We start from the raw sequence: 226,767 nt of genomic DNA, 5'->3' as shown, positions 1-226,767 counted from the left end.
GATAACGCCTGTAAATACTGCCTGGAGTTTGTTGAAGTATCGGCGCGCCAGACGGATAACGAGTTACACATTATCGTTGAGGATGATGGCCCCGGGATCCCGCTTAATAAACGTGATGTGGTGTTCGATCGCGGTCAGCGAGCGGATACGCTGCGCCCCGGTCAGGGCGTGGGTTTAGCCGTCGCCCGCGAGATTGTCGACCAGTATGACGGAAAAATCGAAACCAGCGAAAGCTTGCTCGGCGGGGCCAGAATGGAAGTGATTTTTGGTCGCCAGCAGCCCACATCGGATGATAGTTAACCCGTTATGTGAAAAATGCGAGGATCTCGCAGCCGGGGGGCTGAGCTTCCGTTATAATCCGAGTCAGTAAGAGCCTGCGGATAAAAAAATATGGATTATCATTTAACACTTAACTGGCCCGAATTTATTGAACGTTACTGGCAAAAGCGCCCGGTGGTTCTGAAACGCGGGTTCAGCAACTTTGTCGACCCTATCTCACCTGACGAGCTGGCCGGTCTGGCCATGGAAAACGAAGTCGACAGCCGTCTGGTCAGCCACCAGGACGGGAAATGGCAGGTCAGCCACGGTCCTTTCGAAAGCTACGATCATCTCGGCGAAAGCAACTGGTCGCTGCTGGTGCAGGCGGTTAACCACTGGCACGAGCCGACTGCCGCGCTAATGCGCCCGTTCCGCGCCCTGCCCGACTGGCGAATGGACGATCTGATGATCTCCTTCTCCGTACCTGGCGGCGGCGTGGGTCCGCATCTGGACCAGTACGACGTGTTTATCATTCAGGGCACGGGCCGCCGCCGCTGGCGCGTGGGCGAAAAAGTGCCGATGAAGCAGCACTGCCCGCACCCGGATCTGCTTCAGGTGGATCCGTTCGAAGGCATTATCGACGAAGAGCTGGAGCCAGGCGATATTCTCTACATTCCGCCAGGATTCCCTCACGAAGGTTACTCCCTGGAGAACTCGCTGAACTACTCTGTCGGGTTCCGCGCGCCGAGCGGCCGCGAGATGATCAGCGGCTTTGCCGACTATGTCCTGCAGCGCGAGCTGGGAAGCTATCGCTACAGCGATCCGGATGTGCCTGCACGCGAGCATCCGGCAGACATCGTGCCAGAAGAGCTGGATAAGCTGCGCGGCATGATGCTGGATCTGATCAACGAGCCGGAACATTTCAGGCAGTGGTTTGGCGAATTTATCAGCCAGTCACGCCACGAGCTGGACGTTGCACCGCCGGAGCCGCCGTATCAGGCAGATGAGATCTATGATGCGCTGCAGCAGGGTGACAAGCTGGTTCGTCTGGGCGGATTACGCGTGCTGCGCATTGGTGAAGAGGTCTTCGTCAACGGTGAGAAGCTCGACTCCCCGCACCGTCCGGCGCTGGAAGCCATTGCCAGCCATATGGTACTGACTGCAGAAACCTTTGGCGACGCGCTGGAAGACCCATCCTTCCTCGCGATGCTGGCCGCGCTGGTCAACAGCGGGTACTGGTTCTTTGAGGACTGAGTTGTGACAATGCCCGGTGGCGCTGCGCCACCGGGCATTTTTTTAGCGTTTAGCGGTTAACTCGGCTATGCGCACAATCACCTTCACCGCCTTTTCCATCCCTTCCAGCGTCACAAACTCATGCTTGCCGTGGTAGTTATAGCCCCCGGTAAACAGGTTCGGGCACGGTAGCCCCATAAACGATAGCTGCGAGCCGTCAGTTCCGCCGCGAATCGGTTTTAAGACCGGTTCAATATCGCAGTCTCGCATCGCCTGCTGGGCGATATCCAGAATGTGCGGATGGGCCATCACCTTGTCGCGCATATTGTAATAGCTGTCTTCAATAATCAGCTCAATATAGCAGTCAGGATGCAATCCCTTCCCAACCTTCTTGGCGATCTCCATCATTTTGCGCTTGCGCGCCTCAAAGGCTTTACGATCGAAATCGCGGATGATGTAGTGCATCTGCGCGCTGTCCACGGTGCCTTTGATGCTGGTGAGGTGATAAAAGCCCTCGTACCCCTCTGTCTGTTCAGGGCTCTCTTCCGCCGGGACTTCCGCATGAATACGCGACGCCAGCGACAGCGCGTTCACCATCACCCCTTTGGCAGACCCTGGGTGAACGTTGTTTCCGACAATTTTTATGGTCACCGACGCCGCGTTGAAGTTTTCGTACTCCAACTCGCCCACGCCACCGCCGTCGACGGTATACGCCCACTGCGCGTTAAAAGCGTCCACGTCGAAGTGCTTCGCGCCCTTACCTACCTCTTCATCTGGGGTAAAAGCAACGCGGATGTCCCCGTGCGGGATGTTTTTACCTTTCAGCACCGCCAGCGCCGTCATGATTTCCGCGATGCCCGCCTTGTCATCCGCCCCCAGCAGCGTTTTGCCGTCGGTGGTGATCAGCGTCTGGCCGAGCAACTGGTGCAGCACCGGGAACATCACCGGAGACAGCACTTCGTCGCCAATCCCCAGCGCGATATCACCGCCGCGGTAGTTTTCCACGATCTGCGGGTTCACGTGTTTGCCGCTAAAATCAGGTGAGGTATCGACATGAGAAATAAAGCCAATCGCCGGAATATCACCCGGCACATTCGCCGGCAGCGTTCCCATCACAGTGCCTTTTTCGCTTAACGTGACGTTGACCAGCCCCATGGCCTCAAGCTGCTCTTTAAGCAGGTTTAACAACTTCCACTGGCCTTCGGTGCTTGGCACCTGGCGGACACCCGGCTTAGATTGGGTATCCAGCGAAACATACTGTAAAAAACGCTCAAGTAATTTATCCATGCAGTCACCCTCACTTTTTGTGACAACATTATCAGTAAGCATCAAAACGCAAATATTGCGTCAGGTCACTTTTATCCCGCAAACGAGAACTTTTTACGTTTATATCTTTATGCGTTAATAAATGTAGCTTATGAATCAGTGACAAGGATTGGCGATTACGGGGGATTGCCGTAGAATGTCCGCCCTCATTACGAGTCACCAAGGTGGTTACACACAAACCCCGCTTCAGTCTGCTGCCTGAGGCGTCTATATGGGACAGCGCAAAAATTGAATACACAATCCCGTTCTCGTTCACCGCTGGTGCAACTGGAACGAATTCGTAAAAGCTTTGATGGCAAAGACGTCATTTCCGACCTCAACCTGACCATCAATGATGGTGAGTTTCTTACGCTGCTTGGCCCTTCCGGCTGCGGCAAAACTACCGTACTGCGCCTTATCGCCGGGCTGGAAAGCGTTGATAATGGCCGCATCCATCTTGAGAACCAGGACATAACCCAGGTTCCTGCCGAAGATCGCCACGTCAATACCGTTTTTCAGAGCTACGCCCTGTTCCCGCACATGACCGTGTTTGAGAACGTGGCGTTTGGCCTGCGGATGCAAAAAACCCCGGCTAATGAGATCGAACCGCGCGTCACCGAAGCCCTGCGCATGGTTCAACTGGAGACGTTTGCCCAGCGAAAGCCCCACCAGCTCTCCGGCGGTCAGCAGCAGCGCGTGGCCATTGCCCGCGCGGTCGTCAATAAACCGCGCCTGCTTCTGCTGGATGAATCCCTCTCTGCGCTGGATTACAAGCTGCGCAAGCAGATGCAGAACGAGCTGAAAGCGCTACAGCGCAAGCTCGGCATCACCTTTGTCTTCGTCACCCACGATCAGGAAGAGGCGCTGACCATGTCAGACCGTATCGTGGTAATGCGTGACGGTAAGATTGAACAGGACGGTACGCCGCGTGAAATTTACGAAGAGCCGAAAAACCTGTTTGTCGCCAGCTTTATTGGCGAGATCAATATCTTCAACGCCACCGTGCTTGAGCGTCTGGATGCACAGCGCGTTCGCGCGAACGTCGAGGGACGCGACTGCATTATCACCGTGAACTTTGCCGTCGAGAAAGGACAAAAACTCAACGTCCTGCTGCGCCCGGAAGATCTCCGCGTTGATGAGATCCACGACACGGCCGACGTCGAAGGTCTGATCGGTTACGTTCGCGAACGTAACTATAAAGGGATGACCCTCGAGTCCGTTGTGGAACTGGAGAACGGCAAAATGGTGATGGTCAGCGAATTCTTTAACGAGGACGATCCTGACTTTGACCACTCTCTTGACCAGAAAATGGTTATCAACTGGGTAGAAAGCTGGGAGGTTGTGCTGGCTGATGAAGAACACAAGTAAGTTCCAGAAGGTGGTCATTGCCACTATCGTCGGTTGGCTTGTGTTATTTGTCTTTTTACCCAACCTGATGATCATCGCCACCAGCTTCCTGACCCGCGACGATGCAAACTTCGTTTCGCTGGTCTTTACGCTGGACAACTACGCGCGCCTGCTCGATCCGCTCTATTTCGACGTGCTGTTGCACTCGCTCAATATGGCGCTGATTGCCACCGTGGCCTGCCTGCTGCTGGGGTACCCTTTCGCATGGTTCCTGGCGGGACTGCCGCAAAAGGTGCGCCCGCTGCTGCTGTTTCTGCTGATTGTGCCGTTCTGGACCAACTCGCTGATTCGCATCTACGGGCTGAAAATCTTCCTCAGCACCAAAGGCTACCTCAACGCGTTTCTGCTGTGGCTGGGCGTGATTGATACGCCAGTGCGCATCATGTTTACCCCAGGTGCGGTAATCATTGGCCTGGTCTATATCCTGCTGCCGTTTATGGTGATGCCGCTCTACTCCAGCATTGAGAAGCTCGATAAACCGCTGCTGGAAGCGGCAAAAGATCTGGGGGCCAGCAAGCTGCAGACCTTTATCCGCATTATCATTCCGCTGACCATGCCCGGTATTATTGCGGGCTGTCTGCTGGTCATGCTCCCGGCGATGGGCCTGTTCTACGTGTCTGACCTGATGGGCGGGGCGAAAAACCTGCTTATCGGCAACGTGATTAAGAGCCAGTTCCTGAACATTCGCGACTGGCCGTTCGGCTCCGCGACCAGCATTACGCTCACGGTGGTGATGGGGCTGATGCTGCTGGTCTACTGGCGCGCTTCTCGCCTGCTCAACAAGAAGGTGGAACTCGAATGATCGGTCGACTGCTTCGCGGCGGTTTTATGACCGCCATTTACGCTTACCTTTATATCCCGATTATCATTTTGATCGTGAACTCGTTTAACAGCTCGCGGTTCGGGATCAACTGGCAGGGGTTTACCACCAACTGGTACAGCCTGCTGATGAACAATGACAGCCTGCTGCAGGCCGCACAGCACTCGCTGACGATGGCGATCGTTTCCGCCACCTTCGCCACGCTGATTGGCTCGCTGACCGCCGTGGCGCTGTATCGCTACCGTTTTCGCGGCAAGCCGTTCGTCAGCGGCATGCTGTTTGTAGTGATGATGTCGCCGGACATCGTGATGGCGATTTCGCTGCTGGTGCTGTTTATGCTGCTGGGCGTACAGCTTGGCTTCTGGTCGCTGCTGTTTTCCCATATCACCTTCTGCCTGCCGTTTGTGGTGGTCACCGTCTACGCGCGTCTGAAAGGGTTCGACGTGCGCATGCTGGAAGCGGCGAAAGATCTGGGTGCCAGCGAGACGATCATCCTGCGCAAAATCATCCTGCCGCTGGCGATGCCTGCCGTCGCCGCCGGATGGCTGCTCAGCTTTACCCTGTCGATGGATGACGTCGTGGTTTCCTCCTTCGTGACCGGGCCGAGCTACGAAATTCTGCCGTTGAAGATCTATTCGATGGTAAAAGTTGGCGTCTCACCGGAGGTGAACGCGCTGGCGACCATACTGCTGCTGTTTTCGCTGGTTCTGGTAATCGCCAGCCAGGTTCTTGCTCGTGATAAAACAAAATCTCAGGGGACAATGAAATGAAAAAAATGCTCGCCGCTGCGGCGCTGGTGCTTGGCATGGGTGTCGCGCACGCTGATGACAGCAAAACGCTCTACTTCTACAACTGGACGGAATACGTGCCGCCGGGCCTGCTGGAACAGTTCACAAAGGAGACGGGCATCAAGGTGATCTACTCGACCTACGAGTCGAATGAAACCATGTACGCCAAGCTCAAAACCTACAAGGACGGCGCCTACGATCTGGTGGTTCCTTCCACCTACTTTGTCGACAAAATGCGCAAAGAGGGCATGATCCAGAAGATCGACAAAACGAAGCTAACTAATTTTTCAAACCTCGATCCTGAGATGCTCAACAAGCCTTTCGACCCGAATAACGACTACTCCATTCCGTATATCTGGGGGGCGACGGCGATTGGCGTGAACAGCGAGGCCATCGATCCGAAAACGGTCACCGGCTGGGCGGATCTGTGGAAACCGGAATACAAAGGCAGCCTGCTGTTAACCGACGATGCGCGTGAAGTGTTCCAAATCGCGCTGCGTAAGCTTGGCTATTCCGGTAACACCACCGATCCGAAAGAGATCGACGCGGCTTACAACGAGCTGAAAAAGCTGATGCCTAACGTGGCGGCATTCAACTCTGATAACCCGGCAAACCCGTATATGGAAGGCGAAGTAAACCTGGGGATGGTGTGGAACGGCTCTGCGTATGTTGCCCGTCAGGCCGGGACGCCGCTGGAGGTGGTCTGGCCGAAGGAAGGCGGGATCTTCTGGATGGATAGCCTCGCGATCCCGGCCAACGCGAAGAACGTGAACGGTGCGCTGAAGCTGATTAATTTCCTGCTGCGTCCGGACGTGGCGAAACAGGTAGCCGAGACGATTGGCTACCCGACGCCAAACCTGGCCGCCCGCAAGCTGCTGAAGCCTGACGTGGCTAACGATAAGTCACTCTATCCGGATGCCGAAACCATCAGCAAAGGAGAATGGCAGAACGATGTAGGCGACGCGAGCCGCCTTTACGAAGAGTATTATCAGAAGTTAAAAGCAGGTCGTTAATGCAATACATAACGGGCGACGCAACGTCGCCCGTTACTCTTACAGCCCCTTCAGAAGCTTATCTACAAACGCTGGCACCACCTCGCTCGCCAGGCCATATTGCTTCTCTTCAAACTCGCTGCCCACCTGGCTCGGCTCCAGATTGAGCTCCACCGTATGCGCCCCGTGCAGTCGCGCTTCGTGAACAAACCCCGCCGCCGGGTAAACGTGCCCTGATGTGCCAATAGCGATAAACACGTCCGCCATCGCCAGCGCGCTGTAGATCTCATCCATCCCCAGCGGCATTTCGCCAAACCAGACCACGTGCGGACGCAGGCGCGACGGGAACTGGCAGCAGTGGCACTTGTCCTCTGGCAGCACGTCCTCTTTCCAGTCCAGCACCTGGCCGCTCCAGGCGCAGCGAACTTTAAGCAGCTCGCCATGCATGTGGATGATGTTCTTGTTACCGGCCCGCTCGTGCAGATTGTCGATATTCTGCGTCACCAGCAGAAAACGATCCCCGAGCGCCTCTTCCAGCTTCGCCAGCGCCAGATGCGCCGCGTTTGGCGCAATCTCAGGCTGCTGAAGCTGCCGACGGCGAGCGTTGTAAAACGCCTGCACGAGATCCGGATCGCGGGCAAAGCCTTCCGGCGTCGCCACGTCCTCGACGCGGTGCTCTTCCCACAGCCCGTCTGCCGCACGGAAGGTTTGAATTCCTGACTCGGCGGAGATCCCCGCTCCGGTCAGTACCACCACTCTGGGTTTATCCATCGCTTCAGGCATGATTCTGTCTCTGAAAAAGATCCGCTGGCGCAAGCGCTCTCGTAAGCGGCGTTTGTTTTTGCGAAAACGGCTGAGTCGACCCTGGCGACGCGACAGCATAAAGACCTCGTAAACTAATCGGTGAGATGAAGGAATGCGGCTCCGCGCATGCCTCCCGCGTCCCCGTGTCGCGCGCGTTCAATGCGCGGCACGCGGGCGACCGGCAATAAATGTCGGGGCAGACGCCCGGACAACCGTTCCGTAATCGCAGTAAAGTTTGAAAGCCCTCCCCCGATCACCAGCAGATCCGGGTCGACGATGGTGAGAATATTTCCCAGACACACCGCCAGCAGATCCAGATAGCGCTCGACGTGCTCACGCGCCTGCGCATCCCCCTGCTCCCACAGGGTAATGATTTGAGGGGCCTCAAGTTTCTGATGATAGAAGTGTTCGTAAAGCCATGCAAACCCGCGTCCTGAGAGATAATTCTCGATACAGCCGTGCTGGCCGCAGCCGCAGCGGGTCAGCGGGAAATCACGCCCCACCACCTCCAGCGCATCCACCGGGAGACGGATATGACCAAACTCGCCGGTGATGTAGCTGCGCCCGGTAATCGGCTTGCCGTTGATGACAATCCCCCCGCCTACGCCGGTACCGAGGATCAGCCCCATCACCAGCGGATAGCGGCGGAATTCATCGTCCCAGGCTTCAGAGAGGGCAAAGCAGTTGGCATCGTTATCTAAACGCACGTCGCGTTCTAGGAGGGCCGAGAGGTCGGCGCGGAGCGGTTTACCGCTGGCGGCAGGCACGTTGGCGGCATACAGCGTGCCATCATCGGTTTCCGGCATCCCCGGAATACCGATGCCGACGCTGCCTTTCACGCCAAATCGTTCATCCGCCTGCGCTACCAGCGCGGCAATGGCGGTTAAAAATTCATCGTAGCTTTCGCGCGGCGTGGGAACGCGGGTTTCCCACTGGAGTTTGAGGTCTTTATCAAACACGCCGAGCGCAATCTTGGTGCCGCCAATATCAAATCCATAATACATAACGCATTCCTCTTTCTGACATAGCGGCCTCAGGACCGCTACACCATGACGTAATTACTGGCCACTTAATACCCTCGCCGGATCAATTCGGCTTGCGCGACGCGCCGGATACCAGCTTGCCAGCAGACTCAGTAAAAGTGCTGTAACCAGCACATAAAAAACGTCCAGCCAGTGCAGTTCAGACGGCAGGAAGTCAATAAAATAGATGTCACCGGACAGGAACTGGTGACCAATAAGCTTTTCAATCCCGTTGATAATCGGCGTCAGCTGCAGAGAAACCACCACGCCAATCACCACGCCGCAAAGGCTGCCGAACAGCCCTGCCAGCAAACCGTACCAGACGAAGATGGCGCGAATAAGACCGTCTTTTGCCCCGAGGGTACGCAACACGGCGATGTCGCCGCTCTTGTCCTTAACCGCCATTACCAGCGTCGAGACGATATTAAAGCACGCCACGCCAATCACCAGCACCATCGCCAGATACATGATCGCACGGATCATCTGGATATCACGGTACATATAGCCGTAAGTGCCGATCCAGCTTTTGATGTAAACATAGTTATTGGTGACGCTGCCGGCATCACGCACCAGTTTGTTGGCGTTAAAGACGTCGTTCACCTTAATGGCAATGCCCGTCACGCTGTCGCCCATGTCGAGATACTGGCGCGCATCTTCCAGCGGAACCATCGCAAAGCTATGGTCAAGCTGGCCGCTCAGCTGAAGAATACCGGTGACGTGCAGGCGCACGCGTTTTGGCTGCTGCAGTTTGTGATCGGCGCTGGCATTCGGGATCATGATTGACACCCAGTCGCCCTGCTTCACCTTCAGGGCATCGGCAACGCCTTTACCCATAATGATCTGCTGCTCGCCGGCCTTAAAGTTCGCCCACGCGCCGTTCTGAACATATTTCGGCAGCGCGCTGAGCCGCTCCTCCTGGGCCGGGTTGACCCCTTTAACCTGGATGGCGCGCAGGTTTACCCCGCTCTCCACCAGCCCGGTAAAGTTAATGTATGGCGCGGCCGCGGCAATGCCCGGCACTTTTTCCACTTTGGCGAGCGCATCGCTCCAGTTGGCCCACGGCTGGTTAACCGGCTCGATCTCCCCGTGCGGCACCACCGCCAGAATGCGGTTATTCAGCTCGCGCTCAAAGCCGTTCATGGCGCTTAAGCCGACAATCAGGACCGCCACGCCCAGCGCAATACCGATGGTGGAGATCACAGAGATCAGCGACACCATACCGCCGCGACGGCGACCGCGGCTAAAACGTAAACCAATGAGTAACGATAACGGTGACGCCATTACTCTGCCCCCATCAGGGTCAGTTCCGCATTCAGATGGCCGTCGCGCATCTCAAGCTGGCGACCCATGCGTTTTGCCAGCTGCAGATCGTGAGTCACCACCAGAAACGCGGTTCCCTGCGAGGCGTTCAGCTCGCCGAGAAGCTGGAAGATACTGTCCGCGTTGCGCGCGTCGAGGTTACCGGTCGGTTCATCCGCCAGCACCAGACGCGGGTTGTTGACCAGCGCACGGGCAATTGCCACGCGCTGGCGCTCGCCGCCGGACAGTTCCGACGGGCGGTGATTTCCCCGGTGGCCCAGCCCTACCGCTTTCAGTATATCGCTGGCGCGGGCGTTGATTTCTGCCGGTTTCTTTTTGCCAATCAGCAGCGGCATCGCCACGTTTTCCAGCGCCGTGAAGTCCGGCAGCAGGTGGTGGAACTGGTAGATAAAGCCCAGCTCGCGGTTACGCAGCTCGGCCTTCGCCGCAGAGGACATTTTGCTCATCGGCTGACCGGAGAAGATCACGTCGCCGTTGGTTGGCGTGTCCAGCCCGCCCAGCAGGTGCAGCAGCGTACTTTTGCCCGAGCCGGAGCTGCCGACAATCGCCATCATCTCGCCCTCGCCCACGCTGAAGCTCACATTGTGCAGCACGTCGGTCTGCACAGTGCCTTCCTGATAGCGTTTGGACAGGTTGTCGCATTGCAACAGGATCTTATTCATAACGTAAAGCCTCAGCGGGTTGAGTGGCGGCGGCGCGCCAGGAAGGATAAAGCGTAGAAAGCAGCGCAATGGCCATCGCGGCCAGCGCAATTCCGACCACCTGCAGCGGCTCGATAGCCACCGGCAGCGCCGCGCCGTCAAGGAGCGCGCCGATGATCGGCATTAAGTTATTAAGCTGGCTGGCAAGCAGTGCGCCGAGCACGGCGCCCAACAGCGCGCCGATAATGCCTGCACTGGCCCCCTGCACCATAAAGACCGCCATGATCTGGCGCGGCGTCAGACCCTGGGTTTGCAGGATGGCGACTTCGCCCTGCTTCTCCATCACCATCAGGCCCAGCGAGGTGATGATGTTAAATGCAGCCACGGCGACGATCAGGCTCAGCAGCAGCCCCATCATGTTTTTTTCCATACGCACGGCCTGGAACAGCTCGCCTTTACGCTCGCGCCAGTCCTGCCATTTGGTGCCGTCCGGCAGTTTTTGCTGGCTGAGGGTATCGACCTTCAGCGGCTGATCGAGCCACAGGCGCCAGCCGGTGATATTTCCCGCCGGGTAGCGCATCAGGCGTGAAGCGTCCTGAATGTTCACCAGCATCTGATAGCCGTCAACTTCGCTGTTGGCGGCAAAAGTACCAATCACGTTAAACAGGCGCTGGCTCGGCAGGCGCCCCATTGGCGTAAACTGGCTGGCGGACGGCACCATCACGCGCAGCTGATCGCCGCGGTTGACGCCAAGCTGCCCGGCAAGCTGCTCACCCAGAATCACGTTGTATTTTCCGGCTTCCAGATCGGTTTGCTTCACGTTAACCAGGAACGGCGTCAGCGGGTCTTTTTGCGCCGGGTCAATCCCCAGCATCACGCCGACCGCCACGCTGCGGGCGCTTTGCAGCACCACATCGCCAGTGGTTAAGGGCGCAACGCGCGTGACGCCCTGTAACTTCGCCGCGCTTTCCGGCAGCTGTTGCGGGTTAACGGAACCGTTATTCGATGAGAGAACGGCCTGCGGCATCAGCCCCAGGATGTTGTTTTGCAGCTCGCGCTCGAAGCCATTCATGACGGAAAGCACCGTCACCAGTGCCATCACGCCGAGCGTAATGCCAATAGTCGAAAGCCAGGAGACAAAGCGACCGAAGCGGTCCGCGGCGCGCCCACGCATGTAACGTAAGCCTATGAAGAGTGCGACAGGTTGATACATGAAGTCCGTCTGTTTGCTGATAGCAGACCCACGAGTATATAAGCGAATCCGTTAAGGGTAAATGACTGAAACCGTAAGCTTTGGTAATCATTTTTCCGAAAAATTCAGATAAATCAGGGTACTAATGTCTGAAACCGCGCCTCGCAACCTCCACCTTTTCCGAAAAACCTCCTGATACAGACTGTTACCCATTACATCACGGTTTCGTTTAACAACAATTGCTCGTTCGTCTATGGCAATAAGGTAGTTGCGAACAATGAAGCAAAAAGCATTATGGATAAACCAGATAAAAGGGCTGTGCATCTGTCTGGTGGTGATTTACCACTCGGTCATCACCTTTTATCCTCATCTCAGCGGGCTACAGCATCCGCTCTCCGGTCTCCTCGCCAAATGCTGGGTCTATTTTAACCTCTATCTCGCCCCGTTCCGGATGCCGGTTTTCTTCTTTATCTCCGGCTATCTGATCCGTCGTTATATTGATGAGGTAGACTGGCGCACCAGCCTCGACAAGCGGATCTGGAGCATTGTCTGGGTTCTGGCGCTGTGGGGGATCCTGCAATGGCAGGCGCTGACCCACCTGAACGCCTGGCTGGCGCCCGATCGCGAGCTTGCCACCTCGTCGAACGCGGCCTACGCCGATTCCCTGGCAGGATTTGTGCGGGGCATGCTCACCGCCAGCACCAGCCTGTGGTATCTGTATGCTCTGGTGGTCTACTTCACGCTGTGTAAACTGCTGAGCCGCTGGAAGCTGCCGGTACTCGGACTTCTTGCGCTGGCGAGCATCGCGATCAACTTCCTGCCGCTGCCGTGGTGGGGAATGAACAGCGTGGTACGCAACATGATCTACTACAGCCTGGGGGCGTGGTATGGCGCCGAGCTGATGGCGTGGATGAAAAGTTTCAACCTGCGCCGCACCTGGCTGGCTACTGGCGCTTTCGCGGCCGTCTCCGTGGTGCTGTGGTTTGCTAACGTTCCTCTCCTGCTTTCTCTGCTGTCGATCGTGTTGATCATGAAGCTGTTCTACAGCCTTGAGCAGCGTTATGCCGTACATCCCAACAACCTGCTGAACGTGATTGGCTCAAACACCATTGCGATCTATACCACCCACCGCATCTTAATTGAGGCCTTCAGCCTGATCCTGATTGGCGAGATGAATGCCGCCCTGTGGCCGGTCTGGGCAGAACTGTGCTTAATACTGGTCTACCCGATTGCCAGCCTGCTGATCTGTACCCTTGCCGGGCTCGGGGTGCGTAAAATTTCCACCGCGCTGTTCGGGGACCTTTTCTTCTCTCCTCCGTCTACGCGGAGCCTGTCACCTGCCACCCGTTAATGCCCTCTCCGCCCCCGTTTTGGGGGCGTTTAGCCCTGCCGTGCGGTTACAATTTGCTTATGTAAAACGATCGAGGATAATAAAGACATTGCGTATCAGTGATATGCCCCAATACTGTTGGTATATCCATAAGAGACTCTGACATAGCCATGCCTGAACACTATCGTTATTCCTTGCCCGTCAAAGCGGGCGACCAGCGCCAGCTGGGTGAACTCACGGGCGCGGCGTGCGCCACGCTGGTGGCAGAAATCGCTGAGCGGCACCCTGGCCCGGTGGTGCTGGTTGCCCCGGATATGCAAAACGCCCTGCGCCTGCACGATGAAATCCGCCAGTTCACCGATAGCCTGGTGTTCAGCCTGGCCGACTGGGAAACGCTGCCGTATGACAGTTTCTCCCCGCATCAGGAGATCATCTCCTCGCGCCTGTCGACACTATATCAACTCCCGACCATGCAGCGCGGCGTGCTGATTGTGCCGGTGAATACCCTGATGCAGCGCGTCTGCCCGCACAGCTATCTGCACGGCCACGCGCTGGTGATGAAAAAAGGCCAGCGCCTGTCTCGCGACACCCTGCGAGACCAGCTTGACGGTGCCGGATATCGCCATGTCGATCAGGTCATGGAGCACGGGGAATATGCCACCCGCGGCGCGCTGCTCGACCTTTACCCGATGGGCAGCGACCAGCCGTATCGTCTGGATTTCTTTGATGATGAAATCGACAGCCTGCGCGTGTTCGATGCCGACACCCAGCGCACGCTGGAAGAGGTGGAATCCATCAATTTACTGCCTGCCCACGAGTTCCCGACGGACAAAACCGCCATCGAGCTGTTCCGCAGCCAGTGGCGCGACAGGTTCGACGTAAAGCGTGATGCAGAACATATCTATCAGCAGGTCAGCAAAGGTACGCTCCCGGCCGGAATCGAATACTGGCAGCCGCTGTTCTTCAGCGAGCCGCTGCCCGCCCTGTTCAGCTACTTCCCGGCGAATACGCTGATTGTGAACACCGGCGATATCGACGCCAGCGCCAGCCGCTTTGAAAGCGAAACCCGCGCACGCTTCGAAAACCGGGGCGTTGACCCGATGCGTCCGCTCCTGCCGCCGGAAGCGCTGTGGCTGCGCACCGACGAACTCAACGCCGAGCTGAAGCGCTGGCCGCGCATGCAGCTGAAAACCGATTCGCTTGCCGATAAGGCCGCCAACACCAACCTCGCCTTCCGCACGCTGCCGGAGCTGGCCGTTCAGGCGCAGCAGAAATCCCCGCTGGATAATCTGCGCAAGTTCCTGGAGTCCTTTACTGGCCCGGTGGTGTTCTCCGTTGAGAGTGAAGGCCGCCGCGAAGCTTTGGGTGAGCTGCTGGGACGCATTAAGGTGGCGCCGAAGCGCATCCTGCGTCTGAGCGAAGCGACCGGAAACGGTCGTTATCTGATGATCGGCGCCGCCGAGCACGGGTTCATCGACACGCTCAACAACCTGGCGCTGATTTGCGAAAGCGACCTGCTGGGCGAGCGCGTCGCGCGCCGCCGTCAGGACAGCCGTCGGACCATCAACCCGGACACGCTGATCCGCAACCTGGCCGAGCTGCATCCAGGCCAGCCGATTGTTCACCTGGAGCACGGCGTTGGCCGCTATCAGGGGATGACCACGCTGGAAGCGGGCGGTATCAAAGGTGAGTACCTGATGCTGACCTACGCCAACGACGCCAAACTCTATGTACCGGTCTCGTCGCTGCACCTGATCAGCCGCTATGCGGGCGGCGCGGAGGAAAATGCGCCGCTGCACAAGCTGGGCGGCGACGCCTGGGCGCGTGCACGCCAGAAAGCGGCGGAAAAAGTGCGCGACGTGGCGGCCGAACTGCTGGATATCTACGCCCAGCGCGCGGCCAAAGAGGGCTTCGCCTTTAAGCACGACAAAGAACAGTACCAGCTGTTCTGCGACAGCTTCCCGTTTGAAACCACGCCGGATCAGGCCCAGGCGATCAATGCCGTGCTGAGCGACATGTGCCAGCCGCTGGCAATGGACCGCTTAGTCTGCGGCGACGTCGGCTTCGGCAAAACCGAAGTGGCGATGCGCGCCGCCTTCCTTGCGGTTGAAAACAACAAGCAGGTGGCGGTGCTGGTGCCGACCACCCTGCTCGCTCAGCAGCACTTCGACAACTTCCGCGACCGTTTCGCCAACTGGCCGGTACGCATCGAAATGCTGTCGCGTTTTCGCAGCACCAAAGAGCAGACGCAGATCCTGGAGCAGGCAAGCGAAGGCAAGATCGATATTCTGATCGGCACCCATAAGCTGCTGCAAAGCGACGTGAAGTGGAAAGATTTGGGGCTGCTGATCGTCGACGAAGAGCACCGCTTCGGGGTTCGCCATAAAGAGCGTATCAAAGCGATGCGCGCCGACGTCGATATCCTGACCCTGACCGCGACGCCGATCCCGCGCACGCTGAACATGGCGATGAGCGGCATGCGCGATCTGTCGATTATCGCCACGCCGCCGGCGCGTCGTCTGGCGGTAAAAACCTTTGTCCGCGAGTACGACAATCTGGTGGTGCGTGAGGCCATTCTGCGTGAAGTGCTGCGCGGGGGTCAGGTCTATTACCTGTATAACGATGTCGAAAATATCCAGAAAGCCGCCGACAGGCTGGCGGAACTGGTACCGGAAGCGCGTGTTGCCATCGGTCACGGACAGATGCGCGAACGCGAGCTGGAGCGGGTGATGAACGACTTCCACCACCAGCGCTTTAACGTGCTGGTGTGTACCACCATCATCGAAACCGGGATCGACATTCCGACGGCGAACACCATCATCATTGAACGTGCGGATCACTTCGGCCTGGCCCAGCTTCACCAACTGCGCGGCCGCGTCGGGCGTTCGCACCATCAGGCCTACGCCTGGCTACTGACGCCGCATCCGAAAGCGATGACCACCGACGCGCAAAAGCGCCTGGAAGCCATCGCCTCGCTGGAAGACCTCGGCGCAGGCTTCGCTCTGGCCACGCACGACCTGGAGATCCGAGGCGCGGGTGAACTACTGGGTGAGGACCAGAGCGGCTCCATGGAGACCATCGGCTTCTCGCTCTATATGGAGCTGCTGGAAAACGCGGTTGATGCCCTGAAGGCCGGGCGCGAGCCGTCTCTGGAAGATTTGACCAGCCAGCAGACCGAGGTCGAGCTGCGAATGCCTTCCCTGCTGCCGGATGATTTCATTCCGGACGTGAATACCCGACTGTCGTTCTACAAGCGCATCGCCAGCGCGAAGACGGAAAACGAGCTGGAAGAAATTAAGGTTGAGCTGATCGACCGCTTCGGCCTGCTGCCAGATGCTGCGCGTAACCTGCTGGATATCGCGCGCCTGCGCCAGCAGGCGCAGAAGCTGGGCATTCGCAAGCTTGAGGGCAACGAAAAAGGCGGCGTCATTGAATTTGCCGAGAAGAACCACGTCAACCCGATGTGGCTGATCGGCCTGCTGCAAAAACAGCCGCAGCACTTCCGTCTTGATGGCCCGACGCGACTGAAATTTACCCAGGAGCTGACGGAGCGCAAAACGCGCATGGACTGGGTGCGTAACTTTATGCGTCAGCTGGAAGAGAACGCTGTCGCGTAACTCGCCCTTCCCCCCCGTTAGCGCAGTGCTGGCGGGGGGACAATTTACAAACTCTTTGCACTTCACCCGATCTTCCCGACACACCCATTCGCCATAATTATCTTTAACCCCTTATAAAACAATAACCTTATCATTTATATGGATTATGGTGATGATGACCTCTTCGCGTTTTACCCGCTGGATAACCCTGTTTGCGCTGGCAGCCACCGTCGCGGTTGCGCTTCCTGCTCGGGCAAACACCTGGCCCCTTCCCCCGCCCGGCAGCAAGGTGGTGGGCGAAAACCGTTTTCATGTGGTTGAAAACAATGGTGGCTCACTGGAAGCGATAGCCAAAAAATATAACGTCGGTTTTCTGGCCCTGCTGCAGGCGAACCCCGGCGTCGATCCGTACGTCCCGCGCGCGGGCAGCGTACTGACGATTCCGTTACAGACTATCCTGCCGGATGCCCCGCGGGAGGGGATCGTGATCAACCTGGCGGAGTTGCGTTTGTACTATTACCCGCCGGGTAAAAATGAGGTTACCGTCTACCCTATCGGTATTGGTCAACTGGGCGGCGATACGCTGACGCCGACGATGGTCACCACCGTCTCGGATAAACGCGCCAACCCAACCTGGACGCCGACGGCCAACATTCGCGCCCGCTATAAGGCCCAGGGCATCGATCTTCCTGCCGTGGTTCCGGCAGGCCCGGATAACCCGATGGGTCATCACGCGATCCGCCTTGCCGCATACGGCGGCGTTTATCTGCTGCACGGTACAAACGCGGATTTTGGCATCGGCATGCGCGTCAGCTCCGGCTGCATTCGTCTGCGCGATGACGATATCAAAACGCTGTTTAACGTCGTTACGCCGGGAACGAAGGTGAATATTATCAATACGCCGATTAAGGTCTCTGAAGAGCCAGGCGGCGTGCGGCTGGTTGAGATTCACCAGCCGCTATCAAAAAATATCGGCGACGATCCCCAGACGTTACCCATTAACCTGAATGCCGCGATGGTGAGCTTCAAAACGAATGCGAATACCGATAGCCTGGTGATGGAGCGCGCGATGGAAGCGCGGTCAGGCATGCCGACCGATGTCACCCGGCATCACAATGTCGTCCAGCAGTCCATGTAAGACGGAAAGTAAAACGCCCTGCTAAGCAGGGCGTTTTTTATTGCAGTGGCATAAATGAGGGTTTATGCCCGGCTTATTTATAGATGACAGCGGTGCCGTGCAGGGTGTTAGGACCGGTCACAGAGGTGATGCGGTAAGATTTTGCACCCATTGCTTCCGCTTTTTGTGCCAGCTGATCTTCCAGAGAGCCCAGGTTAGTCCCGGCAGATGCAGAGATCGTCCCGACTTTATGCTGATCGGCTGGAGTGGATTGTACCTGTACAGCAGCAAAGCTTGCGAAAGAGAGTGAACTCAGTACAGCAGCAGCGATGAGGGTTTTTACGTTTTTCATAATGTTTACCTTTGGCAGATGAATTTTTTGGTCGTTAGCTATTTAGTTAACGATCGATAGGTAAATCATAAATGTGATCCAGCTCACGCGTCAACACATTTTTATAACGAGCATTAATTAAATTTTAAAATTGTTATTTTTCATACATATATGATTAATTTATTTTTAAGCATTCTGCACTGGTGGTGGGTTGCGTTTATTTTTATAATGGTCATTCAACAAACCAACAGAGGACCAACGGCAAATGACAACCGACGTCACGAGTTGTGTGAAGAAAAGCCGTGGCCGACCAAAAGTGTTTGACAGGGATGCAGCGCTTGATAAGGCCATGACTCTCTTCTGGCAACATGGGTATGAAGCGACCTCGCTTTCCGATCTGGTAGAAGCCACCGGAGCTAAAGCGCCGACGCTGTATGCTGAATTTACCAATAAAGAGGGGCTGTTCAGGGCGGTGCTGGACAGGTACATTTCGCGCTTTGCGGCGAAACACGAAGCCCAGCTATTTTGTGAAGAGAAAAGCGTTGAACAGGCGCTACGGGATTACTTCACCGCCATTGCCACCTGCTTCACCAGTAAAGAGACGCCCGCGGGCTGCTTTATGATTAACACCTCTGCCACCCTGGCGGCAGCATCAAAAGAGATCGCCAATACGGTGAAATCGCGTCATGCGATGCAGGAGGAGACGCTCAGCGCATTTCTGGCTCAGCGCCAGCAGCGCGGTGAAATTCCCGCGCACTGCCAGCCTCAGATGCTGGCGCAATACCTGAGTTGTATTTTACAGGGAATGTCGATCAGCGCCCGTGAAGGGGCGACGCTGGAAAAACTGCAGAACATTTCCGACACCACGCTGCGCCTGTGGCCTGAACTGCTCAAAATCTGACGCAAAAAAAAGCTCCTCAGCCTGAGCGCTTGAGGAGCTAAGTTCAGAGAACATCTTTTTTACGCTTTGTTATTCAGTACCAGCTGGCCGTTTCCATCCAGTGGAATTTGGGTGCCCGGGTCTTTATCCATGCGGATTTTGCCCTGCTGATCGCCAATTTTGTAGGTCACGTCATAGCCCAGCATTTTTTCCGACTTGTCATAGACGGTTTTACAGCGCTGCTGGGTCGTGGTGTAAGTATCGTTATCCTGCATTGCGCCCTGCACCTGGTTACCGGCATAGCCGCCACCCAGCGCGCCGACCACGGTCGCGACATCTTTACCCCGACCACCGCCAAACTGGTGACCAATCACCCCACCCGCTACCGCACCCAGAACAGAGCCGGCAATACGGTTTTCATCCTGTACCGGACGACGGTGGGTTACGGAGACGTTACGGCACTCCTGACGTGGGGTTTTTACGGTTTCTTTAATAGGCGTTGCAGAAACCACCTGCGCATACTGCGGGCCGCGATCTAAAACGTTGAGACTGGCAACAGCAGCCACACCTAACGCAGCTGCGACGCCGATCCCTATACCCGCCAACATTGATTTATTCACGGGACTTCCTCCTTTGTTGCTATTGGTAACAATTCTGCTATGGAGGCGCGGCTTCGCCAATAAGACAAAGGATCAAAAAGTGGACATCGGGGAGAGATATATCGCGTTTAGGAGAACTCTTAGGCACCTAATCCACGACGAGCAGCATGATATGCTAAAAAATCCCTCCGGAGGGCCCGGAGGGAGTGAAAGATTAGTGCAGCTTCAGACGTGGACGAATGACGCGGTTGATTCTGCCCACCAGCATCATCAGGCCCGTTTTAAAGTAGCCGTGCAGCGCGATCTGGTGCATACGGTACAGGGAGATATACACGAAGCGTGCAATGCGCCCTTCCACCATCATCGAGCCACGCATCAGGTTACCCATCAGGCTACCGACGGTAGAGAAGTTTGACAGCGATACCAGAGAACCGTGGTCTTTATAGACATACGCCTTCATTGGCTTGCCTTTGTACTGCGCCAGGATGTTGTGCAGCACCAGGCTTGCCATCTGGTGCGCGGCCTGAGCGCGCGGCGGCACGAAGCCCCCTTCAGGACGCGCGCAGGAGGCACAGTCACCAATAGCGAAGATTTCAGGGTCGCGCGTGGTTTGCAGCGTCGGCTCGGTGACCAGTTGGTTAATGCGGTTCGTCTCCAGACCACCGATATCTTTCATAAAGTCAGGCGCTTTGATACCTGCCGCCCAGACCATCAGATCCGCTTTGATGTACTCGCCGTCTTTGGTGTGCAGTCCACCTTCGTCAGCGCTGGTCACCATGGTCTGCGTCAGGACGCGCACGCCCAGTTTCGTCAGTTCATTGTGCGCTGCGCCGGAAATGCGCGGAGGCAGCGCAGGCAGAATACGCTCACCCGCTTCAACCAACGTCACGTTCAGCGCTTCGTTAGTTAACCCTTTGTAACCGTAGCTGTGCAGCTGTTTAACCGCATTGTGCAGCTCTGCGGACAGCTCAACGCCTGTCGCGCCGCCGCCGACAATGGCAATGTTAACCTTGCCATTCGCACCCAGATTGCTGGTGTACTTCAGGAACAGGTTCAGCATTTCCTGATGGAAACGACGCGCCTGGTGCGGGTTATCGAGGAAGATACAGTGCTCTTTAACGCCCGGCGTGTTGAAGTCGTTGGAGGTACTGCCGAGCGCCATCACCAGCGTGTCATACGCCAGCTTGCGCTCGGGGACCAGCAGCTCGCCTTTTTCATCACGCAGCTCGGCCAGGGTAATGGTTTTGCTCTCACGGTTGATGTCAACCACCGAGCCCAGCTGGAACTGGAAATGATGGTTGCGCGCGTGCGCCAGATAGCTCAGCGCGTCCACGCCCTCATCCAGTGAGCCGGTCGCCACTTCGTGCAGCAGCGGTTTCCACAGGTGGCTATGGTTACGATCCACCAGCGTGATTTTGGCTTTTTTACCGCGCCCCAGCTTCTTGCCTAACTGTGTGGCCAGCTCCAGCCCGCCAGCACCACCGCCTACAATCACTATCTTTTTCAATGGCGTAGTCAACGTGACCCCCTCAAATTATTAACCAATTGTTAATTAAAAGTTATGAAAATAACCCTTAATTAACAACAGGTTACAGCACTGAAACCATTCAGGTGCATTGAGAATAACACGTCAGGCGCATTGGTCATACCAAAATTGATATGCATCAAGTTTTGATGGCTTAAAAGTAGACAATTCTGGACAAAAAGAAACCCGGTGCGCGTTCGCGACCGGGTTTCTGAAGTGGCAGGCTGTGGTTTAGCCCAGCGTTTTAAAGGCTTTGATGCGCTGGAGGTGCGGGGAGATGTTCTTGAACTTGTGGGTCTGCTCTTCGTCCCAGACAATCTCGTAATAGTGATGCAGCAGCTCTGCGGCCCGATGGCTGTTCAGTGCTTCATCATTACGCGAGAGGATCACCAGACAGCGATCGCGGTTTTTCTCACGGAAGTTGCTCACGCACTTGGTCGCAATATCGACATACTCTTCCGGGCGGTCAATTTTGCCTTCCATGTTCTCATTCGGGAAAAGGTTAGGATTGAAGACCACCTGGCGGATGTCGCACAGGAAGCCAATCCGCTCCGCCCAATAGCCGCCCAGCCCCACGCCGCAAATCAACGGGCGATCGTCGACGTTAAGCTGCAGCATCTTGTCCACCTCTTTGAGCAGATGCTGCATATCATGCTTCGGATGGCGCGTGCTGTAGCTAATCAGCCGTACATCGGGATCGATAAACTGCAGCTGTAGCACCTTCTCATGATTACCAGGACTGTTTGAGTCAAAACCGTGTAAATAGATGATCATTGTCTTCTCACCACGCTACGCCTTCCGGGAGGGTTTACAGGCTGGCTTTATGTGCCTGCCAGCGCTCATTCAGGTCTTCAAGCCGGGCGTTGACCGACTTCCAGCGCGCCGAATCCATCAGCTCCTGACGGCTAAATGAACCTTTATGATACAAATGCGTAACACGCTCTGCATTGATCGGTGACAGGTTATCCAACACGCTAACGGCACCTTTACGATTATTGCAGACCAGGATCATATCGCAACCTGCATCCAGCGAGGCCTGACCGCGCTCAGCATAGCTGCCCATGATTGCCGCCCCTTCCATCGACAGGTCGTCGGAGAAAATGACGCCGTTGAAACCCAGCTCCTGGCGCAGAACGGTTTTCAGCCAGTGCGGGGAGCCGCTGGCAGGACGCGGATCAACGTCGCTGTAAATCACGTGCGCAGGCATAATGGCGTCCAGCTTGTTATCGGTGATAAGCGAGCGGAACACCGACATATCTTTGGCGCGAATTTCCGCTTCCGGACGCGGGTCGCGCGGGGTCTCTTTGTGGGAATCCGCCGTCACCGCCCCGTGGCCCGGGAAGTGTTTCCCGGTGGTTTTCATTCCCGCATCGTGCATCCCGTCGATAAACCGGGTCGCCATTTCCAGCGCAATACGCGGATCTTCATGGTAGGAGCGCTCGCCAATCGCGGCGCTGATATGGCCCACGTCCAGCACCGGGGCAAAGCTGATGTCGATATCCATGGCAATCATTTCGCTGGCCATCAGCCAACCGGCTTCCTGCGCCAGTTTCCCACCCTCTTCCGTGCCGAGCAGCGCGGCGAAAGACTGGGCTGCCGGCAGGCGCGTAAAACCGTCGCGAAAACGCTGCACGCGGCCGCCTTCCTGATCGACGGCCACCACCAGATGATTGCGCGACGCGGCGCGGATCTGGCGCACCAGTTCACGCAGTTGCGCCGGATCGTGATAGTTGCGGGTAAACAGGATCAGGCCGCCCACCAGCGGATGCGCCAGAATTTCACGCTCCTCCGCATCCAGCTCAAACCCTTCTACATCCAACATGACTGGACCCACACTCACCTCTCTTATCCTTTCGTTTGTAACTGGCGCCAGGCATCGTCTGCCAGCGCAATAAATTGTTTATCTCTGGACTGCTGCAAACGCATCTCAAACCAGCCCGCCATCAGCATGATGACCCAGGGCCGCCAGCGTCTCACCTGGTGTGCCAGCGCATCGGCGTTAAAGTGCGCAACGCTGGCATACTCTCTGATGAGTTTCTGCCGCGCGGCTTCACTTTCCGTCCAGACCGCGGCCAGCTCCAGCGCCACATCGCCGTCTCCGGCATATTCCCAGTCGATAAGCCTGGCGCCCTGTGGCGTATGCACGATGTTCCCGGCGTGCACATCCATATGTAACGGCGAGAGCCGAATCGGTTGCGGCTCGCCCGCTTTACGCAGCCGTTTGAGATGCGCAAGCCACACTGGGGTACGTCTTGCTGGAGAGGCTTGTTGCCAGTAGTTTTCCAGCAGTGGAAGTAAGGCGATTCGCCACCCCAGACGCTGTTGCTGGTGCAGATGATACAGCATCGCCGCAAGCGCTGGGGTGTCCGGCAGCGCGCTTTTCACCTCCCCTTCCAGATAGTCGACGGCCATCCAGCCCTTGCTGAAAAATCGGGGTTCAGGCACGAGATCCGACGGAAGGCGTTTGAGGGCGCGAAACTGACGGCGAAACTGGAAAGCCGGGGCGAAGGGATCGTGGTTCTGCCGCAAGACCAGACGGTGCGCGCCCCGCGCTATAATGCAACTCGCGCCGCTAAGCCCGGAGTGGGCCTGCGGCGCGATAAGGCGGTACTGTGGAAAATAACGCGTCAGAATCTCTTCACGCGTGGTGTCATTGTTGCGTAACCGCACCTTTACCTGACCAGATAATTTCGCCTGTCTGAACCAGCATCAGCTGCATCTGCAGGGCTGGGGTATTCACGTTACCGGTCGCATTAGAGTACAGCACATACTGGGCGCCAACGTTGCGGGCAATGCCAATCGCCTTGCTGCGGGTGCCGAGGCTATCCTGCGGCGACAGGCCCAGCTGCTGTTTGGCTAACGCGAGCTGTTGAGCAGAGACCAGCGTAAACTTACCGTTGTTTGCCAGTGCATTGCGCAGCGTTTCTGTCGCTTCGCCCGCGTTCAGCGAACCGTTGGTACGGTTGTTCACGCTATCGACCAGCAGCACGCTGCCTGCCGTCACGCCCTGAGCCTGCAGCATTTTACCGACCATCGGCTGCATCGCACCGTTCCAGTCGTAATGGCGCACGCGCGGCGCAGGTTGTGACGTCTGGTCCTGATGTTCAATCGGGCCAGGCTGTGACGGAATAGACGGTACAGACGGCACGGTTGGCTGGGTCTGCGTTGGCGGTGTCGGCTGCTCGGTACCCGGCTTTGCCTCTTCCACAGGTGCTGGCTGTTCTGTACGGGTCACACACCCTGCAAGGAACAGCGCGAATGCGGTCACGAGCGCATAACGGCTCATATTTTTAATCAAGGTTCACCCCTTAGAGATAAAGATAAAGTCTCACCTTATGCGCACCCAGATAGCTGGCGCTGTCATAGAGCGTTACCGACGACCTTGCCGGAAGAGTGACGCTGCGCGGCGCCTCCAGCGGGTGCATCTCAAGACCTCTTACGTCATACCAGAAAAAACGGTAGTGGACCGTCACCGGTTCATTTCTTTCGTTATAGAGCGTAGAGGAGGCAGAAGATTTAATTTCACTGATGGTCAGTGCGGGCTGTTGCGCCGTGATGCCCGCAGCCAGCACGGAGGATTCCATCACCAGCGTCTGTTCATCGCTGACGGGGATCGCCGGACGCGTGCTGCACCCCACAACCATCATCGTCATTACCAGCGCTGCAATACGCCCTTTAAACATGTTACAGACCTTTGTGAGCCAGCATCGGTCCCAGCGGACGTCCACCCAGCAGATGCATGTGAATATGATAAACTTCCTGGCCGCCATGACGATTACAGTTCATGATCAGACGATAACCGTCTTCCGCTATGCCTTCCTGCTCGGCAATTTTCGCCGCCACCGTCAGCATACGACCTAACGCCACTTCGTGCTCGGTTTTTACGTCGTTTACGGTCGGAATCAGAATATTAGGAATGATAAGGATGTGTGTCGGTGCCTGAGGGGAAATGTCCCGGAAAGCCGTTACCAGTTCATCCTGATAGACGATATCCGACGGGATTTCGCGGCGAATAATTTTACTGAAAATCGTTTCTTCAGCCATGACCTTTTCCTTTTTTGTTAGGTGCGTCCGCTGTTAACACACTCTCTGGAGGACTGTGTGACACAATTCAAGAGTATGAGCGAGTTTCTCCTGTCCTTTCAACCTTCTCCCCCGAATTCTTTGCTGAATATTCATCAGCTGACTGAAGAGTGACCGCTCGCGTGCCTTAACGGGCTGAAACATTATTTCAGTTTCGCACGACACATCTGTTTACAGCATTAATGGCAATGCGTATATTTCGCATTTGCATTTTCATGCGCATTTTTAACATAGAAAACGACGTCAGACCGTATTTGTGGGACTGACGCAAACACTCTTCACCGTTCATAAGGGTTTGATAATGTCTTTCATTGATCACACCAGGGATGGGCAACGTCAGCCTGTCGCAACACCTTCGTTGCTGGCAGCCTGTATTGCTATGGCATTGACGCCAGCCGCCGCTTTCGCTGCATCAGCAACCGAAGACACCGTCGTCGTGGATGGAGGTTTTGACAATACGCAGGATCCTTCCGCAAGTCAGGACCGGGATTACAGCGTAAAAACCACCACCACCGGCACAAAGCTGTTGCTGGTTCCACGCGATATCCCACAGTCCGTTAGCGTGATTAGCCAGCAGCGTATGGCAGATCAGAACCTGCAGTCCATCGGTCAGGTGTTGACTAACACCACGGGCGTAACGGCGCAGGTGCAGGACAGCGATCGTACCGTCTTTTACTCGCGCGGATTTTTCGTCAGTAACTACGCGTATGACGACCTGCCCACCTCCATCAGCGAAGTGTGGAACTTCGGCGACACCGCCGCCGATACCGCGATTTACGACCGTATCGAAGTGGTTCGCGGCGCAACCGGGCTGATGTCCGGCACCGGTAACCCGGCGGCGTACGTCAATATGGTGCGTAAGCATGCGGACAGCAATGAGTTCAAAGGCAATGTCTCCGCCAGCTACGGCAGCTGGGACAAGCAGCGCTACGTGCTGGATCTCCAGGCACCGCTGGTAGAGTCCGGGAAAGTACGGGGACGCCTGATTACGGGCTATCAGGACAACGACAGCTTCGTGGATAACTACCACTACCGGAAGAAGTTCCTCTACGGCGTGGTGGATGCGGATGTCACCGACAGCACCACCCTCTCTGTAGGGTATGAATATCAGGAAAGCCACACCGCCGATCCGACCTGGGGCGGATTGCCGACCTGGTACAGCGACGGGAGTAAAACCGACTACAATCGCAGCCAGACCGTCGCGCCTGACTGGGCCTACTCAGACAAGGATAGCACCCGCATCTTCGCTAACCTGACCCAGCGTTTCGACAACGGCTGGGAAGCGCACGTCAACGGCATGCACGCGGAGACCAACTTCGACAGCAAGCTGATGTATATGTCCGGCTATCCGGAAAAAGAGACCGGGGCGGGCATGGTTGGCTACGGCGGCTGGAACAGAGGTGAACGCAAACAGGATGCGGTTGATGCCTTCCTGCGCGGCGGCTTCGATCTTTTCGGCCGCCAGCATGAGATGATGTTTGGCGGCAGCTTCAGCCGACAGCGCAACCACTATGACAACAGAATGCCGGATGCGCTGTACGGCATGGTGGACGTGGGGAATTTCAAAAACTGGAACGGAAATATCGCCGATCCGCAGTGGACCCCGTGGAAGCTCTACAGCCAGGATGACATTCGCCAGTCCTCAGCGTACACCTCCGCCCGCTTCTCGCTGGCTGACCCGCTGCACCTGATCCTCGGGGCGCGCTACACCAACTACAACATTCGCTATAACCCGGCGGGCTCTCCTGACACCCGCCTGGAAAGCACTGAAGATGACGTAACGCCTTACGCGGGCCTGGTCTACGATATCAACGAAGACTGGTCGACCTACGTCAGCTATACCTCCATCTTCCAGCCGCAGGACAAGCGCGACGCCAGCGGACGTTATCTCGATCCGACCACGGGCAAAAGCTACGAAGCCGGTGTTAAAGCAGACTGGTTTAATACCCGTCTGACCACCTCGCTGGCGATTTTCCGCATCGAGCAGGATAACGTGGCGAGCAACACCTATACCTACATGCCGAGCGGTGAGTCGATTTATGAATCGCTGGACGGCGTGGTCAGCAAAGGGATTGAGTTCGAGCTGAACGGCGCCCTGACCGATAACTGGCAGCTGACGTTCGGCGCGACCCGCTACATTGCGGAAGATAAGAACGGCAGCGCTGTCAGTTCCGATCAGCCGCGCACGACAATGAAGCTGTTTACCCGTTATCAACTGCCAATGCTGCCGGCGCTGACGGTAGGCGGTGGCGTAAACTGGCAGAACAAAGTGTGGACGGATGTGGACGGTGGCCCGGCGGGACAATCCCGCGCAGAGCAAGGCAGCTACGGACTGGTTAACCTGTTCAGCCGCTATCAGGTCACCAAAGATTTTGCTATTCAGGCGAACGTCAACAACCTGTTCGACAAAGAGTATTACGATTACGTCGGCTCTTACGTGGTTTATGGCGCACCGCTGAACGTCTCGGTGAGCGCAAGCTACGACTTCTGAGTGTTGGCACAACAAACCACAGCAATAAAAAAGGCAGCCATTCGGCTGCCTTAGTCTCCCCAGGTCACAGCTTAGCTGTTGCGGATGTACTCATCCATTTCGGTTTTCAGGTTATCGGATTTAGTACCGAAGATAGCCTGAACGCCCGAACCTGCAACAACCACGCCCGCTGCACCCAGTTTTTTCAGACCCGGCTGGTCCACTTTCGCAACGTCGGCAACGCTCACACGCAGACGAGTGATGCACGCGTCCAGGTTAGTGATGTTCTCTTTACCGCCGAACGCAGCAACCAGTGCCGGAGCCATTTCGCTGGTCGCGCCTGCTTTGCTGTCTTCAGTTGCATCTTCACGACCCGGAGTTTTCAGGTCCAGTGCTTTGATCAACACGCGGAAGATGGTGTAGTAAACAACGGCGTAGCACGCACCCACGATTGGGAACAGCCACAGCTTGCTGCTGTTACCGGACAGAACGATAAAGTCGATCAGGCCGTGAGAGAAGGACGTACCGTCACGCATACCCAGCAGGATACAGATTGGGAACGCCAGGCCAGCCAGTACAGCGTGGATGATGTACAGGATTGGCGCAACGAACATGAAGGAGAACTCGATCGGCTCGGTGATACCGGTCAGGAACGAGGTCAGCGCTGCGGAGATCATGATACCGCCCACTTTTGCACGGTTTTCTGGCTTAGCAGAGTGCCAGATTGCAATCGCAGCAGCCGGCAGGCCGTACATTTTGAACAGGAAGCCACCAGACAGTTTACCTGCAGTTGGGTCACCCGCCATGTAACGTGGGATATCGCCGTGGAACACCTGACCTGCTGCGTTAGTGAATTCACCAATCTGCATCTGGAATGGAACGTTCCAGATGTGGTGCAGACCGAATGGCACCAGGCAACGCTCGATGAAGCCGTAGATACCGAACGCGACAACCGGGTTCTGGTAAGCAGCCCACTGAGAGAAGGTCTGGATAGCGGAACCGATTGGTGGCCAGATGAAGGACAGGATCACGCCAGTGAAAATCGCTGCCAGACCAGAAATGATCGGAACAAAACGCTTGCCCGCGAAGAAGCCCAGATACTCAGGCAGCTTGATGCGATAGAAGCGGTTGAACATATACGCTGCAATCGCACCGGAGATGATACCGCCCAGAACACCGGTATCTGCCAGGTGTTTCGCGGCAATCTCTTCTGCCGGTAAATGCAGAACCAGCGGCGCAACCACAGCCATGGTTTTCACCATGATGCCGTAAGCAACCACTGCAGCCAGCGCAGAAACGCCGTCGTTATTGGTGAAGCCCAGCGCCACACCGATAGCGAAGATCAGAGGCATGTTAGCAAAGACGGAACCGCCTGCTTCAGCCATCACATGGGAAACTACGGCTGGCAGCCAGCTGAAGTTAGCAGAACCGACACCCAGCAGGATACCTGCGATAGGCAGTACGGATACTGGCAGCATCAGCGATTTACCGACCTTTTGCAGGTTAGCAAATGCATTCTTAAACATAATTGAGAGTGCTCCTGAGTATTTGTGCTTTTTTTACGCTTTCACGCATTGGCCCGGGGGGAGTACCGTGCCGTGGACAGGACATCTAAGCGCCCTTTATTTATTACACAGAGTAAAATAATTCCCTCTGAGTTTGTTTGACGGCTATCACGTTTCAGCTTAAGACGGTCGAAAAACTTTCAGTAATTTACAAAAAGCATGTCTGGATGTTTCTAAGAACACCGTCACCGCCCCAAATGAGGCGGTGAACTTTACTCGTTTTATTTATTAATTACGAGCCTAAAAAAAACAGGCTTATCAGACGGATTGCAGGCGGGCGGGGTCGATATGGAACAGCGCAGAGAAGTTTTGCGTCGTGACGCGGGCCAGCTCTTCGATACTGACGCCTTTAAGCACGGCCATGTACTCTGCGACGTCTCGCGTCATGGCCGGCTGGTTCTCTTTACCGCGATGCGGTACCGGCGCCAGATACGGAGAGTCTGTTTCCACCAGAATGCGGTCGAGCGGGACATAGCGCGCAGCATCACGGAGCTGCTCAGCGTTACGGAACGTCACGATCCCGGAAAACGAAATATAAAACCCCAAATCAAGCAGTTTACCCGCCGTTTCTCTGTCTTCTGTGAAACAGTGTAGTACGCCACCGCAATCCGTCACGTTTTCTTCCCGGAGGATCGCCAGCGTATCGGCGCGCGCATCGCGCGTATGTACGATGACCGGTTTATTCAGTTCGCGGCCGATGCGGATATGGTTGCGGAAAGACGCCTGCTGGCGCGCTTTCGTTTCCGGCGTATAAAAATAGTCCAGCCCGGTTTCACCCATCGCCACGACGCCCGCTTCTGCTGCCAGTCGGCGCAGCTCTTCTACGTCATACTCTTCGTCCTGGTTCAGCGGATGAACGCCGCAGGAGAACACCACGTTATCGCGATCGCCCACCAGCTCACGCATTGAGCGATACCCTGGCAGCGTCGTCGCCACCGCAAGACAAAATTTCACATCGCGGGCAGCGGCTTTTGCCAGCACGTCATCCACGTCGTTGTGCAGGGATTGATAATCCAGGCCATCAAGATGGCAGTGTGAGTCGACTAAAAACATAATGTCTCTCTCAGAGATGGGAAACAGGCGGCGTAACGCCCGGTTGCAGGTAGTGTTCAATACGCAGTAACTGGTCGGTCAGCAAAAGCTCGCGATTAATACCCGTCACGGTTAAAAGCTGTTCGCGGCTCTCGCAAACATCATGAAGGATAGCGTGCAGAGACGCGCCTGTAAGGCGGCTTGCCAGCATGTTCACCAGGGGCCACGCGTCCGGGTTAGTCAGCAGCGTAGCCCCTTGCTGGATTTTTAGCGCATCGAGCAATAAGGAGGCCAGCCAGTGCAGACGCTCGACGGCCCGATCGCTATTCAGCGCAGGCAGTAAACTCAGCCAGTCCTGGTTGTTAAGTGAAGCCTCAACGGCCCGGCAGAGCGTTTCTCGCTGCGACCAGACGTCAGGCTGTAGTAATGCCAGCGCCGCCGCGGGGGCGCCGCTGCTGAGGCGCAGCGCAGACAACGCACTCTCCTGTGACGTTGTCACCTCTCGCTCAAGCCAGCTTAACGCCCACGATTCCTGAGGTACCGCCAGATGATGGAGACGACAACGGCTGCGCAGCGTCGCCAGTAAACGTCCCGGGTCCCGGCAGGAAAGGAAAAACCACGTCTTTTCCGGCGGCTCTTCCAGGGTTTTAAGCAGCGCGTTCGCCGCCGCCTCGGTAAGCAACGCAGCGTCGTTGAGCCAGACCACTTTTGCCCCGCCCAGACGCGCATGTTCGTACAGTTTCTCGCTGACTTCACGCACGGCATCAATGCCGAGCGCGCTTTTGCCCTTCTCAGGCTCAAGCGTGTAATAGTCAGGATGCGTGCCGGCCTGCATCAGCTGGCAGCCGCGGCATTTACCGCAGCTTTTATGCCCTTCCGGCTGCTGGCACATCAGAAAACGAGTGATGGCGTAGATCAACGCATCATCCCCCATTCCCGGCAACGCCTGAATCAGTAACGCATGATGCCCCCGACCTGCCTGATAGCTGGCGATCAGCTGTTCAAAGTGCGGGCGCAACCATGGATACCATTTCATGCCTGCTGCTCCTGTAGCCACTGCGTAACGGTCTGTTGAATATCGCGCGTGACGTCGTCCAGAGATTGCGTGGCGTCAATGGTACGAATTGCGCTGTCCCGTGCGGCCAGCTCAAGATAGCGCGCGCGCGTGCGGTTAAAGAAATCGAATGACTCTTGCTCAATGCGATCCAGTTCGCCGCGCGCGCGGGCGCGCCTGAGGCCCACTTCCGGGGTCACATCCAGGTAGAGGGTCAGGTCCGGGCGAAAATCCCCCAGTACGGCATCGCGAAGGGTTGCCAGCATCGCCTGGTCAATACCGCGTCCGCCACCCTGATAGGCCTGAGTCGACAGATCGTGACGGTCACCGATCACCCACTTGCCGTCGGCCAGCGCAGGTTTAATCACGGTCTCAACCAGCTGGACGCGCGCCGCATAGAACATCAGCACTTCGGCTTTGTCAGTAATAACCTCGTCGCCAACGGATTTAATATCCAGCACCAGACTGCGCAGTTTCTCCGCCAGCTGAGTACCGCCCGGCTCGCGGGTAAAGACCATGTCAGCGACGCCAAGCGATTTCAGCGTATCCACTACCACGTTACGGGCGGTGGTTTTACCCGCCCCTTCGAGTCCCTCAATGACAATGTATTTACTGCGCATTTTTTTCCTTAAGTGCCTTCAGATAGTCCTGAACAGAGCGATTATGGCTGGCAAGGTTGGTGTTAAAGGTATGCCCCCCTTTTCCATCAGCCACAAAATAGAGGTACGGTGTTTTGGCCGGGTGCGCGGCGGCTTTGAGCGAAGCCTCGCTCGGCGTGGCTATCGGGCCCGGCGGTAAGCCGTTAATCACGTAGGTATTATACGCCGTTGGCGTCTCCAGATCTTTTCTGGAGATCTTACCGGCATAGCTCTCGCCCATGCCGTAGATAACGGTCGGGTCGGTTTGCAGACGCATGCCGATGCGCAGGCGGTTGATAAATACCGACGCGACCCGGTCGCGCTCGGCCGCCACGGCCGTCTCTTTCTCAATGATCGAGGCCATTGTCACAAACTGGTTTTGATCTTGATAAGGCAGCCCGTCCATGCGCCCTTCCCAGGCGGAATCAACTGCCTCGACCATCTTTTTGTGTGCCCGTTTAAGAATCGCCACATCGATCGTGCCCGCCGTATACATCCAGGTGTCTGGCCAGAACCAGCCTTCCACCCACTCAGGATGTTCAAATTTCAGCACCTCGGCGACCGTCTCATAGCGGTCATCTTTGAGCGTGTGCTTGATGTAAGGCGCATCACGCAGCTGCTTGAGGTAATCGCTTAAGCGCATCCCTTCAACAAAGCGCAGCGGGAACTGTGCCTCTTTACCGCTTTCCAGCAGCTGCAGCATCTCTCTGACGGTCATGCCGGGCGTAAAGCGATAGGTACCAGCCTTGAAGTGAGACAGTTCAGGCTCGATACGCAATAACCACTGGAACACGCGTGGACGGTTGATGATTTTATCCCCGTAAAGCTGCTCGCCCAGCGCCATCCGCCCGGTACCGGCTTTCAGGGTAAAAATCGTCTCGTCTTTAATCAGGATTTTACTGTCCGCCAGCTGGCGAACCTTCCATACTCCCGCTCCGCCGGCAATACCCAGCGCAACAATCAGGAGAAGGACAAAGCGCAACATTTTCTTCATGACTTTCTGATTTGCTCACATATCGGGGCTAAAAACGTAAAGAGCTCTCGCGAAGACCAGCGCTGTTGACCATACGCCCGAACGGGTATAACAGGCATCAGCGCATTGCAGATCACAACTTCATCGGCGGACAGCAGCGCCTCTTCCTTCGCGTTTACTTCGACAACGCGAAAGCCTGCATGTGCCAGCTGTTGCAAACAAAACTGGCGCATGATGCCGTTAACCCCAGCCTGCTCCAGCGAAGGGGTGAAGACCTCACGGCCCTTCCGCCAGAGTAAATTAGCCGCACAGCATTCCGTAATGAACCCTTCGCTGTCAAGGACTAGCGCCTCATCGGCGTCCGTCTGTTCAAGATGAGTACGAATAAGCACCTGTTCAAGGCGGTTAAGATGTTTTATTCCGGCGAGCATAGGGTTTCGCCCCAGCCGTACCGGGCTTAGCGTCAACGTTACCCCCTCCTCACGCCAGAGTGCATAGTGAGCAGGATACGCTGATACGGAAAGAATACGCGTGGGATGCTGACAGGCGGAACCGCTGTACCCTCGCCCACCGCTGCCACGGCTAAGAATAACTTTTAAAACGCCGTTTGTATTACCTGACGCCAGCCGGCGCATCTCGCGCTCGAGAGTGTCCCACTGCATGAAGGGAATCAGCAATTTCTCGCAGGCTTTTTGTAAACGACGGATATGGGCGTCAAGCAGGCTCACCTCACCGTCAAGAATACGCGCAGTGGTGAAACAACCATCGCCAAACTGGATTGCCCTGTCGCTTGCCGGCAGCGTTTCTTGCTCAAGGCCATTAATGAGAAACATGGTGTCTCCTTATGCGTGGAGGCTCAGTCTGGCAGGATGTTAAAAGCCGGACAAGGGGATTTTCCCTAATAAAAAAGGCCCGCCAAGCGGACCTTTTTTTATAGCTTTCAGGCAGTCAGGCTCAGACCTTTTTGAAGATCAGAGAACCATTCGTACCGCCAAAGCCGAAGGAGTTACACAGGGTGTACTCCATACCGCTAACCTGACGCGCTTCGTGCGGAACGAAGTCCAGATCGCAACCTTCATCCGGGTTATCCAGGTTGATGGTTGGCGGCACAGCCTGATCGCGCAGCGCAAGGATAGAGTAGATTGACTCTACTGCACCCGCCGCACCCAGCAGGTGACCGGTCATGGATTTCGTGGAGCTGACCATTACGCGGCTGGCAGCCTCGCCGAAGATAGACTTAACCGCCTGCGCTTCTGCTTTATCGCCTGCAGGCGTAGAAGTGCCGTGCGCGTTAACGTAGCCAATCTGTGCAGGGGTAATACCCGCATCACGGATCGCATTTTCCATCGCCAGCGCAGCACCCGCGCCGTTCTCCGGAGGAGACGTCATGTGATACGCATCGCTGCTCATCCCGAAGCCAACGACTTCAGCATAAATTTTCGCACCACGTTTTTTCGCATGTTCGTACTCTTCCAGTACGAGCATACCTGCGCCGTCACCCAGCACGAAACCATCGCGGTCTTTATCCCACGGACGGCTCGCCGCCTGAGGGTTATCGTTACGGGTAGAGAGCGCACGCGCTGCGCCGAAACCACCAACACCCAGTGGGGTACTGGCTTTTTCAGCACCGCCCGCAACCATAGCATCTGCATCGCCGTACGCAATGATACGCGCGGCCTGGCCGATGTTATGTACGCCAGACGTACACGCAGTAGCGATAGAGATGCTTGGCCCACGCAGGCCGAACATAATGGTCAGGTGACCTGCCACCATGTTAACAATCGTGGACGGAACGAAGAACGGGCTGATCTTACGCGGTCCGCCATTCATCAGCGATGTATGGTTTTCCTCGATCAGGCCAAGACCACCAATCCCGGAGCCGATAGCGGCGCCGATACGGGTTGCGTTCTCTTCCGTAATCTCAAGGCCAGAATCCTGCATGGCCTGAACGCCAGCGACAATTCCATATTGAATGAAGGCATCCATCTTGCGCTGTTCTTTGCGCGAGATGATCTCTTCACAGTTAAAATCCTTTACTAAGCCAGCAAATTTCGTTGCATAGGCGCTAGTATCGAAATGGTCGATTAGGCTGATGCCGCTCTGACCGGCAAGGAGAGCTTTCCAGGTGGACTCTACGGTATTGCCGACAGGAGACAACATGCCAAGTCCGGTCACAACTACACGACGCTTAGACACGTTTGTCCTCCAGGGAGGGATAAAAAAAGAGATACGTGGGACTAAAAAAGATAAAACTCAGGCGGTCGAATGACCGCCTGGAGATGTTCACTTACGCCTGGTGGCCGTTGATGTAATCAATGGCAGCCTGAACGGTGGTGATTTTCTCAGCTTCTTCGTCCGGAATCTCAGTATCAAACTCTTCTTCCAGAGCCATTACCAGCTCAACGGTGTCAAGAGAATCTGCGCCCAGGTCTTCAACGAAGGAAGCGGAGTTCACAACTTCTTCCTGCTTAACGCCCAGCTGTTCGCCGATAATTTTCTTAACGCGTTCTTCGATAGTGCTCATACTCTTAAATTTCCTATCAAAACTCGCTTTCGCGATGGTTTTCGTAGTGTATAAAATGTTGAAAAATTTGCAACTAAATCCCGGCAGGTCTTACCACGATTTTACGTTATTTTGAGGCCATTTGCCCTAATAACGCAAATATTTTCGATCGTGATTAAACCATGTACATCCCGCCGTTGACGTGGAGGGTCTCACCAGTGATGTAACCCGCTTCGTCAGAGGCTAAAAATGCAACCGCACTGGCGATTTCTTTAGGGTCGCCAAGACGACCCGCCGGAACTGCCGCCAGCGTACCCGCACGCTGATCATCAGTCAGCGCACGCGTCATGTCCGTTTCAATAAAGCCCGGAGCAACAACGTTTACAGTAATCCCGCGGGACGCGACTTCACGCGCCAGCGACTTACTGAAACCGATCAGACCTGCTTTCGCCGCAGCGTAGTTAGCCTGACCAGCATTTCCCATGGTACCAACCACAGAACCAACAGTGATAATACGACCATGACGCTTTTTCATCATAGCGCGCATTACCGCTTTTGACAGACGGAATACAGATGACAGGTTGGTTTCGATAATATCGTTCCACTCATCATCTTTCATTCGCATCAGCAGGTTGTCGCGAGTGATCCCGGCATTATTGACCAGAATATCCACTTCACCAAACTCTGCGCGAATATTTTCCAGAACAGATTCGATAGATGCAGGTTCGGTCACATTCAGTACCAGACCTTTACCGTTCGCACCCAGATACTCGCTGATGGCCTGAGCGCCATTCTCGCTGGTTGCTGTACCAATCACCTTCGCGCCGCGCGCGACCAGTGTTTCAGCAATTGCACGCCCGATACCGCGGCTTGCGCCAGTAACCAGGGCAATTTTTCCTTCAAAACTCATGGTATTCCTCTTTTATTGCGAGAGTGCCGCTGACATCGCTTCCGGCTCGTTAATCGCCGAGGCAGTCAGGGTGTCAACAATACGTTTCGTCAGACCGGTGAGGACTTTACCAGGACCGACTTCATAAAGGTGCTCAACGCCCTGAGAGGCCATAAACTCAACGGTTTTGGTCCACTGTACCGGGCTATAGAGCTGGCGAACCAGTGCGTCACGGATAGCCTCCGGCGCGGTTTCGCATTTCACATCGACGTTGTTCACAACGGAAATCGTCGGTGCGTTAAAGGTAATTTTTTCCAGCTCAGCCGCCAGTTTCTCGGCTGCGGGCTTCATCAGTGCGCAGTGAGACGGTACGCTGACCGGCAGCGGCAGTGCGCGTTTGGCGCCCGCGGCTTTACAGGCAGCACCGGCACGTTCAACGGCCTCTTTATGACCAGCAATAACAACCTGGCCCGGCGAGTTGAAGTTAACCGGAGAAACCACCTGCCCTTCAGCAGATTCTTCACACGCTTTTGCAATCGCGGCATCATCCAGACCAATAATGGCAGACATGCCACCCGTTCCTTCTGGCACCGCTTCCTGCATGAATTTACCGCGCAGTTCTACCAGGCGCACCGCGTCAGCAAACGCAATCACACCGGCGCACACCAGCGCAGAGTATTCACCCAGGCTATGGCCCGCGAGCAGCGCTGGCGCTTGACCGCCCTGCTGCTGCCATACGCGCCACAGCGCAACGGACGCAGCCAGCAACGCTGGCTGAGTTTGCCAGGTTTTGTTCAGCTCTTCGGCCGGACCCTGTTGGGTCAGCGCCCACAGATCATAACCCAGCGCATCAGAAGCTTCACGAAAAGTCTCTTCAATGACCGGGTAGTTTGCTGCCATTTCAGACAACATCCCAACGGTTTGAGAACCCTGGCCCGGGAACACAAAAGCAAATTGCGTCATTTTTTATTCCTTATACTAGAAACGAACCAGCGCGGAACCCCAGGTGAACCCGCCACCGAAGGCTTCAAGCAAGACCAGCTGGCCCCGTTTGATTCGTCCGTCGCGTACCGCTTCATCAAATGCGCACGGTACCGACGCCGCAGAGGTGTTGCCGTGACGATCCAGCGTCACCACAACGTTATCCATCGACATGCCCAGCTTTTTAGCGGTGGCGCTGATGATACGCAGGTTCGCCTGATGCGGCACCAGCCAGTCGAGCGCGGTGCGTTCAAGGTTATTTGCTTCCAGCGTCTCATCGACAATGTGCGCAAGCTCGGTAACCGCCACCTTGAACACCTCGTTACCCGCCATGGTCAGGTAGATGGAGCTGTCCGGATTAACGCGATCGGCGTTAGGCAGCGTTAACAGCTCGCCGTAGCGGCCATCGGCATGCAGATGCGTGGAGATGATACCCGGCTCTTCGGACTGCCCCAGCAGCACCGCACCGGCACCATCACCGAAAATAATGATCGTTCCGCGATCGGTTGGATCGCAGGTACGCGCCAAAACGTCAGCACCGATAACCAGCGCATATTTGACGGAGCCAGATTTAACATACTGATCGGCAATGCTGAGCGCGTAGGTGAAACCTGCGCACGCGGCGGCAACGTCAAACGCCGGGCAGCCTTTAATACCGAGCATGTTCTGCACCTGACACGCCGCGCTTGGGAAAGCATGCGTGGCAGACGTCGTGGCAACCACGATCAAGCCAATCTCTTCTTTATCGATACCCGCCATTTCGATAGCGCGCTGTGCGGCTTCGTAACCCATGGTGGACACGGTTTCGTCTGGCGCGGCGATACGACGTTCACGGATACCTGTGCGCGTGACAATCCACTCGTCAGACGTATCTACCATTTTTTCCAGATCGGCGTTGGTACGCACTTGTTTTGGCAGGTAGCTGCCGGTACCTAAAATCTTCGTATACATGTACGCTCAGTCACTTTTAGCTAATACAGATTCCAGGCGAGCGGCAATCCGCTGAGGGACTTGTCGCTGCACCGCCTGCACTGCCTGTTCAATGGCGACAGAAAATGCTCGCTGATTGGCGGCGCCATGACTCTTAATCACGATGCCGCGCAATCCTAACAGACAGGCGCCATTATACTGGTCGGGGTTGAGGTGACTGAATCGCCGCGTCAGGCTCTTTTGTAACCAACGCTTCAATAAAATCAACCACCAGGCGCTTTTTTTGCCTTCTCCCTGAGATTTCAGCAGAGAAAGGAACATGCGCACGACCCCTTCCATGGTCTTCAACGTTACGTTTCCGGTGAAGCCATCGCACACCAGAACATCCGTTTTTCCCGTCAGCAACTCATTGGCTTCGAGATAACCAATATAGTTGATGGAGGGAACCTGTTTGAGCATTTCAGCAGCGTCGCGAATGCTGTCCAGGCCTTTGGTCTCTTCTTCACCAATATTCAATAACGCAACGCGGGGATTGTTGATCCCGACCACGTCTTCTGCCAGCACCGACCCCATCACGGCGAACTGAGCCAGCATGGTACTATCACAATCCACGTTAGCGCCCAAATCGAGCACCACCGTTTTCCCCTTCTGCTGATGCGGTAACACCGTCACCAGCGCCGGGCGCTCAATGCCCTCAATCGGCTTGAGCAGTAATTTCGACAGCCCCATCAGCGCACCGGTATTGCCGGCGCTGACGCAAGCCTGCGCTCGTCCTTCTTTTACCAGCTCCAGCGCCATGCGCATAGAGCTGCCACGGCTATTACGAATCGCCTGTGAGGGGCGTGCATCACTGGCAATAACTGACTGCGCAGGAATAATCTGCAGACGCGAACGTTGTTCAAAGTCAGCTTTTGCAAGTAATGGCGTGATTGTGTCGGGATTGCCGACTAAAAGAAGTGTGAGTTGCGAATTAGAATTCAGTGCCTGCAATGCTGCAGGCACTGTCACGGAAGGGCCAAAATCTCCCCCCATGACATCTAACGCCAGGGTTAGACGTGTCAAGGTATCGTCGCAGCCTGGTTCGGTAACTTCCCCGTTTGCACGGGGAAATCCTCACTAAGCCTAATCACGCTTTCGCGCGATTACTTAGTGATAACCTTGCGGCCGCGGTAGAAACCGTCAGCGGTGATGTGGTGACGCAGGTGTTTCTCACCAGAAGTCTTGTCTACAGACAGGCTGGTAACTGCAGTCAGCGCGTCATGGGAACGACGCATGCCACGTTTGGAACGGGTTGGTTTATTCTGTTGTACGGCCATGGACCTTACTCCTCAATTACTTACGCTTTAAGCTGGCTAATACGGCAAATGGGTTTGGTTTTTGCGCTTCATCAGGCAGTTCCCCAAAGACCATGTCCGCCTCGGACACTTCACAGTGTTCAGAATCATGCACCGGAACGACTGGCAAGGAGAGGATGATTTCATCTTCAACCAGAGCCAGAAGATCGATTTCACCGAATTCGTTAACCTCAATCGGCTCATACGCTTCCGGGAGTGCTTCAGCCTGTTCGTCAGAACGAACCGGACTGAAACAATACGTTGTGTGAACATGCTGTACAAACGGTTTCCCGCAACGCTGACACTCGAGCGTTACCGTTACCTTTGCATCACCGGTTAAAACGGCGAGACGCTGGTTGTCGATAGCGAACGACATGGAGCATTCTACATCACTGTCCACACTGACTACAGATTCGGCAATACGCTCGGCCTGATCGGAAGTATAGATACCTTCGTAATCAAGGCGTTTTTGAGCCGTACGAACCGGATCAAGAGTCAGGGGTAATTTTACCTTTTGCATAGGGCGCGCATATTAACTTTGTAACGTCATAGAGTCAAAGAAAAAGGCAACCAGAGCTGCCTTTTGCCAATTATTCGCACACATTGCGGCCTGTAGTTTAAAATGGCTGGCATCGATACGCTATATCTGGTGATAAAAATATGCCAAATCTCGTCCTTGCTTCCACTTCTCCCTACCGTCGAACGCTGCTGGAAAAGCTCGGGATCCCGTTTGAATGCGCCGCGCCGGACGTTGATGAGACGCCGCAGCCGGGCGAATCACCGCGTCACCTGGTAACGCGTCTCGCTAAGGAGAAAGCGCAATCGCTGGCCGCACGTTATCCTACACATTTGATTATAGGCTCCGATCAGGTTTGCGTGCTGGACGGCGAAATCACCGGCAAGCCCCATACGGAGGAGAACGCCTGCCAGCAGCTTCTGCGTGCGCGGGGCACGATCGTGACCTTTTATACGGGCCTGGCGCTCTATAACTCCGCCTCCGGCCATCTGCAAACCGAATGCGAGCCGTTCGACGTGCACTTCCGCCATCTTAGCGAGCAGGAGATTATGGACTACGTGCGCCGGGAACGTCCGCTGAACTGCGCAGGAAGCTTTAAGAGTGAAGGACTGGGGATTGCGCTGTTCGACAAACTGGATGGGCGGGATCCGAACACACTGGTGGGATTGCCGCTGATTGCCTTGTGTCAGATGTTACGGCGAGAAGAGTGTAATCCGCTGATCGTGTAAGTTATGCCCAGCGGCGCTTCGCTTGCATGGGCCTACGGGTTTCGTAGGCCGGGTAAGCGCAGCGCCACCCGGCACATAATCAGCCGCGCAGAACCTTCAGGCAGCGTTTCAACTGCTCATCCAGCGGCGCTTCAATACGGATAACTTCCCCGGTATTAGGATGGGTAAACTTCAGCGCTGCCGCATGCAGGAACAGACGCGACAGGCCCGTACCCGCCAGTTGCTTATCGAACTCGCGATCGCCGTAGCGGTCATCAAACGCAATCGGATGGCCCGCAAACTGGGTATGCACGCGAATCTGATGGGTACGCCCCGTCACCGGGCTGCAACGTACCAGCGTGGCAAACTCGTAGCGCTCTTCAACCTTAAAGCGCGTCTCCGACGGTTTCCCTTCCTGGCTTACGCGAACAATGCGCTCGCCGCTTTGCAGAATGTTCTTCAGCAGCGGGGCCTGCACCACCTTCACGTGGGACTGCCACTGACCGCGCACCAGCGCCAGATAATCTTTCTGCATGCCCTTCTCACGCAGCTGCTCGTGCAGGGAACGCAGCGCTGAACGCTTTTTCGCTACCAGCAGCACGCCTGAGGTATCACGGTCCAGGCGGTGAACCAGTTCGAGGAAACGGGCTTCCGGACGCAGCGCACGTAACCCTTCAATCACGCCGAAGCTCAGACCGCTACCACCGTGGACCGCGGTACCCGATGGCTTATTCAGCACCAGAATATGATCGTCCTCATAAAGGATGACATCGCTCAGGGCCGCGACTTTTTGCAGCTTCGGCGAAACCACCTCTTCTTCACGTTCAGCCACGCGAACCGGTGGAATACGCACTTCATCACCGGCTTCGAGCTTATACTCAGGCTTCACGCGTTTTTTATTCACCCGCACCTCGCCCTTACGCAGGATGCGGTAAATCATACTCTTTGGCACGCCCTTCAGTTGGGTGCGCAAGAAGTTATCGATGCGTTGCCCCGCGTAGTCATCCGCGATAGCAACCATTTTTACGGCTGGAGTCTCTGTTTTCATGGTTGGCGATTCTAAATATCGTCAGCCATTAGCGCCACTCATTTTTCTATGCTTATATTTACTTTTATCCGGCCTGCGCCCCGTTTCACGCAATCGATTTGGTGGTTATTAAACCAATCACCACCTTGAGGTGAAGAAACTGTGAGTAACCGGGTGATAATTGGTAAAAGTCATCTTGCTATAACCCGGCGAGCAGTGGAATAATGGGGCTGTTTTCCGCGTTAAATCCGGGTTTTGTAAGGATGTCGACGGAATGACCAATTTTGTCTGACCGATCATCCACGCAGCAATGGCGTAAGACGTATTGATCTTTCAGGCAGTTAGCGGGCTGCGGGTTGCAGTACTTCCCGGTATAAGGATTGTTCTCTGGAGAGTTCTACCCAGGCAATTCCCCTGATAATTGCGCTGTGTTTCCGTATGAAATACAGGCAACCGACACTCTGCGCCTCTTAAGCGAGCGACAACCGTGAGGTTGGCGACGTGAACAGACACGAGGCCATCGGTTCATACCCCGGAAAGCGTCACCTTGCCCGCAGCTTTGTCGTCAATGTAAGAATAACGAGTAAGTTACGATGAAAAGAATGTTAATCAACGCAACTCAGCAAGAAGAGTTGCGTGTCGCCCTTGTGGATGGGCAGCGCCTGTACGATCTGGATATCGAAAGTCCTGGACACGAACAGAAAAAAGCGAACATTTACAAAGGTAAAATCACCCGCATTGAACCAAGCCTTGAAGCTGCATTTGTCGATTACGGTGCTGAGCGTCATGGTTTCCTCCCTCTGAAAGAAATCGCCCGCGAATATTTCCCTGCAAACTACAACGCCCATGGCCGCCCAAACATCAAAGATGTTCTGCGTGAAGGTCAGGAAGTTATCGTTCAGATTGATAAAGAAGAGCGCGGCAACAAGGGTGCCGCACTGACCACCTTTATCAGCCTGGCGGGGAGCTATCTGGTGCTGATGCCAAACAACCCGCGCGCGGGGGGCATCTCTCGCCGTATCGAAGGTGATGACCGTACCGAGCTGAAAGAAGCGCTGGCAAGCCTTGAGCTGCCGGATGGCATGGGGCTTATCGTGCGTACCGCGGGCGTGGGCAAATCTGCCGAAGCGCTGCAGTGGGACCTGAGCTTCCGTCTGAAGCACTGGGAAGCTATCCAGAAAGCCGCAGAAAGCCGCCCTGCTCCGTTCCTGATCCACCAGGAAAGCAACGTTATCGTGCGTGCCTTCCGTGATTACCTGCGTCAGGACATCGGTGAGATTCTGATCGATAACCCGAAAGTGCTTGAGCTGGCTCGCCAGCACATCGCCGCGCTGGGTCGTCCGGATTTCACCAGCAAAATTAAACTGTACACCGGTGAAATCCCGCTGTTCAGCCATTATCAGATCGAATCCCAGATCGAGTCCGCCTTCCAGCGTGAAGTGCGCCTGCCGTCCGGCGGTTCTATCGTTATCGATACCACCGAAGCGCTGACCGCTATCGACATCAACTCCGCGCGTGCAACCCGTGGCGGGGACATCGAAGAGACGGCCTTCAACACCAACCTTGAAGCCGCTGATGAAATCGCCCGCCAGCTCCGCCTGCGCGACCTGGGCGGTCTGATTGTTATCGACTTCATCGACATGACCCCTGTTCGCCACCAGCGCGCGGTTGAAAACCGCCTGCGTGAAGCGGTGCGTCAGGATCGCGCGCGTATCCAGATTAGCCACATCTCGCGCTTCGGCCTGCTGGAGATGTCCCGCCAGCGTCTGAGCCCGTCGCTGGGTGAGTCCAGCCATCACGTCTGCCCGCGCTGCTCCGGCACCGGTACCGTGCGTGATAACGAATCGCTGTCTCTCTCTATCCTGCGTCTGATTGAAGAAGAAGCGCTGAAAGAGAACACCAAAGAGGTTCACGCCATTGTGCCTGTGCCGATTGCCTCCTACCTGCTGAACGAAAAACGTGCAGCGGTCAGCGCAATCGAGGCGCGTCAGGGCGGCGTTCGCTGCATCATCGTGCCAAACGACCAGATGGAAACCCCGCACTATCACGTGCTGCGTGTCCGTAAGGGCGAAGAGACCAGCACCCTCAGCTACCTGCTGCCGAAGCTGCATGAAGAAGAGATGGCGCTGCCTTCCGATGAAGAACCTGCCGAGCGCAAACTCCCAGAGCAGCCTGCGTTAGCGACCTTCATTATGCCTGAAGCACCACCGGAAGCGGCGCTGGAAAAACCTGCAGCCAAACCGGCGGCGCAGAAACCAGAAGCAACGGCCGCGAAAGTCCAGCCGGCGCAACCGGGTCTGCTGAGCCGCTTCTTCGGCGCGCTGAAGAAGATGTTTGCGGGTGAAGAAGTTCAGCCAGAGCAGCCGAAAGAAGAACCTAAAGCAGCCAAACCTGAACGTCAGCAGGACCGTCGCAAGCGTCAGAACAACCGCCGCGATCGTAACGACCGCAGCGACCGTAACGAGCGTCGTGACAGCCGTTCAGACAATAACGAAGGCCGTGAGCAGCGCGAAGACAACCGTCGCAACCGTCGCGAGAAACAGCAGCAGAATGTTGAAGATCGTGAAATTCGCCAGCAGGCGGGCGATGAGTCCGAGAAGAGCAAACAGCGCGACGAGCAGCAGCCACGCCGCGAACGCAACCGTCGTCGTAACGACGAGAAACGTCAGGCGCAGCAGGAAGTTAAAAACCTGAACCGCGAAGAGCCCGCTGAGCAGCAGGACGGCGAGCAGGAAGAACGTACTCAGGTGATGCCTCGTCGTAAGCAGCGCCAGCTGTCACAGAAAGTGCGCGTTGGTGCGGCTCCGGTAGAAGAAACCACCGTAGTTGCGGCTGAAGCGGCAGAAACCGCAACAGGCACGCAGGTTGCAAAAGTTGACCTGCCAGCCATCGTGGACAATAACGTTGAGCAGGATGAAAACGGTGAAAACCGTGACAACGCAGGTATGCCGCGTCGCTCCCGCCGTTCTCCGCGTCATCTGCGCGTGAGTGGCCAGCGTCGTCGTCGCTACCGTGACGAGCGTTATCCGACTCAGTCTCCAATGCCGTTGACCGTGGCGTGCGCGTCACCAGAAATGGCATCCGGCAAAGTCTGGATCCGTTATCCGGTCGCTCGCCTGGAGCAGGCTGTTGAAGAGCAGGCTGTGACCGAAGAGGTGATTGCTCCTGTAGCAGCGGTTGAAGACGCTGTGACCGAAGCAGCAACCGTGGTTGAACCTCAGGTTGTTGAAGCGGCAGAACCACACGCAGTGGACGTCGAAACCACCCATCCTGAAGTGATTGCCGCGCCGGTTGATGCCGCACCGCAGATTATCGCCGAAGAAGATGTCGTGGTGGCTGAGGAAGTCGCTGAAGAGGCTGAACCAGTAGCCGCAGTGGAAGAAGCCGCTGAAACCGTCGTAGAAACCACCACTGAAGAAATCGTTCAGGACGTTGAGATTCAGGTTGAACCGGTTGTTGAAGAAGCGAAAGCGCCTGAAGTGGAACCAGAGCCGGTTAAGGTTGTTGCCGCTCCTGCGCCTGCTCACGTTGCGACAGCGCCGATGACGCGCGCTCCGGCACCAGAGTATGTGCCTGAAGCACCGCGTCACAGCGACTGGGTTCGCCCGGCGTTCAGCTTTGACGGTAAAGGCGCTGCAGGCGGTCACAGTGCAACGCATCAGGCGACTGCACCAGCGACGCGTCCACAGTCTGTCGAATAACGACGCAGAAAGTAAAAAGCCGACCTTCGGGTCGGCTTTTTTTATGGCTGCTGCACGGGCTTTCTCATCCCGGTGACCTCCGGCATGATCTGCCGCATTAGCTCCAGAAATCGCCGCAAGCGCGCAGGATAATACCGGGACCAGGGGTAAACCAGATGCACCGGTAACGCCGCCGGCTGCCACTCTGGCAGCAAATGTACCAGCCGACCTTCCCGGATATCATCCTGTACCGTCCAGCTGGATACTACCGCCACGCCAAGACCGGTGAGTGCCGTATTGCGTGCGACATACAGACTGTCGGTGCTCAGGCGTGGGGTAATTATCACGCGCGCGGTGGCGGATGATGCCTCGTGAAAAAGCTCCACATGGCGCTGGTAGAAAGAGCTGATGGCAATCCAGGGAAGCTGCTGCAGATCCTCCGGGGTGTTAACCGTCGGAAAGCGGTCCAGCAATGCCGGAGAAGCCACCACCGAGCGCGGCACTTCGGCCAGCAGCACGGACACGGTCGCCGGGTCGACTTCCATTCCCACCCGAATAGCGCAGTCAAGGTTGTCGCCCAGAAAATCAGCCGACCGATCGTTGAGCATCCATTCAATAGAAAGTTGCGGATAACGCTGTAGAAATTCGGTTAGTGGTTTCAGGAGCTGATCCTGACCAAACGCATGCGGTGCCCGCACCCGCAGCACGCCTACAGGTTCATCTTCCGTCTGCCCCACCTCATCTTCCAGCGCCAGCCAGCTGTCAATTACCCGACGGGCATGCTGATAGCAGCGCTCCCCGTCATCCGTCAGCCGCGTCGTGTGGGTGGTGCGCAACATCAGACGCACGCCCAGCATTGTCTCAAGCGACTGCAGCCGCCGGCTCACCGTGGCCTGGGTGGTGTCCAACTGCCGTGCCGCCGCAGAAAGGGAACCCGCCTCCACAATGCGGACAAACGTTCGCATCAGCTCTACCCTGTCTATACGCTCAACTCTTTTCATTTACTTTTCATCTATACGTTCAACGTATAAGAGTTTTACCACCGCGCCCGCTACCGCCGCAAGGCGTACTGATAAAAAATAGCCTCACACGATGAATGAGGAACATCTTATGAACACAACAACCGCCGCCCATGCCGTAAGCCGCTGGGTAATCTTAATGCTGGCGCTCGGTGCAGGCTTCAGCGTGGCATCCATCTATTATGCCCAGCCTCTGCTGCCTCTGATGGGCGCCGACCTTCACCTGAGTATCGAAGGAATGGGCCTGGTCCCGACCCTCACCCAGGCGGGATATGCCTTAGGGATCCTGTTCCTGCTTCCGCTCGGCGATCGCCACGACCGCAGAACATTAATCCTGATAAAGAGCGCGGCCCTGGCGCTGTTCCTGCTGGGCTGTAGCCTGACCGGACAGATCCACTCCCTGCTGCTGGCAAGCCTGCTCATCGGCATGGCCGCCACCATGGCGCAGGATATTGTCCCGGCTGCGGCGATCCTTGCGCCGGAAGGCAAACAGGGGAAAACCGTGGGTACGGTGATGACCGGTCTGCTGCTGGGTATTTTGCTCTCCCGAACCGTCAGCGGCGTGGTGGGCGAAGCGTTTGGCTGGCGCGTGATGTATCAACTGGCTGCGGCAAGTATTGCGTTTATCGGCGTGGTGATGTGGGCCGTACTCCCTCGTTTCGCCGTTCACTCCACGCTGAGCTATCCCGCTCTGCTGCGCTCGATGGAACATCTGTGGCGTCGCTACCCCGCTCTGCGCCGTGCCGCGCTGGCCCAGGGTTTTCTGTCGATAGCCTTTAGCGCCTTCTGGTCTACGCTTGCGGTCATGCTGCTGGAACGCTATCACCTCGGGAGTGCCGTCGCCGGTGGTTTTGGTATCGCAGGGGCAGCCGGTGCGTTGGCAGCCCCGCTGGCGGGCGGCCTGGCGGATAAACTGGGTGCCGGGAAAGTCACGCAGCTTGGTGCCGTCCTTGTGACCGTCTCGTTTGCCCTGATGTTCCTGATGCCCGCCCTGGGAGTTCACGGACAGCTGATTCTGATTGCCGTCTCTGCTATCGGGTTCGATCTGGGCCTGCAGTCCAGCCTGGTCGCGCACCAGAATCTGGTTTACAGCCTTGAGCCACAGGCGCGGGGTCGTCTGAACGCCCTGCTCTTTACCGTGATCTTTATCGGCATGGCGTTGGGTTCTGCGTTAGGCAGCAATATTTACACGCTGGCTGGCTGGACGGGCGTAGTTGCGCTGGCAACGGTTTGCGGCATCATTGCGCTGGCAATCCGTATGATTGAAAGCGCGCGGGTCGCCTCGGCACCAGCAGAAATGGCATAAAAAAAATGCCCAATCCAGACGGATTGGGCAGTAAAACATGCCCAGTTTCAAGACATGTTCCAAGAGGTCAAGATGTTATTTGTTCAGCTGGAACAGAGACATGCCTTGCATATCGCTAAACGCTTTATAAGAGGCCTGCAGGGCCGCCTGCTGCATGGTGTAAGAGGAAATCGCTTCGTTCCAGTCCACGTCCACCAGGTCGCTCATCTGCTTAGTCTGACCCAGCGCGCGGTCGTCACCCAGGGTATCGAGTTTTTCCAGTTCGTTCAGTTTAGTACCCACATCCGCAACGACCGTCAGGACGTTGTTCTGAGCATTTTTAATACCGATCTGCGCGTTGGAAATCACCTGACCTTGCGCGGCGGCCGCGGCCGGATCGTTCTCAATCGGCGTCTTCAGCGAAGCAATGGCGGAATCAAGGATTTTAAACATGTTGGTATCGCCATACCCACCGCCCGGCAACTCTTGTGCATTGCTGGTAATGCTCTCAAAGATCTGCTGGCCGGTATGGCTGATCGCCATGTTTCGCGCCGTATCGACCTGCTGAGTGATCGCCTCAGTACCACCATTGTAGGTACCGGTTGCGGCATCAAACGGTGCACTCTCGGTTTTGTATCCCGCAAAGATAAAGCGACCATTGCCATCCGTCGTGTTAGCCAGGTTCATCAGCTGGTCGCGGATCCCCTGGATATCGGTCGCCAGAGAGAGACGGTCGTCATCGCTTAAGGTGCCGTTTGACGCGTAGACCAGCTTCTCACGCACGCTTGATAACGCGGTGTTCACCTGGGTCAGCACGTTATCTTCCAGCGACACTTTTTGCGTGGCAAAGGTGCGCGCTAACGCGAACTGGCTGTTTTGAGACTGAGACTGTGACAGCACAATAGACTGTGAAGCCGCGATAGGATCGTCCGACGGACGGTTAACGCGCTTGCCGGTGGACATTTGCTCACCGTAGCTCAGCCATCTGCTCTGGGAATCGGTGATCCCGCGCATGTTCTGTTCGTACATCATCTGGGTGCTAATACGCATTTTTCACCTCAACCTTAACGAATGTTGATAATTGCATCGAAGAGCGTACTGGCAGTCTGAAGCACCTGCGCGTTGGCGAGGTAATACTGCTGATAACGCTGCAGGTTGCCATACTCTTCGTCGAGGTTTACCCCAGAGATGGTCTGCTGCTGCTTAATTAACTGCGTTTCCACATTGGCTTTCGTCTGGCTACTGACTTTCAGTGAAGCGGTGGTGCTCCCTACGGTGCTCACCAGTGAGGCATAGGCATCGTTAAAAGTTTTGTTCCCGCCAACCACTTTGCTGTTTTGCAGATCGAGCATTTTCTGCCCGTTGCGGTTGTCGCTCTCACCGCCGTTCTGCACCGCGGCCATGGCCAGTTTGGATTCGTCACTGATGGACAGTTCCATGTTCATGATGACGTCAGAGACGGGCTTCACGGTAAAGCTGTCTTTGGCGTTGGCCGAACCGCTGACGTTCACGTTGAGACCGTCAAACGACAGATTGCCGCTGGCATCCGGGCTCATGGTAAAGCTGGTCTTGTCCGACGTGCGGGTGATGGTCCAGTCGGTGCCGTTAAACTGCAGCTTATAGTCCGTTGCCTGAACTTTGGTGCTGTCCGCAACGGTGGCATTGACGACCGCCGTGCCGCTATTTTTGCTGTTGGAAAGCACAGCCGGAGAACCGAAGCCGAACAGCTTGCCGCCCGCATCGCCGTTGGCATCAAAGCCGGCCTCGTGCTGCTTGTTCATCGCGTCAGCAAACGCCAGCGCCATCTGGTTCAGGTTATTACGAGCCTTATCCAGATCTTCCGCGCGGAAGGTCAGCAAACCGCCTAACGAGCCGGTGGTGATCATCTTTTCCGGGATCTCGACATTACCCGCAACTTCATCGACGTAGGCGATAGTGGTGCGGGAAGGATCGGCGCTGGACTTCACGGCAGCCAGCTGGTTAGCTTTGCTGCCCTGCACCAGGCTGTAGCCGTTGCCGAAAGAGATGTTAAACGTGCCGCTATCCTGAACCGAAACTTCCACACCCACGATTTTGTTCAGCTCGTTGACGAGCTGATCGCGCTGGTCGAGCAGATCGTTAGGCGATGCGCCCGCGCCGACACCGGTGAGGCGGGAAATCTGATCGTTCAGATTGGCAATCTGTTTGGCATAGTTGTTGATCTGCGAAACGCTGGTCCCGATCGCCGTATTCACCTGCGTATCCTGATCGCGGAGATACTGATCGTTGGTTTTGAACTGGTTGACCAGGCCGCCCGCTTTTCCCAACACCGTCTGACGCGCAGCCGGGTCTTCCGCGTTGCTCACCAGCGTTTGCAGGCTCTTAAAGAAATCCTGCAGGGTGGTGGAAAGCGAGTTGGTGGTATCGGAGAGCACATCGTCAATTTTTGACATCTGCTGATAGCGCGTGGTCAGGCCGCTGCTCTGGGTCTGCGCGGCGCGCAGCTGGTTGGTGATGAAAGCGTCATATTCACGCTGGACACCGGAGACATACACCCCGTTACCCACCCAGCCACCGCCGGTCAGCGTGCTGTTAGATGCACCCAGCACCGTCGTCTGGCGGGTGTAACCTGCCACGTTATAGCTTGAAATATTATTACTGACGGTATTGAGTGCCGACTGCGCGGCACTGAGGCCACTCATGGCGCTGTTAATCAAACTGGACATGGGGGTTCCTTTTATACGTTCAGACACGAGTCCTGATGAAGGTTATCGGCAACCTCCACCGGGACTTGAGAACTTTCAGAACAGATTTTCGATATCTGTGCTATAGGCTTTGCTGACCTTTTCGCCCATGGATTTCAGCTGCTGGATCATGCTGGTGAGCTTACGAGCATAGTTCGGGTCGGTTGCGTAGCCCGCGTTTTGCAGGGCCTGAGCGCCCTGCTCCGCCGTTGCCGCCTGCGTAACGGCGGTATAACGCGGATTTCGGCTCAGCAGGCCTACATAATCGGATAAAGCTTCCAGATACGAGCTGTAAACGCGGAATTTGGCTTTCACCTTCACCGCCGCGCCGTTCTCGTATTCCGTAGTCGTGATCTCGGTGGTCGGCCCCTTCCAGCTGGAGGTGGCCTTCACGCCGAAGATGTTGAAGCTCGGGTCGCCGTTTTCCTTGCGGATCTGGCGCTGGCCCCAGCCCGACTCCAGTGCGGCCTGGGCCAGAATCAGGTGGTGAGGCACGCCGCTCTGTTCACTGGCAAGCCGTGCCGGCAGAGAAAGCTGCGCCAGGAAGTCTTTGCTGTCACCGGAGAGCGCCTCGTCGCCGCTGCCCGTTGCCTTCGGTATCGCTTTACGCACCATCTGCGTCAGCGCCTGGTTCTGATAACTGGTCACCGTTTCAAGGTCGAACTTCATCGGCACCTGCGGCGGCTGCTCTTCTGGCTGAACACCCTGTGCGGCAGCGGTCTGTTTGACAATCATGTCAGCCAGACCGAGGCCTTTACCAGCGGTCATCTGCTGCGCAATCTGCTGGTCATACATGCTGGTGTAGAGACGCGTTGAATCGCTGCTGAACATCCCGTCTTTCGGCAGGGTTTCGCGCATGCTCTTCAGCATCATCTGTACAAACATCCCTTCCACCTGGCGGGCAACCGGGCGGATATTCGCCGCCGGGTCTTTACCTGCTTTGGCTTTCAGTTCGTTGAGCGACTGGGCGTCCCAGGCGGCACTGGTCAACAGTTTGCTATCGGTCAGCATCAGATGATTTCCAGTTTGGCGCGCAGGCAGCCCGCGCTTTGCATGGATTGCAGAATGGACATCAGATCCATCGGCGTCGCGCCCAGCGCGTTCAGGGCACGCACCACGCTGTTCAGGTTGGCGCTGGAGCGCACGCTCTGCAGGGAACCGCCGCTCTGGCGTAAATCAATCTGCGTTTGCGGCGTCACTACCGTCTGGCCGCCACCAAATGGTGTATCCGGCTGGCTGACGTTGGCGGAACGGTTAACCGTCACCGAGAGGTTACCCTGAGCCACGGCACAGCTATCCAGCGACACTTCCCGGTTCATCACCACGGAGCCCGTACGGGAGTTGATGATCACTTTGGCATCCTGCACCGGCACGTTCACTTCCAGATTCTGGATATCCGCCAGCATGCGCACCTGGTTGCTGCTGCCGGTGGAGGTGCGGATCTGCACGGTACGCGCATCCAGTGCCGTGGCATTGCCATAGCTGCGGTTGATGGTGTCGGCAATCTGCTGCGCCATCGTGAAGTCTTCATTATTCAGCTGCAGGTTGATGGTGTTGCCCGCGCCAAACTGGGTCGGCAGTTCACGCTCGATGATCGCACCGTTGGTGATGCGCCCGCCGTTCAGCTGGTTCACCTGCACGCTGCTTCCGCCAGCGGATGCGCCTGCCCCGCCGACCAGGATGTTCCCCTGCGCCAGCGCGTAGACCTGGCTGTCGACGCCTTTCAGCGGGGTCATCAGCAGCGTACCGCCGCGCAGGCTTTTGGCATTACCCATTGAGGAGACCACCACGTCAATGGTCTGCCCCTGGCGCGCAAACGCCGGGTAGGAGGCAGTGACCATTACCGCGGCCACGTTTTTCAGCTGCATGTTGGTTCCCGCTGGCACGGTAATGCCGAGCTGGGAAAGCATGTTGTTTAAGCTTTGGGTGGTAAACGGCGTCTGGGTGGTCTGGTCACCGGTACCGTCCAGCCCCACCACCAGGCCATAGCCAATCAGCGAGTTCCCGCGGACGCCCTGAACGCTGGTGAGATCGCGAATGCGGTCGGCCTGGGCAAACGTTGCGACAAGAACCAGCGCCGCGGCGAAGATCGATTTAAACATGGGTCACCTCGCTTACATCGGCGATAAATTAAGGAAGAAGCGCTGCAGCCAACCCATATTCTGCGCTTCATTAATGTAGCCGTTACCGACGTACTCAATGCGCGCATCCGCCACCTGGGTGGACGGAACGGTGTTGGTGCCGCTGATGGTGCGTGGATTTACCACGCCCGAGAAGCGAATGAATTCAGTGCCCTGGTTAATGGCGATCTGCTTTTCACCCACGACGTGTAAATTGCCGTTAACCAGCACCTGGTCAACCGTGACCGTCAGCGTACCGCTGAAGGTGTTGCTGGCGTTCGCGCCACCTTTACCGTTAAAGGTGTTGCCGCCGGAGGCCTCAACATCCGCACGGGCATTGCCGAACAGGCCCTGCAGATAGCGTGGAACGGTGTCAAAGCCAAAATTGGTTTTGCCATCGCGGCTGGCGTTCGCCGACGAGCTCTTGCTCGCGCTGACGTTTTCCTGCAGCACAATGGTCAATGTATCGCCGACATTACGCGGGCGGCGATCTTCAAACAGCGGCTGATAGCCGTAGTTAATCGGCTGCGCGGTCTGGAAAATGGAGCCGTTTACAACTGGCGCAGGGCCAGGAACGGGTTGGGCAGTCGTCGCACCCTGGACCAATGGTTTAGACGGGATCAAAGCGCACCCGCTGAGGGTGACGGCCAGAACAGTCAGTATCGGATAACGAAACGCCGCGTTTTTTTGCATTGCCTTCATCTTCGAAAACAGGGAGCCGGTGCGGGGTTTACCGCACCGGGCTACACCTTAGAGTTGCGTCAGTTTCTGCAGCATCTGATCGGTCGTAGAGACTGCTTTACTGTTAATTTCATACGCGCGCTGGACCTGGATCATATTCACCAGCTCTTCCGCCACGTTCACATTGGAGGTTTCGACATACCCCTGGTACAGCAGCCCCGCACCGTTCAGGCCTGGCGTACTTTCATTTGGCGTGCCGGAGGATTGCGTTTCGGTGTAGAGGTTCTCACCAATGCTTTCCAGACCGGTATCGTTCATGAAGGTGGTCAGGTTGAGCTGTCCGACCTGGACCGGAGCGGCCTGCCCCTGCTGGGTCACGCTCACGATGCCGTCGCGGCCGATGGTAATGCTCAGGGCGTTCGCCGGAATGGTGATCGCAGGCTGAACCTGGAAACCGCCCGCCGTCACCAGCTGACCGTTCTGATCGACCTGGAAGGAACCGTCACGGGTGTAGGCAGAGGTCCCGTCAGGCAGCTGCACCTGGAAGAAGCCCTGGCCTTTGATCGCCACGTCTTTGCTGTTGTTGGTCTGAGACAGGTTGCCCTGGCTGTGCAGACGCTCGGTCGCCACCGGGCGAACGCCGGTACCGATCTGCAGGCCTGACGGCAGCGTCGTCTGTTCAGAAGACTGCGCGCCCGGCTGGCGGATGGTTTGATAAAGCAAATCTTCGAAAACGGCGCGCTGACGCTTGAAACCATTGGTGCTGACGTTTGCCAGGTTGTTGGCAATCACATCCATGTTGGTTTGCTGCGCGTCCAGGCCAGTTTTCGCGATCCATAAAGAACTGATCATAAAGAGTCCTGTTAACTCATCGACAGAAGTTGGTTAGCCTTGCCCGCGTTTTCGTCCACGCTGCTGATAATTTTCATCTGCATTTCAAAACGACGGGCGCTGGCGATCATGTCGCTCATAGCGGCTACCGGCTTAACGTTGCTGCCTTCCAGAACGCCGGACATCACGCGGATGCTCGGATCGGCCTGTAATGTGGCACCACGGGTAGCCTGAGCTGCCTGGGTCAGACGGAACATGCCGTCGTCGCCGCGCTGCACCTCTTTGCCTTCCGCTTTGACCAGCTTCAGACGCCCGACGGGGGCAACGGTGTTGGCCGGATCGCCCGGGTTCAGCGCCGAGATGGTGCCGTCCGCGGCGATGGTCAGCTCAGAGCCTTCCGGCACGGTCAGCGGGCCCGCTTCACCCATCACCGGATGCCCCTGAATCGTCAGCTGGCCGGTCGCGCTGACCTGGATATTCCCGTTACGGGTATAGCCTTCGCCACCGTCCGCCGTTTGCACCGCCAGCCAGCCGTCCTGCTGCAGAGCAACGTCCAGCGGGCGTGAGGTGTAATCCATCTGCCCTGGCGTCATGTCTGCGCCCGGGGTGGATGCCGCCACCAGCGTACGGGTCGGCAGGGAGAGCCCTTCTACCGGCACCGCGCGCAGCGCATTCAGCTGCGCGCGAAAGCCCGGCGTAGAGGCGTTTGCCAGGTTGCTGGCGGTAACGGCCTGCTGGATGAGCGTCTGACTTGCCGCGCCCATCGCGGTATATATTGCGTGATCCATTGCGCTTTCCTGTTAGCCGCTTAACGCAGGTTAACCAGCGTGTTGAGGATCTGATCCTGGGTCTTGATGGTCTGCGCATTCGACTGATAGTTACGCTGCGCGACAATCATGTTCACCAGTTCTTTACTCAGGTCCACGTTAGAGGCTTCCAGCGCGCCGTTGGTCAGCGTGCCGAAGTTACCGGAGCCCGCGGTGCCCAGCAGGGCAACACCGGAAGACTGCGTGGCAGACCAGACGTTATCCCCTTCGGACTTCAGACCTTCGTTGTTGGCGAAGTTTGCCAGCACGATCTGGCCCAGCACCTGAGTCTGCTCGTTGGAGTAGTTCCCGACGACGGTGCCGTCATCGTTAATCTGATAGCTGACCAGGTCGCCCGGCTTGAAGCCGTTCTGGTTGGTCGCCACGATATTGTTTGCACCGGTGTTCTGCTGCATGGAGTTAGCAAAACTCATCGCGAAGGTCGCCGGGTCCGCACCTGGGATAGTCGCGGTAGTGATGTTGATGTTTCCACCCCCGATCAACGTACCGTTATTATCGAAGGTCAAGGTCGTGGCCACTGCCGCCGCGCTGCCTGCCACGCTGCCGTCCTGGGCATACACTTTCCAGGAGTTCGCCGGGGTCGCATCTTTGACGTAAAACAGGTTCATGTTGTGCGCATTACCCTGGCTATCAAAGACGGTTACCGTACCTTTTTTGTTGTAGGTATCCGGGTTGGCCGGATCGAAGGCGGCGGTTGGTGCGGCATCGGTGGAGTTGAGGTTAATCTGCTGGGAAGCCGTGGTGGTGGACTTCGCGGCCATCAGCGTGGTCGGGATATTAATCGCCTGTGGATTCGCACCGGTCTGAACCGTTGATGGCGTTCCCGCAACCGGATACCCCGTTAATTGCATCCCCTGCATGTTCACCAGGTTACGGTTTTCGTCCAGCTTGAACTGGCCGTTACGGCTGTAGAACACCGAGCCGTTTGCATCGACCATACGGAAGAAACCGTTCTGGCTGATGGCAACGTCCAGGCCACGACCGGTGTTGGTGGTGGTACCGTCGGTAAAGTCCTGAGTGATGCCCGCAACTTTTACGCCCAGACCCACTTTGGAACCGGCAAACATATCTGCAAAAGACGCAGAACCGGATTTGAAACCATAGGTCGCGGAGTTGGCGATGTTGTTGCCAATGACGTCCAGGTTGGTGGCCGCAGCATTCAGGCCGCTGACCGCTTGAGAAAAGGCCATGACTTACTCCTGATAAGTGTTAAGGCTTAGATAATCTGCCGAACTTCGTCGAGTGTGGTGGTACCGGAGGTACCCAAATCCAGTTTGTTGCCGTCGCCCCCTTTAATCACGCCCTGAACCAGCGCGAACTGCAGCGGCTGCGCCACCAGCTGGGTTGTCCCGTTGCTGGCGCTAATCGCGACTTTGTAGGAGCCATTTGGTGCTTTCGTGCCGTCGGTCAGGCTGCCGTCCCAGGTAAAGGTGTGAACGCCCGCTTTCAGTTCGCCGATGTCGATGGTGCGAACCACGGCGCCGGTTGAGTCGGTGATCGTCGCCGTCACTTTGTCAGCCGCCTGCTGCAATTCAACGCCGAACGGCGTAGTGGTGGTGGTCGATGTACCGTCGGTGGTGCTGGTGCCCGCCAGGATCGTGGTCCCCGGGATCATTACGCCGTGACCAATCAGGCTTGCCGCCTGCAGGGACTGAGCGCTGTTAATCTGACCGGAGACGGAACCGAGGGTGGTGTTCAGTTTCTCAATGCCGCTCACGGTACTGATCTGCGCAAGCTGCGTGGTCAGTTCGTTGTTCTGCATTGGGTTAGTCGGATCCTGGTTCTTAAGCTGCGCCACCAGCAGCGTCAGAAAACTGCTCTGCAAATCGGAGGCATTGCTTCCCGTCAGGGAGCTGGAGCTTGTCGAACTTTTGGTGTTGTTAACACCCGTGTTCGTCGGATCATTCACATTTACGGCGATGGACATGCATGTCTCCTTTACTGGCCGAGAGTGAGTGTTTTGAGCATCATGCTCTTCACGGTATTAAGCACTTCGACGTTCGCCTGGTAGCTACGGGACGCCGACATGGAGTTCACCATCTCGCCTACCACATCCACGTTTGGCATCTTCACGTATCCGTTAGCGTCCGCGAGCGGGTTACCTGGCTCATACACCAGCTTGTCCGGCGCCTGGCTCTCAACCACGTCAGACACCTTCACGCCGCCCGTTGCCGCGCCTGGCGCAGCGTCGACCTGAAACACAACCTGTTTGGCACGATAAGGCTGTCCGTCAGGTCCGGTCACGCTGTCGGCGTTCGCCAGGTTACTGGCGGCCACGTTCAGACGTTTGGACTGGGCGGTTAACGCCGAGCCGGCGATATCAAAAATATTCAGCAAGGCCATTTATCAGTTGCCCCCCTGCAGGACGTTCATCATGCCTTTGATTTGTCCGCCGAGTACGGTCAGGCCCGTCTGGTATTTCAGGCTGTTATCGGCAAACTGCGTACGCTCCCGGTCCATATCCACGGTGTTACCGTCGAGTGAAGGCTGGTCAGGGATGCGATAAAGTAAATCGGTCGCTGGCGCGGTCATCGCCTGAGCGGGAATATGGCGAGAGGATGTCATGGCGAGTGCAACACCGGTTCCTTCGGCACGTCCACGCTCCATCACCTTTTTGAGCTCACTGGAAAAATCAATATCGCGCGCCTGATACCCGGGCGTATCGGCGTTAGCGATGTTGGCGGCTAAAATCTCCTGCCGCTGGGCGCGTAAATTGAGCGCTTCCTGCTGAAAACGTAACGCGGCGTCGAGTTTATCGAGCATGTCTCCTCCGCTGATGGCAAAATTTCAGTTCACAGCTTAAATCTCACCCGGTCTCCCCTATCGACGGAATAAGCACAAAATGCGTCGCTATTTATTCCGTTGATGCAAAACCACTGCAGGTAGAATTCATCCAACTCTGGAAACGGTGGAACTTGCGATGCAAACGTTAAAACGTGGCCTGATGGCAACTTTCTTGCTGTTTAGCCCTCTGGTGAATGCCGGGGATTTACAGGATGCGCTGACGAATTTTTTTGCCCAGAAGCTGGCGGGCTTTAGCGATGACGTTAACGTGACCATCCGCACGCCGCCGAATCTGTATCCGACCTGCGAGCAACCGTCATTCAGCGTGACGGGGACCACGAAGCTGTGGGGCAATGTGAACGTCCTGGCACGCTGCGCCAACGAAAAACGCTATTTACAGGTTGCAGTTCAGGCGACGGGCAATTATGTTGTCGCCGCCGTACCCATTGTGCGTGGCAGCGCCCTGCAGGCAAACAGCGTGACGTTAAAGCGCGGGCGTCTGGATCAGCTCCCGCCGCGGACAATGCTGGACATTAACCAGGCACAGGACGCCGTCAGCCTGCGCGATGTCGCGCCGGGCCAGCCGATTCAGATCTCCATGCTGCGCCAGGCGTGGCGTGTCAAAGCGGGACAGCAGGTGATGGTCGTTGCCAACGGAGACGGCTTTAGCATCAACAGTGAAGGGAAAGCGTTGAACAATGCCGCGGTAGCGCAAAACGCCCGCGTCAGAATGTCCTCAGGCCAGGTGGTGAGCGGAACCGTCGATTCTGATGGGAATATTCTGATTAACCTATAATCTTTTTAAAGATTTCGCGGCGCGTGCCGATAAATATTCCACTAATGATGATGTCAGGCGCAAACGCCGCGAACCCTCGATGAGGACAACACTATGAGCATTGATCGTACATCAGCCCTGAAGCCGGTAAGCGCTGTACAGCCTCGCGAAACGAACGACGCTACCCCTCAGAAAACGCGTCTGGAAAAACCGTCAACGTCTAACAGCACCAGCGTGACCCTGAGCGATGCCCAGGCAAAACTGATGCAGCCAGGCAGCAACGATATCAATATGGAACGTGTTGAAGCGCTGAAAACGGCTATTCGCAACGGTGAGCTGAAAATGGACACCAGCAAAATCGCTGATGCCCTGATTCAGGAAGCACAGAGTTTCTTACAGAGTAACTAACCGTATGAGTCGACTGTCAGAAATACTGGATCAAATGACGGTTGTCCTGAACGACCTGAAAACGGTAATGGATGCTGAACAACAGCATCTCTCTTCCGGTCACATTAACGGCAGCGCGCTGCAGCGTATTACTGAAGATAAGAGTTCGCTGCTGGCCACGCTGGATTATCTGGAGCAGCAGCGCCGCGCCGAGCAGGACTCGAAGCGCAGCGCCAATGACGATATTGCCGAGCGCTGGCAGACCATTACTGAAAAAACCCAGCATCTGCGCGATCTCAACCAGCATAACGGCTGGCTGCTTGAAGGCCAGATAGAGCGTAATCAGCAGGCGCTTGAGGTGCTGAAGCCGCATAAAGAAACCGGACTGTACGGCGCGGATGGTCAGACGGCGACGGCACGTATTGCGGGTGTAAAAAAGATTTCGATTTGACGCGTAAGCGACAAATCTTGCAGTGGGGAGCACCCTGAGGTGAACTCCCCTTTTGGCGTTTATGCCGTCCGGCGGGTAAACTCTTTCACTTTGAAGCCCAGCACGGCGAGCGTGGCAAAATACGCTACCACCCCAACGCCCACCACGGCCATCAGCCGCATCAGACGATAAGGCATCGTGCCCAGAGACCACTCCGGCATGACGTACATCATCCCGATGAGTGCCGCAGACATCACCAGCACCGCCACGACCAAACGCACGAGGAAACTTGCCCACCCCGGCTGCGGCGTAAAGATATCCTGCTTGCGCAGCTGCCAGTAAAGCAGCCCGGCATTCAGACAGGCCGCCAGACCAATAGACAGCGACAGGCCGGCATGCTTCAGCGGGCCGATAAATGCCAGGTTCATCAGCTGCGTCATAATCAGCGTTACAATGGCAATTTTCACCGGCGTTTTAATGTCCTGACGTGAATAGAATCCTGGTGCCAGCACTTTGACGACAATCAGCCCCATCAATCCCACCGAGTAAGCGACCAGCGCGCGCTGGGTCATCGCGGCGTCAAACGCGGTGAATTTTCCGTACTGGAACAGCGATACCGTCAGCGGCTTGGCGAGGATCCCCAGCGCCACCGCGCTTGGCAGGGCCAGCAGGAAGCAGAGACGCAGGCCCCAGTCCATCAGGCGGCAGTATTCGTCATGGTTGCCGCTGGCAAAGCTTTTCGACAGCGACGGCAGCAGGATGGTCCCCAGCGCCACGCCCAGCACGCCGGACGGGAACTCCATCAGGCGGTCAGCGTAGTACATCCACGAGACGGAACCCGACACCAGGAAAGAGGCAAAAATGGTGTTGATAATCAGCGAGATCTGGCTGACGGAGACGCCAAGAATGGCGGGCCCCATCTGCTTGATAACGCGCATCGCCCCGGCATCTTTCAGGTTGATGCGTGGCAGCACCAGCATGCCGATTTTTTTCAGGTGCGGCAGCTGATAAGCCAGCTGCAGCACGCCGCCCACGGTGACCGCCCAGGCCAGGGCCAGCACCGGCGGGTTGAAGTGCGGCGCGGCGAACAGCGCAAAACCGATCATGCTGACGTTGAGAAACGTCGGCGCAAACGCCGGAACGGAGAAGCGGTTCCAGGTGTTCAGGATCGCCCCCACCAGCGAGGCCAGCGAGATCAGCAGAATATAGGGGAAGGTAATGCGCAGAAGCTGCGAGGTCAGGGCAAATTTATCCGCCGTGTCGGCAAAGCCGGGCGCGGTCACCATAATGACCCAGGGCGCGGCCAGCATACCGACTACCGTCACCACGGCCAGCGCCAGCGTCAGCAACCCGGAGACATAAGAGACAAACACGCGCGTCGCGTCTTCACCCTGCTTGCTTTTATATTCCGCCAGAATGGGCACAAACGCCTGGGAGAACGCCCCTTCAGCAAAAATGCGACGCAGCAGGTTCGGCAGCTTGAACGCCACGAAAAAGGCGTCCGTTGCCATCCCTGCACCAAAGACCCTTGCCACAATGGCATCGCGCGCAAAACCGAGAACGCGAGAGAACATGGTCATCGAGCTGACGGCCGCCAGCGATTTTAATAAGTTCATTAACGTGAATTTCCAGAACCATACGGATTTATAGACCGGGAACGCACAAACGCCACCCGGCAAAGCCAACAAGCGGCGCTTAGTCTAACCCGATTTCAACGAATTACTATCCGCAGATGTTACAGCGAGTTATTCACTCATGGCCTCGCGCCAGAGTCGTTCCACAATGCGCTGAGCCAGAATGGCCTGCTCGCCGGACGTTTCAGGAACCGTCTGATTTTGCACGCAGGTGATAAAGTGGCGGGCACATCCTGCGAAACCTCGTTGCTCCAGAGTGCTTTGCCAGCCGGGGACCGGCTGCATCACCACGCCGCTGCCCTTCTCTTCCCGCCATTCACGCATGTCGGTAACGTCGTACAGCGCGCCGTCGGTTACCGCCTGCACGGATTCCCGCTGGCTGCCCGCGCGGCGGTGCATGCTGGTGGTGACCTGAAGATGCTCAACGGCAAAATGGTGTTCCGCATACACCATCTGCCCCTGTTCGTTGGTGACAAGAGTGCCGCTTTTCAGCAGCGCTTCGCCGTTAGCCAGCCACAGCGCGGTGTCCACCACGTGGAGGTAGTCATCGAGAAGGGTAAAGCGCAGATCGTTTGGTCCCACGCTGTCGGTGCGGTGCTTATCCATGCGCAGCGAGGCCATATTGCCGGACTGCACCTTCAGCTGCTGGTAAAGCGGCGCGAAGCGGCGGTTGAAACCGACCATCAGCGTCAGTTTTTTACGTGCCGCCAGCTCAATCAGCCGTTCAGCGTCCTGAACATTTTCCGCCAGAGGTTTATCCACGCAGACGTGAACCCCCGCATTGAGCAACTCGCTCACCACCTGATAGTGGGTTGCCGTTGAGGTATGCACAAAGACCGCATCGCACTCGCGGGCCAGATCCTGGAGCGATGCCGCATACGGGATACGCCAGGTTTCACAGATACGTTCTGCCTTTTCTCGGGTGGGTGACCATGCCCCTTGCAGCGTCCAGTCAGACGCAGCGCCCAATACGGGCAGCCAGGCTTTCTGCGCAATACCGCCCAGCCCCACCACGCCAATGCGTAATTTTTTCACCGTTAGTCTCCCAAATGTGCCAGCAATGCATCCAGACGCTGTTTCAGCCCGGCCACCTCGTCTTCCAGCGCCTCTACGCGCGCGGCAAGGTCGTCACGGGTTGCAGGGCTCGATTCCGTCGCCACGCTTGCGGCGTCAACGTCGCCGCTGAAGAGATGCATATAGCGGCTCTCACGTTTACCCGGCTCGCGCGCCAGGCGCACCACGTAAGGGCCATCCTCACGCGCGGCCAGCCCTTCCAGGGTCTGTTCGACTTCCTGCATGTCGCTGAACTCATGCATTCGGGAAGCGCGCGTTCGCAGTTCCCCCGGCGTTTGCGCCCCGCGCAGCAGCAGCGTGGTAATAACCGCCACTTCCGCGCTGTTCAGCTTCAGATCGCCAAATTCGGAGTTACAGAAGCGCTGCTCGTATTTGGTCACGCGGTTGCCGAAGCCGCTGACGGTGCGCAGATAGTGGCGCTTCACCAGCGCATCCAGCACGTCCTGAACCTCATGCTCGCTGAGATTCATCACCGGCTCGCGGTTGGTCTTCTGGTTGCAGGCCATGGTCACGGCGTTAACAGAGAGCGGATACTGCTCCGGCGTGGTGACCTGTTTTTCGAGTAAGCACCCAATCACGCGCGCTTCCGTACCGTTTAGCTGATACTTCATCTTTTCTCCTTAACGACCTGCGGTCCAGTCACGGGTGGTTAATGCCGTCAGAACGTGGTCGCGCCACTCTCCGTCTATCAGCAGATAGTCTTTGGCATAACCCTCTTTCTCAAACCCTAAACGCGCCAGCAAATTCCCGCTGCGCTGATTATGCGGCATGTAGTTCGCCATAATGCGATGGATATGCTGCGTGCGTTGCATATAGCGGATGGCTACCGTTAACGCCTCGTACATCAGCCCCTGCCCCTGCCATTTCTGGCCGATGGAATAGCCAAGGTAGCAGGCGTGAAACGATCCCCGCACCACGTTTGAAAAATTGGCGATCCCAATAATCTCTTTCTCTTCTGGATCCAGCAGCGCGAAATAAAACGCGCTGCCCTGCTTATGAAATTCAGCGATCATGCTGAGGCGTGCCTGCCAGCCGGAGGGGTAACAATGGCTCTCATCCCGAACGGGTTCCCAGGGTTTTAAAAACTGGCGATTCTCGGCGTAATAATCCGCCAGACGCCAGGCATCACGCTCATGCACAAGACGAACGACCAGCCTGTCCGTTGTCAGACGCACTTTTGGCACATTACTGCGATAGCCAAACATCAATACCACTCCTTCCCGTCACTTCAGCTTACCCATTAGCTTTACTATACCTGCGCCCGTGCCGTCTGTGAAAACAGTGACATACCATTTTGACCTCTTTTCACATTTTTCGATGAGAACTCTCTATCAAAGCACCGCTTTGATAAAAAAATATTGTCGCGCCCGGGGGTGGGAAAAAACGCGGCGACACCGCAGAATGTTAGCGTGCTCACCTTCTTATTTTCCCTGGAGGGAAAATGTCCCGCGTATCACAGGCCAGGAGCCTGGGTAAATATTTCCTGCTCGTCGATAACATGCTGGTCGTGCTCGGCTTTTTTGTCGTTTTTCCATTGATATCGATCCGCTTTGTCGATCAAATGGGCTGGGCTGCATTAATGGTTGGGATTGCCCTAGGACTACGTCAGTTTGTCCAGCAGGGTCTGGGCGTCTTTGGCGGGGCTATTGCCGACCGCTTTGGCGCTAAACCGATGATCGTGACCGGTATGCTGCTCCGCGCGGCAGGCTTTGCCACGATGGCGATCGCCCACGAGCCCTGGCTGCTGTGGTTCTCCTGCTTTCTCTCCGGTATCGGTGGCACTCTGTTTGACCCGCCGCGCACCGCGCTGGTGGTAAAGCTGATTCGTCCTCAGCACCGCGGCCGCTTCTTCTCCATTCTGATGATGCAGGACAGCGCCGGGGCGGTTGTTGGCGCCCTGCTGGCCAGCTGGCTGCTGCAGTACGATTTCCGTCTGGTTTGCGCGGCCGGGGCGGTGCTGTTTATTCTGTGCGCCCTGTTTAACGGCCTCTACCTTCCGGCCTGGAAGCTGTCGACGGTAAAAGCCCCGGTGCGCGAGGGGCTAGGACGCGTCCTGCGCGACAGGCGTTTTGTCACCTACGTGTTGACCCTGACCGGCTATTACATGCTCGCCGTACAGGTGATGCTGATGCTGCCAATCATGGTGAACGATATTGCGGGCACGCCTGCTGCCGTAAAATGGATGTACGCCATCGAAGCCTGCCTTTCATTAACGCTGCTTTATCCGATTGCCCGCTGGAGTGAACGGCGTTTTCGCCTGGAGCATCGCCTGATGGCCGGGCTGTTTCTGATGACGCTGAGCATGATGCCGATCGGTCTGGTAAACACGCTTCAGCAGCTTTTTACGCTGATCTGCACCTTCTATATCGGCTCCATCATCGCCGAGCCCGCCCGCGAAACGCTGAGCGCCTCGCTTGCGGATGCGCGTGCGCGCGGCAGCTATATGGGCTTCAGCCGCCTGGGTCTGGCCTTTGGCGGTGCGCTGGGTTACGCCGGCGGCGGCTGGCTGTTCGATGCCGGCAAAGCGCTGAACCAGCCGGAACTCCCCTGGATGATGCTCGGCGTGGTGGGCGTCATGACGCTTCTCGCCCTGTGGTGGCAGTTCAGCCAGAAACGCAGCGCGAGCGGCATGCTCGAGCCTGGCGCGTAGCCTTTCCCTCGGGCGGGAGCCTCTCCCGCCCCACTTCTCAGTTTTTTCTGCTGGTTTCTGCCCATTCACGCTGACATACTGGCGTAACAGGACAGAAGCGCCGATTTTTCGTTGAGGAGCACTATGAAGAAAATTGTCTTAGCCGCGGCATTCGTTGTCAGCGGTCTGCTGGTGGGCTGTAACCAGCTTACGCAATATACCGTCAGTGAGCAGGAAATTAATCAGGCGCTGGAAAAACATAACAATTTCTCTAAAGACATTGGCGTGCCGGGGCTGGCCGATGCCCACATCGTACTCACCAATCTCACCAGCCAGATTGGTCGCGAAGAGCCGAATAAAGTCACTCTCGCAGGCGATGCCGCGCTTGATATGACGTCCCTTTTTGGCAATCAGAAAGCCAACATCAAGCTCAAGCTGAAGGCGCTCCCCGTTTTCAACAAAGAGAAAGGGGCGATATTCCTGCAGGAGATGGAAGTGGTCGATGCACAGGTTTCGCCGGACAAAATGGCGCCGGTACTGCAAACCCTGATGCCCTATCTGAACCAGTCGCTGCGAAACTACTTTAACCAGCAGCCGGCGTACGTCTTAAGCGAAGACAACAGCAAGGGTGAAGCCCTCGCGAAGAAATACGCAAAAGGGATAGAGGTGAAACCGGGAGAGATCGTTATTCCTTTCACCGATTAACCTGAAGGGCGCTGCGGCGCCCTTTTTTTTACGGAAAAGTGTGCAAACGAAAACGTTTCCGCTTATGATTTGTGTCCGGCAAAAACAGCCATCCTTATGACTGATTCCTGACAAGCCGGAGCTTCCATGACTGCACAACCCCAGGTTCTTAAAATCCGCCGCCCAGACGACTGGCATATCCATCTGCGCGATGGCGATATGCTGAAAACCGTCGTGCCCTATACCAGTGAAATTTATGGCCGCGCGATTGTCATGCCAAACCTGGTTCCGCCAGTCACCACCGTCGATGCCGCCATTGCCTACCGTCAGCGCATTCTGGATGCCGTTCCGGCGGGACATGATTTCACCCCGTTGATGACCTGCTACCTGACCGATTCACTGGATCCGAACGAAGTGGAACGCGGGTTTAACGAAGGCGTATTTACGGCGGCGAAACTCTACCCGGCGAACGCCACCACCAACTCCAGCCACGGCGTCACCAGTATTGATGCCATCATGCCGGTGCTGGAGCGCATGCAGAAACTGGGCATGCCGCTGCTGGTACACGGTGAAGTAACGCATGCGGAGATTGACATCTTCGACCGTGAAGCCCGTTTTATCGAAACCGTGATGGAGCCCCTGCGCCAGCGCCTGCCGGCGCTTAAGGTGGTCTTTGAGCATATCACCACCAAAGACGCGGCAGAGTATGTTCGCGACGGTAACGAGCTGATCGCTGCGACCATCACCCCACAGCATCTGATGTTTAACCGTAACCATATGCTGGTGGGCGGAGTGCGCCCTCACCTGTACTGCCTGCCGATCCTCAAGCGCAACGTTCACCAGCAGGCGCTGCGCGAGCTGGTCGCCAGCGGATTCACGCGTGCGTTCCTGGGCACGGACTCCGCGCCTCACACCCGCCATCGCAAAGAGGCAAGCTGCGGCTGCGCGGGCTGTTTCAACGCCCCAACGGCGCTTGCCAGCTACGCAACCGTTTTTGAAGAGATGAACGCGCTGGAACATTTCGAAGCGTTCTGCTCCCTCAACGGCCCGCGCTTCTACGGCCTTCCGGTCAATGACACCTTCATTGAGCTGGAGCGCAAAGCGAGCCAGGTTGAAGAGTCTATCGCGCTGACGGATGACACGCTGATCCCCTTCCTGGCAGGTGAAACCGTAAGCTGGACGGTAAAACGCTAAAAAATCAACGCCCCTTGTTGTCAAACCGACAATATGCCTGTATAAATAAACAGCATATTACACAGGGGGCATTTATGCGTATTGAAGTCACCATAGCCAAAACTACCGTTCTGCCTGCCGGCGCGCTTGACGCTCTGGCAGGCGAATTATCCCGTCGTATTAACAACACCTTTCCCGACAACTCGGGCGCCGTAACGGTGCGTTACGCCGCAGCGAACAACCTCTCCGTCATGGGTGCCGCAAAAGAAGATAAAGATCGCATTAGCGAAATCCTGCAGGAAACGTGGGAAAGCGCAGACGACTGGTTCATTACCGATTAACACTGCTCCCTCATTGTGTTTTTTGCCGGGTCGCCCCGGCTTTTTTTTGCCTGTAATTTCGAAAGTTCAAATTAATTCAGCGTGTTCTTAAAAAATCGTGAACGAGATGGTGTTTTATTGTTCGAACAATCCTAAAAAGCAGAAAAATGTGTTGCTACCTGTTTATTTTTCCCTTTGGAACCCTTATTACTTGGTATACTGAAGAAGCTTTCAGAAAAACATGCATTGAACCTCAGAGCCGTTGTCTTCTAACACGCATTAAGGGGGTTATAATGGAAAAGAATAACGAAGTCATCCAGACCCATCCGCTTGTAGGCTGGGATATCAGTACCGTAGATAGCTACGATGCACTGATGCTGCGTTTGCACTACCAGACCCCAAATCAACTCAACCGTGACGAAGCGGAAGTGGGACAGACGCTGTGGCTAACAACAGACGTCGCCCGTCAGTTTATTTCTATTTTAGAGGCAGGCATTGCAAAAATAGAATCTGGCGACTATCAGGAAAATGAGTATAAACGGCACTAACCTTATGCCCACTTTTCACTCAACAGGCACCCTCGCGGTGCCTTATTTATTTCCCGCTTGTTTACGCCCGCGTTGTTAATTACTCTGCTAACAAACCGTAAGTTTACGAGATGCATATGAGATACGACTTAATCATTATTGGTAGCGGCTCCGTTGGATCGGCCGCCGGTTATTACGCAACGCAGGCAGGGCTAAACGTCCTGATGATTGACGCCCACCTGCCGCCGCATAGCGAAGGTAGCCATCATGGCGACACCCGTCTCATTCGACATGCCTATGGCGAGGGGGAGCGCTACGTTCCGCTGGTGCTTCGCGCCCAGACGCTGTGGGACGAGCTGGCGAAACAGACTGAAGAGCGCATTTTCGAACGCACAGGGATCATCAACCTCGGTCCGGCCCGTTCAGAATTTCTCGCCAACGTCGAACGCAGCGCGAAAGCCTTTAATCTTGACGTTGAGAAGCTGGACGCGGCGGCCATTACCTCGCGCTGGCCTGAAATTACTGTCCCGGAGGATTATATCGGCCTCTTTGAAGCCAACTCCGGTGTGCTGCACTGTGAAACGGCGATCAAAACCTGGGTCGATCTTGCCGCCAAAGCGGGCTGTGCGCAGCTGTTCAATTGCCCCGTAGAGGCCATCACGCATGATGCAAACGGCGTTACGGTGAAAACCGTAGACGGGGAATATTCGGCTTCCCGCCTGCTTATTAGCGCAGGAACCTGGGTTACCCGCCTGCTCCCGGACCTGCCGATCCAGCCGGTACGCAAGGTCTTCTCCTGGTTCCAGTCTGACGGGCGTTACAGCGCGCAAAATAAATTCCCGGCGTTTACCGGCGAGTTACCCAACGGCGATCAGTTCTACGGTTTCCCTTCCGAGAAGGACGCTCTCAAGATTGGAAAACACAACGGCGGGCAGGTCATCTCCTCACCTGAGGAGCGCAAGCCGTTTGGCGCCTGCCCGCAGGACGGCTCAGAAGCCTTCTCGTTCCTGCGCAATATTCTCCCGGGCGTCGGTGGCCTGCTTTATGGCGCAGCCTGCACCTATGACAACACGCCGGATGAAGACTTTATCATTGATACGCTGCCGGGACATGACAACACCCTGCTGATTACCGGGCTGAGTGGCCACGGCTTTAAGTTCGCTTCGGTGTTGGGTGAAATCGCCGCGCAGTTTGCCCAGGGTATCACGCCACAGTTTGATCTGACGCCGTTCTCACTCTCGCGTTTTAACGGATAATCGGCCACGGGCTCCGGCGGTATCGGGGCCCGTTTTCTTCGTACTCAATTGTGGGGCGTTATGCGCAGGATAGTGGATTTCCTCATCAATAACATTCGCGAACACTTTATGCTCTATATCTTATTGTGGGCGCTGCTCGCTATCGTTGATGTTATATACATTGTGTTTTATTGAAAGTGACAATTGACGTTAACTGACGTTACTTTATGTTTATTTAAGATTTTTTCTTCTGCTAAATATGTCTTGCACGAAGCCATTGAATTAATCTCGCCGTTTCTTTTCAAAATCGCTGAAATAAATAAAATAAAAATCAATAGTCAATTATTTCAGTTGCAATATCGCGACTTCCCGTTCATTTTTACCTTTCGGTTAATTTGAAAATGGACATTCTGATGCAATTGCGTAACTCCTCCCGGCGCTACGGAATAATATCCATAAGTTTGCACTGGATATTTGCCATTGCCGTCTATGGTATGTTCGGACTTGGACTCTGGATGGTCACGCTCAGCTATTACGATGGCTGGTATCATCAGGCACCCGAGCTGCATAAAAGCATCGGGGTTCTGCTGATGCTGGGGCTGGTATTTCGCGCCATCTGGCGACATATTTCCCCACCGCCCGCGCCACTAAAGACATATGGAAAAATAACCCGCGTCAGCGCCGTTGCCGCGCATATTGCGCTCTACGCGCTGCTCTTCGCCATTCTGATCAGCGGCTATCTCATTTCAACGGCAGACGGCAAACCGATTAGCGTTTTTGGCCTGTTCGAGGTTCCGGCAACGCTCAGCGATGCCGGGGCTCAGGCCGATACGGCAGGCGTCATTCACCTCTGGCTTGCCTGGAGCGTGGTGATCCTGTCCGTACTGCACGGGCTCGCCGCCCTTAAACACCATTTTATTGATAAAGACGATACGCTTAAGCGCATGCTTGGCCGCTCGTCAGTTGACTCTGGAGCATAAAATGAAAAAACACCTGCTGGGTATTGCCCTCGGTTCTCTGTTATTCACCACCGGTTCTGCCGTAGCGGCTGACTATAAAATTGATAAAGAGGGCCAGCACGCTTTCGTCAATTTCCGCATTCAGCACCTGGGATACAGCTGGCTGTACGGTACCTTTAAAGATTTCGACGGCACATTTACTTTTGACGAGAAAAATCCTGCGGCAGATAAAGTCAATGTGACCATTAATACGAACAGCGTCGACACGAACCATGCTGAGCGCGATAAACACCTGCGCAGCGCAGAGTTCCTCAACGTCACAAAATTCCCACAGGCCACCTTCACCTCCACGGAAGTTAAGAAAGACGGTGATAAATTGGCTATTACCGGGAATCTGACGCTGAATGGCGTAACCAAACCCGTTACTCTGGATGCGAAATTGATCGGTCAGGGCGACGATCCGTGGGGCGGAAAACGCGCAGGTTTTGAAGCGGCGGGTAAAATTCACCTGAAAGATTTTAATATCACAACGGATTTAGGCCCGGCGTCGCAGGACGTTGAGCTGGTTATTTCCGTTGAAGGTGTGCAGCAGAAGTCGTAATAGATTCGCCCGGCAGGCTTTCGCCGTGCCGGGCGTTATTATCATTCCGGGTCAGGAATACCCAGTTTGGTATTCAGACGGCCGCGTGATTTATTAAAAATCTTATTACCGTTTTCACGCCCCGCGCGACGACGACGCTGCTCTTCTTCCGGCAGGACGCTCTCTTCGCTGCACAGCTCGCTACAGCAGCCGTTAAACTTCTCGGCACAGGCCGGGCACTGAATAAACAGCAGGTGGCAACCGTCGTTTTTGCAGTTGGTGTGGGTATCGCACGGCGCGCCGCACTGGTGGCACTGGGCAATCACATCTTCTGAAATGCGCTCGCCCATGCGCTCGTCAAAGACGAAGTTTTTACCGATAAAGCGTACCGGTAAGCCCTGCTCACGGGCGCGGCGTGCGTACTCGATAATACCGCCTTCAATGTGCCAGACCTTGTTGAACCCATTGTGCTTCATCCACGCGCTGGCCTTCTCACAGCGGATACCGCCGGTGCAGTACATAACGATTTTTTTATCCTTATGCTCCTGCATCATCTCCACCGCTTTAGGCAGCTGCTCGCGGAAGGTATCGGCCGGAATCTCCATCGCGTTTTCGAAATGCCCCACTTCGTACTCGTAGTGGTTACGCATATCAATGAACACGGCATCCGGATCGTCCAGCATCGCATTCACTTCCGCGGCCTTCAGATATTCGCCGACGTCCGCCGGGTTAAACTCAGGATCGTCAATACCGTCCGCCACGATGCGTTCACGCACCTTCATGCGCAGCACCCAGAACGATTTTCCATCGTCATCCAGGGCAATGTTCAGGCGTAAGCCGTTGAGGGCAGGATCGAAGCTATAAAGCGCGTCGCGGAACGCATTCACTTTGCTTTCCGGCACGCTGATCTGCGCGTTAATGCCTTCGCGGGCAAGGTAGACGCGGCCGAATACGTTCAGCGCCGTGAAGGACTGATAAAGCGCATCGCGGGTCGCCTGCGGATCGTCGATGGTGAAGTATTTGTAGAAGGAGATGGTCGTGCGCGGTTCGGTTTCAGCCAACATGCGCGCCTTTAACATCTCATTCGAAACGCGGTTGTGTAACACTGGCATGGTGTACAAGTCCTGCAATCGTCAGAGAGAATCAAAATCGGTCGGCATCATATAGCAAACAAAACCAATTTACATCCACACAATTTACGCTACATTTCACACACCCTGATGAATCAGGCTTAACAATTGCCGTCGTCGTGCAGGTTTCGACGGCAGATATTTTGGCTACGTCTCAAAAAATGCGACAATAGCGAAACAGGACGTTTGAATACAGGAAAGACATGACCCAGTTACCAAAATTTACCGTCGCCCTTTTGCACCCCCGCTATTGGATGACCTGGCTTGGCATTGGCTTTTTATGGCTACTGGTACAGCTTCCCTACCCTGTTATCTTCCGGTTAGGTACATCATTAGGCCGACTCGCGCAAACGCTTATGAAGCGCCGCGCCCGCATCGCGTATCGTAACCTTGAGCTGTGCTTTCCGCAGATGAGCGAGGCAGAGCGCCATGATATGGTCTCGAAGAATTTCGAATCCGTCGGCATGGGTCTCATGGAGACCGGAATGGCGTGGTTCTGGTCGGACAAACGTATGGCCCGCTGGAGCAAGGTTACAGGCACCGGTATGGAGCCGGTGCATACGCTTCAGGCCAATCAGACCGGCGTGCTGCTGATCGGCGTCCATTTCCTGACGCTCGAAATCGGGGCGCGTATGTTTGGCATGCAGGCGCCCGGCATCGGGGTTTACCGTCCTAACGACAACCCGGTTATCGATCTCATCCAGACCAACGGCCGCATGCGCTCCAACAAAAGCATGATCGACCGTAAGGATCTGAAGGGCATGATCCGCGCGCTAAAGTCCGGTGAAGTGGTCTGGTATGCCCCCGATCACGACTATGGCCCCCAGGCCAGCGTCTTTGTCCCCTTCTTCGCCGTTGATGGGGCCGCCACCACGACCGGCACCTGGATGCTGGCGCGGATGTCCAAAGCCGCCATCGTTCCCTTTGTTCCCCGCCGTATGCCGGATGGCTCAGGCTACGAGCTGATGATGCTTGAGCCGGAACTCGCGCCGCCGCTGGAAGATGCGGAAACCACCGCGCGCTGGATGAACGGCGTTGTGGAGAAGTGCATCATGCTGGCGCCCGAACAGTACATGTGGCTGCATCGACGCTTTAAAACGCGGCCAGAAGGCACGCCTTCCCGCTATTGATCCTCATGCGGCCCTCAGGGCCGCATGCTATTTTAGCTTTAAAAGCTCCCCCTCATTGCGGCAATCATAACCCAGGCGCATAATTAGCAGGCTTATTACTTCATGCCTCAGGTGCTCTGCACCTCACTATGCGGATTGTTATGACACCCTCAGATGCCCCCATAAACTGGAAGCGTAACCTCACGGTTGCGTGGCTTGGCTGTTTTCTTACCGGCGCGGCGTTTAGCCTGGTCATGCCTTTCCTCCCGCTCTACGTCGAACAGCTGGGCGTGACGGGCCATAGCGCACTCAACATGTGGTCTGGCCTGGTATTCAGCATCACGTTTCTCTTTTCCGCCATCGCCTCGCCCTTCTGGGGCGGCCTTGCCGACCGCAAGGGACGTAAAATCATGCTGCTGCGTTCGGCGCTGGGGATGGCGATTATCATGGCGCTGATGGGCGTGGCGCAGAACGTCTGGCAGTTCCTGATATTGCGCGCATTGCTGGGCTTATTGGGCGGATTTATTCCCAACGCGAACGCCCTGATCGCCACGCAAATTCCTCGCCATAAGAGCGGCTGGGCGCTTGGCACGCTCTCAACCGGTGGCGTGAGCGGCGCCCTGCTTGGGCCGCTGGCGGGGGGATTACTGGCGGATAACTACGGCCTGCGCCCGGTCTTTTTCATCACCGCCAGCGTGTTGTTCCTGTGCTTTATCGTCACCCTGGTCTGCATCCGTGAAAAATTTACGCCCGTCGCCAAAAAAGAGATGCTTCACGCCAGAGACGTGCTGACCTCGCTTAAAAATCCCAGACTGGTGCTGAGCCTGTTCGTAACGACATTGATCATTCAGGTGGCAACCGGATCGATCGCTCCTATTCTCACCCTATACGTTCGCGACCTGGCGGGTAACGTCAGCAATATTGCGTTTATCAGCGGACTGATTGCTTCTGTGCCCGGCGTGGCGGCGCTGGTTAGCGCACCGAGACTGGGGAAATTGGGTGACCGGGTCGGCCCGGAAAAGATCCTGATCTGCGCACTGATCATTTCCGTTCTGCTGCTTATCCCCATGTCGATGGTGCACTCTCCGTGGCAGCTGGGTGTGCTTCGCTTTTTGCTGGGCGCCGCCGACGGGGCGTTGCTGCCCGCCGTACAGACTCTGCTGGTCTACAACTCCACGAACCAGATTGCCGGGCGTATCTTTAGCTATAACCAGTCGTTTCGCGATATCGGTAACGTCACCGGGCCGCTTCTCGGGGCGGGTATTTCCGCCAGCTTCGGTTTTCGCGCCGTCTTTATCGTGACGGCAGGCGTGGTGCTGTTCAACGCGATTTACTCGTGGTTCAGTTTATCCCGCGCGTTACGGCCGGTGACGGAATAAGAAGAACGCCTGACGGCTTATTTTCGCATTCATACTTGCAGAATCTGATATTCAGCTATTCTTTCCCTGAAACCTTCTGGAAAACAGGGAGACACCAATGACCATGTACGCCACGCTGGAAGAAGCTATTGATGCCGCTCGTGAAGAGTTCCTTGCCGATAATCCCGGCGTTGAGGAAGAAGATGCTGACGTGCAACAACTTAATATCCAAAAATATGTTCTGCAGGATGGAGATATTATGTGGCAGGCCGAGTTCTTTGCCGATGAAGGTGAAGAAGGAGAATGTTTGCCGGTCCTGAGCGGTGCAGGTGCGCAGGCCGTGTTTGATGGCGACTATGACGAAATCGAGTTACGCCAGGAATGGCTGGAGGAGAATACGCTGCACGAGTGGGATGAGGGCGAATTTCAGCTCGAGCCACCGCTGGATACGGAAGAAGGTCAAACCGCAGCCGATGAATGGGACGAGCGTTAATTTACGCTACTCGTACGGGCCGTGGCTGGCATCGATGGGCAGCAACAGCGTGTCGAAAATCAGCGAGAACGGCAGATCGAGCACCGTCAGGTAGCGCCATGCGGAATCACGGACATCCCATTTTACGCCCGGGTAGTACTGGTTGCCATGGCCCTGACCTGGAATGGTGCGGCTGATGATGCTGCCGCAACCGCTCAGCAGGCATGCCATCATGACGACGATGATTATTTTCATCAGTAACCTCTAAAAAAATACCGGCCTCACAGCCGGTATTTTATCTGACGGGTGGCGCTTTGCTTACCCGCCTTGCTTAACCGCTTACTTCGCCTTCAGCGCCAGCGGGTTCAGCTTCAGCTCTTTGTAGTAGTTCACCCACGAAGAGTACTTCTCCGGAGCGGACCATACGCGATAGTGAAGTCTTGCCATCGTGACCGGATCGCTCAGCAGCACCAGACGACGGTCGCGATTGAGTTTTTCCGGGGTCTCGTTAAGCGCCTGCTCAACGTGACGATCGCGGGCAATCTCCAGCACCTGGCTTGCGCGGTGACGCGCGGTGGCCATTGCCGTCGCCAGAGCGTTGAATGACGGATTAAACACGGCGTGCATAAAGCCATCGTCCAGCGTGCGGTTACGGTTCTGCTCCAGATAGGTATCGGTATCCACCAGCACCTGCGGCGGGGAATACTCTTCCGGGATCAGGAACAGTTTCCAGCGTTTGGTACGCAGCCCTACCGTTGAACGGCTGGAGATCACGGACACAAACGGCGACAGGATCAGCGAGAAGACAATCGGCGCCAGCCAGAACAGGAAGCGCAGATCCAGCCAGGCCATCCCGGCCGCCCACACCAGGCCCAGCAGCAACTGAGACCCGTGACGCATGAAGGCTTCACTCCACGGCGTGGAGTCGTCATCACGCTGCGGTGAGTTCCAGACCACTTCCCAGCCCAGGAATGCACTGACCACAAACACGGTGTGGAACAGCATACGCACCGGCGCCAGCAGCACGGAGAACAGTACTTCCAGCAGCAGCGAAAGGGTGACGCGGAAGAATCCGCCGTACTCTTTCGAGCCTTTGCACCAGATCAGGATGATACTGAGCAGCTTAGGCAGGAACAGCAGCACCATGGTGGAAGCAAACAGCGCAATCGCCAGCTCCGGACGCCACTGCGGCCACACCGGGAACAGCTGGCGCGGTTGCAGGAAGTATTGCGGCTCCGTCAGGGCATGGACGACCTGCAGCGCAGTGGAGAGCGCGAGGAACATAAACCACAGCGGTGCGGAGAGATAAGACATTACGCCCGTCAGGAACACCGCACGGTGAACCGGGTGCATCCCTTTTACAAGGAACAGGCGGAAGTTCATCAGGTTACCGTGACACCAGCGGCGGTCGCGCTTGAGCTCGTCCAGCAGGTTCGGCGGCAGCTCTTCGTACGATCCCGGCAGGTCGTAGGCAATCCAGACGCCCCAGCCAGCACGACGCATCAGCGCCGCTTCCACGAAGTCATGCGACAGAATCGAACCGGCAAACGAACCCTCGCCCGGCAGCGGCGCCAGCGCACAGTGTTCGATGAACGGCTTCACGCGGATAATGGCGTTGTGGCCCCAGTAGTGTGACTCACCCAACTGCCAGAAGTGCAAACCGGCGGTAAACAGCGGGCCGTAAACACGGGTGGCGAACTGCTGGCAGCGCGCGTACAGGGTGTCCATGCCGGATGCTTTTGGCGAAGACTGAATGATCCCCGCGTTCGGGTTGGCTTCCATCAGACGCACCAGACCGCTCAGGCAGTCACCGCTCATGACGGAGTCAGCATCCAGCACGACCATGTAGCTGTACTGGTTACCCCAGCGGCGGCAGAAGTCATCGATGTTGCCGCTTTTACGCTTCACGCGACGGCGGCGGCGGCGGTAGAAGATCTGTCCTTCGCCCTGCACTTCCGCAATCAGCTCCATCCAGGCTTTTTGCTCTGCCACGCAGATATCCGGGTTGTAACTGTCGCTCAGGATGTAAACGTCGAAATGCGCCGCATTACCGGTTGCCTTTACGGACTCCCAGGTTGCACGCAGCCCCGCAAATACGCGGTCAACGTCTTCGTTACAGATAGGCATAATTAGTGCGGTACGGTGCTCGGGATTGAGGGGTTCATCCCCGACCGTTGACGCCGAAATGCTGTACTTGTCCCGTCCCATCAGCAGCTGCAGGAAGCCCATCAGCGCGGTCCAGAAACCGGCAGAGACCCAGCAGAAGAGAACCGCGAACAGCAGGAGAATGCCGCTCTGCAGGATATACGGCAGCAGCTGCATGAAGGAGACCCAGAGATCCTGGCCCATCATGTCCGTCGGATTGATAAACGCCCAGCCCTGGTAAGGCAGAATGGTTTTCATATACCAGGTCGCGACAACCGTCTGCGCCAGCGTCAGAAGCAGCAGGATATAACGGCGAATTGTCCCCACGGTACGCCATTTCTGTTCGGAGGCCTGCTCTTCTTTCGTCAGGCGCGACAGATAGCGCGGCGTGACGTCACGCCCGCGCAGGCGATCCCAGAAGCGGCCAACCGGGTTGGTGCGCCATGGATCGGGGAACATTGAGGAACGCGTCGCTTTCGGCATCGCCTGAAGCTGATCGCGTCCTTCGTCGTCTTTAATCAACTGCCCTTCTGCCAGCGAGTCCGGCCAGGCCTGCTCCAGACGCGCCTTGACTGACCCCAGCGGCGTATCATCATCACGGGAAAACTGACGATGTTCGCCATCCAGCGCGGTGTGAACCGCGCGGATGTCGCTCTTAGGCAGCGCCGCTTTTTCGATATCCGTCAGCGGCATGGCATCAATATATTCAGATGTATTATTCATTGGCAGGTAGCTGGTAGCTCCAGGTTTCACTCAGCGGCTGATCTTCACTGACCAGCGCAGCACGCATTTCAGTGGTCTGTTTCGGATCTTTCACTTTCACGCGCAGGGTCAGACGCCAGCCTTTGGTTACCGGGTTGTAACGCACGGTGTTCTCTACGATTTCACCGTTGTCACCGATGCTGGCCTGGGCCGACACCGCAGTATCAGGAGACAGTTTCTTCATATCCTGGCCGGTGAAGTCCACGACAAACGCTACCGTACCGTCAGGCTGACGGATCAGGTTAGACTGCTTCACGTCACCCGTAGAGCGGCGAGTCTGCGTCACATACGCGTTATCCGGCGCATGCAGCTTATCTTCGTCGCGGCTGAAGGTAATGGTGTACTTGAAGTTCATCTCTTTACCGGCTTCCGGCAGCTGATCCGGCGTCCAGTATGCGACGATGTTGTCGTTGGTTTCGTCGTTGGTTGGAATTTCAACCAGCTCTACCTTGCCTTTACCCCAGTCGCCTTTCGGCGTAACCCAGGCGCTTGGACGCAGGTCATAGCGGTCGTCAAGATCTTCAAAGCGAGAGAACTGACGGCCACGTTGCAGCAGGCCAAAGCCCTGCGGGTTTTCCATCGCAAAGCTGCTGACCGCCAGATGTTTCGGGTTATTCAGCGGACGCCAGATCCACTCACCGTTACCGGCATGAATAGACAGACCGTTGGAGTCATGCAGTTCCGGGCGGAAGTTGGTTGCCGGTGACGGCTGGTTCGGCCCAAACAGGAACATACTGGTCAGCGGAGCGACGCCCAGTTTGCCCACTTTGTCACGCAGGTAAACCTTAGACTGCACGTCAACGACCGTGTCACGACCTGGCATAATCACAAAGCGATAGGCACCAGTTGCGCGTGGGGAATCCAGCAGCGCATAAATAGTCAGACGTTTGTCCGTTGGTTTTGGACGCTCAATCCAGAACTCGCGGAAACGCGGGAACTCTTCACCTGATGGCAGCGCGGTATCAATAGCCAGACCGCGCGCAGAAAGCCCGTACACCTGCCCCGCGCCAATCACGCGGAAGTAGCTGGCGCCAAGCATGCTAACGATTTCGTCGTTTTTATCTTTGCTGTTGATCGGGTAAAGCACCTTGAAGCCTGCGAAGCCCAGGTCTTTCACCGTATCTTTGTCGTGCTGCACATTGCCAAAATTGAAGTAATCCGGGCTGTACTTGATCTTACGTACCGCGGTCGCCGTCACTTCATTGATGGCAACAGGCGTGTCGAAGTACATACCCTGATGATAAAATTCAAGCTTGAACGGGGTTTTAACATTGTTCCAGTACGCTTTATCGTGGTTGAACTGGATCTGCTGATAGTCCGCATACTTCATGTCGCGGAAAACGGAGGGCAGGTTACTTTTCGGCGCTTCGTAGCTCTTGCCTGCCATCGATTTTGCCTGTTTTGCGACATCGTCGATGTTAAAGGCCAGTGCCGATGAGGTATACAGTGATAACACCACCGCAACACCCAACCAACGCATTTTCATCATCTGTGGTTTATGTTTCATAATAAGTAAGCACTTCCCCCTTTGTGTGCTTATATCGATCCGATCCATTTTAATGGAAACTCAGGCAATCCGACAACATAATCACTGCTTTGTTCAGCTGCTGGCTCATGGATTAAGCAAATGAAAGAACCCGTTATTCACTTTGCGTGCTTATCCTGGAGACAGTGTGTCGGTCTTGGTGTAGGGTTGGCGTCGAATGTAACCATTATGAGCCTTAGGGATAAGGCGAAAAGTCTGAGAATGCGCAACGTTATATGAGCACAACACCGATACAACGGGAATATTTCCTCGACTCGATCCGGGCATGGCTGATGCTATTGGGGATCCCCTTTCATATTTCACTGATTTACTCCAGCCACACGTGGCATGTTAATAGCCAGATGCCCTCCTGGTGGCTGACGCTGTTTAATGACTTTATTCACGCCTTCCGCATGCAGGTGTTTTTTGTCATCTCCGGCTATTTCTCGTACATGCTTTTTTTACGCTATCCGCTTAAGCGCTGGTGGAAAGTGCGCGTAGAGCGCGTAGGTATTCCCATGTTAACCGCCATACCGCTGCTGACGCTGCCGCAGTTCATTATGCTGCAATACGTTAAAGGCAAGGCGGAGAACTGGCCGAATCTCTCGCTGTATGAAAAGTACAACACGCTGGTCTGGGAGCTGGTGTCTCACCTCTGGTTCCTGCTGGTTCTGGTGGTGCTGACCACGGTCAGTCTGGTGATTTTCAGCCGCCTGCGCCGTCATCTCAGCACAACAGCAGACTCTTTCTTCGCTAACGTCACGCTGGGCAAACTGTCGGTGCTCTTCTTACTGCTGGGGATCGCTTATGCCGCGGTGAGACGCACGCTGTTTATTGTCTATCCACCGATACTGAGCGACGGCCTGTTCAATTTTGTGGTGATGCAGTCGCTGTTCTACATTCCGTTCTTTTTAATTGGCGCGCTGGCCTTTATTCATCCAAGGCTTAAAGCGCTGTTTACCACCCCGTCACCGTGGTGCGCGGTGGGTGCGGCCATCGCGTTTGCGGCCTACCTGCTGAACCAGCGCTACGGGAGTGGCGACGCCTGGATGTATGAAACAGAAAGCGTGATCACCATGCTGTTGGGCTTGTGGATGGTGAACGTGGTGTTCGCGCTCGGCCACCGTTTGCTGAACTTTAAGTCCAGCCGCGTGACCTACTTCGTCAATGCCTCACTGTTTATCTATCTGGTGCACCACCCGTTGACGCTGTTCTTCGGGGCATACATCACGCCGCATATCGCATCCAACACGCTGGGCTTCTTTACCGGGCTGGTGTTTGTGGTGGGGATTGCCGTCGTACTCTACGAGATCCATCTGCGGATCCCTCTTCTGCGCTTCCTGTTTTCAGGAAAGCCTCAGCCGAAAGCCGCCTGAGCAGTGCGGCGCACTCACGGTGCGCCGCCTTCGCTTCAGCTCTCCAGCTCTTGTCTGCGCTGAGTCAAAAGCCGCTGATAAAGATGCGTGGTGTCTTCATCGAAGCAGACAAAAATCACCTTTTCTGGCAGCGGTTTAAGCGACAAATAGCGGTAAACCGTTTCGACGGCGATGGTCGCCGCTGCCGCCTTAGGATATCCATACACGCCGGTGCTGATGGCCGGGAACGCCATCGTTTTATAGCCGTTGTCGGCGGCAAGCCGCAGACAGTTTCGGTATGCCTCCTCCAGAAGGCTCGCTTCATGCTGGTCTCCGCCGTGCCACACGGGCCCGACAGCATGAATCACCGCTTTGGCAGGAAGGTTGCCCGCCAGCGTAATCACCGCATGGCCCGGTGGGCATTCACCCTGTTGCTGACGCACGATTTTACAGGCTTCCAGTAACTGCGGTCCGGCAGCCCGGTGAATAGCGCCGTCTACGCCTCCTCCCCCCATCAGGGAAGGATTGGCCGCATTGACGATGACGTCGACATGAACTGTCGTAATATCGCCATGAATAACTTCAATTTGCGGTTTCATAAAGCCCCTCTGCTGCCCGCCTTTTTTATAAGTGTATCGCAGAGGGGTTATTGAGAAAAACGATAGGCATAAAACCGCGCCCGCCGACGGGCGCGCACGGGTATTAACGGTACTGGATCTGAACAACCGCGAGCGTTTTTTCAGGATTCAGGTACGTCATATTCACTGTCGCCAGGCCGGAAGCCGTCGCCTTGCCGTTCAGCGCGTCGCCGTAACTCACCATACGCGTTTGCATACGATTTTTTTCCGGACACGACACCGCCAGCTGCCGCTGCTGCTGGGTAACTTCGCAAGGGTCAGCAACGATTGCGCCGCGAAAGTGAATAACGCCGCCCTGCGCGAGCGTGGCCGAATAAGCTGGAGCGATAAATGCCGAAACAAGCAGGCCCAGACCTGAAATAAGAGGTGCAAAAGAGTGGGTCACGATATGTACTCCTCAATGAAAATCGTCCATGAGGGGCAAACGCGCTTCATTATGCAAACGAAGGCTGACGTTACGGAACCTAACAACGTAGTTCCTGATAACAGCTTAGTTCAACGGCAAATATTCACAATGCATTGATTTCATGAATATTTACAGCGCACCCCCGGCTGGCGACCACTGCTGTGATAAATGAAGCGCTTTTCCATCCGTGACGGTGACAACGATTTTTATCGTGTCTTCCGCAGAAATAGTTAAACTCAACCGCGTTAAATCAATCGGCTGATTAGCGGGAATAAAAAGGGTATTTTGCTGTCGCGAAGCACTTTGCCCACTCTGCCCTTCCTTCAAAGAGAGGATCTGAACCTGACAATCACACGGTTCCGTCAAAATGACCTGCGGAATAATGGTCGTCATATTTCCCTGCTGTGACGTTTGAAAGGTTATCTGCCCGGAAAGCGCGGCAAGGAGAATGAAGGTATTCATGAGGAACTCCCGAAAAAAAACAGGGCATCGGCCCTGTTTTTTTGTAGTACAGATTTCAGTATCAGTACTGATGCGCTGTCGCGTGGTTACCAAAGCCGATCTGGGTAACGTTGACGGTGGAGTTAGACGCCGTCTGGTCTACGAGCGCACCGTTAAGGCCGCCGTACTGGCTAACATTCATAACGGATTTTTTGCTGTTCCACTGGTCGAGTGTCGCACTGTTGCCAAAGCCGTTCTGGGTCAGGTTGATTTTGCTGTCGTCAGAACCCTGACCGACATCAGCCCCGTTACCGCCACCGGTCTGGCTAATATTAAGAACGGAATTTCTGGCATCTGTCTGCAACGCCAGCGCGGAGTTACCGCCACCGTTCTGATAAATATTCAGGGTTGAATTTGGACCACTGTTTCCGCCATGACCGTGTCCATGACCCCATCCGCCCTGATTAATCATACCAGCCATAGCACTACCAGAAACGACGATTGCTGCAAGTGCTGCCACTTTGATAAATTTCATGGTAAACCCCCATCGGATTGATTAACGTCGTCGCGAAATAGCTAGCGCTGAATAACGCGAATTGCCATCTGCGACTGTTTCTGCACTACAACTGCGGTTTTCTGCGTACCGTACTGCGTAATATTTGCTCTATTACCCGACCCTTTCTGGATAATTTTCGCACTATTACCATATCCATCCTGCGTAATACCTGCATCGTTCCCGTTACCGCTCTGATCGATCCAGGCAATATTGTAAGTCCCTGATTGATCAACTCTCGCTCTGTTGCCTGCCCCATCCTGAGAAATGACGGACAAGAGTTTCGATCCTTCCTGGCGAAGCTGAGCGTCATTAAATACGCCCTGTTGACCAATAATGGCTGCCTGATTTAATGATGAATAACTTAATTCATTAACCGCAAAATTATATTCAGCGTTTGCCAAATCTGAATTCGCGGCGGTTACAAATCCAGGCGCACCCAGTAATGTAAACATCAAAAATAACGATGTGTTTTTCATGTTGTCACCCTGGACCCGGCTACCTGAAAACACCCTGATCGTATTTCGTATTAAACGACTCGTTTTTGTTAACGCGTCGTTACGGTGAAGAGTATGTCCGCTGAAACATTTTAAATATCTCACCCGCGCGGCTTATTTTTATTTTTCAGGTCACCACAAAGTTGTAATTTGCACCATAAAAGGCATTACACAGGCCGTTTTTATTTTTTTATGAAATATTTATGCGCGACATGTTGTACAACGGCGAGACAGCCGTCCATGCCCCTTCCCGCGTTGTTTAAGCGTAACGCCAGGATGACATTTTCTTCAGGGCGTGACACAAGGCGAGTTTTCTTAAGCCAGAAAAACCAGAACGGCATGACTTAGAAAGTATCAGTTACTCATACCTGGGTACAAACTAAACAAAATAATAAATACTTATAAATATTAACTAGTTAATTATATTTGTATGATTTTTAAAATCTATGCACTACTATTTCCATGTACAACTTTCATATCAAATAGCAACATTAAAAATCTGCAATTTTAACAAATTAATATTGATTTTTACATCTTGTTACATGATTAACACTTGCTTTAAAATTCGTAAAAGCTAGATTGAAATTAGATGTACGAAATTGGTTTTATATTTACCTCCCTGTGGAGGTTATGTTCTGATTCTACACACAGCAGTGCAACATCTGTCAGTACTTCTGGTGCCCTCTTCTTTACAGAGAGGGCGGCTGTCAGGTGCCAAAAATAAGTGGGGTTTCATCATGTATAATGAAGTCCATAGTTTACATGGTCATACATTACTGTTGATCACAAAACCTTCTCTGCAAGCGACAGCTTTATTACAACATTTAAAGCAATCTCTATCACTGAACGGGAAATTGCATAATATTCAACGTTCTTTTGATGATATTGCGCCTGGCAGCATCATTCTGTTTGATATGATGGAAGCCGATAAAAAGCTTATCCATTACTGGCAAGATAACTTAAGCAGGAAAAACAATAATATCCGCGTGTTATTATTGAATACGCCTGATGAATATCCTTTCAGAGATATTGAAAGCTGGCCGCATATCAATGGCGTGTTCTACGTCACTGAAGAAGAAGTTCGGGTGGTAGATGGTCTACAAGGCATATTGCGCGGCGAATGCTATTTCTCGCAAAAGCTGGCCAGCTACCTCATCACGCACTCCGGAAATTACCGCTATAACAGTTCGGAATCAGCGCTGCTCACCCACCGTGAGAAAGAGATCCTGAACAAATTACGCATTGGTGCTTCAAATATTGAAATCGCCCGTTCGTTATTTATCAGCGAAAATACGGTAAAGACGCACCTTTATAATCTTTTCAAGAAGATAGCTGTTAAAAACCGAACTCAGGCGGTTTCATGGGCAAACGATAACCTCAGGCGTTAATCACATGAAGCGCACGTTGAGTTGGATCGCCGCAGCGAGTCTCCTGCTCGCTGCAGGGAACCTGCAGGCCGTTGAGGTCGAAGTTCCCGGATTGTTAACTGACCACACTGTTTCATCGATCGGGCACAGTTTTTACCGGGCCTTCAGCGATAAATGGGACAGTCCCTACACGGGTAATTTAACAATCAACGAGCGGCCCAGTGCACGATGGGGAAGCTGGATAACCATAACGGCCAATCAGGACGTTATTTATCAAACGTTTTTATTCCCCTCGAAAACAGACTTCGAAAAAAACGTAGCCTTAGCACTGGCTCAAACTGAAGACGCTATTAATCGCCTGCAAATAGATAAAGCCCTATTAAGCACCAGCGATTTAGCAAAAGATGAGTTCTAGCGAACCGATATGCGGAGGCTGTCATGCGTATTGCATATGCAGTTGTTTCGATCATGCTTATTGCTCCCCTGAGCTGGGCCGGAAATATGACCTTCCAGTTCCGTAACCCTAACTTTGGCGGTAACCCCAACAACGGTGCCTTTCTGCTGAATCAAGCTCAGGCACAAAACTCCTATAAAGATCCGAGCTTTCAGGATTTTACCGTTGATACCCCTTCCGCACTGGATAACTTCACCCAGGCTATCCAGTCGCAGATTTTAGGGGGATTGCTGACCAACATTAATACCGGCAAACCCGGCCGAATGATGACCAACGACTTTATCGTCGACATCGCCAACAGGGACGGACAGCTCCAGTTGAATGTGACCGATCGTAAAACCGGAAAAACTTCCACCATAGAGGTTTCCGGCCTGCAAAATAATTCAACTGACTTTTAAACAATAGCTAAATAAGGACAACGACCATGCAGCGCTTCCTGATATTTGTTGCAGTGTGCTTATTGAGCGGTTGTTTAACTGCTCCGCCTAAAGAAGCTGCAAAACCCACATTAATGCCGCGGGCCCAAAGTTACCGTGATTTAACCCATTTGCCTTCACCTACGGGCAAGATATTTGTCTCGGTATACAACATTCAGGATGAAACCGGACAATTTAAACCTTATCCGGCAAGTAACTTCTCCACCGCGGTGCCGCAAAGCGCCACCGCCATGCTGGTGACTGCACTTAAAGATTCGCACTGGTTTATTCCGCTGGAACGCCAGGGGCTTCAGAACCTGTTAAATGAACGAAAAATCATTCGTGCCGCGCAGGAGAATGGCACCGTTGCGGACAATAACCGGATGCCTCTGCAGTCTCTGGCCGCCGCAAACGTGATGATTGAAGGGTCGATTATCGGTTACGAGAGCAACGTGAAATCGGGTGGCGTGGGCGCGCGCTACTTCGGTATCGGCGCAGATACCCAGTACCAGCTCGACCAAATTGCGGTTAACCTGCGCGTCGTGAACGTCAGTACCGGTGAAGTGCTCTCTTCGGTCAACACCAGCAAAACGATTTTGTCTTATGAAGTTCAGGCTGGGGTATTCCGCTTCATCGATTACCAGCGCCTGCTGGAGGGAGAAATTGGCTACACCTCTAACGAACCGGTCATGATGTGTCTGATGTCAGCCATTGAAACCGGCGTGATCTTCTTAATCAACGATGGTATCGATCGCGGGCTGTGGGATCTGCAAAACAAAGCGGACGTGCAGAACCCGATCCTGGTGAAATACCGTGATATGTCGGTGCCTCCGGAATCCTGACGGGCAGCGCATAAAAAAGGCGAGATGATTATCTCGCCTTTTTTTTATTCACTCACCGCGGTGATGTTTTGCGTTTTTTCCCGTCGCGCCGCCAGCCAAAGACCGCTGTTCTTCATGGCGTAGCCAAACAGCAGCCCCAGCGCCAGGGAAGGAACCACCAGCTTCCAGTCCCCCTGCCCGGCAAAGGTTGCGCAGGCCCCCATAAAGGTTCCCGGCACAAACGACAGCAGCAGATGCTTCGCCTGGATGCACATCAGGAACGCGACGACACCCGTCATGACGTACCCCAGCATCTCCAGATGCGGCGCCAGCGCGCTGCCTTTCATGATGACCAGCGCCCAGATAACGCCGCTCATCAGCGTGCAGCCTGAGATAAAGAGCCCTTTCAGCCCGCCCTGAGGACAGGCGAAATAGGCCGTGCAGCCCAGGAAGCCAGCCCAGCTTAACAGACCGAGAGACACCGCTACCCATCCCCAAATACCGGAGAGGATGCCCGTCGTGATTGCAATACAAAGTAATATGTTCATGGCGCGCATCTTAGCAGAAGCGCGCCGTAGAAATGCGATCAGAAGCACATTACGTGCAAGTTGAAATGTATCGTTGCAGGATTTTTGTGATTTACATCACTCCTCGCTCTCTTCTTCCAGCTCATCCCACATTGCTGCAATGGCGTCACGCGTCAGCGGGGCCAGCGTTCGCCAGAACGGAGAGGTGGCATGAGCTTCCACTTTACCCAGGAAGGTCCCCACCCACGGCAGCAGATAGGTTTCGAAGAGGATCCCGATGGCTTCATTTTCATCGTCGCCAGCGTTGTCTTCGATCCAGGACGCGGCCAGCAGCAGCGTACCGATATGATCGGCTGGGGTATCGCTCAGGGGCATCCCGCGTTCTGAAAGGAATGCCCGCACTTCCGCTTCGGTCGCGCCTTCCTGCCAGGCGGAACGATACGGCGACACGCGGCACTCTTCGCCCACGAACAGAGCATTGTAGTCCGTTGAGATCTGCTGCATATCGCAGCTTTTCTGCAGGCGCTCCAGTAACTCATCCTGTTCCAGCGGCCAGTTCTGCGCCAGTTTACCTTCGCGAATCAGCGTAAACAGCGGCACCAGCAGCGGGTCCTGCGGCTGGCGGTAATACAGGGAGCCCAGCACGCGGCAAAGGATGGAAAATTCATTCATTGTTTTATTCCGTTATTCAATTAAAGATCGGCAAATTCATCAATCGGCGCCATGCCGCGCGACTCGAGGAAATCAAGCATACGACGCGGCGTGACGTTCAGGATGCGCTCTTCCGGGAAATCCACATCCTGCAATATTTTCAGGCACTCGCTAAAATCCCCCAGCGTGAAGGCCGTGTGCGAATCAGAGCCCAGCGCCACCATGCCACCCGCATCACGCACGGCGGCAGCCACTTCGCGACAGTTGGCTTCACTGCCTTTACGCGAGTGCACGAACGAGGAGTTGTTAATCTCCAGCGCCACGCGGTGTTTCGCCGCGGCCTGCGCCACGGCCTGAATATCAATCGGGTATTTCGGATTGCCCGGATGGCTGATGATGTGCACATTGCCGCTGGCAATAGTGGCAATCATCGCCGCGGTATTGGTCTCTTTATCCTGCGGCGGGAAAACCGGCTCATGGAAACCGGCAAGGATCAGATCTAAGGAGGTCAGCATCGGGCCGGTACAGTCAATTTCACCATCGGTGTTTTTGATGTTCGCCTCAATGCCGCGCAGTATCCCAATGCCGTCCACCAGACGTGGCCAGATACGCATATTCACAAAATGCCAGTAGTGCAGCGCATCCGCCATATCCGGGCCGTGATCGGTTATCGCGAACAGCTTGATGCCCTTAAGCTTCGCCTGGGCGATATAATCATGGAGGTTGCTATACGCGTGGGTGCTGGCGACGGTGTGCATATGCAGGTCAACGGGATACATCTTTCTCTCCTCTGCGTTTTTTCCAAAGGATAGCAGTTATCAGCGGCGAATATTAGCAAAAACCCGGCGAACGCCGGGTTTCTCTCAGTAGCCGCGCTGTCGGTCGACCTGTCCGGTGACCGGGTTACCCTTCTCTATTTCACCGATCGTGTGCGAGATATAGGCCACCGCCTCGGCAGGTCGCGTCACGGCGGCAACGTGCGGAGTCATTGCCACGCGCGGGTGTCGCCACAGCGGGCTTTCCTCCGGCAGCGGCTCACGGCTGTAGACATCCAGCATGGCGCCTTTAAGCTTCCCGCTATCCAGCGCCTTCAGCAGATCTGGCTCGACCAGATGCACGCCGCGCGCCAGGTTCATCAGATAGCTCTGGTCGTCCAGCTGGTTGAGCAGGCCTTCATTGATAATCCCCACCGTTTCCGCCGTATTGGGCAGCAGGTTAATCAGCACACGCGTGCCGTTCAGGAAGGCCGGAAGCTCATCCGTTCCGGCAAAGCTCTCAACGCCCGGATAGTCTTTACGGCTGCGGCTCCAGCAGCGCAACGGGAAGCCCCACGGCGCGAGCGCTTCAGCCACTTTCGAACCCAGCACGCCTGCGCCGAGGATACCAACGGTAAACGCTTCGCGCGGATATTCAGGCAGCGGCTCCCAGCGGGATTGCTGCTTAAGCGCCTGATAGTCATCAAAGCGGCGGAACCAGTGCAGCACCTGGCTGACGGCATATTCCTGCATTTGCTGGCCCATACCGGTATCTTCCAGGCGGAACAGAGGAATATCTTCCGGCAGCATTTCAGGGTGTGCTTTCAGCTTGCTCAGAATGGAATCCACGCCGGCTCCAAGCGCAAACACGGCCTTTAACTTACGGCCCTGGAGCATTTCTACCGGCGGATGCCAGACCAGCGCGTAGTCAGCATGTTCGTTATCGCCCCGCTTCCACTCACGAACGCGAGCGCCCGGCAGTGCCGCAGAAAGTGCCTTAATCCAGTAAGCCGTATCAAAAGTGGGGTGATAGAAGAGTATATCCATAGTCAATCCTGCCTTTTATTGCGCTGATTTATTTTGCTTTTTAACTGGACGGTCAGCATAGCAAATTTATTGCGTGACCGTGTTGTTGATAAAAAAGACGCTTTCAGCACATTTAAGAATCATGTTGCCTGAAGTTTGTCTAAACGCGCTAAATTACTGAAAAAGTGGGTTGACGGCAGTTCGGCTTTTCCTTACATTAGCGCCCGTCCCAGCAACAACGGGATGACAATATGGTGAGGTGTCCGAGTGGCTGAAGGAGCACGCCTGGAAAGTGTGTATACGGCAACGTATCGGGGGTTCGAATCCCCCCCTCACCGCCATATTTTAAGAAGAGCTCGCATGAAAATGCGGGCTTTTTTTTCGCATGTTGCACGCCTGCGGGGGGATGAGAACCCCCGACCGGGGTTCGACAACTGGCGCAGCCAGTTGGACAGACTGTGAGCAAAGCGAACAGGCTGCCCGCAGGGCGAGCGAAGCGAGTCAATCCCCCCCGGTGCTATATTCAGCTCGGTGCAGCCTGAGCGCCTCACCCTAACCCTCTCCCCGAAAGGGCGAGGGGATCGTTACTCCTCCACCATCCGCGCATACTCTTCAGTAAGAAAATCCACCAGCGTTCTGACGGACGGCAGCAAACCTCGTCTGGAAGGATAAACAGCGTGGATCACTTCCCGTCGGGGTTCCCATGCGTCCAGCACCCTTACCAGTTCCCCGGATGCCAGCTGATCCTTGACCATCAAAATCGGCAGCTGCACCACACCCACCCCCGCCATCGCCGCTTCACGCAGCGCCAGCATGTCGGTGGTAATAAAGCGCGGCGTGTAATGAATCGCGGCTTTCGCTCCCTCCGGCCCGCTCAGCTCCCATCTGTGCTGCTGCTTTCCCACCCCCATGCTCAAACCCGGCCACTCGCTCAGCTCAGAGGGCACGGCAGGGTGACCCATCCGCGCAATCAGCGCAGGGCTCGCCACCAGGCAGTGTCCCCTGTCTGCCAGCACTCTTAACACCAGGTCGCTGTCATCAAACGGACGTGGACGAACGCGGATCGCCACGTCGATGCCCTCTCCCACCAGATCAACCCGTCGGTTGGTGGCCTCAAGCTGAAGATTGATCCCCGGATAGCGCGCCATAAACCGCGCCAGCATGGGCCCCACGTGCACGTGCAGCAAGGTGACCGGACAGGTGATCCTGACCACGCCGCGTGGCTCGGCCTGCAACGCCGCCACCGCCTCTTCCGCAGCTTCGGCCTCTACCAGCATGGCTTTACAGTGCTGATAGAACGTCAGCCCCACTTCCGTCACCGTAAACTGCCGGGTGGTGCGCTGGATCAACCGCACGCCAAGGCGCTCTTCCAGCAGGGCAATCCGGCGGCTCAGTTTTGACTTGGGCTGATCGAGCGCCCGACCCGCCGCCGCAAATCCACCATGGTCCACCACCTTCACAAACCACGCGAAATCATTGAGATCCTGCATACGCCCTCATCGTTCCATATTCAGAACAGTGAATGTCATTTTCACTATCTACCGGGATATTAACCCTGAATATAAGCTAATTACATCAACAGAACATCAGGAGTTCATCATGAAAAACGTAACAGGCGTTTATACCGCACCTCGTCCGCACTGGGTCGGTGACGGTTTCCCGGTTCGTTCAATGTTTTCTTACCAGACGCACGGCGAGCCGCTGAGCCCGTTTCTGCTGCTGGACTATGCCGGACCGTACACCTTCCCGGCGGACGGCGCGAAACGCGGCGTGGGCGAGCATCCTCATCGCGGCTTTGAAACGGTGACCATCGTTTACGCCGGCGAAGTGGAGCATCGCGACTCCACCGGCAGAGGCGGCGTTATTGGCCCCGGCGACGTGCAGTGGATGACGGCGGGCGCAGGCATCCTGCACGAGGAGTTCCACTCCAGCGCCTTCGCGCAGAAAGGCGGTGAACTAAAAATGATGCAGCTGTGGGTCAACCTGCCCGCCAAAGACAAAATGGCGACGCCCGGCTACCAGAGCATCACCAAAGCGGATATCCCGGTGGTCACGCTGCCGGATAACAGCGGCACGCTGCGGGTCATCGCCGGTCGCCTTGAGGACGTGACGGGCCCGGCCCATACCTTCTCACCGCTGAACGTCTGGGACATCGCGCTTAACCAGGGCAGCCATCTGACGCTCAACCAGCCCGAAGGCTGGAGCACGGCGCTGGTGGTACTTGAGGGCAGCGTAACGGTGAACGGCACCACGCCAGCGGGTGAAGCGCAGCTGGTTGTGCTAAGTCAGAGCGGTGAAAAGCTGCATCTGGAAGCGAACAGCGACGCGAAATTGCTGCTGATGGCCGGTGAGCCGCTGAATGAACCGATTGTGGGCTACGGCCCGTTTGTGATGAACAGTAAAACCGAGATCGCGGAAGCCATTCGTGATTTCAACTCCGGCCGCTTTGGCCAGATCTGAACGTAATTAAGGAGCGCAATATGTCTACCCCTGCAAACTTCAACGGTGCACGTCCCGTCATTGACGTAAATGATGCCGTCATGCTGCTTATCGACCACCAGAGCGGGCTGTTCCAGACCGTCGGCGACATGCCCATGCCGGAGCTGCGCGCCCGTGCGGCGGCGCTGGCAAAGATCGCCACGCTGGCGAAGATCCCGGTGATCACCACCGCCTCCGTTCCACAGGGACCGAACGGCCCGCTTATCCCGGAGATCCACGCCAACGCGCCGCATGCGCAGTATGTGGCCCGCAAAGGTGAGATCAACGCCTGGGATAACCCGGAATTCGTGGCGGCGGTAAAAGCTACCGGTCGCAAGACGTTAATTATTGCAGGCACGATCACCAGCGTCTGCATGGCCTTCCCGTCCATCAGCGCGGTGGCGGCCGGATATAAAGTGTTTGCGGTGATTGATGCCTCCGGCACCTACAGCAAAATGGCGCAGGAGATCACCCTGGCCCGCGTGGTCCAGGCAGGCGTGGTGCCGATGGATACCGCCGCTGTGGCCTCTGAGATCCAGCGAACCTGGAACCGTGAAGATGCGGCTGAATGGGCTGAGGTATACACCCACATCTTCCCGGCCTACCAGCTGCTGATCGAAAGCTACGGCAAAGCGCAGGAGGTGGTGAAAAACAGCGAAGTGCTCGATTCGCAGCGTTAATCCTGCGCTATACGACATAAGCTGATTAAGGCTTAACCGAACAAGCACGAATGCAGAAAATCTGCTTGACCGCTTTCGCGCAACTCCCTATAGTAGCGCCCCGTTGCCCCCTAAGCGGTCAGGCAGCAAAACAATATGGTGAGGTGTCCGAGTGGCTGAAGGAGCACGCCTGGAAAGTGTGTATACGGCAACGTATCGGGGGTTCGAATCCCCCCCTCACCGCCATATTCAAGATGAGAGCTCGTACGAAAGTACGGGCTTTTTTCTTTTGGATCGCACCTGGGGATTCGAACCTTGAGACTCCCTGCGCTCTTTATGCCTGGTGGCGCTACGCTTACCAGGCCTACGGGTATTGTAGGTCGGGTAAGCGCAGCGCCACCCGACAACATGCCTGCACATAAAACAAAGCCCGGTTTCCCGGGCCTTGAACACAACAGCACACTCAGTAATACGCTTGCAGTGTGCGCTGACAGAGCGCCGAGCGCACGCAGTCCTCTTTGGTGAAACGAACCACCCCAATCATCTCATCTTCCTCAAAACGTGACATGGCGTCGCTGAGGCCGGACTTCACGCCCGACGGCAGGTCACACTGGGTAATATCGCCGTTGACGATAACCGTCACGTTCTCCCCGAGGCGCGTTAAAAACATCTTCATTTGCGCAGCGGTCACGTTCTGAGCCTCGTCGAGAATAACGACCGCATTTTCAAATGTACGTCCGCGCATATAGGCGAACGGCGCGATTTCCACCTTGCCAATCTCTGGTCGCAGGCAGTACTGCATAAAGGATGCACCCAGTCGCTTCACCAGCACGTCATAGACGGGCCTGAAGTACGGAGCAAACTTCTCCGAAATATCGCCGGGCAGGAAGCCGAGATCTTCATCAGCTTGCAGTACAGGACGGGTAACAATAATGCGCTCCACGTCCTTATGGATCAGCGCTTCCGCTGCTTTGGCTGCACTGATCCAGGTTTTCCCGCATCCGGCTTCGCCGGTTGCAAAGATGAGCTGTTTACTCTCGATAGCATTCAGGTAGTGCGCCTGAGCCTCATTGCGCGCCACAATTGGAGAATTATCACGGCTGTCTCTGGCCATGCCAATTGCTTCTACGCCACTCATCTGCACAAGCGAGGTGACCGATTCTTCTTCACGCTGTTTATGGCTACGTGAGTCCCGTCTCAGCACACGTTTTGCTTCGCGACGAGCTTTGATCACTGCTTTTTGTCTTCCCATGGATAGCACCTTGAGTTGTTGGTATTCATCACACGCGCCAGCTTCGGCACGATTATGCGCACGAACATCAGAGGGTTGGCTTCCTTGTAAGCCATTGCTTGCTTTATCAGATGACGATACAGAACGGCTACGCGCACCGGTCTGCACGTCGGTCGAATCAGATTCTTGAGGTGTGGGGGAGAATTTAGTGGTGAGGAAATCGCTGCCGGAGTCTGAGCCTCCGCGCCGGGTGCTGCGGTTGTTATGTTTACCTTGTCCAGTACAGGACGCAACCATTCGCGATCTCCATAGTGATTCAGCATCACTGCCGGGAACTACCGCTGTCTTATCTTAAGTACATCAGGAGTTATCATAAATGCAACATTTATTTTACCTGAATGCAACTTTTAAGACTGTTCCTGCAGCGGAATCAGTCTTATATATGAATATTACAGAAATATAACAATAAGATAGTCATATGAAAAAATAATGTCCCCGCGAACTATCGCAGGGACGATTATCAGGCTTCCATCAGACCTTGTGCGAGATACGCGCCAGCATCGCGCGCGCCGGGCAGGGCAAAGAAATAGCCGCCGCCGATGGGCTTAATGTACTCTTCCAGCGCTTCGCCGTTTAACCGCTTCTGCACGGTCAGGAAGCCTTTCTCCAGATCGTGCTGATAGCAGACGAACAGCAGCCCCATATCAAGCTGGCCGGAATTAGTCACGCCCAGCGAATAGCTGTAGCCACGGCGCATCATCAGGCTGGACTGCGTCTCTTTGGTGCGCGGGTTGGCAAGGCGAATATGGCTGTCGAGCGCGATAACGTCGCCATCCGGGTCGTTCGCGTAGTCCGGCACATCATGCTCGTGCTTCATGCCCAGCGGCGCCCCGCTCTGCTTGTCGCGGCCAAAAATCGTCTGCTGCTCTTTCAACGGCGTGCGGTCCCAGAACTCCACGTGGAACTGAATAATGCGCACAGCCTGGTAGCTGCCGCCCACAGCCCATGCGGGTTCCCCCTGATCTGCCGTCACCCACACCACGTCTTTCATCAGCGCCGCATCGCTACTGTCCGGGTTGGCCGTGCCGTCCTTAAAGCCCAGCAGGTTAACCGGCGTCTCTTTGCCTTTGCTGCGGGCGGCGTGGTCAGAGATAAACCCTTCCCGCTTCCAGCGCACGCTCAGCAGATCCGGCGTGTGCTTGATGATATCGCGCAGGGCGTGGATCACCGTGTCCTGGGTATTGGCACAAATCTGCAGCAGCAGATCGCCATGGCACAGCGCCGCGTCGAGGGAGTCATTCGGGAAACGCGTCATCTTCTGCAGCGCGTTAGGCTTCTGTTTTGCCAGGCCGTAGCGGCCGTCAAACAGCGACTCCCCTACCGACACGGTAATGGTCAGGTTATCCGGCGCGATAAACGCCCCGAGGATACCGGAATCCATCGGCGGCAGGCGCGGGTTCGGCGTATCCGGTGCCGGCCCGCCCGCGGTAAGAAACGCGATGCGCGCCGTCAGCAGGCGGAACAGACGCTCCAGATCTGCCTTATCGCTTGCCAGCGAATCAAAGGCCACCAGCATCATGGAAGCCTGCTGCGGCGTGAGAATACCCGCCTGGTGCGCGCCATAAAACGGCTGGGTCTCCATGCGGGCATCCGGCGAGAGCGTACCGGGCGCGCTCTGCGGTTTCGCCGCATGCGCCACCGGGCAACCTCCCGCCAGGGCAAACGCGCCGCCCAGCGCCCCTACCCCTTTTAACAAACGACGTCGGGAAGGTTCCGCCACGTCGAATTCTTCGTGCTTGTTCATCGTGCTTAGTCCAGACCCAGTACGCCGCGCAGCAAGGAGAGATCTTCCGCCAGCGTCGTAATCGGGCCTTTCAGCGCGTTACGGTCGGCGTCGGTCAGCTTGTCGTAGGTTTCGAACCCGTCTTTGGTACGGTACTTCGCCAGGATGGTATCGACCTTTTTGAAGTTGGCATCTACTTTCGCCAGCAGTTCGCCGTTCTCTTTCTGCAGCTGAGGACGCAGCAGCTCGACAATCTTCTGCGCACCGTCGACGTTGGCCTGGAAGTCCCACAGGTCGGTATGGCTGTAGCGATCTTCTTCACCGCTGATTTTGCTCGCGGCCACTTCTTCAATCAGACCGGCCGCGCCGCCCACCACCTTCGACGGCGGGAAGGCCAGCTCGCTGATGCGCTTTTGCAGCTCCAGCACGTCGGTGTTCAGCTGCCCGGCGTATTTCTCCATTCCTTTGGTGGAGTTATCACCAAACAGGGCTTTTTCCAGACGGTGGAAGCCGGTGAATTTCGGATCGGCGGCCTTCTGCTCGTAGTCATCTTCGCGGGCATCAATGCTGCCGTCGAGGTCAGAGAACAGCTCGGCAATCGGCTCGATGCGCTCGTAGTGCTGACGGGTTGGCGCGTACAGGGATTTCGCTTTTTCGATATCGCCAGCTTTCACGGCGTCGGTGAAGGCTTTGGTACCCGTGACCAGGTCCGCCGTCTCTTTGGTGACGTAGGCTTTATAGGCGGTGATAGCGTCGCCCAGGCTCAGCAGGGCCGTGCCTTTGGCCGCGTCCGCCGTCGCTGCACCTTTGACGATCAGCTTGCCTTTAGGGTTGGTCAGCAGGCCGCAGGTCATGTCGTATTCACCCGGCTGCAGGTTGGCGGTCATCTTCTGGCTGAAGCCCGGCGCGATGTTCTCGCGCTCTTCCACCACCATCACGCCTTTGAGGATCTCCCACTCCAGCGCCTTCTGGCTGTGGTTCTGAATGATAAACTGGGTTTTACCGCTGTTAACCGTGATGGTCATCGGCTCGCACTGCTTATCGTTAACGGTGACTTTTACCTGCGGAATATCCGCAGCCTGCGCAGCGAATGCAGAAGCGAACAGCGCGGCAATGCCTGCGCACAATGCACTACGACGAAACTGAATTGCCATGACTCTTCCCTTAAAAAGTATGTTGTAACTAAAACAATAATTACGGCGCAACGCGCGACGCCTGCGTACCGGTACGCGGCGGCATCGCGAACAGCACCAGCGCCGGAACCAGATAGATAAAGTACATCGCCACTTCGCTGACGCTCGGCGTTTCCTGGTAGCCGAAGATGCCTTCGAGCAGGGTGCCGGTCAGTGAATGGGTGGAGAGAACGTTGCTAAGATCGAACGCCACGTCCTGGAAGTGGTTCCACAGGCCCGCCTCGTGGAAGGCGCGGATCGCCCCTGCCGCCAGCCCCGCGGCCACCAGCAGAATGAACAGGCTGGTCCACTTAAAGAAGGCGCCCAGGTTGAGGCGAATGCCGCCCCAGTAGAGCAGAAAGCCCAGCACCACCGCCGTTGCCAGACCGAGCATGGCGCCCAGCGGCGGCCAGATGCCCACATCCTGCTGGAATGCCGCCAGCAGGAAGAAAACCGATTCCAGACCCTCGCGCGCCACGGCGAAAAAGACCATCATAATCAGCGCCCAGCCGTGGTGATTCCCCTTCTGCAGAGCGTTATCCACCGCCTGCTCCAGCTGCACCTTCACGTTGCGGGAAACTTTGCGCATCCAGAAGACCATCCACGTCAGGATGAACACCGCAATCACGGCGACGATACCTTCAAACAGCTCCTGCTCTTTCTGCGGGAATTCGCCGGTGGTTTCATTGATGAGGATACCTAAGCCCAGGCAGAGCGCCGCGGCAAGGAAGACGCCAACCCACATCACGCCAATCCAGCGCCCACGCTGGGTGCGCTTCAGATAGCTGGCGATAAGGCTGACAATCAGGGCCGCTTCAAGGCCTTCACGTAACATAATGAGAAATGGAACAAACATGCCGACACCTTAAATGTTTATCGCGGTCAACTGATGCAAAGAAAGGTAAATTCTTGTGATAGTGATTATCATTACGGCGAAAGGAAACACAAGCGAAATGTGTGGTGATTTGATGACGAGTTGTAAACGCAAAGCCTGTTAATAGTTGCCGCCGTTACCGTTAAGTTTATAAGTTATAATAAAAATGCCCATTTACGGTTAACCAGTGCTGTGGCTAAATATCCGCCTCAAAAACCAACCGAAAATATTCCATGTTTAAGATTGTCCATTTCCTGCTGGCGCTGGTGATTATTCTTGCGCTTGCCTGGCTGGTGAGTTTCGACCGCCGAAAAATTCGCATTCGTTATGTTTTACAGCTGATTGTTATTGAAATTGCTCTGGCGTTCTTTTTCCTGCACGCCGAAAGCGGGCTATTCCTGATTAAATACGTTTCCGGCTTCTTTGAGTCACTGCTGAAATTTGCCTCGGAAGGGACGAATTTCGTCTTTGGCGGAATGGGTGAAAAAGGGCTGGCGTTTATTTTCCTCGGCGTGCTGTGTCCGATTATTTTTATTTCCGCACTGATTGGTATTCTCCAGCACTGGCGGATCCTGCCGATTTTTATTCGAATCATCGGAACGCTGCTGTCAAAACTGAACGGCATGGGCAAGCTGGAATCGTTCAACGCGGTGAGCTCGCTGATCCTTGGCCAGTCGGAAAACTTCATTGCCTATAAAGGCGTGCTGGGTGATCTCTCCTCGCGTCGTTTGTTCACTATGGCGGCCACGGCCATGTCGACGGTCTCCCTGTCGATTGTCGGTGCCTATATGACCATGCTCGACGCCAAATTTGTCGTTGCCGCGCTGATCCTGAACATGTTCAGCACCTTTATTATTCTCTCGGTCATTAACCCGGTGCGTCCGGAAGCCGAGCCGGATATCAAGCTGGAAAAACTGCACGAATCCCAGAGCTTCTTTGAAATGCTGGGCGAGTATATTCTGGCCGGTTTTAAGGTGGCGATGATTATTCTGGCGATGCTGATTGGCTTTATCGCCCTCATCAGCGCCGTTAACGCCCTCTTCTCCAGCGTATTCGGCATGAGCTTCCAGCAGATCCTGGGCTATGTGTTTTATCCGCTGGCGTGGCTTATCGGGATTCCGCTCAGCGATGCGTTAAACGCGGGCAGCATTATGGCAACCAAGCTGGTGGCGAATGAATTTGTAGCGATGATTGAGCTGCAAAAAATTGCTCATGAAATGTCACCGCGCGGGCTGGGTATTTTGTCCGTCTTCCTCGTCTCGTTTGCCAACTTCGCCTCCATCGGCATCGTCGCCGGGGCGATTAAGGGGCTGAACGAGCAGCAGGGCAACGTGGTGTCGCGGTTTGGTCTGCGCCTGGTATACGGTGCGACGCTGGTGAGCCTGCTGTCGGCGAGCTTTGCGGGATTAGTGCTGTAAATAGCTTTGCTACAAAACAACAACGGCGGGTTATCCCGCCGTTTTTTATTAAAACTGTACGCACACCGGCTGGTCGACCCGCATCACCGATTCCTGCGCGAAACGAGACTTATAGATCCCGCGCAATGCTTCGATGTTCTTCTCGCTTTGCGCATCTTTACCGTGGATAAGCATTAACGCTTTGCTGGATTCACGCGCCACTTTCCCGTCGTTCCCCAGCCACTGCCCGCGCGCATCAAACACCGTTAAGCCATCGCGAAAACGCGGCGTCACGTCCTGGTCAACAAACTGCTGCCACTCGCTGCCGGTAATCTGCGCCCCTGCCGGGCGATTCAAGCCAAAATAGAGCGTGGTCTGCTGCATCTGGTTATCCGCTTTGCAGGTCTCCACCGCCGCACGCTGCGAGGGTGCGTTACAACCCGCCAGCATCAATATTGCCACCGCCATTAACCCTGTTTTGATTGTCATGTGTCGCTATCCTCATTGTTATAAGCACATGGATATCACAGGAAAATACGGATTTTGGCAAGAAAAAAGCCGGGTGGCGCTTGCGCTTACCCGGCCTACGGTACTGCGTGAGAAAATTATTCTGCCTGAAGCTTAGTCGGCGGCGCAGTGTGGTAGTGCGCATCCGCTTCCGCAAAACGCTTCTGCATAGAGGCAGACGGCGCTTTACCCAGCAGGCTGAACACCACAATACCGATGCTGCCGAAGATGAAGCCTGGAATGATTTCGTACAGGCCCAGCCACGCGAACTGTTTCCAGACGATGACGGTCACCGCACCGATGATCATCCCCGCCAGCGCGCCGTTGCGGGTCATGCGTGACCACATGACGGAGAACAGCACCACCGGCCCAAACGCGGCACCGAAGCCCGCCCACGCGTAGCTCACGAGACCCAGCACGCGGTTTTCCGGGTTGGCCGCCAGCGCAATGGCCACCAGCGCCACCACCAGCACCATAAAGCGCCCTACCCACACCAGCTCTTTCTGGCTCGCATTTTTACGCAGGAAGGCCTTGTAGAGGTCTTCGGTGATTGCACTGGAGCAAACCAGCAGCTGACAGCTCAGGGTGGACATCACCGCCGCCAGGATAGCGGAGAGCAGAATACCGGCAATCCACGGGTTAAACAGAATCTGCGCCAGCTCGATGAACACGCGCTCGGCGTTCTGGTTCACCGCGCCCGCCTGCGCCGGGTTATTGCTGAAGTAGGCGATACCGAAGAAGCCGACCGCACACGCGCCCGCCAGACACAGAATCATCCACGTCATGCTGATGCGACGCGCGTGAACGATGGTGTGGTGAGAATCCGCCGCCATAAAGCGCGCCAGAATGTGCGGCTGACCGAAGTAGCCCAGCCCCCAGCCCATCAGGGAAACGATGGCAACGAAGTTCAGCCCTTTCAGCATATCGACGTTTTCAATGCTCTTCTGCTTGATCACTTCCAGCGATTCGCCAAAGCCGCCAACGGTGAAAATCACAATCACCGGGGTCAGGATCAGGGCGAAGATCATCAGGCTCGCCTGCACGGTGTCGGTCCAGCTTACTGCCAGGAACCCGCCCACGAAGGTATAGAGGATGGTTGCCGCGGCACCGGCCCACAGGGCGGTTTCATAGCTCATGCCGAAGGTGCTTTCGAACAGGCGCGCACCCGCCACGATGCCGGAGGCGCAGTAGATGGTGAAGAACAGCAGGATCACCACCGCGGAGATAATGCGCAGAATGCGGCTGTTATCCTCAAAGCGTCCGGTGAAGTAATCCGGCAGCGTCAGGGCGTTGTTGTTGGCTTCGGTATGTACGCGCAGACGGCCTGCCACCAGCTTCCAGTTGATCCACGCGCCGACGACGTCAGGCCGATGGCGATCCAGCTTTCGGAAATACCAGAGATGAAAATCGCGCCCGGCAGCCCCATCAGCAGCCAGCCGCTCATGTCGGATGCGCCCGCAGAGAGCGCGGTGACCATTGGGCCTAAGCTGCGCCCGCCAAGGATGTAGTCGTCAAAGTTTTTAGTGGAACGCCATGCCAAAAACCCTATCAGGATCATGCCAAAAATATAAACGAGAAATGTCACCAGCATCGGTGTGCTAATAGCCATTCAAATTCTCCAAAATGTCGAGCGACAACCGTCCGGGTTGCCTTGTTATGTCATCACCGGAACGTAGTGATGTGTGTATGTGTTTCCGTTGGGCGCGCTATCCTGCCGTATACGCTTCCCACTGACAAACGATTTAACACTGCATTTACATGAATTTCATCCCTGGTTTTATACGTCTTTCCTATAGGTTGCACTCGCTCACATTTATACGGGTTGCACCTTTGAAAAGTGTTAAGCACCGCATAAAACCAGGCTTCGTATGCAGAAGCCAGCGCTTTTTTCCAGCTAACTATTCGTTAACAATCCATTCATTTTCCAGCTTGCAAACCAGGTCACATTTAACACGGTTGCACAAAGTTGCAACATGGTGGATATTTCACGCTATCAACAGAACGCTATTACAGAACAACAGGAGTTTTGGCATGGGGATGACCACCATGGGGGTTAAGCTGGATGACGCGACCCGCGAACGGATTAAGACCGCAGCAACCCGCATTGATCGCACACCGCACTGGTTAATCAAGCAGGCGATTTTTAACTATCTGGAAAGGCTGGAGAGTGAAGACGGCCTGCCTGAGCTGCCTGCCCTGCTGGCGGGCGCAGCGAACGAAAGCGAAGACGCCGCGACGGCGGTGGAAGAAAACCACCAGCCGTTCCTCGAATTTGCCGAGCAGATCCTGCCGCAGTCCGTCAGCCGCGCCGCCATTACCGGGGCTTACCGCCGCGCCGAAACCGACGCCGTGCCGATGCTGCTGGAGCAGGCCCGCCTGCCGGAAGCCATTGCCGCCCAGGCGCACAGCCTGGCGTATCAGTTAGCCGACAAGCTGCGCAACCAGAAAACCGCCACCGGCCGCGCCGGGATGGTGCAGGGCCTGTTGCAGGAGTTCTCCCTCTCCTCGCAGGAAGGCGTGGCGCTGATGTGCCTGGCGGAAGCGCTGCTGCGTATTCCGGATAAAGCTACCCGCGACGCGCTGATCCGCGACAAGATCAGCAACGGCAACTGGCACTCCCACATTGGCCGCAGCCCGTCGCTGTTCGTCAACGCCGCCACCTGGGGTCTGCTGTTTACCGGCAAGCTGGTCTCCACCCATAACGAAGCCAACCTGTCACGCTCTCTGAACCGCATTATCGGCAAGAGCGGCGAGCCGCTGATCCGCAAGGGCGTGGACATGGCGATGCGCCTGATGGGCGAGCAGTTCGTCACCGGGGAAACCATTGCCGAAGCGCTGGCGAACGCCCGCAAGCTGGAAGACAAAGGTTTCCGCTACTCCTACGACATGCTGGGCGAAGCGGCGCTGACCGCCGCCGACGCGCAGGCCTACATGGTCTCTTACCAGCAGGCGATCCACGCCATCGGTAAAGCGTCCAACGGTCGCGGTATTTATGAAGGTCCGGGCATCTCTATTAAGCTCTCTGCCCTGCACCCGCGTTACAGCCGTGCCCAGTATGACCGGGTGATGGAAGAGCTCTATCCGCGCCTGAAGTCCCTGACCCTGCTGGCGCGCCAGTACGACATCGGCATTAATATCGACGCCGAAGAGGCCGACCGTCTGGAGATCTCCCTCGATCTGCTGGAAAAACTGTGTTTCGAACCGGAGCTGGCGGGCTGGAACGGGATTGGTTTCGTCATCCAGGCCTACCAGAAACGCTGTCCGTTCGTCATTGATTACCTGATTGACCTGGCCAGCCGCAGCCGTCGCCGCCTGATGATCCGCCTGGTGAAAGGCGCCTACTGGGACAGCGAAATCAAACGCGCCCAGATGGAAGGTCTGGAAGGCTATCCGGTCTATACCCGCAAGGTCTACACCGATGTCTCTTACCTCGCGTGCGCGAAAAAACTGCTCGGCGTGCCGAACCTGATTTATCCGCAGCTCGCGACCCACAACGCCCATACCCTGGCGGCCATTTACAGCCTGGCCGGGCAGAACTACTATCCGGGCCAGTACGAGTTCCAGTGCCTGCACGGCATGGGCGAACCGCTGTACGAGCAGGTTACCGGGAAAGTGGCGGACGGCAAGCTGAACCGCCCGTGCCGCATCTATGCCCCAGTGGGCACCCACGAAACCCTGCTGGCGTACCTGGTGCGTCGTCTGCTGGAGAACGGGGCGAACACCTCCTTCGTTAACCGCATCGCAGACACCACGCTGCCGCTCGACGAACTGGTGGCCGATCCGGTGCAGGCCGTAGAGAAGCTGGCGGCGCAGGAAGGCCAGATTGGTCTGCCGCATCCGAAAATTGCCCTGCCGCGCGAGCTGTACGGCGCGGGCCGCGTCAACTCGGCGGGCCTGGATCTGGCGAACGAACACCGTCTGGCGTCGCTCTCCTCTGCCCTGCTCAACAGCGCATTGCAGAAATGGCAGGCCAAACCGATCCTTGAGCAGGCCGTCGAGGACGGTGAAATGCAGCCGGTGATCAACCCGGCAGAGCCGAAGGATATCGTCGGCTACGCGCGTGAAGCAACCGAAGCGGAAGTGGAACAGGCGCTGGAGAGCGCGGTGAATAACGCGCCAATCTGGTTTGCCACCCCGCCGCAGGAGCGTGCCGCCATTCTGGAACGCGCCGCGGTGCTGATGGAAGATCAGATGCAGCAGCTCATCGGCATTCTGGTGCGTGAGGCGGGGAAAACCTTCAGCAACGCCATCGCCGAAGTGCGTGAGGCGGTCGACTTCCTGCACTACTACGCTGGTCAGGTACGCGATGATTTCGACAACGAAACGCACCGTCCGCTCGGTCCGGTGGTCTGTATCAGCCCGTGGAACTTCCCGCTGGCGATCTTCACCGGCCAGATTGCCGCCGCCCTTGCCGCAGGCAACAGCGTGCTGGCGAAACCGGCAGAGCAAACCCCGCTGATTGCCGCCCAGGGCATCAACATTCTTCTGGAAGCAGGCGTTCCGGCGGGCGTGGTGCAACTGCTGCCTGGGCGCGGTGAAACGGTGGGCGCCAAACTCACCTCCGATAACCGCGTGCGCGGCGTGATGTTTACCGGTTCGACCGAAGTGGCCTCCCTTCTGCAACGCAACATCGCCACCCGTCTGGATGCGCAGGGTCGTCCTACCCCGCTTATCGCCGAAACCGGCGGCATGAACGCCATGATTGTTGACTCCTCCGCGCTCACCGAGCAGGTGGTTGTTGACGTGCTGGCCTCCGCCTTCGACAGCGCCGGTCAACGCTGCTCCGCCCTGCGCGTGCTGTGCTTACAGGATGACGTGGCTGACCACACGCTGAAGATGCTGCGCGGCGCGATGGCGGAATGCCGCATGGGCAACCCGGGCCGTCTCACCACCGACATCGGGCCGGTGATCGACGCGGAAGCCAAAGCCAACATTGAAAACCATATTCAGGCCATGCGCGCCAAAGGCCGTCCGGTGTTCCAGGCGGTGCGCGAGAACAGCGAAGATGCCCGCGAGTGGCAGACTGGCACCTTCGTGCCGCCTACGCTGATTGAGCTGGCAAGCTTCGACGAGCTGAAAAAAGAGGTCTTCGGCCCGGTGCTGCACGTGGTGCGTTACAACCGTAACAACCTCAACGCGCTTATCGACCAGATCAACGCCTCCGGCTACGGCCTGACGCTCGGCGTGCATACCCGTATCGACGAGACCATTGCGCAGGTCACCGGCACGGCCAAAGTCGGCAACCTGTACGTCAACCGCAACATGGTTGGCGCGGTCGTGGGCGTGCAGCCGTTCGGCGGCGAAGGCCTTTCCGGCACCGGTCCGAAAGCGGGCGGCCCGCTCTACCTGTATCGTCTGCTGGCGAACCGTCCTGAGAACGCACTGGGAGTCACCCTGGCGCGTCAGGATGCGGAGTATCCGGTGGATGCGCAGCTGAAAACCGTGCTGACCCAGCCGCTGGAGGCGCTGATCGCCTGGGCGGAAAAACGTCCTGAGCTGCGTGCGGTTGCCCAGCAGTACGGCGAGCTGGCGCAGGCCGGTACCCAGCGTCTGCTGCCGGGGCCAACCGGCGAGCGCAACACCTGGACGCTGATGCCGCGCGAACGCGTACTGTGCGTGGCGGATAACGAGCAGGACGCGCTGGTACAGCTAGCCGCGGCGATGGCCACCGGGTGTGAAGTGCTGTGGCCGGACGATGCGCTGCATCGCGATCTCGCCAAACAGCTGCCGAAAGCGGTTTCGGCTCGCATTCGCTTTGCGAAGGCCGATGCCCTGCTGACCCAGCCGTTTGACGCGGTGATCTACCACGGTGATTCCGACCAGCTGCGCGAGCTGTGCGAGCAGGTGGCGGCCCGCAGCGGGGCGATTGTTTCCGTGCAGGGCTTCGCCCGCGGGGAAACCAACCTGCTGCTGGAGCGTCTGTACGTGGAGCGCTCGCTCAGCGTCAACACCGCGGCGGCGGGCGGTAACGCCAGCCTGATGACAATCGGCTAACGCTGTGCTAATAAGGCTCCGGAGACGGAGCCTTATTTTATTGGGGAGTATATGAAACGATATCTTATCGCCGGTGCGGCACTGCTGCTCAGCACCAGCGCGCTGGCCAACGAGTGCGACAACGCCACTACGCAGCTTGAACTGAACACCTGTAGCGCGCAGCAGTACCAGGCAGCCGATAAAAAACTCAACCAGACCTACCAGGCCGCCATCAAACGCGCGGCGGCCCCCCAGCGCGACCTGCTGAAAAAAGCGCAACAGGCGTGGATTACCCTGCGCGACGCGGACTGCGCGTTTATCGGTTCGGGGACGGAAGGCGGGAGCGTCCAGCCAATGATTGTTAACCAGTGCCTGGCAGAAAAAACCGTGGAGCGCGAGGCGTTTCTGGCCTCGCTGATGCAATGTGAAGAGGGCGACTTAAGCTGCCCTCTCCCGCCGGGCAATTAACGCACGCGGATCCCTTCGATAATCATCCGCTGCACGTTTTCGAGGGTGCTCTGGAAAAACGCCTCGTCCTGGAGCGTTTTACCGGTCACCGCCTCGACCTGGGCCGCAAAGTCAGCGTAGTGCTGGGTAGCGGCCCAAATCATAAAGATCAGGTGCTGCGGGTCGACCGGGGCCAGCTTTCCGCTGGCAACCCATCCGGCGATAATCGCCGACTTATCGTCCACCAGCTGCTTTAAATCCCCCGTCAGCTCCGCCTGCAGCAGCGGCGCGCCCTGCAGCATCTCAAGACAAAACAGCCTTGACGCCTGCGGGTAATCGCGCGACACCTCGAGCTTCAGGCGAATGTACTCCTCGATAGCCACCAGCGGGGCCAGCTCTTCGCGAAATGCCTCGAGCGGCGCCAGCCAGATATCGAGGATCTGCTGCATCACCGCCACATACAGCGCCTCTTTCGACGGGTAATAGTAGAGCAGATTGGTTTTAGACACCCCGGACTGCTCCGCCACCTGCTCCAGGCGCGTGCCGTGAATGCCAAACTGTGAAAAGGTCTCCAGCGCGGCGCTGAGGATCGCCTGCTTCTTGGCGCTCACCGCCTGCGAACGTTTACCTGGTGTTTTCACTGCGCCTTGTGTCATTCCCGCTCTCCTTATTGTTTTGCCATAGCATAGCAAATGCGGGGGGTTGTCTCGACATTTTGAGGAGTGGGGATTGTGCTGATTCGAAGAAGGGGGTGTGTGGCGAGTGACCGGGAGCGAATGATGATAGCACTTATTATAGCTGCCCCCACTGTCCTTTCGACGCTCCATTTCGTGGCAAAGGCGAGAGTTACTCAACACTTGCGGGAATAGAGCATTGCTTGTATGGCATAGGCTTATGTCAATAATGCCAATGACAGCTAACATATTATTGTTATTAAGGTAATGATACAGGAGGATTAGAAATTCTTATAAAAGAATTTCGCCTGTAGAATTGGAAACTTCAGGAAACAATAAGCGTCATTAAAATTACTTCTGACTCATTTACCCATAAAGTGTATTATGCTTAGATTATTACACTTTGTTACCGCTAGGAAACTAAAAAAGTCTATTGTTAGATTAATATATAGAAAAGTTATTATAAGACATCATAAAAATCGACAACATCATATAATCTTGCTTCTGATCAATAAATATTGTAGGAATTGTTGATGACATTTATCAGTCTATCTATTAATATCCAATGAAACACTTTCATCCTTAACAGAAAGATATAACCCAATGGAATCGGATGTCATTTTTGTAGGACATCCATCAACATTACAAGCCTGGAGCAATAGAATGGGACGTAAAATATTCGTAACATATAAGTATGCAGACGATAAGGTTCTTGAACTGGATAATAATAAAACAACTGCACGTACCTATGTTGATAAACTTCAGGAAATATTAAAAGATGAAGAGCATATAAATAAGGGTGAAAAAGATGATGCTGATTTAAGCGATTTCAAAGATGACACAATTCAAACTAAACTCGGTGATAAAATATTTGATAGTTCGGTTACGATAATCATTGTATCCAAAGGGATGATTAATCCCTACTTATTAGAAAAAGACCAGTGGATGCCATGGGAAATATCATATTCACTAAGGAAGAAAAAACGCGGTGACCGCACATCCAGCCCCAACGCTCTTCTTGCTGTAGTGTTGCCTGATGAATCAGGGAGTTATGAATATTTCATAGTTGAGAATACATGTCCGCATTGTAAGTGCAGGACATTGAAAACAAACATTTTGTTCAAGATCATGAAAGATAACATGTTCAACATTAAGCAGCCTGAATACTCTGACTGCGAACATCACTCTGAAAGTTCCAAAGTGTATCTTGGAAACTCTTCATACATACACTCTGTCGAATGGTCAAGCTTCACCAAAAACCCCGACTCATACATTGACAAAGCAGTGGAAATTTCTGAAGATATAGATAAATATAATATAACCAAGATTGTCGAATAGAAGATTTTCTAACTTCGGTTATGAAAAGAGGAAGTGCAACCTTTATCCCTTACTAATAAGCATACACATATCATAAACTTAACGCCTAAAAGATAAAAAATGATTGTAATTTTGCATAACACAGCCAACAGCGTACTCGCTGAGAGAATGAAAAGCATCATTCTTGATTCATTTCATAATCACGTATCGGTGATAACCATGTCTGAATCGAAGGTAAGCTCATGGCCTTGCGAAGAAGAATGGAATGACTTATTGATTGTTCTTTATGATCACAGTCAATTTTCCGATGATGCTGATAAATTTGTTAGCTCTTATCTGGAAAACAGACCCGATACTGCTTTAGTACTTCCTATTGCTTTAGAAAGTACTTATCCTATCCCACCAAAAGCACTCTCTCAATTTAAAGCGCTACCATATGACCCAAACGACATTCTGGAGTCTGAAAGAAGTATTATCTGTCGTGCAGGCGCAATGATGGGCTTACGACTGCAAGGTCGAGACACAAAGATATTTATTTCCTATCGAGCTCAAGATGGAAGAGATATTGCTGATCAATTATATAATCATCTTTCAAGTCTGGGGCACAAACCCTGGCTAGATGAAGCTAAAGAAGTTGATGGCTATACCAAAATTCTGCCTGGAGAGCCAGTTCAGATAGAAATTGAAAACGCTCTGGGTGATGCAAGCCTGTTACTTCTCATTGACACACCAGCGTCGCCAGAATCCAAATGGATAAAAGAGGAAGTTAACATTGCTGATGGAAAACTCATTCCTATTCTTCCGATTGTATTCAGACCAAAATCTGACCCAAAGAAAGGGCCGCGCTTCCGTACTTTACTGAGTTTGCAACGCTGGCTTGAGCTTGACTTTAATACACCTCCAGCTAAAACTATTTTATCACCAGTCGATCTCGACAATATTGTATTAGAATTAGAGACCTATCTCTGCGATATATTCATGAGAAAATGCCGCATACCTTTCAAGGTTAAAAAGAATTTTCTTAACGCAGGATATGACTGGTGCGCTTTAAACCAATCCCTTTCAGTATATAGATCTCAACAACAGCGTAATCCAAGAATCCGAACAATTGTTCATAGCCATTGTTCAATTTACTCCACTATTTACCCACCATCTTTCAAGCACTTTAAAGAGTTTATTTCAAATCAACCTCATGCTAATTATTCGCTTTTCATCTATGATGGTGATCTATTGTCGGATGATGACCTCGCTGAACTACTGGATGCTGAAACGATAATATTGCATCACCAGGAAATATCAGCTCTCTTGGCATCAAATTTTACTAAAGTGGGTAATGTATGAGTAACATTCCGCTAAATAACTCTAAGTTAAGTGTATCGCTTCATGGCCTTGAGGTTGGAATTTCTGGAGCCATACCAGAACGCAGTAATTGGTCAGAACCAGCAATGGATCGTGGAATCCTTGAATTTGTCTCTCTTTTCAGTGGGTTAGTATTTAAATATGGAGGACGTGTTATTCATGGAAGCCACCCCAGCTTCACACCGATTATCCTTAGGCAGGCTCGCCAACACGCTGTTAATTTTGATAAACTTCCAGTAACTCTGGTTATGTCTGACTTATGGTTTTCTGATTATGCAGATGAAGATATTCAATCATTGACCGATATAGCAGAACTCATCATCACTAAAAAATTTGGTGATGGAGATATTACCGATCCAACAACCAGAAACCGTAGTTTAACCGCTATGAGGCGAGTATTGATTTCGTCTCAAAACTTGATGGTTACTGTTGGTGGAAAAATGCATGATAGGGATGGCTTTTACCCAGGTATTGCCGAGGAAATGCATCTTGCAGAGAAGCTAAAAATTCCTCGATACCTGGTTGGGGGATTAGGTGGGTACTCCAAGAAACTGGCAAAAGAGTTAACTCCCACATCGTTAAACAATCTTCTTTCTAGAGAAGAAAATGTAGAACTCTTTGGAACAGATGATGTTTCATCTTGTGTCCAAATCATCTTTGAAAATTTATGTCAAAAATACTGGACTGATAGCTCACTCAATCTGTCACCCACTTCTCTTGATGCAGTGGAGCATTTGATAGATAAAAAATTCCGCCATCCGCATAGTAAATCAACCAATGATTTTCCTTTAAAATAAGTAAATTGCAGTAACATTGACCGAGCACATTAATTTTACCAATGTGCTCCTTTTATGAAGAATTATCTTAAATGATACTGAGATATCTGTTAAACCCGCTGCAATTCATCGTGAACTTTCACTCTTCGGTCACTGCGGACTTACACCTCAGACCAGCTGCTCACACCTTTCCTCGAACCGCTTCGCATTTTCACTATTTCCCCCCACAATTTTACCCGTGTGTATTTATCCATAGGGGGATAATTGACGTAGTGAATCACCCAATGCAAACAGTGAGATTTATAGAGAAAAGTATATAAATGAGATTGCGATATAAAGGTGTACCACCACCTTATATACCGCTAACCACAAAGCAACTTACAAAGAGTTAAATATGGCTGCAAAGAATTTTATGCCTGAGCGGGCCGTTGCCCAAACGGAAAATGCAGTATTTAAAATGGTTAAGAAATTCGCGAGCAGGTACGCAAAAAGAACACGCGGGACTTGCACAGGGAGCCGACCTATTCCGCGCATATTCACGCAAGGGATGAGGCCGGTGCATCATGTGTGAACTTTATACGCGCATGGAGCATAACTATTTGCAGCTAACTGGTGATTGGTTATCGCGCGCCGGGCTTGCGTATGGCCCCGCGATAAAAATCTGCGTGAAGCCGGATTGCATGGTGATCATCCCGCAGAATACCAGTGAGCTGTGAGGCTCCTTAGAAGGGTTAAGCGCTATGCATACTAATAAACAGAAGGCAAAAGCGTGGTTGTTGACCTTCCCGAGGATACTAAATGATACGAGCGATCTGCCGAAACCCAAACGCATGAACGGGTAGTTGAAGCCACAATAAACGCTAACCTGTGATCCCGGGCCGCACCGGGATCGTGCTGCATTCCCCTCCTAGATCCTGCACCGCCATCGCGCACCGTTGCCTGCTTTGTGTGCAGTTCTTTTGACCAGTTAGTCCACATTTAATCGCATCAAACCTCCAACCTCTGATTAACACATTAATAACACTGCCATTTTTAAAACTGGCACTGCCTTTGCAAAAACACCGTTACACCTGCGACGTAATGAAGAGAGGTTCGTGATGAAAATTGGCGTATTTGTACCCATCGGCAACAACGGCTGGCTTATCTCGACCACTGCACCGCAGTACATGCCGACCTTTGAGCTGAACAAAGCCATCGTGCAGAAAGCGGAGCACTACCATTTCGACTTTGCGCTTTCGATGATCAAGCTGCGCGGCTTTGGCGGCAAAACGGAATTCTGGGATCACAACCTGGAGTCCTTCACACTGATGGCCGGGCTGGCAGCGGTTACCTCGCGGATCCAGATCTACGCCACCGCGGCCACCCTCACCCTTCCGCCCGCGATCGTGGCACGCATGGCCTCCACCATCGACTCCATCTCCGGCGGGCGCTTTGGCGTTAACCTGGTCACCGGCTGGCAAAAACCGGAGTACGAGCAGATGGGACTCTGGCCGGGCGACGATTACTTCTCCCGTCGCTACGACTACCTGACCGAATACGTACAGGTGCTGCGCGACCTGTGGGGCACCGGCAAAAGCGACTTCAAAGGCGACTTCTTTACCATGAACGACTGCCGCGTCAGCCCGCAGCCATCGGTGCCGATGAAGGTGATTTGCGCCGGGCAGAGCGACGCGGGGATGGAATTCTCCGCGAAATACGCCGACTTTAACTTCTGCTTCGGCAAAGGCGTTAACACCCCTGCCGCCTTTGCCCCGACCGCGGCACGCATGAAGGAGGCCGCCGAAAAAACCGGGCGCGACGTGGGCTCGTACGTGCTGTTCATGGTCATTGCCGACGAAACCGACGACGCCGCGCGCGCCAAATGGGAGCGGTATAAGGACGGCGCTGACGACGACGCCCTGAGCTGGCTTACCGAGCAGAGCCAGAAAGACACCCGTTCCGGCGCAGACACCAACGTGCGTCAGATGGCCGACCCGACCTCCGCCGTCAATATCAACATGGGCACGCTGGTGGGCTCGTATGCCAGCGTTGCCAGGATGCTCGACGAAGTGGCAGCCGTACCCGGCGCTGAGGGCGTCCTGCTGACCTTCGATGATTTCCTCACCGGCGTGGAAACCTTCGGCGAGCGCATCCAGCCGCTGATGCAGTGCCGCGCCCACATTCCTGCCGTCACGAAGGAGGTGGCGTAATGACGACCTTAAACGCTCGCCCGGAAGCCATCACCTTTGCGCCGCAGCAGAGCGCGCTGATCGTGGTGGACATGCAAAACGCCTATGCCAGCCAGGGCGGTTATCTGGATCTGGCGGGGTTCGACGTCTCCGCCACAAGGCCTGTGATCGAGAACATCAAAACCGCCGTCGCCGCCGCGCGCGCGGCGGGCATGCTCATCGTCTGGTTCCAGAACGGCTGGGATGACCAGTACGTCGAGGCAGGCGGCCCCGGCTCGCCCAACTTCCACAAGTCGAACGCCCTGAAAACGATGCGCAAGCGGCCCGAACTGCAGGGCAAGCTGCTGGCCAAAGGCGGCTGGGATTATCAGCTGGTGGATGAGCTGGTCCCGCAGGCAGGTGATATCGTCCTGCCGAAACCACGCTACAGCGGCTTTTTCAACACCCCGCTCGACAGCCTGCTGCGCAGCCGGGGCATTCGCCATCTGGTGTTCACCGGCATTGCCACCAACGTCTGCGTGGAATCGACCCTGCGCGACGGCTTTTTCCTCGAGTATTTCGGCGTGGTGCTGGAAGACGCGACCCATCAGGCCGGACCGGAATTCGCCCAAAAGGCAGCTTTGTTCAATATCGAAACCTTTTTTGGCTGGGTCAGTAACGTTGCGGATTTCTGCGACGCCCTGAATCCTCCGCTCGCCCGTATCGCCTGAGGAGACACACGATGCCGAAATCCGTAATCATCCCGCCGGGCACCAGCACGCCCATCGCCCCGTTCGTCCCCGGCACCCTCGCCGACGGCGTGGTGTATGTCTCCGGCACGCTGCCGTTTGATAAAGACAACAACGTGGTATTTATCAACGACCCAAAGGCGCAAACCCGCCACGTGCTGGAGACGATCAAAACCGTGATCGAAACGGCGGGTGGCACCATGGAGGACGTGACCTTCAACAGCATCTTTATCACCGACTGGAAAAACTACGCCGCGATTAACGAAATCTACGCCGAGTTCTTCCCCGGCGATAAACCGGCGCGGTTCTGCATTCAGTGCGGGCTGGTAAAACCGGACGCGCTGGTTGAGATCGCCACCGTTGCGCACATCGCGAAGTGAGGCAGGCATGAAACTTTCCGTCTCGCCGCCGCCGTACGAGGGTGCGCCCGTAGTGGTCTTTATTTCCGGTCTCGGCGGCAGCGGCAGCTACTGGCTGCCCCAGCAGGCCGCGCTGGAGCCGGAGTATCAGGTGGTGTGCTATGACCAGCGGGGAACGGGCAATAACCCCGACACCCTGCCGGAGGGTTACAGCCTTGCGCAGATGGCAGACGAGCTCGCCCATGCGCTGGCTGACGCAGGCATTGCGCGCTACAGCGTCGTCGGGCACGCGCTCGGCGCGCTGGTCGGCCTGCAACTGGCCCTCGACAGGCCCGACGCCCTCGCCGCGCTGGTGTGCGTCAACGGCTGGCTGACCCTCAATGCCCACACCCGCCGCTGTTTTGACGTTCGCGAGCGGCTGCTGCATTCCGGCGGCGCGCAGGCGTGGGTCGAGGCGCAGCCGCTGTTTCTCTACCCGGCAGACTGGATGGCCGCCCGCGCGCCGCGTCTGGAATCTGAAGAAGCGCTGGCGCTGGCCCATTTCCAGGGTAAAACCAACCTGCTGCGCAGGCTCAGCGCCCTGAAAAAAGCCGACTTCCGCCGCCAGTCCGCACGCATTCGCTGCCCGGTGCACATTATCTGTTCCGCCGACGACGTGCTGGTGCCGTCCGTCTGTTCCGCTGAACTGCACGCCGCCCTCCCGCACGCCCACAAAACGGTCATGCGCCAGGGCGGACATGCCTGCAACGTCACCGAACCGGACACCTTTAACACCCTGCTGCTGAACGGGCTTGCCAGCCTGCTGCACAGCCCTGAACCCGCTTTATAAGGAGCTTTAATGAGCGAAGCCATTACCCCCGCCGCGCTGGAAACGCTGTTCACCGGTGCCCGCACCCACAACGGCTGGCTGGATATGCCGGTCAGCGACGAGACGCTGCGCGAGATGTATGACCTGATGAAATGGGGCCCAACGTCTGCCAACTGCTCACCGGCGCGCATTGTCTTTGTGCGAAGCGCAGAGGGAAAAGAGAAGCTGCGCCCGGCGCTCTCCAGCGGCAACCTCGAGAAAACGCTTACCGCCCCGGTGACAGCGATTGTTGCCTGGGACGGGGAATTCTACGAGCGCCTGCCCGAGCTGTTCCCGCACGGCGATGCCAGAAGCTGGTTTACCGCAAGCCCCGCGCTGGCGGAAGAGACGGCCTTTCGCAACAGCTCAATGCAGGCCGCGTATCTGATTTTCGCCTGCCGCGCACTCGGCCTGGACACCGGGCCGATGTCGGGCTTTGACCGACAAAAGGTCGACGAGGCCTTTTTCACCGGCACAACGCTTAAAAGCAACCTGCTGATCAACATTGGCTATGGCGATACGCGCAAACTTTACGGGCGCCTGCCGCGCCTGACCTTCGACGATGCCTGCGGACTGGCGTAAGGAGCGATCGTGATGACACCGGATAAACAAACCTTTCGCGACGCCATGGCCTGCGTCGGCGCGGCGGTCAACATCATCACCACCGACGGCCCGGCGGGGATGGCGGGCTTTACCGCCAGCGCGGTATGCAGCGTCACGGATTCCCCTCCCACCCTGCTGGTGTGCCTGAACCGCGGCGCGTCGGTCTGGCCCACGTTCAGCGAAAACCGCACCCTGTGCGTGAATACCCTGAGTGCCGGACAGGAGTCTTTATCCAATCTGTTTGGCGGCAAAACGCCGATGGCGGAACGCTTTACCGCCGCCCGCTGGCAGACGGGCGACACGGGCTGCCCGCGTCTGGAGGATGCGCTGGCCTCGTTTGACTGCCGCATCAGCCAGGTGGTCAGCGTCGGTACCCACGACATTCTGTTTTGCGACATCGTATCGATTATTCGCCACCCCGCACCGCAAGGTCTGGTGTGGTTTGACCGCAGCTACCACGCGCTTATGCGACCCGCCTGCTAAGGCGCTTTAAGGAGACAGACCATGTTCGGATTTCCCCACTGGCAGTTGAAATCGACCTCCACTGAAGCAGGCGTGGTCGCGCCGGATGAACGCCTCCCGCTCGGGCAAACCATGGTGATGGGCGTCCAGCATGCGGTCGCGATGTTTGGCGCGACGGTATTGATGCCGATGCTGATGGGGCTCGATCCCAACCTGTCTATTCTGATGTCGGGAATCGGCACCCTGCTGTTCTTTTTTGTTACCGGCGGGCGCGTGCCCAGCTACCTGGGCTCCAGCGCCGCCTTTGTCGGCGTGGTCATCGCCACTACCGGTTTTAACGGCCAGGGGATCAACCCCAACCTGAGCGTGGCCCTCGGCGGCATCATCGCTTGCGGGCTGGTCTATACCCTGATTGGTCTCGTTGTGATGAAGATCGGCACGCGCTGGATCGAACGGATGATGCCCCCCGTCGTCACCGGCGCGGTGGTGATGGCGATAGGCCTGAACCTCGCGCCGATTGCGGTGAAAAGCGTCTCCGCTTCGCCGTTTGAAAGCTGGATGGCGGTGATCACGGTGCTGTGCATCGGCCTGGTGGCAGTCTTTACGCGCGGGATGATCCAGCGTCTGCTGATCCTGGTCGGGCTGATTGTCGCCTGTCTGATCTACGCCCTGCTGGCGAACGTGTTCGGCATGGGCAAGCCGGTCGATTTTACCCTGCTTCATCAGGCCGCCTGGTTCGGTCTGCCGCAGGTGACCTCGCCCACCTTTAACACGCAGGCGATGATGCTTATCGCCCCGGTGGCGGTGATCCTGGTGGCGGAAAACTTAGGGCACCTGAAGGCGGTGGCGGGAATGACCGGGCGCAGCATGGATCCGTACATGGGCCGCGCGTTCGTCGGCGACGGGCTGGCGACCATGCTCTCAGGCTCCGTGGGCGGCAGCGGCGTGACCACCTATGCGGAAAACATCGGCGTGATGGCGGTGACCAAGGTCTACTCAACGCTGGTCTTCGTGGCGGCGGCGGTAATGGCGATCCTTCTTGGTTTCTCACCGAAGTTCGGCGCGCTGATCCACACCATTCCGTCACCGGTCATCGGCGGCGCGTCGATTGTGGTGTTCGGGCTGATCGCCGTGGCCGGGGCGCGCATCTGGGTACAGCATCGGGTCGACCTCAGCCAGAACAGCAACCTGATCATGGTGGCCGTCACGCTGGTGCTGGGCGCGGGCGATTTTGCCCTGACGCTGGGCGGGTTTACGATTGGCGGGATTGGTACGGCGACCTTCGGCGCGATCCTGCTTAACGCCCTGCTGAGCCGCCGGATGGCTGCCGCGCCGCAGGCCGCCGCGGCGCATCAGGATTCGTGAAATCGATATGTCGGGTGACGGCTACGCCTTACCCGACCTGCATGCTCCTTAAGAGCGATCACGCCTGCTCAAACAGTCGTTCGATAGCTTTTGTCGGGAAGAACAAAGAATGGCTGTTTTCGCCTGCCAGCGGGATGAACCCCAGCTTCAGATAAAATCGTTTAGCCTGCTCGCTAAGGGCATCAACAAATATGCCGTGTACTCCCACAGCCTGCGACGCCAGGTAAACCACCCGCATAGCGTGTGCAACAAGCGTTGTTCCCCACTCGTTTCCCTGTAGTTCTTTATGAATAGCCAGACGACCCAGCGTCACGCTGGGTACGTTGAGATAAGGGATCCGACGCTGCTGAGTCTTAGAAGGAAGCATCGCTCTCTCAAAGCAACTTCCCGATAGCGTGTAATAGCCCAGCACGCGCGGATGGTCGCGCTCTTTAAGCAGGTAGGCTCGTAGAATACGTCCATTGTGCTGGCGTACCAGGTGTTCTCTCAGGAAGGCATTTAGCGAGGGTTCACCACAATCAAAATCCCCGAAATCATAGTCGGCTCCCTCTGAAAACATTTCAATCGTGTGATTTGCCAAGACGCTTCACTCCATGTTTCGAAGACGTTTTGCCGCACGCTTGAGGCGTTCATTTGGCTCTGGCGGATTGTCGATGGCATCCATCACCGCATTCCAGGAGGCTTCGTTTAACACGAGACGACGGTGCTGCTCGATGACCTCTGCAGCACGCTCTGACGCACTGTTCACCATAAACTGGGTGATCGTTTGATTCGTCATCGCCGCCGCTTCTTCAATCATTGTTTTGTCTTCGTCCGTTAAGCGAAGATCGATACGCTGTTTTTTAAGTGCTGGCATGGTTTACATCACCGTGTACGGTTTTAATCCGTACATATCCTAAGTAACGTTGCGCTTTTTTTCAATCTAAACCTTTTTCAGCAGTCAAATGACTCGCTTCACGCCCCCGCTTTCTGAACTTTAGTTCGCTCACCAGCACCCCGGCGACAATAAACGCCGCGCCCACCAGCGCCAGCAGCGGTAAACGCTCGCCGGCCAGTCGTCCGAAAATCCCCGCCCAGACCGGTTCACCGGTGTAGATCACCGTCGCCCGCGTTGGCGATACGCTGCGCTGCGCCCAGTTCATGGTCACCTGGATAATGGCGCTGAAGATGCCAAGCCCCAGCGCGACCACCACCAGCCCCGTGGACATCGGCGGCACGGATTCCCCGGCTGGCACCATCGTCGCGAAGGCCACCAGCGACGCCGTTGCGAGCTGCACCACCGTCACGCGCTTGACGTCCACTTTCCCAGCCCAGGCGCTGATCAGAATAATTTCCGCCGCGATGGCAATGGCCCCGACGAGGGTAATGATCTCGCCCGGCCCCAGCGCCAGCAGGTTATTTTCCGGCCCGGCTAATAAAATCAGGCCGATAAACGCCAGCACGATGCCAATGCAGGACATCAGCCCCGGTAGCCGCCCGAGGCATAACCATTGCAGCAGCGGCACCAGCGGCACGTACATGGCGGTAATAAAAGCGGATTTGCTGCTGGAGATGGTCTGCAATCCCCACGTCTGCAGGCTGTAGCCCATCGCTATCGCAATCCCAATCGCCACGCCGGCCTTGAGTTCCTTCAGCGTCAGACCCGGCAGCGTTTTAAGGGAGATCAGCCCCACGGCTATCGCCGCCGTCGCAAAGCGCAGGCCGACAAAAAAGAACGGATCGCTGAGGGTCACCGCGTACTGGACGGCAAGAAAGGTCCCGCCCCAGAACATGGTGATGAGAATAAGGATGGCTTCCTGCGGTTTTATGGAGAATTTAAAGCGTGAGACGGACATGCGACACCAACAAGTGAGATCAATTCTGTAGTGTGCGTTGCCTTTGGTTACAGTTCAATGTTGCAGACATAAAAAAACCGCCGGGAAACCCGGCGGCAGGGAGTCAACCCGGCGTACTACTTATTGCTGCCGTGGCTATTTTTACCCCCTTTTTTACCAGCCTCTGATGCGCGCTGAGGGTCGTTCTTGAAGTTACCCCCGCTAGACTGGCCACCTTTACGACCTGCTTCTGATGCTCTTTCACGGTCTTCAGCGAAATTACCTGAACCACCACGATGGTTTGCCATCTCTAACCTCCAGAGTGTGAAACATTAGACATCATATTGCATTCAGTAAAAGAGGATTCTTTCACCTCGCGGCTAAAGGACAGGGCCTTTATCTGTGCCGCGTGAAACTAAGCTTAGTGGACTGAGGCTATCCGGCAAGCCACGGGTAATATTCTGCAACATGATATCCGCCTTTCGGGTCAGATAACGCGACGGAAATCTATAAGCCTTTCTTATCATTTTAAAATTCGACGACCAGAAAGTTGTTTCATTTTGCTACAGCACCTTATTGTAACCATGTTGTTATAAATCAAAGAAATGCCGTTCATTTTTGCAGTCTGGCCGTGATGTCATATCTTTAAATGAACGCAGCGATCCGCTGTCAGAAAAACCAACGAGGAGTGATGCAAAATGGCAAAAGTTCTGGTGCTCTATTATTCCATGTATGGACACATTGAAACCATGGCTCACGCGGTAGCAGAAGGTGCAAACAGAGTGGACGGCGTTGAGGTTGTGGTAAAACGCGTACCGGAAACCATGCAGGCGGAAGCGTTCGCCAAAGCCGGGGGAAAAACACAAAATGCCCCGGTCGCCACCCCGCAGGAGCTGGCGGAGTATGATGCCATTATCTTCGGCACCCCGACCCGCTTCGGCAATATGTCAGGCCAGATGCGTACCTTCCTCGATCAAACCGGCGGGCTCTGGGCATCCGGGGCGCTGTACGGCAAACTCGCCAGCGTATTCAGCTCTACCGGCACCGGCGGCGGCCAGGAGCAGACGATTACCTCAACCTGGACTACCCTTGCTCATCATGGGATGGTGATTGTGCCAATTGGCTACGGCGCGCAGGAGCTGTTTGACGTTTCTCAGGTGCGCGGCGGGACGCCGTACGGCGCAACCACCATTGCCGGTGGGGATGGCTCACGTCAGCCAAGCAATGAAGAACTCTCTATCGCCCGCTATCAGGGTGAATACGTCGCGGGTCTCGCTAAAAAACTGAACGGCTAACCCAACAGGAGGAAAAGTATGCCAACACAGGAATCCAAAGCTCACCACGTGGGCGAATGGGCAAGTTTACGCAACACCTCTCCGGAGATTGCCGAAGCCATCTTTGAAGTCGCGAACTACGACGAAAAGCTGGCCGAGCAGATTTGGGAAGAAGGCAACGATGAAGTGCTGATTCGCGCCTTCGAAAAAACGGACAAAGACTCGCTCTTCTGGGGCGAGCAAACCATCGAACGTAAAAACGTCTAAGCGTTTCCCCCCGCCGCAGCGGGGGGTTCTCTTTTACTTCGCCGCGTTATTCATCACCGCATTGAATTTATCAACCGGACAGAAGCCGTTCGCGTCCACCGGACAGCCCTTCAGCTCCAGCGTCACGCGCTGCGCGGGCGACTGCAGTGTCAGCACGCTGGCGTTGCGCAGCTGCTCCGCGCTCTGGTAGACATACTCAATTTTCATCAGCTCCTGATTGCTGTTTTTGTCGTGCCAACGCTGGAAGACAATCTTGCCGCCAATCGGGGTCCGCTCCTGCTGGTCATGCAGCTGATACGGCTTGAAATCCAGCGCGGTGAGCAGTGAAGCGATGTTCGAATCGTGCCCTACCAGCAGAGTAATCTTAGGCGCTTTCGCCTGTTCGGTGACCAGCGTTTTATCGATATATTTCACCAGCGGCTTCGCCACGTTTTGCGCCACCTCGGTGGAGGTAAACAGCGAGTCCTGATAGCCGTTCTTCAGCTTCGACAGCACGCGCCACTGCTGGTCGGTCTTGATTTCACCCCAGGCCACCTGGTCGGCCGGGAAACCTTCGTAATACTGCAGCGTGAACGCGTCCACCAGCGAGTTACCCACCTTCAGCGGCCCGGATACGCCAGGCTCTTTTTCATAGTCGGCGCTGAAAGTATCTTTCGCGTCTGCCAGCGAGCAGACCTTTTTCTCTTTGCAGGACGGAGAGTCAGCGTAGTTCGTCAACTGCTCCAGCAGCTTATAGCTTTCACCAAGCTGCATTTTCTGCCGCTCGGACTCCATCGCCTTGAGCGCTTTTTCGCGGAATTCCGGCGAGTTATCGGTAATCACCGGATTAAAGGTCGGATCCATGGTGCCCATTTTTTCCTGATGATGCACGGGTACGTCGCACCCCGGGAACGCGCCGGTAATAAAGAACTGCGCGGTGGCGACAGTACGCTGCAGGCTGTTGGCGTAAGCATAAACGCTATCCGCTGGCGGACACTCTCCCGTCTTCACCATCCCCTGCTGCGCCAGCCACTCGCGCATGTAATGGCCCATATAGACTTCCAGCACGCCGCCTTTGGTGGTGAGCTGACCGCCCGGCACGTCCCACTCCGGCCACTGCTTCGGCGTGGACTGCTCCAGCACGCTGCCGTTATTGGCCAGCGGCGCGCGCAGGTTGTGACGGCTCATGATTAACACCTGCTCCAGCTGATAGCCTTCCGGCGTCTCCTGCGCCTGTGCGCCAAAGGTCATTGAAAGGGTACCTGCCACGGCCACTGCGAGTAGTGCTTTTCTCATCCCTCGTTCCTCACGTTTTTTTAATGTTCCAGTGAGTGTGACAGATTCGTGACAGTTTTTTCGGGAAGCATTTCTCAAACTGATGATTAACGTGCTTACGGTGGGCGCTAATTAGTTTTATAATAAAACCATACCCCACCGGAGACCTGACCGTGAAACGCACCCGCCTTGAAGAGAGCACCTGCCCCGTCGCCCGTTCGCTGGATATCATTGGCGACTGGTGGTCGCTGCTGATCGTTCGCGACGCGCTGCGCGGGATTAAACGCTTCGGCGAGTTTCAGAAAAGCCTCGGTATCGCAAAAAACATGCTCACCTCGCGGCTGAAGATGCTGGTCGATGAAGGCATCCTCCGGCTTCAGCCCGCCTCCGACGGCAGCGCCTGGCAGGAATACGTTCTGACCGACAAGGGACGCGCGCTCCAGACGGTGCTGGTTGCTCTCTCCCAGTGGGGCAATGAATTTTTGTTCGCGGAAAACGAATGCGGCACCGTTCTCGTCGATAGCGAACAGCGCAAACCCCTGCGTAAACTGGCGCTTATCGCCGACGATGGGCGCGAGCTGACGCCTGAAGAGATCGTGGCTAAACTCCCCTCCTGATCGTTCCCAACGGCAAAGCACAAAATGCCCGGCAAAATGGTTGCATTATAAAACCAAATAGCAGAGAGTTAATTCAGTTTCATATTGAAACCAGATAACCCACTTTGCTTTGAGGTAACACACAATGACTACGCAAATCACCACCGCCTTAATTACCGGCGCCTCTTCCGGGATCGGGGCCGTCTATGCCGATCGCCTGGCCGCGCGCGGCGCTAACCTGGTCCTGGTCGCCCGCCGCGAGGATCGCCTGAAAACCCTCGCCGCCGACCTGCGAGCGCGCTATGGCGTGGCCGTCGCTATACTGGTGGCCGATCTCAGCGATGAAGCCGGGATCCGCGCCGTGGAAAATGAACTGCGCCACAATACCGCCATCGATACGCTGGTAAACAACGCGGGCACCGCGCAGATGGCCCCGTTCCTCGCGGGCGATGTGGCGCAGCATCAGGCCATCAACACCCTCAACACCACGGCGCTGATGCGTCTGACCTACGCCATCCTGCCCCGCCTGGCGCAGAACAATCGCGGGACGCTGATCAATATCGCCTCGGTGTTATCGCTCCATGTCCGTGCGGGCAGCGCGCTGTACAGCGCCACCAAAGCCTGGGTACTGAGCTTTACCCGCGGACTGCAGGAAGAATTTGCCGATAGCAGCGTGCGCATTCAGGCCGTGCTGCCCGCCGCGACGGCGACGGAGATCTGGAGCCATTCAGGGGTTACGGTGAACGATCTGCCGGAAGGGTCGGTGATGACCACCGACGATATGGTCGATGCGTCACTGGCGGGTCTGGATCAGGGCGAACAGATCACTATTCCGCCGATGCATGACGCCGCCCTGTGGGATCGCTACGAAGCGGCGCGCCTTGAGCTGTTTAACAGCGCGCGCACCGGGGTTCCGGCACCGCGCTACGTGAAACAGTAGCCTAACGCTCAAGCTGGTCGCCGTACTCGCTCATCCAGGCGGCCAGCGGTGAAAGTGCGTCCTGCAGGGTTAACCCCAGCTCGGTAATTTGATACTCCACGCGCGGGGGGATCTCCGGGTAGACCGTCCGCGTCACCAGCCCGCGCTGCTCAAACAGGCGGAGCTGCTTCGTCAGCTCTTTCTGCGTGATGGGGGCAGCGGCACGCAGCAGATCGCCAAAGCGTACGGGCGTGTTGAACACAATCAGGCGATAGAGAATGGGGATCGCCCACTTACCGGATATCAGGTTGACAAACTGCGTCATCGGGCAGGTATACGCCTCAGATTTTTTTTCGCAGCACACCTCCAGCATTTCTGCCATAGCACACCTCTTGCCTCGTTAGTATCCATTTGGTACCTGGTTTCCTTTCGATACTAACGTTTCTATAGTGCTTTCTCCAGTGACATTTCAGGAGAAGAACATGGGTCGTTTAACCGATAAATATACGCTGATTACCGGCGGTACCAGCGGCATTGGTCTTGCCACCGCGCAGGCGTTTATCGCCGAAGGGGCGCGCGTCGCCGTGACCGGACGCAACCCGGACACCCTCGCCGAAGCAGAGCGCATTCTGGGCGATAAGGCCTGGGTGATTCCAACCGACGCAGGCGATATCGCGTCGCAAAAAGCGCTGGCGGAAACTCTCGCCGCCCGCTGGCCACGCCTGGACGCGGTGTTTCTCAACGCTGGCGACGTGACGCACGCGCCGCTGGAAGCCTGGCAGGAGGATGCGTGGGACCGCCTGATGGGCATCAACCTGAAGGGACCGTTCTTTTTAATTCAGGCGCTGCTGCCGCTGCTGAATAATCCGTCGTCGGTGATCCTCTGCGGCTCCGTGAGCGCACGCATCGGCCTGCCCACCAGCAGCGTGTATGCCGCGAGCAAGGCCGCCCTCCTGTCGCTGGCGCGTACGCTGTCGGCGGAGCTGCTGCCGCGCGGGATCCGCGTCAACGGGTTGAGCCCCGGTCCGGTGGAAACGCCGGCATTTACGAAGACGGGCTTAAGCGAAGAGACGCTTAACGCGATGATGGCGGAGATCATCAAGCTGGTGCCGCTCGGCAGAATGGGCTCGACGACGGAGCTGGCAAAAGCCGCGCTCTATCTGGCGTCCGACGAGTCGAGCTACACGGTAGGAACGGAGCTGCTGGTGGACGGCGGAATGGGGAGTCTGTAACTCAAAAGGCGCTGATGCCGGTGACCGCGCCGACATACAGCGCCGCCCATGCACAGGCGGAAAGCAGGCTGACGACGTAAACTTTGATGGCGTTCAGCCTGAGCATCCCCGCCGCCAGCGGCACGACATAACGCAACACCGCCAGAAAGCGCGACGTAAACAGTACGATGACACCGTTTTTTTGCAGCTGATGCTGAACCCGTAAAAACGTAGCGGCATGCTTCGCCGTAAAGCGCGCGACCAGCCGGGTGTGCCCCATCAACTGGCCGATATGGTAGTTCAGCACCGAACCCGCCGTTGCCCCCAGCACCACGGCGAGCCACGCCAGCGCCGGGTGCATGCTCCCCTGGCTGACGCCGATGCCCGCCAGCAGCATCACCGAGGCGGGTGGCAGCACGGAGGAGATCAGCACCGTGGACTTGCTCAGCGCCATTACGAATAACAGCGCGAACAGATGTGCCGGATAAAGCGCAAAATGATTCAGCAGATTATCAAACCACGCCATTTTCCTTCCCCCCGTTAATTAATCCTCCATTTAAAAGGAATAACCTTAAATAAACCCTCAACATTTTATTAATAAGATTTACCTAAACCTTCCTTAAACATTATTTAATTTCCTGAGCGATAAATTTAAACAGGCGTATTATTCCTCACGCTTTACAACGATCTCGTTATGGCGAGGCTCCTGTACAAATACACGTTATCGCTCTGGTGGGTTCGAGAGAACCGGCACAGGGTAAAACAGGCACTGTCGAATCAAGGCTTTGTCAGTATAACTTCCCTTGCGGGATACGGTGTACAGTGCTGAACCCAGGACGTGGGGATCTCCTTTCCGACATGCCCTGTCTTGCTCGCCCCTGAGAGATTTTATTTATTCAAAGGGAATTCACTATGTCTTACGCTATTCACAACCACAACCTGGCATTCAATGACAGCGCGGTCGCGCAATATATGAATACCGATTTTATTGTCCTCGACGTTTCATTATGCGTGGCGCTGGCGCGCGAGCAATTCTTCGAAAAATTAAAAGACGACGATATTCCGTCGCATATTTTTATTGAAGACCATGGACGCCTGGCGGGCATGATTGCGGTACGCAAATTATTGCAGGTCACGGATACCGCGCAGCCAATTAAAAGCCTGATGATTTCACAGTTTTTGCAGGTCAAACCGGAAGATGAACGAGCCGATGTCGCCGGACTTCTGGCCCACGGCGACGCGGACGTCGTGCCGGTGGTGACCCACGGCAAGCTCGTCGGCTGCCTGACCGAGCGCGAAATCGCCCATCTGCTGGAAGATGACGTCACCGAAGACGCCCAGCTTCAGGGGGCGACGCTGCCGCTGGAGAAGCCCTATCTGGAAACCAGCGCCTTCAGCCTGTGGAAGAAACGCTCCGTCTGGCTGCTGCTGCTGTTTGTCGCGGAAGCCTACACCAGCTCGGTGATCCAGCACTTCGAAGAGGCGCTGGAGTCTGCCATCGCGCTGGCGTTCTTTATTCCGCTGCTGATCGGCACGGGTGGCAACAGCGGAACGCAGATCACCTCCACGCTGGTGCGCGCCATGGCGCTGGGTGAAGTGCATCTGCGCGACGTAGGCCGCGTGCTGCGCAAAGAGATGACCACCTCGCTGATGATTGCCGTGACGCTCGGTATTGCCGGGTGCATCCGCGCCTGGATGATGGGTATCGGGCTGGAAATCACGCTTATCGTCAGCCTGACGCTGGTATGCATTACGCTCTGGAGCGCGATTGTGTCGTCAGTGATCCCGATGGTGCTCAAGCGCTGCGGCATTGACCCGGCGGTCGTCTCCGCGCCGTTTATCGCGACGCTTATCGACGGTACCGGGCTGATTATCTACTTCAAGATCGCGCAGTATACGCTGGGGCTGGAGTAACGCGATCCGCCAACTGAATCACCGCACGCGAAAACGCCTCAATCGCCAGCGCAACATCCTCAGCCATCACCGATTCCGCCGGGTGGTGGCTGACTCCGCCCCTGCAGCGCACGAACAGCATGCCCACCGGCCAGCGTTCCGCGATGGCAATCGCATCGTGGCCCGCGCCGCTGGGCAGCGACAGCGAGCGTCCCTGTACCGATTTTACGGCCTCCCCCAGCACGTTCTGCAAGTGCAGATCGCACGGCGTGGCGGCAATGCGGTAAAACTCCTCGGCGCTAAATGCCAGCCCGCGGCGCGTTGCGATCGCCCGGGCATGTTCCAGCAGGTCGTTGAGCAACCTGTCCAGCGGTGCATCCTGCGGGCCGCGAATATCGAGCGAGAGCTGAACCTCACCGGGGATCACGTTCACCGCTCCCGGCAGACAGCGCAATTCCCCGACCGTCGCCACCAGGTTGCCGCCCTGCTGTCGGGTAGCGTTTTCAATGATAACCATCCACTCGGCGGCGGCGGCCAGCGCGTCTCTGCGGTGGAGCATCGGCACGGTTCCCGCATGTCCGGCCTCGCCGGTGAAACGACAGTTCAGGCGACGGGCGCCGTTAATGGCTTCCACCACGCCAAGCGCGAGCGCCTCCTGCTCAAGGCACGGCCCCTGCTCAATATGCAGTTCGAGATAGGCGCTGAAATCTTCCTGACGCCTTGCGGCATGCGACACGCGGGCAGGATCGAGCCCCGCCTGGGTCATCGCCTGCGCCACGCTGATGCCGCTGGCGTCAGTTTTTTCCAGCCAGCCCTGCGGCCAGGTGCCCGTCAGCCCCCGGCTGCCTAACAGCGTAATGCCGAAGCGGGTGCCCTCTTCATCGCAAAAGCCGACAATCTCGATGGCCTGCGCCAGATGCACCCCCTGCTGATGCAGGCTGTCCACCACTTCAATGGCCGTGAGCACCCCGAGCATGCCGTCGTAGCGTCCCGCGTTGCGCACGGTATCCAGATGCGATCCAAGCAGCACCGCCTGCGCCCCTTCCTGCGCCCCCTCATAGCGTCCACAGATGTTGCCCACGCTGTCCTGCCAGACGGTCATGCCCGCCTGGCTCATCCACTGCCCCACCAGCTGGTTGGCCTGCTGATGCTGCACCGAGAGATAGACCCTGGTCAGCGCATCCGGGGTTTCGCTGATGGCGGCCAGCGCGTCGGCGCGGGCCATCACCCGTTCTGCCGCCGGGCTCATTGCGGCGTCTCGCGGCGATAGTGGTCCCACGCGGCCTGCATCGCCGCACCCTGCGTGGTGGTGAATTTCAGGTAGTTCAGCACCGACTCCAGCGCGCTCAGGGTGGTCATCACGCAGTCCTTGCGCGCGTTGTAGCCCATGGTGCCGATGCGCCACACCTTGCCGTGCAGCGGGCCAAACGAGGTGCCGATTTCAATCCCGAAATCCTCCAGCATCAGCTTACGCACCTGGTCGCCGTTGATGCCCTGCGGGATGAACACGCCCAGCACGTTGTTCATCTTGTGCTTCAGATCGCCAAAGGTCTCCAGCCCCATCGCCTGAATGCCCTTCAGCAGCGCATTGCCGTGCAGCCTGTGGCGGGCGATGCCGTTATCCAGCCCTTCCTGCAGGATCAGACGCGCGCACTCGCGGGCGCCAAACAGCGCGGTGGTCGCTTCGGTGTGGTGGTTGAGGCGCTCCGGCCCCCAGTAGTCCATCACCATGCCGAGATCGAAGTAGTTGGAGTAGATCATCTCCTCGTCGCCGTCGCGGTGGGCGTCGGTGCGAATGCCCTCCTCAACGCATTTGCGGCGGCGGATCGCCTCCTCCATGCGCGCGCTCAGGGTGATCGGCGACGTACCCGACGGGCCGCCGAGGCACTTCTGCATCCCGGCCGAGACGGCGTCCAGCCCCCAGGCGTCGGTCTCCAGCGCGTTGCCGCCGAGCGACGCGGTGGCATCGGTGTAAAACAGCACGTCGTAGCGGCGGCAGATGGCGCCGAGCTCCGCGAGCGGCTGCAGCATGGTGGTGGAGGTGTCGCCCTGCACGGTCAGCAGCAGGCGCGGACGAATACGCTTAATCGCATCTTCGACCTGGTCCGGGGTGAACACCTCGCCCCACGGCACCTCGATGGTATGCACCTCCGCGCGGCAGCGGCGGGCAATTTCGCACAGCAGGTGTCCAAAGCGGCCGAAGACCGGCACCAGCACTTTATCTCCGGGGCGGATGGCGGAGACCAGAATGGCCTCAATTCCCGCGCGGGAGGTGCCGTCCACCAGCATCGTCCAGCGGTTTTCGGTGCGGAACACGCCGCGATAGAGCGCCATCACCTCGTTCATGTAGTGGGTCATGGCCGGATCGTACTGGCCAATCAGCTGGCTCGACATAGCGCGCAGCACGCGCGGGTCGGCGTTGATCGGCCCCGGCCCCATCAGCAGGCGCTGGGGCGGGTTGATTTGCGGAAAGCGTGCGATATCCATTGTTAAGTCCTTATCAGTTGAGGCCGCGCACGGAGGAGATGAACTGCTTCAGTTCCGTGGTCTGCGGGTTGGCGAACAGCGTTTTGCTGTCGCCCTGCTCCCAGACTTTCCCCTGGTGCATAAACACCACGCGGTCGCCCACTTCGCGGGCAAAATTCATTTCATGGGTCACGAGAATCAGGGTCATCCCCTCGGCCGCCAGCTGCTCCAGCACCTTGAGCACTTCGCCCACCAGCTCCGGGTCGAGCGCGGAGGTGATCTCGTCGCAGAGTAAAACTTTAGGCGACATCGCCAGCGCGCGGGCAATCGCCACGCGCTGCTGCTGGCCGCCGGAGAGGCTCGACGGGTAGTAATCCAGACGATCGCCAAGCCCCACTTTCTCCAGCATGCGCTGGGCCAGTTCGCGGCATTCGGCGGCGCTTTTCTTCAGCACCCGACGCGGGGCGAGCATCACGTTCTCCAGCGCCGTCATGTGCGGGAACAGGTTGAAGCTCTGGAACACCATCCCGACCGAGCGGCTGATTTCGCGCGCCTGAGAATCCCGGTCGGTAATGGTCATGCCGCCCAGCTTGATGCTTCCGTCCTGATACCCTTCCAGGCCGTTGATGCAGCGCAGCAGCGTGCTTTTGCCCGATCCGCTGCGCCCGATAATGGAGATCACCTGGCCCATATCGATATCCAGATCGACGCCCTTGAGCACGTGGTTATCGCCGTAGTACTTCTGCACCTGATTAATGGTGATGAGAGGCATTGAATTTGGTCTCCAGATAGCGGCTGTAGCGCGACAGCGGATAACACAGAATAAAGTAGCCCAGCGCCACCAGTGCAAAGACCTTAAACGGCTGATAGGTCACGTTGGTCAGCATGGTGCCGGCCTTGGTCAGCTCGATGAAGCCGATAATCGACGCCAGCGCGGTGCCTTTGATCACCTGCACCGCAAAGCCCACCGTCGGGGCGATGCCGATGCGCAACGCCTGCGGAGCGACCACGCGAAACAGGGTCTGGCCGAAGGTCAGGCCCAGGCAGCGCGAGGCTTCCCACTGCCCCTTCGGCAGGGCGCGAATGCTGCCGTACCAGATATCGAGCAGAAATGCGCTGGTGTAGAAGGTTAACGCCAGCGAGGCGGCGGTCCACGGCGAAACGTCGATGCCGAACAGCGCCACGCCGAAGAAGGCCAGGAACAGCTGCATCAGCAGCGGGGTGCCCTGAAACAACTCGATATAGCCGCGGATAATGCGCTTCACCGTGCGTCCGCCCGTCAGGCGCAGCAGCAGGAGCGGCAGCGTTACCACCGCCCCGCCGACAAACGCCACCAGCGACAGCAGTACCGTCCAGCGTCCGGCCAGCAGCAGGTTGCGAATAATGTCCCAGTCGGTAAAGGTGGTCATCATGCCTGCACCCCCAGCCATTTGCGTCCTGCCGCCATCATCAGCTGGCGCAGGGTAATCGACAGCGCTAAGTAAATCCCGGTTGTCACCAGATAGACCTCAAAGCTCAAAAACGTTCTGGACTGGATCAGGTTGGCGGCGAAGGTCAGCTCTTCATACGAGACCTGCGACACCACCGACGAGCCGAGCATCACGATGATGCATTGGCTCACCAGCGCGGGATAAATGCGCTGCAGCGCGGGCGGCAGCACCACGCGAATAAACGTCTGCAGACGGGTTAGCCCCAGCACGCGTCCGGCCTCCCACTGTCCTTTCGGCGTAACCTGAATGCCCGCGCGGATAATTTCGGTGCTGTACGCGCCCAGGTTCACCACCATTGCCAGCAGCGCCGCCTCCCCCGCCGTCATCTTCAGGCCAAGATTCGGCAGGCCGAAGACGATGAAAAACAGCTGCACCACAAACGGCGTGTTGCGGATGATCTCCACGTAGCCGCCCCAGATCCGGCTGTACCAGGTGGTGCGTCCGCTGCGGATCGCCGCGCCGAAAATCCCGATTGCCAGCCCACCGACGGTTGCCATTACCGTCAGCTGAATGGTGACCCACAGCCCGGCCAGCAGCTCCGGCCAGTGCGGCCAGAGGGCTGAAAAATCAAGTTGCTCCGTCATTGGCTCAGGCGCCAAGGTTTGCCGGCAGCGGGGCCTTCAGCCATTGCTCGGACAGGCCGTTCAGCGTGCCGTCCTTGATGCCCTGCTCAATCAGCGCATCCACTTTTGCCTTCAGGGCCGGTTCGTTCTTCTTCAGGCCGATAAAGCACGGTGAGTCTTTCAGCATAAAGCTCGGCACCGGGGCTTTATCCGCGTTCTGGCGTGAAATGGCCGCCACCACGAGGTTGCCGGTCGCCACGTACTGCACCTGGCCGGAGAGATAGGCCGAAAGCGTGGTGTTGTTGTCTTCGTAGCGTTTCACGTTGGCGTCTTTCGGTGCCAGGCCGGTCAGCACCATATCCTCCACCGCCCCGCGCGTCACGCCGATGGTTTTTCCGCTCAGCGCGGCGGCGTCCTTCAGCTCGGCCCCTTTCGGGCCAAACACGCCGAGGAAGAACGGCGCGTAGGCGCGGCTGAAGTCGATCACCTTCTCGCGTTCCGGGTTTTTACCGAGGCTAGAAATGACCAGATCCACCTTGTCGGTTTGCAGGTACGGCACGCGGTTGGCGCTGGTCACCGGCACCAGCTGCAGCTTGAGCTTCATCTGTTTCGCCAGATAGCGCGCCATATCGATGTCGTAGCCCTGCGGCTGCAGATCGGTCCCCACCGAGCCAAACGGCGGGAAATCCTGCGGAACGGCAATGCGAATGGTGCCGCGCTTCTCGATATCCTGAAGCTGGTCAGCCTTTGCCGGCAGCTGAGTGAAGAGACAGGCGGCCCCGGCCAGTACAATTAACAGTTTTTTCATGGTGCTTCCCCGTAACGTTAACATGAAACAAAAGATTCTTTGAATGTGATTTTGCAACTAATGTGCCAGATAAGGCGAAGCGGGGAATTTTCTCTTAAAGCCTGATAAAACGTGGACGGGGCGAAAATACTCTCTATTTTCGCCCCGTTCATTTGCACCATTTCAATGCAAAGCACCAGTCTGATGCCCCATTATCGTTGTTCGAGTTCGTCCAGCTGCTGGTAGAGGGAGGCAATCTCGTGAATGCGCGGGCGGCCTTTATCGAGAATGTCATGCAGGAAGGCGTTCGCCAGCAGGTTGATCAGGCTGTTGACCGAGGAGTAGCTGTCATAGGCGGAGACGCTGTCCAGCGGGGCGCAGAGCTGCCAGCTCGCCAGCGGAAACAGGCTGTGGGCCTGCGGCTCGCACATCAGCAGCACCGGAATACCGCTACTCTGAAGCTGCTGCATCAGCGGACGAATGATGCGCGGGCGGCGGCGGAAGGCCATCATCACCACCAGATCGTCCGGCGTTAAGTCCACCAGCTCCTCGCTCAGGCTCTGGCCCGGCTGCGGCAGGACCAGCACCTGACCGCGCGCCTGCAGTAGCTGCTGGCGCAGGTGGAGCGCCGCCGGATAAGCGTTACGCATGCCGATAATGACGATGCGCCGCGCCTTGACCATGCAGGCCATGGCGTCGGCAAACTGCTGCGCGTCAAGGGCATTGACCCACTGGGTCAGGTTCGCCATCTCCTGCTTGTAGTGGCGCGCCAGCAGCGTGTTGCCCTGCACCGCGTCGCGGTTATCGGTGAGCGGCATCCCGCTCTGGCGCAGGGTGCGCAGCTCGTCGCGCATATCCTTATATTTCTCATAGCCCAGACGCTTAAACAGGCGGCTGACCGTGGCTTTCGACACTCCGCTCAGCTGCGCCAGCTCGGCGCTGTTGTAGCTGATCAGGTCGTCAAAATGGTCGAATATAAAGTCTGCCACCCGTTGCTCCTGCGGCGACAGCGACGGGTATTGTGCTTTCAGACGTTCATCCAGTTGTTCCATAGCGCCTCTGTAACTTTTGTTTCATCACATTATACCTTTCTTTATACGTATTCATTATACGTGCCAGCTTACTGAAACTTTTCTTTCAGAACTGGAACAGCTTTTGCAGCGCCTTGTGACTTTCAGTGTTACGAGGACTTCTCATGCAAAGCAACGTCTCCACGCACGGCATGGCCGTTGCGCCCCACCATCTTGCCAGCCAGAGCGCGCTGGCGGTGCTGCGCGAAGGCGGCAGCGCGATTGAAGCGATGGTCGCGGCGGCGGCCACCATCACCGTGGTTTACCCCCACATGAACGGGCTGGGCGGCGATGGCTTCTGGCTTATCGTGCCGCCAGAAGGCGACCCCATCGCCATTGATGCCAGCGGCGCGGCGGGATCGCGCGCGACGCTTGCCGCCTACGACGGGCACACGCACATTCCTCATCGCGGACCGCAGGCGGCGCTGACCGTCGCCGGCACGGTGAGCGGCTGGGACGAGGCGCTGAAGGTCTCCCGCGAGATGACCGGCAAGTCGCTGCCGCTGGCCCGCCTGCTGGCCGACGCCATTGACTATGCGCAGAACGGTACCCCGGTCACGGCCTCACAGGCCCATGCCACGGCCAGTAAATTCGACGAGCTGAAGGCCATCCCCGGCTTCGCGGAAACGTGGCTGGTGAACGGTAAGCCGCCCCAGGTCGGGAGCCGTTTTTACCAGCCCGCCATGGCCTCAACCCTGACGCGCCTCGTAGAGGACGGTCTGGACAGCTTTTATCGCGGCCCTCTGGCGAACGTGCTGGCGCACGGCATGGAGACGCTGGGCATGCCCGTGACGCTGGCCGATCTTAACGCGCACGTTGCCCGGCGCACCGCGCCGCTGAAGCTGCAGCATCAGCAGGGGGAGATCTTTAACCACGCCCCGCCGACGCAGGGGCTGGTCTCGCTGGCGATACTCGGCATCACCGACCGCCTGAATATGGCGGAGGCCGACGACGCGGACACCATTCACCGCATCGTTGAAGCCACCAAGCTGGCCTTTGGCCTGCGCGATGCCCACATTACCGACCCGCGTGAACTGAAAACCGAGATTCAGAAACTGCTGGATCCCGCCGCCCTGCAGGCGCTTGCCGACAGGGTTGACGACGGCCACGCCGCGCCGTGGGGAACCGGAAAAGGTCCCGGCGATACGGTGTGGATGGGGGTGATGGATAACAGCGGGCTTGCCGTGTCGTTTATCCAGAGTATTTATCACGAGTTCGGCAGCGGCGTGGTGTTGCCCGATACCGGCATCGTCTGGCAGAACCGGGGGGCGTCGTTCAGCCTCGACCCCGCTCATCTTCTGGCCCTCGCGCCGGGCAAACAGCCTTTCCATACCCTGAACCCGGCGGCGGCGCGTCTAAAGGACGGGCGCGTAATGGTCTACGGATCGATGGGCGGTGACGGACAGCCGCAAACCCAGGCCGCGCTCTTTACCCGCTACGTGGTTCAGGGCGTGCCCTTGCAGGAAAGCATTTCCCGCCCGCGCTGGCTGCTGGGGCGCACCTGGGGACAAACCTCAGACACGTTAAAGCTGGAAGGACGCTTTACCGCTGAGACGGTCTTACGGCTTCAGGTACTCGGACATGAGGTAGAAATATTCCCTGACTTCAGTGAAGCGATGGGCCACGCGGGCGCGATTGTCCGCCACCCCAACGGGCTGTTTGAAGGGGCGTTTGACCCGCGCAGCAACGGCGCGGCCGCCGGATACTGAGGAGAAAACAATGACGACACAACAACCCGACTGGCAGGCGTATCTTGCGCAAATGGAGTCCGTGCTCGGCGTGACGCTGGACGATGCCCGCCGCGCTGAGCTGCAGTTGCAGTTCAGCCGCATTGCCAGCATGGCCGCCCCGCTGATGGCGCTGCCGCTCGACGACCGTCTGGAGATCGCAGGAGTGTATAAAGCATGACGCTACACGAGATGAGTATCAGCGACATTCAACAGGCGCTGAGTGCGGGCGAGCTGAGCGCCCATGAGATTGCCCGCCAGACGCTGGAGGCGATTGGGCGCGTTAATCCGCAGATCAATGCCTGGACCACCGTGACGGAAGCACGCATGCTCGCCGAGGCCGAGAACATCGACACCCTGCGCCGCGAAAAGCGCCCCCTGCCGCCGCTGGCGGGCGTGCCCTACGCGGTGAAAAACCTGTTCGACGTTGCCGGACACACCACCCTCGCTGGCGCCGAGCTGTTCAGCCAGCGTCCCGCAGCGGCCGCTGACAGCTTCGCCGTGCGCCAGCTACGCAGCGCGGGCGGGCTGCTGTCCGGGATGGTGAATATGGACGCCTACGCCTACGGCTTTACCACCGAGAACAGCCACTACGGCGCGACGCGTAACCCGCACGACCTGACGCGCATTGCGGGCGGGTCCTCTGGCGGTTCAGCCGCCGCCGTAGCCGCCGGGCTGGCGCACTTTTCGCTCGGCACCGACACCAACGGGTCGATTCGCGTTCCGGCCTCGCTGTGCGGCATCTATGGCCTCAAGCCCACCTTTGGCCGCCTGTCACGATCCGGCAGCCATCCGTTTGTCGCGAGCCTGGATCATATCGGCCCCTTCGCCCGCCGGGTGTGCGACCTGGCGTCCGTGTACGACGCGCTGCAGGGCCGGGACAGCAGCGACCGTTTTCAGGCAGAGAGCTCGCGCGAGCAAACGCGCCCCCTGCTAGACCGCGGGCTTGACGGCCTGCGCTGCGCGGTGCTCGGCGGCTACTTCACCACCTGGTGCGACGCACAGGCCAGAGACGCCGTGGCACGGGTGGCGAAGGCGCTCGACGTGCAGGATGAGCTGCAGTTTCCGGACGCCGAGCTGGCGCGCTCCGCGGCGTTTATCATCAGCGCCTCCGAAGGGGGAAATCAGTACCTGCCCGCGCTTCGCCGCGAGCCCGAGCGCTTTGAGCCGCACTCCCGGGAGCGACTGCTGGCAGGCGCGATGATCCCCTCCGCCTGGTATATTCAGGCCCAGCGGTTCCGCGCGCAGGCGCGGCAGGCGTTTCACGCGCTGTTTGCCCAGGCCGACGTGCTGATCGCACCCGCGACGCCGCGCAGCGCCACGCGGATCGGCGAGCAAACCATGGAGATTAACGGTCAGCCGCTCCCCATCCGCGCCAGCATGGGGATGCTGACCCAGCCGATTTCATTTTTGGGCCTGCCCGTGACCACCGTTCCGCTGCGCACCGCACATGGCGCGCCGATTGGCCTGCAGCTGATTGCCGCGCCGTTTAACGAGCAGGCCTGCCTGCGCGTCGCGCGCGTGCTGGAAAAGAGCGGCATCACCGATGCCCGCCCGGCGGAGGTTGCAGCATGATCAATCACGATGACATTAACCTGCCGTGGGTGGTTGCCGAGGTGACGGCCGCGTTTTACCGCTACGAGGACGCGCTGGTGAGCAACAACGTTGCGGTGCTGGACGAGCTGTTCTGGCACGACAAAAACACGGTGCGGCTGGGGGCGGGGGAAAATCTATACGGTATCGATGAAATCCGCGCCTTTAGGGCGGCGCGCCCGTCTGCCGGGCTTCAGCGGACACTGCGCCACACCGTGATTACCACCTTCGGCGAGGATTATGCCGTGTGCAGCACCGAGTTTACCCGTGAAGGTACGGAGCGGATTGGCCGCCAGCAGCAGATGTGGGTAAGGTTTGCCTACGGGTGGCGCATTGTTGCGGCGCAGGTGAGTTTGATGGTATAGACCGGGTAAGGCGCAGCCGCCACCCGGCAAAACATCGCACAATTACTTCTGAAACGGATGCACTTCCCGCCAGTGGTCAGCAATCTGCTGGCGGGTACAGACCCACACCCGATCGTGCTGCTGCACGTAATCCAGAAACCGTTGCAGCGCGCGAAAACGCCCCGGCCTGCCCAGCAGGCGGCAGTGCATGCCGATGGACATCATCTTTGGCGCGCTCTCCCCCTCCTCGTACAGCACATCGAAGCTGTCCTTCAGGTACGTATAAAACTGCTCGGCGGTGTTAAACCCCTGCGCGGTCGCGAAGCGCATGTCGTTCGCATCCAGCGTATACGGCACGATCAGGTGCGGTTTTTGAGTGCCGTCGCCGCAGGCCACTTCCGTCCAGAAGGGCAGGTCGTCGCCGTAGTAGTCGCTGTCGTAGTCGAAGCCGCCGTGCTCCACCACCAGCTGGCGGGTGTTGGGGCTGTCGCGCCCGGTGTACCAGCCGGTTGGCGGCTTGCCGAACAGGTCGGTAAGAACCTGCACCGCCTTATGCAGGTGGTCGCGCTCCTGGCTGATGTCCATGTTCTGATAGTGGATCCAGCGCCAGCCGTGGCTGACCACGTCGTAATCCGCGGCTTTGATCGCCTCAACAATCTCCGGGTGACGCGCCAGCGCCATCGCCACGCCAAAGACCGTCAGCGGCAGGCCGCGTTTTTGAAATTCATTGTGGATCCGCCAGAACCCGGCGCGGCTGCCGTATTCGTAGAGGGAGTCCATCGACATGTGTTTGTCCGGGTAGCTGGCCGCGCCGATGATGTCCGACAGGAATTGCTCGGACCCGGCATCGCCGTGCAGAACGTGGTTTTCCGCCCCTTCTTCATAATTGAGCACAAACTGCACCGCGATGCGCGCCTCATTCGGCCACCGCGCGTGCGGCGGGTTGCCCGCGTAGCCGCGCAGATCCCGCGGATAATCCTGTTCGAAAAGCCCCATACCACCCCCAAAAGTTAAAATGGATTCAATGCCTGAAAATGCCCGCTTAACGGTTTGCTCTCCGGGAAGGCCAGATCCCCATGCTTGCTGGTCGTGAGCCCCAGCGCCACCAGCGATTCCACCATCTTCACCGCCGCGCTGACGCCGTCTATCACCGGCACGCGCAGCTCGCGGGTCAGCTCCTGCGCAAGGGTCGCCATGCCGCCGCAGCCGAGCACGATGGCGCCGCAGCCATCCTCTTTCAGCGCCTGTATACAGCGCGCGCGCACCTTCTCCTGCGCCAGACCGCTGCCGTCCTCCAGCGCCAGCACCGGGAGATCGATAGCGTGCAGCGCCGCGCACTTGTCCTGAAAGCCATACTGGTGCAGAAGATGGCGGGCAATAATCAGCGTGCGCGGCAGCGTGGTGACCACCGAAAAGCGCGTCGCCACCAGCGTCGCCATATGCATAGCGGCTTCAGCAATGCCGATAACCGGCCCCTGCGCCAGCTCGCGCGCCGCCAGCAGTCCCGGATCGCCAAAGCAGGCAATCACGTGACCGTCCACGCCCTGCTCCCTGCCTTTTTTGATCTGTTCCAGGACACCAACGGCGGCGATGGCCTCATCAAAGTGGCCTTCTATAGACGGCACACCCGCGCTCGGGCAAACCGCGAGGATCTCCGTTCCCGGTGCCGCCACCGCGCGGGCCGCCGCGCCGATGGTTTCCGTCATCGCGAGGCTGGTGTTGGGGTTGATCACTTGTATACAGACAGACATTACGACTCCTTGTGGCCGGCAAACAGCCGGGCAAAATCAGGCAGGCACTCGCCCGCCCGCTCGAAGCAGAGGCTGGCAACGATGTGTTCAAAATGGTGCATGAGGGCATCGCTTAGCGGCTGCAGCGCCTTCTGACGCAGCAGATCTACAAGCTGTTCGTGGTCGTTGCAGCGACAGCCCTGACGCCACGGCGCGCCCCAGGTAGCAATCACCAGCGAGGAGCGCTGGCTCAGGCTTGTCACCATCTCCGTCAGCACCTGGTTACCGGAGATGGCCTGCAGTTGTATGTGGAAACTGGCGGAATGTCGGATTGCCGCCGGGCCGTCGTACGCCTCGTGCGCCTGCTGCTCCTGACGAATAATAGCCTCCAGCGCGGCAAGGTGCGGCGGCTGACAGTGCGCCAGCACGTCCGGCAGGTTAGCGACCTCCAGCAGCGCGCGGGTGCGGAAGATGTGCCGCGCCTCTTCCACCGTCGGGCTGGCGACGTGTGCACCACGTTTGGGCGTCAGGGTGACCATTTGCACAGCGGCGAGTCGTTGAAGCACCTTGCGGATGCCCGTGCGGCTCACGCCAAACACCTCGGCCAGCGCCTCTTCCGGCAATTTGCTCCCCGGCAGCAGCTGATGTTCCACAATCGCGGTCATCAGCGCCTGGAAGATGGTTTCGTCTTTGTCATGCAGGTCTGGCGCGGTCTGCAGGGCGTTTATGTTGTTCATTCACCACTCCGAATTTTACTTTCCGTTATCGAATCGTATACATAAAAATAAAATATTGCATACAAGATTTATTATTTTGGCCTGGATCCTGCAACACCGTTTGCACTCCCACTCAACGGGTTTTCATTCACAGGAGCAGGTTTCATGCCAAACAGTCAAAACGCACAGCAGAGTACGGCCGCTGATTCCGGTACGGTTTACAGCCCACGTCTTTGCAATGAGGATCTGGCACCGACGCGTGACCAGAACTGGAGCTGGTACAACATCTTTTCTTTCTGGATGTCCGACGTTCACAGCATGGGGGGTTACGTTGTTGCCGCGAGCTTCTTTACGCTCGGGCTGGCAAGCTGGCAGGTGCTGCTCTGCCTGCTGGTGGGGATCTGCATTGTGCAGCTGTGCGCCAACCTTGTAGCCAAACCGAGCCAGATGGCGGGCGTGCCCTATGCGGTGATCAGCCGTCAGGCGTTTGGCGTCTTCGGGGCCAATATTCCGGCGGTGATCCGCGGGCTTATCGCCTTTGCGTGGTACGGCATCCAGACCTGGCTTGCCGCCAACGCGCTGATGCTGGTGGTGCTGAAGTTCTGGCCTTCTCTGGCGAGCCTTACCACCGGTGCCTTCCTGGGCCTGTCGCCGCTGGGCTGGATCTGCTTTGCCATCATGTGGGTTCTTCAGGCGATGGTCTTCTGGCACGGCATGAACGCCATTAAGCGCTTTATTGATATCGCCGGTCCGGCGGTCTATGTGGTGATGCTGGCCCTTGCGGGTTGGATTGTATACAAGACCGGTTTTGACGGGATCTCTTTCACCCTCGCCAGCAAATCCCTGAGCGCGGGCGAGCAGACCTGGCAGATGATCACCGCGACCGCGCTGGTGGTCTCCTACTTCTCCGGCCCGCTGCTTAACTTTGGCGACTTCTCCCGCTACGGCAAAAGCATGGGTGAGATCCGCCGCGGCAACCGCTGGGGGCTACCGTTTAACTTCCTGCTGTTCTCCATCGTCACCGTGGTGATTGTCTCCGGCACCCAGTCGCTGTTTGGCCGCATGATCACCGACCCGATCGAAACCGTCAGCCGCGTAGGTAACGATCTGGCCGTGGCAATTGGCCTGCTGACGATGATCACCGCCACCATCGGGATCAACATCGTCGCGAACTTTGTCTCACCGGCGTTTGATTTCTCTAACTGCTCGCCGCAGAAGATCAGCTTCCGCACCGGAGGGATGATTGCCGCCGTCGGCTCGATCCTGCTCACCCCGTGGAACCTGTTCAACTCACCGGAGCTCATCCATTACACCCTGGACGTGCTCGGGGCGTTTATCGGCCCGCTGTTCGGCATTCTGATTGCCGATTTCTACCTGATTAAGCGCGGCAAGGTGTCGGTAGACGATCTGTTCGACGACACGCCAAAGGGCAAATACTGGTACCGCAACGGCTTTAACCCGAAGGCCATTGGCGCGCTGATCCCATCCGTTGCCGTAGGTCTGGTGATTGGCTTTATCCCGGCCCTGCATGAAGTGGCAAACTTCAGCTGGTTTATCGGCGTCTTCCTCGGCGGCGTGACCTACCGCTGGCTGGCGCGGGAAGAGCGCGATACGGCAGGCGCGGCCTCGTTCAGCTCCCGCGTAGCGACGCAAAAAGAGTAACCCCTCCTTCCGGCCGCAGTTTATCTGCGGCCCGTTCATTCTGGCACCGTTCTTGCTGAGCTTTTTCACCCCGCTACGCAAACAATAAGGTAGGACCCACGATGGAATACCAGACTGCGATACGCGGTGCATTTTTCGATATCGCCCAGGTCTGCGACAGCGCAGACGCGATTGCCCAACACGCCCGCTACCTTGAGGACGGGCTGCTGTTTATCCAGAACGGAAAAATTCTGGCGCACATGGCGTGGCAGGAGGGCGAGCAGTATCTCGACCCCCACAAAGGCTACACGGACCTGCGCGGCAGGCTGCTGCTGCCCGGTTTTGTCGACACCCACGTTCATTATCCACAAACGGAGATGATCGGCGCCTTTGGCGAACAGCTGCTGGAGTGGCTAACCACCTACACCTTCCCGGTGGAGAGCCAGTTTGCCGATGAAGCCTACGCGAAAGAGATCGCCGAATTTTTCATTAACCAACTGGTGAGCAACGGCACCACCACCGCGCTGGTGTTTTGCACGCTGCATCCGCAATCGGTCGAAGCGCTGTTTACCGAAGCCCTGCGCCTGAACATGCGCCTTATCGCCGGAAAGGTGATGATGGACCGGCACGCGCCGGACTACCTGAGCGAAGATGCAAAGCAGAGCTACCGGCAGACGCGGGAGCTGATCCAGCGCTGGCACCACCGGGGGCGGCTGGGGTATGCCATTACGCCGCGATTTGCCCCAACGTCCTCACCCGAGCTGCTCGCCGCGGTCAGCCTGCTCAGAGAGGAGTTCCCGGATACCTGGCTGCAGACCCATCTCAGCGAAAACCCAAACGAAGTGGCCTGGGTGAACGATCTCTGGCCGGAGCACGAGCGCTATCTGGACGTATATCACCACTACGGCCTGACCGGCGAGCGCAGCGTGTTTGCCCACGCGATCCATCTGCACCACAGCGAGTGGCAGTGCCTGCACGACACCGGTTCGGCGGTGGCGTTTTGCCCCACCTCGAACCTGTTTCTCGGCAGCGGGCTGTTTCGCCTGCCCGCCTGCTGGCAGCACAAGGTGCGGATGGGCATCGGCACCGACGTCGGCGCGGGCACCACCTTCAGCATGCTACGCACCCTGGGAGAAGCCTACAAGGTCGGCCAGCTGCAGAGCTACCGCCTGCGCGCCAGCGAGGCGTTTTATCACGCCACGCTGGGCGGCGCGCACGCCCTCAGGCTGGACGATAAGATTGGCAACTTCGCCCCCGGCAAAGAGGCGGATTTCGTGGTTATCGATCCTGACGTGACGCCGCTGCAGCGCCTGCGCAATCGCCGCTGTCAGGATATCTACGAGCAGCTATTTGTGCTGATGACCCTGGGCGACGAACGCAACATCAGTGAGACCTGGGTCAACGGCGAGCGGGTGTGGTCAACTGCCCCGGTAGGTTGACCACCCGCCTGGCGCAATCACAAACGGCAGATGGAAGTGCTCGTCTGCCGCTTCTCCCGTCACAAACTCAATTTGCGCGCAGGGGTAGATCGTCTCCCGGCCGGTTGCGCGAAACCACCCGCCGATCTCCGCCACCAGCCGATAGTGGCCTGCGGGCAGGAAAGGGACAAATTCGGTGATGCGACCATTAACGTTGGTAACGCCCGTCGCCATGATTTCGCCCTCCCGTTCAAGGTGAACCGTCACGCCCGCGGCGGGTTTGCCCGTTGAAATATCGAGAATATGGGTGCTGAGCGTGCTCATTCGCTAATCACTCCTTCCAGCCGCAGCAGCGTAATTTCCCGCAGCTGTTCCAGCGCCGCCTGAACTTCCTGCGCGTCGCTGTTCTCCAGCCGCGCATTCAGTATCTGTAAAATGTCCTCGCCGCTCCGGCCTTTCGCGCGGATCAGAAACACCCGGCCGAAGCGGGCCTCGTAGCGGGCGTTACCCTCGCGCAGCGCCTGCGCAAGCGCCGCGTCACGGTCATTCAACGCGCCCTGCTCCTGACGCGACAGCGCCGCCTCCACCTCTTCACCCGCGGGCTTTTCGCCGATGCGCGGGTGCGCGCTCAGGGCTTGCGCTAACGACGCCTCATCCCAGCGCTGCATCAGCGCCTGCGCCGCGATCGTCAATTCACTCCGGCTCGGGTAAGGCCGTCCACAAACCAGCGCCTCAGCCCAGCCGGGGAGCGCCACGCAGGGGGTGAGCAGCGCGAGAGCCTCTTTCTCAGGAAGATGATTGAAGTCGTGCAGTGCGATCATAGTGTGTCTCCTTTATTGTCCTCCCCCGGGTTGTTGCACAAACCACGCCACTCTTGTCGCCGATGTGAAACAGTCGATTCTGTATGGCTGGACAGGAAATTATTGATTCATAAAAAGGCATATTCACCGTGTTTGCGCACCTTAGCAGTGCAAACTCACCTCCCACAACGCCGTTTTCGCCACTCTGCAGCCTGGTACGCAAATTGCTGAATGTTTTTACACCCTGCAAAAGGAGAGAAGCATGAAAGCAATCGTCATTGGCGCGGGTATTGGCGGCCTGAGCGCTGCCGTCGCGCTAAAGAAAGCGGGCATCGACTGTACCGTGTTCGAAGCCGTAAAAGAGATCCGGCCCGTCGGGGCGGCCATCTCCATCTGGCCTAACGGCGTGAAGTGTATGCAGCACCTCGGCATGGGCGACATTATCGAAACCTACGGTGGTCCGATGCGTTTTATGGCCTACAAGGATTACCGGCGCGGCGACACCCTGACCCGCTTCAGCCTCGCCCCGCTGGTTGAGCGTACCGGCGGGCGCCCCTGCCCCGTCTCGCGCGCTGAACTCCAGCGCGAAATGCTGGACTTCTGGGGGCGCGACAAGGTGCAGTTCGGCAAGCGCGTGGAACACGTCCACGAAGACGACGCGGGCGTAAGCGTGACCTTTACCGATGGCACCACGGCAACAGGTGATTTTCTGATTGCCGCCGACGGCAGCCACTCGGCGGTTCGTCCGTACGTGCTGGGCTATACCCCGCAGCGCCGCTACGCCGGATACGTGAACTGGAACGGGCTGGTGAAGATTGATGAAGAGATTGCCCCGGCGCACCAGTGGACCACCTTCGTTGGCGAAGGCAAACGCGTGTCGCTGATGCCCGTCTCCAACGGACGCTTCTATTTCTTTTTTGACGTGCCGCTGCCCGCGGGCCTGGCGGAGGATCGCACCACCCTGCGCGCCGATCTCACGGGCTACTTCCGCGGCTGGGCGCCGCCGGTACAGAAGCTTATCGCCGCGCTGGATCCCGATACCACCAACCGCATTGAAATCCATGACATCGAGCCGTTCGACAGCCTGGTACGCGGCAACGTCGCGCTGCTCGGCGATGCCGGGCACAGCACCACGCCGGATATCGGCCAGGGCGGCTGCGCGGCCATGGAGGACGCCGTGGTGCTGGGCGAATGCCTGCGTGAAAACCACAACATTACGCTGGCGCTGCGGCAGTACGAAGCCCTGCGCTGCGACCGGGTGCGTGACCTGGTGCTGAAAGCGCGTAAACGCTGCGACGTCACCCACGGGAAAGATATGGCGTTGACGCAGGCCTGGTATCAGGAACTCAAAGAGGAGACCGGGGAACGCATTATCAACGGTCTGTGCGAGACCATTCAGGGCGGCCCGTTAGGCTGAACAAGAGGGACAACGATGAAAAGAGAACCGACACCACCCGCCCACTGCACGTTTGAGCCAGAGGACTGGCTGCGCCTGGCGAAATGCTGGCATCCGGTTGCGCGCGCCTGCGACGTCGGCCCGGCCCCCGTCAAGGCCACCCTGCTGGATGAAAAGCTGGTGATTTACCGAATTAACGACCAGGTCGTGGTTGCCCGGGACGTGTGTCCGCACCGCGGCGTGCCGCTGACGCTCGGCTTTCACGACGAGCACGGGATTATCTGCCCCTACCACGGCTTACGCTTTGGTGAAGACGGGCGCTGCAACCGCATTCCGTCCAGCCCCGACCAGCCCGTTCCGGCGAAGCTGAACCTGATTAACTACGCGGTGGAAGAGCGCTTCGGCCTGATCTGGACCTGCCTGGCGTTTGACCCGGACAATCCCGTGCCGCTGCCCACCATGCCGCACTGGAGCGACGACGGATTTCAGCAGATCAACTGCCCGGCGTTTGAGGTGAACGGCTTCGCCGGGCGCCAGGTGGAAGGGTTTCTGGATGTTGCCCACTTTGCGTGGATCCATACCGATACCTTTGCCGATCCCAATAATCAGCTTGTCCCTAGCTATCAGCCGCAGGAGACGCCCTTCGGTTTCGTGGCCGATTACTGGAGTTCCGTGAGCAACTATCCCGCCAGTTCACCCGTGCAGGCGCCAGAAGGGTTCCAGTGGCTGCGCCATTTTGAAATGCATCTGCCGTTTACCGCCACCCTGACGATTCATTTTCCGGGTGAATCGCGGCTGGTGATTATGAACGCCGCCTCGCCCGTCTCGTCACGGGTGACCCGCATGTTCGCGCCCATCGCGCGCAACTTTGATCTGCATATTCCGGTGGAGGACGTGCATGCCTTTAACCTGCGCATTTTTGAAGAGGATCGCCTGATGGTCGAAACCCAGCGCCCGGAAAGTCTGCCGCTGGATCTCACTCTGGAAGCCCATATTCCGGCAGATAAGAGTTCGATTGCCTACCGCCGTGGACTGAAAAAAATGGGCTTTGGCGAATTTTTCCTGGTATGACGGAGGCCAATATGCTGAACGTGATCGTTGACGGGCTGTGGCGCGAGGGGGATAAAAGCCTCGCCGTCAGGCTGGTGGCCGAAAACGGCGACGCGCTACCGGCGTGGCAACCCGGCGCGCACATTGATGTCCACCTGCCCTGCGGCGTGGTCCGCCAGTACTCTCTGACCGGGGCATGTGGCGACGAGAGCTATCTTATCTGCGTGGGGCGAGAAGCCGCCTCGCGCGGCGGGTCGCGCTACGTTCACGAAATGCTGCGTCCGGGACAGAGGCTTTCGATCTCGACCCCGCGCAATCTGTTTCCGCTGCATCAGGCTGAGCGGGTACTGCTGCTGGCGGCAGGGATTGGCATTACGCCGCTGTATGCGATGGCATTGCAGCTGAAAGCGACCGGAACGCCGTTTACGCTGCACTATTACGTCAGAAACCGGGAAAGCGCGGCGTTTGCGCGCGAGCTCTCGCTGTGCGGTGACTGCATTATTCATACCACCACCCCACGAACCACGCTGGCAGAGCATTTCCCCGCACCTGAAGCGGGGCTGCACGCGTGGGTGTGCGGACCTGCGGGGTTTATGGAGAAAGCGCGCGATGTGGCGGCGGCGAAGGGATGGAATGACGCCCATATCCACAGCGAGGCGTTTCAGCCCGCTCCCCCTGTCACAAGCGGCGTCGCAGGTGAGATCTTTACGGTCAAACTTGCCTCTACCGGCGAGCGCTGGCCGGTGCCTGCGGATAAGACCATCGCTCAGGTATTACAGGAAAACGGCGTGGACGTGCCGCTGTCCTGCGAAATGGGGATCTGCGGCGCCTGCCTGACGCCGGTGATTGACGGCGTGGTGGAACACAGGGATAGCGTGCAGTCGGAGGCAGAAAAAAGTGCGGCTGACCAGCAGGTGGCGCTCTGCTGTTCGCGGAGTCACTCCGGGGAGCTGGTGATTGCGCTGTAAAACGAAAAAACCCTGCGATATTGCTATCGCAGGGTTTTCGAATTTGGCGGAAGCGTAGAGATTCGAACTCTAGAACCCTTTCGGGTCGCCGGTTTTCAAGACCGGTGCCTTCAACCGCTCGGCCACGCTTCCAAAGTGAGGCGCACTATAAACATCTATTAGCGCCTTGTAAAGCAGGAATTTTTCTATTTTTGCCTGCAGGCGTTTGACTGCGCAAAAAGTCACCCGGACGCTTTCCTGCCCTCCCCCCTTCCCCCCTTGTACATACCGTTACACAGCAACGCTCATCCTTTTAAATCACCGTGGTATAGAATGCCAAAAAAAATAGACGGCCATGTGTTTTGTAATGGTAATAAATCCGGGTAATGCGGGTTTTAACGCATTACTGTCATAGCGCCTTACTGGTTGATGATGAAAATCAAAAATACGTTTTGCTTACATATCCTGATGGCCGTTTTGGCCATTTTAGTCCTGAGTTTTCACCCGCTGGTGACAAGCTTTGATCCGCCGCTTAAATTCCAGCCGCTGATGAAGTCTATGGCAGGGACGACAAAAGAACAGGCGGAAAAAATAGCCACAATTTCCCATGCTTTAGAAGGGAATGCTATTTTCTTCCTTGGTGCGTCTGAGGTCGCCACCTCAGAAGAGGAACATTACGCCGTATTTAATTATTTTAATAAGCAATTGCACCAGCCCGTCGTGGCCTATGGCGATGCGTTTGTCGATGACGAAACGCAATTTTTACTTCTCTCGCGTTTTAAAGATAGCCTTAACGCAAACAGCAAAGTGGTGCTGCTTCTGGCGCCTGACGGCTTTTATTCAAAAGGCCTGCCGCCCGCTATCTATGCGGATAATTTTCCGGGCTCGATTTTTAATCCCCTGATGAAGGATCCGCAGGCGCGCCCGTTCCTGGTTAATTACCTGAAGCATATTGATGCGAAAGAGATAAGCCATTTAACCTTCGGGCAAATGCGTGTGTATGGCTGGCATCCGGCGCTGATGTGGGACGAGCTGAGTTTTCAGTTTGCAAACTTCTGCACCCTGATTAAAAACGACTGGCTGTCGCTGCTCAACATCAGGCCACAGACGGCGCAGCCCTGGCCTCAGCAGCCAACCGCCCGTCTTTCCCCTGACTGGGATAAAGCGCTGGCGAATGCCCGCGAGTTGAATAAAAAGCGCCATCAGAGCGCGGCCACGCTGTGGATGGACAAAACGATTTACGACGAGGACGGTAAGCCGCAGCAGTGGGATGACACGCCGGTGGTGCCGGGGCAGTTCGCCGCGTTCAGGAAAACCGTTCAGCTTTTGAAAGCGCATCACGTGCAGGTGATTGCTATCGTCGACCCGGTTAACCCCTGGGCGCTTTACAATACCGACACCTTCCGCCCGTTCGATAAGCAGATTCAAACCATTCTGAAAGAGAACCAGATCCCGTATTTGGATATGTACGCCATGCCGTATCAGAACGGCTGGAACTGGGATCGTCTGCACCCTACCGAACTGGCCTGGGTGCCAATGCTTCGCTTTATTGCACAGAGTTTTAAATAATGAAAATCGCGATCCGTCTTTTTTGCCTTTATTTACTGCTGGCGATCACCGTCGTTGCATGGACCGCTGTCGATGACAGCATGAGTATGCAGCTGCATTTTGAATATCAAAAATTCTGAGGCGAAATGATGTACAGCTCAGGAATGTTTTTTGTCTGTTTATTTTCATCCGCGCTGGCGTTTGCAATGGTTAATCGTGTTTTACGCCACCGTCTGACCTGGCTAGTTTCCTTATCCGTGGTGACAGCATTAGGCTGGGGTTATATTTTTCAGGGCAATTACAGTGTTCCCGTGGCCGTCTTTTGCTGGTTTTATCTTGTCGCCACGTTAAAAGAAAAAGGCAGATTAAAAACCTGGCAGGCGGTCGTTTTAACGCTGCTGCCCCTGGTTCTGGTGAAATTACATTTTAATTATCACCTAGGCACAATCGGTCTCTCTTTTATGACCTTCCGCGCTGTGGATGTACTGCTGTATCGCAGTAAAAAAGAGGGCCAGAATTTCCTGCACTATTTCTGCTATCTCTTTATGCCCTTTATTATTCTGGCCGGCCCGATGTATCGCTGGCGGACATGGATGAGCGATGTGAATAAGCCGGCATTTGTCCTGAACCGCGAGCAGTTTTTAACGGCGCTTGAGCAAATTATTACCGGCATCATTCAGAAGTTCCTGTTTGCCATGCTGATCGATTCGCTCGTCGTGCAGCCCTGGAGCCATAAGCCGTTTACCCTGACCGTGGGCGTGGTGATGTCGATTGCCTACAGCGCCTATCTGTACTTTGATTTCGCGGGCTACAGCAATATGGCCATCGGCGCGGGTCGGCTGTTTGGGCTGAATATTCCGGCAAACTTCAACATGCCGCTTCTTGCAAAGAACCCGCAGGATTTCTGGCGCCGCTTCCACATCAGCCTGTCCGAATGGCTGCGCGACGTGGTCTTTATGCCCGTCTATATGAACCTGATGAAGTTTAACTTTTTCCGCCAGAACAAAACGCTGGCGCAAAATATCGGTATTTTTTGCACCCTGTTCTGCATGGGGGCGTGGAATGGCCTGGAACGCCATTACGTCATCAGCGGCGCGCTGTTTGGCGCGATTTCCGTCGCGCACAACATGCTGCTGTGGTCAGCCAAACGCAGCCCAACGTTACACCGCGGATTGCAGTATCCGGCCGTTGCGTTTTTGGGACGAATTCTGACGCTGGGAAGCGCCGCAGGATCCCTTTACATCTTCAGTGGAATGTCACCTCTATGAAAAATCACTCCGATCTTCAGGAACTGCAGGATTTCTTGCGTGCAGCACTGCGCGATCCCGCCTCCCCGCAGCAGCTGGCCATCAGCGGCAGCGACGAAACCTTAAGCTGGCTCCAGCTTTCCTCTGCCGTGACGGACTGGGCAGAGCGTTATCGACGCTGCCAGCCCGCAGACGGTACGCCGATCGTGCTGTACGGCCATCAGCAGGCCGAGTTCGCCGTGGCAATCTATAGCTGCCTGCTGCACAACATTCCGTACATCCCGGTGGACTGCATCTACCCGCAGGAGCGGCTTCGAGAGATCTGCAACCTGACCGGCGCCCCTTACTACTACGACGTGGCGACGCGGCAGTTCATCGCCACCGGCGAGGCGGGCAAGGTGCTGGAGGAGCAGGATCTGGCCTATATCATGTTTACCTCAGGCAGCACCGGAAAACCGAAAGGCGTGCAGATTGGACGTGAAAGCGTATGGCACTTCATGAAGTGGGTCAGCCAGGACTTTTCGCTGCCGGAAAAACCGGTGCTGATGAACCACGCGGTGTTCAGCTTTGACCTCTCCCTGATCCCTCTGCTGGCGAACCTGGCGATGGGAGGCCACATCGTGCTGAATGCCAAAGAGGATATCCAGAAAGAGAACTGGCTCGAGCGTCTGCAAAGCAACGCGGTCTCCGCCTGGGTTTCCACCCCCTCTTTTGCCTACCAGCAACTGCTTTCTCCGCACTTTAACAGCGAGTATTTGCCTGCACTCAACGTCTTTATCTTCATTGGTGAAGTGCTCAATAAAGCGCTGGTGAAACAGCTCCGCCGCCGTTTCCCGCAGGCCAAAATCATCAACTCCTATGGCCCAACGGAAGCGACCATTGCGACAACCGTGGTTGAGATCACGGATGAGATCCTTAACAGCGACAGCGCGGTGCTGCCGGTGGGCGTGATGATGCCGGACAGCAGAATGGAAATTTCCGCCGAGGGCGAGCTGATTATCTGGGGCAAAAACGTCATGCGCGGCTACCTCGGCCTGCCGCAGGAGAACGCGGCTAAACTGCTGCGTCGGGAAAATGATGCGTTCCGCGGCTACCGGACCGGCGATCTGGGTTATGAAGACGGGCTCATCTACTGCCAGGGCCGCAACGACAGCCAGGTCAAGCTGAATGGCTACCGCATCGAGATCGGCGAGATTGAAAACCGCCTGCTGGCCATGTCCGGCATCAGCGAAGCGGTGGTGATGCCGCTGATGAAACCCTGCGGCAGCGTGCTGCGCATCGCCGCGTTCTGCGTGACGGAGCTGGCACCGGATGCAATCAAAACCTCGCTGGCAAACGTGGTGCCCCACTACATGGTGCCTTCACAAATTATCGTAAAAGACGCTTTGCCGCTAAATCCTAACGGCAAAATTGACCGCAAGCTGCTGGACGCTTACGCCCGCACACATTAATTATCCCAGGAAAAATGATGGAACACGATATTCTCGCCCTGTTTGAAAAAGTGTTATCCCGCAAGGTTGGCTTTCACGATGAGCTGATTGAATCCGACATTCTCGACTCCATTCTGGCAGTCGACATGGTGCTGGAGGTGCAGGACGTTTACGGCTGTATGATCCCGCCTACCGACGTGGCGACGGTGCTGAAAACCCCGGCCGATCTCGCCCGTTATATTGAAGAGAACCGTTAACGCCCCCTCCTCTGATGGCTCTGGGACTCACTCCAGAGCCCATCATTCGCTTTCCCCTTCTGGATACCATTCACACGAATGAAACCCACCGGTTTTACTATTTCTCCTACACTTTAGGGGTACTGTCGGTACGGGAAACAAAACAAGCCAACATCATGAAGACAATAATGGTTCGCTCTGCGCTCAGCCAGCGATCGTTGCGTCTTTAACAGAGGAGTCTGCGGTATGGCATTCGTAACAACGAAAGACGGCGTCAATATTTACTACAAAGACTGGGGTCCGAAAGAGGCTCAGCCCATTGTTTTCCATCACGGCTGGCCATTGAGTGCCGATGACTGGGATAACCAGATGCTCTTCTTCCTTGCGGAAGGCTATCGCGTTATCGCAATCGACCGCCGTGGTCACGGGCGTTCGGACCAGGTCAGCGAAGGGCACGATATGGATCATTATGCGGCTGACGTGTCGGCCGTGGTTGAAAGCCTGGATCTGCACAATGCGGTGCACGTCGGCCACTCTACCGGCGGTGGCCAGGTGGCCCGCTATGTTGCGAAGTACGGCCAGCCGCAGGGGCGCGTTGCCAAAGCGGTGCTCGTGAGCGCCGTTCCACCGTTAATGGTGAAAACAGAAAACAACCCTGGCGGGACACCTGTAGAGGTTTTCGACGGCTTTCGTAAAGCGCTGGCCGCGAATCGCGCCCAGTTTTACCTCGACGTCGCCAGCGGTCCTTTTTATGGGTTTAACCGGGCGGGGGCCGAAGTTTCACAGGGCACCATTCAGAACTGGTGGCGTCAGGGCATGATCGGCAGCGCCAGGGCACACTACGAGGGGATTAAGGCGTTTTCAGAAACCGACCAGACGGAAGATTTAAAAACCATCACGGTTCCCGTTCTGGTGATGCAGGGGGATGACGATCAGGTCGTGCCTTATAAGAATGCCGCCCTTCTGCAGGACCAGCTGCTGGCGAATAGCGTGCTGAAAATCTATCCGGGCTTCCCGCACGGGATGCATACCACCCACGCGGATACCATTAACGCGGATATTCTGGCCTTTATCCGCTCATAGACGTCAGGTTTTCAGATACGCGCAAAAAGAAAAACCCCAGCTTAACGAGTAAGCTGGGGTTTATATCTGGCGGAAGCGCAGAGATTCGAACTCTGGAACCCTTTCGGGTCGCCGGTTTTCAAGACCGGTGCCTTCAACCGCTCGGCCACACTTCCTGATTGAGGCGAACTATAAACACCTCACCGCATGCTGTAAAGAGTGGCTGCAATCGTTCGCTTTAAAATTAGCCAAAATGTGCTTAATCGGTTGAACTGACAACACATCGGCGATTTTCTCAGCATAAAATCCAGCCCTCTCGCTTAGTGCTTTTTGATGTACATATCTTTTGTGAAATAGTACCCCAGCTTATCCGGCGTAAAGCCGCCCACCCACGGTTTCACCAGGTGCGTACGGACGTAGTGATAAATCGGAATGGCAGGCACATCACGCCCAAGCAGATCCTCTGCCTGCTGGTAGAATTTACCCCGCTCTGCCGGCGTTTTGGCCTTTGCGGCGTTGATCAAGGCTTGATCGTAGTCCGGGTTGCTGTACTGGCTGGTGTTTTCACTGTCGCCGGTACGGAAGTTGTTCAGGAAGGTCGCCGCGTCGTCGTAGTCGGCAATCCAGGCGTAGCGCACCGCGTCAAAGTTGTGGGTGTGCATGGTATCCAGCATGGTTTTCCACTCCTGATTTTGCAGCTTCGCGTCTACGCCGAGGTTTTTCTTCCACATAGAGCTGGCCGCAATCGCGATGCGCTGGTGCGATTCAGAGGTGTTATAGAGCAGGTTGAAGCTCAGAGGATGGCTTTCGTTATACCCGGCCTCGTTGAGCAGTTTTTTCGCCTCAGCAATACGCTTGTCCAGCGGCCAGCTGGCGTAATCCGGATTCTGCAGCTTGACCCCGCCGATGTCCGGCTGGCTAATCAGCCACGCCGGGCGCTGCCCCTGCCCCATCACCTTCTCAGCGATGATGTCTTTATCCAGCGCCATGTTCAGCGCCTTGCGCACGCGGGCATCGTTGAACGGCGGACGGGTGGTGTTGAATTCGTAATAATAGGTCGCCAGCTGCGGGGAGACGTCCAGCTGGCTGCCCAGCGTTTTCTTCAGCTGAGCAAACTGGTTAATGGGTACCGTATAAACAATATCAATTTCGCCCGCTTTATAGCGGTTCACATCCGAGGCCTCGGAGGTGATCGGCAGATAGGTGACTTTGTTAATAACGGTATGCGCGTTATCCCAGTAGCGCGGGTTACGCTCCGCCACAATGCGTTCGTTGACCACCCACTGGGACAGCTTATACGCTCCGCTGCTGACGAAATGCTCCGGTTTGGTCCACTTTTCGCCGAAACGGCCAATCAGCACTTTATCCACCGGCACCAGCGACGGGTGCGCCAGCATCGCCAGGAACGCCGCGTTGGGCTGGGTGAGCGTCACTTCCAGCGTGGTATCGTTAATTGCTTTTACGCCCAGCGTGTCGGGGGATTTTTTCCCCTGAGCGATATCGGCCGCGTTGACGATATGCATGTTGCCGGGATAGCTGGCGTACGGTGAAACGGTTTTTGGATCAACCAGGCGCTGCCAGCTCCAGACCACATCCTCTGCGGTAATGGCCGTCCCGTCGCTCCAGGTGATGCCCGGACGTAAGTGGAACGTCCAGACGGTGTTGTCCTTGTTCTCCCATTTTTCAGCCAGCCGGGGTTGGATTTCTCCTGACGGGGAGACGCTCACCAGCCCTTCGAATAAATCGCTGATAATATTGAATTCGACATCGCTTTCGACTTTGTGCGGGTCGAGCGAGGCCGGTTCGCTGCCATTGTTTCTGACCAGTTCCTGTTTTTCGGCCAGCGCTGTTCCTGCTGGCACGTTAGCCGCCCAGGTCGCCGTGCTGGCGCACAGGATCCCGGCGGTGAGTAAAGAGAGCGTAAAGCGCGTGCGTGTTTGTGGTTTCATTTCCTTCGCCTTATTGTCTGTTTTATGACGATCCGGAGATAACTCTTAGCGCCCGAAAGGCAATAACGCAATATTTTTCAGTAACCTATAAGAGGTTGATCTGGTAAATACTTTTAAACCGCCGTTCATACTGGTTACACATGCTTTTGCAGAAGAAATGACCACCTTCAGCGCTAACGTGCTGAGTAAAGATGGGTAAAACCACTTTGAGACTGGCGCGCCGTTTCCTATTCTTTCCGTTAATTACATCTGTCATAAGAGAGTGACTCATGGATCGTATAATTACTTCCTCACGCGACCGCACATCGCTACTCAGCACCCACAAGGTGCTGCGCAATACCTATTTCATGCTCAGCCTGACGCTGGCGTTTTCAGCGATCACCGCTACCGCCAGTACCGTGCTGATGCTGCCGTCTCCGGGCCTGATCCTGACGCTGGTGGGGATGTACGGTCTGATGTTCCTGACCTACAAAACCGCTGATAAACCGGTCGGTATTCTTTCCGCGTTCGCCTTCACCGGCTTCCTGGGGTATATCCTGGGGCCGATCCTGAACGCGTACCTGTCTGCCGGTATGGGTGACGTGATTGGCATGGCGCTGGGCGGTACCGCGCTGGTGTTCTTCTGCTGCTCGGCCTACGTGCTGACCACGCGCAAGGATATGTCCTTCCTCGGCGGTATGCTGATGGCGGGTATCGTGGTGGTGCTGATTGGTATGGTGGCAAATATCTTCCTGCAGCTGCCTGCCCTGCACCTGGCGATTAGCGCGGTGTTTATCCTGCTGTCATCCGGCGCGATCCTGTATGAAACCAGCAACATCATTCACGGCGGTGAGACCAACTACATCCGCGCGACCGTGAGCCTCTATGTGTCGCTGTACAACATCTTCGTCAGCCTGCTGAGCATCCTGGGCTTCGCCAGCCGCGATTAAGCAGACCTGCTGAAACAAAAAGGAGAATGCCTCAGGCATTCTCCTTTTTTTTATGCCCTAGTCACCGCGGCAAATATAGGTGGGATAGAGCCGGTCCTGTATGAGCCACACGGCGGGCGCAAGCTCAGAGATCGTCAGGTAATAGCGGGCTGTCGGCCTCGCAAAGCCTCCCCACTTTTCGTCCGGGGTATTGTCATTATGCCGACGCCAGGTTTTGGTGTAGCTCAACACGATAACGTTATCATCATCCCGTCGCGACCAGGTAAAATCCACATCCCTGTCAACGATCATGCCCCGGCCTTCAGCCATAGCTGCACCTTTGTACGTTGTTAAGCCGGTGCCGTCACGATGAAAATAGAACTGGGCCACGGTATTGACCCGGACCTCATTCGCTTTTCCCTCGTTACGCGTAAAGTTAAATTCCGTACTGCAGGCCAGCGCATCACGCTTATATATGCCCCCGGAATAAATAAAGAGCGCCAGCGCGCCGCCAGCAAGCGCCCCACCCGCAGCAAACAGAAGCCTCATTTTCATTTTTCTGCCCCGCTTTTATAGCGAATGGTTTTGCACAGGCTCGTTTTATTGACCGGGCATGCACCAATGAACACTTCATCCGCAACTGCAAGGTTAAAGCGGGCGCTGAAATAGTAGATATTGTACGCTTCGCGCGCGCACGCCACGTTATTCGCCTCCAGCAGCCCCGCCAATTTCGAGAGCACCAGCGGCCGGCCATGATCGTTAATAAGCCAGATGCTACAGCCCGCTATTTTCTGCGCGACGGGCTTTGGCGTCATCGGTATAGCGATCTTCTGCTGCTGGTTAAACAGCAGGCCTAACCCCAGTGCTGATGCTAACAATGCCGCTGCCGAGGCGCCCCATTTAAGGGAAATACGCTGACGTTTTGCCTCTGGCGGCACGACGGAAGAGATCGGCTGTGCTTCAGCGGGTTGAACAATTTGCGCAGGCTGGCAAATCACATCGGCAACAAAACGGAATCCATACCGGGGTATCGTCACAATGAAATTATGATGTTCCCCAAGAGACTGGAAGCTTTTGCGTAATTCACTGACCGCTTTGTTGAGGTTATTTCCAGACGGCGTAAAGCCATACTCCTCCCAGACGCGCGTAATTAATTCCTCCCGACTCAGATCGTGCCCTTTATGACGAATAAACTCCTGTAAAAGGCGAACGGCTGGCGCCGAGAGCGTTAATACAGACTCCGGTTGACCAACAAGACTAATTGCATGTGCTTCAGGATCAAATAACAACGAATTATTGCATATAAAAAACATATTTCACTCTCAGCTATTACCGCAGGCTTTTTTATCCCTGTGACATCGGCAAGAAAATCGCTTCCTGAGCTGGTTCTTTTTTCATCAACAGGAATTTTCTTCCCATCCTGGGTAGCGGCATTTTCTTTTAACTATACAACTTTAAGCCCAGCAAATCAGGATAAATCACTGTATATCAGCGGTTAACTAATACAAATTTTCACAACCTGCTGTTCTGGTTAAAGTTTCCCTGCCCTGAAGCGATACGAAAGCAGACGGTGTCCTGGTGTTAAAAACCGCACAAGAACTCAGAGCAGGCAGGCTGAATGTGAAACAGAAACAAAAAGTGAATATGAGAACCGCGTTTTATGTCGCCGCGCTGTCGCTGTCATTTTTCTCAGAAATGACAAGGGCCAATATGAGCGTCTATCCAATGGAACTTAACGTGGATAGCGCCGGCGCAGCGCAAATAAAAGTGGCATCGAAAACGGATGATATTCAGTTCATTCGGGTGAGGCAAAAGAAAATTCTTAACCCCGGAACGGCCCAGGAAAAAGAGATTGACGTTGCTTCGTGGAAAGAAGGCGGCGTCGTGGTGACGCCCGATAAATTTGCCCTGGCGGCAGGCGCAATGCGCGTGGTGCGCCTTGTTTCACTGACGCCGCCGGAAAAAGAGACCACCTGGCGAGTCTATTTTGAAGGGGTGAAACAGCCGGACAGCATTATTCCCGGCCAGCCCGAAAGCACGGCAGCGACGGCAAAGCTTGGGGTCAATGTTATCTGGGGGGCGCTGGTACATCTGGCCCCTGCCACGGAGCGCGTTTCGCTGCATATCGATCCCGCACGGGGGACCGTCACCAACGCCGGCACCCTGCGCGTGCCGCTCAGGGAGATCGGTATTTGTCAGTCAGACGACGTCTGTAAATGGATTAAAGAAGACGCCACGATTTATCCGGATACCGAGCGGAAATTAAAAACGCTTAATCAGGTAAACGGCAAGAAATACAAATTCCGCTACTTCAACTGGGTGAAAAAAACCGCTGAAGAAGCTGACTTACCCGTCGTGCAATAACACGACGTCACTGTAAAAACCCTTGTGGTTTGTTTAAAGAGCCAGGGTGCTCATTTGTAAAATATGGAGATATCAATGCGTAAATTTATTAAACCTCTGATGATCGTTGCCGCGATGACCACATCTGCCAGCGCGCTGGCGATTCAGAAAGATATTACCGTCAACGCCAGCGTTGATTCACAGCTGGATATGACCCAGGCCGATAACACGCCGCTGCCAGCCAGCATCGACATGCAGTATCTGCCGGGTCGGGGCCTGGAAAGCTACCGCCTGAACACCAAGGTATGGTCCAACTCCGCTACCAGTAACGTCAAAGTACGCCTCGTTAGCGCAGCTAAGCTCACCAACACGGATGGGGATCAGATTGTACCGATGACGGTTCTTCTGGGTGATAAAACCCTGTCCACCACCGATGCCGAATTTACCGGAACCGAACTTTTCCCGGGCAGCATTGAAAACGGTTCTGCGGTTCTGCCTCTGACCATTTCCCAGACCACCAAAGGCATTCTGAAAACCGGCCAGTACAGCGGCGTTGTAAGCCTGATGCTGACTCAGGCGACCACCACGGAAGGCGGTGCGTAACACCATAGCACCTAAGGAATAACGTCAGAGGGCGCCCGCCCTCTGACGTCAGGATGATGTCGAGGCTCGTTCATGGCGTTTCACAGAAATACTCTCCTTTTTGTTGCTTTATTACCCGCATCTGTCCACCTCGCCTGCGCTGAGATGGCCGTCCCGGCCGGATTCGAGGACCTGGCGAAAACGCAGCGCATGTGGACAGAGGTGAGCTTATACGGCGAGTCGCTTGGCCTTTTCGAAACCGATATCAATCTTGAAACGGTCAGTTTTGTCGCGCCTGAAACCGTGGTCGCGGCCATCAAACGTCAGTTTAACGACGATCCTGCCCTTATCGGCTCCGTTTCCGCAGCGTTGGCCGTTCCGCTTGCCCGTAACGGCAACCTGGCCTGCAGCAGCAACGGCTCCGCGACGGGGTGTGATTATCTCGAAACCCGCCGTGCGGCCATCATCTATGACGAAAACAATGCTCGCATAAACCTGTTTTTTGATAAGCGCTTTTTGCCAAAGCCCTCGGAGGAAAACCAGTGGTATCAGCCCACCCAGGACAGCGAAAACGCGTTGATTCATCAGCAAAATATCAATTTCGTTGCCGACAGGGATTATCAGTCTGCCACCGTTCAGGGCAACGGGGCGCTGGCGCTGACCCAGGACGGCTATCTTAACCTCGACTGGACCTGGCTGGGACAACGCTCGCGTCATCAGCAGCAGCAGGAAATGACCGTTAACAATGCCTGGTTCCGCCAGGATTTATGGCGTGAATATTATCTACAGATAGGCGAGATGGATACCCGCGACCTGTTCAGCAACGCCGGGGGGAATATTAACCTCAGCCAGCTGCCGCTGGGCAAAATTCGTGGCCTGCGCGCGGGCTCGACCCGGGCATGGATCAACCCGGTTCAGCAATCGAAGGGCACGCCCATTACGGTGCTGCTTTCGCACGATGCGCGTATCGACGCGCGCCGCGGCAAGGAGCTGCTGGCCAGCTTTTACCTCAATGCCGGGGCACAAACTCTGGATACCCGCGCGTTTCCGGATGGAAGCTATACCGTGACGCTGTCAGTTTACGAAAACAACCGCCTGACGCGTACCGAGCAGGTTCCGTTTACCCGTACGGGCATTACGCCATTCGACCGCGTCGAGTGGTTTATGCAGGCAGGGGAAACGGCTAATAACGATCGCAATGATGAACGCAGCCCGGTCACACAGGCGGGTATACGCCTGCCCGTCACCCCGACGCTGGCGCTGACCAGCGGCGCAACCGTCATGAAAAGGCAGCACTTCCTGGAAAATGCCCTCGACTGGAGCCGCGGCTTTAACGCGGGCCCGATCGACGGGGTATTAAGCACACTCTTTAGCTACCTCTACGGCAGCAAGGGCCAACGCGGCAATATTCAGCAAATCAGCTATAACGACGGGTTTTCGCTGAGCTTCTACCGCAACGCGTTATCCGCAGAAAATTGTGATACCCGCAGCGCAGGTTTTGACGCCGTCAACGGCTGTTATCGTAGCCTCTCGATCATGTTCTCCGTGCCTGTCGGCTCGTGGTACGCCAACCTGGGGTATTCGGATAACCGCAACGAAGGGCGCTACGTTACGCGCCGGGAACTGCCTGACCATGACGATCGTCACGATGCCGGCCTGCCGTGGGAGCCGGTGTATATGACCCGCTCCCGCACGCAGGCCTGGCAGGGCGGGCTGAGTAATACCTTTAGCGCGCGCGGTCTGAACATCAACAGCAGCATTAACCTGTTTATGCGCAACGACCACTCTCGCGACGGGAAAGACAAAGGCGGCTATCTGAGCGTTAGCCTCTCACTGGCGCATAAGCGTCAGGGTGATGCGTCAGGCTATACCTCGCTTGGTGCAACCTGGCAGCACCAGCAGCATCAGAAAAACCAGCTGAGCTACAACGTGGCGCACAACTGGTATGCCGACGCGCGCGGCGAGAATGAATACGGGCTGAGCGCGTCGGGGATTAACAGCGATTCGCTCAATGCCTCGGCGTATACGCGCCAGGGTGGACGTTTTGGTAACGCCAGCCTGACGGTGAGCGACGCATGGGACCGCCAGGATGGGCGCCATACGTTAAGCAGCAGCGGCAACTACAGCTCCACCCTCGCCCTGTCGCGCTCAGGGCTGTGGCTTGGCCGCTGGGGCGATGGACGCCCGGCTTCTGCCGTTGCGGTAAACGTGGCTACGCCTGAGGATTCCCGGTATTCACGCGTCGCCGTCTCGCTGGATAACGGCGGCACCGCGGATATCCCGGCCAACAGCCGTGCCCTTTTTGCGGTGCCGGGTTATCAGCCAACAACGCTGACGGTTAATGAGTCGCTGAACGTCTCATCAGGCGCAAGCAGTGAAATCACGCAGGGTTCCGGGAGCCGGACGCTCTTTATGGTGCCGGGCAAAATGCTTCGCCGGGACGTGCAAACCACCACCCGCTACACCTGGCTCGGCCAGCTCACTGACGAACATCATTCGCCGTTCGTGGGCGGCGTACCGCTGAACGTGAACGGCTGGAACGATCTCGGCAATGGCGGTTTCAGCGCCCAGAGCGACGCCCTGCTGCGCAACCTTTATCTGGTGCGTCAGCAGCAGTTTTATCAGTGTGAACTGAGCGTGAAAAGCATGCGCGACGTGGTGCGTTATGTCGGGTCTATCCCGTGTCGGGAACTCACTTTCTCCGCCCTGCCGGATTCGGTCCAGCACCAGGCGCAACTGATGCTCGCCGGGCGGAACGTGCCTACGGGGCCAACGGCCATGAATGCAGAGCACCTCACCAAAGGGAAATGATGTGAACAACTACCTCTTTATTTTACTTTTTTTGACGCTGTGGAGCTGTCAGACGCTGGCGGGCGTCCCTGCAGGAAGAAATTCCAGCGTAGGGATTAGCTACGATCGCGCGGTGCCGCCTGCGCGTTTTGATATCTGGGTCCATGAACCGAGCGGTTACGACACTATCGACCCGCAAAAGTGGGGACGCAACACCCTGACCTGCGAGTCCCGCACCGACCCGACGAACGGAGCGTGTATGACAGCGCCGGTCTGGTTTACCGCGAACCCGGCCGCCCCCTACGCCATTACGCTGCGTTTTACCCACACGTCGACAAATAAAACAGCAGATGTGAAGGTCTATGGGGAAAAACATATGTTTATCAACAACAAAGTTTTCACCTTTGCCAGCTTTGTCAGCGGCGGTACCGCCGATCTCTCGGCCTGGAACCGGGAACCCTATTTTGATTTTTACATCGTTAAAGGCGAACTGGATAAGCTCGCCCAGCCGGGCATCTGGACCGCAACGCTGAAGCAGAACCTGCGCGAATGGGGAAGCGCCGACTGCGGGGGCAACTTTAACGATGTCAACGTCGGATGTCCGGGCTACCTCACCATAGCCCGCTGGCAGGCGACGATACGCATTGAGGTGGTCGATCCGGGTAACCAGCAGATTTATCTGCCGGCGTTCCCCCACTCAACCCCGCTGGTTAACCTCAATCTGACCAATTTTCCGGGGCGGCCCGGCGGCAGCGAAATCCAGGGCGAGAGCGCGCTGGATATGTGCCTGTATGACGGTAAAAACAGCGCCAGCACGCGCGTCTATCTGCGCTTTGAGGATGACGGTTTAGCGGCCACGGGCCGTACTGAGGGAGCGTTTTCCGTCAGACGACGCGGTGGAAGCCAGACCGAAGCACGGGATCGGCTCGATTATCAGGTTACGGTGATCAACCCGGTAACGGGCGCAGCAGAAACCGCGGCGAATGGCAAAACGCTGATCTGGCAGGGCACTAATGACCCGCAATATCTGCGTCAGGTTGTGCTGCCGGGTGGACGGGAGAGCGTACTTTGTGTCCCCGCCCCCATCATTCTGAAAACGCCCGCGTTTGCTGCCAGCAGCAAAAATGCCGGGGATTACACCGGCACCCTACGCGTTATCTATACGCCCAGTACCTTATAAAGAGGCCATTGTGAGTTACGCCATCCTCGACAACAATCGTTTTTATGCCGAAGGGTTGCGCTACGCCCTTCTGCGCCGTAACGCTCAGACGCAGGTTGAGAGCGGTACGGTAAAGTGGTGCCGTTCGCTGCTGGCCCGCGACACCCTCGTTGTTCGCTGCCGCTTTTCCGTCGCGGGGACGCATCTGGCGCTGGTCGACATTCTTCTGGAGCTGGAAGCCAGGCGCTGGGAAGGAACGGTGTATCTGGTGTGCAATGAAAAAGGCTGGGCACTGGCTACCCATCTGCGAAAGCGGTTTGCCACGCTGACCTTATATATCATTGATGACCGGATTGCCGTTGCGGATGCGGCGTATCTGCTTGCCAGAGAGCCCCGCCGGATGCGCACCCTGAATTGTTGCCTGACAGGCATGGAGTTCAACGTGCTCGACAGGCTGGTGAACGGACAATCGGTACGGCATGTCGCGCATATGACGCAGATGAGCGAAAAACAGGTATCGACGTATAAATGCAACGCGCTGAAAAAGCTTAATGCCAACAATCTGCTCCAGCTTCTTCTGTAGGTCGAGGTTTCTCACGCCGCCCCTTATTTGCTAGACTAGGGGCGGTTTTTACTTTATCGACAGAGCACTATGTTCATTTTTGCAGGCCAGGAAATTGAGACCGATAGCGAAGGCTATCTGAAAGACACCACGCTATGGAGCGAACCGCTGGCGGAGAAAATCGCCGAAAACGAAGGTATCGCCCTCTCCCCCGAACACTGGGAGGTGGTTCGTTTTGTGCGCGAGTTTTATCTCGAGTTCAACACCTCTCCGGCCATCCGTATGCTGGTTAAAGCGATGGCCAACAAATTTGGCGAAGAAAAAGGCAACAGCCGCTATCTGTATCGCCTGTTCCCGAAGGGCCCGGCAAAACAGGCCACCAAAATTGCCGGCCTTCCTAAACCGGTGAAGTGTATTTAATACCGAATACCGAAGTTCACATATTCCCTGCCGGGTTGATGCGGTTCCGTTAAGACCTTATCAACCCGGGCGCTGCGCGGCCCGCCTGCTTTCAGCCACGCCATCAGTTTTTCAACCTGCTCCGCGTCGCCGCAGGCGACCACCTCAACGCTGCCGTCGTCCATATTTCGCGCGTATCCCGTTAGCCCAAGCGTCATCGCTTCGCGCTGGGTGCTGTAGCGGAACCCGACGCCCTGAACAACGCCGTGGACCCAGGCAATGGTGCAGACTTTTGACATTTTTCTTCTCCTCAACGTAGCGTTTTCGGTAAACAGCCATAGTGCTGCCGGAAACGGGCGGTGAAACGAGAGCTGGAAAGATACCCACATTGTAATGCGATTTCACCGATCGGTAAGCGAGTCGACTGTAACTGTGACAGCGCCACGGCCATTCTCACCTCCTCCACGATCTGCCGAAACGCTCAACGACATCCGCAGATGATTGCGCCTGGCTGAATGTGCTACTCTACGCGCCATTTCCCTGAAATCGACAGAACAGCAAATTATGAGTGTACGTTTAGTGTTAGCCAAAGGGCGCGAGAAGTCATTACTGCGCCGTCATCCCTGGGTCTTTTCCGGCGCGGTTGCCCGTATGGAAGGCAAAGCCAGCCTCGGTGAAACCATTGATATTGTTGACCATCAGGGGAAATGGTTAGCGCGAGGCGCTTACTCGCCAGCCTCCCAGATCCGCGCGCGCGTCTGGACCTTCGATAAAGACGAAACCATCGACATCGACTTCTTCGTCCGCCGCCTGCAGCAGGCGCAGCAGTGGCGTGACTGGCTGGCAAAGCGCGACGGGCTGGACAGCTATCGCCTGATTGCCGGTGAGTCCGACGGCCTGCCGGGCGTGACCATCGATCGCTTCGGCAACTTCCTGGTGCTGCAGCTCCTCAGCGCAGGGGCGGAATACCAGCGTGCCGCGCTGATTAGCGCCCTGCAAACCCTGTTCCCGGAATGCGCTATTTACGACCGCAGCGACGTGGCGGTGCGCAAAAAAGAGGGTATGGAGCTGACGCAGGGCCCGGTCACGGGTGAGCTGCCGCCTGCCCTGCTGCCAATTGAAGAGCACGGTATGAAGCTGCTGGTGGATATTCAGGGCGGGCACAAAACGGGTTACTACCTTGACCAGCGCGACAGCCGCCTGGCTACGCGTCAGTACGTTGCCGACAAACGCGTGCTGAACTGCTTCTCCTACACCGGCGGTTTTGCCGTTTCGGCGCTGATGGGCGGTTGTGCCCAGGTGGTCAGCGTGGATACCTCGCAGGAAGCGCTGGACGTGGCAAAACAGAACGTCGAGCTGAACAAACTGGACTTGAGCAAAGCCGAGTTTGTTCGCGACGACGTCTTCAAGCTGCTGCGTAAATATCGCGATCAGGGCGAGAAGTTCGACGTCATCGTGATGGATCCGCCAAAGTTTGTGGAAAACAAAAGCCAGCTGATGGGCGCCTGCCGTGGGTATAAGGATATCAACATGCTGGCCATCCAGCTGCTGAACCCGGGTGGGGTGCTGCTCACCTTCTCCTGCTCCGGGCTGATGACCACCGATTTATTCCAAAAAATCATCGCCGATGCCGCAATAGATGCTGGTCGTGATGTACAATTTATAGAGCAGTTCCGTCAGGCAGCCGATCACCCCGTGATTGCTACCTACCCGGAAGGACTGTATCTGAAAGGGTTTGCCTGTCGCGTCATGTAACTTGAAAAGAGAAATATTGCCCGCACTTAATGTGTAAGTCGTATTTCCCGGGAGGTGACTATGATTGCCAGCAAATTCGGTATCGGCCAGCAGGTCCGCCACACTTTGCTTGGGTATTTGGGTGTGGTCGTGGATATCGACCCGGAGTATTCCCTTGATGAACCGTCAGCGGACGAACTGGCGGTGAACGCAGAGCTTCGCGCTGCACCCTGGTACCATGTGGTGATGGAAGGTGACGACGGACAACCCGTACATACATACCTTGCCGAAGCGCAGCTAAGTAGCGAGCTGCAGGAAGAGCATCCGGAACAACCCACGATGGATGAACTTGCTCAGACTATCCGCAAACAGTTACAGGCTCCGCGCCTGCGGAACTAAGCGTGTAAAAAAAGCCCGATGAACGGGCTTTTTTTTATTACTTCGCCAGCCCCAGACGGGGGATATCGATCGCCGGACAGCGATCCATAACCACCTTCAACCCCGCATCCCGCGCCAGCACGGCAGCCTGCTCGTTAATCACGCCCAGCTGCATCCACAATGTTTTCGCCCCGACGGCAATCGCGTCCTGCGCTACTTCCCATGCAGCCTCGGAATTACGGAAGACATCGACCATATCAATTTTTTCCGGCACGTCAGCGAGCGTGGCATAACCCTGCTGGCCCAATAAGGTTTTCCCCGCCACTTTTGGCGACACCGGGATGACGTGATAGCCCTGATCGAGAAGGTATTTCATCACCCGATAGCTGGGACGGTCGGGTTTATCGCTCGCGCCCACCAGCGCAATGGTACGCGTGGATGTCAGAATCTCGGCAATATCATTCTCTTTCATGGTTTTTCTCCTGGCTTTTTTAAAAGTGTACGCCAAAGCGCACATCTCAACCATCCATCCCATACAGATGTATGAGGGCAAAACGGCAAAATATGTCTATATGTTAGTAAACGTGATTATCGAAAGATTTAGATACATTAATGCGGCGACAGTATCTCTGACAGGAGCCTTCTATGAAAACCGGTTTTGCCACTGCTCTGATTGCGTTAGCGATGCCGGTTTGCGTTTTTGCCACCACGCTTCGGCTCTCTGGCGACATTGATCTTCTGGTTCTGGACGGGAAAAAGGTTTCCAGCTCGTTATTGCGCGGGGCTGACAGCATTGAGTTAGATAACGGGCCGCATCAGCTGGTGTTCCGGGTCGAAAAAGCGATCGGTCTGACTAACCATGAGCAGCGGATGTACATCTCTCCGCCGCTGATTGTCAGCTTTAATACCCGGCAAATCAGCCAGGTGAACATTACCCTGCCTCGCCTTGAAACAGAGAAGGAATCAGCGGCCTTCGACGCCTCGCCGCGCGTTGAGCTGCTGGACGGGAATGCAATGCCGATCCCGGTCAAGCTGGATATTCTGGCGTTGACCAGCGCCACAAAAAGCCCGGACTACGAGGCCGCAATGCAGGTCTATAACAAAGCCGGCAAACGCGCCTCCCTTCCGCAGTTTGCCACCATGATGGCGGACGACAGTACGCTGCTATCCGGTGTCTCGGAACTGGACGTCATTCCGCCGCAGTCCCAGAGCCTGACGGAACAGCGCCTTAAATTCTGGTTCCAGCAGGCCGATCCCGACACGCGGGCCCGGTTTTTACAGTGGGCAAAGCAACAACCTTCATCTTAAGCCACATTTTTTACGCCTTTCTCTTGCAGCGTCAGACGGTTCCCGTCATCGTGTAGTCAGTTAACCTGATGGATATGATTATGGAACTGACAACACGCACGCTGCCTGAACGCAAACACATTGCGCTGGTGGCGCACGATCACTGTAAACAAATGCTGCTTAACTGGGTTCGCCGCCATCAGCCGCTGCTGGAAAAGCATGCCCTCTCGGCGACCGGCACTACCGGTAACCTGATCCAGCGCGAAACGGGTCTGGAGGTGAATGCGATGCTGAGCGGCCCGATGGGCGGCGATCAGCAGGTCGGGGCGCAGATTTCCGAAGGGAAAATTGATGTGCTGATCTTCTTCTGGGATCCGCTGAATGCGGTTCCACACGATCCGGATGTCAAAGCGCTGCTGCGTCTGGCAACGGTGTGGAATATTCCGGTGGCGACGAACCTGTCAACGGCGGATTTTATCATTGAATCACCGCAGTTTAACTCGCCGGTTGAGATCCTTATTCCGGACTATCAGCGCTATCTTTCCGAGAGACTGAAGTAGCTTTTTTTGCCGGGTGGCGGCTACGTCTACCCGGCCTGGAAATCTTGCCTGACGCCGTTATGGCTTCCGCGCCACCGGCACGTCAATACTCTTCAATATATCGACAAACACGGATGGCTCCTCTTTATTGAACAGCAGCCACACGCGGTGACGCGCGCGGGTGATGGCCACGTACAGCAAACGCCGTTCTTCGGCATCCGGGAAGTCTTCCGGCACCGGCAGCAGGGCCTCTTCCATGACCGACTCGCGGGCCGGAGCCGGGAATCCGTCGCTGCCCTCCTTCAGCCCCACCACAATCACATAATCGGCCTGCTGCCCTTTGCTGGCGTGAATGGTCATAAATTCAAGCTGCAGTTTCGGCCAGCGGGTAGCGGCTTTTTCCAGCGCAGCAGGCTTAAGGTGATGATAACGCGCCAGCACCAGGATACGTTCATCGGGTTTCGCATAGCCGCTGAGCTTGTCCAGCAGCGGCTCCAGCTGGTCATCCGCCAGCAGGGTGACCGCTTTTTTATCCCCTGCCCGCAGGCTGTTTAGCGGCTTGGCCAGCTGATGCGGATTCTGCTGGATAAAGCGGTTGGCGATCTCACCAATCCGTGAATTGAAGCGGTATGTCGTGTCCAGATCGCTGCGGTCGCCTTCGCCAAAATAGTGGTGGAAGGCGGTCGTCAGCGAGAGTTGCGCCCCGCTGAAACGGTAGATGGCCTGCCAGTCGTCACCCACCGCGAACAGCGAGGTATGTTTGTTTTGCGCCCGCAGCGCCGAGAGCAGTGCCGCACGCTGGGGTGAGATATCCTGGAACTCATCCACCAGAATATGCTTCCACGGGCTGACAAAGCGCCCCTTCTCCAGAATGACGATCGCCTGATGGATAAGACCGGAGAAATCAACGGCATTTTCCTCTTTCAGCGCGGTTTTCCAGGCTTTCAATAGCGGAGCCATCAGCTTGACCCGTTTTGAAAACAGATCGCGGATCGCCTCCGGCGCGCTTTCAATCATCTCTGCCTGCGAGCCGCCGTGCATCCGCATCAGGCTGACCCAGCGGTCAAGACGCGAGCCGAGCCGACGCGCCAGTTTTTCATCCTGCCAGAAGCTGCCCTCCGGCACCTCCCAGTTGAGTTCCTCTTCCAGCCATTGACGCCACCCTTTCGCCTGCGCCTTTTTCTCACTGCACTGCTGACGCCACGTTTTAATAAACAACGCCTGTCGCGCCTGCGCGTCGTTTTCCAGTTTACTGATGGCAGGCACTTTTTTACTGCCCTGCTGAATGATATGTAGCGCGAGGGCATGGAAGGTTCTGGCGGTAATATCCCGGGTGTGCAGCCGTTCCTGGATGCGTTCGTCCATCTCCTGTGCCGCCTTACGGCCAAAAGCCAGAAGCAGGATCTGATCGGCAACGGCCTCCCCGGTGGTGAGAAGCCAGCCCGCACGCGCCACCAGCACCGACGTTTTACCGCTTCCGGCCCCCGCCAGCACCAGCAGCGACTGCTCGCCGTTCACCACCGCGCGCGCCTGAGCAGGGTTGAGCGGTGAAGACTCCACCGTACTGAAAAAGTCGGCGTATTGAGTGAGCATAGCGTCCGTCCAGGCCTGGTTATGCGCCAGCCGGCTTTTATCCATATCGTTCAGCCAGGCCTGGCACTGACGCCAGGCATCGCGACAATTGTCGAACTCATCAAGACGCGTCACGGAGAGCGGCAGCGCCGAAAGTGCCTGTCGAATCTTTTGCTGCAGATCGGCGGTCTGCTGGCGCGTCAGCCACGTTTGCTGCGCGTTGCTTTGCGCGATATCGTCCAGCACCTGCTGCAGCACCTGAGCGGCAATCACGCTCATGTCGTGGCTCCACTGCTGCCAGAGCGCGTTCAGGTGATGGTGGAAACGCTGGGTTTCCGCCCACTCGGTACCGTGAAGGCGCACGACTTTGTCGTCAGGCAGAACGAACTCGAGCTCGCCCCACACCAGCCCGCGCTTGCAGTGAATAGCCAGAAGCTGATTAAACGGAATAAGGTATTCGTGGCGTTCTCCGGAGACTTTAACCCCGGCGTTGAGCAGAACAACTCTGTCATAGGGGTGTTGCGCCAGGCGTTTGCCTAAAGAAGTTGCTTTCAGTTCCATGTCCCGCCAAATCCACGAAGAGATAATTTACCTGACAGTTTAACTGCCAGTTTTAAGGTGCTCCAGCCTAAAAAAACGTTACAATCATTGGGCGTTAATTTTATCGAAAGGAAGTGAGGGTTTATGCGTACCGTTCTGAATGTGTTGAATTTTGTGCTGGGCGGTTTTGTCACCACCCTTTCCTGGCTTTTTGCCACGCTGGTGAGCATCGTCCTGATCTTCACCCTTCCCCTGACCCGTTCCTGCTGGGAAATCACGAAACTGTCGTTCATCCCCTACGGTAATGAAGCTATCCACGTTAACGAGCTGAACCCGGAAAGCAAGAGCGCCCTGATGAATACGGGGGGAACTTTGCTGAATATTCTGTGGCTGATTTTCTTCGGCTGGTGGCTGTGCATCATGCATATTTTTGCCGGTATTGCGCAGTGCATCTCAATAATTGGTATTCCGGTCGGGCTCGCGAACTTTAAGATCGCCGCCATCGCCCTTTGGCCCGTCGGGCGCAGGGTGGTTCCGGTCGAAGTGGCCCAGGCGGCGCGTGAAGCGAACGCACGTCGTCGTTTTCAGTAAATAAGGACTGGCCGCGTTTATGCTAAGTCCACTGCTTCGCCGTTATACCTGGAACAGCGCCTGGCTCTACAACGTCAGGATATTTATCGCGCTTTGCGGCACGGCTGCCCTGCCGTGGTGGCTGAATGATGTCAAGCTCACCATCCCCCTCACGTTGGGGGTGGTGGCCGGAGCGCTGGCGGATCTGGACGATCGCCTGGCCGGGCGTTTGCGGAATCTGGTCATTACGCTCGTCTGTTTTTTTATCGCCTCCGCGTCCGTTGAGTTACTTTTCCCCTGGCCGTGGCTGTTTGCTCTGGGCCTTACACTCTCCACCAGCGGGTTTATTTTGCTGGGCGGTCTGGGGCAGCGCTATGCCACTATCGCCTTTGGGGCCCTGCTGATCGCCATCTACACCATGTTGGGCGTTTCCCTGTACGACCAGTGGTATCAGCAGCCTGTGCTGCTGCTGTTGGGCGCCATCTGGTATAACCTGCTGACGTTAACCGGCCACCTAATCTTCCCGGTTCGTCCTCTGCAGGATAACCTTGCCCGCAGCTATGAGCAGTTAGCCCATTATCTGGAACTGAAATCCCGGCTGTTCGACCCGGATATCGAGGAAGAAAGCCAGGCGCCGCTTTACGATCTGGCGCTGGCAAACGGCCAGCTGGTCGCCACCCTTAATCAGACGAAAGCCTCGCTGCTTACCCGTCTGCGCGGGGATCGCGGCCAGCGCGGCACGCGCAGAACCTTGCACTACTATTTTGCCGCTCAGGATATTCATGAGCGCGCCAGCTCCTCACACGTTCAGTATGCCGCCCTGCGCGAGAAGTTCCGCTACAGCGACGTCATGTTCCGCTTTCAGCGCCTGCTGTCCATGCAGTCACAGGCATGCCAGCAGCTCGCGCGCTCCATTCTTTTGCGCACGCCCTATCAGCACGACTCCCGCTTCGAACGCGTGTTTAGCCATCTTGATGCGGCGCTCGACCGCGTGCAGGCCAGCGGAACGTCACCGGAACAGATCAAAGCGCTGGGTTTTCTGCTCAACAACCTGCGGGCGATTGATGCTCAATTGGCGACGATTGAGTCCGAGCAGGCGATGGCACTGCCGGGCAGCGAGGTGGATAACCAGCTTGCAGATGACAGCGTGCACAGCGTGAGCGATATGTGGCTAAGGCTGAGCCGCAACTTCACGCCGGAGTCGGCGCTGTTTCGTCACGCGGTGCGAATGTCCCTGGTCTTATGCGTGGGGTATGCTTTTATACAGATAACCGGTTTGCACCACGGCTACTGGATCCTGCTGACCAGCCTGTTTGTCTGTCAGCCGAACTATAACGCCACCCGACACCGCCTGGCATTGCGTATTATCGGCACCCTGGTCGGCGTCGCCATTGGCCTTCCGGTGCTCTACTTCGTGCCGTCCATTGAAGGACAGCTGATCCTGATCGTGATCACCGGCGTGTTGTTCTTCGCGTTTCGCAACGTGCAGTACGCCCATGCCACAATGTTCATCACGCTGCTGGTTCTGCTCTGCTTTAACCTGCTGGGTGAAGGGTTCGAGGTCGCCCTGCCCCGCGTACTCGATACCCTGATTGGCTGCGCTATCGCCTGGGCCGCCGTCAGCTTTATCTGGCCGGACTGGCGTTTCCGTAATCTACCGCGCGTGTTAGACAGGGCTATGAACGCCAACTGCCGATACCTGGACGCTATCCTTGAGCAGTATCATCAGGGCCGCGATAACCGCCTGGCTTACCGGATAGCGCGCCGCGATGCGCACAACAGCGATGCGGAACTGGCCTCGGTGGTCTCTAACATGTCAACGGAGCCTCGCGCCACGGCCGAGATTCGTGAGACGGCTTTCCGGCTGCTCTGCCTGAACCATACCTTCACCAGCTATATTTCCACGCTGGGCGCCCACCGCGAAAAACTCACCAACCCGGGCATCCTCAATCTGCTGGATGACGCGGTCTGTTATGTCGATGATGCACTGCATCACCGGCCAGCCGATGAACCGCGCGTGAGACAGGCGCTGGATGAACTTACCCAACGTATTGCGCATCTTGAGCCTGGAAACGACAGCAAAGCGCCTCTGGTGTTACAGCAGATTGGCCTGCTCATCGCCCTGCTGCCAGAAATTTGCCGGCTGCAACAGCAAATCGCTACCTGGAGGAGTGATTCTACAGTGGCTCAGGCAGCGCATTAAACCACTCCGTCAACTCCCGGCGAATGCCGGCCGGGAGTGCCGCCTCATGCAGCCCCTCGATCGCCCCTTCCAGCGCGAATAGCACTTTGATACTCAGCGCTTTATTTTTCGCCCGCATCTTCAGCCAGCTCTCCCTTGCGCCAAGCGCCCGCAGCGTTTCTTCGTTGGTAATGCCCGCTTCAAAGAGCAACACTTCCAGCTGAAAGGTCAGGTTTGGCAGGTCCTTAAGTCGATTGCGCTGATGCCGCTGGTAACGCTCTTTTCTTGCCGCATTAAGTGCGAAAGTGGAGAGCTGAAGCAGACGCTCCCTGTCCTGCCATAGCCCGTCATCCACCCGGTAATAGTTGAGAAGCACCGGACGGCCCCGCTTCATCAGGGTCAAAAAAGACGCGGCATTTTTCACACAGTATTTCGCACTTTCTTCACAGGCACGGAGGTAGAGCTCACCTTCTGACACCATGGCAAAAACCGCATCATCCACTGCCAGGGTATAGCCGCCGAACAGCGCGCGATGATGAATTTCACCCAGTGGTGACAGGTATTCCTGGGATTTATAAATCCGTTCATAAGATATCTTTTTCATGATATTTCCCTTCAAAATCATAAAGTAACAACGAAATTTCTTACTAGCGGATCCGTTAGCAGGAAAATAGGCAACTTAGCGTCGTTGAGCAAGATGATTTTTCGAAGGGCATCAACATTGAATGAATTTTGCGAGTCGCTTTCCGAAAATGAGGTTGATCTTTATGCATACAGGGGTTACTGTATATCCATACAGTAACTACAGGGCTGGAATGAATATGTACACTTCAGGCTATGCAAATCGCTCAACTTCTCTCTCCTCTACCGCGGGCACTGTCGCGCAGAACACCGTTGGGGGTGCTTCGACGGGGCTTATTAGTGAAGTGGTTTACCGTGAAGACCAGCCTCTGTTGACCCAACTCCTGCTGCTTCCGTTATTACAGCAGCTTGGTCAGCAATCACGCTGGCAGCTCTGGCTGACGCCGCAGCAAAAACTGAGCCGCCAATGGGTGCAGTCTGCAGGCCTGCCGCTGGCAAAGGTTATGCAGATCAACCAGCTTTCTCCCTGCGATACCGTCGAATCGATGATTCGCGCGTTACGCACCGGAAATTACAGCGTGGTGATCGGGTGGTTACCGGAAGAATTGACGGAAGAGGAACATTTTCGTCTGACCGAAGCGGCTGAAGAAGGGAATGCGATCGGGTTTATCATGCGCCCGGTTCGTCCAGATTCTTATCGCAGAGGACAACTTTCTGGGCTAAAAATTCACTCAAATTTGTATCATTGAGTGAAATTAAGATTTTTCCTGGAATTTTTTTTGACCGCAGGATGCGGTTTTAGTTCCCGGCCTCAAAATTGCGGCAAGGCTTGTCTGGTGCGGTTCTCCTTAATTTTATTGCACAAAATTCGTTCTAAAAATGTTAAATAATAGGTATACGGAACTTTTTTTTTCATATGCCTGACAGACTTCACACTTGTAAGTTTTCAGCTACGTTGTAGACTTTACATCGCCAGGGGTGCTCGGCCTAAGCCGAAGATATCGGTAGATTTATATTTGACCACGCCCCCCGGTGAAGGATTTAACCGTGATTCTCTCTTGAGACCTTCATGGCGAATTTTGGATGATAACGAGGCGCAAAAAATGAAAAAGACAGCTATCGCGATTGCAGTGGCACTGGCTGGCTTCGCTACCGTAGCGCAGGCCGCTCCGAAAGATAATACCTGGTATGCAGGTGGTAAACTGGGCTGGTCTCAGTTCCATGACACTGGCTGGTACAACAGCAGCCTGAACAACGATGGCCCTACTCACGAGAGCCAGCTTGGTGCAGGTGCGTTCGGTGGCTATCAGGTTAACCCGTATGTTGGCTTTGAAATGGGTTACGACTGGTTAGGTCGTATGCCATACAAAGGCGACACCATCAATGGCGCTTTCAAAGCTCAGGGCGTTCAGCTGACCGCTAAACTGGGTTACCCAGTAACTGACGATCTGGACGTGTACACCCGTCTGGGCGGCATGGTATGGCGTGCAGACTCCAGCAACAACATCGCTGGCGACGACCATGACACTGGCGTTTCCCCAGTATTCGCTGGTGGCGTTGAGTGGGCTATGACCCGTGACATCGCTACCCGTCTGGAATACCAGTGGGTTAACAACATCGGTGACGGTGCTACCGTTGGCGTTCGTCCAGACAACGGCATGCTGAGCGTAGGTGTTTCCTACCGTTTCGGCCAGCAGGAAGATGCAGCACCAGTTGTTGCTCCAGCGCCGGCTCCAGCTCCAGAAGTACAGACCAAGCACTTCACTCTGAAGTCTGACGTTCTGTTCAACTTCAACAAAGCGACCCTGAAACCAGAAGGTCAGCAGGCACTGGATCAGCTGTACACCCAGCTGAGCAACCTGGATCCTAAAGACGGTTCTGTAGTGGTTCTGGGCTTCACCGACCGCATCGGTTCTGACGCTTACAACCAGAAACTGTCTGAGAAACGTGCTCAGTCTGTTGTTGATTACCTGATCTCTAAAGGTATCCCAGCTAACAAGATCTCCCCACGTGGTATGGGCGAATCTAACCCAGTTACTGGCAACACCTGTGACAACGTTAAAGCTCGCGCTGCACTGATCGACTGCCTGGCACCAGATCGTCGCGTAGAGATCGAAGTTAAAGGCGTTAAAGACGTTGTAACTCAGCCAGCGGCATAAGTTATCGTCTTATAAAAAAAACCCCGCCATGCGGGGTTTTTTTATTGTCTGAAGAAAACAAAAATCTATTTTTTGCCCAACAACGCCTGAAGGTCGTTTTTCAGCGACGACATCTGGTTGGCGTACTTCTCTTTATGTTCGGCATCCTCAATCAGCTGCACGATGGTTTCCGACAGGGTCTTACCACGCCGTTGTGCCAGCCCGGCCAGACGCTGCCAGACAACGAACTCCAGGTCGATGGATTTTTTCCGGGTATGCTGATGCTCAGCATTAAAATGCCGTTTACGTCGCGCGCGGATAGTTTGCTTCATCCGGTTTAACAACGCAGGATTAATGTGCTTCTCAATCCAGCCATTGACCTGTACCGGTTCATTTTCGAGGGTCAGCAAAATATCCACGGCTTCTTGCGCAGCGCTGGCTTCGATGTAGCAGGTGATCAGCTCCCCTTCACGGTGCTTTTTGACCAGGTACTTCCATTTCCAGCCGCTTTCGAGATTTTCCAGTTGTTGATATTTCATTGCGATCTCAGTGTTACCACGTAACTCTGTTCAGAATATCAGTTTTTTAGCAATCTGCTGAAAAGAAATCATATCCTGTGAGTGACTGCAGCCAATCCGCCTGCTGAAATACCAATCCTGCTTGGGTAGAGCCCCCCGCTTACGGTATACTCCACGCTTTTACATCTGACTAAAAAACATCAACTTTGACCATTACGAAACTAGCATGGCGTGACCTTGTTCCGGATGCCGAGAGCTATCAGGAACTGTTTGCACAGCCCGATCTCGCAAAAGAACACGAATTCATCCTTAGCGATACGCAACCACGCTTACATTATGCGCTGGAGCAGACGTTAAGCCCGTGGGCGACATCGCCCTTCATGCTGCTGAAAGCCCCGGAAGAAGCGGAATATCTGTCGCTGCTTGGGGATGCCACGCGCCAGCTGCGGCCGGACACCACCGCGGTATTTGGCGGCCAGTATCGTATCGCGGGGCATAATATTACCTTCGGACCGGCGGACCAGGCCGACGGTCGTTTTGCTGCTAACGGCGAGGTAATTACCGCTAATTGGGTCGAGGCTGAACAGCTGTTTGGCTGTCTGCGCCAGTTTAACGGCGAGCTTTCCCTGCAGCCGGGGCTGGTACATCGTGCAAACGGCGGCGTGCTCATCATCTCTCTGCGCACTTTGCTCTCGCAGCCGCTGCTGTGGATGCGTCTGAAAACCGTTGTGACCCAACAGCGCTTTGACTGGGTCGGTTACGACGAGTCTCGTCCTCTTCCTGTCTCCGTGCCGTCAATGCCGCTGTCGCTGACCGTCGTGCTGATGGGTGACCGCGAATCGCTGGCGGACTTACAGGAGATGGAGCCGGAACTGGCCGAACAGGCAGTTTACAGCGAATACGAAGACAACATTCAGATTGCCGATGCGGACGACATGGCGCAGTGGTGTCAGTGGGTGATGGCCGTGGCGGAACGTTTTGCATTGCCAGCGCCTGCCGCCGATGCGTGGCCGGGTTTAATCCGCGAAGCTGTTCGCTATACCGGTGACCAGGAAACCTTGCCGCTCTGCCCGCTCTGGATCGGCAAGCAGCTGCGTGAAGTCGGTACGATCAGTGGTAACGGTGCGTTTACTGGTGAACAGCTCACGCAGATGCTGGCGCAGCGAGAGTGGCGCGAAGGCTATCTTGCTGACCGCATGCAGGATGAAATTCTGCTGGAACAAATTCTGGTCGAGACAGAAGGCGAACGCGTTGGGCAGATCAACGCCCTCTCGGTGATCGAGTTTCCTGGCCATCCGCGCGCGTTCGGTGAACCCTCGCGAATCAGCTGCGTTGTGCATATTGGCGACGGCGAGTTTACCGATATTGAACGCAAGGCCGAACTGGGCGGCAACATTCACGCCAAAGGCATGATGATCATGCAGGCATTTTTGATGTCTGAGCTGCAGCTTGAGCAGCAAATCCCCTTCTCCGCCTCGCTGACGTTTGAGCAGTCCTACAGCGAAGTGGATGGCGATAGTGCCTCAATGGCGGAGCTGTGCGCCTTAATCAGCGCCCTGGCGGACGTGCCGATCAACCAGAACATTGCTATTACCGGTTCGGTCGATCAATTTGGTCGTGCTCAGCCCGTTGGCGGTCTGAACGAAAAAATTGAAGGCTTCTTCTCTGTCTGTCAGCAGCGCGGTTTAAACGGCAAACAGGGTGTGATTATTCCGGCGCCTAACGTACGACATCTCAGCCTGTGCCAGGATATTCTGGACGCGGTTGAACAGGAACAATTCGCCATCTGGGCCATCGAAGGGATTGAGGATGCACTACCCTTACTGACAAACCTGGTTTGGGATGGCGAAGGTCAGACAACTTTGATGCAGACTATCCAGGAGCGCATTGCTCAGGCGACGCAGCAGGATGCTCGCCATCGTTATCCATGGCCGTTACGCTGGCTGGGCTGGTTCAGTTCGAACTGATCGGACTTGTTCAGCGTACACGTGTTAGCTATCCTGCGTCCTTCACTAAAATAAGGCTTACTGAGAACATGGTAGATAAACGCGAATCCTATACAAAAGAAGATCTTCTTGCCTCTGGTCGCGGAGAACTGTTTGGCGCGAAAGGCCCACAGTTACCGGCCCCGAACATGCTGATGATGGACCGTGTCGTGAAAATGACCGAAACCGGCGGCAACTTCGATAAGGGTTACGTAGAAGCAGAACTCGATATCAACCCGGACCTGTGGTTCTTCGGTTGCCACTTTATTGGCGATCCGGTAATGCCTGGCTGCCTGGGCCTGGATGCCATGTGGCAGCTGGTTGGCTTCTATCTGGGCTGGCTGGGTGGTGAAGGTAAAGGCCGCGCGCTGGGCGTGGGCGAAGTGAAATTCACTGGTCAGGTTCTGCCTACGGCGAAGAAAGTCACCTATCGTATTCACTTCAAGCGCATCGTTAACCGTCGCCTGATTATGGGCCTGGCGGATGGCGAAGTGCTGGTAGACGGTCGTCTGATCTATACCGCGAACGATCTGAAAGTGGGTCTGTTCCAGGACACTTCCGCGTTCTGATATCGCTTTAAGCGACCCCGGAAAGGCGAAACCTCCGCAGTGCGGAGGTTTCTTTTTTTAAAGAGACGTTATCAGGCTATAAGTGCCCTGTCGCCGATGGCTTCTCGCCAGCCTCCAAGCCATTGTGACCTTTGATTTATCGTCTGATAAGGACACATTTCTTTCGAACGTCCAGCGATGCCGGCCTGATAACCACGTTGATGAGCCCGTTCCAGGCGATCTCGTTTCTGTCTCTTCATGCCTCGTTTCCCTCATTCTTTTGTCTGGTGGAAAGAAAACAGTGTCCGCGCCAGATGCGCAGGCACAGATAACGAATACCCCGAATTAGTCCCAGCGTCAATGTTCAAAATTCATACGGGTGTCATATTTGTGAGCTAGCCAGAAGATCATTTGTACAAAAAATGTGACCCGGCACAAGTAACAACCTGACGCAAAAACGAAAAAAAAACCGCAATCGGCCTGGTGCTGATTGCGGTTTTTGACGATGAATTTTACTTATGGCAGTCGGGAAATTTCCCTGGCGATACTGGCTGACTCCTGCGCCCAACCCTGAGCCAGCACTTTCACCATTTCATCATAGCCATCCTTCTGCTGCTTCAGCTCCAGATGGAAAGGACGCTTAATCAGCTGTCCCTGATGATTCAACAGCCACTCGCCGCTGATGACAACGGCACCGTCATAACGGCCGTGGAAGCCCGTTACCGTGACGTTCAGCGTGTCCTGATCGCTTCCCAAAGGCTGGGAGGCAACAACCCAGCCCGGAAGCTGGCTGCCCAGATTCGCCACCAACGTATTGCGTAACTGCTGGTCCAGCGGGCTGGCCCACAGGTTGTTGTTGGCGATAACGTACTGTACATCGCTGGTCTGATAGACCACCCCGTTGCCGGCCAGGTAATCCGGAACGGCGACCTGCTCAACCCACAGCAGACGGTTACCCTGCGAGGCGGAACTTTGCGTAACCGCCTGCGTCACCAGAGGCAGCTGGTAGTAGCTTTTCGTTTCGCTCCCGGAGCTACAGGCCGTGAGTGCCATCGCTCCTGCAATCGCTAGCCATTTTTTCATTGTTTCGCCCTCTTAGGCTCAGGATCCTTTTTATCTTTCGCTTCGAACACCAGCGCGTTGCTCTTCTCGTTGAGCGTTTTCAGAACCGGCTGCAGTTCACGCAAGACCTGATCGAGACGCTGCATATCTGCCACCATCTTGTTGTACGCCGCCGAGCCAGGCTGGAAGCCCTGCATACTGCGGTTCAGCTCGCGCAGCGTTTTCTGCATATCCTGCGGCAGCTGCTGCATACTCTGGTTTGCAGTGATCTTGTTGATGTTATCCAGCGTGGTCTGCAGGCGCTGCATTGTCGCCTGGCTTTGATGTAACGAACCTGTCGCCGCCTCAATCATTGGGTTCAGAGGCAGATTGTTAATTTTATCCAGCGTTTCCATGAGACGCTGCTGGATCTGGGCCAGACCGCTGCTTACCGTTGGGATGATCTTGTAACCACCAAATTCACGCATACCGGTAATCGGCGGCGCTTTTGGATAGAAGTCCATATCGACATACAGTGCGCCGGTCACCAGGTTCCCGGTTTTCAACGAGCCGCGCAGACCGCGATTCATCAGGTCGGTGATGTGCTCGCCGATATCCTGATTCTCACCAATCTGGTTGATCAGGCGCTCAGGCTCAATGCGGATCAGCACCGGAATACGGTAATCATCATCAAGCATCTGCTTAAGGCCTGGAACAAAGTAAGGCACTTGTCCTACCGTCCCCAGACGAATACCGCGGAACTCAACGGGCGCCCCAGGCTGCAGGCCGCGAACAGAATCCTTAAAGAACATCAGGTAGTCGATGTGATCGGTATAGAGTGCATCCTGAATGCTTTTTTGATCGTCGAACAGGCGGAAAGCGGTGTTCTCCGCAACCGGCTGCCCCAGGTCCAGACCTTCGGGTACGTCAAAACTTACGCCGCCGCCAAACAGTGTTGTCAGCGAGCCCATTTCTACACGCATGCCCGCCGAGGTCAGATCCACCGCGATGCCGCTGTCTTTCCAGAAACGGACGTTGCTGGTAACCAGACGATCGTTAGGCGCATTGATGAACAGCTGATAGCTGATGGATCTTTTCTGAGGATCGAAGGTGCTCTTCTCCACCGAACCCACGCGATAGCCGCGGAAAAGTACCGGGTCGCCCGCCGTGAGCTGGCCCGCTTTTTTACTGTCGAGGATCACGCGGATACCTTTTGCATCAGGCGGTGCTAGCGGCGGTGAATCCAGAAGCTGGTACTGCGCCGGCTGGCTGCCTTTTGCACCCGGCTGCAGTTCGATGTAGGCACCTGAGAGCAGCGTTCCTAAGCCGCTGATCCCTTCACGTCCCACCTGCGGTTTAACCACCCAGAAAACAGAATCGCCGTGCAGGAGTTTTTCCATGCCGGCATTAAGACGCGCCTTAATCTCCACATGGGTTAAATCGTCGGTCAGGGTTGCGCTTTCCACCACGCCCACATCCACGCTGCGGCTTTTGATGGTCGTTTTACCGCCCTCAATTCCTTCGGCATTGGTGGTAATCAGCGTCACTTCCGGTCCCTGATGGCTGTAGTGATAAAACAGGATCCATGCACCGATCAGCGCGGTCACGATGGGGAAAATCCACACCGGCGACCAGTTTTTGACCTTCTGCACTTTCGCCTCTCCACTCTTATTTTCCATGCTCTTACTCTTCCTCATGGCTTGATTCAGGCTCACGATCCCACGATAAACGAGGGTCGAAGGTCATGGCCGCAAACATGGTCATAATCACCACCAGTGCAAACATTAAAGCCCCCATCGCGGGATAAATACTCATCAAACCGCCCATCCGCACCAGCGCAGAGAGAACGGCAATCACAAACACGTCGATCATTGACCAACGACCGACAAATTCGACCACTTCGTAAATCAGATGCATGCGTTCGCTGTCGCGTTTTCCGTGGCCTTTTGCATCCCAACAGAGCCAGGCAATCGCGATCATTTTTAAAGTGGGCACCATGATACTGGCGATGAAAATCACGCCGGCGACAGGATAGGATCCTTCGCTCCACAGCAGTATGACCCCGGCGAGGATCGTCGAGGGCATTTTATCGCCGAGCAAATCGGTGATCATAATCGGCAGAATATTAGCGGGCAGATACAGCATGACGGACGTGACCAGCAGTGCCATCGTCCACTGCAGGCTATTTTTACGGCGAACATGGCCCTTCGTTTCGCAGCGCGGACAAACCTCAAGATCGGCGGGCAGCACGGCGGTACAGCACGGACAAGAACGGAGCCCCTGGCGGATACCCGGCACGCCGACCTTCACCGTCTGCGCGAGCGTCGGTGCCGGGGCGATATCGTCCCAGGCCCAGCGCCTGTCCACGCACTGGAAAGCACGCAGCTGCAGGACACAGTACAGACACCAGGGAATAAAGCTGCTGCCTATCCCCACGTCGCCGTACGCCATCAGCTTCACGAAACTGACCAGTATCCCTGCGAGAAAGATCTCGGCCATCCCCCAGCTTTTGAGCTGAAAAAGGATGCGCGCGAGCCGGATTTTCAGCGGTGACGGCATCCTGACGCGGTTAACCAGCAGCAGGATGATGACCAGGCAAAACGCCGGGACTATCTGGACGAATAGCAGAAAAAAGGTGCCGAGGCTGGCGTAATCTTCCGAGAACATCACGCCCGGGATTTCAAGCAGATCCACCTGGCTTGTCATCCCGCCCACCTTCATATAGACGAAGGGGAAGAGATTGGAGAGCAGCAGCATGAACAGTGCTGCCAGCGCGTAAGCGGTGGGACGCTGCCGCGGCGCGTCCCACTCGGTTGTCAACGTCGCGCCACAGCGTGGACACTGGGCTTTATGTCCGTGACCAAGCTCTGGCAACGCCACGAGCATATCGCATTGCGAGCATAATATATGCCTGTCGGCATGGTGCTGGTCACACATATTTAATCCCTGTTATGCGCCGTTTTTCAGAGACTCAAGGTACTCCCAGCGCTCAAATGCTTCTTCCAGGGCTTTTTCAGCCGCGGACATTTCAGCCAGTACTTTCTGAGTATAGTCATGCGATTGGGTAAAGAATGAGGCATCAGCAACCTGCGCTTGCAGCTCCTCAAGCGCGGCCTCCAGCTCTTCAAGACGCTGAGGTAGCCCCTCCAGTTCGCGCTGCAGGTTATAGCTTAGTTTAGCCGAGGTTTTCTTGACAGTTTCTGCTTTTGTTACAGCAGGTTCAGTACCTGTTCTGGACTTCGACTGTTTCTGCGCCAGAGACTGCGACTGCTGCCCTTTTGCGTCGTGATAACCGCCCACGTACTGGCCAATTCGCCCTTCACCTTCGAAGATCCAGCACTCGGTCACGGTGTTATCCACGAACTGACGATCGTGGCTAACCAGCATCACGGTTCCCTGATACCCATCGATCAGCTCTTCGAGTAATTCCAGCGTTTCGACATCCAAATCGTTCGTCGGTTCATCGAGGATCAACAGATTACTTGGCTTCAGGAACAGACGGGCCAGCAGAAGACGGTTACGCTCCCCACCGGACAGCGCGCGCACCGGTGTCATGGCGCGTTTCGGGTGGAACAGGAAGTCCTGCAGGTAGCCCAGCACGTGACGCGGCTTGCCGTTTACCATCACTTCCTGTTTACCTTCGGCGAGGTTGTCCATCACCGTGCGGTCCGGATCCAGTTCCGCGCGGTGCTGATCGAAGTAGGCCACTTCCAGCTTGGTGCCACAGTGAATGCGACCGCTGTCGGCCTGCAGCTGGCCCAGCATCAGCTTCAGCAGCGTGGTTTTGCCGCAGCCGTTCGGGCCGATGAGCGCAATTTTGTCCCCGCGCTGAACCTGCGCAGAGAAATCTTTCACCAGCACCTTGCCGTCAACCTGGTAATTAACGTTTTCCATTTCGAAGACAATCTTGCCGGAGCGGGACGCCTCTTCCACCTGCATTTTGGCGCTGCCCATGACTTCGCGGCGCTCGCTGCGCTCGCGACGCATCGCCTTCAGGGCACGCACGCGGCCTTCGTTACGGGTACGGCGGGCTTTGATGCCCTGGCGGATCCAGACCTCCTCCTGCGCCAGCTTGCGGTCGAACTCGGCGTTCTGCAGCTCTTCCACGCGCAGATTTTCTTCTTTCTCCAGCAGATAGGTGTCGTAATCTCCGGGATAGGTGACCAGCTTGCCGCGGTCGAGATCGACAATGCGCGTCGCCATATTGCGAATAAACGAACGGTCGTGCGAGATGAAGATGATGGTGCCGCTGAAGGTTTTCAGGAACCCTTCCAGCCAGTCAATCGCTTCGATGTCCAGGTGGTTGGTTGGTTCGTCCAGCAACAGTACCTTAGGGCCGCTGACCAGCGCGCGCCCCAGCGCCGCTTTACGCAGCCAGCCGCCGGAGAGCGCCGACAGCTCCATGTCGGGTTCCAGCCCGAGCTGCGCCAGCACCTCGTTAATGCGGTTTTCCAGCTGCCACAAACCGTGGTGATCGAGCATCTCCTGCACTTTCGCCAGTTCGTTGAGATTCTTGTCGCTCGGGTCGGTCATCACCAGATGCGAAATCTCGTGATAGCGCTTCAGGTACTCCGCCTGCTCGGAGATGCCTTCCGCTACGAAATCGTACACGCTGCCGGTCACATGACGCGGCGGATCCTGCTGGAGGCGGGAGACGATCAGATCCTGCTCGTATACGATGCGGCCGTCATCCAGCCCCTGCTCGCGGTTGAGGATTTTCATCAGCGTGGATTTACCCGCGCCGTTACGGCCCACCAGACAGACGCGCTCGTTATCTTCGATATGCAGCTCTGCATTATCGAGAAGCGGTGAGTCGCTGAAAGAGAGCCACGCGCCGTGCATACTAATTAATGACATTTATTTTTCCTTTCAGACCGCGGTAATCAACCAGCAGTTATGAATTTGACGGTTACGGGCGAAGTCCTGAGACAGCGTTTTTTGACTGATTTCTTGTGCTTTCAGTCCCAGGGCTGCCAGGCCGTCATGATCCATACGGAAGCCGCGTTTGTTGTTCGAGAACATAATGGTGCCGCCTTTGCGCAGCAGGCGCTTCAGGTCGGTCATCAGGCGCAGGTGATCGCGTTGAACGTCAAAGCTATCCTCCATGCGCTTGGAGTTAGAGAAGGTCGGCGGATCGATAAAGATCAGGTCGAACTGCTCGTCGGTATCGCGCAGCCAGCCCAGCACGTCGGCCTGCATCAGGCGATGCTGACGTCCGGTTAAGCCGTTCAGACGCAGGTTACGCTCGGCCCACTCCAGATAGGTGCGGGACATATCCACCGTGGTAGTGCTGCGCGCACCGCCGAGACCGGCATGCACGCTGGCGCTCCCGGTGTAGGAGAACAGGTTGAGGAAATCTTTGCCCTTGCTCATCTGGCCGAGCATGCGGCGGGCGATGCGGTGGTCGAGGAACAGGCCGGTATCAAGATAGTCGGTCAGGTTCACCCACAGGCGAGCGTTGTATTCGCCCACTTCGATAAAGTCGCCCTTTTCGCCCATCTTCTGGTACTGGTTTTTACCTTTCTGACGCTCGCGGGTTTTCAGCACCAGCTTGTTCGGTGCAATCCCCAGCACGGCAATGGTGGCCGCAATGACGTCCAGCATGCGCTGGCGCGCTTTTTGCGCATCGATGGTTTTCGGCGGAGCATATTCCTGAATCACCACCCAGTCCGCATAGCGGTCAACTGCCACGTTGTACTCCGGCAGGTCGGCATCGTACAGGCGATAGCACTCGATCCCTTCCTGCTTCGCCCATTTTTCAAATTTCTTCAGGTTTTTGCGCAGGCGGTTGGCGTAATCCTCTGCCACGCCGGTTGGCTTGCTGTCCGCCGCTTTCTCTGCCAGATGGTAGTTTTTCTGCACGCAGTCCAGCGGGCCGTTTTTCGCCTTAAACTGGCGGTCGGCACGCAGCTGCAGGCAGCTCAGCAGCTCCGGCGAGGCGCTGAACAGAGACAGATTCCAGCCGCCGAAGTAGTCCTTCATATTGCGGCCCAGCAGGCTGTGCAGGGCAATCAGCGCCGGTTCGCTGTCGAGACGCTCGCCGTATGGCGGGTTGCTGATTACGGTCCCGTACGGGCCTTTCGGCAGCGGGTTGGTCAGGTTCGCCACGTCTTTCACCTCGAAGGTGACCAGCTCGCCGATACCGGCGCGACGGGCGTTGCTGCGCGCGCGTTCTATTACGCGCGGGTCGCTATCCGAACCGTAGAAGTGAGAGGTATACTCCGCCAGCCCCTTACGGGCGCGGGTCTGCGCGTCGTCTTTAACCTCTTTCCAGAGCGCTTCGTCGTGCTGCGCCCAGCCTTTGAAGCCCCAGTGGCCGCGGTGCAGCCCTGGCGCACGGTCGGTTGCCAGCATTGCGGCCTCAATCAGCAGCGTACCGGAGCCACACATTGGGTCAAGCAGCGGCGTGCCCGGCTGCCAGCCGGAGCGCATCACGATGGCGGCGGCCAGGGTTTCTTTGATTGGTGCCATACCGGTGCGATCGCGGTAGCCGCGCAGGTGCAGACCCGCGCCGCTCAGATCGAGGGAGATGCTCGCCGTGTCGCCGTTCAGCCAGACGTTGATACGCAGGTCCGGGTTTTCGCGATCGACGTTCGGACGTTCCTTATTTTTACGCGTGAAGCAGTCCACAATGGCGTCTTTTACGCGCAGGGCGCCGTACTGGCTGTTGCGGATCTCGTCGTTCACGCCGTTGAAATGCACCGCGAAGGTGGCGTTAGGCGTGAAGATCTCTGTCCAGTCGATCATCTGTACGCCGGTGTAGAGATCCAGGTCGCTATAGACCTTGCATTCCTTCATCGGCAGCATGATGCGCGACGCCAGACGGCTCCACATCAGGCTCTGGTAAATAAGCCGCGTGTCGCCCTCAAAATGGACACCACCCTGAACCACCTGGCACTCTTGCGCGCCCAGGGCTTCCAGTTCAGTTTTTAACAGCTCTTCCAGCCCACGGGCCGTACTGGCAAACAGAGAATTCATATCGTCACTTTTACTCTTAGAAAATTGTCGCGCATTATAGCTAATATGGCGTGTATGTCATAAAGTTGAAGGCTTATTTTCATTCGAGGGAGTGTGCAGTGGCGACGTTATCCAGGCTTTTTATTCATCCGGTGAAATCCATGCGCGGCATCGGTGTCACTCACGCGCTGGCAGACATGAGCGGGTTCGCCTTCGATCGTATTTTTATGGTCACCGAGCCTGACGGTACGTTTATCACCGCACGCCAGTTCCCTCAGATGGTTCGTTTTACCCCTTCCCCGCTTCATGACGGTTTGCATCTGACCGCGCCGGACGGTTCCAGCGCGGTGATTCGCTTTGCGGATTTTGCGGCTGTCGACGCGCCAACGGAAGTATGGGGCAACCATTTCACCGCGCGCATCGCCCCGGATGAAATTAACCGCTGGCTGAGCGGCTTCTTCTCCCGCGACGTGCAGCTGCGGTGGGTTGGGCCGGAACTGACGCGTCGCGTAAAGCGCCACGATGCCGTTCCCCTCTCCTTCGCGGATGGCTTCCCGTTCCTGCTCACCAACGAAGCGTCTCTGCGTGATTTACAGAATCGCTGTAAAGCCAGCGTACAGATGGAACAGTTCCGCCCAAATCTGGTCGTGACCGGAGCGGACGCCTGGGATGAAGATACCTGGAAAGTCATCCGCATCGGCAGCGTCATCTTTGATGTCGTCAAACCCTGCAGCCGCTGCATTTTCACCACGGTAAGCCCTGAGAAAGGCCAGAAGCATCCTTCCGGCGAGCCGCTGAAAACGCTGCAATCGTTCCGTACCGCGAAGGACATCGGCGATGTCGATTTCGGCCAGAACCTGATCCCGCGATCCAGCGGCGCAATCCGCGTAGGCGATGAGGTTGAAATTCTCGCCCGCGGGCCGGCGCGAGTGTACGGCTCAGGCCAGGAAGAAGAAATGGTCGAGGTTGAGACGAATGTCGCCACTGCGGTGGATATTCACTGGCAGGGCAAGGTTATTCGTGGCAACAATCAGCAGGTTTTACTGGAGCAACTGGAGCAAGCCGGTATTCGCGTACCGTATTCCTGCCGCGCGGGAATTTGCGGATGCTGCCGCATCAAGCTGCTGGAGGGAGAAGTGAGTGCGCTGAAAAAATCTGCAATTGGAAATGACGGCACAATCCTGTGCTGTAGCTGCGTACCGAAAACGTCGGTACAACTGGAAGCTTAAACCGCTTGTTCGAGGCTGAAGGCATCGACGCGCAGCTGTGGCTTCAGCCTGTCATTCATGACTTTGATCGCATCACCTAACTGCATTACGCGCCCGGCAATCGTCACGCCGGGCTGCGCCAGCAGACAGAGTGCGGCATTTTCGCCCGGCTCAACCACTAACAGGCTCACCTCTTCGGCGGTATCGCTCAGGTTAACGCTGGCCGCATCGCCCGTTGCTGGCGTCCATTCCATGCCGTGAGGCAGGAAATGCCAGCTTTTCGGCATTTGCGGTTTCAGGAAACGGATAGCCACCAGCGCATTTAATACCAGTTCGGCACGCTGCTCTTTAGAGAGCATCAGGTCGCGGCATTTTTCTTCAAAGGAGAAATAAAGCGCCGCATCGTCAACGCAAAAGCCCGATGGAGAAAACGCGTCCGGGGTTAACATTCGGCGGGCAAAACGAGAACGAAACAACATGCCATTGGCTAAATCGAGCATCATACGGTCATGCTCGTCGCAAAAATACCAGCGCCAGTTATCGTCAGGTTTAATTCGCATGTGTCTCTCCCGTCCCCAAACGTCCTGTACTAAAAATGTCCTGTTCGCCGCTTCGTTTATAACACTAGTAATAAAAGACGATAATGTCTAAATAAGCAACAGTGACGGAATATAAAACAACCAGGGCTGGAAATAAAGCCCTGGTTGTCTGATTAAGAAAAAAGATTAGATATGCGTAACGATTTCTTTAATCAAAGGCGGGCCTTTAAAAATAAAGCCGGAATAGATTTGCACCAGTGACGCACCGGCCGCCATCTTCTCGCGCGCAGCAATCACCGAGTCGATACCGCCGACGCCAATAATCGGTAAACGGCCTTTTAATTCCGCAGACAGCGCGCGAATAATTTCGGTGCTTTTTAATTGTACCGGACGGCCACTTAACCCACCCGCTTCGTCACAGTTTTTCATTCCCTGAACGAGCGAACGATCGAGCGTGGTATTCGTTGCAATCACCCCGTCAATATTATGGCGAACCAAACTGTCGGCAACCTGGATCAATTCTTCGACAGAAAGATCCGGCGCGATCTTCACCGCGACCGGAACATATTTATGGTGGATCGCCTGGAGTTCATTTTGTTTATTTTTAATGGCACTCAGAAGATCGTCCAGCGCTTCGCCATATTGTAAGGAGCGCAGCCCCGGGGTATTGGGCGAGGAAATATTCACCGCGATATACCCGGCATAGGCGTAGACTTTTTCCATACAAATCAGGTAGTCATCTTTACCCTGCTCAACCGGCGTATCTTTATTTTTGCCAATATTGATGCCTAACACCCCATCAAAATGGGCTTTCTTCACGTTCTCTACCAGATGATCAACGCCGAGGTTATTAAAGCCCATGCGGTTGATCAACCCTTCGGCTTCGACCAGGCGGAACAGGCGCGGCTTGTCATTTCCCGGCTGCGGGCGCGGCGTGACGGTACCAATTTCGATGGAGCCAAAGCCCATCGCGCCCAGGGCATCAATGCACTCGCCATTTTTGTCCAGACCGGCCGCCAGACCCAGCGGATTTTTAAAGGTCAGCCCCATGCACTGCACAGGCTTTTCCGGCACGTTTTGACGCACCAGTGCCGCCAGAGGCGTTCCTGTAATACGACGTAATTGCTGGAATGTAAATTCATGAGCGCGCTCGGGGTCGAGCTGGAAAAGGGCTTTACGAACGAAGGGGTAGTACATGAACTCTCCTGGATTCCCGGTGTGCAAACCGGGAGGGGATTATGGGCGATCCCGTCACGAAAGGGAATTGACCTGTGGCAAAAAAATCGGCGTAAAACGCAATCGTTTACCTCCCACTCTCTTTCTTATGCAGTTTTTCGCAGTTTAATTGCGGATAAATCATTTAGTGGAATAACCGCGCGGTGTCACACTCCTGAAAATTGTTATGAATGTTAGACAAAAGCAAACAATTAGTTATAAGGAGGAAGTATGCGCGTTATTACCCTGGCCGGAAGTCCACGATTCCCTTCGCGTTCCAGCGCCCTGCTGGAATATGCCCGCGACAAGCTCAATGCCCTGGACGTGGAAGTGTGCCACTGGAATCTGCATAACTTCGAACCTGAAGATTTGCTGTATGCCCGCTTCGACAGCCCCGCGCTGAAAACCCTCACTGAGCAGCTCAAGGAAGCGGACGGCCTCATCGTTGCGACCCCGATTTATAAAGCCTCTTTTTCGGGCGCGCTGAAAACGCTGCTCGATCTTCTCCCCGAGCGCGCACTGGACGGCAAAGTAGTTCTGCCGCTGGCAACGGGCGGCACGGTGGCCCATTTACTGGCGGTAGATTACGCCCTGAAGCCGGTGCTGTACGCCCTGAAGGCGCAGGAGATCCTTCACGGCGTTTTCGCGGATGATTCGCAGGTCATTGACTACCAGCATAAGCCGCACTTCACGCCGAATCTGCAAACGCGCCTTGATGCCTCGCTGGAAACTTTCTGGCACGCGCTGCATCGCCGGGATATCCAGGTTCCTTCTTTTAATCCGCCGCAGGGAGTCGCACATGTTTAAAACCTTAACCCGCCTCGGACTGGCTGGCCTGATGGCGTTTACCGCGCTGGCACATGCCGCAGAAACCGCACCGGACAGTTTACGGATTGGCTACCAAAAAGGCAGCGTCAGTATGGTGCTGGCAAAAAGCCACCAGCTGCTGGAAAAACGCTTCCCGGACACCAAATTCTCATGGGTGGAGTTCCCGGCAGGGCCGCAGATGCTTGAAGCCCTGAACGTCGGCAGTATCGATCTGGGCAGTACGGGCGACATCCCGCCTATTTTCGCTCAGGCTGCCGGGGCAGACCTGGTATACGTCGGTGTAGAACCCGCTAAGCCGAAAGCCGAAGTCATCCTAGTACCTGAAAACAGTGACATTAAAAGCGTCTCCGACCTTAAAGGGCGTAAGGTCGCTTTCCAGAAAGGTTCCAGCTCGCACAACCTGTTGCTGCGCGCCTTACAGGAAGCCGGGCTCAAGTTCACCGACATTCAGCCCGTTTACCTGACGCCCGCCGACGCGCGCGCCGCGTTCCAGCAGAAGAACGTTGATGCCTGGGCTATCTGGGATCCTTACTACTCCGCGGCATTACTGCAGGGTGGCGTACGGGTGCTGAAAGACGGTACCACGCTGAAGCAAACCGGTTCGTTCTACCTCGCCTCACGCCCTTACGCCGAAAAAAACGGCGCGTTTATTCAGGGCGTACTGGATACCTTTACGCAGGCAGATGCCCTGACCCAGAGCCAGCGTCAGGCGAGCATCACCCTGCTGGCAAAAACCATGGGCTTACCTGAGCCGGTGATCGCGAGCTACCTCAGTCACCGTCCGCCCACCACCATTACGCCTGTCGACGCACACGTCGCCGCGCTTCAGCAACAGACTGCTGACCTCTTCTATCAAAACCGCCTGGTACCAAAACAGGTCGATATTCGCGAACGCATCTGGCAGCCCGCTGGCAAAGAAGGAGCTAAATCATGAGTCTGAATCTTTTCTGGTTTTTACCCACCCACGGTGATGGACACTATCTTGGTACAGAAGAGGGCTCGCGCCCGGTTGACCATGGCTATCTTCAGCAGATTGCCCAGGCAGCGGACCGAATCGGTTTTACCGGCGTGCTGATCCCGACCGGACGCTCGTGCGAGGATGCCTGGCTGGTGGCCGCGTCGATGATCCCGGTCACCCAGCGCCTTAAATTCCTGGTTGCATTGCGCCCGAGCGTCGTTTCACCCACCGTGGCGGCGCGTCAGGCAGCAACGCTGGACAGGCTCTCCAACGGCCGCGCTCTGTTTAACCTGGTGACGGGCAGCGATCCGCAGGAGCTGGCGGGTGACGGCGTGTTCCTCGACCATACCGAGCGCTATGAAGCCTCCGCCGAATTTACCCGCGTCTGGCGACGCCTGCTGGAAGGCGAAACCGTCACCTTTGAAGGTAAGCATATTCACGTTCGCGACGCAAAGCTCTACTTCCCGCCGGTGCAGCAGCCGCGCCCTCCGCTCTATTTTGGCGGATCGTCGGATGTGGCCCAGGATCTGGCCGCCGAGCAGGTCGATCTCTATCTGACCTGGGGCGAGCCGCCCGAGCTGGTGAAAGAGAAAATTGCCCAGGTCCGCGCCAAAGCCGCCGCCCATGGCCGCAAAGTGCGCTTCGGGATTCGCCTGCACGTGATTGTGCGCGAAACCAATGAAGAAGCCTGGCAGGCGGCAGACCGTCTGATCTCCCATCTGGACGATGAGACCATTGCGAAGGCGCAGGCTGCGTTTGCCAAAACCGACTCCGTCGGGCAGCACCGCATGGCCTCTCTGCACAACGGCAAGCGCGAGAATCTGGAAATCAGCCCGAACCTGTGGGCGGGCGTGGGTCTGGTACGCGGCGGCGCGGGCACGGCGCTGGTCGGCGACGGGCCAACCGTGGCTGCACGTATTAATGAATACGCTGACCTGGGCATCGACAGCTTTATTCTCTCCGGCTATCCGCACCTGGAAGAGGCCTACAGGGTGGGCGAGCTGTTATTCCCGCATCTGGATGTCGCCGTTCCGGAAATTCCGCAGCCGCAGCGGCTCCAGCTGCAGGGCGAAGCCGTGGCAAACGAGTTTATTCCGCGCAAAGCCGCACAGAGCTAAGGAGTGACCATGTCTGCCACCTCACAAAAATGGCTGCTGCGCGCCGCCCCGTGGTTTTTGCCCGTCGGCATCGTGGCGCTCTGGCAGCTCGCGTCGACCACCGGCTGGCTGTCGAGCCGCATTTTGCCCTCTCCGGAGGGCGTTATCGAAGCGTTCTGGTCGCTGAGCGTCAGCGGAGAGCTGTGGCAACATCTGGCGATCAGCTCCTGGCGCGCGGTGATTGGGTTTTCCATCGGCGGCAGCATCGGTCTGGTGCTGGGTCTGATCAGCGGCCTTTCACGCTGGGGGGAAAGGCTGCTGGATACCTCCATCCAGATGCTGCGCAACGTGCCGCATCTGGCGCTGATCCCGCTGGTCATTTTGTGGTTTGGGATCGATGAGAGCGCCAAAATCTTCCTCGTGGCGCTGGGCACGCTGTTCCCGATATACATCAACACCTGGCACGGCATCCGCAATATCGATCGCGGTCTGGTGGAGATGGCGCGCAGCTACGGCTTATCGGGTTTTTCCCTCTTTGCTCACGTGATTCTGCCGGGCGCCCTGCCCTCCATTATGGTCGGGGTGCGCTTTGCGCTCGGCCTGATGTGGCTGACGCTGATTGTGGCGGAAACCATCTCAGCCAACTCCGGTATTGGCTACCTGGCGATGAACGCCCGCGAATTCCTGCAAACGGACGTGGTGGTGGTCGCCATCATTCTGTATGCACTGCTCGGCAAACTCGCCGACGTCAGCGCACAGTGGCTGGAGCGCAGCTGGCTGCGCTGGAACCCGGCCTATACCCTTCAGGAGGCGAAAGCATGAATACCGCACGACTAAATCAGGGCATGCCGCTGCTGCTGAACGGCGTAACCAAACGCTACGGCGAAAACACTATCCTTAACGGGCTGGATCTGCACATTCCCGCCGGCCAGTTTGTGGCTGTAGTCGGGCGCAGCGGCGGCGGAAAAAGCACACTCCTGCGTCTTTTAGCCGGGCTGGAGGCCCCCAACGGTGGAGAGATTCTGGCAGGAACCACGCCGCTGGCCAATATTCAGGACGATACGCGCATGATGTTTCAGGACGCGCGCCTGCTGCCGTGGAAAACGGTGATTGATAACGTCGGGCTGGGGCTCAAAGGCAGCTGGCGGGATGAAGCCCGTCAGGCGCTGGCCGCCGTCGGGCTGGAAAACCGTGCAGGTGAATGGCCTGCGGCGCTGTCGGGCGGCCAGAAGCAGCGCGTGGCGCTGGCGCGAGCGTTGATTCACCGTCCCGGCCTGCTGCTGCTTGATGAGCCGCTCGGCGCTCTTGATGCCCTGACGCGGATAGAAATGCAGGATCTGATTGAATCCCTCTGGCAGGCGCACGGCTTTACGGTACTGCTGGTGACGCATGACGTCAGCGAAGCCGTGGCGATGGCGGACCGGGTATTGCTTATAGAAAACGGGAAAATCGGTTTGGATCTGACGGTGGACATCCCGCGCCCTCGTCGCGTGGGCTCGGCGAGACTGGCGGAGCTGGAGGCGGAAGTGCTGGATCGAGTGATGAAGCGCGGGGGTACCGAGTTAGAACGGGCTAAGGCTAATGCCTGATGCCCTCACCCCGGCCCTCTCCCACAGGGAGAGGGAGGGTTAAGCTTTCTATCAGGCCAGCGCCTTAGCAATCTTCTCGTACAGATCGCCAGACAGATTTTCCAGCCCTTTCAGTTGCTCAAGCGCGGCGCGCATCTTCGCCTGACGCTGCGCATCATAGCGTTTCAGGCGGATCAGCGGCTCAATCAGACGTGATGCAACCTGCGGGTTACGGCTGTTCAGCTCGGTCAGCATTTCCACCATAAACTGGTAACCGCTGCCGTCTTCGGCGTGGAACGCGGCCGGGTTACTGCTGGCAAATGCGCCAATCAGCGAGCGAACGCGGTTCGGGTTGCTCATGGTGAACGAACGGTGCTTAAGCAGGCTGCGAACCTTGCTAAGCGCATCGGCCGCCGGGCTGGTCGCCTGCAGAATAAACCACTTGTCCATCACCAGACCATCCTGGTGCCACTTGTCGTCATACTCCTGCATCAGCGCATCGCGGCACGGCAGTTCAGCGGCAACGCTTGCTGCCAGGGCCGCGAGCGCATCAGTCATGTTATCCGCTTCGTGATACTGCTTGCTCACCAGCATGTTCGCCAGTTCGGCCTCACCAAACGCAAGATAGCGCAGGCAGGTATTACGCAGGGTACGCTTGCCGATATCCGCGTGCTCCACGCGATACGCGTCAAGCTTGTTAGCGTTGTAGAGCGCCAGGAATTCATCCGCCAGTTCGGTCGCCAGCGTGCGGGTCAGCGCTTCGCGCACCGCCACGATGGCAATCGGGTCGATGATGTCGAACAGCTCCACAATTTCAGTCGCGGACGGCAGCGTCAGAATTTCAGCCGCCAGCGCCGGGTCAATCTTCTCGTCCAGCAGGATAGCGCGGAACGCGTCTGCCACATGCACCGGCAGCGTCAGCGGCTGGCCCTGCTGGTAGCGGTTCACGTTAAGCTTGATGTAGGTTGCCAGCAGGCTCTGCGCCGCGTCCCAGCGGGAGAAATCGTTGCGGGCGTGACGCATCAGGAACGTCAGCTGCTGGTCGCTCCACTTGTACTCCAGCTTCACCGGCGCGGAGAACTCGCACAGCAGCGCAGGCACCGGCTGGAAGTAGACGTTATCGAAGATAAAGGTCTGCTCTGCCTGGGTCACGTTCAGCACGTGGTGCACCGGGTGGCCGCCCTTCTGCAGCGGGATGACGTTGCCTTCGTTGTCGTACAGCTCAATGCTGAACGGAATGTGCAGCGGATATTTTTCTTCCTGCTCGGCGGTTGGCGGCGTGCGCTGGCTGATGGTCAGAGTGTACTGCTCGGTTTCCGGGTTGTAGTCGTCCTTAACGGTGACAATCGGGGTTCCGGCCTGGCTGTACCAGCGGCGGAAGTGAGAAAGATCAACGTTGGACGCGTCTTCCATCGCCTGCACGAAGTCGTCGCAGGTAGCCGCGCTGCCGTCGTGACGTTCGAAGTAAAGCTGCATCCCTTTCTGGAAATTCTCTTCACCCAGCAGGGTGTGGATCATGCGGATAATTTCAGCGCCCTTCTCGTACACCGTCAGGGTGTAAAAGTTATTCATCTCAATGACTTTATCCGGACGGATCGGGTGCGCCATTGGGCTGGCATCTTCCGCAAACTGCAGGCCGCGCATGGTGCGCACGTTGTTGATGCGGTTGACCGCCCGCGAGCCCAGATCGGAGCTGAACTCCTGATCGCGGAAGACGGTCAGCCCCTCTTTCAGGCTCAGCTGGAACCAGTCGCGGCAGGTGACGCGGTTACCGGTCCAGTTATGGAAATACTCGTGGCCGATAACGCGTTCGATATCGAGGTAGTCTTTATCAGTGGCGGTATCGGTACGCGCCAGCACGTACTTGGAGTTAAAGATGTTAAGGCCTTTATTCTCCATCGCGCCCATGTTGAAGAAGTCGACGGCGACGATCATATAGATGTCGAGATCGTATTCGAGGCCGAAACGCTCTTCATCCCACTTCATGGAGTTAATGAGTGAAGTCATCGCCCACGGCGCGCGGTCAAGGTTGCCGCGGTCAACGAACAGCTCCAGCGCCACTTCGCGGCCAGAGCGGGTTTTGAAGGTATCGCGCAGCACGTCGAAATCACCCGCCACCAGCGCAAACAGGTAGCACGGTTTCGGGAACGGATCCTGCCACTGCACCCAGTGACGGCCATTTTCCAGCTCGCCCTCACCCACGCGGTTACCGTTGGAGAGCAGGAACGGATAGAGGGTTTTATCGGCAATGATTTTGGTGGTAAAGCGCGCCAGCACGTCCGGGCGGTCCAGGTACCAGGTAATGTGGCGGAAACCTTCGGCTTCACACTGGGTACACAGGGCCACGCCTGACTGGTAGAGCCCTTCCAGCGCCGTGTTGGCGGCAGGGCTGATTTCATTCACGATGCGCAGCGTAAAGCGTTCCGGCAGGTTGTCGATGACCAGCTGGTTGCCTTCTTCTTTATAATCTGACCAGGCTTCATCGTTAATGTGCAGGGAGACCAGCGTCAGGTCTTCGCCATCCAGACGCAGCGGTACGGCAGTCGCGCTGTGGCGCGTCACCTGGCTTACGGCCGTCACAACGGTTTTTGTGGCATCCAGGTCAAAAGTCAGGTCGATATCGCTAATCAGGTATTCCGGCGCACGGTAGTCGTGGCGGTATTTGGCTTGTGGCTGTTGTGTCATAGAAAACCTTATGCATCGTTTGTCGAGTAACGTTTCAATATATTCCTGTTGCGTAAAACGCGCTATGCAGAATGTTCATCTTTTCAGGCTTAAACACCTTTTTCGCTACATTTGTATAACACGGGGCACGAAATGCTCTCGACCATAAAGTGTGCTTATGTTGTGATCGGGGTTCAATAAATCACTAAACAAGGTATACTCCGGAGTTGTTTATTGTACTAAACGCTCCCGTGAGAGGATGCTACAGCGCACCTATGACTCAATTCGCTTCTCCGGTTCTGCATACGTTGCTGGATACCGACGCGTATAAACTGCATATGCAGCAAGCCGTTTTCCACCATTACTATGACGTTCACGTCGCGGCGGAATTCCGCTGCCGTGGTGACGACTTGCTCGGTATCTACGCAGACTCCATTCGTGAACAGGTCGATGCGATGCAGCATCTGGCGCTCACCGATGACGAATATCAGTGGCTTTCTGGCCTGCCTTTCTTTAAAGCGGACTATCTGAACTGGCTGCGCGACTTCCGCTATAAGCCTGAACAGGTCACCGTGACCAACGAAAACGGCAAGCTGGATATTCGTCTTGAAGGTCCGTGGCGGGAAGTGATCATGTGGGAAGTGCCGCTTCTGGCCGTCATCAGCGAGCTGGCTCACCGCTACCGTTCGCCTGAAACGGGCGTCGAACAGGCTGTCGCCTCGCTGGAGAACAAACTTGAGGCATTCTCAACGCTGACCGAAGGGCTGGATATGTCCCGCTTCCGCCTGATGGATTTCGGTACCCGTCGCCGCTTCTCTCGCGAGGTTCAGCAGGCTATCGTTGAACGTCTGCAGCAGGAGCCGTGGTTCGTGGGTACTAGCAACTACGATTTGGCGCGTCGCCTCAACCTGACGCCAATGGGCACTCAGGCGCACGAGTGGTTCCAGGCGCATCAGCAAATTAGCCCGGACCTGGCTAACAGCCAGCGTGCGGCGCTGGCTGCGTGGCTTGAAGAGTACCCGAATCAACTCGGGATCGCCCTGACCGACTGTATTACGATGGATGCCTTCCTGCGCGACTTTGGTCCCGAGTTCGCTGAGCGTTACCAGGGGTTACGCCACGACTCAGGGGATCCGGTTGAATGGGGCGAAAAGGCGATTGCTCATTACCAAAAACTCGGCATTGACCCGATGAGCAAGGTGCTGGTCTTCTCCGATAATCTCGACCTGGCGAAAGCCGTCGAACTGTATCGTCATTTCAATGCCAGAATTAATCTGGGCTTCGGGATCGGTACCCGGTTGACCTGCGACATTCCTCAGGTAAAACCTCTGAATATTGTGATAAAGCTGGTGGAATGTAACGGCAAGCCAGTGGCAAAGCTCTCCGACAGCCCGGGTAAAACCATCTGCCATGACAAAGCGTTTGTTCGCGCATTGCGCAAAGCGTTCGATCTCCCTCAGATCAAAAAAGCCAGTTAAGCGCTTACGGGAGCCTTCAGGGCTCCCTTCCCTTATTTATTTCTCAATTCTTCTCTTTTGACTGCGAAATTTACTTGTCTGATAGCGGTTGGCAGGTAACATAGATATCCCCCCGTCTTGGGGTGGACAAGTGTTTATTTTTTCCGACTATTAACAGAGAGAATATTATGAGCGTTGTGCCTGTAGCCGACGTACTCCAGGGCCGTGTCGCCGTTGACCAGGAGGTCACCGTGCGCGGATGGGTGCGTACTCGCCGAGATTCTAAAGCTGGCATCTCCTTCCTTGCCGTCTATGACGGTTCCTGCTTTGATCCTGTACAGGCCGTCATTAATAATTCTCTGCCCAATTACAATGATGACGTTCTGCGCCTGACAACGGGTTGTTCCGTTATCGTCACCGGTGTGGTTGTGGCATCCCCGGGCCAGGGCCAAAGTTTCGAGATCCAGGCTTCTGCCATTGAAGTGACTGGCTGGGTTGAAGATCCGGACACCTACCCGATGGCGGCAAAACGTCACAGCATTGAATACCTGCGTGAAGTCGCACACCTGCGTCCGCGTACCAACCTGATTGGTGCGGTGGCTCGCGTGCGTCATACGCTGGCCCAGGCGCTGCATCGCTTCTTCGATGAGCAGGGGTATTTCTGGGTGTCTACCCCGCTGATCACCGCGTCCGATACGGAAGGCGCAGGCGAAATGTTCCGCGTCTCGACGCTGGACATGGAAAACCTGCCGCGCACGCCGGAAGGTAAAGTCGACTACGACAAAGACTTCTTTGGTAAAGAAGCCTTCCTGACGGTATCCGGCCAGCTCAACGGCGAAACCTACGCCTGTGCGCTGTCTAAGATCTATACCTTCGGCCCAACCTTCCGCGCCGAAAACTCCAACACCAGCCGCCACCTGGCGGAGTTCTGGATGCTGGAGCCGGAAGTGGCGTTTGCCGATCTGAATGACGTAGCAGGTCTCGCAGAAGCGATGCTGAAATACGTCTTCAAAGCGGTGCTGGAAGAGCGTCCTGACGACATGAAGTTCTTCGCCGAACGCGTAGACAGCGATGCTGTAGCGCGTCTGGAGCGTTTCGTCTCTGCCGACTTTGCGCAGGTGGACTATACCGATGCGGTAGCGATCCTTGAGAAATGCGGTGAGAAGTTTGAGAACCCGGTTTACTGGGGCGTCGATCTGGCGTCTGAGCACGAACGCTATCTCGCCGAGAAACATTTCAAAGCGCCGGTTGTCGTTAAAAACTACCCGAAAGACATTAAGGCCTTCTATATGCGCCTTAACGAAGACGGGAAAACCGTGGCAGCGATGGACGTACTGGCGCCGGGCATCGGTGAAATCATTGGTGGTTCTCAGCGTGAAGAGCGTCTTGACGTGCTTGACGCGCGCATGGAAGAGATGGGTCTCAACCCTGCGGACTACAGCTGGTATCGCGACCTGCGCCGTTATGGCACCGTTCCGCACGCTGGGTTCGGTCTGGGCTTCGAGCGTCTGATCGCCTACGTTACCGGCGTTCAGAACGTGCGTGACGTAATTCCGTTCCCGCGTACACCACGCAACGCCAGCTTCTAAGCAACGCAACAGACAATGGCCAGCATTTGCTGGCCATTATTTTATTCTGCCCTGTCAGTTTTTGTCAGCGTAAAGTCAGCGTTTTTAAACCACTACCCCGTCACAACCGCTACCTGTTACGTTTTGTTTCCGCGAAATATCCAGCCACAAAAAATTAACCTCATTCTTATTGCGATTACTACATCCTGAAGTAATAGCACAAATTTCAACCAATTTTTCAGCCATCCAGAAGTCTTTATTGGGTCATAAGAAAAAACGAGTCGTTTAACATTCGTTTATAGGAATTGCCTTTATCCAAATTAAACATAAGGAATTCATATATATAGGAAACAAACCGATGCTTAACTCGCCAGGGGGTTCTGAAATTTGAGATGGTTCACAAAGTTCCCAAAAATACACATTTAGTTACACATATTTTCTTTCTGTAACTTAATCTTGAGAATTGTAGCACTTTCAGGCTAGCGAAACGCTTCGGTGAATGGAAAGATGCCTGTCAGATACATAAAGACACCAAACTCTCATCAATAGTTCCGGAAATATTTATTGACAGAATTTATTGACGGCAGTGGCGAGTGTCATAAAAAAACCAATGAGGGTAATAAATAATGATGAAGCGCAATATTCTGGCAGTGGTAATCCCTGCCCTGCTGGTAGCCGGTGCAGCGAACGCTGCAGAAATCTATAACAAGAACGGCAACAAACTGGACTTCTACGGTAAAGTTAACGCCGAGCACGATTTCGTGACCTCCGGCGATGACACCAACAATAACGACGCTACCTACGCGCAGATCGGTTTCAAAGGCGAAACTCAGATCAACGACCAGCTGACCGGTTACGGCCAGTGGGAATACCGCTTCATGGCTAACCAGGCTGAGAACACCGCTCAGTCTAACAAAAACCGTCTGGCCTTTGCTGGTCTGAAAGCGGGCGACGCTGGCAGCATCGACTACGGTCGTAACTACGGTATCGTATACGACGTTGAGTCATACACCGATATGGCACCGTCCTTCTCCGGGATGACCTGGGGCGGTAACTACGTTGATAACTTCATGACCAGCCGCAGCACCGGCCTGCTGACCTACCGTAACAGCGATTTCTTCGGTCTGGTTGACGGCCTGAGCCTGGGCGTTCAGTACCAGGGTAAAAACGACCGTGCTGACGTTAAAACCTCTAACGGCGACGGCGTAGGTTACTCTCTGGGTTACGACTTCGGCGAAGGCTTCGGTGCAATCGCATCCTACAGCAACGCTAACCGTACTCTGAACCAGAAAGCTGATGGCCAGGGTGATAAAGCTGAAGCATGGGGCGTGGGTCTGAAATACGACGCCAACAACCTCTACCTGGCAACTACCTATGCAGAAACCCGCAACACCACCCGTACCGGTTCCAGCGGTGATGCAGGTTTTGCTAACAAAACTCAGAACTTCGAAGTGGTTGCTCAGTACCAGTTCGACTTCGGCCTGCGTCCAGCAATCTCCTACGTGCAGACCAAAGGTAAAGACCTGGCTGCCGTCGGCGGCTTCAGCGGTGGCGATGCAGACCTGGCTAAATTCATCCAGGTTGGTACCACTTACTACTTCAACAAAAACTTCAACGTGTGGGCTGACTACTACATCAACCTGCTGGATAAAGACACCGACTACGCGAAAGCAGTTGGCGGTCTGAACGGCAACGACGATATGGCTGCTGTGGGTGTAACCTACCAGTTCTAATCAGAACACCACTTTGTTATATGCATAATGAACAGGGCTTCGGCCCTGTTTTTTTATGCCTGACAGAAAATAATGGCGACTTTTGAAAAGCCGCACGCTTTTCGTCGCAAACGGTTGGCATTTTGTAAATCTCCCGTTAACCTGATAGCGGATTTCACTTCTGTAATCACAATGGAACTTCGTCATGTTTGAGAACATTACCGCCGCTCCTGCCGACCCTATTCTGGGCCTGGCCGATCTGTTTCGTGCCGACGACCGCCCTGGCAAAATCAACCTGGGTATTGGTGTATATAAAGATGAAACCGGCAAAACTCCGGTATTGACCAGCGTTAAGAAAGCTGAGCAGTATCTGCTGGAAAATGAAACCACCAAAAACTACCTCGGTATTGATGGTATCCCTGAATTTGGTCGCTGCACCCAGGAGCTGCTGTTCGGTAAAGGCAGCGCAATTGTGAGTGACAAACGTGCCCGCACAGCACAGACCCCTGGCGGTACCGGCGCGCTGCGCGTGGCGGCGGATTTCCTTGCGAAAAACACCTCTGTGAAGCGCGTATGGGTGAGCAATCCAAGCTGGCCGAACCATAAGAGCGTCTTTAACTCTGCGGGCCTGGAAGTGCGTGAATATGCTTACTACGACGCGGCCAATCACTCTCTGGACTTTGACGGCCTGCTGGCAAGCCTGAGCGAAGCGCAGGCGGGTGACGTGGTGCTGTTCCACGGCTGCTGCCACAACCCAACCGGTATCGATCCAACGCTTGAGCAATGGGAACACCTGGCGAAGCTCTCCGTTGAGAAAGGCTGGCTGCCGCTGTTTGACTTTGCTTACCAGGGCTTCGCCCGCGGCCTGGAAGAAGATGCCGAAGGCCTGCGTGCGTTCGCAGCCGTGCATCAGGAGCTGATCGTTGCAAGCTCCTACTCCAAGAACTTTGGTCTGTACAATGAGCGTGTAGGCGCCTGTACGCTGGTTGCGGCTAACGATGAGACCGTCGATCGCGCGTTTAGCCAGATGAAATCCGTTATCCGCGCAAACTACTCTAACCCGCCGGCACACGGTGCGTCTGTTGTTGCGACCATTCTGAGCAACGATGCGCTGCGCGCGATTTGGGAACAAGAGCTGAACGATATGCGTCAGCGTATCCAGCGCATGCGCCTGCTGTTTGTGAACACCCTGGCGGAGAAAGGCGCTGACCGCGACTTCAGCTTCATCATCAAACAGAACGGTATGTTCTCGTTCAGCGGCCTGACCAAAGAGCAGGTTCTGCGTCTGCGTGAAGAGTTTGGCGTATACGCCGTAGCCTCTGGCCGCGTAAACGTTGCAGGCATGACCCCTGACAACATGGCGCCACTGTGCGAAGCTATTGTCGCCGTCCTGTAATTTGCGCCCACAAAAAAGCCTGCGTTAAGCAGGCTTTTTTTATGCCGGTTACCAGACAGGCATTTCATCCTGAAGGAACGGGTTATGGAGCCGTTCATAGCCCAGCGTCGACATCGGACCGTGTCCAGGGATAAACGTAACGTCATCACCCAGCGGCAATAACTTCTGTTTGATCGACTGAATCAGCTGCCCGTGATCGCCGCGCGGAAAATCGCTGCGTCCTACGCCCCCTTTGAAAATCACATCGCCGGAAATAAGCAGACGGGACTGGTCGTCAAAGAAGACGATATGGCCTGGCGTATGCCCAGGACAATGCAACACCTGTAAAGTCACATTCCCTACGTTAACGCGCTCTCCTTCGTTCAGCCAGCGATCGGGCGTCAATGGCAGACACTCATCAAGGCCAAACATGCGGCTTTGGGCGGGTAACCCCTGCAGCCAGAACTCATCTTCTTTTTCCGGGCCAATAATCGGCACACCGTAGTGTTTAGCCAGTTCAGCTGCTGCGCCTACGTGGTCGAGGTGACCATGCGTCAGTAAAATCTGCATCAGCGTCACGCCGCTGTCGGCAACGTCCTGCTTGATTTTCTCAGCGTCACCGCCGGGATCGACAAGCGCGGCCAGTTTGGTTTGCTCGCACCAGATTAATGAACAGTTCTGGGAGAACGCGGTAACCGGAATAATACGATAGTTCATACTGCTCCTGTGTTTCGTTATTACCAGTGCCGAACCGGCCCGGTATCAATATGCACAAAGTTGCTACGTGGGTAATATCCTACACCACCCGCGCGCATAGATAACGCGGCTTTGCGAATATTGGCTAACGAAACGCCTTCAATGTGGAAATCCATTGCCTGTCCCTTCGTGTGGTAGCTTTTTTTCGCTACCCCACGGCTATGGGCGCGCAGTTCATTGTTGGTATCAATCGAGCGATAACCAGAAATAAGCTGCACCGGCTTGCTGGTGCCCAGCAGGCCCTGAAGGCGGAAAAGCTGATCAAACAGTCCTGGGTCGATGGCTTTTACTTTATTCGCGCGGAAATCACGGAAAAAATGGTTGAGTCTTGCTAATTCATCCTGAATATAGCCTCTGCCATCGAAAAACTCCGCTTTTAGCGACTCACCGGTGTGAAGATTGCTGAGCGTTAAAACGCGCGGACGAGGTGTCGAGAGGGTGGCAAATGCTGGCGTCGGTAAGATGGCCGCTGCGCCAAGCGCAACACCACCTAACGCCAGCAGCTTGCGGCGATTAGCGTCAAATTTGTCCATGATAATCAGGTCTACAGGTCAAGGAAATCGTAATATGCTTAGCGCACGAAGGGCACCTTAACTGGCAAAACAGGGTACGTCAAGGCGCCCAACCCCAGTGAATACGCGGCTTACAGCGATATTGGCCCCGATTCACCATAACTTACGACAATCATTTTTCCCGAACTACTTCATTTACCTGATTAATTGTTCCGCTTTTGGCAAAATTTGTGCGCCGGATCGCGCGGTGAGATCATAATTGTAAATATCTGTACGGTACTGAGTGCGACCGTCTTCACCCACAAATGCTGTCAGATAATAAAGATTAACCGGAATGTTGTGGCGAATATTCACGTAGCGCGTATCACCCTGCTTCAGGGCGTCAGAAATACGCGTATCGTTCCAGCCCGCATCCTGCAGCAGCATGTTGGCCAACTCCGAGGCTTTATTCACGCGCACGCAGCCTGAACTCAGTGCCCGGGTATCTTTCTGGAACAGATTGTGGTTCGGCGTATCGTGCAGATAGATAGCATCTGAACTTGGCATGTTGAATTTGTAGCGCCCCAGCGAGTTATGCGCTCCGGGAGCCTGCTGGAAGCGGAACGGTAGGTTGGAGGCCGTGATCGTCGACCAGTCGACCATGTAAGGATCGATCGCCTCTTTACTGTTCCAGCCACGCATGACCGTATAGCCGTGACGTTCCAGATAACCCGGATCGTTCCAGACCTTAGGCAGAATGTCCTTACGCGCCAGCGTCGGCGGCACGTTCCACGGCGGGTTAACTACCACGTTATTTAACGCGCTGCTCATCATCGGCGTTTTGCGATCCGGACGCCCGACAATCACGCGCGAGGCCAGCTTCTCGCTACCATCCTGATAATAAACCAGTGAATAGGCAGGGATATTGACCATAATGCCGGTAGACAGCGTGCCCGGCAGCAAACGCAAACGCTGAATATTAAGCGCCAGCACCCCGGCCCGCTGCGCAGGCGATACGTTAAGCCAGTCACGCGTTGAGGGTCCAATGACGCCATCGGCTCCCAGCCCCTGAGCGGCCTGGAACTGTTTAACCGCGGCGACCAGCTCGCGATCGTAAGCCTCGGGCTTATTGCTCAGGGTAGTGGCCTTGTTCTCTTTTATGGGCGCTGACGGGCTGACCACCGCGCTTTGCGGATCGTCGCCCGGCAGGGCTATGTTCGGCCCGCCATCAAGAATACCGGAGCGTTTAAGGATCTCGCGCAGGGCTGGCACATCGCTGCTCCACTGACCCGGACGCAGCGTTGCGGTCCCCCGCATTTGCGGCCATGGACGCGAGTCCCCGACCAGCGCGAGGAGCGACTGGTGCATCGTGGCATACTGTGGGTGCGCCGGCGCGAGGCTGGCAATGAAGCGCGGCAGGTCGCCGTTATCCAGCGCTAATTGCCACTGGTTAATCACCGACAGGGCTGGCGTCGCCAGCTTATAGGGCTTATCGCTGTACAGCCAGCGGTTGCCATTGACCGGAATACCCGCCACAAACTGCAGGTAACCCATCATGGCATCGGAAAGGACCACGTCCCGCGCCTGACCGGTGACGGCAGGATCGGTTAATAGCTCAACCCACTTCGTAAACTGCGGCTGGAATCCCGCAATCGCCACTTCCGCCAGCTGTTGCTGGAAGGCGCGCACGGCTTCACGATTTTCCCACATGGGTTTCATATCGCGGGCAGCATAAAGCAGCGTGAGCTGATTGATATAGGCAGGCGTGTAGCCTGAAGGCAGGCCTGTCTGGAGCTGCTGGCTGAGCGATTCAACGTCGATGCCTTCCGGCAGCGGCTTAATCCCGGCCATGATGGCCGTTGCCGTAGACTGTTCCAGCGGCTGAGACAATGACGTCGGCTGCGCGCCTGTCGTTGCGGTGCTGTCAGTCGGCACAATTTCAGGCTCGTCGGCCTGGGCGGTTAACAGTGGAGCAAACATCACTGCCAGACATAAACTCAGCGCTGACAGCTGACGACCACATTCTTTCTTTAGCAACATCCCTTGCCCCCTGTTTTCACGACATGCCCATCACGGTGGGGCTTTATTTTATTATAGGTAGACGACAACTCTGTTGCCTTACCTTATGTAAAGAAGTTTAAAGATAACGCAGCCCTGAACACAAGTTAAGAGAATAAAAAAAGCGGCGCTTCTGCGCCGCTCTTTGTAACAAAACGCCTCAGGAAGCGTCTGCCGTGGTTTCCGGCAATGATTCCGGCGGCTGCGGCGCAAAGCCACGCAGCCCGACAACGTGCACGTGTTCGCTGTTCTGGAACACTTTACGCACCAGCTTATAGGTGGTGCCTTTTTCAGGGCTGATGTTTTCCGGTGCCGCAATGATGAGCTGCATATCGAGACGTTCGCAAAGCTCAAACAGCGTGGCAATTGAGCGGGCATCAAGACGCGCCGCTTCATCGAGGAACAGCAGTCGGCATGGGGAGATGTCTTTCCCGCGCAGGCGGCGCGCTTCATCTTCCCAGCTCTGCACCACCATCACCAGAATCGACATCCCGGTACCAATCGCTTCACCGGTCGACAGCGCTCCGGATTCCGCACGCAGCCAGCCGTCTGAACCACGGTTTACCTCAACTTCCATTTCCAGGTAGTTACGATAGTCCAGCAGCTCTTCACCGATGGTTTGCGGCGTACGCTGGCCCATATCAATCTGCGGATTCAGGCGCTGATACAGCTTCGCCAGCGCTTCGGAGAAGGTCAGACGGTTGCTGTTGAACAGATCCTGATGCTGCTCGTGCTGCTCAGAGAGCACTTCCAGCAGCGTCGCGTGGGCTTCACGCACGTTGACGTTAAGACGCACGCTGTTGACCTGACCAAACGAGACGCTCTGCAGCCCCTGGTTCAGCTGGCGGATACGGTTCTGCTCGCGCTGAATGGTTTTGCGAATGATATTCGCCACGCTGCGGGAGCTGATCGCCAGCTTCTGCTCGCGGGAGGTCAGCTCTTCCGTCAGACGGCCCAGCTCAATTTCCATCTGTTCGATGGCTTCGACCGGATCGTCGGTACGGATAATGTCCTGACGAATACGCTCGCGCAGGTGCTGATAAACCGCAACGAAGAACTGAATTTTACGTTCAGGACGTTTCGGATCCTCTGACATGCGCAGCACATCGCGCAGGTGTTCGTTATCCGCCACCGCCAGACGCAGCGCACCCAGCGCCTTATCCGACATCGAACGCAGCTCATCGGCAGAAAGGTATGCCAGCTCACGACGGTGCAGGCGACGTTCAACGTTGTTGTCTTTCACCATCCGCATCACGGCGCACCAGCCCGCTTTCGCCGTCACGACCTGCTCGCGCATTTCATGATAGTCGCGCTCCAGCTTGCGCAGGCGGCGGGTCAGGTTATCCATTTCCGCTTCGCAGAAGGTGAGCGCTTTTTCCAGCTGATTACGACGCGCGCGGTTATTGCTGAGCTGGCTATGCAGCTCATCACGACGAATGCGCGCGCGCTCTTCCGCCCCGCTGTCGGCACGAACGCCAATGTCCTGCAGCTCTTTCTGCAGGTCGTTTAACAGCTCTTTCTTGGTGTCGAAGGAGCTTTTCAGCGAGGCCAGCACCTGGTTGTACTGGTTCAACTGAGCGGAGTGGCTGCGCATCGCTTCGCGAGCGCGGGTACGTTCCGCTTCCGCCTGCTCAAGGCGCTGGCGCAGTTTTTCATTCAGGTCGCTGTTACCGCTCAGCATTTCAGCCGAATCGGAGTAGCCGAAGTGCGCACGACGCTGCACCACTTCCGTCAGGGCAAACGCCTGCTGACGCGCTTCGCGCTGCACCTGCTGCGACCAGGCGTAATCTTCTTTTAACTGCTCGAACTGTTCCGGGTCGCTCTGCAGTACAGACACGACGGGCTCCAGCTTCGCCAGCTGGTTGCCGTGCTGCTGCACGAAGCGAGCGGCTTCCTGGGCTTCATCCAGACGTTCCTGGATCTCATCCACGCGGTCGGCCAGCGTGTCATCCGCCAGCAGGTTCAGGCGCGGCAGAATGCGGTTAAGGGCAGCGACGCCCTCTTTCGCCTGTTCAAACTGGACGCGGCTCTGCTGGTTGTCACTTTCATGACTGGCAATCGCGCGCTCCAGCTCGCCACGGCGGGTGTTGAGTTTGCGGATTTCCGCTTCCGGGTCGGCTTCAAACGCCACGCCCAGATGGCTGCCGATAAAGCGGCTGAACGCCTGGTGCAGACGCTGGGTTTTCTGTACGTCAAACGACAGAGTGGCAAAGCGTTCAGACAGCGTTTCACGCTCGGCGTGGAGGCTCTCGATGCGGCTTTCACGCGCGGCGCGGCCAAACAGCGGCAGCTCCGGGAAGCGGGAGTAACGCCACTGGCGATCGGCGATTTTCACCACCACCGCTTTTTCCAGCTCGTCAACGCTGAAGACGCTGTCATCGAACGACTGCGGATCCCCTTCGATCAGATAGAGATCTTCCGGGCAATCTTCCAGCCCTGCGAGCTGCTCAGAAATCAGCGACAGATCCGGCACCACAATTGCGTTGCGGGATGGACCGTACAGCGCGGAGAAGTATGGCGCATCGTCCAGGCCAACGTCATCGTAAATCTCAGACAGCAGTACGCCGCCAAAACGCTCGGCTAACGTGTTCAGACGCGGATCTTCTGACCCGCCCGGCTGGCTTAAGCGCTCGATTTCTTCATCGACGTCACGCTTGCGGGCACCCACTTCGTCACGTTCAACAATGGCTTCGCGCTCGCGCTCCAGCAGCTGTTGCAGGTATTCGGTCACCTGCTGGCTGGATTCGAACTGCTCGCCACATTGTTCGCTGAGCTGGTTCAGGCTGCTTTGCGCTGCCAGCCAGACCGGCGCACGCTGCAAAAGCGCCTTCGAACGGGACTGAAGCTGCTCCAGCTCCTGACGCAGCGTCATACGCTGTTCGCTGGCATTTGATACGGTATCGGACAGGGCCGCAATACGCGCTTCCAATTCCTGATGCAGGGCCTCAAGCTCGTCGAAATCGTAATGTTTACCCTGACGCTTGCAGAACTCGGCCAGCAGACGTTCGGCTTCCTGCTGCTCGCGCAGGCGCTGTTCCAGCTCGTTCAGGCGCATACGCAGCGGCTGCACCTGCTCGGCCAGATGGCGCTGGTTGACGCCGTCGCGCAGCAGTTCACGGGCAACGTCCCAGGCTTCGCTACGCGCCAGCGGGCCGTTAATGGCAACTACCAGCTGATAAGCCTGTTCAAACTGGCTGTGCGCCGTTTGCGCGACGCTCATTTTCTGCTCAAGCGAGAGCAGTTTCTCGGTGGCTTCCTGCTCTTTGGCCTGGAAGGTGTCCAGCCACTCGTCGGCACTTTCCGGCGTCAGGTCTGGCAGATGGCACAGCTCTTTCGCACGCTGTAGCGCCTGTAGCGCCTGGTTGTACTGAATCGCACGCGTCTGCTGCACATCCAGCGCCTGCTGGTAATCCGCAAGCTGGCTTTTCAGCTCGTCCACTTCCAGCTCGGCGGCTTCGGCGCGGGCTTCGTTCTCTTCCTGCATCTCGGCGGCTTCGGCCACCACTTCATTCTGCTCTTCGAGACGAATTTGCAGCTCATCGAGGTCCGCTTCGTAGCGTTCGATCTTTTCCTGCTGACGCAGCGCGGTCTGCACCAGGTTCAGGTGATCGCTGGCGGCCTGATAGTCGGCTTCCAGGTCGCCCTCGGCACCGTTGTGCTCACCCAACTCGCGCGCCATTTCGACGTGCTTGTACTGCTCAGCCACCAGCTGTTTACGGGAGGTAAACAGCTCGCGGCGATATTCTAATGCCTGATCGAGATGGACGCGGCGCTCGTTGGCGTGGCGCATATAGTCCGCCGCCACGTAGTTGGTCGCTTCGCTGATCAGATGTTTAAACAGGTCGCGGTCAGACTGGGTAACGCGAATCGCTTCCAGCGTCATGCGGTTTTCACGCAATGCCGCCTCCATGTCCTGGAAGGCCTTACGCACGCCGCTGTTTTCCGGCAGCAGGTAGTCACGCAGGGAACGGGTAATGGCGCTGGAGATACCGCCGTACAGGGACGCTTCGATCAGACGGTAGTATTTACTACGGTCTGAAGCGGTGCGCAGACGGCGCGCCACCACGCCCAGATCGAACATCAGGGAGTGATAGTCAGTAATCGAGTTGAACTGCTTAAACTGCACCCCTTCGATGGCTTCAAGCTTGTCCTTCAGCTCCTGCAGCGTCAGGACGCGCGCCTGGCGTTCATTCAGCGTTTCCGTCAGCAGCGCGGTCGGCTGTACGGAGGTTGGCAGCCCCTGAATGGCGAACGGTTTGATATCCACTTTACGGTCGCGGCCGGCAACCTGTTGCAGACGTACGCCCACCACCACGCGCTGGTGACGGGAGTTGATGACGTCCAGCACGGAATAACAGACGCCCGCTTTCAGCTTACCGTGCAGGCCTTTATCGCGGGAGCCGCTTGTCGCGCCCGCTTCGGTGGTGTTACGGAAGTGAAGCAGCGTCAGGTCGGGGATCAGCGCCGTTACAAACGCCGCCATGGTGGTGGATTTACCTGCCCCGTTACCACCGGAGAGCGTCGTGACCAGCTCATCCAGATCGAAGGTTCGGGCAAAGAAGCCGTTCCAGTTAATCAGCGTCAGTGAGCGAAATTTACCGCGTTCAATCATTACTCTTCCTCCCCGCTATCCGGCAGATTCTCTTCATGCTCATCATTGAGCTGCAAATGGTTTTCCACCGGCATCGCTTCACCGTCGCGGATCATGCGAAGCTGCGCTTCACGCGCATCATCGCCCGCACGCACGTCGGCGCCGAAGCGGAAGACCGATTCCGTGATGCGGAATTTGCTGCTGTCGTGGCCCATAAACCAGACCATCCCCAGACGGCGCAGACGGTTCAGGGAAGAGCGAACCTTTTCCTGTAATTTTTGACGGTCAAGATCCGACCCCGTCGAACGGTTATTCACCAGCTTAAGCAGCTTGCTCTCATCCGCCAGCGTCAGCAGTTCATCGTACAGCTCCTGCTGGGTGAAGATGCCTTCATTTGCCAGGCGTTCCGGGCTGAGGTAGAGATAGCAAAGAATTTTGCCAACCATCATGTCCAGCTCGGAGAGCACGGAGCGCGGGATCAGGGTCGTGGAACGCGGGCGCAGATAGAAAAAGCCTTCCGGCGCGCGGATAAGCTCCACGTTATAGCGGGCGTAAAACTCTTCCAGGTACTCCTGGAAGTCCATCAAAAAGGCGTGATTATCCAGCTCGTCCAGGCCAATGTGACGACCGGCACGCAGCTGGCTGTCCAGCGCCGGAAATAACGGATTCGCCAGCGCCTGTGCCAGCTTAACTGGCATCACTTGTTCAATATTTGTCAATGACATGCGCCTGTACCTTGGCTCCGTAATCGTTAATTGGCTGCCACTTCGGCGGCAGTCCGGTGAAGTCTGCTTGCGCGATACCCAGGCGCACCGCCTGGTCTACCACAATGCGGGCAACGTCGAAGTGGCGCGCGCGCGGATATTGCGCCAGATAGTCGCGCACCACGAGCCCAAGATCCAGCGGCGCTTGTCTGGTTTTGTAGACGGCGAGCTGTTCTTCGATCATCGCCGCAAGTTGCTCACGAATTTCGTTGAATTCTTCGTACTCCAGATCCGGCGGCAGTTCACCGGTGACCTCTTCATCGCGCAGCGCCATCTCTTCGTCGCGCATATCCAACAGACGATCGGCATTGGCATAGGTCAGCGCCCACGGTGCATCAAAGTAGGTCTGTACCGACTGACGAAGACGCTGAGCAAAGACGCGGTTTTTATCCATATCAATCGCGGTACGGATAAATTTATGCACGTGGCGGTCATAGCCGATCCACAGATCGATCGACTGCTGGCCCCAGCTGATAATGCGGTCAAGTTTGCTCTGCAGATCAAACACCAGACGGTCGATAAAATGCAGATCGTCGTGCGCCATGGTCGCATCCTGGATGCGCAGCAGGTTGGCCTGCAGCTTGTCCCCTGCGGCCTCCAGCGTATCCTGCAGCTCACGCAGCGTACCGGAGGTTTCTGACAACAAAAGTTCACAGCTGGAAATGGCCGCACGCCAGTCCTTGTTCAGCAGCTGCGCGATATCATCTTTCACCTGCTGCTGCTGCTCGTCCATCAGACGCTGAGTGAGATCGATACTGTCGAAAATCTCGGCCACCGAGTATTTCAGCGGCGCGTAAACGTTGCGGTGCCAGTGGAATTCGTCACCGTTTTCATCGGCCGCGTCGGCGGCACGTTTAAGCTCACCCGCCACGATCGACAGCTGCATGGAGAGACGCAGCGTGGAAAATTCGCGCTGGCGAATGTAGTAGTCGGTGATGCCGATGCCCAGCGGCGTCAGGCGATAGATGGCGTTTCCTTCCGCCTGCTCGCTGGTAAAGCGGTTCAGCAGACGTTGACGCACCATATCGTTGATTGCGTTATTGGCACGCACGCTAATGGTTTCGCTGGTTTGCTCAAACGCATCACTGACGTGGCGGAACGCATCCACCAGTTCACCCTCGCTCATTTCACCATCCAGCCGTTCGCCGTTCAGCGTGGCAACCGCCAGCAGGAAAGAGAGTCTGTCTACCGGCAGCGAGATGGAGAAATCGTTTTTCCTGGCCCAGGCAACCAGTTCGGGGACTGTCTGGGAAAATTCACTCATAGGTTATCCTTGCATCTGCGGCTTGTGCGCGGTGACGTGAATATAGCGGCCAAGGCTGACGAACGGCTCCTGGCGGCAATACCGCGTTTCTAATTCTGTTAAGGTGTCAAAACAGTCACGCTGTTTGTGTTTTTCACGCAGATAATCATGAAACACCCTGACGCCCGTCTTCCCGACGATCTGCCAGCCAATCTCTTCCAGCCAGCCGTAAACCTGCTGCGGATCGCGCGGATAGTCCGGGGAAAGCGTGCGTTTTTTCTTTTTCGGCATCCCGACCTGAACATAGTCGAAGTTCCCTGCCACCATGTTGTGCATCAGGAAGCCGTTAGCATTGTAGAACATCAGCGACAGCGTACCGCCCGGACGTAACATTGACCACAGGGTTTGTAACACGCTTTGCGGATCGGCAACCCACTCCAGCACCGCATGAAACAATATCAGATCAACCTGGGTTTCCAAATGCTGCGCGATGTCCTGAGCGGCGCATTGTATAAAATGCATGTTGTCGCTCACACCTTTCTCTTCTGCCGCACGCGTCGCGCGGGCGACCATTTCAGCAGAAAGATCGCAAAGCGTGACGTGATGACCGCGTTCAGCCATTTTTATGGCCGTCTGCCCTTCACCGCCTCCGGCGTCCAGCACGCGCAACGTTTGACCACCGAACGTCGCCAGAATAGTGTCCAGATCCTGCCAGAGGATCGTCTGACGGAGCTGCCCTTTCGTGGTGCCATAAATGTTGCGCGAAAACTTTTCCGCGATGTCATCAAAATTGCGATCCCGCATTGGGAGAGTTCCACTCGCTAACTGCAAAACCGCTATTTTGTCACACCCGCGCGGAGAATGAACCTCTCTGGTGTAATATCACCGGTAATCATCTGCTGTATGGTCAAAAAAGGAACCAAAAAGGATGCTTTTTACCCTTAAGAAATACGTTGGAGGGATGATGCTTCCCCTTCCGCTGCTGCTTATCATCATCGCGCTGGGGCTGGCGCTGGTGTGGTTTAGTCGCTTTCAGAAGAGTGGCAAAACGCTTATTACGTTCGGCTGGCTGGTCCTGCTGCTGCTGAGCCTGCAGCCGGTGGCGGATGGACTGCTGCGCCCCATCGAAAACAGGTATCCTACGTGGCAGGGAAACCAGAAAGTTGATTACATCGTTGTGCTGGGCGGCGGGTATACCTGGGACCCTGACTGGGCCCCCAGTTCGAACCTGATCAACAACAGCCTGCCACGGCTAAACGAAGGTATTCGCCTGTGGCTGGCGAATCCGGGATCAAAAATGATCTTCACCGGCGCAGCGGCCAAAACCAACCCGGTGAGTACGGCTGAAGCGGGGGCCAGAATCGCGGAATCGCTCGGCGTACCGCGTTCCTCTATCATCACGCTGGACAGCCCAAAGGATACCGAGGAAGAGGCTGCCGCGGTGAAGCAGGCGATTGGCGATGTTCCGTTCTTACTGGTGACCTCCGCCTCGCACCTGCCAAGAGCGATGATTTTCTTCGAGAAGCAAGGTTTGCACCCGCTTCCCGCACCGGCAAACCAGATGGCCATCAGCGCGCCGCTCAACCCATGGGAACGGGTGATCCCCTCTCCGATGTGGTTGATGCATAGCGATCGCGTCGGCTACGAGACGCTCGGACGCCTCTGGCAGTGGCTGAAAGGCTCGTCAGGCGAGCCAGGGCAAGAGTGATTTAGCCGCCAGATCGAAGTTGGCGCGATTGAAACGTCCGGTGTTGACCAGCTGCGCCACTTCATCCCAGAGCAGATAAAGCCAGCGACGCCAGAGAAACGCCTCTGCAACGGGCGCGCGTTGAAGGTAGTGCCACAGTAAACCTTCCGCCGCCCCGCTGTCGCTGAGCCTGAACAGCTCATATTCCCGCGGTGCCCAGAGCATGATCCCCGGCCCTAGCATCGCCAGGAGCTGATCGCTGCGGGAGTCTTTGAGCATACTGCGCAGAGTAAAATTGCCGTGGATCAGCACGCAGTTGTCGTTAAAGCCGTCGAACAGCGCCGGTAAGCACTCGCGGGTGCGAAACAGAATACGTTTGTCCTGCATAGTCAAACCGGTATTGTTGAACTGGTTAAGCGTCCCCCACAGCACTTCCACCCGCTGGCGATACCACAGCGGCCACAGGTTTTCCTGGGTGCTGTCAACCGGACCAACAAGCCCGCGGCTATCCTGTCGGTGCCAGGCCAGCAGCGCCTCAACAATCTGATCTTTCAGCTGTTCCCAGCGTTCCGGCGTACGCGCGGGCGCTTCTACTGGCACACCGCGTAAACGCTCAATCAGCAGTACGTCCGGGCCGGGATGTTCCTCGTGGGTCATTACGCCGTACACGGTCGGCATACGGACGGTTCCCTCCCGTGCCAGCATCGACATTTTCCAGGCAAGCTGCCTGGCGACGCCCGGCGACGAGAAGCTTCGTGCCATCAGCGGCATCGGGTTGCCCTGGCCGTCATACAACGACCAGAGCGCGGTATCGACCTTTTCACTCACGCATTCGACCCGGCTTAACTTCTCACCCAGCAGATGGCTAAGTTCGGCACGCAGCTGTTCCATATGAGATTACCCCCATTAAGACTACTGCTTTTATAATGAGCGCCCAGCGTGAAGATGTCACCCGGAAGAGATCAATTAGGGTAAAGAAAGGGGAATTTGCGGGGAGAGGACATCCCTCCGAAAGGAGGGATGCAGGCGGGATTAGCGCAACTCGGCGCGGACGCGCTCAAGATCTTCCGGCGTATCAACGCCCGTTCCCGGTACTTCGCGGGCAACGGCAACGTGGATTTTTTCGCCATACCAGAGCACGCGAAGCTGCTCCAGCATTTCGATATGCTCCAGCGGGCTCGGCGCCCAGGCTACATAGCGGCGAATAAAGCCGGCGCGATAGCCGTAGATCCCAATATGACGCAGGAAAGAATCACCGATGGTCTCTTTAGAGAGCGCAAAGCGATCGCGATCCCACGGAATCGTAGCGCGGGAGAAATAAAGCGCATAGCCTTCGGCATCCATCACCACCTTCACCGCATTCGGATTGAATACCTCTTCAGCGTGGTGAATAGGCACCGCGAGCGTCGCCATACCGACCTGACGCTGCGCCAGGTTTTCCGCCACCTGACGGATAATAACGGCCGGGATCATCGGCTCGTCGCCCTGCACGTTGACGATGACCGTATCGTCACTAAAACCACATTTCTCAACCACTTCAGCCAGACGCTCGGTGCCGGACTGGTGATCGGCGCGGGTCATGCACACCTCACCGCCTGCGGCCTCAACCGCACGGGCGACATCAGGATGATCGGTTGCAACGATAATGCGGTCGGCACCGGACTCACGCGCCCGCTCAAGGACATGCACAATCATCAGCTTGCCGTTGATATCTACCAGTGGTTTACCCGGCAGACGCGTTGAGGCATAACGTGCAGGAATAATGACAACAAAACTCATGGTTTGCTCTCTTCTGCCACCAGGGAACGGGCTTCATTTTCCAGCAGTACCGGAATGCCGTCACGCAGCGGGAAGGCCAGACTGTCCAGCTTGCAGATCAGCTCCTGTTTGTCCTGGCTGTAGTAGAGTTTGCCGTTGCATACCGGGCAGGCAATAATTTCAAGTAAACGGTGATCCATAGTTCCTCCGTATGGGTAATCGCTAAAGCTTAACACATTCCCTTTTCAGGGCGTGCCTGTTTCCCAGCCACTTCGACAGGATGTGAATAACCCGTCAGGTACCCGGCCAAGCGTTACGTCGCGAGCCTCCTGCCAGCGCGCGAACTCGCTAATGGCGGACGTTAACCCTTTTTCCAGGCTCGCCGTGACCCTGATGCCCTCTTGCAGATAAAGGGCAATGACTTCAAGCGTGCCGGTCTTGCGGTGCATTTTGGCATCCATGCGTCCGACCAGTTGTCCCTTGTGCAGCAGCGGTAAAACAAAGTAGCCGTATTGCCGCTTTGGCGCCGGGGTATAGCATTCAAGCCGGTAGCTGAAGTCAAACAGCTGCTCGGCGCGTTTTCTGTCCCAAACCACCGGATCGAAAGGTGACAACACCGCGCTGTGGGTCGCCCGGAGTTTCCCCTCCAGAGCCTCGGGCAGCAGAGGGACAAGATCCGCATGCAGCCACATTTCTCCCAGCGTTTCCACCATAACGGGAATAACTCGCTGTTCACGCTGCCACATCTCCAGCAGAGGCTTCAGCGCAGGCTGACGGAGGCGGTAATAGTCTGCCAGCCATTGCGGACGGAAAATGCCCAGGCTGCGGGCGCTGTTCTCCAGCATGATGGCCTCGGCCACCTCCTGGGTAAGCAGATCCCGCTCGTCGTCCCAGTGAGGCATCACGCGATGCGTCAGATCATAAACGCGCTGAAAATTACGCCGTTCAATGACCATGACTTTGCCTGACGTGAACAACCCTTCAAGATGACGCTTGTGCGGCTTCCACTCCCACCATCCGCCTGCACCTTTGCGCGGATGTTCAAAATCGGCGGATCGAACGGGGCCGTTTTCCTGAATATGGCTGATAAGCTGCTCTATTTCGGCCTCATGTTCCTCCATCCACGCCTGCCGGTATTTCCATCCCATCTTTTCCGGAGCAAGCATACGGTGACGTACCAGGGCGAAATCGCTACGGGGCAGGAAGCAGGCTTCGTGGGCCCAGTACTCCATCAGCTCCCCTTTGGAGAGCGCCTCATCCAGCCACTGCGGAGGATAACTCCCCAGGCGGCTAAACAGCACCAGGTAAGGGCTACGGGCGACAATGTTAATGGTGTCGATTTGGAGCAGCGACATGCGCTGGACGGTAGAGAGGATATCGGCAGGCTGCGCGCGGCGACGGGGCTTTTTGAGCAGCCCCTGCGCGGCAAGGTGTAAATGACGTGCGGCTGAAAGCGAGAGTTGCGGTAAAGACATGCGTTTTCCTGTCAGTCAAAGCGCCACCAGAACCGCGTAAGCCTCTACTGCACCAACGCAATCAGTTCCTTAAGCAATTGTTCCGGCTGTTCGCCGCTGAGTTCAGCGTCAACGGGCAGATACCACCAGTTATCTTTCGCAAAGGCACGGCATTTCACCGCATCTTTTTCGGTCATAATGAGCGTCTGGCCAGGCGCGGTAAGCGCCTCAACCTGCTCTGCCACCAGCGCCTGATGGTCAGCCAGCGGAACGCGTTTTTCCAGCCGGGCGCCACACTGTTCCAGCGTCGCGAAGAAGCGCGGCGGATGACCAATACCCGCCATAGCCACCAGCGAAGGCAGTTCTGCAACCGCCCGGCGTTCACCCGTCACCAGGTTGACCGCCATTCCCGGTAACAGACGCATAGGAATTTCACCCGACTTTGCTTCACCGCCGTTAACAATCACCGCATCAACGGACTTCAGACGCGAAGCCCGTTCACGCATGGGGCCAGCGGGCAGCCACCAGCCGTTGCCGAAACGACGCACGCCGTCGATAACTACAATCTCTTTATCACGCGCCAGAGCGTAATGCTGCAGGCCATCGTCAGTAATAATGATTTGTACTGCATGCGCGGCAAGCAGCGCCTGCACGGCGTCGCTGCGCACCGGGGAGACCGCAACCGGCGCGCCGGTACGCTGGAAAATCAATACTGGCTCATCACCCGCTTCTGCGGTCGTGGTTTCCGCCGACAGCAGCAATGGGTAGTGCGCCGCTTTACCACCATACCCACGCGACACCACGCCGGGGCGGATGCCGCGTTTTTGCAACTGCTCCACCAGCCAGATCACCACTGGCGTTTTGCCGTTGCCGCCCGCCGTGAGGTTACCTACCACGACTACCGGAACCGGCGCGCGCCAGGCACGCTTGATCCCCAGACGGTAAAACAGGCGAATAATGCCGCTCACCAGGCCGTACAGCCAGGAGAGCGGCAAAAGCAGCAGCCACAGCGGGGATTCACCGGACCAGATGCGTGCAATCATTCGCCGAACTGCATCTTATGAAGCTGGGCGTAAACGCCACGATGTTCCAGCAGATCGGCATGGCTTCCGCGTTCAACAATGATGCCGTCCTCAACCACGACGATCTCATCTGCCTGCTCAATAGTGGACAGACGGTGCGCAATCACCAGCGACGTACGGTTCTTTTGCAGTTCATCCAGCGCCGACTGAATCGCGCGTTCAGATTCCGTATCCAGTGCAGAGGTTGCTTCGTCCAGGATCAGTATCGGGCTATCGCGCAGCAGCGCGCGCGCAATGGCAATACGCTGGCGCTGACCGCCGGAGAGCAGTACCCCGTTTTCACCGATGATCGTATCCAGACCGTTATCCATCTTGTTGATAAAGTCCATTGCATACGCCATACGCGCGGCGTTCTCAATCTGCTCGCGGCTGTACTCGTCAGTGCGTGCATAAGCAATGTTGTTGGCAACCGTATCGTTGAAGAGATGCACGTTCTGAGAAACCAGCGCAACCTGGTTACGCAGCGACTGCAGGGTGTACTCCCGCAGATCGTGACCATCCAGCAGGATCTCACCTTCGTTAATATCGTAGAAACGAGTGATGAGGCTCGCAATGGTGGATTTACCGGAGCCGGAGCGGCCTACCAGCGCAACGGTTTTACCTGCCGGAATCGTCAGGTTGATATTGCGCAGAGCCGGCGTTTCGCGGCCTGGATAGGTGAAGGTCACGTTGCGGAACTCCACGTCGCCACGCGCGCGCTCTACCTCGCGTGTACCTTCGTCTTTTTCCTGTTCAGAATCCAGAATGCTGAACAGCGTCTGGCAGGCGGCCATCCCGCGCTGGAACTGGGCGTTCACGTTGGTCAGGGATTTCAGCGGGCGCATCAGGGCAATCATCGAGGAGAAGACTACGGTGATAGTACCCGCCGTCAGCGTCTCCATTACGCTCGGGAAGCTTGCCGCATAAAGAACGAACGCCAGCGCCAGTGAGGCAATCAGCTGAATGATCGGATCAGAGATGGAAGAGGCCGAGACCATCTTCATCCCCTGCAGACGCATTTTGTTGCTGACTTTGTCAAAGCGTTTGGTTTCAACTTCCTGACCGCCGAAGATCAACACTTCTTTGTGCCCTTTCAGCATCTGTTCTGCGCTGGTCGTCACCTGCCCCATGGTGTTCTGCATATTCTTACTGATATTGCGGAAGCGCTTTGAGACGACGCGGATAGCAATGGACACGACCGGTGCCAGCACGATAAGGATCAGCGACAGCTGCCAGCTGTAATAGAACATCATTGCAAACAGACCGATGATCGACGCCCCTTCGCGCACGACGGTAATCAGCGCGCTTGAAGAGGAGGAGGCAACCTGCTCTGAATCGTAGGTAATACGAGACAGCAGCGTCCCGGTGGATTGCTTGTCAAAGAATGAGACCGGCATGCCCATCATGTGGCTGAACAGACGACGGCGCATGGTCATAACCACTTTCCCGGAAACCCAGGAAATGCAGTAGCTGGAGATATAGCTGGTGATACCACGTAAGATCATCAGCCCGATAACCACCAGAGGCATCCATAGCAACACTGAGCGATCCGTTTTACCAAAACCGTCGTCCAGTAACGGTTTGAGGAGCGATAACATAAAAGTATCGCTGGCTGCGTTGAGGATTAACGCTACACCCGCCACGATCAGGCCTGCTTTAAAGGGTGCAATCATCGGCCAGAGTCGGCGGAAGGTTTGCCACGTGGAGAGATCTTTGTCGTTATGCATTCAAAAAACCAGCATTTGTTGAAATAGCCGCATATTCTACCCGTTATCTACGGGCGCGCCAAACCACTGATGATACCAGGGGGGTAAAAATTGATCCCGCACGCGCCGGATTTGCCAGCGATGGTGCGAAAATGTCACCGATATTTGCCCGGAATGGGGGGTATCGTGCCAGATATATCCCTCTTTTCGATAGCGCCGGACTACTTTAGCCGACGGGAATCGCCATGCGTTATAGCGGGCCGCTGAATCCAGCGCAATCTCCCCTTCCAGGCGCTGTACCAGCGGCAATGAAGACGAGGTATTGCTGCCGTGATGAGGTACCTGTATGAGGGTGGACGTCAGATGCTGCCAGTAATGGCTAAGCATAGCCTGTTCTGCCTGTGCTTCAATGTCTCCCGTCAGCAGAACGCTCTGCTCGCCGTCGTCAATTTTTACCACGCAAGAGTGATTGTTACCATGAGCCGGATAATTTTCAGTGGGCCAGTGGACGGTGAAGGTTAACCCCTGCCATTGCCATCTTTGCCCGCGAAAGCAGGGACGATGCCCGGTCTGGTGCAACGGACTTCTTACCCACATTTCGGGCCATGTTTTTTGCAGCGATACAAGGCCTCCCGCATGGTCGAGATGCTCATGGCTGAGAATAACGCCTTCCGGCTGCAGATGATGCCAGCGCAGCCATGGAATAATTAACCGCTGTGCACTATCCCCGCCCGGCCAGGCAAGCCCGGTATCGTAAAGAATGGCTTTTCCCTGTCGTTCAATAACCATTGCCAGTCCCTGCCCCACGTCCAGCATATGGAGCGTCCAGGCGTCGCTTTTCGCCGTCCGCCAGAGGGGAGAAGCCAGCAAGACACATCCCGCCAGACAAACGGCAGGAACGGTTTTCCAGGCACGGAAACGCCAGCCGATGAGGATAAGCCACGGCAGTAACGTCATGTACTGCCAGCGCTGGTCCACACTCTGCCAGCCGTCTGGCAGGCGCATCAGCAACCAGAACAACCCGGCAAGCGTCTTATCGGCTGCATACCAGATGCCGCTTTCCAGCCCCGCCAGCGGCAGCAGATGGAGCAGCATGCCGAGTAAAATCAGCGGTACGCAGACAAACGTCACCAACGGCACGGCAAAGAAATTGGCGATCAACGATGAAATGCTAAAGCCATGGAAAATCAGAACCTGTAGCGGCATGAGAAGTAACAGCATGCCTACCTGCAGATAGACAAGGTTCAGCAGCGGACGTATCCGGCGAGCCCACTGCCAGTGAGGAAGCGGCAACCACTGAAACCAGAAAATCAGCGCGGCGACGGCAAATGCAGACAAAAGCAGACTCTGCGAAAGTATGGCTAAGGGATCGCTTACCAGGATCGCCGCGACACAGCAGATCCACACCTGCCATGGAGACCATTGCCGGGAACCGATCCGCAGCGCCGCCAGTACAGCAAGTGCGATGACCGTGCGTAGCGCGGGTGGTTGCAGACCGGTCAGCCAGGCGTAGAAAGCAGCAAAGAATAACCCTGCCAGCAGGGGCATTTGCCAGTTGACCCGATGGCAAGGTAATAAAAACTGAAGCCCGCGCCCAAGAAACCAGACGATGGAGGCCGCCAGCGCGATATGCAGACCCGAAATCGCCATCAGATGCAGCGTGCCGGTTTCACGCATCAGGTCTTTTATTTCCCTGGGGACATCCAGACGTTCTCCCATGCCCAGCCCGAGGATAACCGCGCCCCAGCGATAAACTGAAAGTCGGTTTTGCAGCGATGTCAGGTATTGCGCTCGCAGGCTGCAGCGTCCATCGATGAGTTCTGCATGGGTAAAACGCCCACTTAGCGTTTGATGGCGGGCAATAGCGCTGCGCTGGGGGTCATACCCTCCGTCGTTCAGTTCGCCGTGTACAGGCCTGAGCCGGAGCGTCATCGCCCAGCGCTGACCGGCACACGCTTTCTGCGGCAGATAATGACCATAAAGCGTTACGCCTGTTGACGCCCACCAGCGCTGGCCATCAATGGTGAGTATTTTTCCCTGATGCACAGTGGCACCATCAGTCGCGGCGATCTCCACCTCGGCCTGTACGGCACCTGCGGTTAAATGCTGCATCGGCCAGACGCTCTCTTGCGCGGCCAGAATGCCCCACACGCAAAATAACAGCGTCATCCCCACATACTTCAGCCGTACGTTTTGGCGTGCGGCCAGTGCAACCCCGCCAGCCATCATTATCCAGATGGTATAACGCGATGGCAGTTCAGGTAACCAGAGTAACGGGGCTATCGCCAGAATGGCGCAGATACCTAAATCGGGAATTCCCATTGCTACCTCCCTGTTTCTGGGTGGCAGTATGCGGGCAGATCGAGCGGGGTGTCAGGTATGAAAAATGCAATCTACAGCAAGCGCTGCAAGGTTTTTAGCGCGTTGCAGAAAACGCAACTTAAAATGCGAGACACCTTCAGAATGAAAGTGACGGAGACAAAAAAAGCACCCGCAGGTGCTTTCTTTCGAACCCAGTTTAACCGGCTGGCTAAACTCAGTTGCCGTAAATATTGGCGCGATCGCGCAGTTCTTTACCCGGCTTAAAGTGTGGAACGTACTTCCCTTCCAGCTCGACTTTATCACCAGTTTTCGGGTTACGCCCGGTACGTGGAGCACGATAGTGCAGAGAAAAACTACCGAAACCGCGGATTTCAATGCGCTCGCCCTGGGCAAGAGTGGAGGCCATATGCTCCAGCATCTCTTTTACGGCATCTTCCACTGCCTTGGCAGGGATATGCGGTTGCTGACTGGCAAGTCTTTCAATCAATTCTGACTTGGTCATGATTCCTCCGGTTCCTTTCAAACCAATTAGCTGAACAGCTCATTAAACAAGGGCGGCCGTAGCCGCCCTTTGTTATTGATTACAGGACGAATCCTGCAATCTGTCAAGTCTGCTCATCATCCTTCGCGCTGTAAATGCGTTACAGCTCAAATGATGCTGAGAACCTGATATTACTCGCCTTTAGCTGCTTTGAAAGCTTCAGCCATTGCGTTGTTAGAGAAGTTTGCATCTTCCTGTTTGTTAACAGTTGCGATTGCATCTTTCTCATCAGCTTCGTCTTTAGCACGAACAGACAGGCTGATTGCACGGTTCTTACGGTCAACACCGGTGAACTTAGCTTCAACGTCGTCGCCTACGTTCAGAACCAGAGTGGCATCTTCAACGCGGTCACGTGAAGCTTCAGAAGCGCGCAGGTAACCTTCAACGCCGTCAGCCAGTTCTACGGTTGCGCCTTTAGCGTCAACTGCAGTCACTTTACCGTTTACGATTGCGCCTTTCTTGTTCAGTGCAACCCAGTTGTTGAACGGATCTTCTGCGAGCTGTTTAACGCCCAGGGAGATACGCTCACGCTCTGCGTCAACCTGCAGAACAACTGCAGCGATTTCGTCGCCTTTTTTGTATTCACGAACTGCTTCTTCGCCTGCAACGTTCCAGGAGATGTCAGACAGGTGAACCAGGCCATCGATGCCGCCGTCCAGGCCGATGAAGATACCGAAGTCAGTGATAGACTTGATTTTACCTTCAACACGGTCGCCCTTGTTGTGGGTTTCCGCGAACTGCTGCCATGGGTTGTTTTTGCACTGCTTCAGGCCCAGGGAGATACGACGACGTTCTTCGTCGATATCCAGAACCATCACTTCCACTACATCACCAACGTTAACAACTTTGGATGGGTGGATGTTTTTGTTGGTCCAGTCCATTTCGGAAACGTGCACCAGGCCTTCAACGCCTTCTTCGATTTCAACGAAGCAGCCGTAGTCGGTCAGGTTGGTTACGCGACCAGTCAGTTTAGTACCTTCTGGGTAACGCTTAGCGATAGCTACCCATGGATCTTCGCCCAGCTGTTTCAGGCCGAGGGATACACGAGTACGCTCGCGGTCGAACTTCAGCACTTTAACAGTGATTTCGTCGCCCACGTTCACGATTTCGCTTGGGTGCTTAACGCGTTTCCACGCCATGTCGGTGATGTGCAGCAGGCCATCAACGCCGCCCAGGTCAACGAATGCGCCGTAGTCAGTGAGGTTCTTAACGATACCTTTGACTTCCATGCCTTCCTGCAGGTTTTCCAGCAGCTGATCGCGTTCTGCGCTGTTTTCGGATTCGATAACGGCACGACGGGAAACAACAACGTTGTTACGCTTCTGGTCCAGCTTGATTACTTTGAACTCAAGCTCTTTGCCTTCGAGGTGCAGGGTGTCACGGACTGGACGAACGTCTACCAGTGAACCTGGCAGGAACGCACGAATACCATTCAGCTCAACAGTGAAGCCACCTTTAACTTTGCCGTTGATAACACCGACCACAGTTTCAGCTTCTTCGTAAGCTTTCTCCAGCGTGATCCATGCTTCGTGACGTTTAGCTTTCTCACGAGACAGCAGGGTTTCGCCGAAGCCGTCTTCTACTGCGTCCAGAGCAACGTCAACTTCGTCACCAACCTGGATTTCCAGCTCGCCCTGGGCGTTTTTGAACTGCTCAGCCGGAATGGCGGACTCAGATTTCAGACCGGCGTCAACCAGTACTACGTCTTTGTCGATAGCAACAACAACACCGCGAACGATGGAACCCGGACGGGTTTCGATTTCTTTTAAGGATTCTTCAAACAGTTGAGCAAAAGATTCAGTCATGTTTAATCTTCAGGTTAATATTAACGTCCACCTGGCTCCGTGCCGGATGGGGTTGTTTCACATACCCGCCGTCAATCCATTGCAGCGGGGGTACTGCTAAATCGGTCGCGATTACGCGAGTGCCAGTTTTTGGCGCGCATATTGTAGCGCTTTTTCAATCACTTGCTCAATAGTTAAACTGGTTGAATCCAGAACTAATGCATCTTCTGCAGGAACAAGCGGTGCGACGGCGCGGTTACGATCGCGGTCATCGCGCTCTTTTATCTCGGATAAAAGGCGATCAAAGTTAACACTAAACCCCTTTTCCTGCAACTGAAGCATACGGCGTTGAGCACGTTCTTCCGAAGAGGCGTCAAGGAAGATTTTTACTGGCGCATCAGGGAAGACCACGGTTCCCATGTCGCGTCCATCAGCGATCAGACCCGGGGCTTCACGAAACGCTCGCTGGCGACGCAGCAGTGCCTCGCGAACGCGTGGGAAAGCCGCCACCTGGGAGGCCGCATTAGCGACTTCCTGCGTACGGATTTCGCCGCTCACGTCTTCCCCTTCCAGGATCACTTCCAGGTTGCCATCGGTAGAAACAAAACGCACATCCAGATGCGCAGCCAGCGGTACCAGCGCTTCTTCAGAGGCGACATCCACGTGATGATGCAGCGCAGCCAGCGCCAGCACGCGATAGATTGCTCCCGAATCTAAAAGATGCCATTGCAATGCTTCCGCCATCGCTTTGCACAGAGTACCTTTCCCTGCGCCACTCGGCCCATCAATGGTGATTACCGGGGCAACTGCCGTCATCTTTTTCTCCTTAAATAAGGCATACCGTTAACATGAACGCCGCGCATTATACGCGCCAACGTGCGCAACTGTTACCTTTGCGTGCAAATTACGGAATGATAGAAGCAGAGTGTAGAAGAAATGAGCGGGAAAGATCGTCAGGAAGCGTAAGGAAATGCCGCATCAGGTGATGCGGCAAGACTTCATCATGCCAGGGTGCTAATGCGCGCCAGCTGTTCGAAATAGTCCGGGAAGGTTTTCGCCGTACATTTCGGATCGAGAATGGTCACAGGGGTATCGGACAGCGCCACCAGCGAGAAACACATCGCCATACGGTGATCGTTATAGGTCCCGATTTCAGCAAAGTTCAGTTTTGCCGGAGGGGTAACGCGAATGTAATCTTCGCCCTCTTCTACCTCAGCGCCGACTTTACGCAGCTCGGTTGCCATCGCGAACAGGCGGTCCGTCTCTTTTACGCGCCAGTTATAAATGTTGCGCAGCGTGGTGGTGCCTTTGGCAAACAGCGCCGCCGTGGCAATGGTCATCGCCGCATCCGGGATATGGTTCATGTCCATGTCGATGGCGTTCAGCTCACCGTGGGTACAGGAGATGAAATCATCCCCCCAGGTGACAACCGCGCCCATTTTTTCCAGCACGTCAGCAAAACGAATATCGCCCTGCACGCTGTTGCGGCCAATGCCGGTCACTTTTACCGTACCGCCTTTAATCGCGCCAGCGGCAAGGAAATAGGATGCGGATGAAGCATCGCCTTCAACCAGGTAGTTGCCCGGCGACTGGTACTGCTGCGCGCCGCGAACCACGAAACGCTGATAAGACTGGTTTTCAACCTCAACGCCGAAGGTTTTCATCAGATGCAGCGTAATATCAATATACGGTTTGGAGACCAGCTCACCTTTAATCGTGATAACCGTATCCTGCGGGGCCAGCGGCGCGGTCATCAGCAGCGCCGTCAGGAACTGGCTGGAGACGCTGCCGTCAACCTCGACGGTACCGCCGGTAAAGCCCCCGCGCAGACGCAGTGGCGGGTAATTTTCCTGCTCCAGATACTCAATCTGCGCGCCGCCCTGACGCAGGGCATCTACCAGATGGCCGATCGGACGTTCCTTCATGCGCGGCTCGCCGGTCAGCACGATGTTATTGCTCCCGAGGCACAGGGCCGCCGCCAGCGGACGCATCGCGGTCCCCGCGTTACCCAGAAACAGCTCAAGCTCGTCATTCGCCTGCAGCGCGCCGCCGTTGCCGGTCACTTCGCAGCGGGTGCGATCGTCAGAGAGTGTGTAATGAACGCCCAACGCTTTCAGCGCATTGAGCATATGGCGCACGTCATCGCTGTCCAGCAGGTTGGTGAGGACGGTGGTGCCGTTTGCCAGAGCTGCCAGCAGCAGAGCGCGGTTCGAGACACTTTTTGAACCAGGCAGATTGATGGTGCCATCTACCCGCGCGATAGGTTGTAACGTCAGGGATTCCATGAAAACTAAACTCTCAACTCAACATAATAAAAACCCCGCAGGGACGCTGCGGGGGTGAAAAACAGCAAATTAACCGTGACGACGTTCGAAGTCGATCATGAAATCGGTCAGGGCTTTAACGCCTTCCAGCGGCATGGCGTTATAAATGGAAGCACGCATCCCGCCCACCACACGATGGCCTTTCAGCGCGTGCAGACCCGCCGCGAACGACTCTTCCAGGAACACGCTGTCCAGGCTGCTGTCTGCCAGCTGGAACGGTACGTTCATGCGGGAACGGTTCGCTTTCGCCACATCGTTACGGTAGAAATCGCTCTTGTCGATCGTGCCGTACAGCAGTTCGGCTTTCTGCTGATTGATCTTGTCCATCTGCGCCACGCCGCCGTTTTGCTTCAGCCATTTGAAGACCAGGCCGGAGAGATACCAGGCAAACGTAGGTGGGGTGTTGAACATGGAGTCGTTGTCATTCAGGACGGTGTAATCCAGGATTGACGGGCAGGACTTATGGGCTTTCCCCAGCAGGTCTTCACGGACGATGACAATAGTCAGCCCAGCAGGACCGATGTTTTTCTGAGCACCTGCGTAAATGACGCCGTAGCGGCTGACGTCCAGCGGAGTGGACAGAATGGTTGAAGAGAAGTCCGCCGTCACAATGACATTGTCGCCAAAGTCTGGCTCTTCGTGAATGGCGATGCCGTCGATGGTTTCGTTCGGGCAGTAGTGGAGATACGCGGCGTTGTCAGACACCTGCCACTCGCTCATCGGCTTCACGGCGCGCAGACCGTCAACGGTCACTTTGGCGTCGATAACGTTCGGCGTGCAGTATTTGTGCGCTTCTTTTAACGCACTGGCTGCCCAGTAGCCGGCATCGACGTAATCAGCGGTGGTTTTGTCGCCCAGCAGATTGAGCGGGATGCCCGCAAACTGACCGCGTCCACCGCCATGGCAGAACAATACTTTGTAGTTCGAGGGAATGTTCAGCAGATCGCGAAAATCCTTTTCTGCCTCTTCCGCCACCTGAATAAACGCTTTACCCCGGTGGCTGATTTCCATCACCGACGTACCCAGACCGTTCCAGTCACACAGTTCCTGTTGAGCCTGTTTGAGTACGTCTGCCGGTAACATTGCCGGACCAGAACTGAAATTAAAAACTTGAGCCATTTCCCCTCACCACGCTAAAAGCCATAAGTTATAACTGTGGATATCGGTTTTATCATTCAGTGACACGCGCCGCAATGTCTAAAACTTATGACCGGGGAAATGTGCCCTTCGTCACACAAAACAATCTGCCGCCTCGTCGTCACAAAACCGACAAAATCGCTGTCAGACGAGGCGTTTAGCCCGGCTAACCTTTGTCCATTCCGGATTTGCACAACGAGGGCATAATTGATGATCGCCCGCATGCATTCCCACAACATGACTACATTTTATACATGCATACTCCCCGGTTTCAGGTATCACCCTGAACCGTTCTACTAACATATCCGGCAGGATACACAGGCCGGGCTTAACGTCGTCATCAGCATAGTAATAGACGCTGATTTGCCCATTGGTTTCCATGATCGCCAGCCGCACCTGTCCGAGCTGTTCAACGCTATTCAGGCGCAGCTCCATAAAGAACTCAAACTCGGTCATATTGGCACTTTGCACATTTTCCCAGGCCAGCTGACCGTCCTCGACAATAACGACCGGTTTCCCTTCAAGCAGATCTTCCAGCTTTTCACTTTTTGACATCAGCCACATCACCAGCCGGTAAAGCAAGGCGAGGGAAACAAAAACGATAAACACCGGCACCATCGGCACGTCGTCATAAAACGCGACGTCCCCCGCCGCCGAGCCCAGCGTCAGGATGATCAGCACTTCAAACAGCGACATCTGACGAACGCCACGACGGCCGGTAATTTTGAGAAACAGGAAGACGAGTACGAAGGTATACAGGCTGCGCAGCGCCACTTCGCCCAGAAATTCAGGTGGAACTTTATCAAACGCCATCCGCTGGAGATCAAATGCTTTCATTTTTCTATGCCTTAACAGTCAGTTACTGCTACTAAGCATAGCCCAGCCATTTATTTTCGCCGGAGATAGCACCCGTCACGCAAAACCCGTATCATTGCGCGCTTTACGTACGATAAAAGTGAACGCCATGACTCAAACGTTTATCCCCGGCAAAGACGCCGCTCTGGAAGATTCCATCGCTCGCTTCCAGCAGAAACTGACCGACCTGGGCTTTAACATCGAAGAAGCCTCCTGGCTGAACCCGGTGCCTCACGTCTGGTCCGTGCACATTCGCGACAAAGACTGCGCGCTCTGCTTTACCAACGGTAAAGGTGCGACGAAAAAAGCGGCACTGGCCTCTGCGCTGGGTGAGTATTTTGAGCGTCTGTCCACCAACTATTTCTTCGCTGACTTCTGGCTGGGTGAAACCATCGCCAACGGCCCGTTCGTTCACTATCCGAACGAAAAATGGTTCCCGCTGACCGAAGACGATGAACTGCCGGAAGGCATTCTGGATGGCCGTCTG

The 226,767-nt window shown here is 56.2% G+C and carries 220 protein-coding genes, 4 tRNA genes, 3 pseudogenes and 1 riboswitch (2 of these 228 only partly in view); of the genes and pseudogenes, 101 read left to right on the top strand and 126 right to left on the bottom strand.

All coding sequences use genetic code 11. The annotated features are described in order from the left end of the window. Nucleotides 1–300: the 3' end of a two-component system sensor histidine kinase PhoQ gene (gene phoQ / locus OKF39_RS09835; RefSeq protein ID WP_028012749.1), read on the top strand. The gene continues 1,164 nt to the left of window position 1, outside the view; the window shows 300 of its 1,464 coding nt (coding positions 1,165–1,464); its start codon lies beyond the left edge, outside the window; it ends in the stop codon at nucleotides 298–300. Nucleotides 301–390: 90 nt separating this feature from the next. Then, a complete protein-coding gene (locus tag OKF39_RS09830; RefSeq protein ID WP_047364295.1) occupies nucleotides 391–1,512 on the top strand; it encodes a ribosomal protein uL16 3-hydroxylase in 1,122 nt (373 codons plus the stop codon). A 42-nt stretch (nucleotides 1,513–1,554) separates the two neighbouring features. Here OKF39_RS09830 and pepT read toward each other — a convergent pair whose 3' ends face one another. Next, a complete protein-coding gene (pepT, locus tag OKF39_RS09825; RefSeq protein ID WP_032644861.1) occupies nucleotides 1,555–2,778 on the bottom strand; it encodes a peptidase T in 1,224 nt (407 codons plus the stop codon). 237 nt (nucleotides 2,779–3,015) lie between these two features. On the opposite strand from pepT, the gene potA reads away from it, so the two are divergent. The 4 genes from potA to potD are packed head-to-tail and all read left to right on the top strand — an operon-like array spanning nucleotide 3,016 to nucleotide 6,824. Continuing rightward, nucleotides 3,016–4,164, top strand: coding sequence for a spermidine/putrescine ABC transporter ATP-binding protein PotA (gene potA, locus OKF39_RS09820; protein WP_167401640.1), 1,149 nt, complete (start codon nucleotides 3,016–3,018; stop codon nucleotides 4,162–4,164). Next, nucleotides 4,148–5,005 (top strand): spermidine/putrescine ABC transporter permease PotB, encoded by an 858-nt coding sequence (gene potB / locus OKF39_RS09815; protein WP_041910497.1) that lies wholly within the window; start codon nucleotides 4,148–4,150, stop codon nucleotides 5,003–5,005. Before potA ends, potB begins: the two co-directional genes overlap by 17 nt. Then, on the top strand, nucleotides 5,002–5,793 hold the full coding sequence (gene potC, locus OKF39_RS09810; RefSeq protein WP_028012744.1) for a spermidine/putrescine ABC transporter permease PotC: 792 nt from the start codon (nucleotides 5,002–5,004) through the stop codon (nucleotides 5,791–5,793). Before potB ends, potC begins: the two co-directional genes overlap by 4 nt. Then, nucleotides 5,790–6,824, top strand: coding sequence for a spermidine/putrescine ABC transporter substrate-binding protein PotD (gene potD / locus OKF39_RS09805; RefSeq protein WP_479983728.1), 1,035 nt, complete (start codon nucleotides 5,790–5,792; stop codon nucleotides 6,822–6,824). Before potC ends, potD begins: the two co-directional genes overlap by 4 nt. A gap of 39 nt (nucleotides 6,825–6,863) precedes the next feature. Here the strand turns inward: potD and cobB are convergent, their stop codons facing one another. From cobB to lolC, 5 genes are read right to left on the bottom strand one after another with little or no spacing between them, the layout of a single operon-like run. Beyond that, complete coding sequence (gene cobB, locus OKF39_RS09800) at nucleotides 6,864–7,685, bottom strand: Sir2 family NAD+-dependent deacetylase (protein ID WP_041910499.1); 822 nt, start codon at nucleotides 7,683–7,685, stop codon at nucleotides 6,864–6,866. Nucleotides 7,686–7,699: 14 nt separating this feature from the next. After that, nucleotides 7,700–8,611: an N-acetylglucosamine kinase gene (gene nagK, locus OKF39_RS09795; RefSeq protein ID WP_032638600.1), complete on the bottom strand. Its 912-nt coding sequence runs from the start codon at nucleotides 8,609–8,611 to the stop codon at nucleotides 7,700–7,702. A 54-nt stretch (nucleotides 8,612–8,665) separates the two neighbouring features. Continuing rightward, nucleotides 8,666–9,910, bottom strand: coding sequence for a lipoprotein-releasing ABC transporter permease subunit LolE (gene lolE, locus OKF39_RS09790; protein WP_047368298.1), 1,245 nt, complete (start codon nucleotides 9,908–9,910; stop codon nucleotides 8,666–8,668). Then, nucleotides 9,910–10,611, bottom strand: coding sequence for a lipoprotein-releasing ABC transporter ATP-binding protein LolD (gene lolD, locus OKF39_RS09785; RefSeq protein ID WP_192985959.1), 702 nt, complete (start codon nucleotides 10,609–10,611; stop codon nucleotides 9,910–9,912). The genes lolE and lolD overlap by 1 nt, the downstream gene beginning before the upstream one ends. Further along, nucleotides 10,604–11,803 carry a lipoprotein-releasing ABC transporter permease subunit LolC gene (lolC, locus tag OKF39_RS09780; protein ID WP_028012739.1) on the bottom strand — a complete coding sequence of 400 codons (1,200 nt, stop codon included), beginning with the start codon at nucleotides 11,801–11,803 and terminating at the stop codon, nucleotides 10,604–10,606. Before lolC ends, lolD begins: the two co-directional genes overlap by 8 nt. A gap of 256 nt (nucleotides 11,804–12,059) precedes the next feature. Here lolC and OKF39_RS09775 point away from each other — a divergent pair, with 256 nt between their 5' ends. From OKF39_RS09775 to ldtC, 3 genes are all read left to right on the top strand, one after another. After that, nucleotides 12,060–13,133: an acyltransferase family protein gene (locus OKF39_RS09775; protein WP_063437660.1), complete on the top strand. Its 1,074-nt coding sequence runs from the start codon at nucleotides 12,060–12,062 to the stop codon at nucleotides 13,131–13,133. A gap of 149 nt (nucleotides 13,134–13,282) precedes the next feature. After that, on the top strand, nucleotides 13,283–16,729 hold the full coding sequence (gene mfd, locus OKF39_RS09770; protein ID WP_182035536.1) for a transcription-repair coupling factor: 3,447 nt from the start codon (nucleotides 13,283–13,285) through the stop codon (nucleotides 16,727–16,729). 151 nt (nucleotides 16,730–16,880) lie between these two features. After that, a complete protein-coding gene (ldtC, locus tag OKF39_RS09765; RefSeq protein ID WP_063153834.1) occupies nucleotides 16,881–17,846 on the top strand; it encodes a L,D-transpeptidase LdtC in 966 nt (321 codons plus the stop codon). 73 nt (nucleotides 17,847–17,919) lie between these two features. On the opposite strand, the gene bhsA is transcribed toward ldtC, so the two are convergent. Next, a complete protein-coding gene (bhsA, locus tag OKF39_RS09760) occupies nucleotides 17,920–18,177 on the bottom strand; it encodes a multiple stress resistance protein BhsA (RefSeq protein WP_023332711.1) in 258 nt (85 codons plus the stop codon). A 244-nt stretch (nucleotides 18,178–18,421) separates the two neighbouring features. Between bhsA and comR the strand changes: the two genes are divergently transcribed. Continuing rightward, a complete protein-coding gene (comR, locus tag OKF39_RS09755) occupies nucleotides 18,422–19,057 on the top strand; it encodes a TetR family copper-responsive transcriptional repressor ComR (protein WP_479983727.1) in 636 nt (211 codons plus the stop codon). Nucleotides 19,058–19,116: 59 nt separating this feature from the next. Here comR and OKF39_RS09750 read toward each other — a convergent pair whose 3' ends face one another. From OKF39_RS09750 to hinT, 8 genes are all read right to left on the bottom strand, one after another. After that, the gene (locus OKF39_RS09750) at nucleotides 19,117–19,656 is read right to left on the bottom strand and encodes a glycine zipper 2TM domain-containing protein (RefSeq protein ID WP_028012731.1); all 540 of its coding nucleotides are present in this window, start codon (nucleotides 19,654–19,656) and stop codon (nucleotides 19,117–19,119) included. Between the two features lie 193 nt (nucleotides 19,657–19,849). Further along, on the bottom strand, nucleotides 19,850–21,154 hold the full coding sequence (locus OKF39_RS09745; protein WP_028012730.1) for an NAD(P)/FAD-dependent oxidoreductase: 1,305 nt from the start codon (nucleotides 21,152–21,154) through the stop codon (nucleotides 19,850–19,852). Between the two features lie 237 nt (nucleotides 21,155–21,391). Beyond that, nucleotides 21,392–21,934: an alpha/beta hydrolase YcfP gene (ycfP, locus tag OKF39_RS09740; RefSeq protein ID WP_008500781.1), complete on the bottom strand. Its 543-nt coding sequence runs from the start codon at nucleotides 21,932–21,934 to the stop codon at nucleotides 21,392–21,394. A gap of 34 nt (nucleotides 21,935–21,968) precedes the next feature. Continuing rightward, nucleotides 21,969–22,994, bottom strand: coding sequence for a beta-N-acetylhexosaminidase (nagZ, locus tag OKF39_RS09735; RefSeq protein ID WP_045630221.1), 1,026 nt, complete (start codon nucleotides 22,992–22,994; stop codon nucleotides 21,969–21,971). A gap of 11 nt (nucleotides 22,995–23,005) precedes the next feature. Further along, nucleotides 23,006–23,830, bottom strand: coding sequence for a thiamine kinase (gene thiK / locus OKF39_RS09730; RefSeq protein WP_041910506.1), 825 nt, complete (start codon nucleotides 23,828–23,830; stop codon nucleotides 23,006–23,008). Further along, nucleotides 23,811–24,455 carry a penicillin-binding protein activator LpoB gene (gene lpoB, locus OKF39_RS09725; RefSeq protein ID WP_088205017.1) on the bottom strand — a complete coding sequence of 215 codons (645 nt, stop codon included), beginning with the start codon at nucleotides 24,453–24,455 and terminating at the stop codon, nucleotides 23,811–23,813. The genes thiK and lpoB overlap by 20 nt, the downstream gene beginning before the upstream one ends. Before the next feature lie 13 nt (nucleotides 24,456–24,468). Further along, nucleotides 24,469–24,843: a YcfL family putative periplasmic lipoprotein gene (locus OKF39_RS09720; protein ID WP_041910507.1), complete on the bottom strand. Its 375-nt coding sequence runs from the start codon at nucleotides 24,841–24,843 to the stop codon at nucleotides 24,469–24,471. Between the two features lies 1 nt (nucleotide 24,844). Further along, a complete protein-coding gene (gene hinT / locus OKF39_RS09715) occupies nucleotides 24,845–25,204 on the bottom strand; it encodes a purine nucleoside phosphoramidase (protein WP_006809243.1) in 360 nt (119 codons plus the stop codon). A gap of 340 nt (nucleotides 25,205–25,544) precedes the next feature. Between hinT and fhuE the strand changes: the two genes are divergently transcribed. Beyond that, the gene (fhuE, locus tag OKF39_RS09710; protein WP_063942646.1) at nucleotides 25,545–27,734 is read left to right on the top strand and encodes a ferric-rhodotorulic acid/ferric-coprogen receptor FhuE; all 2,190 of its coding nucleotides are present in this window, start codon (nucleotides 25,545–25,547) and stop codon (nucleotides 27,732–27,734) included. Between the two features lie 71 nt (nucleotides 27,735–27,805). Here the strand turns inward: fhuE and ptsG are convergent, their stop codons facing one another. The 14 genes from ptsG to yceD form a co-directional block, all read right to left on the bottom strand. Continuing rightward, a complete protein-coding gene (ptsG, locus tag OKF39_RS09705) occupies nucleotides 27,806–29,239 on the bottom strand; it encodes a PTS glucose transporter subunit IIBC (RefSeq protein WP_028012724.1) in 1,434 nt (477 codons plus the stop codon). Between the two features lie 297 nt (nucleotides 29,240–29,536). After that, nucleotides 29,537–30,331 carry a metal-dependent hydrolase gene (locus OKF39_RS09700; protein ID WP_028012723.1) on the bottom strand — a complete coding sequence of 265 codons (795 nt, stop codon included), beginning with the start codon at nucleotides 30,329–30,331 and terminating at the stop codon, nucleotides 29,537–29,539. A gap of 10 nt (nucleotides 30,332–30,341) precedes the next feature. Continuing rightward, nucleotides 30,342–31,346 carry a DNA polymerase III subunit delta' gene (gene holB, locus OKF39_RS09695; RefSeq protein ID WP_232928621.1) on the bottom strand — a complete coding sequence of 335 codons (1,005 nt, stop codon included), beginning with the start codon at nucleotides 31,344–31,346 and terminating at the stop codon, nucleotides 30,342–30,344. Next, a complete protein-coding gene (tmk, locus tag OKF39_RS09690; protein WP_041910511.1) occupies nucleotides 31,343–31,984 on the bottom strand; it encodes a dTMP kinase in 642 nt (213 codons plus the stop codon). Before tmk ends, holB begins: the two co-directional genes overlap by 4 nt. Further along, nucleotides 31,974–32,996 (bottom strand): cell division protein YceG, encoded by a 1,023-nt coding sequence (gene yceG / locus OKF39_RS09685; RefSeq protein WP_479983726.1) that lies wholly within the window; start codon nucleotides 32,994–32,996, stop codon nucleotides 31,974–31,976. The genes tmk and yceG overlap by 11 nt, the downstream gene beginning before the upstream one ends. After that, nucleotides 32,993–33,808 (bottom strand): aminodeoxychorismate lyase, encoded by an 816-nt coding sequence (pabC, locus tag OKF39_RS09680; protein ID WP_479983725.1) that lies wholly within the window; start codon nucleotides 33,806–33,808, stop codon nucleotides 32,993–32,995. Before pabC ends, yceG begins: the two co-directional genes overlap by 4 nt. A 121-nt stretch (nucleotides 33,809–33,929) precedes the next feature. Then, nucleotides 33,930–35,171 carry a beta-ketoacyl-ACP synthase II gene (gene fabF / locus OKF39_RS09675; RefSeq protein ID WP_045630098.1) on the bottom strand — a complete coding sequence of 414 codons (1,242 nt, stop codon included), beginning with the start codon at nucleotides 35,169–35,171 and terminating at the stop codon, nucleotides 33,930–33,932. A 91-nt stretch (nucleotides 35,172–35,262) separates the two neighbouring features. Then, the gene (gene acpP, locus OKF39_RS09670) at nucleotides 35,263–35,499 is read right to left on the bottom strand and encodes an acyl carrier protein (RefSeq protein WP_003857954.1); all 237 of its coding nucleotides are present in this window, start codon (nucleotides 35,497–35,499) and stop codon (nucleotides 35,263–35,265) included. 154 nt (nucleotides 35,500–35,653) lie between these two features. Next, nucleotides 35,654–36,388: a 3-oxoacyl-ACP reductase FabG gene (gene fabG / locus OKF39_RS09665; protein WP_010429699.1), complete on the bottom strand. Its 735-nt coding sequence runs from the start codon at nucleotides 36,386–36,388 to the stop codon at nucleotides 35,654–35,656. Between the two features lie 12 nt (nucleotides 36,389–36,400). Next, nucleotides 36,401–37,330 (bottom strand): ACP S-malonyltransferase, encoded by a 930-nt coding sequence (fabD, locus tag OKF39_RS09660; RefSeq protein ID WP_479983724.1) that lies wholly within the window; start codon nucleotides 37,328–37,330, stop codon nucleotides 36,401–36,403. A 15-nt stretch (nucleotides 37,331–37,345) separates the two neighbouring features. Beyond that, nucleotides 37,346–38,299 carry a beta-ketoacyl-ACP synthase III gene (locus OKF39_RS09655; RefSeq protein ID WP_041910515.1) on the bottom strand — a complete coding sequence of 318 codons (954 nt, stop codon included), beginning with the start codon at nucleotides 38,297–38,299 and terminating at the stop codon, nucleotides 37,346–37,348. Between the two features lie 6 nt (nucleotides 38,300–38,305). Continuing rightward, complete coding sequence (plsX, locus tag OKF39_RS09650) at nucleotides 38,306–39,340, bottom strand: phosphate acyltransferase PlsX (RefSeq protein ID WP_028012715.1); 1,035 nt, start codon at nucleotides 39,338–39,340, stop codon at nucleotides 38,306–38,308. 80 nt (nucleotides 39,341–39,420) lie between these two features. After that, on the bottom strand, nucleotides 39,421–39,594 hold the full coding sequence (rpmF, locus tag OKF39_RS09645; RefSeq protein WP_003857964.1) for a 50S ribosomal protein L32: 174 nt from the start codon (nucleotides 39,592–39,594) through the stop codon (nucleotides 39,421–39,423). 16 nt (nucleotides 39,595–39,610) lie between these two features. Next, entirely contained in the window at nucleotides 39,611–40,132 is a 522-nt protein-coding gene (gene yceD / locus OKF39_RS09640; protein ID WP_021240759.1) for a 23S rRNA accumulation protein YceD, read from the bottom strand. Between the two features lie 140 nt (nucleotides 40,133–40,272). Here yceD and OKF39_RS09635 point away from each other — a divergent pair, with 140 nt between their 5' ends. Next, a complete protein-coding gene (locus tag OKF39_RS09635) occupies nucleotides 40,273–40,857 on the top strand; it encodes a Maf family protein (protein WP_302230020.1) in 585 nt (194 codons plus the stop codon). A gap of 79 nt (nucleotides 40,858–40,936) precedes the next feature. On the opposite strand, the gene rluC is transcribed toward OKF39_RS09635, so the two are convergent. Continuing rightward, nucleotides 40,937–41,884, bottom strand: a complete 948-nt coding sequence (rluC, locus tag OKF39_RS09630; RefSeq protein ID WP_028012713.1) for a 23S rRNA pseudouridine(955/2504/2580) synthase RluC — start codon at nucleotides 41,882–41,884, stop codon at nucleotides 40,937–40,939. Between the two features lie 572 nt (nucleotides 41,885–42,456). On the opposite strand from rluC, the gene rne reads away from it, so the two are divergent. Then, nucleotides 42,457–45,564, top strand: a complete 3,108-nt coding sequence (rne, locus tag OKF39_RS09625; RefSeq protein ID WP_479983723.1) for a ribonuclease E — start codon at nucleotides 42,457–42,459, stop codon at nucleotides 45,562–45,564. Nucleotides 45,565–45,605: 41 nt separating this feature from the next. Here the strand turns inward: rne and OKF39_RS09620 are convergent, their stop codons facing one another. Next, the gene (locus OKF39_RS09620) at nucleotides 45,606–46,544 is read right to left on the bottom strand and encodes a LysR family transcriptional regulator (protein ID WP_045261645.1); all 939 of its coding nucleotides are present in this window, start codon (nucleotides 46,542–46,544) and stop codon (nucleotides 45,606–45,608) included. 109 nt (nucleotides 46,545–46,653) lie between these two features. Here OKF39_RS09620 and OKF39_RS09615 point away from each other — a divergent pair, with 109 nt between their 5' ends. Next, nucleotides 46,654–47,868 carry an MFS transporter gene (locus OKF39_RS09615; protein ID WP_045261646.1) on the top strand — a complete coding sequence of 405 codons (1,215 nt, stop codon included), beginning with the start codon at nucleotides 46,654–46,656 and terminating at the stop codon, nucleotides 47,866–47,868. A 75-nt stretch (nucleotides 47,869–47,943) separates the two neighbouring features. Here the strand turns inward: OKF39_RS09615 and flgL are convergent, their stop codons facing one another. From flgL to flgB, 11 genes are all read right to left on the bottom strand, one after another. Then, entirely contained in the window at nucleotides 47,944–48,897 is a 954-nt protein-coding gene (flgL, locus tag OKF39_RS09610) for a flagellar hook-associated protein FlgL (protein ID WP_041910520.1), read from the bottom strand. A 14-nt stretch (nucleotides 48,898–48,911) separates the two neighbouring features. Continuing rightward, nucleotides 48,912–50,552: a flagellar hook-associated protein FlgK gene (flgK, locus tag OKF39_RS09605; RefSeq protein WP_048956760.1), complete on the bottom strand. Its 1,641-nt coding sequence runs from the start codon at nucleotides 50,550–50,552 to the stop codon at nucleotides 48,912–48,914. A gap of 75 nt (nucleotides 50,553–50,627) precedes the next feature. After that, entirely contained in the window at nucleotides 50,628–51,581 is a 954-nt protein-coding gene (gene flgJ / locus OKF39_RS09600; protein ID WP_041910522.1) for a flagellar assembly peptidoglycan hydrolase FlgJ, read from the bottom strand. Next, complete coding sequence (locus OKF39_RS09595) at nucleotides 51,581–52,672, bottom strand: flagellar basal body P-ring protein FlgI (protein WP_028012706.1); 1,092 nt, start codon at nucleotides 52,670–52,672, stop codon at nucleotides 51,581–51,583. Before OKF39_RS09595 ends, flgJ begins: the two co-directional genes overlap by 1 nt. A 12-nt stretch (nucleotides 52,673–52,684) precedes the next feature. After that, nucleotides 52,685–53,383 carry a flagellar basal body L-ring protein FlgH gene (gene flgH, locus OKF39_RS09590; protein ID WP_023311139.1) on the bottom strand — a complete coding sequence of 233 codons (699 nt, stop codon included), beginning with the start codon at nucleotides 53,381–53,383 and terminating at the stop codon, nucleotides 52,685–52,687. Between the two features lie 57 nt (nucleotides 53,384–53,440). Further along, nucleotides 53,441–54,223: a flagellar basal-body rod protein FlgG gene (gene flgG / locus OKF39_RS09585; protein WP_000625853.1), complete on the bottom strand. Its 783-nt coding sequence runs from the start codon at nucleotides 54,221–54,223 to the stop codon at nucleotides 53,441–53,443. An 11-nt stretch (nucleotides 54,224–54,234) separates the two neighbouring features. Beyond that, nucleotides 54,235–54,990 carry a flagellar basal body rod protein FlgF gene (locus OKF39_RS09580; RefSeq protein WP_479983722.1) on the bottom strand — a complete coding sequence of 252 codons (756 nt, stop codon included), beginning with the start codon at nucleotides 54,988–54,990 and terminating at the stop codon, nucleotides 54,235–54,237. A gap of 20 nt (nucleotides 54,991–55,010) precedes the next feature. Next, nucleotides 55,011–56,219 carry a flagellar hook protein FlgE gene (gene flgE, locus OKF39_RS09575; RefSeq protein WP_041910523.1) on the bottom strand — a complete coding sequence of 403 codons (1,209 nt, stop codon included), beginning with the start codon at nucleotides 56,217–56,219 and terminating at the stop codon, nucleotides 55,011–55,013. Between the two features lie 26 nt (nucleotides 56,220–56,245). Further along, nucleotides 56,246–56,956 (bottom strand): flagellar hook assembly protein FlgD, encoded by a 711-nt coding sequence (flgD, locus tag OKF39_RS09570; RefSeq protein WP_041910524.1) that lies wholly within the window; start codon nucleotides 56,954–56,956, stop codon nucleotides 56,246–56,248. A gap of 11 nt (nucleotides 56,957–56,967) precedes the next feature. Continuing rightward, nucleotides 56,968–57,372 carry a flagellar basal body rod protein FlgC gene (flgC, locus tag OKF39_RS09565; RefSeq protein WP_013097138.1) on the bottom strand — a complete coding sequence of 135 codons (405 nt, stop codon included), beginning with the start codon at nucleotides 57,370–57,372 and terminating at the stop codon, nucleotides 56,968–56,970. A gap of 3 nt (nucleotides 57,373–57,375) precedes the next feature. Further along, a complete protein-coding gene (gene flgB, locus OKF39_RS09560; protein ID WP_008500815.1) occupies nucleotides 57,376–57,792 on the bottom strand; it encodes a flagellar basal body rod protein FlgB in 417 nt (138 codons plus the stop codon). A gap of 157 nt (nucleotides 57,793–57,949) precedes the next feature. Here flgB and flgA point away from each other — a divergent pair, with 157 nt between their 5' ends. From flgA to flgN, 3 genes are all read left to right on the top strand, one after another. After that, the gene (flgA, locus tag OKF39_RS09555; protein ID WP_049136770.1) at nucleotides 57,950–58,609 is read left to right on the top strand and encodes a flagellar basal body P-ring formation chaperone FlgA; all 660 of its coding nucleotides are present in this window, start codon (nucleotides 57,950–57,952) and stop codon (nucleotides 58,607–58,609) included. Nucleotides 58,610–58,702: 93 nt separating this feature from the next. Next, complete coding sequence (gene flgM / locus OKF39_RS09550) at nucleotides 58,703–58,996, top strand: flagellar biosynthesis anti-sigma factor FlgM (protein WP_014883360.1); 294 nt, start codon at nucleotides 58,703–58,705, stop codon at nucleotides 58,994–58,996. Between the two features lie 4 nt (nucleotides 58,997–59,000). Beyond that, on the top strand, nucleotides 59,001–59,426 hold the full coding sequence (flgN, locus tag OKF39_RS09545; protein ID WP_028012701.1) for a flagella biosynthesis chaperone FlgN: 426 nt from the start codon (nucleotides 59,001–59,003) through the stop codon (nucleotides 59,424–59,426). A 59-nt stretch (nucleotides 59,427–59,485) separates the two neighbouring features. Here flgN and murJ read toward each other — a convergent pair whose 3' ends face one another. The 4 genes from murJ to rimJ form a co-directional block, all read right to left on the bottom strand. Continuing rightward, nucleotides 59,486–61,021, bottom strand: a complete 1,536-nt coding sequence (murJ, locus tag OKF39_RS09540) for a murein biosynthesis integral membrane protein MurJ (RefSeq protein WP_028012700.1) — start codon at nucleotides 61,019–61,021, stop codon at nucleotides 59,486–59,488. Between the two features lie 129 nt (nucleotides 61,022–61,150). Beyond that, on the bottom strand, nucleotides 61,151–62,074 hold the full coding sequence (locus OKF39_RS09535) for a Gfo/Idh/MocA family protein (protein ID WP_479983721.1): 924 nt from the start codon (nucleotides 62,072–62,074) through the stop codon (nucleotides 61,151–61,153). 2 nt (nucleotides 62,075–62,076) lie between these two features. Beyond that, nucleotides 62,077–62,724, bottom strand: a complete 648-nt coding sequence (locus tag OKF39_RS09530) for a YceH family protein (RefSeq protein ID WP_088204995.1) — start codon at nucleotides 62,722–62,724, stop codon at nucleotides 62,077–62,079. 9 nt (nucleotides 62,725–62,733) lie between these two features. Next, nucleotides 62,734–63,318, bottom strand: coding sequence for a ribosomal protein S5-alanine N-acetyltransferase (gene rimJ / locus OKF39_RS09525; protein WP_013097146.1), 585 nt, complete (start codon nucleotides 63,316–63,318; stop codon nucleotides 62,734–62,736). 236 nt (nucleotides 63,319–63,554) lie between these two features. Between rimJ and mdtH the strand changes: the two genes are divergently transcribed. The 9 genes from mdtH to OKF39_RS09480 all read left to right on the top strand — a co-directional run bounded on the left by mdtH (nucleotide 63,555) and on the right by OKF39_RS09480 (nucleotide 70,241). Then, nucleotides 63,555–64,763, top strand: coding sequence for a multidrug efflux MFS transporter MdtH (gene mdtH / locus OKF39_RS09520; RefSeq protein ID WP_479983720.1), 1,209 nt, complete (start codon nucleotides 63,555–63,557; stop codon nucleotides 64,761–64,763). 123 nt (nucleotides 64,764–64,886) lie between these two features. Further along, nucleotides 64,887–65,447 carry a lipoprotein gene (locus OKF39_RS09515; RefSeq protein WP_028012696.1) on the top strand — a complete coding sequence of 187 codons (561 nt, stop codon included), beginning with the start codon at nucleotides 64,887–64,889 and terminating at the stop codon, nucleotides 65,445–65,447. A 126-nt stretch (nucleotides 65,448–65,573) separates the two neighbouring features. Continuing rightward, nucleotides 65,574–66,620, top strand: coding sequence for a dihydroorotase (pyrC, locus tag OKF39_RS09510; protein ID WP_479983719.1), 1,047 nt, complete (start codon nucleotides 65,574–65,576; stop codon nucleotides 66,618–66,620). Nucleotides 66,621–66,694: 74 nt separating this feature from the next. Further along, nucleotides 66,695–66,940, top strand: coding sequence for a DNA damage-inducible protein I (gene dinI, locus OKF39_RS09505; RefSeq protein WP_048959419.1), 246 nt, complete (start codon nucleotides 66,695–66,697; stop codon nucleotides 66,938–66,940). 272 nt (nucleotides 66,941–67,212) lie between these two features. Continuing rightward, nucleotides 67,213–67,467, top strand: a complete 255-nt coding sequence (bssS, locus tag OKF39_RS09500; RefSeq protein WP_023299782.1) for a biofilm formation regulator BssS — start codon at nucleotides 67,213–67,215, stop codon at nucleotides 67,465–67,467. 116 nt (nucleotides 67,468–67,583) lie between these two features. Then, nucleotides 67,584–68,702: an N-methyl-L-tryptophan oxidase gene (gene solA / locus OKF39_RS09495; protein WP_047368279.1), complete on the top strand. Its 1,119-nt coding sequence runs from the start codon at nucleotides 67,584–67,586 to the stop codon at nucleotides 68,700–68,702. Between the two features lie 60 nt (nucleotides 68,703–68,762). Beyond that, a complete protein-coding gene (locus OKF39_RS09490; RefSeq protein WP_032644857.1) occupies nucleotides 68,763–68,876 on the top strand; it encodes a YceO family protein in 114 nt (37 codons plus the stop codon). A gap of 218 nt (nucleotides 68,877–69,094) precedes the next feature. Continuing rightward, a complete protein-coding gene (locus tag OKF39_RS09485) occupies nucleotides 69,095–69,661 on the top strand; it encodes a cytochrome b (RefSeq protein WP_063942654.1) in 567 nt (188 codons plus the stop codon). Between the two features lies 1 nt (nucleotide 69,662). After that, a complete protein-coding gene (locus tag OKF39_RS09480) occupies nucleotides 69,663–70,241 on the top strand; it encodes a YceI family protein (RefSeq protein WP_028012691.1) in 579 nt (192 codons plus the stop codon). A 41-nt stretch (nucleotides 70,242–70,282) separates the two neighbouring features. On the opposite strand, the gene trhO is transcribed toward OKF39_RS09480, so the two are convergent. After that, a complete protein-coding gene (gene trhO / locus OKF39_RS09475; protein WP_192979239.1) occupies nucleotides 70,283–71,332 on the bottom strand; it encodes an oxygen-dependent tRNA uridine(34) hydroxylase TrhO in 1,050 nt (349 codons plus the stop codon). 221 nt (nucleotides 71,333–71,553) lie between these two features. Here trhO and OKF39_RS09470 point away from each other — a divergent pair, with 221 nt between their 5' ends. From OKF39_RS09470 to OKF39_RS09460, 3 genes are all read left to right on the top strand, one after another. Continuing rightward, nucleotides 71,554–72,480, top strand: coding sequence for a Kdo(2)-lipid IV(A) acyltransferase (locus tag OKF39_RS09470; protein WP_479983718.1), 927 nt, complete (start codon nucleotides 71,554–71,556; stop codon nucleotides 72,478–72,480). Nucleotides 72,481–72,620: 140 nt separating this feature from the next. Beyond that, complete coding sequence (gene mdtG / locus OKF39_RS09465) at nucleotides 72,621–73,838, top strand: multidrug efflux MFS transporter MdtG (protein WP_045630082.1); 1,218 nt, start codon at nucleotides 72,621–72,623, stop codon at nucleotides 73,836–73,838. Nucleotides 73,839–73,935: 97 nt separating this feature from the next. Next, nucleotides 73,936–74,310 carry a MysB family protein gene (locus OKF39_RS09460; RefSeq protein ID WP_028012687.1) on the top strand — a complete coding sequence of 125 codons (375 nt, stop codon included), beginning with the start codon at nucleotides 73,936–73,938 and terminating at the stop codon, nucleotides 74,308–74,310. A gap of 6 nt (nucleotides 74,311–74,316) precedes the next feature. Here the strand turns inward: OKF39_RS09460 and OKF39_RS09455 are convergent, their stop codons facing one another. The 3 genes from OKF39_RS09455 to mdoG form a co-directional block, all read right to left on the bottom strand. Further along, a complete protein-coding gene (locus OKF39_RS09455) occupies nucleotides 74,317–74,544 on the bottom strand; it encodes a YceK/YidQ family lipoprotein (protein ID WP_013097162.1) in 228 nt (75 codons plus the stop codon). A gap of 84 nt (nucleotides 74,545–74,628) precedes the next feature. Continuing rightward, nucleotides 74,629–77,157 (bottom strand): glucans biosynthesis glucosyltransferase MdoH, encoded by a 2,529-nt coding sequence (gene mdoH, locus OKF39_RS09450; protein ID WP_041910533.1) that lies wholly within the window; start codon nucleotides 77,155–77,157, stop codon nucleotides 74,629–74,631. Next, nucleotides 77,150–78,703, bottom strand: a complete 1,554-nt coding sequence (gene mdoG / locus OKF39_RS09445; RefSeq protein ID WP_028012685.1) for a glucans biosynthesis protein MdoG — start codon at nucleotides 78,701–78,703, stop codon at nucleotides 77,150–77,152. The genes mdoH and mdoG overlap by 8 nt, the downstream gene beginning before the upstream one ends. 254 nt (nucleotides 78,704–78,957) lie before the next feature. Between mdoG and mdoC the strand changes: the two genes are divergently transcribed. Then, nucleotides 78,958–80,097 carry a glucans biosynthesis protein MdoC gene (gene mdoC, locus OKF39_RS09440; protein WP_041910534.1) on the top strand — a complete coding sequence of 380 codons (1,140 nt, stop codon included), beginning with the start codon at nucleotides 78,958–78,960 and terminating at the stop codon, nucleotides 80,095–80,097. Between the two features lie 35 nt (nucleotides 80,098–80,132). Here the strand turns inward: mdoC and ymdB are convergent, their stop codons facing one another. From ymdB to csgB, 5 genes are all read right to left on the bottom strand, one after another. Then, nucleotides 80,133–80,675, bottom strand: a complete 543-nt coding sequence (ymdB, locus tag OKF39_RS09435; RefSeq protein WP_028012683.1) for an O-acetyl-ADP-ribose deacetylase — start codon at nucleotides 80,673–80,675, stop codon at nucleotides 80,133–80,135. A gap of 103 nt (nucleotides 80,676–80,778) precedes the next feature. Continuing rightward, entirely contained in the window at nucleotides 80,779–81,099 is a 321-nt protein-coding gene (locus tag OKF39_RS09430; protein WP_048959417.1) for a fimbrial protein, read from the bottom strand. Nucleotides 81,100–81,249: 150 nt separating this feature from the next. Next, nucleotides 81,250–81,582 carry a curli assembly chaperone CsgC gene (gene csgC / locus OKF39_RS09425; RefSeq protein WP_048959416.1) on the bottom strand — a complete coding sequence of 111 codons (333 nt, stop codon included), beginning with the start codon at nucleotides 81,580–81,582 and terminating at the stop codon, nucleotides 81,250–81,252. A gap of 61 nt (nucleotides 81,583–81,643) precedes the next feature. Further along, entirely contained in the window at nucleotides 81,644–82,096 is a 453-nt protein-coding gene (gene csgA / locus OKF39_RS09420; RefSeq protein WP_047368274.1) for a curli major subunit CsgA, read from the bottom strand. 41 nt (nucleotides 82,097–82,137) lie between these two features. Next, the gene (gene csgB / locus OKF39_RS09415; protein WP_028012679.1) at nucleotides 82,138–82,593 is read right to left on the bottom strand and encodes a curli minor subunit CsgB; all 456 of its coding nucleotides are present in this window, start codon (nucleotides 82,591–82,593) and stop codon (nucleotides 82,138–82,140) included. A gap of 755 nt (nucleotides 82,594–83,348) precedes the next feature. On the opposite strand from csgB, the gene csgD reads away from it, so the two are divergent. From csgD to csgG, 4 genes are read left to right on the top strand one after another with little or no spacing between them, the layout of a single operon-like run. After that, complete coding sequence (gene csgD / locus OKF39_RS09410; RefSeq protein WP_028012677.1) at nucleotides 83,349–83,999, top strand: biofilm master transcriptional regulator CsgD; 651 nt, start codon at nucleotides 83,349–83,351, stop codon at nucleotides 83,997–83,999. A gap of 4 nt (nucleotides 84,000–84,003) precedes the next feature. Then, a complete protein-coding gene (csgE, locus tag OKF39_RS09405; protein ID WP_028012676.1) occupies nucleotides 84,004–84,393 on the top strand; it encodes a curli production assembly/transport protein CsgE in 390 nt (129 codons plus the stop codon). A 23-nt stretch (nucleotides 84,394–84,416) separates the two neighbouring features. Continuing rightward, nucleotides 84,417–84,830, top strand: coding sequence for a curli production assembly/transport protein CsgF (gene csgF / locus OKF39_RS09400; protein ID WP_028012675.1), 414 nt, complete (start codon nucleotides 84,417–84,419; stop codon nucleotides 84,828–84,830). Nucleotides 84,831–84,856: 26 nt separating this feature from the next. After that, nucleotides 84,857–85,690, top strand: coding sequence for a curli production assembly/transport protein CsgG (csgG, locus tag OKF39_RS09395; protein WP_028012674.1), 834 nt, complete (start codon nucleotides 84,857–84,859; stop codon nucleotides 85,688–85,690). A gap of 44 nt (nucleotides 85,691–85,734) precedes the next feature. On the opposite strand, the gene OKF39_RS09390 is transcribed toward csgG, so the two are convergent. From OKF39_RS09390 to ghrA, 4 genes are all read right to left on the bottom strand, one after another. Continuing rightward, the gene (locus tag OKF39_RS09390; protein ID WP_072201771.1) at nucleotides 85,735–86,217 is read right to left on the bottom strand and encodes a DUF1097 domain-containing protein; all 483 of its coding nucleotides are present in this window, start codon (nucleotides 86,215–86,217) and stop codon (nucleotides 85,735–85,737) included. Between the two features lie 96 nt (nucleotides 86,218–86,313). Then, on the bottom strand, nucleotides 86,314–86,868 hold the full coding sequence (locus tag OKF39_RS09385) for a TorD/DmsD family molecular chaperone (protein ID WP_028012672.1): 555 nt from the start codon (nucleotides 86,866–86,868) through the stop codon (nucleotides 86,314–86,316). 20 nt (nucleotides 86,869–86,888) lie between these two features. Next, nucleotides 86,889–87,626, bottom strand: a complete 738-nt coding sequence (locus OKF39_RS09380; RefSeq protein ID WP_479983717.1) for a PHP domain-containing protein — start codon at nucleotides 87,624–87,626, stop codon at nucleotides 86,889–86,891. Nucleotides 87,627–87,710: 84 nt separating this feature from the next. After that, on the bottom strand, nucleotides 87,711–88,649 hold the full coding sequence (ghrA, locus tag OKF39_RS09375; protein ID WP_028012670.1) for a glyoxylate/hydroxypyruvate reductase GhrA: 939 nt from the start codon (nucleotides 88,647–88,649) through the stop codon (nucleotides 87,711–87,713). Nucleotides 88,650–88,881: 232 nt separating this feature from the next. Here ghrA and OKF39_RS09370 point away from each other — a divergent pair. After that, nucleotides 88,882–88,969: transfer RNA gene (locus tag OKF39_RS09370), tRNA-Ser, on the top strand. Between the two features lie 243 nt (nucleotides 88,970–89,212). Here OKF39_RS09370 and OKF39_RS09365 read toward each other — a convergent pair. Further along, nucleotides 89,213–90,118, bottom strand: a complete 906-nt coding sequence (locus tag OKF39_RS09365) for a LysR family transcriptional regulator (RefSeq protein ID WP_479983716.1) — start codon at nucleotides 90,116–90,118, stop codon at nucleotides 89,213–89,215. Between the two features lie 109 nt (nucleotides 90,119–90,227). On the opposite strand from OKF39_RS09365, the gene OKF39_RS09360 reads away from it, so the two are divergent. The 3 genes from OKF39_RS09360 to OKF39_RS09350 all read left to right on the top strand — a co-directional run bounded on the left by OKF39_RS09360 (nucleotide 90,228) and on the right by OKF39_RS09350 (nucleotide 92,011). Continuing rightward, nucleotides 90,228–91,088 carry a pirin family protein gene (locus OKF39_RS09360; RefSeq protein ID WP_045261663.1) on the top strand — a complete coding sequence of 287 codons (861 nt, stop codon included), beginning with the start codon at nucleotides 90,228–90,230 and terminating at the stop codon, nucleotides 91,086–91,088. Between the two features lie 20 nt (nucleotides 91,089–91,108). Then, nucleotides 91,109–91,786 carry an isochorismatase family protein gene (locus tag OKF39_RS09355; RefSeq protein ID WP_248185793.1) on the top strand — a complete coding sequence of 226 codons (678 nt, stop codon included), beginning with the start codon at nucleotides 91,109–91,111 and terminating at the stop codon, nucleotides 91,784–91,786. Between the two features lie 137 nt (nucleotides 91,787–91,923). After that, a tRNA-Ser gene (locus tag OKF39_RS09350) sits at nucleotides 91,924–92,011 on the top strand. 217 nt (nucleotides 92,012–92,228) lie between these two features. On the opposite strand, the gene phoH is transcribed toward OKF39_RS09350, so the two are convergent. The 4 genes from phoH to efeU all read right to left on the bottom strand — a co-directional run bounded on the left by phoH (nucleotide 92,229) and on the right by efeU (nucleotide 96,807). After that, nucleotides 92,229–93,017: a phosphate starvation-inducible protein PhoH gene (gene phoH / locus OKF39_RS09345; RefSeq protein ID WP_024908976.1), complete on the bottom strand. Its 789-nt coding sequence runs from the start codon at nucleotides 93,015–93,017 to the stop codon at nucleotides 92,229–92,231. A gap of 499 nt (nucleotides 93,018–93,516) precedes the next feature. Continuing rightward, nucleotides 93,517–94,800: an iron uptake transporter deferrochelatase/peroxidase subunit gene (gene efeB / locus OKF39_RS09340; protein ID WP_028012667.1), complete on the bottom strand. Its 1,284-nt coding sequence runs from the start codon at nucleotides 94,798–94,800 to the stop codon at nucleotides 93,517–93,519. Nucleotides 94,801–94,805: 5 nt separating this feature from the next. Then, complete coding sequence (efeO, locus tag OKF39_RS09335; protein WP_028012666.1) at nucleotides 94,806–95,933, bottom strand: iron uptake system protein EfeO; 1,128 nt, start codon at nucleotides 95,931–95,933, stop codon at nucleotides 94,806–94,808. A 40-nt stretch (nucleotides 95,934–95,973) separates the two neighbouring features. Continuing rightward, on the bottom strand, nucleotides 95,974–96,807 hold the full coding sequence (efeU, locus tag OKF39_RS09330; RefSeq protein WP_479983715.1) for an iron uptake transporter permease EfeU: 834 nt from the start codon (nucleotides 96,805–96,807) through the stop codon (nucleotides 95,974–95,976). Nucleotides 96,808–97,058: 251 nt separating this feature from the next. On the opposite strand from efeU, the gene OKF39_RS09325 reads away from it, so the two are divergent. Beyond that, the gene (locus OKF39_RS09325) at nucleotides 97,059–98,243 is read left to right on the top strand and encodes a NupC/NupG family nucleoside CNT transporter (RefSeq protein WP_047368266.1); all 1,185 of its coding nucleotides are present in this window, start codon (nucleotides 97,059–97,061) and stop codon (nucleotides 98,241–98,243) included. A gap of 48 nt (nucleotides 98,244–98,291) precedes the next feature. Here the strand turns inward: OKF39_RS09325 and OKF39_RS09320 are convergent, their stop codons facing one another. Both OKF39_RS09320 and putP read right to left on the bottom strand, forming a co-directional pair. Beyond that, the gene (locus OKF39_RS09320; RefSeq protein ID WP_048960511.1) at nucleotides 98,292–98,711 is read right to left on the bottom strand and encodes a DUF3574 domain-containing protein; all 420 of its coding nucleotides are present in this window, start codon (nucleotides 98,709–98,711) and stop codon (nucleotides 98,292–98,294) included. Between the two features lie 116 nt (nucleotides 98,712–98,827). Continuing rightward, nucleotides 98,828–100,338, bottom strand: a pseudogene (putP, locus tag OKF39_RS09315) (sodium/proline symporter PutP). Nucleotides 100,339–100,760: 422 nt separating this feature from the next. Between putP and putA the strand changes: the two are divergent. Together putA and OKF39_RS09305 are read left to right on the top strand one after the other, a co-directional pair. Beyond that, nucleotides 100,761–104,723 carry a trifunctional transcriptional regulator/proline dehydrogenase/L-glutamate gamma-semialdehyde dehydrogenase gene (gene putA / locus OKF39_RS09310; protein ID WP_479983714.1) on the top strand — a complete coding sequence of 1,321 codons (3,963 nt, stop codon included), beginning with the start codon at nucleotides 100,761–100,763 and terminating at the stop codon, nucleotides 104,721–104,723. Nucleotides 104,724–104,774: 51 nt separating this feature from the next. After that, on the top strand, nucleotides 104,775–105,170 hold the full coding sequence (locus tag OKF39_RS09305; RefSeq protein ID WP_041910548.1) for a lysozyme inhibitor LprI family protein: 396 nt from the start codon (nucleotides 104,775–104,777) through the stop codon (nucleotides 105,168–105,170). On the opposite strand, the gene rutR is transcribed toward OKF39_RS09305, so the two are convergent. After that, nucleotides 105,167–105,805, bottom strand: coding sequence for an HTH-type transcriptional regulator RutR (gene rutR, locus OKF39_RS09300; protein ID WP_479983713.1), 639 nt, complete (start codon nucleotides 105,803–105,805; stop codon nucleotides 105,167–105,169). The genes OKF39_RS09305 and rutR overlap by 4 nt on opposite strands. Before the next feature lie 621 nt (nucleotides 105,806–106,426). Between rutR and OKF39_RS09295 the strand changes: the two genes are divergently transcribed. From OKF39_RS09295 to rutG, 11 genes are all read left to right on the top strand, one after another. Further along, nucleotides 106,427–107,161, top strand: coding sequence for a TIR domain-containing protein (locus OKF39_RS09295; RefSeq protein ID WP_479983712.1), 735 nt, complete (start codon nucleotides 106,427–106,429; stop codon nucleotides 107,159–107,161). Nucleotides 107,162–107,308: 147 nt separating this feature from the next. Continuing rightward, complete coding sequence (locus OKF39_RS09290; RefSeq protein ID WP_479983711.1) at nucleotides 107,309–108,481, top strand: toll/interleukin-1 receptor domain-containing protein; 1,173 nt, start codon at nucleotides 107,309–107,311, stop codon at nucleotides 108,479–108,481. Further along, on the top strand, nucleotides 108,478–109,296 hold the full coding sequence (locus OKF39_RS09285) for a hypothetical protein (protein WP_479983710.1): 819 nt from the start codon (nucleotides 108,478–108,480) through the stop codon (nucleotides 109,294–109,296). The genes OKF39_RS09290 and OKF39_RS09285 overlap by 4 nt, the downstream gene beginning before the upstream one ends. A 542-nt stretch (nucleotides 109,297–109,838) precedes the next feature. Next, a complete protein-coding gene (locus OKF39_RS09280) occupies nucleotides 109,839–109,991 on the top strand; it encodes a SymE family type I addiction module toxin (protein WP_458664511.1) in 153 nt (50 codons plus the stop codon). A 381-nt stretch (nucleotides 109,992–110,372) separates the two neighbouring features. Further along, nucleotides 110,373–111,464 carry a pyrimidine utilization protein A gene (rutA, locus tag OKF39_RS09275; RefSeq protein WP_479983709.1) on the top strand — a complete coding sequence of 364 codons (1,092 nt, stop codon included), beginning with the start codon at nucleotides 110,373–110,375 and terminating at the stop codon, nucleotides 111,462–111,464. Beyond that, nucleotides 111,464–112,153, top strand: coding sequence for a pyrimidine utilization protein B (gene rutB / locus OKF39_RS09270; RefSeq protein ID WP_063943692.1), 690 nt, complete (start codon nucleotides 111,464–111,466; stop codon nucleotides 112,151–112,153). The genes rutA and rutB overlap by 1 nt, the downstream gene beginning before the upstream one ends. A gap of 11 nt (nucleotides 112,154–112,164) precedes the next feature. Beyond that, on the top strand, nucleotides 112,165–112,551 hold the full coding sequence (gene rutC / locus OKF39_RS09265) for a pyrimidine utilization protein C (RefSeq protein ID WP_008499822.1): 387 nt from the start codon (nucleotides 112,165–112,167) through the stop codon (nucleotides 112,549–112,551). Between the two features lie 7 nt (nucleotides 112,552–112,558). Beyond that, on the top strand, nucleotides 112,559–113,359 hold the full coding sequence (gene rutD, locus OKF39_RS09260; protein WP_479983708.1) for a pyrimidine utilization protein D: 801 nt from the start codon (nucleotides 112,559–112,561) through the stop codon (nucleotides 113,357–113,359). Between the two features lie 9 nt (nucleotides 113,360–113,368). After that, nucleotides 113,369–113,959 carry a malonic semialdehyde reductase gene (locus tag OKF39_RS09255; RefSeq protein ID WP_041910551.1) on the top strand — a complete coding sequence of 197 codons (591 nt, stop codon included), beginning with the start codon at nucleotides 113,369–113,371 and terminating at the stop codon, nucleotides 113,957–113,959. Nucleotides 113,960–113,971: 12 nt separating this feature from the next. After that, the gene (rutF, locus tag OKF39_RS09250; RefSeq protein ID WP_047364261.1) at nucleotides 113,972–114,463 is read left to right on the top strand and encodes an NADH-dependent FMN reductase RutF; all 492 of its coding nucleotides are present in this window, start codon (nucleotides 113,972–113,974) and stop codon (nucleotides 114,461–114,463) included. A gap of 21 nt (nucleotides 114,464–114,484) precedes the next feature. Next, nucleotides 114,485–115,807, top strand: coding sequence for a pyrimidine utilization transport protein G (rutG, locus tag OKF39_RS09245; RefSeq protein ID WP_045261670.1), 1,323 nt, complete (start codon nucleotides 114,485–114,487; stop codon nucleotides 115,805–115,807). Between the two features lie 58 nt (nucleotides 115,808–115,865). Here rutG and OKF39_RS09240 read toward each other — a convergent pair whose 3' ends face one another. The 4 genes from OKF39_RS09240 to OKF39_RS09225 form a co-directional block, all read right to left on the bottom strand. Then, nucleotides 115,866–116,366: a GNAT family N-acetyltransferase gene (locus OKF39_RS09240; RefSeq protein WP_211090757.1), complete on the bottom strand. Its 501-nt coding sequence runs from the start codon at nucleotides 116,364–116,366 to the stop codon at nucleotides 115,866–115,868. 27 nt (nucleotides 116,367–116,393) lie between these two features. Then, nucleotides 116,394–116,663 (bottom strand): type II toxin-antitoxin system TacA family antitoxin, encoded by a 270-nt coding sequence (locus OKF39_RS09235; protein WP_008499829.1) that lies wholly within the window; start codon nucleotides 116,661–116,663, stop codon nucleotides 116,394–116,396. 61 nt (nucleotides 116,664–116,724) lie between these two features. Next, entirely contained in the window at nucleotides 116,725–117,642 is a 918-nt protein-coding gene (locus tag OKF39_RS09230) for a DMT family transporter (RefSeq protein ID WP_479983707.1), read from the bottom strand. 116 nt (nucleotides 117,643–117,758) lie between these two features. Continuing rightward, nucleotides 117,759–117,929: a con-10 family general stress protein gene (locus OKF39_RS09225; RefSeq protein ID WP_001273664.1), complete on the bottom strand. Its 171-nt coding sequence runs from the start codon at nucleotides 117,927–117,929 to the stop codon at nucleotides 117,759–117,761. Nucleotides 117,930–118,319: 390 nt separating this feature from the next. On the opposite strand from OKF39_RS09225, the gene wrbA reads away from it, so the two are divergent. Together wrbA and OKF39_RS09215 are read left to right on the top strand one after the other, a co-directional pair. Further along, complete coding sequence (wrbA, locus tag OKF39_RS09220) at nucleotides 118,320–118,916, top strand: NAD(P)H:quinone oxidoreductase (RefSeq protein WP_041910554.1); 597 nt, start codon at nucleotides 118,320–118,322, stop codon at nucleotides 118,914–118,916. Between the two features lie 18 nt (nucleotides 118,917–118,934). Beyond that, complete coding sequence (locus OKF39_RS09215) at nucleotides 118,935–119,162, top strand: YccJ family protein (RefSeq protein ID WP_028012649.1); 228 nt, start codon at nucleotides 118,935–118,937, stop codon at nucleotides 119,160–119,162. A gap of 33 nt (nucleotides 119,163–119,195) precedes the next feature. Here OKF39_RS09215 and agp read toward each other — a convergent pair whose 3' ends face one another. Continuing rightward, on the bottom strand, nucleotides 119,196–120,437 hold the full coding sequence (gene agp / locus OKF39_RS09210) for a bifunctional glucose-1-phosphatase/inositol phosphatase (RefSeq protein ID WP_479983706.1): 1,242 nt from the start codon (nucleotides 120,435–120,437) through the stop codon (nucleotides 119,196–119,198). A 152-nt stretch (nucleotides 120,438–120,589) separates the two neighbouring features. On the opposite strand from agp, the gene OKF39_RS09205 reads away from it, so the two are divergent. Both OKF39_RS09205 and OKF39_RS09200 read left to right on the top strand, forming a co-directional pair. Next, nucleotides 120,590–121,033 (top strand): winged helix-turn-helix transcriptional regulator, encoded by a 444-nt coding sequence (locus tag OKF39_RS09205; RefSeq protein ID WP_479983705.1) that lies wholly within the window; start codon nucleotides 120,590–120,592, stop codon nucleotides 121,031–121,033. A 124-nt stretch (nucleotides 121,034–121,157) separates the two neighbouring features. Beyond that, on the top strand, nucleotides 121,158–121,952 hold the full coding sequence (locus tag OKF39_RS09200) for an SDR family NAD(P)-dependent oxidoreductase (protein ID WP_028012646.1): 795 nt from the start codon (nucleotides 121,158–121,160) through the stop codon (nucleotides 121,950–121,952). Between the two features lies 1 nt (nucleotide 121,953). Here the strand turns inward: OKF39_RS09200 and OKF39_RS09195 are convergent, their stop codons facing one another. Then, nucleotides 121,954–122,313, bottom strand: coding sequence for a winged helix-turn-helix transcriptional regulator (locus OKF39_RS09195; protein ID WP_023335206.1), 360 nt, complete (start codon nucleotides 122,311–122,313; stop codon nucleotides 121,954–121,956). A 100-nt stretch (nucleotides 122,314–122,413) separates the two neighbouring features. Between OKF39_RS09195 and OKF39_RS09190 the strand changes: the two genes are divergently transcribed. Continuing rightward, entirely contained in the window at nucleotides 122,414–123,163 is a 750-nt protein-coding gene (locus tag OKF39_RS09190; protein ID WP_028012645.1) for an SDR family oxidoreductase, read from the top strand. 1 nt (nucleotide 123,164) lies between these two features. Here OKF39_RS09190 and OKF39_RS09185 read toward each other — a convergent pair whose 3' ends face one another. Next, entirely contained in the window at nucleotides 123,165–123,668 is a 504-nt protein-coding gene (locus tag OKF39_RS09185; protein ID WP_049136568.1) for a DedA family protein, read from the bottom strand. 155 nt (nucleotides 123,669–123,823) lie between these two features. Next, a riboswitch (M-box (ykoK) riboswitch) is annotated at nucleotides 123,824–123,993 on the top strand. 61 nt (nucleotides 123,994–124,054) lie between these two features. Here OKF39_RS09185 and OKF39_RS09180 point away from each other — a divergent pair. Further along, on the top strand, nucleotides 124,055–125,056 hold the full coding sequence (locus OKF39_RS09180) for a magnesium transporter (RefSeq protein WP_193066688.1): 1,002 nt from the start codon (nucleotides 124,055–124,057) through the stop codon (nucleotides 125,054–125,056). Here OKF39_RS09180 and hpxK read toward each other — a convergent pair. The 7 genes from hpxK to hpxU all read right to left on the bottom strand — a co-directional run bounded on the left by hpxK (nucleotide 125,022) and on the right by hpxU (nucleotide 131,393). Continuing rightward, nucleotides 125,022–126,284: an allantoate amidohydrolase gene (hpxK, locus tag OKF39_RS09175; RefSeq protein WP_479983704.1), complete on the bottom strand. Its 1,263-nt coding sequence runs from the start codon at nucleotides 126,282–126,284 to the stop codon at nucleotides 125,022–125,024. The two genes, OKF39_RS09180 and hpxK, sit on opposite strands and share 35 nt — an antisense overlap. Further along, complete coding sequence (locus OKF39_RS09170; protein ID WP_479983703.1) at nucleotides 126,281–127,522, bottom strand: pyridoxal-phosphate-dependent aminotransferase family protein; 1,242 nt, start codon at nucleotides 127,520–127,522, stop codon at nucleotides 126,281–126,283. The genes hpxK and OKF39_RS09170 overlap by 4 nt, the downstream gene beginning before the upstream one ends. Nucleotides 127,523–127,535: 13 nt before the next feature. Continuing rightward, complete coding sequence (locus OKF39_RS09165; RefSeq protein WP_008499843.1) at nucleotides 127,536–128,273, bottom strand: amino acid ABC transporter ATP-binding protein; 738 nt, start codon at nucleotides 128,271–128,273, stop codon at nucleotides 127,536–127,538. Further along, a complete protein-coding gene (locus OKF39_RS09160) occupies nucleotides 128,254–128,910 on the bottom strand; it encodes an amino acid ABC transporter permease (RefSeq protein WP_014883296.1) in 657 nt (218 codons plus the stop codon). The genes OKF39_RS09165 and OKF39_RS09160 overlap by 20 nt, the downstream gene beginning before the upstream one ends. Next, nucleotides 128,910–129,575, bottom strand: a complete 666-nt coding sequence (locus tag OKF39_RS09155; protein ID WP_041912033.1) for an amino acid ABC transporter permease — start codon at nucleotides 129,573–129,575, stop codon at nucleotides 128,910–128,912. Before OKF39_RS09155 ends, OKF39_RS09160 begins: the two co-directional genes overlap by 1 nt. 4 nt (nucleotides 129,576–129,579) lie before the next feature. Continuing rightward, the gene (locus tag OKF39_RS09150; RefSeq protein WP_063943679.1) at nucleotides 129,580–130,362 is read right to left on the bottom strand and encodes a transporter substrate-binding domain-containing protein; all 783 of its coding nucleotides are present in this window, start codon (nucleotides 130,360–130,362) and stop codon (nucleotides 129,580–129,582) included. Between the two features lie 191 nt (nucleotides 130,363–130,553). Continuing rightward, complete coding sequence (gene hpxU / locus OKF39_RS09145; RefSeq protein ID WP_045261682.1) at nucleotides 130,554–131,393, bottom strand: MurR/RpiR family transcriptional regulator HpxU; 840 nt, start codon at nucleotides 131,391–131,393, stop codon at nucleotides 130,554–130,556. A gap of 143 nt (nucleotides 131,394–131,536) precedes the next feature. On the opposite strand from hpxU, the gene hpxW reads away from it, so the two are divergent. From hpxW to hpxZ, 4 genes are read left to right on the top strand one after another with little or no spacing between them, the layout of a single operon-like run. Then, nucleotides 131,537–133,120 carry an oxamate amidohydrolase gene (gene hpxW, locus OKF39_RS09140; protein ID WP_479983702.1) on the top strand — a complete coding sequence of 528 codons (1,584 nt, stop codon included), beginning with the start codon at nucleotides 131,537–131,539 and terminating at the stop codon, nucleotides 133,118–133,120. Between the two features lie 10 nt (nucleotides 133,121–133,130). Next, nucleotides 133,131–133,319 (top strand): oxalurate catabolism protein HpxX, encoded by a 189-nt coding sequence (gene hpxX / locus OKF39_RS09135; RefSeq protein ID WP_028012637.1) that lies wholly within the window; start codon nucleotides 133,131–133,133, stop codon nucleotides 133,317–133,319. Then, nucleotides 133,316–134,713 carry an AtzE family amidohydrolase gene (locus tag OKF39_RS09130; protein WP_479983701.1) on the top strand — a complete coding sequence of 466 codons (1,398 nt, stop codon included), beginning with the start codon at nucleotides 133,316–133,318 and terminating at the stop codon, nucleotides 134,711–134,713. The genes hpxX and OKF39_RS09130 overlap by 4 nt, the downstream gene beginning before the upstream one ends. Beyond that, a complete protein-coding gene (gene hpxZ, locus OKF39_RS09125) occupies nucleotides 134,710–135,096 on the top strand; it encodes an oxalurate catabolism protein HpxZ (protein ID WP_479983700.1) in 387 nt (128 codons plus the stop codon). The genes OKF39_RS09130 and hpxZ overlap by 4 nt, the downstream gene beginning before the upstream one ends. A 42-nt stretch (nucleotides 135,097–135,138) precedes the next feature. Here the strand turns inward: hpxZ and puuE are convergent, their stop codons facing one another. The 3 genes and pseudogenes from puuE to OKF39_RS09110 form a co-directional block, all read right to left on the bottom strand. After that, the gene (gene puuE / locus OKF39_RS09120; protein WP_260472298.1) at nucleotides 135,139–136,038 is read right to left on the bottom strand and encodes an allantoinase PuuE; all 900 of its coding nucleotides are present in this window, start codon (nucleotides 136,036–136,038) and stop codon (nucleotides 135,139–135,141) included. Then, nucleotides 135,992–136,826 (bottom strand): annotated as a pseudogene (gene hpxA / locus OKF39_RS09115) (allantoin racemase). Before hpxA ends, puuE begins: the two are co-directional and overlap by 47 nt. Next, entirely contained in the window at nucleotides 136,826–137,542 is a 717-nt protein-coding gene (locus tag OKF39_RS09110; protein WP_045630054.1) for a GntR family transcriptional regulator, read from the bottom strand. The pseudogene hpxA and the gene OKF39_RS09110 overlap by 1 nt, the downstream one beginning before the upstream one ends. 144 nt (nucleotides 137,543–137,686) lie before the next feature. Here OKF39_RS09110 and OKF39_RS09105 point away from each other — a divergent pair, with 144 nt between their 5' ends. Then, a complete protein-coding gene (locus OKF39_RS09105; protein WP_479983699.1) occupies nucleotides 137,687–139,183 on the top strand; it encodes an NCS1 family nucleobase:cation symporter-1 in 1,497 nt (498 codons plus the stop codon). A gap of 101 nt (nucleotides 139,184–139,284) precedes the next feature. Further along, a complete protein-coding gene (gene guaD, locus OKF39_RS09100) occupies nucleotides 139,285–140,601 on the top strand; it encodes a guanine deaminase (RefSeq protein WP_063943665.1) in 1,317 nt (438 codons plus the stop codon). Here guaD and uraH read toward each other — a convergent pair. Further along, nucleotides 140,581–140,904 carry a hydroxyisourate hydrolase gene (gene uraH / locus OKF39_RS09095; RefSeq protein ID WP_248222982.1) on the bottom strand — a complete coding sequence of 108 codons (324 nt, stop codon included), beginning with the start codon at nucleotides 140,902–140,904 and terminating at the stop codon, nucleotides 140,581–140,583. The genes guaD and uraH overlap by 21 nt on opposite strands. Then, a complete protein-coding gene (gene uraD, locus OKF39_RS09090) occupies nucleotides 140,901–141,401 on the bottom strand; it encodes a 2-oxo-4-hydroxy-4-carboxy-5-ureidoimidazoline decarboxylase (RefSeq protein ID WP_479983698.1) in 501 nt (166 codons plus the stop codon). Before uraD ends, uraH begins: the two co-directional genes overlap by 4 nt. Before the next feature lie 241 nt (nucleotides 141,402–141,642). On the opposite strand from uraD, the gene hpxO reads away from it, so the two are divergent. Genes hpxO through OKF39_RS09075 form a run of 3 tightly spaced genes read left to right on the top strand, consistent with a single transcriptional unit; the run spans nucleotide 141,643 to nucleotide 144,794 of the window. Continuing rightward, on the top strand, nucleotides 141,643–142,797 hold the full coding sequence (gene hpxO / locus OKF39_RS09085; protein WP_479983697.1) for an FAD-dependent urate hydroxylase HpxO: 1,155 nt from the start codon (nucleotides 141,643–141,645) through the stop codon (nucleotides 142,795–142,797). Nucleotides 142,798–142,812: 15 nt separating this feature from the next. Next, nucleotides 142,813–143,847: a molybdenum cofactor-independent xanthine hydroxylase subunit HpxD gene (hpxD, locus tag OKF39_RS09080; protein WP_236299848.1), complete on the top strand. Its 1,035-nt coding sequence runs from the start codon at nucleotides 142,813–142,815 to the stop codon at nucleotides 143,845–143,847. Nucleotides 143,848–143,858: 11 nt separating this feature from the next. Beyond that, nucleotides 143,859–144,794, top strand: a complete 936-nt coding sequence (locus OKF39_RS09075; protein WP_479983802.1) for a PDR/VanB family oxidoreductase — start codon at nucleotides 143,859–143,861, stop codon at nucleotides 144,792–144,794. Between the two features lie 44 nt (nucleotides 144,795–144,838). On the opposite strand, the gene OKF39_RS09070 is transcribed toward OKF39_RS09075, so the two are convergent. Next, nucleotides 144,839–144,926: transfer RNA gene (locus OKF39_RS09070), tRNA-Ser, on the bottom strand. Nucleotides 144,927–145,205: 279 nt separating this feature from the next. Here OKF39_RS09070 and OKF39_RS09065 point away from each other — a divergent pair. The 5 genes from OKF39_RS09065 to OKF39_RS09045 all read left to right on the top strand — a co-directional run bounded on the left by OKF39_RS09065 (nucleotide 145,206) and on the right by OKF39_RS09045 (nucleotide 150,317). Beyond that, nucleotides 145,206–146,342 carry a D-alanyl-lipoteichoic acid biosynthesis protein DltD gene (locus OKF39_RS09065; RefSeq protein WP_479983801.1) on the top strand — a complete coding sequence of 379 codons (1,137 nt, stop codon included), beginning with the start codon at nucleotides 145,206–145,208 and terminating at the stop codon, nucleotides 146,340–146,342. A 128-nt stretch (nucleotides 146,343–146,470) separates the two neighbouring features. Continuing rightward, complete coding sequence (locus OKF39_RS09060; RefSeq protein ID WP_045630046.1) at nucleotides 146,471–147,589, top strand: MBOAT family O-acyltransferase; 1,119 nt, start codon at nucleotides 146,471–146,473, stop codon at nucleotides 147,587–147,589. Further along, nucleotides 147,586–149,019: an AMP-binding protein gene (locus tag OKF39_RS09055; RefSeq protein ID WP_126326533.1), complete on the top strand. Its 1,434-nt coding sequence runs from the start codon at nucleotides 147,586–147,588 to the stop codon at nucleotides 149,017–149,019. The genes OKF39_RS09060 and OKF39_RS09055 overlap by 4 nt, the downstream gene beginning before the upstream one ends. Before the next feature lie 17 nt (nucleotides 149,020–149,036). After that, nucleotides 149,037–149,255: an acyl carrier protein gene (locus OKF39_RS09050; RefSeq protein WP_028012621.1), complete on the top strand. Its 219-nt coding sequence runs from the start codon at nucleotides 149,037–149,039 to the stop codon at nucleotides 149,253–149,255. Between the two features lie 225 nt (nucleotides 149,256–149,480). After that, the gene (locus OKF39_RS09045; protein WP_326432719.1) at nucleotides 149,481–150,317 is read left to right on the top strand and encodes an alpha/beta fold hydrolase; all 837 of its coding nucleotides are present in this window, start codon (nucleotides 149,481–149,483) and stop codon (nucleotides 150,315–150,317) included. Between the two features lie 67 nt (nucleotides 150,318–150,384). Here the strand turns inward: OKF39_RS09045 and OKF39_RS09040 are convergent. Beyond that, nucleotides 150,385–150,472, bottom strand: a tRNA-Ser gene (locus tag OKF39_RS09040). Between the two features lie 144 nt (nucleotides 150,473–150,616). Further along, nucleotides 150,617–152,245, bottom strand: coding sequence for an ABC transporter substrate-binding protein (locus OKF39_RS09035; protein ID WP_100170512.1), 1,629 nt, complete (start codon nucleotides 152,243–152,245; stop codon nucleotides 150,617–150,619). Nucleotides 152,246–152,514: 269 nt separating this feature from the next. Between OKF39_RS09035 and yccA the strand changes: the two genes are divergently transcribed. Then, a complete protein-coding gene (gene yccA, locus OKF39_RS09030) occupies nucleotides 152,515–153,174 on the top strand; it encodes an FtsH protease modulator YccA (protein ID WP_013097244.1) in 660 nt (219 codons plus the stop codon). Between the two features lie 57 nt (nucleotides 153,175–153,231). Here the strand turns inward: yccA and OKF39_RS09025 are convergent, their stop codons facing one another. Both OKF39_RS09025 and OKF39_RS09020 read right to left on the bottom strand, forming a co-directional pair. Next, entirely contained in the window at nucleotides 153,232–153,708 is a 477-nt protein-coding gene (locus OKF39_RS09025; RefSeq protein ID WP_047368236.1) for a hypothetical protein, read from the bottom strand. Further along, nucleotides 153,705–154,466, bottom strand: coding sequence for a winged helix-turn-helix domain-containing protein (locus tag OKF39_RS09020; RefSeq protein WP_193359495.1), 762 nt, complete (start codon nucleotides 154,464–154,466; stop codon nucleotides 153,705–153,707). Before OKF39_RS09020 ends, OKF39_RS09025 begins: the two co-directional genes overlap by 4 nt. Before the next feature lie 307 nt (nucleotides 154,467–154,773). Between OKF39_RS09020 and OKF39_RS09015 the strand changes: the two genes are divergently transcribed. From OKF39_RS09015 to tusE, 6 genes are all read left to right on the top strand, one after another. Then, nucleotides 154,774–155,517: a fimbria/pilus periplasmic chaperone gene (locus tag OKF39_RS09015; RefSeq protein ID WP_458817684.1), complete on the top strand. Its 744-nt coding sequence runs from the start codon at nucleotides 154,774–154,776 to the stop codon at nucleotides 155,515–155,517. A 75-nt stretch (nucleotides 155,518–155,592) separates the two neighbouring features. After that, the gene (locus tag OKF39_RS09010; RefSeq protein WP_028012615.1) at nucleotides 155,593–156,099 is read left to right on the top strand and encodes a CS1 type fimbrial major subunit; all 507 of its coding nucleotides are present in this window, start codon (nucleotides 155,593–155,595) and stop codon (nucleotides 156,097–156,099) included. 72 nt (nucleotides 156,100–156,171) lie between these two features. Next, on the top strand, nucleotides 156,172–158,889 hold the full coding sequence (locus OKF39_RS09005) for a TcfC E-set like domain-containing protein (protein ID WP_479983696.1): 2,718 nt from the start codon (nucleotides 156,172–156,174) through the stop codon (nucleotides 158,887–158,889). A 1-nt stretch (nucleotide 158,890) separates the two neighbouring features. Then, nucleotides 158,891–160,048, top strand: coding sequence for a CfaE/CblD family pilus tip adhesin (locus OKF39_RS09000; protein ID WP_063154540.1), 1,158 nt, complete (start codon nucleotides 158,891–158,893; stop codon nucleotides 160,046–160,048). Between the two features lie 10 nt (nucleotides 160,049–160,058). After that, entirely contained in the window at nucleotides 160,059–160,610 is a 552-nt protein-coding gene (locus OKF39_RS08995; RefSeq protein WP_063154542.1) for a LuxR C-terminal-related transcriptional regulator, read from the top strand. Nucleotides 160,611–160,679: 69 nt separating this feature from the next. Next, on the top strand, nucleotides 160,680–161,009 hold the full coding sequence (gene tusE, locus OKF39_RS08990; protein WP_028012611.1) for a sulfurtransferase TusE: 330 nt from the start codon (nucleotides 160,680–160,682) through the stop codon (nucleotides 161,007–161,009). Here the strand turns inward: tusE and yccX are convergent. Both yccX and OKF39_RS08980 read right to left on the bottom strand, forming a co-directional pair. Further along, nucleotides 161,006–161,287, bottom strand: a complete 282-nt coding sequence (yccX, locus tag OKF39_RS08985; protein WP_028012610.1) for an acylphosphatase — start codon at nucleotides 161,285–161,287, stop codon at nucleotides 161,006–161,008. The two genes, tusE and yccX, sit on opposite strands and share 4 nt — an antisense overlap. A gap of 11 nt (nucleotides 161,288–161,298) precedes the next feature. Then, a pseudogene (locus OKF39_RS08980) lies at nucleotides 161,299–161,530 on the bottom strand (helix-turn-helix transcriptional regulator); the annotation flags it as partial. A gap of 22 nt (nucleotides 161,531–161,552) precedes the next feature. On the opposite strand from OKF39_RS08980, the gene rlmI reads away from it, so the two are divergent. Beyond that, on the top strand, nucleotides 161,553–162,743 hold the full coding sequence (gene rlmI, locus OKF39_RS08975) for a 23S rRNA (cytosine(1962)-C(5))-methyltransferase RlmI (protein WP_032658151.1): 1,191 nt from the start codon (nucleotides 161,553–161,555) through the stop codon (nucleotides 162,741–162,743). A 60-nt stretch (nucleotides 162,744–162,803) separates the two neighbouring features. Continuing rightward, nucleotides 162,804–163,121 carry a heat shock protein HspQ gene (hspQ, locus tag OKF39_RS08970; protein WP_008499919.1) on the top strand — a complete coding sequence of 106 codons (318 nt, stop codon included), beginning with the start codon at nucleotides 162,804–162,806 and terminating at the stop codon, nucleotides 163,119–163,121. 37 nt (nucleotides 163,122–163,158) lie between these two features. Here the strand turns inward: hspQ and OKF39_RS08965 are convergent, their stop codons facing one another. After that, the gene (locus OKF39_RS08965) at nucleotides 163,159–163,572 is read right to left on the bottom strand and encodes a CoA-binding protein (protein WP_028012609.1); all 414 of its coding nucleotides are present in this window, start codon (nucleotides 163,570–163,572) and stop codon (nucleotides 163,159–163,161) included. A 173-nt stretch (nucleotides 163,573–163,745) separates the two neighbouring features. On the opposite strand from OKF39_RS08965, the gene csgI reads away from it, so the two are divergent. Beyond that, a complete protein-coding gene (gene csgI / locus OKF39_RS08960; RefSeq protein WP_479983695.1) occupies nucleotides 163,746–164,408 on the top strand; it encodes a curli synthesis inhibitor in 663 nt (220 codons plus the stop codon). 80 nt (nucleotides 164,409–164,488) lie between these two features. Then, entirely contained in the window at nucleotides 164,489–164,947 is a 459-nt protein-coding gene (mgsA, locus tag OKF39_RS08955; RefSeq protein ID WP_041912035.1) for a methylglyoxal synthase, read from the top strand. Nucleotides 164,948–165,004: 57 nt separating this feature from the next. Here mgsA and helD read toward each other — a convergent pair whose 3' ends face one another. Then, nucleotides 165,005–167,059: a DNA helicase IV gene (gene helD, locus OKF39_RS08950; protein ID WP_288765548.1), complete on the bottom strand. Its 2,055-nt coding sequence runs from the start codon at nucleotides 167,057–167,059 to the stop codon at nucleotides 165,005–165,007. Between the two features lie 123 nt (nucleotides 167,060–167,182). On the opposite strand from helD, the gene OKF39_RS08945 reads away from it, so the two are divergent. Together OKF39_RS08945 and yccS are read left to right on the top strand one after the other, a co-directional pair. Next, complete coding sequence (locus OKF39_RS08945) at nucleotides 167,183–167,629, top strand: YccF domain-containing protein (protein ID WP_479983694.1); 447 nt, start codon at nucleotides 167,183–167,185, stop codon at nucleotides 167,627–167,629. A gap of 19 nt (nucleotides 167,630–167,648) precedes the next feature. Continuing rightward, complete coding sequence (gene yccS / locus OKF39_RS08940; RefSeq protein ID WP_479983693.1) at nucleotides 167,649–169,811, top strand: YccS family putative transporter; 2,163 nt, start codon at nucleotides 167,649–167,651, stop codon at nucleotides 169,809–169,811. Here yccS and OKF39_RS08935 read toward each other — a convergent pair. Next, complete coding sequence (locus OKF39_RS08935) at nucleotides 169,786–170,394, bottom strand: TfoX/Sxy family DNA transformation protein (protein WP_479983692.1); 609 nt, start codon at nucleotides 170,392–170,394, stop codon at nucleotides 169,786–169,788. The two genes, yccS and OKF39_RS08935, sit on opposite strands and share 26 nt — an antisense overlap. A 217-nt stretch (nucleotides 170,395–170,611) precedes the next feature. Between OKF39_RS08935 and sulA the strand changes: the two genes are divergently transcribed. Together sulA and ompA are read left to right on the top strand one after the other, a co-directional pair. Then, nucleotides 170,612–171,121: an SOS-induced cell division inhibitor SulA gene (gene sulA / locus OKF39_RS08930; protein WP_041910604.1), complete on the top strand. Its 510-nt coding sequence runs from the start codon at nucleotides 170,612–170,614 to the stop codon at nucleotides 171,119–171,121. Between the two features lie 354 nt (nucleotides 171,122–171,475). Further along, nucleotides 171,476–172,531, top strand: a complete 1,056-nt coding sequence (ompA, locus tag OKF39_RS08925; protein ID WP_108780329.1) for a porin OmpA — start codon at nucleotides 171,476–171,478, stop codon at nucleotides 172,529–172,531. Between the two features lie 65 nt (nucleotides 172,532–172,596). Here the strand turns inward: ompA and matP are convergent, their stop codons facing one another. After that, a complete protein-coding gene (matP, locus tag OKF39_RS08920; protein WP_023332611.1) occupies nucleotides 172,597–173,049 on the bottom strand; it encodes a macrodomain Ter protein MatP in 453 nt (150 codons plus the stop codon). Nucleotides 173,050–173,234: 185 nt separating this feature from the next. Here matP and OKF39_RS08915 point away from each other — a divergent pair, with 185 nt between their 5' ends. Together OKF39_RS08915 and fabA are read left to right on the top strand one after the other, a co-directional pair. Beyond that, on the top strand, nucleotides 173,235–174,995 hold the full coding sequence (locus tag OKF39_RS08915; RefSeq protein WP_479983691.1) for an AAA family ATPase: 1,761 nt from the start codon (nucleotides 173,235–173,237) through the stop codon (nucleotides 174,993–174,995). A 68-nt stretch (nucleotides 174,996–175,063) separates the two neighbouring features. Then, nucleotides 175,064–175,582, top strand: a complete 519-nt coding sequence (fabA, locus tag OKF39_RS08910) for a bifunctional 3-hydroxydecanoyl-ACP dehydratase/trans-2-decenoyl-ACP isomerase (protein WP_000227926.1) — start codon at nucleotides 175,064–175,066, stop codon at nucleotides 175,580–175,582. 71 nt (nucleotides 175,583–175,653) lie between these two features. On the opposite strand, the gene rmf is transcribed toward fabA, so the two are convergent. The 6 genes from rmf to rlmKL all read right to left on the bottom strand — a co-directional run bounded on the left by rmf (nucleotide 175,654) and on the right by rlmKL (nucleotide 183,580). Continuing rightward, a complete protein-coding gene (gene rmf / locus OKF39_RS08905) occupies nucleotides 175,654–175,821 on the bottom strand; it encodes a ribosome modulation factor (RefSeq protein ID WP_013097261.1) in 168 nt (55 codons plus the stop codon). Nucleotides 175,822–176,077: 256 nt separating this feature from the next. Then, entirely contained in the window at nucleotides 176,078–176,644 is a 567-nt protein-coding gene (pqiC, locus tag OKF39_RS08900; protein WP_069732532.1) for a membrane integrity-associated transporter subunit PqiC, read from the bottom strand. Then, a complete protein-coding gene (gene pqiB, locus OKF39_RS08895) occupies nucleotides 176,641–178,281 on the bottom strand; it encodes an intermembrane transport protein PqiB (protein WP_028012598.1) in 1,641 nt (546 codons plus the stop codon). The genes pqiC and pqiB overlap by 4 nt, the downstream gene beginning before the upstream one ends. A 4-nt stretch (nucleotides 178,282–178,285) precedes the next feature. Beyond that, on the bottom strand, nucleotides 178,286–179,539 hold the full coding sequence (pqiA, locus tag OKF39_RS08890) for a membrane integrity-associated transporter subunit PqiA (RefSeq protein WP_045261707.1): 1,254 nt from the start codon (nucleotides 179,537–179,539) through the stop codon (nucleotides 178,286–178,288). Between the two features lie 12 nt (nucleotides 179,540–179,551). Next, a complete protein-coding gene (locus tag OKF39_RS08885; RefSeq protein ID WP_479983690.1) occupies nucleotides 179,552–181,459 on the bottom strand; it encodes an ABC transporter ATP-binding protein in 1,908 nt (635 codons plus the stop codon). Nucleotides 181,460–181,471: 12 nt separating this feature from the next. After that, on the bottom strand, nucleotides 181,472–183,580 hold the full coding sequence (rlmKL, locus tag OKF39_RS08880) for a bifunctional 23S rRNA (guanine(2069)-N(7))-methyltransferase RlmK/23S rRNA (guanine(2445)-N(2))-methyltransferase RlmL (RefSeq protein ID WP_028012595.1): 2,109 nt from the start codon (nucleotides 183,578–183,580) through the stop codon (nucleotides 181,472–181,474). A 98-nt stretch (nucleotides 183,581–183,678) separates the two neighbouring features. On the opposite strand from rlmKL, the gene OKF39_RS08875 reads away from it, so the two are divergent. Beyond that, nucleotides 183,679–184,788: a YcbX family protein gene (locus OKF39_RS08875; RefSeq protein WP_063154545.1), complete on the top strand. Its 1,110-nt coding sequence runs from the start codon at nucleotides 183,679–183,681 to the stop codon at nucleotides 184,786–184,788. Here OKF39_RS08875 and zapC read toward each other — a convergent pair. Beyond that, a complete protein-coding gene (gene zapC, locus OKF39_RS08870; protein WP_479983689.1) occupies nucleotides 184,785–185,327 on the bottom strand; it encodes a cell division protein ZapC in 543 nt (180 codons plus the stop codon). The genes OKF39_RS08875 and zapC overlap by 4 nt on opposite strands. A 165-nt stretch (nucleotides 185,328–185,492) precedes the next feature. Next, nucleotides 185,493–186,503: a quinone-dependent dihydroorotate dehydrogenase gene (gene pyrD / locus OKF39_RS08865; protein WP_045261711.1), complete on the bottom strand. Its 1,011-nt coding sequence runs from the start codon at nucleotides 186,501–186,503 to the stop codon at nucleotides 185,493–185,495. Nucleotides 186,504–186,752: 249 nt separating this feature from the next. On the opposite strand from pyrD, the gene ssuE reads away from it, so the two are divergent. Genes ssuE through ssuB form a run of 5 tightly spaced genes read left to right on the top strand, consistent with a single transcriptional unit; the run spans nucleotide 186,753 to nucleotide 190,993 of the window. Then, a complete protein-coding gene (gene ssuE / locus OKF39_RS08860) occupies nucleotides 186,753–187,328 on the top strand; it encodes an NADPH-dependent FMN reductase (RefSeq protein ID WP_479983688.1) in 576 nt (191 codons plus the stop codon). Further along, a complete protein-coding gene (locus OKF39_RS08855) occupies nucleotides 187,321–188,283 on the top strand; it encodes a sulfonate ABC transporter substrate-binding protein (RefSeq protein WP_328729844.1) in 963 nt (320 codons plus the stop codon). The genes ssuE and OKF39_RS08855 overlap by 8 nt, the downstream gene beginning before the upstream one ends. After that, nucleotides 188,280–189,425 carry an FMNH2-dependent alkanesulfonate monooxygenase gene (ssuD, locus tag OKF39_RS08850; RefSeq protein WP_028012589.1) on the top strand — a complete coding sequence of 382 codons (1,146 nt, stop codon included), beginning with the start codon at nucleotides 188,280–188,282 and terminating at the stop codon, nucleotides 189,423–189,425. Before OKF39_RS08855 ends, ssuD begins: the two co-directional genes overlap by 4 nt. A 9-nt stretch (nucleotides 189,426–189,434) precedes the next feature. Next, nucleotides 189,435–190,226: an aliphatic sulfonate ABC transporter permease SsuC gene (ssuC, locus tag OKF39_RS08845; protein ID WP_028012588.1), complete on the top strand. Its 792-nt coding sequence runs from the start codon at nucleotides 189,435–189,437 to the stop codon at nucleotides 190,224–190,226. Beyond that, nucleotides 190,223–190,993 (top strand): aliphatic sulfonates ABC transporter ATP-binding protein, encoded by a 771-nt coding sequence (gene ssuB, locus OKF39_RS08840; protein ID WP_479983687.1) that lies wholly within the window; start codon nucleotides 190,223–190,225, stop codon nucleotides 190,991–190,993. The genes ssuC and ssuB overlap by 4 nt, the downstream gene beginning before the upstream one ends. Nucleotides 190,994–191,044: 51 nt before the next feature. Here the strand turns inward: ssuB and pepN are convergent, their stop codons facing one another. After that, the gene (gene pepN / locus OKF39_RS08835; protein WP_479983686.1) at nucleotides 191,045–193,657 is read right to left on the bottom strand and encodes an aminopeptidase N; all 2,613 of its coding nucleotides are present in this window, start codon (nucleotides 193,655–193,657) and stop codon (nucleotides 191,045–191,047) included. Nucleotides 193,658–193,911: 254 nt separating this feature from the next. Here pepN and pncB point away from each other — a divergent pair, with 254 nt between their 5' ends. The 4 genes from pncB to aspC all read left to right on the top strand — a co-directional run bounded on the left by pncB (nucleotide 193,912) and on the right by aspC (nucleotide 199,769). Further along, nucleotides 193,912–195,114 carry a nicotinate phosphoribosyltransferase gene (gene pncB, locus OKF39_RS08830; RefSeq protein WP_045630030.1) on the top strand — a complete coding sequence of 401 codons (1,203 nt, stop codon included), beginning with the start codon at nucleotides 193,912–193,914 and terminating at the stop codon, nucleotides 195,112–195,114. Nucleotides 195,115–195,281: 167 nt separating this feature from the next. Continuing rightward, nucleotides 195,282–196,682 carry an asparagine--tRNA ligase gene (asnS, locus tag OKF39_RS08825; protein WP_048960458.1) on the top strand — a complete coding sequence of 467 codons (1,401 nt, stop codon included), beginning with the start codon at nucleotides 195,282–195,284 and terminating at the stop codon, nucleotides 196,680–196,682. A 605-nt stretch (nucleotides 196,683–197,287) separates the two neighbouring features. Next, complete coding sequence (locus tag OKF39_RS08820) at nucleotides 197,288–198,394, top strand: porin (RefSeq protein ID WP_041910616.1); 1,107 nt, start codon at nucleotides 197,288–197,290, stop codon at nucleotides 198,392–198,394. A gap of 184 nt (nucleotides 198,395–198,578) precedes the next feature. Continuing rightward, nucleotides 198,579–199,769, top strand: a complete 1,191-nt coding sequence (aspC, locus tag OKF39_RS08815; RefSeq protein WP_008499949.1) for an aspartate transaminase — start codon at nucleotides 198,579–198,581, stop codon at nucleotides 199,767–199,769. A gap of 48 nt (nucleotides 199,770–199,817) precedes the next feature. On the opposite strand, the gene OKF39_RS08810 is transcribed toward aspC, so the two are convergent. The 7 genes from OKF39_RS08810 to cmoM form a co-directional block, all read right to left on the bottom strand. Then, nucleotides 199,818–200,465 (bottom strand): MBL fold metallo-hydrolase, encoded by a 648-nt coding sequence (locus OKF39_RS08810; RefSeq protein WP_028012581.1) that lies wholly within the window; start codon nucleotides 200,463–200,465, stop codon nucleotides 199,818–199,820. 20 nt (nucleotides 200,466–200,485) lie between these two features. Beyond that, entirely contained in the window at nucleotides 200,486–201,037 is a 552-nt protein-coding gene (mepK, locus tag OKF39_RS08805; RefSeq protein ID WP_028012580.1) for a peptidoglycan L,D-endopeptidase MepK, read from the bottom strand. A 174-nt stretch (nucleotides 201,038–201,211) separates the two neighbouring features. Beyond that, nucleotides 201,212–203,035, bottom strand: coding sequence for a L,D-transpeptidase (ldtD, locus tag OKF39_RS08800; protein ID WP_479418244.1), 1,824 nt, complete (start codon nucleotides 203,033–203,035; stop codon nucleotides 201,212–201,214). A 178-nt stretch (nucleotides 203,036–203,213) separates the two neighbouring features. Then, nucleotides 203,214–207,665 (bottom strand): chromosome partition protein MukB, encoded by a 4,452-nt coding sequence (gene mukB / locus OKF39_RS08795; protein WP_126300387.1) that lies wholly within the window; start codon nucleotides 207,663–207,665, stop codon nucleotides 203,214–203,216. Continuing rightward, on the bottom strand, nucleotides 207,665–208,369 hold the full coding sequence (gene mukE, locus OKF39_RS08790; protein WP_008499954.1) for a chromosome partition protein MukE: 705 nt from the start codon (nucleotides 208,367–208,369) through the stop codon (nucleotides 207,665–207,667). Before mukE ends, mukB begins: the two co-directional genes overlap by 1 nt. Further along, the gene (mukF, locus tag OKF39_RS08785) at nucleotides 208,350–209,672 is read right to left on the bottom strand and encodes a chromosome partition protein MukF (protein WP_015570962.1); all 1,323 of its coding nucleotides are present in this window, start codon (nucleotides 209,670–209,672) and stop codon (nucleotides 208,350–208,352) included. Before mukF ends, mukE begins: the two co-directional genes overlap by 20 nt. A gap of 3 nt (nucleotides 209,673–209,675) precedes the next feature. Beyond that, a complete protein-coding gene (gene cmoM / locus OKF39_RS08780) occupies nucleotides 209,676–210,455 on the bottom strand; it encodes a tRNA uridine 5-oxyacetic acid(34) methyltransferase CmoM (protein WP_028012576.1) in 780 nt (259 codons plus the stop codon). 124 nt (nucleotides 210,456–210,579) lie between these two features. Between cmoM and elyC the strand changes: the two genes are divergently transcribed. Beyond that, nucleotides 210,580–211,359, top strand: coding sequence for an envelope biogenesis factor ElyC (gene elyC, locus OKF39_RS08775; protein WP_028012575.1), 780 nt, complete (start codon nucleotides 210,580–210,582; stop codon nucleotides 211,357–211,359). Here elyC and OKF39_RS08770 read toward each other — a convergent pair. The 13 genes from OKF39_RS08770 to OKF39_RS08710 all read right to left on the bottom strand — a co-directional run bounded on the left by OKF39_RS08770 (nucleotide 211,336) and on the right by OKF39_RS08710 (nucleotide 226,262). Then, nucleotides 211,336–212,229: a YcbJ family phosphotransferase gene (locus OKF39_RS08770; protein WP_028012574.1), complete on the bottom strand. Its 894-nt coding sequence runs from the start codon at nucleotides 212,227–212,229 to the stop codon at nucleotides 211,336–211,338. The genes elyC and OKF39_RS08770 overlap by 24 nt on opposite strands. Before the next feature lie 141 nt (nucleotides 212,230–212,370). After that, nucleotides 212,371–213,117, bottom strand: coding sequence for a 3-deoxy-manno-octulosonate cytidylyltransferase (kdsB, locus tag OKF39_RS08765; RefSeq protein ID WP_479983685.1), 747 nt, complete (start codon nucleotides 213,115–213,117; stop codon nucleotides 212,371–212,373). Then, nucleotides 213,114–213,296 carry a protein YcaR gene (gene ycaR, locus OKF39_RS08760; RefSeq protein ID WP_006174474.1) on the bottom strand — a complete coding sequence of 61 codons (183 nt, stop codon included), beginning with the start codon at nucleotides 213,294–213,296 and terminating at the stop codon, nucleotides 213,114–213,116. The genes kdsB and ycaR overlap by 4 nt, the downstream gene beginning before the upstream one ends. A gap of 45 nt (nucleotides 213,297–213,341) precedes the next feature. Next, complete coding sequence (locus OKF39_RS08755) at nucleotides 213,342–214,571, bottom strand: winged helix-turn-helix domain-containing protein (RefSeq protein WP_248197882.1); 1,230 nt, start codon at nucleotides 214,569–214,571, stop codon at nucleotides 213,342–213,344. Nucleotides 214,572–214,615: 44 nt separating this feature from the next. Beyond that, nucleotides 214,616–215,593, bottom strand: coding sequence for a tetraacyldisaccharide 4'-kinase (gene lpxK, locus OKF39_RS08750; protein WP_126345196.1), 978 nt, complete (start codon nucleotides 215,591–215,593; stop codon nucleotides 214,616–214,618). Beyond that, the gene (gene msbA / locus OKF39_RS08745) at nucleotides 215,590–217,338 is read right to left on the bottom strand and encodes a lipid A ABC transporter ATP-binding protein/permease MsbA (protein ID WP_028012570.1); all 1,749 of its coding nucleotides are present in this window, start codon (nucleotides 217,336–217,338) and stop codon (nucleotides 215,590–215,592) included. The genes lpxK and msbA overlap by 4 nt, the downstream gene beginning before the upstream one ends. Before the next feature lie 36 nt (nucleotides 217,339–217,374). Further along, complete coding sequence (locus tag OKF39_RS08740; protein ID WP_479983684.1) at nucleotides 217,375–219,639, bottom strand: ComEC family protein; 2,265 nt, start codon at nucleotides 219,637–219,639, stop codon at nucleotides 217,375–217,377. 214 nt (nucleotides 219,640–219,853) lie between these two features. Then, nucleotides 219,854–220,141: an integration host factor subunit beta gene (gene ihfB, locus OKF39_RS08735; protein ID WP_008499965.1), complete on the bottom strand. Its 288-nt coding sequence runs from the start codon at nucleotides 220,139–220,141 to the stop codon at nucleotides 219,854–219,856. A 170-nt stretch (nucleotides 220,142–220,311) separates the two neighbouring features. Then, complete coding sequence (gene rpsA / locus OKF39_RS08730; protein ID WP_008499966.1) at nucleotides 220,312–221,985, bottom strand: 30S ribosomal protein S1; 1,674 nt, start codon at nucleotides 221,983–221,985, stop codon at nucleotides 220,312–220,314. A gap of 111 nt (nucleotides 221,986–222,096) precedes the next feature. Further along, nucleotides 222,097–222,780: a (d)CMP kinase gene (gene cmk, locus OKF39_RS08725; protein WP_013097305.1), complete on the bottom strand. Its 684-nt coding sequence runs from the start codon at nucleotides 222,778–222,780 to the stop codon at nucleotides 222,097–222,099. A 185-nt stretch (nucleotides 222,781–222,965) separates the two neighbouring features. Beyond that, nucleotides 222,966–224,249, bottom strand: a complete 1,284-nt coding sequence (aroA, locus tag OKF39_RS08720) for a 3-phosphoshikimate 1-carboxyvinyltransferase (protein ID WP_309264861.1) — start codon at nucleotides 224,247–224,249, stop codon at nucleotides 222,966–222,968. A 69-nt stretch (nucleotides 224,250–224,318) separates the two neighbouring features. Then, the gene (gene serC / locus OKF39_RS08715; RefSeq protein WP_479983683.1) at nucleotides 224,319–225,407 is read right to left on the bottom strand and encodes a 3-phosphoserine/phosphohydroxythreonine transaminase; all 1,089 of its coding nucleotides are present in this window, start codon (nucleotides 225,405–225,407) and stop codon (nucleotides 224,319–224,321) included. 162 nt (nucleotides 225,408–225,569) lie between these two features. Next, nucleotides 225,570–226,262 (bottom strand): DUF421 domain-containing protein, encoded by a 693-nt coding sequence (locus tag OKF39_RS08710; protein ID WP_028012566.1) that lies wholly within the window; start codon nucleotides 226,260–226,262, stop codon nucleotides 225,570–225,572. A gap of 127 nt (nucleotides 226,263–226,389) precedes the next feature. On the opposite strand from OKF39_RS08710, the gene ycaO reads away from it, so the two are divergent. Then, nucleotides 226,390–226,767, top strand: the beginning of a protein-coding gene (gene ycaO / locus OKF39_RS08705) for a 30S ribosomal protein S12 methylthiotransferase accessory factor YcaO (protein ID WP_333061332.1). It continues 1,383 nt past the right edge of the window; the window shows 378 of its 1,761 coding nt (coding positions 1–378); it begins with the start codon at nucleotides 226,390–226,392; its stop codon lies off the right edge, out of view.

This window comes from Enterobacter cloacae complex sp. HYC042_NIDB (genome assembly GCF_056673315.1).
This window is presented reverse-complemented; position numbering and strand designations above follow the sequence as displayed.

Bases quoted from the DNA above. Each gene is read 5' to 3' on its own strand.
- comR (WP_479983727.1), top strand. From the start codon at position 18,422: ATGACAACCGACGTCACGAGTTGTGTGAAGAAAAGCCGTGGCCGACCA.
- OKF39_RS08965 (WP_028012609.1), bottom strand. From the start codon at position 163,572: ATGAAAGAGAATGATATTGCCGAGATTCTGACATCCACGCGTACCATT.
- mepK (WP_028012580.1), bottom strand. From the start codon at position 201,037: ATGGACAAATTTGACGCTAATCGCCGCAAGCTGCTGGCGTTAGGTGGT.
- OKF39_RS09485 (WP_063942654.1), top strand. From the start codon at position 69,095: ATGCAATTGCGTAACTCCTCCCGGCGCTACGGAATAATATCCATAAGT.
- OKF39_RS09385 (WP_028012672.1), bottom strand. From the start codon at position 86,868: ATGAATGAATTTTCCATCCTTTGCCGCGTGCTGGGCTCCCTGTATTAC.
- ldtD (WP_479418244.1), bottom strand. From the start codon at position 203,035: ATGTTGCTAAAGAAAGAATGTGGTCGTCAGCTGTCAGCGCTGAGTTTA.
- OKF39_RS09480 (WP_028012691.1), top strand. From the start codon at position 69,663: ATGAAAAAACACCTGCTGGGTATTGCCCTCGGTTCTCTGTTATTCACC.
- pqiB (WP_028012598.1), bottom strand. From the start codon at position 178,281: ATGGAAAATAAGAGTGGAGAGGCGAAAGTGCAGAAGGTCAAAAACTGG.
- fabG (WP_010429699.1), bottom strand. From the start codon at position 36,388: ATGAGTTTTGAAGGAAAAATTGCCCTGGTTACTGGCGCAAGCCGCGGT.
- csgG (WP_028012674.1), top strand. From the start codon at position 84,857: ATGCAGCGCTTCCTGATATTTGTTGCAGTGTGCTTATTGAGCGGTTGT.
- pqiA (WP_045261707.1), bottom strand. From the start codon at position 179,539: ATGTGTGACCAGCACCATGCCGACAGGCATATATTATGCTCGCAATGC.
- uraH (WP_248222982.1), bottom strand. From the start codon at position 140,904: ATGAGCACGCTCAGCACCCATATTCTCGATATTTCAACGGGCAAACCC.
- sulA (WP_041910604.1), top strand. From the start codon at position 170,612: ATGTACACTTCAGGCTATGCAAATCGCTCAACTTCTCTCTCCTCTACC.
- ssuD (WP_028012589.1), top strand. From the start codon at position 188,280: ATGAGTCTGAATCTTTTCTGGTTTTTACCCACCCACGGTGATGGACAC.
- OKF39_RS09305 (WP_041910548.1), top strand. From the start codon at position 104,775: ATGAAACGATATCTTATCGCCGGTGCGGCACTGCTGCTCAGCACCAGC.
- ptsG (WP_028012724.1), bottom strand. From the start codon at position 29,239: ATGTTTAAGAATGCATTTGCTAACCTGCAAAAGGTCGGTAAATCGCTG.
- OKF39_RS09050 (WP_028012621.1), top strand. From the start codon at position 149,037: ATGGAACACGATATTCTCGCCCTGTTTGAAAAAGTGTTATCCCGCAAG.
- OKF39_RS09285 (WP_479983710.1), top strand. From the start codon at position 108,478: ATGAGTAACATTCCGCTAAATAACTCTAAGTTAAGTGTATCGCTTCAT.
- rlmI (WP_032658151.1), top strand. From the start codon at position 161,553: ATGAGTGTACGTTTAGTGTTAGCCAAAGGGCGCGAGAAGTCATTACTG.
- OKF39_RS09355 (WP_248185793.1), top strand. From the start codon at position 91,109: ATGTCTACCCCTGCAAACTTCAACGGTGCACGTCCCGTCATTGACGTA.
- ompA (WP_108780329.1), top strand. From the start codon at position 171,476: ATGAAAAAGACAGCTATCGCGATTGCAGTGGCACTGGCTGGCTTCGCT.
- OKF39_RS09225 (WP_001273664.1), bottom strand. From the start codon at position 117,929: ATGGCAAACCATCGTGGTGGTTCAGGTAATTTCGCTGAAGACCGTGAA.
- putA (WP_479983714.1), top strand. From the start codon at position 100,761: ATGGGGATGACCACCATGGGGGTTAAGCTGGATGACGCGACCCGCGAA.
- aroA (WP_309264861.1), bottom strand. From the start codon at position 224,249: ATGGAATCCCTGACGTTACAACCTATCGCGCGGGTAGATGGCACCATC.
- flgG (WP_000625853.1), bottom strand. From the start codon at position 54,223: ATGATCAGTTCTTTATGGATCGCGAAAACTGGCCTGGACGCGCAGCAA.
- hpxD (WP_236299848.1), top strand. From the start codon at position 142,813: ATGAAAAGAGAACCGACACCACCCGCCCACTGCACGTTTGAGCCAGAG.
- fhuE (WP_063942646.1), top strand. From the start codon at position 25,545: ATGTCTTTCATTGATCACACCAGGGATGGGCAACGTCAGCCTGTCGCA.
- OKF39_RS09200 (WP_028012646.1), top strand. From the start codon at position 121,158: ATGACTACGCAAATCACCACCGCCTTAATTACCGGCGCCTCTTCCGGG.
- acpP (WP_003857954.1), bottom strand. From the start codon at position 35,499: ATGAGCACTATCGAAGAACGCGTTAAGAAAATTATCGGCGAACAGCTG.
- OKF39_RS09065 (WP_479983801.1), top strand. From the start codon at position 145,206: ATGAAAATCAAAAATACGTTTTGCTTACATATCCTGATGGCCGTTTTG.
- OKF39_RS09020 (WP_193359495.1), bottom strand. From the start codon at position 154,466: ATGTTTTTTATATGCAATAATTCGTTGTTATTTGATCCTGAAGCACAT.
- OKF39_RS09025 (WP_047368236.1), bottom strand. From the start codon at position 153,708: ATGAAAATGAGGCTTCTGTTTGCTGCGGGTGGGGCGCTTGCTGGCGGC.
- bhsA (WP_023332711.1), bottom strand. From the start codon at position 18,177: ATGAAAAACGTAAAAACCCTCATCGCTGCTGCTGTACTGAGTTCACTC.
- OKF39_RS09325 (WP_047368266.1), top strand. From the start codon at position 97,059: ATGTTTAAGATTGTCCATTTCCTGCTGGCGCTGGTGATTATTCTTGCG.
- csgI (WP_479983695.1), top strand. From the start codon at position 163,746: ATGAAAACCGGTTTTGCCACTGCTCTGATTGCGTTAGCGATGCCGGTT.
- mgsA (WP_041912035.1), top strand. From the start codon at position 164,489: ATGGAACTGACAACACGCACGCTGCCTGAACGCAAACACATTGCGCTG.
- tusE (WP_028012611.1), top strand. From the start codon at position 160,680: ATGTTCATTTTTGCAGGCCAGGAAATTGAGACCGATAGCGAAGGCTAT.
- OKF39_RS09130 (WP_479983701.1), top strand. From the start codon at position 133,316: ATGACGCTACACGAGATGAGTATCAGCGACATTCAACAGGCGCTGAGT.
- yccX (WP_028012610.1), bottom strand. From the start codon at position 161,287: ATGTCAAAAGTCTGCACCATTGCCTGGGTCCACGGCGTTGTTCAGGGC.
- yceD (WP_021240759.1), bottom strand. From the start codon at position 40,132: ATGCAAAAGGTAAAATTACCCCTGACTCTTGATCCGGTTCGTACGGCT.
- OKF39_RS08770 (WP_028012574.1), bottom strand. From the start codon at position 212,229: ATGGAACAGCTGCGTGCCGAACTTAGCCATCTGCTGGGTGAGAAGTTA.
- OKF39_RS09240 (WP_211090757.1), bottom strand. From the start codon at position 116,366: ATGTTTTCAGAGGGAGCCGACTATGATTTCGGGGATTTTGATTGTGGT.
- matP (WP_023332611.1), bottom strand. From the start codon at position 173,049: ATGAAATATCAACAACTGGAAAATCTCGAAAGCGGCTGGAAATGGAAG.
- pabC (WP_479983725.1), bottom strand. From the start codon at position 33,808: ATGTTTCTCATTAATGGCCTTGAGCAAGAAACGCTGCCGGCAAGCGAC.
- ihfB (WP_008499965.1), bottom strand. From the start codon at position 220,141: ATGACCAAGTCAGAATTGATTGAAAGACTTGCCAGTCAGCAACCGCAT.
- potC (WP_028012744.1), top strand. From the start codon at position 5,002: ATGATCGGTCGACTGCTTCGCGGCGGTTTTATGACCGCCATTTACGCT.
- efeO (WP_028012666.1), bottom strand. From the start codon at position 95,933: ATGGCAATTCAGTTTCGTCGTAGTGCATTGTGCGCAGGCATTGCCGCG.
- csgE (WP_028012676.1), top strand. From the start codon at position 84,004: ATGAAGCGCACGTTGAGTTGGATCGCCGCAGCGAGTCTCCTGCTCGCT.
- OKF39_RS09655 (WP_041910515.1), bottom strand. From the start codon at position 38,299: ATGTATACGAAGATTTTAGGTACCGGCAGCTACCTGCCAAAACAAGTG.
- OKF39_RS09700 (WP_028012723.1), bottom strand. From the start codon at position 30,331: ATGTTTTTAGTCGACTCACACTGCCATCTTGATGGCCTGGATTATCAA.
- OKF39_RS09380 (WP_479983717.1), bottom strand. From the start codon at position 87,626: ATGTATCCCGTTGACCTGCATATGCACACCGTCGCCAGCACCCACGCG.
- mukF (WP_015570962.1), bottom strand. From the start codon at position 209,672: ATGAGTGAATTTTCCCAGACAGTCCCCGAACTGGTTGCCTGGGCCAGG.
- hpxX (WP_028012637.1), top strand. From the start codon at position 133,131: ATGACGACACAACAACCCGACTGGCAGGCGTATCTTGCGCAAATGGAG.
- csgB (WP_028012679.1), bottom strand. From the start codon at position 82,593: ATGAAAAACACATCGTTATTTTTGATGTTTACATTACTGGGTGCGCCT.
- aspC (WP_008499949.1), top strand. From the start codon at position 198,579: ATGTTTGAGAACATTACCGCCGCTCCTGCCGACCCTATTCTGGGCCTG.
- rutR (WP_479983713.1), bottom strand. From the start codon at position 105,805: ATGACACAAGGCGCAGTGAAAACACCAGGTAAACGTTCGCAGGCGGTG.
- efeU (WP_479983715.1), bottom strand. From the start codon at position 96,807: ATGTTTGTTCCATTTCTCATTATGTTACGTGAAGGCCTTGAAGCGGCC.
- ymdB (WP_028012683.1), bottom strand. From the start codon at position 80,675: ATGAAACCGCAAATTGAAGTTATTCATGGCGATATTACGACAGTTCAT.
- OKF39_RS09005 (WP_479983696.1), top strand. From the start codon at position 156,172: ATGGCGTTTCACAGAAATACTCTCCTTTTTGTTGCTTTATTACCCGCA.
- rne (WP_479983723.1), top strand. From the start codon at position 42,457: ATGAAAAGAATGTTAATCAACGCAACTCAGCAAGAAGAGTTGCGTGTC.
- OKF39_RS09055 (WP_126326533.1), top strand. From the start codon at position 147,586: ATGAAAAATCACTCCGATCTTCAGGAACTGCAGGATTTCTTGCGTGCA.
- OKF39_RS09360 (WP_045261663.1), top strand. From the start codon at position 90,228: ATGAAAAACGTAACAGGCGTTTATACCGCACCTCGTCCGCACTGGGTC.
- hpxZ (WP_479983700.1), top strand. From the start codon at position 134,710: ATGATCAATCACGATGACATTAACCTGCCGTGGGTGGTTGCCGAGGTG.
- OKF39_RS09470 (WP_479983718.1), top strand. From the start codon at position 71,554: ATGACCCAGTTACCAAAATTTACCGTCGCCCTTTTGCACCCCCGCTAT.
- OKF39_RS09150 (WP_063943679.1), bottom strand. From the start codon at position 130,362: ATGAAAAAACTGTTAATTGTACTGGCCGGGGCCGCCTGTCTCTTCACT.
- OKF39_RS09295 (WP_479983712.1), top strand. From the start codon at position 106,427: ATGGAATCGGATGTCATTTTTGTAGGACATCCATCAACATTACAAGCC.
- flgL (WP_041910520.1), bottom strand. From the start codon at position 48,897: ATGCGTATTAGCACCCAGATGATGTACGAACAGAACATGCGCGGGATC.
- elyC (WP_028012575.1), top strand. From the start codon at position 210,580: ATGCTTTTTACCCTTAAGAAATACGTTGGAGGGATGATGCTTCCCCTT.
- OKF39_RS09190 (WP_028012645.1), top strand. From the start codon at position 122,414: ATGGGTCGTTTAACCGATAAATATACGCTGATTACCGGCGGTACCAGC.
- kdsB (WP_479983685.1), bottom strand. From the start codon at position 213,117: ATGAGTTTTGTTGTCATTATTCCTGCACGTTATGCCTCAACGCGTCTG.
- ldtC (WP_063153834.1), top strand. From the start codon at position 16,881: ATGATGACCTCTTCGCGTTTTACCCGCTGGATAACCCTGTTTGCGCTG.
- rutG (WP_045261670.1), top strand. From the start codon at position 114,485: ATGTTCGGATTTCCCCACTGGCAGTTGAAATCGACCTCCACTGAAGCA.
- dinI (WP_048959419.1), top strand. From the start codon at position 66,695: ATGCGTATTGAAGTCACCATAGCCAAAACTACCGTTCTGCCTGCCGGC.
- helD (WP_288765548.1), bottom strand. From the start codon at position 167,059: ATGGAACTGAAAGCAACTTCTTTAGGCAAACGCCTGGCGCAACACCCC.
- serC (WP_479983683.1), bottom strand. From the start codon at position 225,407: ATGGCTCAAGTTTTTAATTTCAGTTCTGGTCCGGCAATGTTACCGGCA.
- flgE (WP_041910523.1), bottom strand. From the start codon at position 56,219: ATGGCCTTTTCTCAAGCGGTCAGCGGCCTGAATGCTGCGGCCACCAAC.
- hpxU (WP_045261682.1), bottom strand. From the start codon at position 131,393: ATGGAACAACTGGATGAACGTCTGAAAGCACAATACCCGTCGCTGTCG.
- flgM (WP_014883360.1), top strand. From the start codon at position 58,703: ATGAGCATTGATCGTACATCAGCCCTGAAGCCGGTAAGCGCTGTACAG.
- OKF39_RS09775 (WP_063437660.1), top strand. From the start codon at position 12,060: ATGAAGCAAAAAGCATTATGGATAAACCAGATAAAAGGGCTGTGCATC.
- OKF39_RS09160 (WP_014883296.1), bottom strand. From the start codon at position 128,910: ATGACCACCTTTACCGACTGGGACATTATTCGCAACCTGCTGCTGGCC.
- mdtH (WP_479983720.1), top strand. From the start codon at position 63,555: ATGTCCCGCGTATCACAGGCCAGGAGCCTGGGTAAATATTTCCTGCTC.
- flgJ (WP_041910522.1), bottom strand. From the start codon at position 51,581: ATGCTGACCGATAGCAAACTGTTGACCAGTGCCGCCTGGGACGCCCAG.
- guaD (WP_063943665.1), top strand. From the start codon at position 139,285: ATGGAATACCAGACTGCGATACGCGGTGCATTTTTCGATATCGCCCAG.
- mukB (WP_126300387.1), bottom strand. From the start codon at position 207,665: ATGATTGAACGCGGTAAATTTCGCTCACTGACGCTGATTAACTGGAAC.
- lolE (WP_047368298.1), bottom strand. From the start codon at position 9,910: ATGGCGTCACCGTTATCGTTACTCATTGGTTTACGTTTTAGCCGCGGT.
- OKF39_RS09530 (WP_088204995.1), bottom strand. From the start codon at position 62,724: ATGAAGTATCAGCTAAACGGTACGGAAGCGCGCGTGATTGGGTGCTTA.
- pqiC (WP_069732532.1), bottom strand. From the start codon at position 176,644: ATGAAAAAATGGCTAGCGATTGCAGGAGCGATGGCACTCACGGCCTGT.
- pyrD (WP_045261711.1), bottom strand. From the start codon at position 186,503: ATGTACTACCCCTTCGTTCGTAAAGCCCTTTTCCAGCTCGACCCCGAG.
- OKF39_RS09365 (WP_479983716.1), bottom strand. From the start codon at position 90,118: ATGCAGGATCTCAATGATTTCGCGTGGTTTGTGAAGGTGGTGGACCAT.
- lolC (WP_028012739.1), bottom strand. From the start codon at position 11,803: ATGTATCAACCTGTCGCACTCTTCATAGGCTTACGTTACATGCGTGGG.
- cobB (WP_041910499.1), bottom strand. From the start codon at position 7,685: ATGCTGTCGCGTCGCCAGGGTCGACTCAGCCGTTTTCGCAAAAACAAA.
- hinT (WP_006809243.1), bottom strand. From the start codon at position 25,204: ATGGCTGAAGAAACGATTTTCAGTAAAATTATTCGCCGCGAAATCCCG.
- hpxK (WP_479983704.1), bottom strand. From the start codon at position 126,284: ATGAGCCCGGCGGCAGAACGGGTGATGGCCCGCGCCGACGCGCTGGCC.
- OKF39_RS09490 (WP_032644857.1), top strand. From the start codon at position 68,763: ATGCGCAGGATAGTGGATTTCCTCATCAATAACATTCGCGAACACTTT.
- OKF39_RS09595 (WP_028012706.1), bottom strand. From the start codon at position 52,672: ATGTTTAAATCGATCTTCGCCGCGGCGCTGGTTCTTGTCGCAACGTTT.
- OKF39_RS09180 (WP_193066688.1), top strand. From the start codon at position 124,055: ATGTCTTACGCTATTCACAACCACAACCTGGCATTCAATGACAGCGCG.
- asnS (WP_048960458.1), top strand. From the start codon at position 195,282: ATGAGCGTTGTGCCTGTAGCCGACGTACTCCAGGGCCGTGTCGCCGTT.
- OKF39_RS09215 (WP_028012649.1), top strand. From the start codon at position 118,935: ATGCCAACACAGGAATCCAAAGCTCACCACGTGGGCGAATGGGCAAGT.
- OKF39_RS08935 (WP_479983692.1), bottom strand. From the start codon at position 170,394: ATGAAAAAGATATCTTATGAACGGATTTATAAATCCCAGGAATACCTG.
- pepN (WP_479983686.1), bottom strand. From the start codon at position 193,657: ATGACACAACAGCCACAAGCCAAATACCGCCACGACTACCGTGCGCCG.
- bssS (WP_023299782.1), top strand. From the start codon at position 67,213: ATGGAAAAGAATAACGAAGTCATCCAGACCCATCCGCTTGTAGGCTGG.
- lolD (WP_192985959.1), bottom strand. From the start codon at position 10,611: ATGAATAAGATCCTGTTGCAATGCGACAACCTGTCCAAACGCTATCAG.
- OKF39_RS09830 (WP_047364295.1), top strand. From the start codon at position 391: ATGGATTATCATTTAACACTTAACTGGCCCGAATTTATTGAACGTTAC.
- ycaR (WP_006174474.1), bottom strand. From the start codon at position 213,296: ATGGATCACCGTTTACTTGAAATTATTGCCTGCCCGGTATGCAACGGC.
- OKF39_RS09035 (WP_100170512.1), bottom strand. From the start codon at position 152,245: ATGAAACCACAAACACGCACGCGCTTTACGCTCTCTTTACTCACCGCC.
- OKF39_RS09615 (WP_045261646.1), top strand. From the start codon at position 46,654: ATGAACACAACAACCGCCGCCCATGCCGTAAGCCGCTGGGTAATCTTA.
- cmk (WP_013097305.1), bottom strand. From the start codon at position 222,780: ATGACGGCAGTTGCCCCGGTAATCACCATTGATGGGCCGAGTGGCGCA.
- rutA (WP_479983709.1), top strand. From the start codon at position 110,373: ATGAAAATTGGCGTATTTGTACCCATCGGCAACAACGGCTGGCTTATC.
- OKF39_RS09105 (WP_479983699.1), top strand. From the start codon at position 137,687: ATGCCAAACAGTCAAAACGCACAGCAGAGTACGGCCGCTGATTCCGGT.
- holB (WP_232928621.1), bottom strand. From the start codon at position 31,346: ATGAAATGGTATCCATGGTTGCGCCCGCACTTTGAACAGCTGATCGCC.
- OKF39_RS09280 (WP_458664511.1), top strand. From the start codon at position 109,839: ATGTGTGAACTTTATACGCGCATGGAGCATAACTATTTGCAGCTAACT.
- OKF39_RS09390 (WP_072201771.1), bottom strand. From the start codon at position 86,217: ATGAACATATTACTTTGTATTGCAATCACGACGGGCATCCTCTCCGGT.
- rluC (WP_028012713.1), bottom strand. From the start codon at position 41,884: ATGAAAACAGAGACTCCAGCCGTAAAAATGGTTGCTATCGCGGATGAC.
- flgB (WP_008500815.1), bottom strand. From the start codon at position 57,792: ATGCTCGATAAACTCGACGCCGCGTTACGTTTTCAGCAGGAAGCGCTC.
- flgD (WP_041910524.1), bottom strand. From the start codon at position 56,956: ATGTCCATCGCCGTAAATGTGAATGATCCGACGAACACGGGTGTTAAC.
- pncB (WP_045630030.1), top strand. From the start codon at position 193,912: ATGACTCAATTCGCTTCTCCGGTTCTGCATACGTTGCTGGATACCGAC.
- OKF39_RS09230 (WP_479983707.1), bottom strand. From the start codon at position 117,642: ATGTCCGTCTCACGCTTTAAATTCTCCATAAAACCGCAGGAAGCCATC.
- hpxO (WP_479983697.1), top strand. From the start codon at position 141,643: ATGAAAGCAATCGTCATTGGCGCGGGTATTGGCGGCCTGAGCGCTGCC.
- ssuC (WP_028012588.1), top strand. From the start codon at position 189,435: ATGTCTGCCACCTCACAAAAATGGCTGCTGCGCGCCGCCCCGTGGTTT.
- csgF (WP_028012675.1), top strand. From the start codon at position 84,417: ATGCGTATTGCATATGCAGTTGTTTCGATCATGCTTATTGCTCCCCTG.
- msbA (WP_028012570.1), bottom strand. From the start codon at position 217,338: ATGCATAACGACAAAGATCTCTCCACGTGGCAAACCTTCCGCCGACTC.
- ssuB (WP_479983687.1), top strand. From the start codon at position 190,223: ATGAATACCGCACGACTAAATCAGGGCATGCCGCTGCTGCTGAACGGC.
- rutF (WP_047364261.1), top strand. From the start codon at position 113,972: ATGACACCGGATAAACAAACCTTTCGCGACGCCATGGCCTGCGTCGGC.
- zapC (WP_479983689.1), bottom strand. From the start codon at position 185,327: ATGCGAATTAAACCTGACGATAACTGGCGCTGGTATTTTTGCGACGAG.
- OKF39_RS09165 (WP_008499843.1), bottom strand. From the start codon at position 128,273: ATGCCTCTCATCACCATTAATCAGGTGCAGAAGTACTACGGCGATAAC.
- flgK (WP_048956760.1), bottom strand. From the start codon at position 50,552: ATGTCCAGTTTGATTAACAGCGCCATGAGTGGCCTCAGTGCCGCGCAG.
- murJ (WP_028012700.1), bottom strand. From the start codon at position 61,021: ATGAACTTATTAAAATCGCTGGCGGCCGTCAGCTCGATGACCATGTTC.
- cmoM (WP_028012576.1), bottom strand. From the start codon at position 210,455: ATGCGGGATCGCAATTTTGATGACATCGCGGAAAAGTTTTCGCGCAAC.
- hspQ (WP_008499919.1), top strand. From the start codon at position 162,804: ATGATTGCCAGCAAATTCGGTATCGGCCAGCAGGTCCGCCACACTTTG.
- flgH (WP_023311139.1), bottom strand. From the start codon at position 53,383: ATGCAAAAAAACGCGGCGTTTCGTTATCCGATACTGACTGTTCTGGCC.
- rutB (WP_063943692.1), top strand. From the start codon at position 111,464: ATGACGACCTTAAACGCTCGCCCGGAAGCCATCACCTTTGCGCCGCAG.
- OKF39_RS09075 (WP_479983802.1), top strand. From the start codon at position 143,859: ATGCTGAACGTGATCGTTGACGGGCTGTGGCGCGAGGGGGATAAAAGC.
- OKF39_RS08945 (WP_479983694.1), top strand. From the start codon at position 167,183: ATGCGTACCGTTCTGAATGTGTTGAATTTTGTGCTGGGCGGTTTTGTC.
- mdtG (WP_045630082.1), top strand. From the start codon at position 72,621: ATGACACCCTCAGATGCCCCCATAAACTGGAAGCGTAACCTCACGGTT.
- mdoG (WP_028012685.1), bottom strand. From the start codon at position 78,703: ATGAAACATAAACCACAGATGATGAAAATGCGTTGGTTGGGTGTTGCG.
- potD (WP_479983728.1), top strand. From the start codon at position 5,790: ATGAAAAAAATGCTCGCCGCTGCGGCGCTGGTGCTTGGCATGGGTGTC.
- csgD (WP_028012677.1), top strand. From the start codon at position 83,349: ATGTATAATGAAGTCCATAGTTTACATGGTCATACATTACTGTTGATC.
- OKF39_RS09185 (WP_049136568.1), bottom strand. From the start codon at position 123,668: ATGGCGTGGTTTGATAATCTGCTGAATCATTTTGCGCTTTATCCGGCA.
- OKF39_RS09155 (WP_041912033.1), bottom strand. From the start codon at position 129,575: ATGACGGAGCAACTTGATTTTTCAGCCCTCTGGCCGCACTGGCCGGAG.
- mfd (WP_182035536.1), top strand. From the start codon at position 13,283: ATGCCTGAACACTATCGTTATTCCTTGCCCGTCAAAGCGGGCGACCAG.
- ycfP (WP_008500781.1), bottom strand. From the start codon at position 21,934: ATGATCATCTATTTACACGGTTTTGACTCAAACAGTCCTGGTAATCAT.
- OKF39_RS09290 (WP_479983711.1), top strand. From the start codon at position 107,309: ATGAAAAGCATCATTCTTGATTCATTTCATAATCACGTATCGGTGATA.
- ssuE (WP_479983688.1), top strand. From the start codon at position 186,753: ATGCGCGTTATTACCCTGGCCGGAAGTCCACGATTCCCTTCGCGTTCC.
- OKF39_RS09060 (WP_045630046.1), top strand. From the start codon at position 146,471: ATGTACAGCTCAGGAATGTTTTTTGTCTGTTTATTTTCATCCGCGCTG.
- OKF39_RS08855 (WP_328729844.1), top strand. From the start codon at position 187,321: ATGTTTAAAACCTTAACCCGCCTCGGACTGGCTGGCCTGATGGCGTTT.
- OKF39_RS09235 (WP_008499829.1), bottom strand. From the start codon at position 116,663: ATGCCAGCACTTAAAAAACAGCGTATCGATCTTCGCTTAACGGACGAA.
- OKF39_RS08820 (WP_041910616.1), top strand. From the start codon at position 197,288: ATGATGAAGCGCAATATTCTGGCAGTGGTAATCCCTGCCCTGCTGGTA.
- OKF39_RS09580 (WP_479983722.1), bottom strand. From the start codon at position 54,990: ATGGATCACGCAATATATACCGCGATGGGCGCGGCAAGTCAGACGCTC.
- tmk (WP_041910511.1), bottom strand. From the start codon at position 31,984: ATGCGCAGTAAATACATTGTCATTGAGGGACTCGAAGGGGCGGGTAAA.
- pepT (WP_032644861.1), bottom strand. From the start codon at position 2,778: ATGGATAAATTACTTGAGCGTTTTTTACAGTATGTTTCGCTGGATACC.
- flgA (WP_049136770.1), top strand. From the start codon at position 57,950: ATGCAAACGTTAAAACGTGGCCTGATGGCAACTTTCTTGCTGTTTAGC.
- efeB (WP_028012667.1), bottom strand. From the start codon at position 94,800: ATGAACAAGCACGAAGAATTCGACGTGGCGGAACCTTCCCGACGTCGT.
- fabD (WP_479983724.1), bottom strand. From the start codon at position 37,330: ATGACGCAATTTGCTTTTGTGTTCCCGGGCCAGGGTTCTCAAACCGTT.
- hpxW (WP_479983702.1), top strand. From the start codon at position 131,537: ATGCAAAGCAACGTCTCCACGCACGGCATGGCCGTTGCGCCCCACCAT.
- csgC (WP_048959416.1), bottom strand. From the start codon at position 81,582: ATGAATACCTTCATTCTCCTTGCCGCGCTTTCCGGGCAGATAACCTTT.
- phoH (WP_024908976.1), bottom strand. From the start codon at position 93,017: ATGGGAAGACAAAAAGCAGTGATCAAAGCTCGTCGCGAAGCAAAACGT.
- nagK (WP_032638600.1), bottom strand. From the start codon at position 8,611: ATGTATTATGGATTTGATATTGGCGGCACCAAGATTGCGCTCGGCGTG.
- OKF39_RS09635 (WP_302230020.1), top strand. From the start codon at position 40,273: ATGCCAAATCTCGTCCTTGCTTCCACTTCTCCCTACCGTCGAACGCTG.
- OKF39_RS09045 (WP_326432719.1), top strand. From the start codon at position 149,481: ATGGCATTCGTAACAACGAAAGACGGCGTCAATATTTACTACAAAGAC.
- OKF39_RS09515 (WP_028012696.1), top strand. From the start codon at position 64,887: ATGAAGAAAATTGTCTTAGCCGCGGCATTCGTTGTCAGCGGTCTGCTG.
- mdoH (WP_041910533.1), bottom strand. From the start codon at position 77,157: ATGAATAATACATCTGAATATATTGATGCCATGCCGCTGACGGATATC.
- rutC (WP_008499822.1), top strand. From the start codon at position 112,165: ATGCCGAAATCCGTAATCATCCCGCCGGGCACCAGCACGCCCATCGCC.
- OKF39_RS09720 (WP_041910507.1), bottom strand. From the start codon at position 24,843: ATGTTTAAAGGGCGTATTGCAGCGCTGGTAATGACGATGATGGTTGTG.
- rutD (WP_479983708.1), top strand. From the start codon at position 112,559: ATGAAACTTTCCGTCTCGCCGCCGCCGTACGAGGGTGCGCCCGTAGTG.
- OKF39_RS09455 (WP_013097162.1), bottom strand. From the start codon at position 74,544: ATGAAAATAATCATCGTCGTCATGATGGCATGCCTGCTGAGCGGTTGC.
- yceG (WP_479983726.1), bottom strand. From the start codon at position 32,996: ATGAAGAAAATGTTGCGCTTTGTCCTTCTCCTGATTGTTGCGCTGGGT.
- rmf (WP_013097261.1), bottom strand. From the start codon at position 175,821: ATGAAGAGACAGAAACGAGATCGCCTGGAACGGGCTCATCAACGTGGT.
- wrbA (WP_041910554.1), top strand. From the start codon at position 118,320: ATGGCAAAAGTTCTGGTGCTCTATTATTCCATGTATGGACACATTGAA.
- OKF39_RS09255 (WP_041910551.1), top strand. From the start codon at position 113,369: ATGAGCGAAGCCATTACCCCCGCCGCGCTGGAAACGCTGTTCACCGGT.
- OKF39_RS08740 (WP_479983684.1), bottom strand. From the start codon at position 219,639: ATGGGAATTCCCGATTTAGGTATCTGCGCCATTCTGGCGATAGCCCCG.
- flgC (WP_013097138.1), bottom strand. From the start codon at position 57,372: ATGGCCTTGCTGAATATTTTTGATATCGCCGGCTCGGCGTTAACCGCC.
- rlmKL (WP_028012595.1), bottom strand. From the start codon at position 183,580: ATGAATTCTCTGTTTGCCAGTACGGCCCGTGGGCTGGAAGAGCTGTTA.
- OKF39_RS09110 (WP_045630054.1), bottom strand. From the start codon at position 137,542: ATGAACAACATAAACGCCCTGCAGACCGCGCCAGACCTGCATGACAAA.
- fabA (WP_000227926.1), top strand. From the start codon at position 175,064: ATGGTAGATAAACGCGAATCCTATACAAAAGAAGATCTTCTTGCCTCT.
- uraD (WP_479983698.1), bottom strand. From the start codon at position 141,401: ATGATCGCACTGCACGACTTCAATCATCTTCCTGAGAAAGAGGCTCTC.
- potB (WP_041910497.1), top strand. From the start codon at position 4,148: ATGAAGAACACAAGTAAGTTCCAGAAGGTGGTCATTGCCACTATCGTC.
- csgA (WP_047368274.1), bottom strand. From the start codon at position 82,096: ATGAAATTTATCAAAGTGGCAGCACTTGCAGCAATCGTCGTTTCTGGT.
- solA (WP_047368279.1), top strand. From the start codon at position 67,584: ATGAGATACGACTTAATCATTATTGGTAGCGGCTCCGTTGGATCGGCC.
- rimJ (WP_013097146.1), bottom strand. From the start codon at position 63,318: ATGTTTGGCTATCGCAGTAATGTGCCAAAAGTGCGTCTGACAACGGAC.
- OKF39_RS08755 (WP_248197882.1), bottom strand. From the start codon at position 214,571: ATGTCTTTACCGCAACTCTCGCTTTCAGCCGCACGTCATTTACACCTT.
- ghrA (WP_028012670.1), bottom strand. From the start codon at position 88,649: ATGGATATACTCTTCTATCACCCCACTTTTGATACGGCTTACTGGATT.
- agp (WP_479983706.1), bottom strand. From the start codon at position 120,437: ATGAGAAAAGCACTACTCGCAGTGGCCGTGGCAGGTACCCTTTCAATG.
- mdoC (WP_041910534.1), top strand. From the start codon at position 78,958: ATGAGCACAACACCGATACAACGGGAATATTTCCTCGACTCGATCCGG.
- OKF39_RS09620 (WP_045261645.1), bottom strand. From the start codon at position 46,544: ATGAAAAGAGTTGAGCGTATAGACAGGGTAGAGCTGATGCGAACGTTT.
- OKF39_RS09460 (WP_028012687.1), top strand. From the start codon at position 73,936: ATGACCATGTACGCCACGCTGGAAGAAGCTATTGATGCCGCTCGTGAA.
- rpmF (WP_003857964.1), bottom strand. From the start codon at position 39,594: ATGGCCGTACAACAGAATAAACCAACCCGTTCCAAACGTGGCATGCGT.
- OKF39_RS08885 (WP_479983690.1), bottom strand. From the start codon at position 181,459: ATGTCATTAATTAGTATGCACGGCGCGTGGCTCTCTTTCAGCGACTCA.
- OKF39_RS09170 (WP_479983703.1), bottom strand. From the start codon at position 127,522: ATGGATATCGCACGCTTTCCGCAAATCAACCCGCCCCAGCGCCTGCTG.
- yccS (WP_479983693.1), top strand. From the start codon at position 167,649: ATGCTAAGTCCACTGCTTCGCCGTTATACCTGGAACAGCGCCTGGCTC.
- OKF39_RS08710 (WP_028012566.1), bottom strand. From the start codon at position 226,262: ATGAAAGCATTTGATCTCCAGCGGATGGCGTTTGATAAAGTTCCACCT.
- rpsA (WP_008499966.1), bottom strand. From the start codon at position 221,985: ATGACTGAATCTTTTGCTCAACTGTTTGAAGAATCCTTAAAAGAAATC.
- OKF39_RS09195 (WP_023335206.1), bottom strand. From the start codon at position 122,313: ATGGCAGAAATGCTGGAGGTGTGCTGCGAAAAAAAATCTGAGGCGTAT.
- lpxK (WP_126345196.1), bottom strand. From the start codon at position 215,593: ATGATTGCACGCATCTGGTCCGGTGAATCCCCGCTGTGGCTGCTGCTT.
- OKF39_RS09010 (WP_028012615.1), top strand. From the start codon at position 155,593: ATGCGTAAATTTATTAAACCTCTGATGATCGTTGCCGCGATGACCACA.
- OKF39_RS09320 (WP_048960511.1), bottom strand. From the start codon at position 98,711: ATGACAATCAAAACAGGGTTAATGGCGGTGGCAATATTGATGCTGGCG.
- OKF39_RS08810 (WP_028012581.1), bottom strand. From the start codon at position 200,465: ATGAACTATCGTATTATTCCGGTTACCGCGTTCTCCCAGAACTGTTCA.
- flgN (WP_028012701.1), top strand. From the start codon at position 59,001: ATGAGTCGACTGTCAGAAATACTGGATCAAATGACGGTTGTCCTGAAC.
- pyrC (WP_479983719.1), top strand. From the start codon at position 65,574: ATGACTGCACAACCCCAGGTTCTTAAAATCCGCCGCCCAGACGACTGG.
- yccA (WP_013097244.1), top strand. From the start codon at position 152,515: ATGGATCGTATAATTACTTCCTCACGCGACCGCACATCGCTACTCAGC.
- mukE (WP_008499954.1), bottom strand. From the start codon at position 208,369: ATGTCATTGACAAATATTGAACAAGTGATGCCAGTTAAGCTGGCACAG.
- trhO (WP_192979239.1), bottom strand. From the start codon at position 71,332: ATGCCAGTGTTACACAACCGCGTTTCGAATGAGATGTTAAAGGCGCGC.